The sequence below is a fragment of the Leptospira biflexa serovar Patoc strain 'Patoc 1 (Paris)' genome, assembly GCF_000017685.1.
Taxonomy (GTDB): Bacteria; Spirochaetota; Leptospiria; order Leptospirales; family Leptospiraceae; genus Leptospira_A; species Leptospira_A biflexa.
Window position 1 is genome coordinate 1 of sequence record NC_010843.1, and the last position, 230686, is coordinate 230686.

The 230686-nt window shown below is 39.3% G+C and carries 221 protein-coding genes; 103 read left to right on the plus strand and 118 right to left on the minus strand.

What is annotated here, in order from left to right; genetic code table 11:
- The first annotated feature begins 102 nt into the window (after nucleotides 1–102).
- The 4 genes from LEPBI_RS17080 (at nucleotide 103) to LEPBI_RS17095 (ending at nucleotide 5486) form a co-directional block, all read left to right on the plus strand.
- On the plus strand, nucleotides 103–855 hold the full coding sequence (locus tag LEPBI_RS17080; protein ID WP_012476478.1) for a ParA family protein: 753 nt from the start codon (nucleotides 103–105) through the stop codon (nucleotides 853–855).
- Nucleotides 839–1660 carry a ParB/RepB/Spo0J family partition protein gene (locus tag LEPBI_RS17085; RefSeq protein WP_012476479.1) on the plus strand — a complete coding sequence of 274 codons (822 nt, stop codon included), beginning with the start codon at nucleotides 839–841 and terminating at the stop codon, nucleotides 1658–1660. Before LEPBI_RS17080 ends, LEPBI_RS17085 begins: the two co-directional genes overlap by 17 nt.
- Nucleotides 1661–2034: 374 nt before the next feature.
- The gene (locus LEPBI_RS17090; protein WP_041770179.1) at nucleotides 2035–2925 is read left to right on the plus strand and encodes a helix-turn-helix domain-containing protein; all 891 of its coding nucleotides are present in this window, start codon (nucleotides 2035–2037) and stop codon (nucleotides 2923–2925) included.
- Between the two features lie 50 nt (nucleotides 2926–2975).
- Complete coding sequence (locus LEPBI_RS17095; RefSeq protein WP_012476811.1) at nucleotides 2976–5486, plus strand: discoidin domain-containing protein; 2511 nt, start codon at nucleotides 2976–2978, stop codon at nucleotides 5484–5486.
- Here LEPBI_RS17095 and LEPBI_RS17100 read toward each other — a convergent pair.
- Complete coding sequence (locus tag LEPBI_RS17100; protein WP_012476482.1) at nucleotides 5472–6299, minus strand: 1,4-dihydroxy-6-naphtoate synthase; 828 nt, start codon at nucleotides 6297–6299, stop codon at nucleotides 5472–5474. The genes LEPBI_RS17095 and LEPBI_RS17100 overlap by 15 nt on opposite strands.
- Entirely contained in the window at nucleotides 6296–7459 is a 1164-nt protein-coding gene (locus LEPBI_RS17105) for an AZOBR_p60025 family cell surface glycopolymer formation protein (RefSeq protein WP_012476483.1), read from the minus strand. Before LEPBI_RS17105 ends, LEPBI_RS17100 begins: the two co-directional genes overlap by 4 nt.
- 91 nt (nucleotides 7460–7550) lie before the next feature.
- Between LEPBI_RS17105 and LEPBI_RS17110 the strand changes: the two genes are divergently transcribed.
- Complete coding sequence (locus LEPBI_RS17110; protein ID WP_012476812.1) at nucleotides 7551–8360, plus strand: hypothetical protein; 810 nt, start codon at nucleotides 7551–7553, stop codon at nucleotides 8358–8360.
- Here the strand turns inward: LEPBI_RS17110 and LEPBI_RS17115 are convergent.
- The 11 genes from LEPBI_RS17115 to LEPBI_RS17165 are packed head-to-tail and all read right to left on the minus strand — an operon-like array spanning nucleotide 8344 to nucleotide 22059.
- Complete coding sequence (locus LEPBI_RS17115; RefSeq protein WP_012476485.1) at nucleotides 8344–10668, minus strand: sensor histidine kinase; 2325 nt, start codon at nucleotides 10666–10668, stop codon at nucleotides 8344–8346. The genes LEPBI_RS17110 and LEPBI_RS17115 overlap by 17 nt on opposite strands.
- 57 nt (nucleotides 10669–10725) lie before the next feature.
- Complete coding sequence (gene htpG, locus LEPBI_RS17120) at nucleotides 10726–12558, minus strand: molecular chaperone HtpG (protein WP_012476486.1); 1833 nt, start codon at nucleotides 12556–12558, stop codon at nucleotides 10726–10728.
- 3 nt (nucleotides 12559–12561) lie between these two features.
- A complete protein-coding gene (locus LEPBI_RS17125; RefSeq protein WP_012476487.1) occupies nucleotides 12562–14133 on the minus strand; it encodes a BatD family protein in 1572 nt (523 codons plus the stop codon).
- Nucleotides 14117–15760, minus strand: a complete 1644-nt coding sequence (gene batB / locus LEPBI_RS17130) for a VWA domain-containing protein BatB (protein WP_012476488.1) — start codon at nucleotides 15758–15760, stop codon at nucleotides 14117–14119. The genes LEPBI_RS17125 and batB overlap by 17 nt, the downstream gene beginning before the upstream one ends.
- Nucleotides 15760–16713, minus strand: coding sequence for a VWA domain-containing protein BatA (gene batA / locus LEPBI_RS17135; RefSeq protein WP_012476489.1), 954 nt, complete (start codon nucleotides 16711–16713; stop codon nucleotides 15760–15762). Before batA ends, batB begins: the two co-directional genes overlap by 1 nt.
- A 1-nt stretch (nucleotide 16714) precedes the next feature.
- On the minus strand, nucleotides 16715–17554 hold the full coding sequence (locus tag LEPBI_RS17140) for an LB_053 family protein (RefSeq protein WP_012476814.1): 840 nt from the start codon (nucleotides 17552–17554) through the stop codon (nucleotides 16715–16717).
- A complete protein-coding gene (locus LEPBI_RS17145; protein WP_012476491.1) occupies nucleotides 17547–18365 on the minus strand; it encodes a DUF58 domain-containing protein in 819 nt (272 codons plus the stop codon). Before LEPBI_RS17145 ends, LEPBI_RS17140 begins: the two co-directional genes overlap by 8 nt.
- Before the next feature lies 1 nt (nucleotide 18366).
- The gene (locus LEPBI_RS17150) at nucleotides 18367–19341 is read right to left on the minus strand and encodes an AAA family ATPase (protein WP_187148110.1); all 975 of its coding nucleotides are present in this window, start codon (nucleotides 19339–19341) and stop codon (nucleotides 18367–18369) included.
- A complete protein-coding gene (locus LEPBI_RS17155) occupies nucleotides 19338–20657 on the minus strand; it encodes an LIC20035 family adhesin (protein WP_012476493.1) in 1320 nt (439 codons plus the stop codon). Before LEPBI_RS17155 ends, LEPBI_RS17150 begins: the two co-directional genes overlap by 4 nt.
- A complete protein-coding gene (locus LEPBI_RS17160) occupies nucleotides 20654–21196 on the minus strand; it encodes a PaaI family thioesterase (RefSeq protein ID WP_012476494.1) in 543 nt (180 codons plus the stop codon). The genes LEPBI_RS17155 and LEPBI_RS17160 overlap by 4 nt, the downstream gene beginning before the upstream one ends.
- A complete protein-coding gene (locus LEPBI_RS17165) occupies nucleotides 21196–22059 on the minus strand; it encodes an alpha/beta fold hydrolase (RefSeq protein WP_012476495.1) in 864 nt (287 codons plus the stop codon). Before LEPBI_RS17165 ends, LEPBI_RS17160 begins: the two co-directional genes overlap by 1 nt.
- A 137-nt stretch (nucleotides 22060–22196) precedes the next feature.
- Between LEPBI_RS17165 and LEPBI_RS17170 the strand changes: the two genes are divergently transcribed.
- Complete coding sequence (locus tag LEPBI_RS17170; protein ID WP_226992966.1) at nucleotides 22197–22574, plus strand: hypothetical protein; 378 nt, start codon at nucleotides 22197–22199, stop codon at nucleotides 22572–22574.
- A gap of 242 nt (nucleotides 22575–22816) precedes the next feature.
- Here LEPBI_RS17170 and LEPBI_RS17180 read toward each other — a convergent pair whose 3' ends face one another.
- From LEPBI_RS17180 to LEPBI_RS17195, 4 genes are read right to left on the minus strand one after another with little or no spacing between them, the layout of a single operon-like run.
- A complete protein-coding gene (locus tag LEPBI_RS17180) occupies nucleotides 22817–24091 on the minus strand; it encodes an NAD(P)/FAD-dependent oxidoreductase (protein ID WP_187148111.1) in 1275 nt (424 codons plus the stop codon).
- Nucleotides 24091–24564, minus strand: coding sequence for a low molecular weight protein-tyrosine-phosphatase (locus tag LEPBI_RS17185; protein ID WP_012476499.1), 474 nt, complete (start codon nucleotides 24562–24564; stop codon nucleotides 24091–24093). The genes LEPBI_RS17180 and LEPBI_RS17185 overlap by 1 nt, the downstream gene beginning before the upstream one ends.
- On the minus strand, nucleotides 24565–25239 hold the full coding sequence (locus tag LEPBI_RS17190; RefSeq protein ID WP_012476815.1) for a M48 family metallopeptidase: 675 nt from the start codon (nucleotides 25237–25239) through the stop codon (nucleotides 24565–24567).
- On the minus strand, nucleotides 25226–26305 hold the full coding sequence (locus LEPBI_RS17195) for a putative porin (protein ID WP_012476501.1): 1080 nt from the start codon (nucleotides 26303–26305) through the stop codon (nucleotides 25226–25228). Before LEPBI_RS17195 ends, LEPBI_RS17190 begins: the two co-directional genes overlap by 14 nt.
- Before the next feature lie 189 nt (nucleotides 26306–26494).
- Here LEPBI_RS17195 and LEPBI_RS17200 point away from each other — a divergent pair, with 189 nt between their 5' ends.
- From LEPBI_RS17200 to LEPBI_RS17215, 4 genes are read left to right on the plus strand one after another with little or no spacing between them, the layout of a single operon-like run.
- Nucleotides 26495–27421: a ParA family protein gene (locus LEPBI_RS17200; RefSeq protein ID WP_012476502.1), complete on the plus strand. Its 927-nt coding sequence runs from the start codon at nucleotides 26495–26497 to the stop codon at nucleotides 27419–27421.
- A complete protein-coding gene (locus tag LEPBI_RS17205) occupies nucleotides 27405–28115 on the plus strand; it encodes a ParB/RepB/Spo0J family partition protein (RefSeq protein WP_012476503.1) in 711 nt (236 codons plus the stop codon). The genes LEPBI_RS17200 and LEPBI_RS17205 overlap by 17 nt, the downstream gene beginning before the upstream one ends.
- A gap of 7 nt (nucleotides 28116–28122) precedes the next feature.
- Entirely contained in the window at nucleotides 28123–28773 is a 651-nt protein-coding gene (locus LEPBI_RS17210) for a DUF1569 domain-containing protein (protein ID WP_012476504.1), read from the plus strand.
- A complete protein-coding gene (locus LEPBI_RS17215) occupies nucleotides 28770–29372 on the plus strand; it encodes an NADPH-dependent FMN reductase (protein WP_012476505.1) in 603 nt (200 codons plus the stop codon). Before LEPBI_RS17210 ends, LEPBI_RS17215 begins: the two co-directional genes overlap by 4 nt.
- Here the strand turns inward: LEPBI_RS17215 and LEPBI_RS17220 are convergent.
- Nucleotides 29323–30393 (minus strand): acyltransferase family protein, encoded by a 1071-nt coding sequence (locus LEPBI_RS17220; RefSeq protein ID WP_226992967.1) that lies wholly within the window; start codon nucleotides 30391–30393, stop codon nucleotides 29323–29325. The genes LEPBI_RS17215 and LEPBI_RS17220 overlap by 50 nt on opposite strands.
- Before the next feature lie 110 nt (nucleotides 30394–30503).
- Here LEPBI_RS17220 and LEPBI_RS17225 point away from each other — a divergent pair, with 110 nt between their 5' ends.
- Nucleotides 30504–30923 carry a Crp/Fnr family transcriptional regulator gene (locus LEPBI_RS17225; protein WP_012476507.1) on the plus strand — a complete coding sequence of 140 codons (420 nt, stop codon included), beginning with the start codon at nucleotides 30504–30506 and terminating at the stop codon, nucleotides 30921–30923.
- Between the two features lie 10 nt (nucleotides 30924–30933).
- Here the strand turns inward: LEPBI_RS17225 and LEPBI_RS17230 are convergent, their stop codons facing one another.
- Nucleotides 30934–31185: a hypothetical protein gene (locus tag LEPBI_RS17230; protein ID WP_012476508.1), complete on the minus strand. Its 252-nt coding sequence runs from the start codon at nucleotides 31183–31185 to the stop codon at nucleotides 30934–30936.
- Nucleotides 31186–31187: 2 nt separating this feature from the next.
- Nucleotides 31188–32690, minus strand: a complete 1503-nt coding sequence (locus LEPBI_RS17235; RefSeq protein ID WP_012476816.1) for an HDOD domain-containing protein — start codon at nucleotides 32688–32690, stop codon at nucleotides 31188–31190.
- Between the two features lie 12 nt (nucleotides 32691–32702).
- Between LEPBI_RS17235 and LEPBI_RS18990 the strand changes: the two genes are divergently transcribed.
- Nucleotides 32703–33305, plus strand: coding sequence for a hypothetical protein (locus LEPBI_RS18990; RefSeq protein ID WP_226992968.1), 603 nt, complete (start codon nucleotides 32703–32705; stop codon nucleotides 33303–33305).
- A 457-nt stretch (nucleotides 33306–33762) separates the two neighbouring features.
- Here LEPBI_RS18990 and LEPBI_RS17245 read toward each other — a convergent pair whose 3' ends face one another.
- Nucleotides 33763–35040, minus strand: a complete 1278-nt coding sequence (locus LEPBI_RS17245; RefSeq protein WP_012476512.1) for an STAS domain-containing protein — start codon at nucleotides 35038–35040, stop codon at nucleotides 33763–33765.
- Nucleotides 35041–35217: 177 nt separating this feature from the next.
- On the opposite strand from LEPBI_RS17245, the gene LEPBI_RS17250 reads away from it, so the two are divergent.
- The 7 genes from LEPBI_RS17250 to LEPBI_RS17280 all read left to right on the plus strand — a co-directional run bounded on the left by LEPBI_RS17250 (nucleotide 35218) and on the right by LEPBI_RS17280 (nucleotide 41354).
- Nucleotides 35218–35523: an HU family DNA-binding protein gene (locus LEPBI_RS17250; protein ID WP_004788037.1), complete on the plus strand. Its 306-nt coding sequence runs from the start codon at nucleotides 35218–35220 to the stop codon at nucleotides 35521–35523.
- A gap of 41 nt (nucleotides 35524–35564) precedes the next feature.
- Entirely contained in the window at nucleotides 35565–36017 is a 453-nt protein-coding gene (locus LEPBI_RS17255) for a hypothetical protein (RefSeq protein ID WP_012476513.1), read from the plus strand.
- Between the two features lie 85 nt (nucleotides 36018–36102).
- Complete coding sequence (locus LEPBI_RS17260; protein WP_012476817.1) at nucleotides 36103–37719, plus strand: FAD-binding oxidoreductase; 1617 nt, start codon at nucleotides 36103–36105, stop codon at nucleotides 37717–37719.
- Nucleotides 37719–38360, plus strand: a complete 642-nt coding sequence (locus tag LEPBI_RS17265) for a TetR/AcrR family transcriptional regulator (RefSeq protein WP_012476515.1) — start codon at nucleotides 37719–37721, stop codon at nucleotides 38358–38360. Before LEPBI_RS17260 ends, LEPBI_RS17265 begins: the two co-directional genes overlap by 1 nt.
- Complete coding sequence (locus tag LEPBI_RS17270) at nucleotides 38360–39286, plus strand: diacylglycerol/lipid kinase family protein (RefSeq protein WP_041770185.1); 927 nt, start codon at nucleotides 38360–38362, stop codon at nucleotides 39284–39286. The genes LEPBI_RS17265 and LEPBI_RS17270 overlap by 1 nt, the downstream gene beginning before the upstream one ends.
- 4 nt (nucleotides 39287–39290) lie before the next feature.
- Nucleotides 39291–40931 (plus strand): glycerol-3-phosphate dehydrogenase/oxidase, encoded by a 1641-nt coding sequence (locus tag LEPBI_RS17275; RefSeq protein ID WP_012476517.1) that lies wholly within the window; start codon nucleotides 39291–39293, stop codon nucleotides 40929–40931.
- A complete protein-coding gene (locus LEPBI_RS17280; RefSeq protein WP_012476518.1) occupies nucleotides 40932–41354 on the plus strand; it encodes an acyl-CoA thioesterase in 423 nt (140 codons plus the stop codon).
- A gap of 25 nt (nucleotides 41355–41379) precedes the next feature.
- Here the strand turns inward: LEPBI_RS17280 and LEPBI_RS17285 are convergent, their stop codons facing one another.
- Together LEPBI_RS17285 and LEPBI_RS17290 are read right to left on the minus strand one after the other, a co-directional pair.
- Nucleotides 41380–42378, minus strand: a complete 999-nt coding sequence (locus LEPBI_RS17285) for a P-loop NTPase family protein (RefSeq protein ID WP_012476519.1) — start codon at nucleotides 42376–42378, stop codon at nucleotides 41380–41382.
- Nucleotides 42379–42479: 101 nt separating this feature from the next.
- On the minus strand, nucleotides 42480–44498 hold the full coding sequence (locus LEPBI_RS17290; protein WP_012476520.1) for a protein meaA: 2019 nt from the start codon (nucleotides 44496–44498) through the stop codon (nucleotides 42480–42482).
- A 101-nt stretch (nucleotides 44499–44599) separates the two neighbouring features.
- On the opposite strand from LEPBI_RS17290, the gene LEPBI_RS17295 reads away from it, so the two are divergent.
- Complete coding sequence (locus tag LEPBI_RS17295; RefSeq protein ID WP_012476521.1) at nucleotides 44600–45931, plus strand: hypothetical protein; 1332 nt, start codon at nucleotides 44600–44602, stop codon at nucleotides 45929–45931.
- A gap of 19 nt (nucleotides 45932–45950) precedes the next feature.
- Here LEPBI_RS17295 and LEPBI_RS17300 read toward each other — a convergent pair whose 3' ends face one another.
- From LEPBI_RS17300 to LEPBI_RS17310, 3 genes are all read right to left on the minus strand, one after another.
- The gene (locus LEPBI_RS17300) at nucleotides 45951–46586 is read right to left on the minus strand and encodes a lytic transglycosylase domain-containing protein (protein WP_012476522.1); all 636 of its coding nucleotides are present in this window, start codon (nucleotides 46584–46586) and stop codon (nucleotides 45951–45953) included.
- A gap of 54 nt (nucleotides 46587–46640) precedes the next feature.
- Nucleotides 46641–47027, minus strand: coding sequence for a response regulator (locus tag LEPBI_RS17305; RefSeq protein WP_012476523.1), 387 nt, complete (start codon nucleotides 47025–47027; stop codon nucleotides 46641–46643).
- A 70-nt stretch (nucleotides 47028–47097) separates the two neighbouring features.
- Nucleotides 47098–48504: an aspartate ammonia-lyase gene (locus LEPBI_RS17310; protein ID WP_012476524.1), complete on the minus strand. Its 1407-nt coding sequence runs from the start codon at nucleotides 48502–48504 to the stop codon at nucleotides 47098–47100.
- Between the two features lie 71 nt (nucleotides 48505–48575).
- On the opposite strand from LEPBI_RS17310, the gene LEPBI_RS17315 reads away from it, so the two are divergent.
- The 7 genes from LEPBI_RS17315 (at nucleotide 48576) to LEPBI_RS17345 (ending at nucleotide 51868) form a co-directional block, all read left to right on the plus strand.
- Entirely contained in the window at nucleotides 48576–48923 is a 348-nt protein-coding gene (locus LEPBI_RS17315; protein WP_411711861.1) for a hypothetical protein, read from the plus strand.
- 37 nt (nucleotides 48924–48960) lie between these two features.
- Nucleotides 48961–49641: an SH3 domain-containing protein gene (locus LEPBI_RS17320; protein ID WP_012476526.1), complete on the plus strand. Its 681-nt coding sequence runs from the start codon at nucleotides 48961–48963 to the stop codon at nucleotides 49639–49641.
- A 91-nt stretch (nucleotides 49642–49732) separates the two neighbouring features.
- On the plus strand, nucleotides 49733–50113 hold the full coding sequence (locus LEPBI_RS17325; protein ID WP_012476818.1) for a TIGR04452 family lipoprotein: 381 nt from the start codon (nucleotides 49733–49735) through the stop codon (nucleotides 50111–50113).
- 98 nt (nucleotides 50114–50211) lie between these two features.
- Nucleotides 50212–50664 (plus strand): Spy/CpxP family protein refolding chaperone, encoded by a 453-nt coding sequence (locus LEPBI_RS17330; RefSeq protein WP_012476528.1) that lies wholly within the window; start codon nucleotides 50212–50214, stop codon nucleotides 50662–50664.
- A 3-nt stretch (nucleotides 50665–50667) separates the two neighbouring features.
- Nucleotides 50668–51192 carry an RNA polymerase sigma factor gene (locus LEPBI_RS17335; RefSeq protein ID WP_012476529.1) on the plus strand — a complete coding sequence of 175 codons (525 nt, stop codon included), beginning with the start codon at nucleotides 50668–50670 and terminating at the stop codon, nucleotides 51190–51192.
- Complete coding sequence (locus LEPBI_RS17340) at nucleotides 51173–51436, plus strand: hypothetical protein (RefSeq protein WP_012476819.1); 264 nt, start codon at nucleotides 51173–51175, stop codon at nucleotides 51434–51436. Before LEPBI_RS17335 ends, LEPBI_RS17340 begins: the two co-directional genes overlap by 20 nt.
- A 105-nt stretch (nucleotides 51437–51541) precedes the next feature.
- Nucleotides 51542–51868, plus strand: a complete 327-nt coding sequence (locus LEPBI_RS17345) for a hypothetical protein (RefSeq protein ID WP_226992970.1) — start codon at nucleotides 51542–51544, stop codon at nucleotides 51866–51868.
- A 17-nt stretch (nucleotides 51869–51885) separates the two neighbouring features.
- Here LEPBI_RS17345 and LEPBI_RS17350 read toward each other — a convergent pair whose 3' ends face one another.
- The 13 genes from LEPBI_RS17350 to LEPBI_RS17415 all read right to left on the minus strand — a co-directional run bounded on the left by LEPBI_RS17350 (nucleotide 51886) and on the right by LEPBI_RS17415 (nucleotide 68624).
- Complete coding sequence (locus LEPBI_RS17350; protein ID WP_012476820.1) at nucleotides 51886–52578, minus strand: sulfite exporter TauE/SafE family protein; 693 nt, start codon at nucleotides 52576–52578, stop codon at nucleotides 51886–51888.
- Nucleotides 52553–52768, minus strand: a complete 216-nt coding sequence (locus tag LEPBI_RS17355) for a cbb3-type cytochrome oxidase assembly protein (RefSeq protein WP_012476821.1) — start codon at nucleotides 52766–52768, stop codon at nucleotides 52553–52555. The genes LEPBI_RS17350 and LEPBI_RS17355 overlap by 26 nt, the downstream gene beginning before the upstream one ends.
- A complete protein-coding gene (locus tag LEPBI_RS17360; protein ID WP_012476534.1) occupies nucleotides 52750–55212 on the minus strand; it encodes a heavy metal translocating P-type ATPase in 2463 nt (820 codons plus the stop codon). Before LEPBI_RS17360 ends, LEPBI_RS17355 begins: the two co-directional genes overlap by 19 nt.
- The gene (locus LEPBI_RS17365) at nucleotides 55209–55697 is read right to left on the minus strand and encodes a FixH family protein (protein ID WP_012476535.1); all 489 of its coding nucleotides are present in this window, start codon (nucleotides 55695–55697) and stop codon (nucleotides 55209–55211) included. Before LEPBI_RS17365 ends, LEPBI_RS17360 begins: the two co-directional genes overlap by 4 nt.
- A gap of 1 nt (nucleotide 55698) precedes the next feature.
- A complete protein-coding gene (gene ccoG / locus LEPBI_RS17370; RefSeq protein ID WP_012476536.1) occupies nucleotides 55699–57018 on the minus strand; it encodes a cytochrome c oxidase accessory protein CcoG in 1320 nt (439 codons plus the stop codon).
- A 2-nt stretch (nucleotides 57019–57020) separates the two neighbouring features.
- Nucleotides 57021–57551, minus strand: coding sequence for a c-type cytochrome (locus tag LEPBI_RS17375; protein WP_012476537.1), 531 nt, complete (start codon nucleotides 57549–57551; stop codon nucleotides 57021–57023).
- A gap of 5 nt (nucleotides 57552–57556) precedes the next feature.
- A complete protein-coding gene (locus LEPBI_RS17380) occupies nucleotides 57557–57706 on the minus strand; it encodes a hypothetical protein (RefSeq protein WP_012476538.1) in 150 nt (49 codons plus the stop codon).
- Nucleotides 57707–57710: 4 nt separating this feature from the next.
- Complete coding sequence (gene ccoO / locus LEPBI_RS17385) at nucleotides 57711–58406, minus strand: cytochrome-c oxidase, cbb3-type subunit II (RefSeq protein WP_012476539.1); 696 nt, start codon at nucleotides 58404–58406, stop codon at nucleotides 57711–57713.
- On the minus strand, nucleotides 58406–59836 hold the full coding sequence (gene ccoN, locus LEPBI_RS17390) for a cytochrome-c oxidase, cbb3-type subunit I (RefSeq protein ID WP_012476540.1): 1431 nt from the start codon (nucleotides 59834–59836) through the stop codon (nucleotides 58406–58408). Before ccoN ends, ccoO begins: the two co-directional genes overlap by 1 nt.
- 188 nt (nucleotides 59837–60024) lie before the next feature.
- Nucleotides 60025–60993: an LA_0442/LA_0875 N-terminal domain-containing protein gene (locus tag LEPBI_RS17395; protein WP_012476541.1), complete on the minus strand. Its 969-nt coding sequence runs from the start codon at nucleotides 60991–60993 to the stop codon at nucleotides 60025–60027.
- A 213-nt stretch (nucleotides 60994–61206) separates the two neighbouring features.
- A complete protein-coding gene (locus LEPBI_RS17405; protein ID WP_012476542.1) occupies nucleotides 61207–62649 on the minus strand; it encodes a glutamate synthase subunit beta in 1443 nt (480 codons plus the stop codon).
- A complete protein-coding gene (gltB, locus tag LEPBI_RS17410; protein WP_012476543.1) occupies nucleotides 62642–67219 on the minus strand; it encodes a glutamate synthase large subunit in 4578 nt (1525 codons plus the stop codon). Before gltB ends, LEPBI_RS17405 begins: the two co-directional genes overlap by 8 nt.
- A gap of 193 nt (nucleotides 67220–67412) precedes the next feature.
- Nucleotides 67413–68624, minus strand: a complete 1212-nt coding sequence (locus tag LEPBI_RS17415; protein ID WP_012476544.1) for a hypothetical protein — start codon at nucleotides 68622–68624, stop codon at nucleotides 67413–67415.
- Between the two features lie 50 nt (nucleotides 68625–68674).
- Between LEPBI_RS17415 and LEPBI_RS17420 the strand changes: the two genes are divergently transcribed.
- The 3 genes from LEPBI_RS17420 (at nucleotide 68675) to LEPBI_RS17430 (ending at nucleotide 70644) form a co-directional block, all read left to right on the plus strand.
- Nucleotides 68675–69622, plus strand: a complete 948-nt coding sequence (locus LEPBI_RS17420; RefSeq protein ID WP_226992971.1) for a TPM domain-containing protein — start codon at nucleotides 68675–68677, stop codon at nucleotides 69620–69622.
- Nucleotides 69623–69939: 317 nt separating this feature from the next.
- The gene (locus tag LEPBI_RS17425) at nucleotides 69940–70239 is read left to right on the plus strand and encodes a type II toxin-antitoxin system HigB family toxin (protein ID WP_012476546.1); all 300 of its coding nucleotides are present in this window, start codon (nucleotides 69940–69942) and stop codon (nucleotides 70237–70239) included.
- Nucleotides 70240–70644: a helix-turn-helix domain-containing protein gene (locus LEPBI_RS17430; RefSeq protein WP_012476547.1), complete on the plus strand. Its 405-nt coding sequence runs from the start codon at nucleotides 70240–70242 to the stop codon at nucleotides 70642–70644. It begins immediately after the preceding gene.
- 153 nt (nucleotides 70645–70797) lie between these two features.
- Here LEPBI_RS17430 and LEPBI_RS17435 read toward each other — a convergent pair whose 3' ends face one another.
- The 3 genes from LEPBI_RS17435 to LEPBI_RS17445 are packed head-to-tail and all read right to left on the minus strand — an operon-like array spanning nucleotide 70798 to nucleotide 72728.
- Nucleotides 70798–71343, minus strand: coding sequence for a shikimate kinase (locus LEPBI_RS17435; RefSeq protein ID WP_012476548.1), 546 nt, complete (start codon nucleotides 71341–71343; stop codon nucleotides 70798–70800).
- Nucleotides 71344–71364: 21 nt separating this feature from the next.
- Complete coding sequence (locus LEPBI_RS17440) at nucleotides 71365–72219, minus strand: HDOD domain-containing protein (protein ID WP_012476549.1); 855 nt, start codon at nucleotides 72217–72219, stop codon at nucleotides 71365–71367.
- 5 nt (nucleotides 72220–72224) lie between these two features.
- Nucleotides 72225–72728 carry a chemotaxis protein CheD gene (locus LEPBI_RS17445; protein ID WP_012476550.1) on the minus strand — a complete coding sequence of 168 codons (504 nt, stop codon included), beginning with the start codon at nucleotides 72726–72728 and terminating at the stop codon, nucleotides 72225–72227.
- 60 nt (nucleotides 72729–72788) lie between these two features.
- On the opposite strand from LEPBI_RS17445, the gene LEPBI_RS17450 reads away from it, so the two are divergent.
- The 3 genes from LEPBI_RS17450 (at nucleotide 72789) to LEPBI_RS17460 (ending at nucleotide 74956) form a co-directional block, all read left to right on the plus strand.
- On the plus strand, nucleotides 72789–74012 hold the full coding sequence (locus LEPBI_RS17450; protein WP_012476551.1) for a TraB/GumN family protein: 1224 nt from the start codon (nucleotides 72789–72791) through the stop codon (nucleotides 74010–74012).
- 47 nt (nucleotides 74013–74059) lie between these two features.
- Nucleotides 74060–74437 (plus strand): hypothetical protein, encoded by a 378-nt coding sequence (locus LEPBI_RS17455; RefSeq protein WP_012476552.1) that lies wholly within the window; start codon nucleotides 74060–74062, stop codon nucleotides 74435–74437.
- A gap of 75 nt (nucleotides 74438–74512) precedes the next feature.
- Nucleotides 74513–74956, plus strand: a complete 444-nt coding sequence (locus LEPBI_RS17460) for a four-helix bundle copper-binding protein (protein ID WP_012476553.1) — start codon at nucleotides 74513–74515, stop codon at nucleotides 74954–74956.
- Nucleotides 74957–75011: 55 nt separating this feature from the next.
- Here the strand turns inward: LEPBI_RS17460 and LEPBI_RS17465 are convergent, their stop codons facing one another.
- Entirely contained in the window at nucleotides 75012–75905 is an 894-nt protein-coding gene (locus tag LEPBI_RS17465) for an esterase/lipase family protein (protein ID WP_012476554.1), read from the minus strand.
- A gap of 112 nt (nucleotides 75906–76017) precedes the next feature.
- Here LEPBI_RS17465 and LEPBI_RS17470 point away from each other — a divergent pair, with 112 nt between their 5' ends.
- The 3 genes from LEPBI_RS17470 to LEPBI_RS19495 are packed head-to-tail and all read left to right on the plus strand — an operon-like array spanning nucleotide 76018 to nucleotide 78057.
- A complete protein-coding gene (locus LEPBI_RS17470; RefSeq protein WP_012476555.1) occupies nucleotides 76018–76383 on the plus strand; it encodes a hypothetical protein in 366 nt (121 codons plus the stop codon).
- A 1-nt stretch (nucleotide 76384) separates the two neighbouring features.
- On the plus strand, nucleotides 76385–77797 hold the full coding sequence (locus LEPBI_RS17475; protein ID WP_012476556.1) for a UTP--glucose-1-phosphate uridylyltransferase: 1413 nt from the start codon (nucleotides 76385–76387) through the stop codon (nucleotides 77795–77797).
- Nucleotides 77794–78057 carry an LA_0364 family Cys-rich lipoprotein gene (locus LEPBI_RS19495; RefSeq protein WP_012476557.1) on the plus strand — a complete coding sequence of 88 codons (264 nt, stop codon included), beginning with the start codon at nucleotides 77794–77796 and terminating at the stop codon, nucleotides 78055–78057. Before LEPBI_RS17475 ends, LEPBI_RS19495 begins: the two co-directional genes overlap by 4 nt.
- 76 nt (nucleotides 78058–78133) lie before the next feature.
- On the opposite strand, the gene LEPBI_RS17485 is transcribed toward LEPBI_RS19495, so the two are convergent.
- The 3 genes from LEPBI_RS17485 to LEPBI_RS17495 are packed head-to-tail and all read right to left on the minus strand — an operon-like array spanning nucleotide 78134 to nucleotide 81859.
- Nucleotides 78134–80545: a fibronectin type III domain-containing protein gene (locus LEPBI_RS17485; protein ID WP_012476558.1), complete on the minus strand. Its 2412-nt coding sequence runs from the start codon at nucleotides 80543–80545 to the stop codon at nucleotides 78134–78136.
- 1 nt (nucleotide 80546) lies between these two features.
- Nucleotides 80547–81188, minus strand: a complete 642-nt coding sequence (locus tag LEPBI_RS17490; protein WP_012476559.1) for an energy transducer TonB — start codon at nucleotides 81186–81188, stop codon at nucleotides 80547–80549.
- Nucleotides 81189–81199: 11 nt separating this feature from the next.
- Nucleotides 81200–81859 (minus strand): MotA/TolQ/ExbB proton channel family protein, encoded by a 660-nt coding sequence (locus LEPBI_RS17495; protein WP_012476822.1) that lies wholly within the window; start codon nucleotides 81857–81859, stop codon nucleotides 81200–81202.
- 123 nt (nucleotides 81860–81982) lie between these two features.
- Between LEPBI_RS17495 and LEPBI_RS17500 the strand changes: the two genes are divergently transcribed.
- The 5 genes from LEPBI_RS17500 to LEPBI_RS17520 all read left to right on the plus strand — a co-directional run bounded on the left by LEPBI_RS17500 (nucleotide 81983) and on the right by LEPBI_RS17520 (nucleotide 89451).
- Nucleotides 81983–83845, plus strand: a complete 1863-nt coding sequence (locus LEPBI_RS17500) for a hypothetical protein (RefSeq protein ID WP_041770241.1) — start codon at nucleotides 81983–81985, stop codon at nucleotides 83843–83845.
- Between the two features lie 12 nt (nucleotides 83846–83857).
- Complete coding sequence (locus LEPBI_RS17505) at nucleotides 83858–87061, plus strand: efflux RND transporter permease subunit (protein WP_012476562.1); 3204 nt, start codon at nucleotides 83858–83860, stop codon at nucleotides 87059–87061.
- Nucleotides 87062–87142: 81 nt separating this feature from the next.
- A complete protein-coding gene (locus LEPBI_RS17510) occupies nucleotides 87143–87505 on the plus strand; it encodes a PilZ domain-containing protein (protein ID WP_012476563.1) in 363 nt (120 codons plus the stop codon).
- Between the two features lie 48 nt (nucleotides 87506–87553).
- On the plus strand, nucleotides 87554–88798 hold the full coding sequence (locus tag LEPBI_RS17515) for a sensor histidine kinase (protein WP_012476564.1): 1245 nt from the start codon (nucleotides 87554–87556) through the stop codon (nucleotides 88796–88798).
- A complete protein-coding gene (locus tag LEPBI_RS17520; RefSeq protein ID WP_012476565.1) occupies nucleotides 88795–89451 on the plus strand; it encodes a response regulator transcription factor in 657 nt (218 codons plus the stop codon). Before LEPBI_RS17515 ends, LEPBI_RS17520 begins: the two co-directional genes overlap by 4 nt.
- A gap of 326 nt (nucleotides 89452–89777) precedes the next feature.
- On the opposite strand, the gene meaB is transcribed toward LEPBI_RS17520, so the two are convergent.
- From meaB to LEPBI_RS17545, 4 genes are all read right to left on the minus strand, one after another.
- Nucleotides 89778–90893 carry a methylmalonyl Co-A mutase-associated GTPase MeaB gene (gene meaB, locus LEPBI_RS17530; protein WP_012476567.1) on the minus strand — a complete coding sequence of 372 codons (1116 nt, stop codon included), beginning with the start codon at nucleotides 90891–90893 and terminating at the stop codon, nucleotides 89778–89780.
- A 137-nt stretch (nucleotides 90894–91030) separates the two neighbouring features.
- Nucleotides 91031–93169 (minus strand): methylmalonyl-CoA mutase, encoded by a 2139-nt coding sequence (scpA, locus tag LEPBI_RS17535; protein WP_012476568.1) that lies wholly within the window; start codon nucleotides 93167–93169, stop codon nucleotides 91031–91033.
- Nucleotides 93162–94982, minus strand: coding sequence for a methylmalonyl-CoA mutase family protein (locus LEPBI_RS17540; protein ID WP_012476569.1), 1821 nt, complete (start codon nucleotides 94980–94982; stop codon nucleotides 93162–93164). The genes scpA and LEPBI_RS17540 overlap by 8 nt, the downstream gene beginning before the upstream one ends.
- Before the next feature lies 1 nt (nucleotide 94983).
- Nucleotides 94984–95292, minus strand: coding sequence for a hypothetical protein (locus tag LEPBI_RS17545; protein ID WP_012476823.1), 309 nt, complete (start codon nucleotides 95290–95292; stop codon nucleotides 94984–94986).
- Between the two features lie 66 nt (nucleotides 95293–95358).
- Between LEPBI_RS17545 and LEPBI_RS17550 the strand changes: the two genes are divergently transcribed.
- The 4 genes from LEPBI_RS17550 to LEPBI_RS17565 are packed head-to-tail and all read left to right on the plus strand — an operon-like array spanning nucleotide 95359 to nucleotide 98263.
- Nucleotides 95359–96027 (plus strand): lysoplasmalogenase, encoded by a 669-nt coding sequence (locus LEPBI_RS17550; RefSeq protein ID WP_012476571.1) that lies wholly within the window; start codon nucleotides 95359–95361, stop codon nucleotides 96025–96027.
- A 58-nt stretch (nucleotides 96028–96085) separates the two neighbouring features.
- On the plus strand, nucleotides 96086–96850 hold the full coding sequence (locus LEPBI_RS17555) for a ferritin-like domain-containing protein (protein ID WP_012476572.1): 765 nt from the start codon (nucleotides 96086–96088) through the stop codon (nucleotides 96848–96850).
- Nucleotides 96850–97332, plus strand: coding sequence for a DUF2505 family protein (locus tag LEPBI_RS17560; RefSeq protein ID WP_012476573.1), 483 nt, complete (start codon nucleotides 96850–96852; stop codon nucleotides 97330–97332). Before LEPBI_RS17555 ends, LEPBI_RS17560 begins: the two co-directional genes overlap by 1 nt.
- 7 nt (nucleotides 97333–97339) lie before the next feature.
- Nucleotides 97340–98263, plus strand: coding sequence for a DMT family transporter (locus tag LEPBI_RS17565; protein WP_264365966.1), 924 nt, complete (start codon nucleotides 97340–97342; stop codon nucleotides 98261–98263).
- 46 nt (nucleotides 98264–98309) lie between these two features.
- Here the strand turns inward: LEPBI_RS17565 and LEPBI_RS17570 are convergent, their stop codons facing one another.
- The 5 genes from LEPBI_RS17570 to LEPBI_RS17595 form a co-directional block, all read right to left on the minus strand.
- Entirely contained in the window at nucleotides 98310–99155 is an 846-nt protein-coding gene (locus tag LEPBI_RS17570) for an RNA polymerase sigma factor (RefSeq protein WP_012476575.1), read from the minus strand.
- Nucleotides 99155–99508 carry an antibiotic biosynthesis monooxygenase family protein gene (locus tag LEPBI_RS17575; protein WP_012476576.1) on the minus strand — a complete coding sequence of 118 codons (354 nt, stop codon included), beginning with the start codon at nucleotides 99506–99508 and terminating at the stop codon, nucleotides 99155–99157. Before LEPBI_RS17575 ends, LEPBI_RS17570 begins: the two co-directional genes overlap by 1 nt.
- A gap of 164 nt (nucleotides 99509–99672) precedes the next feature.
- Complete coding sequence (locus LEPBI_RS17585; protein ID WP_012476577.1) at nucleotides 99673–100110, minus strand: hypothetical protein; 438 nt, start codon at nucleotides 100108–100110, stop codon at nucleotides 99673–99675.
- A 223-nt stretch (nucleotides 100111–100333) separates the two neighbouring features.
- Nucleotides 100334–100723, minus strand: a complete 390-nt coding sequence (locus tag LEPBI_RS17590) for a DUF302 domain-containing protein (RefSeq protein ID WP_012476578.1) — start codon at nucleotides 100721–100723, stop codon at nucleotides 100334–100336.
- A 72-nt stretch (nucleotides 100724–100795) separates the two neighbouring features.
- Nucleotides 100796–101245 (minus strand): hypothetical protein, encoded by a 450-nt coding sequence (locus LEPBI_RS17595; RefSeq protein WP_012476579.1) that lies wholly within the window; start codon nucleotides 101243–101245, stop codon nucleotides 100796–100798.
- A gap of 140 nt (nucleotides 101246–101385) precedes the next feature.
- Between LEPBI_RS17595 and speE the strand changes: the two genes are divergently transcribed.
- From speE to LEPBI_RS17650, 11 genes are all read left to right on the plus strand, one after another.
- Entirely contained in the window at nucleotides 101386–102231 is an 846-nt protein-coding gene (speE, locus tag LEPBI_RS17600; RefSeq protein WP_012476580.1) for a polyamine aminopropyltransferase, read from the plus strand.
- A gap of 7 nt (nucleotides 102232–102238) precedes the next feature.
- The gene (locus tag LEPBI_RS17605; protein WP_012476826.1) at nucleotides 102239–103498 is read left to right on the plus strand and encodes a hypothetical protein; all 1260 of its coding nucleotides are present in this window, start codon (nucleotides 102239–102241) and stop codon (nucleotides 103496–103498) included.
- Nucleotides 103488–104213: a hypothetical protein gene (locus LEPBI_RS17610; protein ID WP_012476827.1), complete on the plus strand. Its 726-nt coding sequence runs from the start codon at nucleotides 103488–103490 to the stop codon at nucleotides 104211–104213. The genes LEPBI_RS17605 and LEPBI_RS17610 overlap by 11 nt, the downstream gene beginning before the upstream one ends.
- Entirely contained in the window at nucleotides 104210–105088 is an 879-nt protein-coding gene (locus LEPBI_RS17615; RefSeq protein WP_012476583.1) for a hypothetical protein, read from the plus strand. The genes LEPBI_RS17610 and LEPBI_RS17615 overlap by 4 nt, the downstream gene beginning before the upstream one ends.
- Complete coding sequence (gene pyrF / locus LEPBI_RS17620) at nucleotides 105085–105903, plus strand: orotidine-5'-phosphate decarboxylase (protein ID WP_012476584.1); 819 nt, start codon at nucleotides 105085–105087, stop codon at nucleotides 105901–105903. Before LEPBI_RS17615 ends, pyrF begins: the two co-directional genes overlap by 4 nt.
- Nucleotides 105904–105929: 26 nt before the next feature.
- A complete protein-coding gene (locus LEPBI_RS17625) occupies nucleotides 105930–107201 on the plus strand; it encodes an NAD(P)/FAD-dependent oxidoreductase (RefSeq protein WP_012476585.1) in 1272 nt (423 codons plus the stop codon).
- Between the two features lie 8 nt (nucleotides 107202–107209).
- Nucleotides 107210–108013, plus strand: a complete 804-nt coding sequence (locus LEPBI_RS17630) for a DUF1365 domain-containing protein (RefSeq protein ID WP_012476586.1) — start codon at nucleotides 107210–107212, stop codon at nucleotides 108011–108013.
- The gene (locus LEPBI_RS17635; RefSeq protein WP_041770201.1) at nucleotides 107970–109283 is read left to right on the plus strand and encodes an SAM-dependent methyltransferase; all 1314 of its coding nucleotides are present in this window, start codon (nucleotides 107970–107972) and stop codon (nucleotides 109281–109283) included. Before LEPBI_RS17630 ends, LEPBI_RS17635 begins: the two co-directional genes overlap by 44 nt.
- A gap of 113 nt (nucleotides 109284–109396) precedes the next feature.
- Entirely contained in the window at nucleotides 109397–109843 is a 447-nt protein-coding gene (locus tag LEPBI_RS17640) for an SRPBCC family protein (RefSeq protein ID WP_012476588.1), read from the plus strand.
- 58 nt (nucleotides 109844–109901) lie between these two features.
- On the plus strand, nucleotides 109902–110264 hold the full coding sequence (locus tag LEPBI_RS17645) for a hypothetical protein (RefSeq protein ID WP_012476589.1): 363 nt from the start codon (nucleotides 109902–109904) through the stop codon (nucleotides 110262–110264).
- 141 nt (nucleotides 110265–110405) lie between these two features.
- Entirely contained in the window at nucleotides 110406–111410 is a 1005-nt protein-coding gene (locus tag LEPBI_RS17650; protein WP_264365967.1) for a DUF1574 domain-containing protein, read from the plus strand.
- On the opposite strand, the gene LEPBI_RS17655 is transcribed toward LEPBI_RS17650, so the two are convergent.
- Nucleotides 111364–112872 (minus strand): hypothetical protein, encoded by a 1509-nt coding sequence (locus LEPBI_RS17655; protein WP_012476830.1) that lies wholly within the window; start codon nucleotides 112870–112872, stop codon nucleotides 111364–111366. The two genes, LEPBI_RS17650 and LEPBI_RS17655, sit on opposite strands and share 47 nt — an antisense overlap.
- Here LEPBI_RS17655 and LEPBI_RS17660 point away from each other — a divergent pair.
- The 6 genes from LEPBI_RS17660 to LEPBI_RS17685 are packed head-to-tail and all read left to right on the plus strand — an operon-like array spanning nucleotide 112864 to nucleotide 119550.
- A complete protein-coding gene (locus LEPBI_RS17660; protein WP_012476592.1) occupies nucleotides 112864–113514 on the plus strand; it encodes a hypothetical protein in 651 nt (216 codons plus the stop codon). The genes LEPBI_RS17655 and LEPBI_RS17660 overlap by 9 nt on opposite strands.
- Before the next feature lie 34 nt (nucleotides 113515–113548).
- Complete coding sequence (locus LEPBI_RS17665; protein WP_012476593.1) at nucleotides 113549–115024, plus strand: nucleotidyltransferase family protein; 1476 nt, start codon at nucleotides 113549–113551, stop codon at nucleotides 115022–115024.
- A complete protein-coding gene (locus LEPBI_RS17670; RefSeq protein ID WP_012476594.1) occupies nucleotides 115014–116054 on the plus strand; it encodes an NAD-dependent epimerase/dehydratase family protein in 1041 nt (346 codons plus the stop codon). Before LEPBI_RS17665 ends, LEPBI_RS17670 begins: the two co-directional genes overlap by 11 nt.
- Nucleotides 116055–116061: 7 nt before the next feature.
- The gene (locus LEPBI_RS17675; RefSeq protein ID WP_187148114.1) at nucleotides 116062–116778 is read left to right on the plus strand and encodes a glycosyltransferase; all 717 of its coding nucleotides are present in this window, start codon (nucleotides 116062–116064) and stop codon (nucleotides 116776–116778) included.
- On the plus strand, nucleotides 116751–118316 hold the full coding sequence (locus tag LEPBI_RS17680; protein WP_012476832.1) for a hypothetical protein: 1566 nt from the start codon (nucleotides 116751–116753) through the stop codon (nucleotides 118314–118316). The genes LEPBI_RS17675 and LEPBI_RS17680 overlap by 28 nt, the downstream gene beginning before the upstream one ends.
- Nucleotides 118317–118335: 19 nt before the next feature.
- Complete coding sequence (locus LEPBI_RS17685) at nucleotides 118336–119550, plus strand: AZOBR_p60025 family cell surface glycopolymer formation protein (protein WP_012476597.1); 1215 nt, start codon at nucleotides 118336–118338, stop codon at nucleotides 119548–119550.
- Here LEPBI_RS17685 and LEPBI_RS17690 read toward each other — a convergent pair.
- Both LEPBI_RS17690 and LEPBI_RS17695 read right to left on the minus strand, forming a co-directional pair.
- Nucleotides 119547–121019: a PDZ domain-containing protein gene (locus tag LEPBI_RS17690; RefSeq protein ID WP_012476598.1), complete on the minus strand. Its 1473-nt coding sequence runs from the start codon at nucleotides 121017–121019 to the stop codon at nucleotides 119547–119549. The two genes, LEPBI_RS17685 and LEPBI_RS17690, sit on opposite strands and share 4 nt — an antisense overlap.
- On the minus strand, nucleotides 121020–122507 hold the full coding sequence (locus LEPBI_RS17695) for a S1C family serine protease (protein ID WP_420804612.1): 1488 nt from the start codon (nucleotides 122505–122507) through the stop codon (nucleotides 121020–121022).
- 91 nt (nucleotides 122508–122598) lie between these two features.
- Between LEPBI_RS17695 and LEPBI_RS17700 the strand changes: the two genes are divergently transcribed.
- A complete protein-coding gene (locus LEPBI_RS17700) occupies nucleotides 122599–123636 on the plus strand; it encodes an ATP-binding protein (protein WP_012476834.1) in 1038 nt (345 codons plus the stop codon).
- A 35-nt stretch (nucleotides 123637–123671) separates the two neighbouring features.
- On the opposite strand, the gene LEPBI_RS17705 is transcribed toward LEPBI_RS17700, so the two are convergent.
- From LEPBI_RS17705 to LEPBI_RS17725, 5 genes are all read right to left on the minus strand, one after another.
- On the minus strand, nucleotides 123672–124205 hold the full coding sequence (locus LEPBI_RS17705; RefSeq protein WP_012476835.1) for an adenine phosphoribosyltransferase: 534 nt from the start codon (nucleotides 124203–124205) through the stop codon (nucleotides 123672–123674).
- A 92-nt stretch (nucleotides 124206–124297) separates the two neighbouring features.
- Nucleotides 124298–125188, minus strand: coding sequence for a protease HtpX (gene htpX, locus LEPBI_RS17710; protein WP_012476602.1), 891 nt, complete (start codon nucleotides 125186–125188; stop codon nucleotides 124298–124300).
- Between the two features lie 83 nt (nucleotides 125189–125271).
- Nucleotides 125272–126888 carry a permease gene (locus tag LEPBI_RS17715; protein ID WP_012476603.1) on the minus strand — a complete coding sequence of 539 codons (1617 nt, stop codon included), beginning with the start codon at nucleotides 126886–126888 and terminating at the stop codon, nucleotides 125272–125274.
- A complete protein-coding gene (locus LEPBI_RS17720) occupies nucleotides 126885–127343 on the minus strand; it encodes a ClpXP protease specificity-enhancing factor SspB (RefSeq protein WP_012476604.1) in 459 nt (152 codons plus the stop codon). Before LEPBI_RS17720 ends, LEPBI_RS17715 begins: the two co-directional genes overlap by 4 nt.
- A complete protein-coding gene (locus LEPBI_RS17725) occupies nucleotides 127340–129223 on the minus strand; it encodes a polysaccharide biosynthesis protein (protein WP_012476836.1) in 1884 nt (627 codons plus the stop codon). Before LEPBI_RS17725 ends, LEPBI_RS17720 begins: the two co-directional genes overlap by 4 nt.
- A gap of 83 nt (nucleotides 129224–129306) precedes the next feature.
- Here LEPBI_RS17725 and LEPBI_RS17730 point away from each other — a divergent pair, with 83 nt between their 5' ends.
- Nucleotides 129307–129792: a hypothetical protein gene (locus LEPBI_RS17730; RefSeq protein WP_012476606.1), complete on the plus strand. Its 486-nt coding sequence runs from the start codon at nucleotides 129307–129309 to the stop codon at nucleotides 129790–129792.
- On the opposite strand, the gene hrpB is transcribed toward LEPBI_RS17730, so the two are convergent.
- On the minus strand, nucleotides 129774–132239 hold the full coding sequence (gene hrpB / locus LEPBI_RS17735; protein ID WP_012476607.1) for an ATP-dependent helicase HrpB: 2466 nt from the start codon (nucleotides 132237–132239) through the stop codon (nucleotides 129774–129776). The genes LEPBI_RS17730 and hrpB overlap by 19 nt on opposite strands.
- Before the next feature lie 118 nt (nucleotides 132240–132357).
- On the opposite strand from hrpB, the gene LEPBI_RS17740 reads away from it, so the two are divergent.
- Nucleotides 132358–133218 (plus strand): methylated-DNA--[protein]-cysteine S-methyltransferase, encoded by an 861-nt coding sequence (locus LEPBI_RS17740; RefSeq protein WP_012476608.1) that lies wholly within the window; start codon nucleotides 132358–132360, stop codon nucleotides 133216–133218.
- On the opposite strand, the gene LEPBI_RS17745 is transcribed toward LEPBI_RS17740, so the two are convergent.
- Nucleotides 133215–133970 (minus strand): lysoplasmalogenase family protein, encoded by a 756-nt coding sequence (locus tag LEPBI_RS17745; RefSeq protein WP_012476609.1) that lies wholly within the window; start codon nucleotides 133968–133970, stop codon nucleotides 133215–133217. The two genes, LEPBI_RS17740 and LEPBI_RS17745, sit on opposite strands and share 4 nt — an antisense overlap.
- A 178-nt stretch (nucleotides 133971–134148) precedes the next feature.
- Between LEPBI_RS17745 and LEPBI_RS17750 the strand changes: the two genes are divergently transcribed.
- Both LEPBI_RS17750 and LEPBI_RS17755 read left to right on the plus strand, forming a co-directional pair.
- Nucleotides 134149–134427 carry a hypothetical protein gene (locus LEPBI_RS17750; protein ID WP_226992972.1) on the plus strand — a complete coding sequence of 93 codons (279 nt, stop codon included), beginning with the start codon at nucleotides 134149–134151 and terminating at the stop codon, nucleotides 134425–134427.
- Nucleotides 134428–134818: 391 nt separating this feature from the next.
- Entirely contained in the window at nucleotides 134819–136147 is a 1329-nt protein-coding gene (locus tag LEPBI_RS17755) for an ISNCY-like element ISLbi1 family transposase (RefSeq protein ID WP_012476087.1), read from the plus strand.
- Between the two features lie 268 nt (nucleotides 136148–136415).
- Here the strand turns inward: LEPBI_RS17755 and LEPBI_RS17760 are convergent, their stop codons facing one another.
- From LEPBI_RS17760 to sthA, 5 genes are all read right to left on the minus strand, one after another.
- Entirely contained in the window at nucleotides 136416–136814 is a 399-nt protein-coding gene (locus LEPBI_RS17760) for a TIGR04452 family lipoprotein (protein ID WP_012476837.1), read from the minus strand.
- Between the two features lie 303 nt (nucleotides 136815–137117).
- Nucleotides 137118–137669 carry a hypothetical protein gene (locus tag LEPBI_RS17765; protein ID WP_012476614.1) on the minus strand — a complete coding sequence of 184 codons (552 nt, stop codon included), beginning with the start codon at nucleotides 137667–137669 and terminating at the stop codon, nucleotides 137118–137120.
- 81 nt (nucleotides 137670–137750) lie between these two features.
- Nucleotides 137751–138794: a FecR domain-containing protein gene (locus LEPBI_RS17770; protein WP_012476615.1), complete on the minus strand. Its 1044-nt coding sequence runs from the start codon at nucleotides 138792–138794 to the stop codon at nucleotides 137751–137753.
- A 5-nt stretch (nucleotides 138795–138799) separates the two neighbouring features.
- Entirely contained in the window at nucleotides 138800–139318 is a 519-nt protein-coding gene (locus tag LEPBI_RS17775; RefSeq protein WP_012476616.1) for an RNA polymerase sigma factor, read from the minus strand.
- Between the two features lie 102 nt (nucleotides 139319–139420).
- Nucleotides 139421–140824: a Si-specific NAD(P)(+) transhydrogenase gene (sthA, locus tag LEPBI_RS17780; RefSeq protein WP_012476838.1), complete on the minus strand. Its 1404-nt coding sequence runs from the start codon at nucleotides 140822–140824 to the stop codon at nucleotides 139421–139423.
- A gap of 178 nt (nucleotides 140825–141002) precedes the next feature.
- Here sthA and LEPBI_RS17785 point away from each other — a divergent pair, with 178 nt between their 5' ends.
- The 3 genes from LEPBI_RS17785 (at nucleotide 141003) to LEPBI_RS17795 (ending at nucleotide 144990) form a co-directional block, all read left to right on the plus strand.
- On the plus strand, nucleotides 141003–143774 hold the full coding sequence (locus LEPBI_RS17785) for an adenylate/guanylate cyclase domain-containing protein (protein WP_012476618.1): 2772 nt from the start codon (nucleotides 141003–141005) through the stop codon (nucleotides 143772–143774).
- Nucleotides 143775–143870: 96 nt separating this feature from the next.
- On the plus strand, nucleotides 143871–144530 hold the full coding sequence (locus LEPBI_RS17790; protein WP_012476619.1) for a peroxiredoxin: 660 nt from the start codon (nucleotides 143871–143873) through the stop codon (nucleotides 144528–144530).
- A gap of 43 nt (nucleotides 144531–144573) precedes the next feature.
- On the plus strand, nucleotides 144574–144990 hold the full coding sequence (locus LEPBI_RS17795) for an OsmC family protein (protein WP_012476620.1): 417 nt from the start codon (nucleotides 144574–144576) through the stop codon (nucleotides 144988–144990).
- Nucleotides 144991–145099: 109 nt separating this feature from the next.
- Here the strand turns inward: LEPBI_RS17795 and LEPBI_RS17800 are convergent, their stop codons facing one another.
- The 3 genes from LEPBI_RS17800 to dinB all read right to left on the minus strand — a co-directional run bounded on the left by LEPBI_RS17800 (nucleotide 145100) and on the right by dinB (nucleotide 147711).
- Complete coding sequence (locus LEPBI_RS17800) at nucleotides 145100–145858, minus strand: DUF547 domain-containing protein (protein ID WP_012476839.1); 759 nt, start codon at nucleotides 145856–145858, stop codon at nucleotides 145100–145102.
- A gap of 71 nt (nucleotides 145859–145929) precedes the next feature.
- Nucleotides 145930–146631 (minus strand): alpha/beta hydrolase, encoded by a 702-nt coding sequence (locus LEPBI_RS17805; RefSeq protein ID WP_012476622.1) that lies wholly within the window; start codon nucleotides 146629–146631, stop codon nucleotides 145930–145932.
- 3 nt (nucleotides 146632–146634) lie between these two features.
- Nucleotides 146635–147711, minus strand: coding sequence for a DNA polymerase IV (gene dinB / locus LEPBI_RS17810; RefSeq protein WP_012476623.1), 1077 nt, complete (start codon nucleotides 147709–147711; stop codon nucleotides 146635–146637).
- Nucleotides 147712–147781: 70 nt separating this feature from the next.
- On the opposite strand from dinB, the gene LEPBI_RS17815 reads away from it, so the two are divergent.
- Complete coding sequence (locus LEPBI_RS17815; protein ID WP_187148109.1) at nucleotides 147782–148915, plus strand: PP2C family protein-serine/threonine phosphatase; 1134 nt, start codon at nucleotides 147782–147784, stop codon at nucleotides 148913–148915.
- Entirely contained in the window at nucleotides 148912–150906 is a 1995-nt protein-coding gene (locus tag LEPBI_RS17820; protein WP_012476625.1) for a PAS domain-containing sensor histidine kinase, read from the plus strand. Before LEPBI_RS17815 ends, LEPBI_RS17820 begins: the two co-directional genes overlap by 4 nt.
- Before the next feature lie 4 nt (nucleotides 150907–150910).
- On the opposite strand, the gene LEPBI_RS17825 is transcribed toward LEPBI_RS17820, so the two are convergent.
- Entirely contained in the window at nucleotides 150911–151306 is a 396-nt protein-coding gene (locus LEPBI_RS17825) for an ExbD/TolR family protein (RefSeq protein ID WP_012476626.1), read from the minus strand.
- Entirely contained in the window at nucleotides 151303–151674 is a 372-nt protein-coding gene (locus tag LEPBI_RS17830) for a MotA/TolQ/ExbB proton channel family protein (protein WP_049756024.1), read from the minus strand. The genes LEPBI_RS17825 and LEPBI_RS17830 overlap by 4 nt, the downstream gene beginning before the upstream one ends.
- A 109-nt stretch (nucleotides 151675–151783) precedes the next feature.
- Here LEPBI_RS17830 and LEPBI_RS17835 point away from each other — a divergent pair, with 109 nt between their 5' ends.
- The 3 genes from LEPBI_RS17835 (at nucleotide 151784) to LEPBI_RS17845 (ending at nucleotide 155915) form a co-directional block, all read left to right on the plus strand.
- Complete coding sequence (locus LEPBI_RS17835) at nucleotides 151784–152515, plus strand: ubiquinone/menaquinone biosynthesis methyltransferase (RefSeq protein ID WP_012476840.1); 732 nt, start codon at nucleotides 151784–151786, stop codon at nucleotides 152513–152515.
- A gap of 168 nt (nucleotides 152516–152683) precedes the next feature.
- Entirely contained in the window at nucleotides 152684–154444 is a 1761-nt protein-coding gene (locus LEPBI_RS17840) for an LruC domain-containing protein (RefSeq protein WP_012476629.1), read from the plus strand.
- A 64-nt stretch (nucleotides 154445–154508) separates the two neighbouring features.
- On the plus strand, nucleotides 154509–155915 hold the full coding sequence (locus LEPBI_RS17845; protein ID WP_012476630.1) for an AMP-binding protein: 1407 nt from the start codon (nucleotides 154509–154511) through the stop codon (nucleotides 155913–155915).
- A 60-nt stretch (nucleotides 155916–155975) separates the two neighbouring features.
- On the opposite strand, the gene LEPBI_RS17850 is transcribed toward LEPBI_RS17845, so the two are convergent.
- Nucleotides 155976–156347 carry a PAS domain-containing protein gene (locus LEPBI_RS17850; protein WP_012476631.1) on the minus strand — a complete coding sequence of 124 codons (372 nt, stop codon included), beginning with the start codon at nucleotides 156345–156347 and terminating at the stop codon, nucleotides 155976–155978.
- A 24-nt stretch (nucleotides 156348–156371) separates the two neighbouring features.
- Entirely contained in the window at nucleotides 156372–156776 is a 405-nt protein-coding gene (locus LEPBI_RS17855) for a hypothetical protein (protein ID WP_012476632.1), read from the minus strand.
- A 77-nt stretch (nucleotides 156777–156853) separates the two neighbouring features.
- Here LEPBI_RS17855 and LEPBI_RS17860 point away from each other — a divergent pair, with 77 nt between their 5' ends.
- Together LEPBI_RS17860 and LEPBI_RS17865 are read left to right on the plus strand one after the other, a co-directional pair.
- The gene (locus tag LEPBI_RS17860) at nucleotides 156854–158083 is read left to right on the plus strand and encodes a methyl-accepting chemotaxis protein (RefSeq protein WP_012476633.1); all 1230 of its coding nucleotides are present in this window, start codon (nucleotides 156854–156856) and stop codon (nucleotides 158081–158083) included.
- A gap of 48 nt (nucleotides 158084–158131) precedes the next feature.
- The gene (locus LEPBI_RS17865) at nucleotides 158132–158626 is read left to right on the plus strand and encodes a YiiD C-terminal domain-containing protein (protein ID WP_012476634.1); all 495 of its coding nucleotides are present in this window, start codon (nucleotides 158132–158134) and stop codon (nucleotides 158624–158626) included.
- Between the two features lie 76 nt (nucleotides 158627–158702).
- Here LEPBI_RS17865 and LEPBI_RS17870 read toward each other — a convergent pair whose 3' ends face one another.
- The 5 genes from LEPBI_RS17870 to LEPBI_RS17885 all read right to left on the minus strand — a co-directional run bounded on the left by LEPBI_RS17870 (nucleotide 158703) and on the right by LEPBI_RS17885 (nucleotide 163954).
- Nucleotides 158703–160781 carry a hypothetical protein gene (locus LEPBI_RS17870; RefSeq protein WP_012476635.1) on the minus strand — a complete coding sequence of 693 codons (2079 nt, stop codon included), beginning with the start codon at nucleotides 160779–160781 and terminating at the stop codon, nucleotides 158703–158705.
- 208 nt (nucleotides 160782–160989) lie between these two features.
- On the minus strand, nucleotides 160990–161454 hold the full coding sequence (locus LEPBI_RS17875; protein ID WP_012476636.1) for a TraR/DksA family transcriptional regulator: 465 nt from the start codon (nucleotides 161452–161454) through the stop codon (nucleotides 160990–160992).
- 8 nt (nucleotides 161455–161462) lie between these two features.
- Nucleotides 161463–161624 (minus strand): 50S ribosomal protein L33, encoded by a 162-nt coding sequence (rpmG, locus tag LEPBI_RS18995; protein ID WP_081431684.1) that lies wholly within the window; start codon nucleotides 161622–161624, stop codon nucleotides 161463–161465.
- Between the two features lie 34 nt (nucleotides 161625–161658).
- Nucleotides 161659–162603 (minus strand): bile acid:sodium symporter family protein, encoded by a 945-nt coding sequence (locus LEPBI_RS17880; protein WP_012476637.1) that lies wholly within the window; start codon nucleotides 162601–162603, stop codon nucleotides 161659–161661.
- A gap of 148 nt (nucleotides 162604–162751) precedes the next feature.
- On the minus strand, nucleotides 162752–163954 hold the full coding sequence (locus LEPBI_RS17885) for an aminotransferase class V-fold PLP-dependent enzyme (RefSeq protein ID WP_012476639.1): 1203 nt from the start codon (nucleotides 163952–163954) through the stop codon (nucleotides 162752–162754).
- A 55-nt stretch (nucleotides 163955–164009) separates the two neighbouring features.
- Between LEPBI_RS17885 and alr the strand changes: the two genes are divergently transcribed.
- Both alr and LEPBI_RS17895 read left to right on the plus strand, forming a co-directional pair.
- Nucleotides 164010–165140, plus strand: coding sequence for an alanine racemase (gene alr, locus LEPBI_RS17890; protein ID WP_012476640.1), 1131 nt, complete (start codon nucleotides 164010–164012; stop codon nucleotides 165138–165140).
- A gap of 8 nt (nucleotides 165141–165148) precedes the next feature.
- Entirely contained in the window at nucleotides 165149–166042 is an 894-nt protein-coding gene (locus tag LEPBI_RS17895) for an alpha/beta fold hydrolase (RefSeq protein ID WP_012476641.1), read from the plus strand.
- Nucleotides 166043–166044: 2 nt separating this feature from the next.
- Here the strand turns inward: LEPBI_RS17895 and LEPBI_RS17900 are convergent, their stop codons facing one another.
- A complete protein-coding gene (locus LEPBI_RS17900) occupies nucleotides 166045–166854 on the minus strand; it encodes a carbon-nitrogen hydrolase family protein (RefSeq protein ID WP_012476841.1) in 810 nt (269 codons plus the stop codon).
- Between the two features lie 20 nt (nucleotides 166855–166874).
- Here LEPBI_RS17900 and argB point away from each other — a divergent pair, with 20 nt between their 5' ends.
- The 3 genes from argB to LEPBI_RS17915 are packed head-to-tail and all read left to right on the plus strand — an operon-like array spanning nucleotide 166875 to nucleotide 170111.
- Nucleotides 166875–167753, plus strand: coding sequence for an acetylglutamate kinase (gene argB, locus LEPBI_RS17905; RefSeq protein WP_012476842.1), 879 nt, complete (start codon nucleotides 166875–166877; stop codon nucleotides 167751–167753).
- A gap of 6 nt (nucleotides 167754–167759) precedes the next feature.
- Nucleotides 167760–169505 carry a SpoIIE family protein phosphatase gene (locus LEPBI_RS17910; RefSeq protein ID WP_012476644.1) on the plus strand — a complete coding sequence of 582 codons (1746 nt, stop codon included), beginning with the start codon at nucleotides 167760–167762 and terminating at the stop codon, nucleotides 169503–169505.
- Nucleotides 169506–169520: 15 nt separating this feature from the next.
- Nucleotides 169521–170111: a hypothetical protein gene (locus LEPBI_RS17915; protein ID WP_012476645.1), complete on the plus strand. Its 591-nt coding sequence runs from the start codon at nucleotides 169521–169523 to the stop codon at nucleotides 170109–170111.
- A 27-nt stretch (nucleotides 170112–170138) separates the two neighbouring features.
- Here the strand turns inward: LEPBI_RS17915 and LEPBI_RS17920 are convergent, their stop codons facing one another.
- Genes LEPBI_RS17920 through LEPBI_RS17940 form a run of 5 tightly spaced genes read right to left on the minus strand, consistent with a single transcriptional unit; the run spans nucleotide 170139 to nucleotide 177523 of the window.
- A complete protein-coding gene (locus LEPBI_RS17920; RefSeq protein WP_012476646.1) occupies nucleotides 170139–173345 on the minus strand; it encodes an efflux RND transporter permease subunit in 3207 nt (1068 codons plus the stop codon).
- Complete coding sequence (locus LEPBI_RS17925) at nucleotides 173326–174345, minus strand: heavy metal-binding domain-containing protein (protein ID WP_012476647.1); 1020 nt, start codon at nucleotides 174343–174345, stop codon at nucleotides 173326–173328. Before LEPBI_RS17925 ends, LEPBI_RS17920 begins: the two co-directional genes overlap by 20 nt.
- A complete protein-coding gene (locus LEPBI_RS17930) occupies nucleotides 174335–175693 on the minus strand; it encodes a TolC family protein (protein WP_012476648.1) in 1359 nt (452 codons plus the stop codon). Before LEPBI_RS17930 ends, LEPBI_RS17925 begins: the two co-directional genes overlap by 11 nt.
- Nucleotides 175694–175729: 36 nt before the next feature.
- Entirely contained in the window at nucleotides 175730–176158 is a 429-nt protein-coding gene (locus LEPBI_RS17935) for a hypothetical protein (protein WP_012476843.1), read from the minus strand.
- Between the two features lie 57 nt (nucleotides 176159–176215).
- Complete coding sequence (locus LEPBI_RS17940; RefSeq protein ID WP_012476650.1) at nucleotides 176216–177523, minus strand: ATP-dependent 6-phosphofructokinase; 1308 nt, start codon at nucleotides 177521–177523, stop codon at nucleotides 176216–176218.
- Nucleotides 177524–177607: 84 nt separating this feature from the next.
- Here LEPBI_RS17940 and LEPBI_RS17945 point away from each other — a divergent pair, with 84 nt between their 5' ends.
- The gene (locus LEPBI_RS17945; RefSeq protein WP_012476651.1) at nucleotides 177608–178429 is read left to right on the plus strand and encodes a hypothetical protein; all 822 of its coding nucleotides are present in this window, start codon (nucleotides 177608–177610) and stop codon (nucleotides 178427–178429) included.
- A gap of 318 nt (nucleotides 178430–178747) precedes the next feature.
- Nucleotides 178748–179467, plus strand: a complete 720-nt coding sequence (locus LEPBI_RS17950; RefSeq protein ID WP_012476652.1) for an energy transducer TonB — start codon at nucleotides 178748–178750, stop codon at nucleotides 179465–179467.
- A gap of 153 nt (nucleotides 179468–179620) precedes the next feature.
- On the opposite strand, the gene LEPBI_RS17955 is transcribed toward LEPBI_RS17950, so the two are convergent.
- The 8 genes from LEPBI_RS17955 to LEPBI_RS17990 form a co-directional block, all read right to left on the minus strand.
- The gene (locus tag LEPBI_RS17955; protein ID WP_041770254.1) at nucleotides 179621–179914 is read right to left on the minus strand and encodes a hypothetical protein; all 294 of its coding nucleotides are present in this window, start codon (nucleotides 179912–179914) and stop codon (nucleotides 179621–179623) included.
- Between the two features lie 68 nt (nucleotides 179915–179982).
- Nucleotides 179983–183699, minus strand: a complete 3717-nt coding sequence (gene metH, locus LEPBI_RS17960) for a methionine synthase (RefSeq protein WP_012476845.1) — start codon at nucleotides 183697–183699, stop codon at nucleotides 179983–179985.
- A gap of 78 nt (nucleotides 183700–183777) precedes the next feature.
- Nucleotides 183778–184077 carry a ferredoxin family protein gene (locus tag LEPBI_RS17965; RefSeq protein ID WP_002980754.1) on the minus strand — a complete coding sequence of 100 codons (300 nt, stop codon included), beginning with the start codon at nucleotides 184075–184077 and terminating at the stop codon, nucleotides 183778–183780.
- 48 nt (nucleotides 184078–184125) lie between these two features.
- Nucleotides 184126–185445, minus strand: a complete 1320-nt coding sequence (gene ahcY / locus LEPBI_RS17970; protein WP_012476655.1) for an adenosylhomocysteinase — start codon at nucleotides 185443–185445, stop codon at nucleotides 184126–184128.
- A gap of 10 nt (nucleotides 185446–185455) precedes the next feature.
- Nucleotides 185456–186418 (minus strand): ArsR/SmtB family transcription factor, encoded by a 963-nt coding sequence (locus LEPBI_RS17975; protein ID WP_012476656.1) that lies wholly within the window; start codon nucleotides 186416–186418, stop codon nucleotides 185456–185458.
- 97 nt (nucleotides 186419–186515) lie between these two features.
- Entirely contained in the window at nucleotides 186516–189056 is a 2541-nt protein-coding gene (locus LEPBI_RS17980) for a methyl-accepting chemotaxis protein (protein ID WP_012476657.1), read from the minus strand.
- Nucleotides 189057–189130: 74 nt separating this feature from the next.
- The gene (locus LEPBI_RS17985) at nucleotides 189131–190258 is read right to left on the minus strand and encodes an Lsa36 family surface (lipo)protein (protein WP_012476658.1); all 1128 of its coding nucleotides are present in this window, start codon (nucleotides 190256–190258) and stop codon (nucleotides 189131–189133) included.
- A gap of 53 nt (nucleotides 190259–190311) precedes the next feature.
- A complete protein-coding gene (locus tag LEPBI_RS17990) occupies nucleotides 190312–191232 on the minus strand; it encodes a DMT family transporter (protein ID WP_012476846.1) in 921 nt (306 codons plus the stop codon).
- Between the two features lie 44 nt (nucleotides 191233–191276).
- Between LEPBI_RS17990 and LEPBI_RS17995 the strand changes: the two genes are divergently transcribed.
- Nucleotides 191277–191555, plus strand: coding sequence for a hypothetical protein (locus tag LEPBI_RS17995; RefSeq protein ID WP_012476660.1), 279 nt, complete (start codon nucleotides 191277–191279; stop codon nucleotides 191553–191555).
- A gap of 35 nt (nucleotides 191556–191590) precedes the next feature.
- Here the strand turns inward: LEPBI_RS17995 and LEPBI_RS18000 are convergent, their stop codons facing one another.
- Entirely contained in the window at nucleotides 191591–191869 is a 279-nt protein-coding gene (locus tag LEPBI_RS18000) for a TIGR04454 family lipoprotein (protein WP_012476661.1), read from the minus strand.
- Nucleotides 191870–191935: 66 nt separating this feature from the next.
- On the opposite strand from LEPBI_RS18000, the gene LEPBI_RS18005 reads away from it, so the two are divergent.
- The 5 genes from LEPBI_RS18005 (at nucleotide 191936) to LEPBI_RS18025 (ending at nucleotide 199524) form a co-directional block, all read left to right on the plus strand.
- Entirely contained in the window at nucleotides 191936–192292 is a 357-nt protein-coding gene (locus LEPBI_RS18005) for a VOC family protein (protein WP_012476662.1), read from the plus strand.
- Between the two features lie 55 nt (nucleotides 192293–192347).
- Nucleotides 192348–194408 (plus strand): methyl-accepting chemotaxis protein, encoded by a 2061-nt coding sequence (locus LEPBI_RS18010; protein ID WP_012476663.1) that lies wholly within the window; start codon nucleotides 192348–192350, stop codon nucleotides 194406–194408.
- A gap of 11 nt (nucleotides 194409–194419) precedes the next feature.
- Nucleotides 194420–196507: a methyl-accepting chemotaxis protein gene (locus LEPBI_RS18015; RefSeq protein ID WP_012476664.1), complete on the plus strand. Its 2088-nt coding sequence runs from the start codon at nucleotides 194420–194422 to the stop codon at nucleotides 196505–196507.
- Nucleotides 196508–196783: 276 nt separating this feature from the next.
- Nucleotides 196784–198565: a M61 family metallopeptidase gene (locus tag LEPBI_RS18020; RefSeq protein WP_041770213.1), complete on the plus strand. Its 1782-nt coding sequence runs from the start codon at nucleotides 196784–196786 to the stop codon at nucleotides 198563–198565.
- Nucleotides 198565–199524 (plus strand): magnesium transporter CorA family protein, encoded by a 960-nt coding sequence (locus LEPBI_RS18025; protein ID WP_012476666.1) that lies wholly within the window; start codon nucleotides 198565–198567, stop codon nucleotides 199522–199524. Before LEPBI_RS18020 ends, LEPBI_RS18025 begins: the two co-directional genes overlap by 1 nt.
- A gap of 31 nt (nucleotides 199525–199555) precedes the next feature.
- On the opposite strand, the gene LEPBI_RS18030 is transcribed toward LEPBI_RS18025, so the two are convergent.
- Genes LEPBI_RS18030 through efp form a run of 5 tightly spaced genes read right to left on the minus strand, consistent with a single transcriptional unit; the run spans nucleotide 199556 to nucleotide 204049 of the window.
- Complete coding sequence (locus LEPBI_RS18030; RefSeq protein ID WP_012476847.1) at nucleotides 199556–201370, minus strand: hypothetical protein; 1815 nt, start codon at nucleotides 201368–201370, stop codon at nucleotides 199556–199558.
- A gap of 3 nt (nucleotides 201371–201373) precedes the next feature.
- Nucleotides 201374–202111 carry an SDR family NAD(P)-dependent oxidoreductase gene (locus LEPBI_RS18035; protein WP_012476668.1) on the minus strand — a complete coding sequence of 246 codons (738 nt, stop codon included), beginning with the start codon at nucleotides 202109–202111 and terminating at the stop codon, nucleotides 201374–201376.
- 5 nt (nucleotides 202112–202116) lie between these two features.
- On the minus strand, nucleotides 202117–202854 hold the full coding sequence (locus LEPBI_RS18040) for an SDR family oxidoreductase (protein WP_012476669.1): 738 nt from the start codon (nucleotides 202852–202854) through the stop codon (nucleotides 202117–202119).
- Nucleotides 202851–203480, minus strand: a complete 630-nt coding sequence (mtnB, locus tag LEPBI_RS18045) for a methylthioribulose 1-phosphate dehydratase (RefSeq protein WP_012476670.1) — start codon at nucleotides 203478–203480, stop codon at nucleotides 202851–202853. The genes LEPBI_RS18040 and mtnB overlap by 4 nt, the downstream gene beginning before the upstream one ends.
- Before the next feature lie 2 nt (nucleotides 203481–203482).
- The gene (gene efp / locus LEPBI_RS18050) at nucleotides 203483–204049 is read right to left on the minus strand and encodes an elongation factor P (RefSeq protein ID WP_012476671.1); all 567 of its coding nucleotides are present in this window, start codon (nucleotides 204047–204049) and stop codon (nucleotides 203483–203485) included.
- A gap of 68 nt (nucleotides 204050–204117) precedes the next feature.
- Here efp and LEPBI_RS18055 point away from each other — a divergent pair, with 68 nt between their 5' ends.
- The 4 genes from LEPBI_RS18055 (at nucleotide 204118) to LEPBI_RS18070 (ending at nucleotide 206816) form a co-directional block, all read left to right on the plus strand.
- Nucleotides 204118–205182, plus strand: coding sequence for a KamA family radical SAM protein (locus tag LEPBI_RS18055; RefSeq protein WP_012476672.1), 1065 nt, complete (start codon nucleotides 204118–204120; stop codon nucleotides 205180–205182).
- Nucleotides 205166–205738, plus strand: coding sequence for a hypothetical protein (locus tag LEPBI_RS18060; protein ID WP_012476673.1), 573 nt, complete (start codon nucleotides 205166–205168; stop codon nucleotides 205736–205738). Before LEPBI_RS18055 ends, LEPBI_RS18060 begins: the two co-directional genes overlap by 17 nt.
- 82 nt (nucleotides 205739–205820) lie before the next feature.
- Nucleotides 205821–206027: a hypothetical protein gene (locus tag LEPBI_RS18065; RefSeq protein ID WP_012476848.1), complete on the plus strand. Its 207-nt coding sequence runs from the start codon at nucleotides 205821–205823 to the stop codon at nucleotides 206025–206027.
- Nucleotides 206028–206030: 3 nt separating this feature from the next.
- On the plus strand, nucleotides 206031–206816 hold the full coding sequence (locus tag LEPBI_RS18070) for a hypothetical protein (RefSeq protein ID WP_012476675.1): 786 nt from the start codon (nucleotides 206031–206033) through the stop codon (nucleotides 206814–206816).
- 63 nt (nucleotides 206817–206879) lie between these two features.
- Here the strand turns inward: LEPBI_RS18070 and msrB are convergent, their stop codons facing one another.
- A complete protein-coding gene (gene msrB / locus LEPBI_RS18075) occupies nucleotides 206880–207407 on the minus strand; it encodes a peptide-methionine (R)-S-oxide reductase MsrB (RefSeq protein ID WP_012476676.1) in 528 nt (175 codons plus the stop codon).
- A gap of 69 nt (nucleotides 207408–207476) precedes the next feature.
- Between msrB and LEPBI_RS18080 the strand changes: the two genes are divergently transcribed.
- Both LEPBI_RS18080 and LEPBI_RS18085 read left to right on the plus strand, forming a co-directional pair.
- Nucleotides 207477–209138 (plus strand): hybrid sensor histidine kinase/response regulator, encoded by a 1662-nt coding sequence (locus LEPBI_RS18080; RefSeq protein WP_012476677.1) that lies wholly within the window; start codon nucleotides 207477–207479, stop codon nucleotides 209136–209138.
- 69 nt (nucleotides 209139–209207) lie between these two features.
- The gene (locus LEPBI_RS18085; RefSeq protein ID WP_012476849.1) at nucleotides 209208–210797 is read left to right on the plus strand and encodes a DEAD/DEAH box helicase; all 1590 of its coding nucleotides are present in this window, start codon (nucleotides 209208–209210) and stop codon (nucleotides 210795–210797) included.
- Here the strand turns inward: LEPBI_RS18085 and LEPBI_RS18090 are convergent.
- The 3 genes from LEPBI_RS18090 to LEPBI_RS18100 are packed head-to-tail and all read right to left on the minus strand — an operon-like array spanning nucleotide 210776 to nucleotide 213525.
- The gene (locus tag LEPBI_RS18090; protein WP_012476679.1) at nucleotides 210776–211846 is read right to left on the minus strand and encodes an SAM-dependent methyltransferase; all 1071 of its coding nucleotides are present in this window, start codon (nucleotides 211844–211846) and stop codon (nucleotides 210776–210778) included. The genes LEPBI_RS18085 and LEPBI_RS18090 overlap by 22 nt on opposite strands.
- A gap of 16 nt (nucleotides 211847–211862) precedes the next feature.
- Entirely contained in the window at nucleotides 211863–212681 is an 819-nt protein-coding gene (locus tag LEPBI_RS18095) for a DUF1295 domain-containing protein (protein WP_012476680.1), read from the minus strand.
- A gap of 34 nt (nucleotides 212682–212715) precedes the next feature.
- A complete protein-coding gene (locus LEPBI_RS18100) occupies nucleotides 212716–213525 on the minus strand; it encodes an SDR family NAD(P)-dependent oxidoreductase (protein ID WP_012476681.1) in 810 nt (269 codons plus the stop codon).
- A gap of 92 nt (nucleotides 213526–213617) precedes the next feature.
- Between LEPBI_RS18100 and LEPBI_RS18105 the strand changes: the two genes are divergently transcribed.
- Together LEPBI_RS18105 and LEPBI_RS19500 are read left to right on the plus strand one after the other, a co-directional pair.
- The gene (locus LEPBI_RS18105; protein ID WP_012476850.1) at nucleotides 213618–214640 is read left to right on the plus strand and encodes a zinc-dependent alcohol dehydrogenase family protein; all 1023 of its coding nucleotides are present in this window, start codon (nucleotides 213618–213620) and stop codon (nucleotides 214638–214640) included.
- Between the two features lie 77 nt (nucleotides 214641–214717).
- The gene (locus tag LEPBI_RS19500; protein ID WP_476703316.1) at nucleotides 214718–215014 is read left to right on the plus strand and encodes a PIN domain-containing protein; all 297 of its coding nucleotides are present in this window, start codon (nucleotides 214718–214720) and stop codon (nucleotides 215012–215014) included.
- Here the strand turns inward: LEPBI_RS19500 and LEPBI_RS18110 are convergent.
- The 4 genes from LEPBI_RS18110 to LEPBI_RS18125 form a co-directional block, all read right to left on the minus strand.
- Nucleotides 215004–215672: a YdcF family protein gene (locus LEPBI_RS18110; protein WP_012476683.1), complete on the minus strand. Its 669-nt coding sequence runs from the start codon at nucleotides 215670–215672 to the stop codon at nucleotides 215004–215006. The genes LEPBI_RS19500 and LEPBI_RS18110 overlap by 11 nt on opposite strands.
- 302 nt (nucleotides 215673–215974) lie before the next feature.
- Nucleotides 215975–216199: a TIGR02450 family Trp-rich protein gene (locus tag LEPBI_RS18115; RefSeq protein WP_226992960.1), complete on the minus strand. Its 225-nt coding sequence runs from the start codon at nucleotides 216197–216199 to the stop codon at nucleotides 215975–215977.
- Between the two features lie 210 nt (nucleotides 216200–216409).
- On the minus strand, nucleotides 216410–216670 hold the full coding sequence (locus LEPBI_RS18120; RefSeq protein ID WP_226992961.1) for a hypothetical protein: 261 nt from the start codon (nucleotides 216668–216670) through the stop codon (nucleotides 216410–216412).
- Between the two features lie 482 nt (nucleotides 216671–217152).
- Entirely contained in the window at nucleotides 217153–218280 is a 1128-nt protein-coding gene (locus LEPBI_RS18125; protein ID WP_012476688.1) for a patatin-like phospholipase family protein, read from the minus strand.
- Nucleotides 218281–218779: 499 nt separating this feature from the next.
- Between LEPBI_RS18125 and LEPBI_RS18135 the strand changes: the two genes are divergently transcribed.
- Nucleotides 218780–220543, plus strand: coding sequence for an alginate export family protein (locus tag LEPBI_RS18135; protein WP_012476690.1), 1764 nt, complete (start codon nucleotides 218780–218782; stop codon nucleotides 220541–220543).
- Between the two features lie 541 nt (nucleotides 220544–221084).
- On the opposite strand, the gene LEPBI_RS18145 is transcribed toward LEPBI_RS18135, so the two are convergent.
- Both LEPBI_RS18145 and LEPBI_RS18150 read right to left on the minus strand, forming a co-directional pair.
- Nucleotides 221085–221963 (minus strand): ankyrin repeat domain-containing protein, encoded by an 879-nt coding sequence (locus LEPBI_RS18145; protein WP_012476691.1) that lies wholly within the window; start codon nucleotides 221961–221963, stop codon nucleotides 221085–221087.
- Nucleotides 221964–222725: 762 nt separating this feature from the next.
- A complete protein-coding gene (locus tag LEPBI_RS18150; RefSeq protein WP_012476694.1) occupies nucleotides 222726–223493 on the minus strand; it encodes a hypothetical protein in 768 nt (255 codons plus the stop codon).
- A 276-nt stretch (nucleotides 223494–223769) separates the two neighbouring features.
- On the opposite strand from LEPBI_RS18150, the gene LEPBI_RS18160 reads away from it, so the two are divergent.
- Both LEPBI_RS18160 and LEPBI_RS18165 read left to right on the plus strand, forming a co-directional pair.
- Nucleotides 223770–224546, plus strand: coding sequence for an SH3 domain-containing protein (locus LEPBI_RS18160; protein WP_012476696.1), 777 nt, complete (start codon nucleotides 223770–223772; stop codon nucleotides 224544–224546).
- A gap of 30 nt (nucleotides 224547–224576) precedes the next feature.
- Complete coding sequence (locus LEPBI_RS18165; RefSeq protein ID WP_012476697.1) at nucleotides 224577–225719, plus strand: multiheme c-type cytochrome; 1143 nt, start codon at nucleotides 224577–224579, stop codon at nucleotides 225717–225719.
- A 72-nt stretch (nucleotides 225720–225791) separates the two neighbouring features.
- Here the strand turns inward: LEPBI_RS18165 and LEPBI_RS18170 are convergent, their stop codons facing one another.
- From LEPBI_RS18170 to LEPBI_RS18190, 4 genes are all read right to left on the minus strand, one after another.
- The gene (locus LEPBI_RS18170; RefSeq protein WP_012476698.1) at nucleotides 225792–226193 is read right to left on the minus strand and encodes a hypothetical protein; all 402 of its coding nucleotides are present in this window, start codon (nucleotides 226191–226193) and stop codon (nucleotides 225792–225794) included.
- Nucleotides 226190–226576, minus strand: coding sequence for a hypothetical protein (locus LEPBI_RS18175; RefSeq protein ID WP_226992962.1), 387 nt, complete (start codon nucleotides 226574–226576; stop codon nucleotides 226190–226192). The genes LEPBI_RS18170 and LEPBI_RS18175 overlap by 4 nt, the downstream gene beginning before the upstream one ends.
- Nucleotides 226577–226893: 317 nt before the next feature.
- A complete protein-coding gene (locus LEPBI_RS18185; RefSeq protein ID WP_012476701.1) occupies nucleotides 226894–227706 on the minus strand; it encodes a ZIP family metal transporter in 813 nt (270 codons plus the stop codon).
- Nucleotides 227707–228291, minus strand: a complete 585-nt coding sequence (locus LEPBI_RS18190) for a DUF6935 domain-containing protein (RefSeq protein WP_012476853.1) — start codon at nucleotides 228289–228291, stop codon at nucleotides 227707–227709.
- Between the two features lie 90 nt (nucleotides 228292–228381).
- On the opposite strand from LEPBI_RS18190, the gene LEPBI_RS18195 reads away from it, so the two are divergent.
- Nucleotides 228382–228777 carry an LA_2478/LA_2722/LA_4182 family protein gene (locus LEPBI_RS18195; RefSeq protein ID WP_012476703.1) on the plus strand — a complete coding sequence of 132 codons (396 nt, stop codon included), beginning with the start codon at nucleotides 228382–228384 and terminating at the stop codon, nucleotides 228775–228777.
- A gap of 173 nt (nucleotides 228778–228950) precedes the next feature.
- On the opposite strand, the gene LEPBI_RS18200 is transcribed toward LEPBI_RS18195, so the two are convergent.
- Complete coding sequence (locus LEPBI_RS18200; protein ID WP_012476704.1) at nucleotides 228951–229922, minus strand: amino acid--tRNA ligase-related protein; 972 nt, start codon at nucleotides 229920–229922, stop codon at nucleotides 228951–228953.
- A 12-nt stretch (nucleotides 229923–229934) separates the two neighbouring features.
- Here LEPBI_RS18200 and LEPBI_RS18205 point away from each other — a divergent pair, with 12 nt between their 5' ends.
- The gene (locus tag LEPBI_RS18205) at nucleotides 229935–230294 is read left to right on the plus strand and encodes a hypothetical protein (protein ID WP_012476854.1); all 360 of its coding nucleotides are present in this window, start codon (nucleotides 229935–229937) and stop codon (nucleotides 230292–230294) included.
- On the opposite strand, the gene LEPBI_RS18210 is transcribed toward LEPBI_RS18205, so the two are convergent.
- A complete protein-coding gene (locus LEPBI_RS18210) occupies nucleotides 230263–230679 on the minus strand; it encodes a DUF4279 domain-containing protein (protein WP_012476706.1) in 417 nt (138 codons plus the stop codon). The two genes, LEPBI_RS18205 and LEPBI_RS18210, sit on opposite strands and share 32 nt — an antisense overlap.
- Nucleotides 230680–230686: the final 7 nt, after the last annotated feature.

Here is a 230686-nt window from a genome sequence, read left to right on the forward strand (position 1 = left end):
GAAATGGACGGAAGACCCTTTTTTTGGTCCCTTTCAAAAATTCAATTGATCCCAAATTTTCTAAAAGAAAGCATACCAATTGGGAAGGGAAACGAGAGATAAATGATCACCATTGCAGTTGCAAATCAAAAAGGCGGAGAGGGAAAAACAACTACTTCTTTAAATCTTGCCATGGGATTGGCTCGCCGAAACCTCAAAACATTACTCATCGATATGGACCCTCAGGCGAACTCAACCGGGATTTTTCTAAATCCTGAAACAGTTGAGAAAGACCTTGCCCACCTTTTCCAAAACTCTGCAAATATAAAAGACATCATCACTCCTGCATATAACGAGCATTTGTGGGTGGCTCCATCTAGCATGCGTTTGGCGGAAATGGAAACAGTTTCGGTCAATTCTGTCGAAGCACCTTATATCTTGCGAGACTCACTTGCGGGACTTAAGGATTTTGACTTTGTCATCATAGACTGCCCCCCTTCCCTTTCGATTTTCACAGTGAATAGTTTGGTTGCTGCCAACTTTGTTTTGATCCCCCTCCAAGCGGAAAAATTTTCGATGGATGGGATCATGGGCCTCCAACAGACAATCTCCTCGATCAAAAAAAGAATCAATCCTGATCTCGAGATTTTAGGTGCTCTCATCACCCAACTCAAACCACAGACCCTATTGACGAAAACAATCCTCCCTGTACTCACAAAATATTTCAGAATCTTTGAACATACGATTTCTGATGGAGTGGCAATTGGCGAAAGTCATTTGGCAAAAAAATCAGTTTTCGATTACAACCGCTCTTCCAGGCAATCACAAGAATATGAAGGATTTATTGAGGAGGTTTTGAATGAGCTTAAAAAGTAAACGCCTCGGAACTCTCGCCGATATTTACCAAGCCGAAAATTTGGATGGCACCATTCGCACCATCCGGATGGACCGGATCCAACCTTCCGAACACCAACCTCGCCAAGAGCGAAAAAAGGGAATTGAGGAATTGGCTCAGACTCTTAAGGCCGATGGACTTTTACAGCCCATCATCGTCTCGAAAGGGGAAAAAGAAGGGAACTATAAAATCATCGCAGGGGAAAGGCGTTACCATGCTGCGAAATCCCTTGGCTGGCCTGAAATCGAATGTAAAATTCTAAACCGACCAGACAAAGAAATTTATAAACTTGCTGTCATAGAAAACTTACAGAGGGAGAATCTTTCCCCTTATGAAGAAGTGGATGCTCTTCTATTTTTAAAAAATGCCCACAATTACACTGACCAGGAACTGGGAGACCTTTTCGGAAAAAGCCGAAGTTACATGACAGAGGTCCTATCCATCACTTCGATGTCGAAGACAGATTTGGAAAAATGCAAAAAAAATGAAATCCACAATAAGAACCTCCTCGTACAAGCAGCCCAAGCGGCAAAAAAAGGAAGTTTGGATGAGTTTTTGACCCTCTATCACAAAGGGGCATTAAAGACAGTAAAAGACGCGAAAGATTTTAACAAACAAACAAAATCTGGTGTTGTACCGAACTCAAAACCTTCCCCACTTTCAGGATACAAAATCCGCAGAACGAATCACGGAATCCAAATCCAATCTGAAGACGAAATTTTACTGGGAGACATTTACAAATTCATCCGCAAAGAACTGTCGAAAAAATATGGAGATTCGGCATAACCCAAACAAGTACTAAGCAGTCAAGTACTTAGGAAAAAAATTTTTAGTACCCGTAGGGAAAAATACTGTACGAACTTGACAGCTACCAGAATCCGACAATAATGTGACATAATAAAAGTTTTGATTGGTTTGAGCAAACACCTTTTCTCACAAGAAGAGGTGTGGGGTAAGTTTTGCCCCAACCCGACTTATAAAAAAATCCCCTGGGTACCAGGGGGTCGGGGTTTCCCGAAGGAATGTTGTTGGATGAGACATAATTAACATTATGTCAGATAATGTCAACTCCTTCAAATTATTTGCTTAAATTTAGTTTCATTTTTGCAGAAAAACGGAGGAGCTTCGTGAGCGAGCAGCGTCATCCCTATATCCGTCTGATGACCGACATCATTGATTCTGGTGTCTGGGCAGGGTTATCCCATGCTGCTAAGACCCTATACCCAGTCCTTTTGAAATTCAGCGATTACAATTTTAAGCCAGTTTGGCCCAACACGGAAACCTTGATGCGGTTAACCGGATTCAAAACCAAAAAATCGATTGTCACAGCCAAAAAAGAACTCACTCGTGCCGGGCTTTTGTATCAGGTTCCAGGGAGCGGGCGAACATCGACTCGGTATCACTTTTCCTTCCATTATGAGGGGTCGAGGATTACCCCTCTCGGGGATACACAAATACACCTCAGGGGGACTGGGCCAGAATCCTCTGGAGGTTCAAACGATCCCGAGAAGGGGGGTTCTATTGGAACCCCTAACCATATTAATATAACTATATCAAATACAAACAATGTACCAGGCCCTAAGGATATGAGTGAAAGTTTGGGACAAACCAAAGAAGGAAAAAAAGACTTTGAAACTTTGGTGAATCTATTTGGCCCAGAGATTGCGTTGGAAGCCTATCGGAAAGCAGTTGGTTTGCATATGGAATCCAATGCCTCCTATGTCCAAACTCTGTGTCGGGAATTGGTCAGCTTACAAAGAAAGGAAGTGCTTAATTCTGAGCAGAATTTGAGCCGAGACGCGGTCTCCCCTCACCCAGCTTCCTGGGCTGGTTTTTTGGCTTGGGCCACTAAGGAACTCACTGAATCTTCGTTCCGGCAATTGGAGCGAGTGAACGTGGAAACCGATGGAAATGTCATCATCGTCACTTCCGCCATCCAAGGCCATTTACGCCAAATCATCCAAATGTATTTCACAGAAAGAGTCAAACCTGTCGTTCTTGTTGTGTTTACGGAAAAGGAAGAAGGATCACGTGTGAGTGAAATTCGATAGACTGATTAGAAAAACGGTATTTTTTGGAAGGAACCATCATTAAAAAGCGCATGAAAGATCATTTAATTCGCACAAGCCACCCCTACTCTCTTCCCATCCCTTCCGTTTCGACAACGGGTACCTACGAACTCAAAAATAATGAGTTTTTATCATTTATCGAAGAAAAGGAACAATCTTCCCTTTCTTCGATCATTTTCCAATTCGATGATGTTGTCTTCTTTAATGGGATTGAGTTATTACCAGGAAAAGACGGTTTGGATTTTTTTCCAGATTCCTTTCGTTTTGAATTATCCCATGACGGAAAGTATTGGGAGCCCATCTTACAAGAATCTTCCTTTCGGAAATCTTTCAAAACATCTGCCAAATGGTTATTTTCCTTAACTAGCGCTCGTTATGTGAAGTTTATCTCGAAAATTTCCAGAAAAGCAAGTAACGGAAAAAATCGCATTAGCTTCGGTCCGCTGAAAATTTTAATCAGTGGAGTTCAATCCATACAAGTGAGTTCGGAATTCGACAGACTTTCTGTAAAAGAAAACTTATTTGATACAAGGCCCGATTATGGTTGGACTTCTAAAAAGAAGGAAGAACCTTCCGATGAATATATCATCCTAGATATGGGATCCGTGAATCGAATTGAAGAATTCCGGATGTTAACCAAAAATGATCCCGTCACCAATTTCCCGGAAAGGTTTATTGTTTATTATAGTGAAGATGATCTCACATGGCACCAACTCCATGAAGAAAATTATTTCTTATCAGAACCTGGTACTTGGTACAAATGGCGATTCCCCCCTGTCAATTTAAGGTTTTTGAAAATTGTATTCATAGATGAAAAACAAACAAACAAAAAGGAATACGTTACCGAAGTCATAGAAATCGAATTGTATTCCAGCGCTGATAAAAAAGAATCTGGTGGCCCAACAAGAGAACCCCTCCCCTATGCTTCTGTTCTGAGGTCTGGTATCATTCGCCTTGCCGTTGATGGTGAAGTGAAAGAGGGAGTTGTCGTCCAGTCGAATGACAGAAGGTTACGTGATGCAACTACTGAATACCGGGGGATTGTTGAACTAGCCTCAGATGGTGAAGAAAAACCGGGCGTTGCCGTCCAAGGGAATGATAAACGCCTAAAAATCGCCACTGAGCTGACTCATGGACTTGTCCGTTTGGCAAGAAGTGGCGAAGCAAGGCCTGGACTTGTAGTTCAGTCAGATGATGAAAGGTTAAGGAATGCATCAGCAGAACACCCAGGTATCGTTGAGCTTGCGTTAGATGGCGAGACTCGGCCAGGTGTTGCCGTGCAAGGGAATGATTCAAGACTAAGGGTCGCGACTAAAAAAGCAGTAGGACTTGTCCAATTAGCTGAAGCAGGTGAAACGGCGATTGATAAGGTAGTCACAGGTGATGATCCAAGACTCAAGGATGCAACAACCACAACAAAAGGAATTGTACAACTTGCTCCGAATGGCGGCGAGGAAGTAAACACGGTTGTCCAAGGGAATGACAAACGTCTCAAACTTGCCAATACAGAATCTTTTGGAATTGTCCAACTAGCACATTCGGGCGAAAACAAAGCAGGAGTCGTTGTCCAAGGGAATGATAAACGTCTCGCCAAAGCTGGGTTTGACGAAGCAGGGATTGTGACCATCGCAAACCATGGAGAAGCCGTACCTGGGAAAGTAGTCTTATCAGATGACCCTAGATTGATTGATAAAAGAGATCCGAAACCACATACCCATCCTTATGCAGAAAAAGAACACGATTTTAATTCCCATACAGGTTTATTAAAGATCACAGGCGAAGCAGAATCTGCTTCGAAGGGTTTTGTTCCGCCCCAAACAACTGACGCCATCATCTACGGCAAAAATAATAAAAATGGTTCTGGTGTCGTTGGCGTATCTTCTGGATTAGGTGTTGTTGGATTTGGTGATTCGATAGGTGTGTATGGTATATCGAAAGGGAAAGATACACATCGATCGGCAGGAATCTTAGGTGCCGGAACTACGTCACCTGGTGGTCGTTTTGTATCTCAATCTGATTTTGCCATGATTGTGGATGGCAAAGGGATTCCGGAATATGAATTGACTGGATCTGGAAAGGCCATTTATGCCAACGGTGAATCTGTCTTTGAAGGCAATCTTCGTATCACGAAAGATGGTGGAGAAGAATGTATCGCACGTTATTTCCGTTTGGATGGAAAGGATGTGATTACTGCTGGTGATTTACTTGTAGCAACCGAAGAAACGGGTGTTCTCGGTAGATCCAAACACCCCTACTCCACAAATGTGATTGGTGTGGCTGTTTCGAATGCCAATCTAGTCTTTGGGAAAAAAGAGAAAGGTGTGGAATACGTCCTTGTCGCACTCCTTGGGATGACAAAAATCCATGTTGATGCAACACAAGTTCCCATTTATCCTGGAGATCTTTTGGTATCTGGACTTTCTTCTGGGCATGCAATCAAAGCAGACCCAGCGAAATTAAAACCAGGTATGTTAGTGGCAAAGGCAATGGAAGTTTGTAAACGAGACAAAGGCCATATCCTTTGTATATTAACTTTCTCCTAAGAATAAAGGTAAGTTCATTTTAGGTTTTTTGATAAAACCTGCATCAATTGCCCTTTGGAAAAGATAGGCCACTGCATCGTGGCCTTCTTTCCCCAAACTTTTTGTGAATTCATTTACATATAAATTGATGTGAGCCCGAATGACTGCCTCTTCTTTGTTTTGAGAATTTTCGCGAATGTAATCCATCATTTCTTTGGGTTCTTTGTAGGCATTTGTTAAACTATTTTGTAATTCTTTTTGAAACTTTAGTGCTTCCTCTCTTGGGATGTCCCGTCGGATAGCAATTGCACCAAGAGGGATTGGATATCCAGTTGACGATTCCCACCACTCACCCAGATCCACAACCTTTTCTAAGCCCCTTTCTTCATACGTGAATCTTTCTTCGTGGATGATGACACCCAAACTGTTTTCTTCCGTAAGGAGTTTGGGGATAATTTGATCATAACGAATGGCTGTTGGTATGTGTGTGCCATTGGAATAAAGTGACAAAAGTAAATTTGCTGTTGTGAGTTGCCCTGGAATGTAAAGATTTTTGTAATTGTCTAAATTTGCGTTCGCATTTTTTTTTCGAACCAAAAGTGGACCGCACCCTCTACCTAATGCGGATCCAGTTTCCAACAGGATGTATTTGTCTATGATTTGAAAGAAAGCCGCAAATGATAATTTGGTGACGGGGAATTTACCTTGGAAGGCATATTCATTCAAATTTTCTACATCGTATAACTCTTCTTTGACAGGGTATTCGGAATTACGGATGAGATGGTAAAATAAGAATGTATCGTTTGGACATGGTGAGTATGCAAGAGAGATCATAAGGCTAAAAAATATTCCTTTTTTTGTGTAATGAATAAAATTCGTATCAATAGAAATAAAAACAATAAACTTGAAGTGCCGAGAAAAATCTTAAAACTCAGTTTTTTTGTCACATCGGTAAGTAACAAAGAAAAAGGCAAAATTAAAGTAAACATCCTGCTGAGATTATCAAACGAACGCCAATAACCTTCTTCAGCGATGACAATCACAGCCAGACTCCCGAGTATTGGGACCAAAAAATCTATGTTTTTCGAGATTGATTCTTTGATTGAAGAAAAGCTAGCGATTGTTATAGATAGGATCGAAACAAAAAACAAAAGTTTAGGAAATTCTTTGATTTTGAATGAAAATGTATTTTGCTCAAAAAAGCTTTTTACAAATCCAAATAATGGGCCATCTGTCATGTCCTTAAATCCTAAAGGATTTGTACCCAGGTGGTTTGGGATACTCAGCCATCCATAAAATAAAAATCCGATGAATAAAATACCTGGTAATGAAAAAAGGAGCACAAGTTTCCACTCTTTTCGAATAAGTGCTCCGATAACGATTGGAGCCAAAAAAAGAATTCCTAACTCTCTTGTGAAAACGGTTAAAAGGAAAAATAGAAAGGAGAGTTTGAATTTTTTCTCTTTGTAAAAATAATAACTGATAATTGCCAAACTGACAAAAAAAGAATCTGCAACGAGTAATAAATTGGAGTTTAATGAATACGGGGAAAAAATATAAAATAATACGAACCATTTGGATTGATTCGGTAGTAATTGGAATAAACAATACACTGAAGATAAAAAAGTGAAGAATAAAAGAATGAGTGTAATAAGAGGATAATATTCACTTCCTAAAAAGTGAGAAATGAATCCAGCGATAAACGACAAACCAATTCTATGGTATCTAAAATAAAAACTATCTACGATCAAACTCCAGTCATTTTCGTTGAACAAATCTTTTGCGAGAAGGTAAAAGAACTGACCATCGTAACCTCCTGATTTATAGATGACAAAATGAGGATCTACTAAGTTTGGATTGATTTCATAAAATCCCTCCCATATTCCAATTAAAGAAGAGAGAGAATGTCCGTATGGTGCAGTTTTAAAATAAATAAGTCCCAAAACTCCCAAAACGAAAAAAAATAAGACGATCCACAAATGCCGTAGTTTCACACTCCCATTTTGTAAAATTTAATAGATTTTGAAAGGAATTTCTCTGGAATTTTCAGAAGATTCTGGAAGTTTGTATCCAAAGTTGGGGCAAATGAAAGAAGTTCTCGTTACCATACAAACGGTGTATCAATATTTAGAGAAACTAGGTCCGAAAAAATCCTTCCAAATATTGAAAAATTTAGGCTACGAAAAACTTCTCTCGCTCACTGGAAAAGTGCCGAAAGAAAGGCTGATCGTTCTAACACAAAAGTTAAGTGAAGAAACGGTTGTCGAACTCGTGACTCAAATACCTGAAAAAATTTTAGTGGAAATGATTCGAGAGAACGATGACGACGATTTGGTTTACTTTATCCATTCCTTATCGATTGCCGATTTGGCGATTGTTTCAAAAAGTATCCCTCCTCAAGATGTGGGGCTTTTAGCTAAAACCTTGGGCCGAGAGGCAAGCGTTGAAGTATTGAAATCGTTAGGTATCCAAAAGTCAATTGCTCTATTAAAAGAAATTCCTATGGAAGACTTTTTGTGGTTAGTGGACCAAATTCAACTACAACCAATCATTCAACTTGTAAATGAATTGTCCGTGCCGGATTGCAAAAAGTGGATTAAACAACGTGGGTTAGAAGAATTGCCGATACTTTTAAAATTTTTCGGAGTTTCGAATGTTTTGGAAATATTTAGAAAACTGGGGATGAACCAAGCTTTAGCGATGATGCAGTTACTTGGAACAAGAGAGATGATGGAGTTGTCTGTTTTACTGTCCAAAATGCAATTAGATATTAAAAATATACCGGCTACATTAAAAGCAAAAACCGTTATTGGTTTGGAGAAACCAAAATCAAAACAAATCGCGAAGAAAAAAGCTGCTGCTAAAAAAAAGAAAGTGACTAAGCGTTCGCATTGATTTTCGGAAAGTAGATTGTGAACTTACTGCCTTCTCCCATGCTACTTTCTACAAAAATTTCTCCGGACATCTTTTCCACGAGAGATTTTACGATGGATAAACCAAGGCCAGTGCCACCAATTTTTTTGTTATCAGTTGATGGAATTCTGAAAAAACGATCGAAGATTTGATTTTTATAATTGGGATCAATGCCAATTCCAGTATCTTCCACAATGATTTCGACCTTTCCATTGAATTCTCGGAGTGAAATTCCAATTTTTCCTTTGAAAGTGTACTTCAAGGCATTCACGTATAGATTCGTGATGATTTGTGAAAATTCGAATCTGATACCACGAATCAATAGTCCTTTTTTCAAAGTTAGGTCCCATTCAATTGGTTTTCCCTTTGCTAAGTGTGAGTTCATATGAATGACATCTTCAATCACAGGAACTGGATCGAATATTTCGATCACTTCCGCTTCATTGTCTTTTTCGCGGGATGTCGTTAATTTGAGTAGGTTTTCGATAAGAAAACTCAAGCGTTTCGCGTTTTTATCAATCACTTCTAACATGTTGATATGTTCTTTGTTAAAAGGTAAGGATGAGTCTGATTTAAAAAATTCTAGATAACCACGAATGTTTGTCATCGGACTTCGGAGTTCATGACTGACGTTTGAAATAAACTCATGTTGGAGGCGCTCTTGTTCCTTCCTTTCTGAATTGGGTCGAAATTGAACTTGGTATCGTTTTTTTGGTGATAACAATATGGATGTGAAGCTGATATCAACTTCAAGTTTAGATCCATCTTTAGCTAAGATTTCAACATCAGGCAATGATAACATTGTATCAGAAGATAAGTCGGATCCAAAACGTAGTTGGTTAGAAACTTGGTTCCCTAAAATGATATCTTCGATTGTCATTTTAGTAATGTCACCCCGAGTGTATCCAGTAAGAGATCTAAATTGATTGTTTGCTTCCAATATGCTGCCTGTATCGGCATCTACCAGTGCAATTGCTTCTCTAGAAAATTCAAATAAATATCTATATTTTTCTTCGGAATATTGTAAATCAACGGCCGATCGATCTAATTTGATTTCTAATATGGATATCAAATTTTCGAGTTCAGTAATTTCTTCTCTTTGTAATTCGATTTTGGCATTAAACGAATCTAACATTGAATTTACGAGAACTTTGACTCTGTTGTCTAACTGTAAAGTTTCATCCGTATTGAGCCTTGAGTTATAATTTCCTTGCAACATGTCTAAAACTAATGAATTAACGTCGACAATAAGATGTCTTACTGCATTGAGTTTTCTATAATTGATTTGGGAAGGAGCATGTAATTTAAGATTTGATGGTTCCTGGAAGCTAGATAATTTCCTTACATCGAATACCTTCTTAGGCTCCAAGGCAGATAAAATTTCATCAAAATTGAGTGCAGTTTGCACCGCTTCCGGTTGCATCACCCTGCGAATCAAACGGAAATATACATCTTTCAGAATTGGGAATAGAGTTGTTTCATCACCTTGATAAGAGAACACTCCTTTTTGAATGAGTGGGTGTTCAGTAAGTAGGTTTTTTGTCTCACCTACTCTAAGATGCGGATAAAAATGAGAAAGTTGTAAGTCCTCCCATAAATTTCCTTGATAGTCTTTGTTTGAGTTTTGTAATAAATCAATGGCTTTTTTTACAGCAAGTAAAACGCCAGATACTTCCCTCCCCGTTTTTAGTATTGCATCGCCACTGAACGCCAGTAAGGTGGATGGGTATAAGATGTCTTTTTTTAAAATAGGAAGGTCCAAACTATTTCCAAAATCTTGAAAATTTCTTAAGAAAGGACTAGAAAAAGGATCAGATACTAAACCAAGGCAATTGGGTTTTAAAAACTCCTTTTCTTCTAAAAATCCAGGAGTATCGATGTAACGAACTTTAACAGGATTTTTCGGCGCATATTCTTCTAAAAATTTTTCAGCAAACAATCTTTCAACGGAATTGATATGAGGAACTGGGAGAATGTAGGCTTTGTTTCTTGTTAAGTCTTCTGGTTTAAACTGGAATCTAGAATAGAAGGATAAAGGAGAATGATAGAGATAAATTCCTTTGTAAATTCGTTTGAGTTTTGATTTTTTTAGGAAACTTTCTTGCAGGTATGCAATCGTTGGTACTTCACCCGCTTCTACTCGACCGGCGTCTAGTAATGGCAAAATAGCTTTGTGGTGAGTGTTGACATGAAGAGTGACTTTGACTCCGAATTCTTCGAAGTATCCTTTTTTATAGGCTACAACAACGGGTAAGGAACTAAGTCGACTTGTAATACAAATCTGGATCACATGGCAACAATTCCATTGGCTGGAATCGTTGCCAAATCTTTATGAGAAGAATTTACCTTAAGTAGAAAAAATCTCCTGAAGGAATTCTGTTGTTCTTTTTGTATATTCTGAGACTTCTTTTTCGTCCATTACCTTAGCGGAAAGTAATGAAAGATCGTAGATGACACGTGCCAATTTTTTGCCTTTCTCTGGATTCACACCTTCAAACGCTTGTAAGGCGGATTTCACAAGCGGGGATTTGGAATTCACCATGAGAGTGTGAGCTTTTAGCATTGATTTTGTGTCTTCCCGGTTGAACATGGAATTCATTTCTGTCATTCTACGCATAAACTCAGGTAATAAGATCACTCCAGGTACATCTACTGATTTTAGGGCTTCTACTTTGACTTGAACACCTTCCGAAGGAAGGGCGGATTCGAAAAGTTTTGTAATCCGACTTGATTCAGTTTCGTTTGCTTCATTGACTAGATCTGTTTTAGAGTCTTTGTCCAATACTTGGTCTGCTAGTTCTGAATCTACACGTTGGAATTTCCAGTCTGGATTTTTTGTTTCCAAATGTTGTATCAAATGAGAATCAATTTTTGAATCAACTAGGATCGCTTCTAGTCCTTGCGACTTGAGAAGCTGCATATAAACAGATCCCATTTCTGTTTCGTTTGCATAAAAGATTTTGTTTTGGTTTTTTTCTTTGTTCTTTTCCCAATATTCAGAAACAGTTGAAAACCCATTTTCAGAATTTTTAAAGATTAAATGATCCTTCATCGCGTCATAAAATTTATCATCCGTAAGAACTCCATACTTCACAAAAATTGAAATATCATTCCAATTTTCTTCATACTTAGCACGATTTTTTTTAAAATCATCGATCAACCGATCAGCTACCTTTTTTATGATGTGGTTTGAGATTTTTTTGACCAAAGGATCATTCTGTAAGTAAGAACGTGATACGTTCAATGGTAAATCTGGAATGTCGATGGTTCCTTTGAGAATGGTTAAAAATTGAGGGATCAGCTCGCTTGCGTTATCACTTACGAAAACATGGTTACAAAACAATTTGATCCCATTTTTGGATGCTTCTAACTCATGAGTTAGTTTTGGGAAATACAGGATTCCTTGTAATCGGAATGGATAGTCTACATTGAGATGGATGTGGAATAAAGACTCACCTGAAAATGGGAAAAGATAGGAATAAAAATCTTTGTAATCATCTGGAGAATTCTTCGAAGGTTCTTCTGACCAAAGTGGTTTTTCTCGATTGGCTTTTTCGCCTTGAACATAAATGGCCACAGGTAAAAAGTCACAGTATTTTTTGATGAGTTCTTTTAGTTTCCATTTATCAAGGTATTCACCAGATTCACTATCCAGGTATAAGGAGATTTTTGTCCCTCTTGTGTTTTTATCAATAGTGGATATAGAAAAATCAGTACCAGACTCGCTTGACCACATAACAGCCGCCTGTCCAGCTTTATAGGATTTGGTTTCAATTGTTACCTGTTTGGATACCATAAAGGAGGAATAAAATCCTAGTCCAAAATGGCCTATGATTTCTGCCTTATTTTCTGTGTTCTGGTACTGTTTGGCGAAGTCAGTTGCTCCCGAAAAGGCAATTTGATTGATGTATTTTTTTACCTCTTCTACGGTCATACCTAAGCCGTTGTCTTCGATGGTTAATATGCGCTTGTCTACATCAAAATCTAAGTCGATTCGATACTCATTACCACCTTCAAATTCTTCGCTTAAAGCAATTTTTTTTAGTTTTGTAATCGCATCACTTGCATTGGAAACAAGTTCTCGTAGGAAGATGTCTTTTTCGGAATAGAGCCATTTTTTAATGATCGGAAATATGTTTTCTGTTTCGACATTGATTTTACCTTTTTCTTCAGCTTGCATATGTTACTCCTTAACTTTCATTTGTTTTGATATATTGAGTGCAGTTGCCCTGTCTTCTTTGGACAAATTTTTGTATACATCCGAAAAATTTGAGTCCTTGTTTTGGCTGATTAATTCGGAAAGCCAACTGGAATCTGTTGCGGACACTCCCTGTTTCTCTAAGAACTCAGAGAGGAAGTAATTTCTTTTTTTACCGAATCCTTCTACCATAGCGACAAATGATTTTGTTTCTAGATTGAATTTATATTGTTTCATTCCTACGTATCCGAGGATACCAAAAACTGCAAGCAAAACTAAAAACAGAACCGGCAATTTTAAGTTTAGATTCTGAGCTTTGGAATTTGGTGCAGTGTTTATGCTTCGTTTAGGTAATATTTGAAAATTTGGAAACGGAAGTGTCAGCGTGTTGTATTTTTTTTCTGGAATCGCAAAATAACTAAATTGGTATGGGTCATTCAATTCTTTTGATATTTTCGTGATTTGATATCCATACATAAATTTAACTTTGGAATAAAAACCATATTCACCCGATTCAAGTTGTTGGAAATTTTTAGTTTTTGATTGAGAAATCAATTTAATATTGGGATTAGAGAATTCCATTGGTGTGATGCCTTCATACCCTCCTTCCCCTTCAATCATCAATTCAATGTATGCTGTTTCTCCGACAAACACTTGGTTTGGAATTTTTAAAAAATACATTTTAAATTTCCCGATTGCTCCTGTAAAAAATTTAGGTGGATTATTAGGAAGATCTAAAACAGTTACTTTTGCAGGGCTTGTATCAATAGTTTCTTGCAAGGAATTGAATCGTAGGCTATCTCCTGTGATGAATTTTGTTTTTCCTAATAGGAATGATCCTGATTTAAGAGCTGTTAGTCCATAGATTTCTTTTGAAAATACTAAGGTTTTTCTAGGGATTGTGTTTCTGATCACTTCAGGTTCAATTTGTACTGTTACCTGTCGAAGTGTTTCCGATAAAAAAAATGGGAACGAGATAGATTGGTTTGGATCTCTCTCCAAAAATGGTTGTCTATAATGATTGTAATATAATACAAAATATCCAACAATTGGCTCACCTTTATAAAATACTGATTTGTTCGTGTGGAAAGTGACTTCTGGGTTTTCATCAGTTGATGATTCTTCAAAATCAAGTGAGAACGGATTTAAAAAACTATTTTGAGAGTTTTTTGTTTTTTTACTTACTTTGAATGAGATTGAAGGAGAAGAGTATTGTTGGTTGTCATATTGTACTGAGATTTCAGGCAATTGAAAGCTACCTTCTCTATCTGTATCTACGTAAAAATTGATAATTTGGGTTTTTGAAACTTTAAAATTGATGATTTGAGTTTCGGTGCCACTTCCCACATACCGGACTCTTACTCCATTTTTTTTGACGTTCGTTTGTAAGGTTCGAAAAGGTTTGTCTCCGTAAGCTTTTACTTCTAGTTTTGCTACTTCACCTAATGAAAACTCATTGGGATGGAAAAAGAATTCGACTTCGACCGAGAATAGTTTTGAAAAGAAAGCAATAAGGAAGTATAAGAGAAAAAACTTTGATTTACCAGAATTTCTCATTATCGGAGGAGCCTCCCCTTTTATTTTTTAGAATGGAATCTTGCGAAAATGGTTCGAGAATTCGATCTATTTCTGATTGGTTTGGATTGGAATTTTGTTTTTCTTCTTTTTCATTCTTAGGTTGAGAAGGGTTTGGATTTTGGTGTTCGCCATTTCCTTGCCCATTGGATTGGTTCTGGTTTTGTTTTTTTGTTAGATGCTCAATGTTTTTTTTAGCAGCCAATTGTTTGGGATTGTATTTTAAACTTTCTACATAGGATTTGAGTGCATTCTCTTTTTGACCTAATTTTGTGTAAATATTCCCCAAAGTTAGATTTGCTTTCGATTTTAAATCTGCATCTGATTTTGGGTGGGTCAATATTTTCTCTGCAAGTTCTTTTGATCCTTTGTAATTCCCCATTTGGTATTCATTTGCAGATTCGTTGTACATTAACCTTGGATCGTCTTGTATGTACTCCTTTGCATCTGAAAATTCTTTTTGGCTTTGTTTGTAATTTTCTTGGTGATAGGCTTTGTTCCCCCTCTCGATTGCATTGCCACCTGGGTCGAGTTCCCAAGCTTCTAATCGGATTTGGAAAGAGAATAGAAAGAAAATGGCGAGGAGTGCTTTGAAAGGTAGTTTTTTTTGTATTCCTATTGATAATATTCTTTCGATGACCATAAACAAAAAAGAAAACAAAAGGTATGGATGTGCACCAGCCTCATTTTTGAATTTTTCTAATCTTTGTATTTTGTTTTTTTTCATGGATTTTATTTTTTCAACAAGATGATAAGAACCATCAGCATAAAATGAAACATTAAAAAAATCGCCATTGTATTTTTCAGCGATGGACTCTAGAAAATCTGCATCCAGTTTAGATACAATCACATTGTCGCCGTAAGGTGAATCTACCAAATTAGAATCGTAAGTAACAAAGCCACCTTTCCCGGTTCCAGGGTCTCGGAATTCGATTGGCCCTCCTTCTTCGGTTCCCAATCCCCAAACCATTACTTCCCCATTTAAATTTGGTAACGATTGTTTTTCATGGTCTTCCCCATCGGTTACGATTACAGTGATATTAGATTGTATATTCTGGGATTTTTTACGTATTTTTTCTGCTCGTTCAAGAGCAACGGCAAGATTTGTACCTTTTGAGCCTACCATTTCAACACTTAATGACTGTATATAATCGGAAACTGCAGAAAGGTCGGATGTCATTGGACAAAAAGAAAATGATTGCCCTGCAAAAACGATGATTCCAACTCGATTCCCTTTTAAATCAGGTAGTAATCGTAACGATAAATCTTGAAATCGTTTCAGTCGATTTGGTCTGATGTCAATTGCATTCATCGATAAACTTACATCTACGACAAATAAGATATCTGTTGATTGGAATTCTTTTGTGGATTCGATGTCTATAGATTTTATTTTATATAGTGATACAATGGCAAAACACATGGCAACTAAGAAGGAAATTGTACGTAGTATTAAAAGTAACTGATTGGAAGTTGATAATCTGGTTACAAAGTCAAGTTTGTTTTTACTGAATTGAATGGCTTTGAAATTGATAAAAAGTTTGAAGGAAGATACGATTAAACCAATTAAAATTGTCAATGTTCCGAGGTAAATAACCGTATTTGTTTCCATTAGATTTTCTCTTTTAAAGGATAAATTTTTAGTAACAAATATAAAATCAAAGAGATGAATGTAAAAAATACAAAAACTGGGAACTGAGTTTCTTGGATTTCAAGAGGTTTAGATGGTAACTCAACCACCTCAAGTTGATCAATTTCATTTAATACAGACTCTAAAACTTCTGGAGACTCAGCTCTAAAAAACTTTCCGTTTGTATTGCTCGAAATTTTTTGTAACGACTCGTAATTGATTTCATATTGTCCTTCTTCCTTCCCGATACCAATACAGTATACTTTAATACCCATTGTTTTTGTCGTATACGCTGCCGTATCAGGATCAAGTTTACCAGTGTTTGAGACTCCATCCGTCAAAAGAATGATGACTTTTGATTTGGCTTCCGAGTTTTTTAACCTGTAGGATGATAGGACGAGTGCATCGCCGACAGCAGTGCCTTGTTCTTCTATGTCTTCACTGGATGTACCGGCTATCAGTTCATCCAAGGCAAAACGGTCACTTGAAAGTGGGGATTGTAAGTATGCGGCTCCTGCAAAAACGACAATACCGATTCGATCATATAGTCTTTTTTTAACAAATTCTCTTAACAGATCTTTTGAAACTGAAAGTCGATTCCTCGGTAAAAAATCATAAGAGTTTACCATTGAACCTGAGATATCAAGGGCAATCATGATATCGACTCCCTTTGTACTGTCAGGGCTTAGTTTGTATTTTGAGCCAGGACCAGCAGCTGCAACCACTAAAAACACCATAGATAGATAAACAAGAAACTCAGTGAACGAATATAGGATTCTACGAAATTGGATCCCGAGAGTGGAATTTAATTTTTGGAATCGATCGGATTTGATAAAGAAGATTGGTCCATATGGGTTTTGTTTCCATTGATAAAAGTATAGCATCAAAATCGGGAACATCAAAAGTAAAAGGTAAGGCCTTTGGAACTGGTCCATGTTAGGTTATAAAATCCTTTTTGATTTGGTCCCAGATTTTCTCTGCATCTTCTTTAGAGATAATTTGAGAGTTCTCACTGTATTTTAAATTTCTGAAATAGAGACGTAAATCCCGAATGGCTCTATCAGGAATATGGGTTTTATCATGTAAAATGGCTAAAAATTCGGAGTCTGTATTACCTAATAGATTTTCTTGAAATTTTTCGGAAAATACTTCTTTTAGGTATTCGCTTATCCGAAATGTAAGTTCCTTTTCAGTAATTTTTTCTGATTGAATGTATTGCTCTAAATATTGGAGACGTTTTGTTGATTCTAATAATTTTGGACTCTTTTCCCATGCCGCGTCTACAATCTTAGGTTTTGATTTCCAATACAAATACAATGCATAGATGAGATATAAATTGATACAAGTAAATAGGATGAGTCCTATAAGCCGAAGAAAATAGGGTCCTGAAAAAATGATCGGAGGTTCAATGTCTTCAATTTCAGTTTCTGTTCCAGTCAAATTAGAGAGGACATTAATTTTTAACTTTGAATTAAAATCGACTCCATTCTCTTTCCATGTTGTTGGTAAGAAGAAATCTCCTGCACTGAAAAAAATAACCGAAGCAGTGATTTTGTTTTTTTCTTTTGTCACCGATTGGATTTCAAAAGTTGGTAATGAGTGATCTTCGTAAAATTTTCCTTCAGGCAAGCTAATATCAGTTATATCATCGTCCTTCCATTCAATCGTATATTCTGTTATGTCACCCACATAAATTTTTTCCAATGAAATTGATTCCTTGGGTGAAGCGAAGATAACAACAGTAAATCCAAAATACAATAAAATGAACTTATGCACTGTGTTTTACCTTGAATAAAGGTAGAATTTGGTTGTGAAGTTTTTGATTTGGATCTATCTGAATCCATTTATTCCCAAAAATAGACTTTGCAGCTGTTAGGTCTTTTTTGTATGTCGAATTCAAATTTCTAAATTCAACATTTTCTTGCGAGATTGGTTGAAACCATTTTAACCAAAAGGGAAATTTTAATTCATCTATAGGATCTTGGATGCAGACACCAAATTGTTCCCAAACTTTTGGTATAGGTGCATTTTTGATCCATTCTGAAAGTTGGTTAAAATCACTAATCCAATAAGAAACAGCATATTTGGGATGAATTTTAAAAGCATATTGGAATGCATTTGAGTAATTGGTCTGTTTGCCAGGTTTAAGTCTACTGATCGAATCAAAATAAGTGAGAACTTCCGTTTCGGTTTTTAGCCAACGATTTGATGAAATGTTTTGATCAGAGAAACTTACTAAAAAAATACGATTGCCAATTTTGATATGGAATAGAGATAAAAATAGAGCCAATTGAAATGTTGTTAATGCTTTTTTACCATCCATAGAAACACTTTGATCAATAAAGATGATGATATTTGCATCTTTTTCCTCATAAAATTCTTTCGTATGGAGTTCGCCTGTTCTCGAGGTTACGTTCCAATCAATATAACGAATGTCATCGCCAAATTGATAATTCCTGACTTCTTTGAAATCAAGCCCTCGCCCGCGATCAGAAGTAAATAGAGATCCTCTTCTGTTCGATACAAATTTTTTTTTTGATTCCCATTGCAAAACTTGGAGTAACCTTTTTAACTCGGGATCAAGCATTTTATGGAACTTCCGTTATTGTTAGAATCCTTTTGATAATGGAATTGGTGCTGATATCCTCACTGATGGCATCAATCGTAAGATGAAGTCTATGTTTGACGATTTCTGGAAAATATCGTTGAATATCTTCTGGGATCACAAATGTCCTTCCTTCTAAAAGAGCATTGATGCGACTCACTTTTAACAAGGCGATGCTTGCTCTAGGGCTCACTCCGTGAGATAGATAATTTTTTAAATCATTATCAGAGATTGATTCCGGTCGAGTATTCCTTGTTAAATGGACTATATAGGAATATAATTTCGGATCTACGAATACATGGTTTGAAATTTCAGAAATTTTTTGAATCTCTTTTGGTTTTAATGTTTTGTTGGGGTTTTTCTTTTCGAAATTTACATTTCCGTGTTGGTGTAAGATTGCTACCTCATCATCAAATTTTGGATAACCTACGTTCACTTTAAATAAAAATCGATCTAATTGTGCTTCTGGGAGTGGATATGTGCCTTCTTGGTCGATTGGGTTTTGAGTGGCAATGACAAAAAAAGGTGGTGGAAGGTCGAAGGTTTGGTCAGCAATGGAGACTTGTCTTTCTTCCATACATTGTAAAAGTGCTGATTGTACTTTTGCAGGTGCGCGGTTGATTTCGTCAGCTAACAGAACGTTAGTGAATATTGGCCCTTTTCTTATTTCAAATGTTGAATTTTTTGGATTAAAAATATTCGTTCCAATCAAATCAGCAGGTAATAGATCTGGGGTGAATTGTACTCTTGAAAATTTAGCGTCAATGATGGAGGCTAGGTTTTTTGCTAGTAAAGTTTTTGCAAGTCCTGGCATACCTTCTAATAATATGTGACCGTTTGCAACTAGTCCCACAAACAGGGAATGGATGACATCATCCATTCCCGAGATGGATTCTGCTAATTCCGACCGAATCAATTTGATTTGATCGGAAATTTCTTTGATTTGTTCTTTATCTATTTGCATTGGGAAGCAGTCATTTTTGGCATTGGTTTATCGATCATGTAGTATTCTGTTTTACCACCGATTGTCCAACATCCCATTTTTCTTCCTTGAGGTTCTACTGGTCCTTTGCCCAATTCTCTACCATCTTCTGAGTATTCCGTTGCATCTTCTGTTGAACGAATCACCATTCTTTTTTTTCCTGAAGGGTAAAAATAAGTGAATGGGATACTCGGTTTATAATTTAATTTTAAGTCTTGTAACTCTTCATCAATTTTTACGAGAGAGAAAAACAATTTACCTTCTCCTAAAATTTTACCTGTTTGGTCATAGACTTTTGCAGACTCCAACATACTCTCATTGGCCATGTTTCCATGATAGGCAACTTGTCCGTTTTTATAAAAGAATTTCCATTCTCCAGTTCGAGTATGTTTTCTTGTTCCAGTACCAAAAAGTTTCCCATCGGGATAGTATTCCTTCCAAGTACCGGTCCTTTCGTATTTGATGTCTAAGTTTTCAGAATTTTCTTTTTTGGAATAATTTCCTTCTGCTAATATATTTCCCTTATTTCCAAACATCTTCCAAAGACCATTACGTACATCGGCAGAATAATTTCCTTGCGATTCAATGGCTCCGTCTTTGTAATAATTGATTTCGATTCCGTTCTTTAATCCATTTGAATAGGAAACTTTTGTTTTGATTCCGTTCCCATCAGCACCAACAAAATGGTAAGTCCAATCACCATCTTCTTCGTTATCTTTGAAGCCACCTTTTTCGATCCATTCCCCTTTGTTATTTTTACGATAATAAGGGCCATTTTTTTTGTCATCGACATAGGTAGTTTCAGATGTTACATTCCCTTGTTTGTCGAAAGTTTTAGCGATTCCTTCTTTTTTTCCGTCGATCCATGGAGTTTCCGCAATGTGTCTTTGTGGATTTTCAGGATCTGGTTTTTTCCATATTCCTGTTTTTTTTCCATCTATGTATTCGCCAACTTGGTCAAGTGTGGATTTAAACTTTGGATTTTCGGCAGTGGATCCAGGTTGCTCGAATTGGATATATTCTTCCCAAATTCCATGTTTCGGTAGAGATTTGATTTTTGGAGGCGCAAATTTTGAAACTTGGTCTTCTGAACATTTTGCTCCTCCACATTCCGCTTTCACTTCTCCTACCGCTCGAATCCCGCCTGAATTTTTAAATCGCTCTGTTCGGATCCATTTACCTTTTGTGAATTTTAGTTCAAATTCTTGGTCACCTGATCCATCTTTTATTGATGCACCAGAACATTGGATCATCAATATTGTGATCATTAAAATATAAAATTTTGAATTCATGTTTCTATCCTGTCAAAGAGATGTGCTCGTTTCAATTTATTAACAGATAATAATTCGTTCGCAATCGCTATTTTGCCACCTGTCAATTTTTCTGAGAAAAATCGTGGAGGTAGGATATGAAATGCACCCTCCCCCTTTACATATAAAATTTCTCCATTTAAGGATGTGAGTTCACATTCCAATAAAACTTTACGTTTTGCCTTTTTGATAGGCCATGCACGGATTAATAATTCTGTTTCAACTGGGGTCGCTTTGTGGAATTTGAAACTCATTGTATCAGTCATTACGATGTAACCTAAGTGAAAACAGAGTCCTCCCATCGCCTCGTCTAACATGGTTGATAATATCCCACCGTGAACAAAACCCGGTGCGCCATTATATAATTTTTTAAAGTTGTAAGTAAAATTGACTTCACCTGTTTCGTCGTGGAATGTAAAATCTGCTACAAGTCCAAGTGGATTTTCTTTTCCACATCCAAAACAAGTGTCATGGTGAATTTCATATCCATGTCTAGATGGATTTTCGATGGGTGAATTCATTAAGTTTCCTTTATGTTATGATCATTCAAAAATTGGCGGATGACATGCGCTACTTTCTCTGGGTGATCCATGTGTAAGTGATGACCACCACTAAGAATCACTTCGGTTAAATTTTTGACAGCAGATTTTCTACCGGGGAAAGCATTTGCAATTGGGAAATTTGATTTGTCGCCTAATAATAGTAATGTTGGGCAATCTATTCGCTCACAAAAGGAAATCACTTGTTCCTCTGTGTATCGGAAAAAAGAATTAAAGTGGAGTCTAATATCTCTTCTTGGTTTTAACCCTCGTGGTGTTTTTTCAATCCCTCTATCCATGAGTATTGATGCAGATTCTTCATTCATGTCTCCTGCTTTTAGTCTGATAGTAACTGCAGATTCCATATCGGGGAAATAGGTTTCTTTTTTCCCTCTTGGGTGTAGAATTTGTTTGATTGCTTCTGTCATGATATCAGGTGCAGATTGCGAAACGTTTGTTAAAGGACCAAGAGCTTCGATTAGAATCAATTGTTTAAGTTTTAATAAATTTGTACCGGCAACTAACGTAGATATAGCGGCTCCCATGGAATGTGCCATAAGTATAAAATTTTCCAAACCTAATGCCTGTGTTATGGATACGATTTCGAGGGCATATTCAGTAAAGTAATAAACTGAGTTTTCAGGTTTATGGCTGGATTTACCATGGCCTGGAAAATCGATTGAGATAAATCTATATTCTGGGAAAAAATTTGCAAGTGGAGCGAAACTGTTCGCGTTATCAAGCCATCCGTGGAAACATAAAATCGGAGTTCCTTGCGGATTCCCCCACTCCAATCCCTCGATTGAGTGGAATTTAGTGCGAATCGAAATCGGCAACATTATCATAGAGTTTTTCTAAAGCATTTGATTGTAAACATTTATCTTAGTGAATTAGGCTTGATTCTTTAATTTACTATGATTGTATTTTTGTTATGTTTTTAAAACAATGGATCTGCTTTTTTTTTCTGTTGATCTTCCCTCTAATGGGCCAGTCCAAATCACAACATCCATGTGAATCTCTAATCGATTGTGATAAAAAAGCTGACTTAACATCCATCCACAGAAAAAAAATTACTCTTTTGACAACTGGAATCAATGAGTTTGGAAAGGATGAAACGGTTCAAAGTCTGCTTCCTTTGTATTTGAAACGATCAAAATCAACTCTATTAGAAGCCAATGGTGAAACAGGATACACTGGGGAAATTGTTTTAAAAGTGAGTCATAAACCAGAATACAGAATTGGCCAATTCAAAAAAGCAGAAGCAGACCTTTCCTTTATTGAAAAGAATTTGTCCTTTTGTTCCCCCGAGCAAATGAAAGAATATCACCTATTAAAGGAAATGTTAGACAATTCTAAATGATAAACTCCTATCGATTCATTTTTCTGAGCTTATTGTTCTTTGGTTGTGCTCAACTTTCTCGAGAGGATCAACTCCAAGCTGAATGTGAGACAAATAGAAGAAATGGTTATCTCTATATGATACCAATTTTACAGAGACATACAACCAGCGGAGCAACAGAAACCAATTCACTGGTATGGGTAGGTAATACAGAAATTGGTTACCGAAAGTGTAGTTCCGAAGCAAAAAAAAATCAGTGGAATTTAAGATCTAACTGATAGATCATTGACTTCCTCTTGAATCAGTCTTGATCCGGCTCTAAAAGTCAAATAACTCCAGACCCAGCTAATGAGTGTGCTCATTTTATTTTTAAATCCAACTTGGTAAACCAAGTGAACAAATAACCAGCCGAACCAACCAATGATACCTTTTAATCGAAGGGCTCCAAATTCCGCTACTGCATCTGTTCTCCCAATCGTTGCCATATTCCCTTTATCAAAATACTGAAAAGGAATTGTTTTTTTACCTTTATCAATTGATTGGATGAGTTTTGCAACATACCTTCCTTGTTGCATGGCAACTGGTGAGACACCTGGTAAAGGCCTATTCAAACCTTTGCTAAAATTTGCGGCATCACCTATGACAAAAACGTCGTTATGGTCTATAGATCGACAGTATTCATCTACAAGGATTCTGTTCGCCTTGTCTTTGTTAATCGATGTTTTTTTGGCCAAATCGGATCCTTCGACACCTGCTGCCCAAATGATTGTTTTGGATTCAATGGTCCTATCTTTTAAAACAACACCTGAATCGGTTATGTCTAAAACTGGAGAATTTGTCAAAACTTCAACTCCCCTACTCTCTAACTTTTTTTTAGTGAATTGACTTGAAGATTCGCTAAATGCATTTAATAGTTTTGGTCCTGCTTCAATTAAAGTAACTTTCGTCATTCCTGAATCGATATTTCGGAAATCTTTCCGAATGATATTATGTGATAATTCTGCAATTGAGCCTGCTAATTCAACTCCAGTTGGGCCCCCACCAATAATTACATAGTGCATCAAACTTTTTGATGTTTCGTAATCAGCGATTAACTCCGCTTGTTCGAAGGATAATAAAATTTGTCGTCTGATTGCCAAGGCATCCTTAAGATTTTTTAAACCCAATGTTTTGTTTTGCCATTGCGGGTTTCCAAAATAACTGGTTTTAGCTCCGGTTGCCATAACTAGGTAATCATAAGATTCTGTATAATTCTGAAATTTTACTTCTTTGTTTTTGAAGTTGATATCTGTTACTTCACCAAAAAGAATTTTAACGTTTTTGTATTTGGTAGTGATTGATCTTGTTGGGATTGCGATATCAGCTGGTGATAAAACTGCAGTTGCAACTTGGTAAAGTAATGGTTGAAACAGATGATGGTTTTTTTTGTCGATAACCAATACTTCAAAGTTTTTGTCGTTTGCGAGTGTTTTTATGACTTGTAGTCCACCGAAGCCTGCGCCTATGATCACAACTTTCTTTTTGTTTTGAGACACAATTATACTCCTAGGAATTTTAAAAAACCAACGGAACAGTTTTCTACTAAATCTTGAACTGATTCAAAATCACGTTCGTTTCCGTAATACGGATCTGGAACAATACTAACTCCGTTATCTGTTCGGAAACTTCCGAATTTCATTACTTTTTTTCGCGTTGGTTCGTCACTTATTAGACTGATAACTTCGCGAAAGTTGTTATCATCCATAACAAGTAAATAATCAAAATAGTCCAAATCGTTTAACTTCAATTTTCGTGAGCGGTGAGTCAGGTGAATTCCACGTTTTTGTGCTACTTTTCTTGTTCTAGGATCTGGTAATTCTCCATCATGATAACCAGAAGTTCCACATGAATCAATTTCGAAAAAATTTATTTTGTCTTCTTTTTGAACTAAACTTTCAAATGCTCCCTGTGCTGCTGGAGATCTACAAATATTACCCAAACATATAAACAATACTTTGATTTTATTTTTCATTTAATTTAAATAGTAAATATACTTTTTGCCAGTTTCTTTTAGCCATTTTTCTGAAATTTTATAGTTTGGGTTTTGCGATTTTACAATTTCCCAAAATTTTCGAGAATGGTTATGTTCAATTGTGTGAGCAATTTCATGCAGAATAATGTATTCAATTATGGAGATAGGACAGTGGACTAAACTTAAATTAATCGATAATTCATTTTTGGAATTACAACTTCCCCATAAAGATCTCATGGTTCGGATGGAGATTTTTTTGACTTTAGTTTTTAGATTTGATTCAAATTTTACCATGATTGGTTCAATTATTTCAAGTAACATTGCCTTGAGATACTGTTTTGATTTTTTTATTTTTAAGGATTCTGTTTTTTCATTTCGAATATTGAATCCATTTTTAGAGTCAAAAAAAGTATTTTTGTCGTTTAAATATATTTGATACATACTCCCAAAGATGTGAATAGACTCTCCCTCTTCAAATTTTAAGGTTTTTGGAATATCATTGGGAATTTTTTTAAGTTTGGTTAGTATCCAATCTTGTTTTTCGGCTAAAAAATTTTCTAATTGTGACTTAGGAATTCTAGCAGGATGTTTTAATACCACTCTCCCATTTTGGTAAACGGTTAACGAGATGTTTCTTCCTTTAGTGATTTTCCTTTCTACTTCAATTTGATTCATTGGTGTCAATTTTTTCTTTTACCGGTGATTCTTTTACTTCTGATTGAGATTTGCCTTCATTCCAGTCTACTTTATTTAGAACGCCGAATTCGATTGAAAAATCTTTTATATTGATATGGGATTTAAATCCTGAAACTAAGTTGGAAGTTAAGTCAGAGACAGTTAATCCTCCTTGGGATGTGAATCTGCCTTCAGAAAAAAAACGGCGATGGTTGATTCTTAAATAACTCAACCAGTTGGGGTAAAATTTGTATCCTAACTCAATTTTTGAAGCCCAACCTAATCCATAATTTTCTGAGAAAAAATTAATGGATCTTTGAACATGGAAATCTCTTGTTTTAATTCTTCCAATGGAAGGCATAAAACTAAAGTCAAAGTAAAAATTGTTTTTAGAATATCGATACCCACCACCATAAAATAACTCCCATAAATCATTTGAAAAACTGAGCCCTAATCCAATAGGCCCATAGAAAATTGGAGTAGTTTCGATGTATTGGTTCACATCATAAAAAAGGTATTTAAAATAGGAATATCGGACTCCTGTTGAGAGGAAAAACCCCGAACCTTCACTCCAATGATCTGGATTTGCATTTTGAAAATAGTACCTACCATAAAATTCGACTCTATTTTCTACTACCGTCGATTTTCCTTTTCCATCTGCAAAGTTTCTGCTTCCAGAATACACTGTAGCTGAATCGCGGTAACTCCATTCTCTAGTCGCAATATTCGTAGTTTTTTCGGTTGAAACTGTCCCTAATAAAAAATCTTCATCTCGAGCTTCGCCTGATTTCTGATTCCATCCAGTAGTTTTCAAATTTCCGCTAATTTCCCAGTTGTCTTTAATATATATCCCTTGAATTCCAAATAGTGTAAAAGTCCTTGGAAATGAAATCCGTGAGCCTCCGCGAATTCCTGAAAGATTTGGGAACTTGTTTCCAGTTTCAAAAATATATTCTCCTCCTGATTTTTCGATCGTCGGTCCCCAGATGATTTCGGCGCGAATTTCGGAAACAAACAAAAGGCAGATAAACAAAATTGGAGAAAATTGCGAAAATTTTGGCACCAACTTAGAATGTAAATTACCTTAATGTTGTAAATTCGTAAATTGTAGTGATGAAGATCTTTTGGTGGGTCAGAAATCCTGTTCGATGGATTTCCATAAAATAGTGAGCATGGAGGGGGTGAAATGATTTCACCCTTAGGAGACATAATTAAATTGACAATAACTGCGAAATTACGATCTTTATGGTAGGTTATGGGAAACTTCGATACAATATTTGATTTGGAAGAAGCCGCAAAATTTGTAGGACTAGATCTTGAAGATTTTCAAAATAGAGTCTCAAATTTAAAAGTGCCTGGTTGGAAAACCGGAGAATTTAAACAGTCGATCCTATTGAAATATTTTGAATCTTCAAACATGGAAGGATTTGATAGTAGTGTGATCGCCGTATCAAATCAAAAAGGAGGGGAGGGGAAAACCACGATTAGTTTATATTTAGCAGAGGCTCTTTCTGAAAATCACAAAGTGCTTCTCATTGATTGGGATCCTCAAGCCAATGCGACCCATCTTTTTTTGCGAGATGAGATTCCTTCTATTATGGATTATTTAGGATATCGCGGAAAAAAATCCAAAAATATTGAACCCATCATACGAAATATTTCTAATAATTTTGATTTGTTACCTTCCAATTTAGAACTCGCCAATTTAACCACACCGTATGAAAGAGATGATTTCGAATTGTTAAAAGAAGCAATCCTACCTTTGCGATCTAGATATGAATATATAATTATTGATTGCCCTCCATCCTTAGGTCTAATTTTGGAAAATGCATTAATCTGTGCTGATTATATTCTGGTTCCCATTCAGACCAGAGCTTTTAGTCTCCAGGGAATTAAAGATTTATATGAAACGATCCAAAAAATACAGAGAAAAGCAAATCAAAGATTAAGACTATTAGGTGCTGTTCTCAATCAATATGAAGGTCAAAAAGCACTTGCTGGTTTAGCCGAAGGGGTTAAAAAATATTTCCCAGTTTTTGAAACAGTGATTCAAAGACGAGAATCGATTCCGCAAGCGCAAGCAAAGATGAGTCTTCTCTCGAAAATTGACCTAACAACGATGAAAAACTTTCGAGAATTAGCAACCGAAGTTAAAGGGAAAATTTATGTCGAAAAAAACTGAATTCCAAGCTTTAGATTTAATATCTGCCTATTCTGAAAAAAAGAAAAATCCGTCTCATCTTGAATTGAATCAAATTTTTCCCAATCCTACTCAGCCACGGCTCATCGGTAGAGAAGATACTTCAGATTTAGTGCCATCCATGGAAAGGCTGGGATTGATTGAACCTATTTTGGTTAGGAAGGATAAGGGTAAGTATTTAATTGTCGCTGGTGAAAGAAGGTATCGAGCAGCATTAAAACTTGGATGGAAGGAAATCCCGGCTATTATAACGGACGCGAATGAAGATGTTTGTTATGAAATGTCATTAGCCGAGAATGAAAAGAGGAAAAACTTAAATCCATGGGAAGTAGGTAAAGCGATTCAGTATTTAAGGAAAGAAAAAAAGAAAACTGCAGACGAAGTTTCTGTACTTTTGGGTTACAGTGAACGATATGTAAAACAACTTAGCAGTATCGCTCGATTGGATCAAAAATCAGTAATGGAATTGATCATCAGCGGGAAACCTCTTTCTGTTAAAAATTTGGAAGATTTATTGAAACGGAAAGAAAATAGAGGGGGTGAAACGATTTCACCCCGAATTGGCATGAGCCAAAATAAAATAAGTATTAACGTTGGAAAACTTAGCACCAAAGTTAGAGAAAATTTTCTAAAAGAATTAACTTCTTTAAAGAAAAAGTACGGTATCAGCGATTAGAGGGAATATGAAATCAATTTTAAAATTAAAAACTATAGATGATATCGAAAAGGAACTATCGATAATTATTGAGTGCGAAAAGAAACAAAAGTCAGATATTACATTGTCTCAAATTTTTGATTTTTTGGCTGAATCTATAGAACTATCAATCCAAGGAATCGGATATATTACAAAGAGAACAACGGTTAACAAACTTTTAGGGAAGTATAAGTTTGCGAAACTAATCTCTAAAGGCCATTATACAAAAACAAATCAGATACCTGGGTTCCCGCCGAAAGATTTGGGTGACCCAGAATCTGCACAGTTAAGATTAAAAACATCTCTGACGGCATTTAAGTTGCATTCAGGGCCATTTGCTGAGCACCCAGTTTTTGGAGGTCTCGACAAAAAACAGTGGGAAAAGATTCACGGAATTCTTGCTTCTTTTTTGTTCGGTTACATACAGCTGTTTGGTGATGAAAAGTTGCGGTTTGTTAAAGATAGAGAGAACAAAAAAGAAAGAAATTATTCTGATAAAAAACAAAACCAAAACCATCACCAGAATAAAAAGGAAGCGCATGGAGAGACCAAACCAAGTGGTCACAATAGCCGAAAATGGAAAAATAAGAAAAAGTCTCATTATAAGGGAAATAAAAATCAAGGAGGTGGGCCTAAATGAAAATAACTTTAGTATGTGGAAGTCATAGAAAAAATTCTCAGTCTTTAAAAGTTACAAAATTTTTATCAGCAATTTTTGAAAAAAAAGGAATTGAATCAAACCTTATTGATTTAGGAAATTCACCCCTGCCAATTTGGGAACCAGGTATGTGGGAAAAAGATTCTGAAATAAAGAAATTTTGGAAAGAATACAGCAAAGGAATTTTAGAATCCGATGCATATATTTTTATCACTCCAGAATATGCTGGAATGGCAAGCCCAGCATTAAAAAATTTCTTTTTATATTTATCTGGTGGAGATATTTCACACAAACCAGGCCTCATTGTAACAGTCTCGAGTGGAATGGGTGGAAGTTATCCAAATGCGGAATTACGAATGTCGAGTTACAAAAACACGCGCATAGTTTATATTCCAGATCATGTAATAGTAAGACATGTGGAAACTCTTTTGAATGCGGATTCTCCTGAATCAAAAGAGGATGAATACATTCGGAATCGATTGACTTATGTTGTAAATGTATTAATCGAGTATGCTAAAGCATTTACAACGATTAGGTCAAGTGGCGTGATTGATATAAAAACTTACCCTTTTGGATTGTAATTGCTACAAAAATAGGGATTCCAACATTTAATAAAAGTGTAAATAAATATCCAAATATAGGTCCACCAAATGTATAGGGATCAACGCTATGCATAAAATGGATAATGAATGGATGTAGAAGAAAAATAAAAATACTCTGGTTTCCTATAAAATTAAAAAGTTTAGTGATCGATGTATTCATTTGGTCTAAGTGATTCCAAAGGAAAAACATGATGAAAATTGGATATATTGTGTGGTGATTCTTTAAATCTACTACATATAAATGACTAAATACTATTAGTAGTACAAAAAAAACGGAAAAAAAAGCAGATAAGATATATTGGGAATGATTGGAATGAAGCGTTTTGGTATCTTTAGAATTTCCAATTTGAATACCTAATACAAAGAAAAAGATATAATTGAGTATTGAAATGGATTGGTAATTTTTTGGTAAATAATCATCAAAAAACCCAAGGTTAGAAACTGTGTTGATAATGAACGAGAGTAACAGTATCCAGTATTTATAAGTTTCTTTCGTGAAAACCGAACTAATTAAATAATACAATAGATAAAATTGAAGTAAGAGAGGTACGAAATAAAATGGTGTGAATACCTTTCCAAAGAAATAAAACTCTAAAAACTCGAATACACTATAATCCTTGTATTTGATCCAATAACCTAAAATCGAAAAGATTGTATATGGTAAGATCAAATGTTTGATTTTTGAATTCCAATATCCATTTTTTTTCCTTAAAAAAATGGCTGAGGTTAAAATAAAAATTGGGACAGAAAAACGAGCTAAATTTGACAAAAGTAATGTATTCTGAATGGTAAATGAATCTGCAGGATGAAAGAATTGGAAGTAGGAATGAATATGGATCATCACAATTCCCGTCATGGCAAACCCTCGTAAAATATCGAAGCGAGTCTCACGTTTTTCTTTTGAATGATTCGGAGCTGGCCAATCCAATGGAATTTTGAAACAGTAAAATGTTATCACCACCATTCCAGCTAGTATGATCCCTAATAGTTCCCATTCCATATTCAAAACGTCCTTTTAGAGCATTTTCATTTTATATTTCAGGGAGAAAAGGAAAATGAATTCAGATTTTAGGCAAAATAGCCAAAAATAGATATAGGAGTCACTATTCTATGAGCAAACTCAACATTCCACCCAATCAAAGGATTTTTAAAGAAGGTGAGTTGAATAATGCTATGTACATCATTTTACAAGGAAACGTTGAAATTTTTTTCACCGTGAACAATAGCCAAACGCGTTTGGCACTCATGAAACCGGGAGACTTCTTTGGCGAAATGGCTCTTTTTAGTTCTAATCCAAGAAGCGCCACAGCAAGAACCATTACGAACTGTGAGTTGGCTGTGATTGAAAGTAAACAACAGCTAGAGAATTTTTTAGTCAAAAATCCAAAATTTGCAGCAAAAATGGTTTCGATTATGGCAGATCGATTGGCAAAAACAAATGAATTATTGATTACTAGTATGGAAAAATCAGTAGCGAAGAAAATCGAATTTAGTACGGAGTTAGGGAAAGATTTAAAAGCAGATTTATGAAATAAATAAACTAACCATAAATAGAAGGTAAGTTTTTTTTGGTCAAAGTAATTTCTAGTATAGGAGCATAACTCAGTAAATTTTTTAAGTTCACTATATGACCCTCTGCCAATAAAAATTCTTTTAAAATCTCTAAGGTTTCATCTGGAGGAAGACTAGAGATATTCGGGTATTCTGGATGGCCAACCAAATTGAGTTCAAAGGCTAAATTTGGATCTTCTAAGTCTTTTTCTTCTAAAGTGAGTAATTGTTTCCAATCCATAATTAAATAAAGAGATTTTGGTATTCTTCTCTATGTTCCTCAAAGTTAATTTTAAAGCGGTCTTGCATTTCCCGAAATTCTTTTTCTGATTTGATATCAAAATATTCGAGGACTTCTGGCTCGACTGTGAAGTAGTTTCCTTTCCCTTTTCCGATATTCGCTAGGATATCAGCGAGATATATGATTTGACATAGGATATTGTTTCTAGATTTACATTGCCATGGTTTATGATGGAAACGGATCACATCTAATATTTCTTCTGGGAAATGCCATTTTTCTGAAATTAAAAAACCAATTTCGGAGTGAGTTGTTCCTACTGTATATTCCTCAACCCATTCTGAGATTTCAGTATTATCATCACTTCTAAGAACTCGAATTTGATTGACCTGACTTAAATCCAGTGAGAGTAAAACCATTCTGCCTAAATCATGTAGTAGAGCGGCGACAGTGGCTGTTTCCAATAGTTGAATGTGTTTACGTTTTTCTTCCAAAAGAAATTTTACATACATGGAAGTTTTGAAAGAATGTGTCCATACCAACACTTGTTTCGCATAACGAGAGTTAAGTATTTTTTTGGCTCCTAATGCAAGAAAGATAGATTCAAGGTTTTTTAGACCAATCCGTTTTACGCCCTCGATTACAGTCACAATTGACTTATGGATTCCAAATAGTGGAGAATTTGCAATTTTGATGATTTCCGCAGCTATGGCAGGATCTTTTTCTGCTTCCATCGCAATTTCTTGGAAAGTAACATCTTTCTTTTTTGCGATCAGAATCAGCTTATTGATTTGAGCGGGTAGGGGAGGGAGAGAATTCACTTCTCGGATCAGAAGTTCCTTGATACGAGTTTGGCTTTCCTTTGGGATCAATTGTTTTGGAATTCGGATGATTACTTCTGTAAAATCATCCCCAGTCACCAATTCGAAAAACTGGTTTGGAATCCCTGAATTACGAAGAAGGATGTGGATCAAAACGATCCCAAGTCCAGAACTTTCTTCATTATCAACAGATTCCCGATATGCATCGTTGATGTTTTTGTACTTAACGGAAGCTTGAACTCTCCTTAGAATTCGATTCTTTTCTTCTGGAAGTATTTTAGCATTGTTTCGAACGCGAAACTCAATAAAATCTTCCTTAAACATTGTACTGAGTTTGATAAAAAAATTCGATTTTTCTAAAGATAAAAAAACTCGCTTACGATTGTGCCCAAATTCGTCCTTATACAAAGAGATACCACGAGCATAATCCTTCTCATTCCATAAGTCTAACCCTTGTTCTGAGAAAAATACTCGTTTCCCATTTGCCTTACATCCATTGACCAAAAGTTCACTCAGAATCGTGAATAGGATTTCATGGAGGAATTCTAATGAAATACTCCTTACCACTCGACCAATCCAAACATCCAATTCCGGACAATCGCTTTCCGAAAAATGGACATATTCTTTGGTGATCAATTTCCCAGAAAGGAAGTCCTCCTGGAATGTCATGAGTGGGGGAATCGACATGATAAAACTGTTTTGAACCTTGTTTCTCTTTTTGAAAACCGAAAATTTTATTTTGAAATTTACTTAAAAAAACCGATAATAGTAACTATGGAACTCTCGAAAAAAAGTCTTCTCTTCATCCTAATGTTCAGTTTAGCAGTTTTTTCAATTTCTGCACAGGACACCAAACCACAATCGACCTCGACTGACGTGACCCAAGAAAATCACGATGCCAAAGAAGGCCAAGACAAAGAGTTATTCGAGTACTACTATAAAACACGTCCCGAAAATTTACCACCTAATAAAGCAAAACTTGAGTATAACTTGATTAAGACGCTCAAAAAAGAAATTATGAGTCGTGATTATTCTAAAGAATCTGCGGAATCAATCAAAAAGATAGATGCAACTAACATTCAATACGAAAGGGTATATCGGGATAGTAAATGGTTGCGCGGCTTTATGACGCAAAACACACATCTGAATTATATGGAGTTTATGTATGTGGTAAAATACGATAAGTATATGTGTTTCGTTACTTTTGATGTGAATCCAGAGAATTATTTGCAACAATCGCGTCAGTCTCATTTGGTTTTTTCTGGGAAGGATAAGTTCGAAATAACCATCCCGAAACCCTAATGGTTAAAAGAACAGACGTTAAAGCAAAGAAGTAATAAAAGCTATATTTAAAATATTTTTCTAAGTTCTCTAAAAGGGGGAGTGGTTCCTCATTCCCCATAATTCTCGAAATTGCGGTTTGTTTCCCAAGACTTCTCAATTCTTTTTTATAAATTTCAATTGTGTCCCCCAATCTAAGTCTTTTGTAAATTGAGTAGGGTATTTTTTCTGTGGATTCAAATAATGAACCATCACTCAGTCCAAAATTATAATGGCATTGGTAGGCTATTGGGAATTGGTTTTTGATACGGGATAACTCTTGAACCCTCGCAAAACTTCTGTTTTTCTCATCAATTAGCGAAGAAGATTCTTCTCGAAGGGAATTGTTCTCGAAATAAACTAACGAGTATAATATAGAAACAGCAAAAAAAGAAATGAAAACCGAGTTGGAGATCCAAACGGAAATTCGGGGAGACATCTAGGACTTAGATGGCTCCTCAAAAGACTTCAATGCATCTTCTCTGTCAGAATAAAATTGGAAGGCATTCGATAATCCTAATAAATGGAACACTTGTAATATGGAACTAGTCACTCCAACAAGCGCCATTTCCTTGTTTCTTTTTTGAAGGTTCATTTTTACGTCTAGAATCATTCTGATTCCTAAACTCGAAATATAGCGCAATTCAGAAAAATCTAAAATCAAATGTTTTCGATCAGCACCAACCATCTCATCTAAGATTGTTTGTGTGATTCGATCCAAAGGACCTGATTCCATCCTTCCTTTGATTTGAACGATGACAGTTCCATTGATGCGCTTTTGTTCTATTTCATATGGTAAGTCTTGCATGGATTCCCCTCTCTTTAGTGGAACAAGTACAAATAATTTCTCTGGTGATAATCGAATCACCGCCTTTGCATATGGTGGAAACGGGTAATGCCTCTCGGTAAGAGAGTCCACAGCCAAACCGCCATTCATTTCGGAAATAACTTCCACTTGATCTAAAGCCCTAAAATCTGCCAAGGAAAACTCTGTTTCCTGAGATTTCACTCGTATTTCTCTAGAATAAACATGGAAAAAAGGCTCATGTTTGGAAAAGGGTGGGAATTTTTTCGGAAAACAGGAACTGATCCATCCTGTTGAGCCTGCCCCAGTATAAACGAGTAATCCGGAACATTTTTGCTCCTCTTTTTGATCCAGATACGAAATCCAAAACCTTGAAGTGAGATCAGGGCTGTTATTTCGTATGGAAAGTTCACAAACAGCTGGCACAGTTCTTAGTTTCGTTCCATTTGGATAAAGAATTTCCGTATCAAGTAGGGACCACGATTCTAATTTCGTATGTTTGAAATTTTGTCTGACAGCTTCTCCCAATTCTTCTGCAGTGAAACCAAGAAGTGCTCCCACTGAGGAATTTGGATCAGAATTACATCCAATTAAATGTGTATTCCCTACCAAATGCGCCACATAAGTGAAATGATTGTCTCCACCATGAGCGACTACTAAGTCATAATTGGCCCCACTATCTGGATCAAAATGTTCACGAAACACAAAGTCCGCCTTGGGGAATACATGGTTTTTGAGATACTCACGGGAACGAATTTGCCTTTCATGTGATTCAAACGTTCTTTGGAAAACATCTGGATTTTGTTTTGTGACTTCCTTATATGCCTGGATGGAACCATAAGTTTCCAAATCCAACTCGTATTTGGTACGTTTGAATACGACAACGATCTTCTTGTATTTGATGGAAGACATGAGTTTTGGAAGAAATTCCCATTTTCCTTAGGGAAATAAAGGTTTTTTTAAAAAAACTACGTTTTTCTTAGGAAATTCTAAGAAAAATTGTATCCAAAATCAATTTAATCTTGTACCAAAACAGGTAGTTTTGTAAATAATGTGTAACCGTTAAATGGTTTAGAGGAAAATCAAAGTATGGCAACAACTCCTACCCCAATGAAAAAGTCCGAAATGCTCAGCGAACTTGCTGAAACAACTGGTATGACCAAAAAAAATGTAGCAGCATTCTTGGACTCTTTTGTTGAACTCGCATACAAAGAAACAAAGAAGAATGGTGCATTCGTCATCCCAGGATTAGGAAAACTTGTTAAACGAAATCGTCCCAAAAGAAAAGGTAGAAACCCAGCAACTGGTGAAGCGATTGTCATCCCTGCAAAAACCGTTGTTAAATTTACTCTTTCTAAAACTTGCAAAGACGCAGTTGTTCCACCTAAAAAATAACAGTACTGTTTCTCCCAGGAGGATACCCACCTGGGAATTTTATGGATAAAAAACCATATCCATTCTTACCTTTTGAAGATTCTCTCGTAGGAGAGAAAATATTGTTTGTTTGGCAAGAGAGCCATCATTCTGAAAAAAATTTAAAAGAACATCTTTTAAAAGCTTTGGAATTGAAAGATGACCAATTGGTTTTTACGCCAAACGCCATGAAACAAAAGTTAATGGTCTCTTTCCCAACAGAGATTCGAAATTTAATCGAATCAAACCGATCTGCTGAAATACCGAATCTATTGATGAGTATCGCCAAAGGAAAAACGCAATTGTATCCACAACCTGCTGTCGATATTTGTTTTGAATTGATTGAATGGCTGTTAACTGGATTTGATTTGGATGAAGTGCTTCGTGAAACCTTATCATTATTGTTTGAAACAACTTTATCACTCGATTTTTTAACATCAGTCCGTACAGAATATTTCAAAGAGTTACGTGGTTAAATAAAACGAACAAAAATGTTTTTTTGTTGTCAGTTTTTGAATTTAGTTCAGAAATTGGAGCAAATAAGGATTGTCGGTTAACACTATGCAAACTCGAAGCATTTACAAATGGGGTTCCCCTGAAGTAGAAGAAAAACTTCCCTCACATACTCTTGATTTTTTAAACAATCAATTCCCCGTTTCAAATGAACTTAAATCTTCTCTCCCCAAAGGAGAACTCAATTTAAAACCATTAAAAAAATCTAAATTAAGTGCATCGATTGTCTCCAAACTTAAAAAAATAGTAGGGAACGCCAATGTTTCGTTAGACGATGTGAGTCGGGCAAGGCATTCGATTGGAAAATTTTATACTGAAATTTATAAAGCTAGGTTTGGGGAAGTCACTGAGGTAGTTGACGTTGTTGTTTTACCTAAAAATGAAACAGAAATTGAGGAAATATTATCCTTAGCCAATGCGAATAAAATCCCAGTCATTCCCTTTGGAGCAGGTTCTACTGTGACAAAAGCACTCCAAGCTCCCAAGGGTGGTATCTCACTCGATTTATCAAGACTCAATCGAATCATCGAATTCAATGCCATTGATTCAACAGTGACAGTAGAGGCGGGCGTTTATGGTCCTGAGTTGGAAAAACATTTGAATGAAAGAGGATACACTTGCGGACATTTCCCTCAGTCTTTTGAATTTTCAACGGTTGGTGGTTGGATTGCGGCAAAAGGTGCAGGACAAGCTTCGACGGGTTATGGGAAAATCGAAGATATCCTATTGGGTCTAACGGCAATGACTCCTTCAGGTAAGTTTGAATCAAAAGTGTACCCAGCAGCATCCATTGGTCCCGATATGTTTCGATTGTTCCTTGGGACAGAAGGAAGTTTTGGTGTGATCACAAAAGCGACTTTGAAGATTCGTAAATACCATTCAGAAAATTCTGCAAAAGGATCTTTTATATTTAAAAACTTTGAAAAGGCCGTTGAGACAATGCGCGAAGTCATGCAAGGTGGATTTGGAAAACCTCATTTCTTTCGTATTCAAGATCCAGAGGAAACTGATATCTCCTTTCACATGAGTGGATTACACGGAGGAAAGGAAGATTTATTTTTAAGATTCATCGGATACAAACCAATGCAAAGGTCACTTATGCACATCATTATCGATGGTGACCCTTCTTATACAAAAGAAGTTATGAAAAAAATTAAAAAGATCGCAAAACGGAATGGTGGATTCTCCACGGGGGAGTCTCCCGTAAATAAATGGTTACACCAAAGGTATTCGAGCGCGTATCTTCGAGATTATCTAATGGATGAAGGGATACGAATTGATACTTTAGAGACAGCGGTTAGTTGGTCAAATCTGCATACTTTGTGGGAGAACACTAGGGCATACATAAAAAGTTTTGAAAACACATCGTGTATGGTTCACATTTCGCACGCCTATGAAAATGGAGCCAATTTATATTTTATTTTTCTTAGTCCTATGAATCAACAAAATGAAGTTTCAGATTTTTTGAAATTTCATAAAGGGATCATTGATAGTATTCATGCGAATGGTGGTTCTTTATCACACCATCATGGAATTGGAAGGATGTTATCTCCTTGGATGGAAAAAGAAGTAGGTGAGGAAGGCATTCGGATCCTTTCTTCACTCAAAAAAACTTTTGATCCCAAAGGCATCATGAATCCAGGCGGATTGTTAGGATTAAAATAATGGGTGTATCGGAACGAAAAAAAAGAGAATTTGCACAGAGAGAATCGGACATTCTAAATTGCGCGATTGAACTTTTTCGAACCAAACATCCTTCACTTGTGAAGATGGATGATATCGCCAAACACTTAGAAATTGGGCGGGGTACTATTTATCTGCATTTTAAGAGTAAAGATGATTTGATGGCACGGATCCAATATGAAGATTATGTGCGACTTCGTGCGAGGTTGGAAAAAGCATTTGAAGAAAAAACTGCTATTGAGATGTCAAGACGCGCGATTCGAGCTTATATCGAACATTGTCTTGGCGACAAACATATGTATGTCGTCGCAAAACAATGTGGAGTCAATTTAAACATTGAGAATGTCTCTGATGATTTGCGTAAAATGTTAATTGATGAAAGATCCAATCGTTTGTCTTTGTTGGAAAAAATATACAAACAAGCAAAGAATGAAAATCTTATTAATTCGCGTGGAACATATCCGAATGTGGCAGTTGCTTGGGGTATGATTCGTGGTGCAGTGGAGGTGATCCTCGATGGTCATTTTCAAAACGAAATCAAAAGTGAAAAGGCGTATTTGGAAACCATAGAACATGTTTTATTTTTTGGTTTATTTTCGGGTGGAAACAAAGGAGAAACGTGATGAGAAAAATGAAGGTGATTTTAAATCCAGTATCAGGTGGAGGGCTTTCCGCAAAAGTTTGGAAAAAAATTGAACCAATCCTCATCCAAAATGGAATTTCATATTCCTATGAAGCCACCACAAAAGATAAGGCAGCAAAAGACATAGCCAAGGAAGCAGTCAAACAAGGATTTCATTGGATTTTAGGGATTGGTGGTGATGGTACTTTTTCCAACATCATCAACGGACTTTTTGAAAACGGTAAATTAATCAATAAAAATGTAGTATTTAGTCCAATCCCAGCTGGGAGAGGGAATGATTTTATCAAAACAGTTAAAGTCCCAAAAAGTCCAACGAAGGCATTGGAACAAATCTTAGGTGGAACCGAAAGGTTTATTGACCTAATCGATGTTACCTATACGAAATCAGATAAAACGAAAGGGAAGTACCTCTGTTTGAATTTAGCCGATTTTGGTATGGGTGGTGAGGTTGTTTACCGAGTTAACAAGTCTAGGCTAGGTCGGTTTATTGGCGGCAAAGCAGTTTTTTTACTGTATACGGTTGTTTGTCTTTTCTCTTATACGAATAAAAAAATCACACTAACGCTATCCAAATTTGAAAAGATTACCAATAAATGTAGGTTGATCGTATGTGCGAATGGTGAATTTGCAGGAGGAGGAATGTGGTTTGCCCCCAAGGCAAAGTTAGACGATGGTAAGATGGACTTACTTGCGATCCAAGACGTTTCTGTTTTTGAAACTCTGAGAAAGTTTGGGAATCTTTACCAAGGGAAATTGTCAGAGGATTCCAAGGTGATTTCAAAACAAATCACAGAACTCAAAGCCGATTCAGATGAAGATGTTTTTATCGACGTAGATGGAGAGAATATGGGGCAACTCCCTGCCGAATTCAAAGTTATTCCAAAGGTTTTACCGATTAAATGTTAATTTTATGAAACATAGCACCAAACAAGAAAACTCGAGACTTACACATTTAAAAAAAGAATACGACATACTCATCATAGGTGGTGGGATTACTGGTGCCAATGTACTTTGGGATGCAACTTTACGAGGGTATCAATGCCTACTTGTCGAAAAAAATGATTACGCATCGGGCACAAGCCAAGCAACTTCCAAACTCATCCACGGCGGACTTCGGTATTTAAAAAATTTTGAAATTGGTTTGGTCAGAGAGTCTCTTTCTGAGAGAAGATACTTAGCAAAAATATCTCCCCATGCAGTGCGTCCTATGGGTTTTATCATACCGATTCGATCGTTATTCCAAAGGATCCAATTGTTCCTTGGTATGGAATTATACAATCTACTCTCATTTGATCGAAACAAAGACATTGATCCCGATGTACAACTTCCCAAATACCGATGGAATTCAATTGCAGAAACGATTTATAAAGTGATTGGGCTAGGTAGAAAATCTCTGATTGGAAGTTTTCAATACTATGATTATGCAAACCCAAATCCTGAAAAACATACTACAGAATTTATCCTCTCAGCAAAAGAGAAAGGTGCACACGCCTTTAATTATTTGTCAGTCACCACATTAAAAAAACAAAATAGCGGTGGTTATACGGTTGGATTAACGGATGAAATTACAGGCAAAAAAGTGTTGGTCTCTGCGAAGATAGTTGTGAATTCAGCAGGGCCATGGGCTGATGTCATCGAATCAATGGCTGGAATTTCGGCAGAAAAAAAATTGGTTCGATCCAAAGGAATTCATGCAGTGGTTCGTAATATTTGTGGGAATGAATGTGTTGTTTTGTCCAAACGGGACGGTTCTCATCTATTTGTGATCCCTTGGCGTGGGAAAACAATCATTGGGACGACAGACACTGCCTATGAAGATGATCCTGACAAATTCAAAGTCAAACAATCTGAACTCGTAGACTTAATTGACGAAGTCAATTTTAGTTTTGGATTCGCAAAATTAACGTTAAAAGATGTAGATTATTACTATGGGGGTTTGCGTCCTCTAGTGGAAGACCCAGGAAGTACGGAAGGAACCTACTCAGCTTCTAGAAAATCGGAAATTTTTCACTATGAAAAGGAAGGATTCCCTGGTTTCTTTTCCGCGTTAGGTGGTAAATATACCACAAGTCGCGCCGTGGCCGAAAGTTTGGTCAATTCGATTGATTTGTATTCGAAGGGTAAAGAAGATTCTTGTGTTACTAAATTTACACCCTTACTTGGTGGTCGGTACCAAAATGTAAAAGAGTTAGTCACTGAAATTCAATTTAAATTTCCACATGAATCCGGATTCAAAATAGAAACACTTGTGAGACGTTACGGAAGCACCACTTGGAGGATATTACAAGGGAAAGGAACAGATTCTTATCGTATCCCCAATGGTGAAATTTATTTTGAAGAAGAAGTAGAATACATAGTTTTACACGAAGACATCCATCATCTCACTGATTTTTACTTTAGAAGGTCTGGCGTTGGTACGGTTGGGAAACTAGACACTTCGGATCGCATTCGAATGGATAAAAAAATCGCGAAACTACTTGGATGGAATGCGGAACGACTCAAAGTAGAAAGTAAAAAAGTAGATGAACGATACCAGTGGTATGTTGATTAAATGGCTAGGATTATCATTGATATTCCAGACAAATTGGTCTTTGAAACTTCTTTAAGTGTTCGAATTTCTGATATCAATTTTGCAGGCCACTTAGCACACGATGCGATTTTAACTTTAACGCATGAATGTCGGGCCAGATTCTTTCATTCCCATGGTTGGACAGAGATCAATGTGGAAGGGAAGGGGATTGTTGTTTCTGATGTCGCAATTGTTTATAAATCGGAAGCCTTTTTCCCTGACGATTTACAAATGAGATTGTATGTAGACCAAATCTCAAAAAAATCGTTCGATATGATTTATGTCATCACTCATAAACAGGATGGTAAAGAAATTGCAAGAGCCAAAACGGCGATTGTATTTTTTGATTATTCAGAACGCAAAGCGAGTTCCATACCGGAAGTTTTTTTAAAGGTTATCCAGTAGTCGATAGTGAGAAATGGAAAGTGATTCATTCATCATGGATCACTTGTTTTTGGATGAGAGATACAAATTTTTTTTCTTCTGTTTCGTAATCCATTTTGTGGATTCCACCCGAAAGACTGAGTCGTACTGCTTGATTCCAAGATTTTGATTCCAGCTTTTCCCAGATCCTCATTCCAAAACGACCGTATTCATTTCGGATCCATTGCCTGAGTTGTGTCATAGTCTCTGCGTTTTTATCCTTACGTTTTGAGTAATGAAGGATATAATGTAAAAGTTCTTCGATCCCTTTTCTTTTGGTAACAGATGTTTTAAAAATGGGGGGGAGGGACTGGTCAGATAAAATATCTTTGATAAATTCAAGAGTGGATTGGAGCATATAAAAACTTGAATTGGCCAAAGATTCCTCATCACATTTGTTGATGATAAATGCTTCTGGGACTTCCATAATCCCTGATTTCATAAATTGTACTTGGTCTCCACCAAGCGGTTGCATTACTAAAAAAGAGATATCAGATACCAAAGAAACGGAGATTTCATTTTGTCCGATGCCTACAGTTTCAATGAATACATAATCAAATATCTTTCGTAGGAAACGAATGACATGGTAGGTATAGGGATTCAGGCCACCGAGTTCTAATTGGGAAGGTTGCGAGCGAAAATAGATCCTAGTGTCTCGTCTTGGAAGTGTGACACGAGTTCTGTCACCAAGGATAGAACCACCACTCACATTAGAAGAGGGATCAATGGCCACGATTGCCATTTTTTTATCTGGTGCAAAATCAAGGAACAATCGACAAAGTTCACCGAGTAACGATGATTTGCCGGCACCAGGTGTGCCTGTGATGCCAATCGTGAGTCCATCTTTGGCATTTGGCTTTTGGGATTGGATTTCGCGGAATAAACTTTCTCGAAATTCTAGATTGTTTTCCGTTTCAATTTTAGAGATGATTTTGGCAATCGGGAACTTTTCGCCGAGGAGTGCTTCGGACACCAATTCTGATAGTGTTTCTGTGGAATCAATCAAGTGAGTTTGCCATTTAAATTATAGTTAAGATGCGAGAAATGAAACTTCTGCTACAAATCAAAATTGATCAGTAGCAGAAGTGTTCTGAATACAAAGGTTTGTCAAACGAGAGCTGGTTCGACTGAAATGATGTCGATGATTTTATTCATGATCGACATGAGATCATAATCCTTTGGAGTAAAGATCTCTCGGATTCCCATTTTTTTCAATTCTTCAAAATCAGATTCTGGGATGATACCACCAATCACTACAGGGATTTTTGCCTTGTAATGAGCCAGTTCATCAAACAACTGTTTTGCGATTTCTTTATGGGAGCCAGAAAGGATGGAGAGACCAATTACATTCGCGTTTTCTTCGACGGCCGATTGAACGATTTCTTCTGGGGAAAGTCGGATACCAGAGTAAATTACGTCAAATCCACTGTGTTTTGCAGAAACGGCAATCATTTCCGCACCATTGGAATGGCCATCAAGTCCTGGTTTTCCCACCACAATTTTGGGTCTATGCCCATGTGCTTTGGTAAAGGCTTCCACTTTTCCACGAACCGTTGCCACTTTGTCATCGGAAAGGAAAAGTTTTTGGCCATCCACACCAGTTGGTGGGTTGTATTCGCCGTAAACTTCGCGGAGTGCATCGGCCCATTCCCCTGTTGTGACGAGTGCTTTGGCACAAGCAATGGAATAAGGCATAAGGTTTTTTCCTTCTTTTGCAGCTTGTTTTAAATCCTCTAAGGATTTTTTTGCAAGTTCTGCATTCCGTCGTCCTTTTGCTTCTGCGAGTACACTTAATGTTTGTTCAGCGGACTTAGGATCTACCTTGAAGATACCACCATCGGAGTCCGTCATCAGTGGTGATTTGATTCCGTCAGTCCATTTGTTTTTACCAACAATCACAAGTTCATTGGAGTTGATTTTGGAGAGCCTTTCGGTTTGTGATTTCACAAGTTGTGATTTCATATATCCGTTTTCGATGGCAACAAGAGCACCACCCATATCGAGAATCTTTTGGATTTCCAATTTGGCTTCTTCTTTTAGAGCTTTTACTTTCCCTTCAATCACTTTGGACCCTTCAAAAATATCAGGGTATTCCAAGAGGTCCGTTTCATACGCTAGGACTTGTTGTAAACGGAGAGACCACTGTTGGTCCCAAGGCCTAGGAAGGGAGAGTGCTTCATTCCACGCTGGTAATTGTAGAGCACGGCATCTTGCTTTTCGGGACAATGTCACACCCAATGCTTCGATGAGAATCCGCCAAGCATTGTTTTCTGGTTGTTCTTCTGTGAGACCAAGTGAATTGACTTGAACTCCATAACGGAACACTCTGTACTTTGCTGTTTTGACGTTATAACGTTCCGTTGTGATTTCTTCCCACATCTCAGAGAAAGCACGCATTTTGCACATCTCTTCTACGAAACGAATCCCAGCATTGACAAAAAAGGAAATCCTTCCCACACACTGCTCAAATTCGTCAGCAGTGAAACAATTCCTCTCTTTGATGGCATCGAGTACTGCGATTGCTGTTGCCAAGGCAAAGGAAAGTTCCTGAACAGGAGTTGCCCCCGCTTCTTGTAAATGGTAGGAACAAATGTTAGATGGATTCCACTTTGGAATGTTATGCAAACAATACTCATACATATCCACGATGATTTTCATCGAGTCTTTTGGCGGATAAATGTATGTCCCGCGTGCTAGGTATTCCTTAATGAGATCGTTTTGAGTGGTTCCATTTAGTTTTTCTAAGGGCACTCCCCGTTCTTCGGCAAGGGCTACATAAAGTGATAATAACCACATGGAGGTTCCATTGATGGTCATCGATGTGTTCATCTCTTCAATCGGGATTTGGTCAAATAAGATACGAAAGTCTTCGAGTGAGTTGATGGGAACTCCCACTTTTCCAATTTCAGGCCTTGAGACCTCGTGATCAGAACTATATCCACATTGGGTGGGTAGATCAAATGCAATGGAAAGCCCTGTTTGGCCTTTAGAAAGGTTCTTCCTGTACAACTCATTGGAGGCTTTTGCGTTGGTGTGCCCTGCATAGGTCCTAAAAATCCATGGTTTGTCAGGTTTTCCCTGTCCATTCTCGTCAACGAGAAGGTAATCTTTTTTTTCGGCGGACATTCTTTGCCTCGTTTTATAATTTCTATGTATAATTGAAAATCTTCTGGAATATTTTCACCTAAAAATTTATACAGGACTAGGCAAATTAAGCCTTTTCCAAGATGCGCGAACCTAAACCTTTTTCACCAATTCCTTTCTTTTTTAGCATCTTACTCTTAAGTTTGGGTTATGCCTTGTTCTCCTATTTTCGCCCATTCCCAACCACGGAAACAGAATGGGAATTTTTGGCCAATGTCAAAGCGGCAACGGAGGAGGGGGGACTCGTTTCTGCGAGAGAACCTCTTGCGTTTTGGTTTGTTGTCACTTGGAAAAAGATCTTTGGTGCCAACTACATTCCATCTTTCATTGCGTTAGCTGGTTTATTCTATAGTTTATTCCTTCATTTGTTCCTTTTGTTATTACGCAATGTAGAATGGAAACGAAACCATTATTTGGTCGTTTATTTGGCGGCCTTTCTGCCATTTTCGTATGGATTCCCAACTTCATACTTCACGGAAACACTCTGTCTTGTTTTTTTGTTACTCGTCTTTTTGACCTTCCGTTTGGAAAAGATGACCGATTTACTTGTCTTCCCTACGTTTACACTCTTAGCGTTTTTTTCAAGTTTCATCATGTTCTATTTAGGATTTACATTCTTTGTGATTTTTACAGGGATTCGTGGATCGAGAAAGGCGGCTCAAAAAACATCCGTTTTTTATAAAAAGAAAAATGTTCCTTTTCTCTTTCTTGTGGGATACCTTGCCTTCTTTGTTTTATCTTTATTTTACTTTTCGTATTCCAATTTTTTTGGGGAGGGTTCCATCTCTTTTCTTTTCCACACATGGTACCAATCTTCCCTTGTGATTTTACTTCCCATGTTAACGATAGGAATTGGTCACATTTTACTGAAGACAGAAAAAGAGTTGAATACAATTACCGCATCTGTTGTGTTAGGTGTCTCAATTATTGCTTCGATTTACTTTATTTTTAAGGATTTGCGCTCAGGCGGTGCGGAACCTTGGGAAACACAAACCAAAAATCTGACCAAATCCTTTGGGCAAGCATTGGTACTCAAATCTGATCCAATTTATTTACCAAAAGAGTTTTCATTTGCTTTGTATTTCCAAACAGGAACCAAAACAAAATATTTAAAAGAATCCAATGTATCTGAAAAATCCTTTTTATACGTAGAAGGGATTTGGAACCAAGACATCCAATTGGTTCAAAAATCGGGACTCTTCCGAAAATCAAACCGATCACTTGGGATTGTACCTCTCAGTGAAGATGATGTCCTCATCCAAAAAACCACTTCTGACCGTATCAAAAATGAAAAGAATTTAAGTTTTATATTCAAAAAAGTAGACGAGGCATGGGGGAATGTTCCCGCAAAACGCCCGTTTGACGAGTATACGTCTAGTTTACAGAAAAAATTTGGATACTTGAGTTTTTATTAATTTAGTTTATGTAATTCGATTATTTTGAACTAAAATCTTGATAAAACCGTTTCACTTTGGAAACATATTGTTTGGTTTCTTCATAAGGTGGAATCCCGTTGTATCGTTTGACAGCCCCAGGCCCAGCGTTATAAGCAGCGATTGCTTTTTCAGGGTCCTTAAATTCTTTCAATAACCCTTTTAAGAACTTCACTCCTCCGGCCACATTTTCTTCTGGGTCAAAAGGATCTTTTACACCAAGACGATCTGCGGTTTCAGGCATGAGTTGCATTAGGCCCATCGCACCCTTTGGGGAAACCGCTTTCGGTTTAAAACCTGATTCTGCTTTCACCATGGCCTTTACCAAATTGGGGTCCAAACCTTGTGCTTCTGCAATGGATTCGATGGACTCGAGTAGTTTGTCAGGTTGTTGGGATCCAATCCTTTCGTTTGCGTTGGGTTTCTCCAGTCCCGCAGGAAACGGGAGTTGGATGTTTCCCACTAAATTGACCTTTTCTTCTGGTAAGGAAGCACTTGGGATTTGGGTTTGTTTTGAAAATTCGCGCTCTAATAATTCGGGAAACGAGACCAGAGATTTTGGGTCTTTTGACAATTGAGTGAGGGATTCCATACGGCTAAGGACAGAAGAAACGGAAGGGATATCGGTGAGTCTCACACCAAAAACATCGGAAACTTTCAGGAAAACTGAAGAAAAAAATTATGTCTCTTTCTACTCCGTTGGCTTTTGGATGGTGCTGAGGTCCTTTTTGCTTAAGGGTTTGGTGAGGTAACCTACCACATTGGGGTAGGTTACACTTTTGGATTTGTCGGATGGGTCGACAGAGGAGGTGAGGATGTAGGTGGGGATTTTGGAGAACTTTGGGATGTTTTGGATCGTCTCCAAAAATTGCCAACCATCCATGATTGGCATATTCAAATCTAAAAACAATAGTTCCGGGAACTCAATTGCTTTTTGTAAAGCATCTAGTGCTTCGGCACCATTGGAATATGTCAAAATCTCCGAAGCAAAGGAAAATTTTTCCATCAATGTTTTAATTAAAAAAGTAGTGACTGCATCATCTTCAATTAAGTATACTTTTGACAATTGGTGTAACATAGTGAAAACTTCTATTAGAATTTACTAATGCATCCAAATGAATCAACCATTAATTACCATTTAACTCAGTTTAAAGAGAATGGGGTGAAGTTAAAATTTCTGGCCTCAGGATTTCTTTTAGTTTTTTTTCCTCTAATAACCCCAGTTCCAATACAATGGATTCCACGGATCGATTTTCAGCAAGAGCGCGTTTGGCAACTAAAGTTGCATTTTCATAGCCTATATAAGGATTCAGCGCCGTCGCAAGTCCTGCAGAAGTTTTCACCCGCGATTCCAACAACTCTCTGTTTGCTGTAATGCCTTCGATACAATTAATTTCCAATGTTTTGCAACCAGCCGTTAGATGTTCTATACTTTTGAATAAACTATGAGCGATGATCGGTTCAAATGCATTCAATTGTAGTTGGCCTGCTTCGGCGGCCATCGTGATGGTGATATCGTTCCCAATCACCTCGTATGCGATTTGGTTGACAACTTCTGGTATAATGGGATTTACCTTCCCAGGCATGATGGAAGATCCTGCGGCCTTGGCAGGTAAGTTGATTTCATTGAATCCTCCTTGTGGTCCGCTTGATAACAATCGTAAGTCATTGCATACTTTGGAGAGTTTTGTTGCGATCCGTTTTAATACACCTGAGAGCTGAACAAAGGCTCCCGTGTCTTGAGTGGCCTCAATTAAATTGGGTGCGGCATTGAGATCAAATCCAGTTTGTTTGGCCAGGATCTCTGTCACGATCTTTGAATAACGGATATCGGTATTGATCCCTGTACCAATGGCGGTCGCACCCAAATTGATCTCACCGATGAGGGACGTTGCTTCTTTCAGGCGAGAAATATCTTCACCTAACATCACGTCATACGTAGAAAATTCTTGACCAAGTGTCATAGGGACAGCGTCTTGCAATTGGGTCCTGCCGATTTTTAGAATGTCTTTGAATTCTTCTGATTTTTTGCGAAAGGACATTTGTAAACTTTTGAGAGCAGAAAGCAAACCTCGGATGGAAAACACAGCCGCCAGTTTGATTGAAGAGGGGTAAACATCATTTGTACTTTGCGACATGTTCACATCATTCAGTGGATGGAGATAACGATAATCTCCTTTGGAATGGCCAGCAATTTCTAAAGCGATATTGGTAATCACTTCATTTGCATTCATATTGGTAGAAGTTCCCGCTCCCCCTTGGATCACATCGACAACAAACTCGGTATGGAATTCTCCCGCCAAAATTCGGTCACAGGCTTTGGTAATGTAATTTGTTTTTTCTTTTGAAAGCAGGCCTAATTGTAGGTTTGCTTCTGCAGAAGCCTTTTTGATATGGGCTAGTGCATGTACCAAATCTGGATACGAACCGATGGTTTTCCCAGTGATCGGATAGTTTTCCAAAGCCCGTAAGGTATGGATCCCCCAATACGCATCATTTGGAATCTCTCGTTCTCCGAGAAGGTCATGTTCGATCCGAACGTTTGTTTGTATCATAAGAGAAATTCTCCAATTGAGAACGAAAGATAGTCGACCAAATGGAAAAGGGAAGAAGATTTATGTTCTGCATGAAGAAAATCCCATTCCTTTGTTTCACCCTTATCCTTTGTTCTTTCCCATTTTTCCTTTTTGGGAATGAAAAAGTGAATTCCAAAGCGCAGTGCCAACAGAAAGAAGAAACGGTCAGAACCATTTTCCAACTCTTACCTGAATCAGAACGATCCTGCGTGGAAATTGCAAAACTTGTGATCGTAGAAGAAGATGAGGAGGGGGAAAAACTGGACAAAGAGTATAATGAATTGTTTTTGAAAGTTTGCGAACTCAAACGTAAAAAACGATCTTTGGATGAGATTCGAGAAAATTTGGGACTATCAAAACAATGTAATTCTCTTCAAGACCTAACGAAAAAGAATTGATTCTTCGCATCGATTTAGTAAATTTATTGCAAGATATATGCTAAAATACATTCCTATTTTTTGTTGTTTCCTCTTCCCTATCGGATTACTCCCATGTGAGCCTTTTGTTACCAAAACCTTGTCACCTATCGACCATTCGTCGAAAGACAAAAGTTTTTTGGAATTTAAAACTAAATTTTTAAAAACCTTAAAAACAAAGGATCGAAAGTCGCTCGAAACTTTTTTAGATAAGGACATCCATTTTACCTTTGGACCTGTGTCGGGGAAAAAAGAGTTTCTCAAGTCCTTTCAACTCACTGAAAAACCAAATGATTCTGATTTTTGGAATTTAATGATGGAAACCATCCAGTTGGGACTTCGCCAAAATGCAGAAGGCCAAATGGTAGCTCCCTATTTTTTTGAAACCTTCCCAAGTGATTATGATCCTTTTACGCATTACTTGGTGATTGGGAAAAATGTAAATGTGAGAGCGGATGCTTCAAAAGATTCTAAGACTCTTCAACAGCTCAGTTACCAAATTGTGCGTTCAGAAGCCGATGATTTAGATGGCAGACGTTTGGAAAAAGAAAGCAATTGTAATTGGCAAAAGATTTGTACCCCACAGGGAAAGGCTGGATTTGTCTGCGACCGATTCATTCGTAGTCCTCTTGACTACAGAGCATTTTTTGAAAAAAAGAAAGGCCAGTGGTACTTAACAACATTCATTGTGGGCGATTGATAGCTGTTAAATTATCAAACTCATTAGTTTTTTCTTGATCTTCGAAAGGATAGTTTGCATCGTAGATCAAACAATCGTAAAAGGATTCTCTATGTTAAAAAAAATGATTCTGGGTGCTCTTGCATTCTCTCTCACTAACTGTTTGGTATTAAACCCACTTGGTGCCAATTTGGACCGCGAAAAGGGTTCAGTCGCTGCTGGAAGGATTACAGATGCTGCGATCCAAGCGGATATCGTTAATGGGATTTTACTTTCCGGAAGAGGGAATCTTACACTTGTCACCTTTCTTGCTGCAGACATTGCAAAAATTGAATCTGAAAAATATTACGTTAAATCTGACATTGACCAATGTGTGGAATCTATCAATGGAATCAAAGGGTATGCACTTGGTGCATTAATTCCTAACCTTATTTCTTGCCGAGATTTAAAAGCAGACGGATATCTCGTCGGAGAACCATTCCCAAGCATTTAATCCCTTCAAACCAAATCACACCCTGCTCTTTTTTTTAGGGCGGGGAACCATTTGGAAATCTTCCGGGTCTTATTCTCAAAACAAACTAGGAAGGTTTTATGATTTCTCTCAAACAAGTTCTCAAAATCACCACAACAATTGGACTCGTCTCCGTGATGGCCTTTGCCTTCGGCAATTGCCGTGGCCACAAAGACTTTGAAAAAAGGATCGAATGGGTTGCCTCCAAACTCACTTCGAAACTGGATTTAGACGATTCACAAAAAGCAAAATTAGATACGATCAAAGCGGAACTCATTGCCAAACACAAGGAAATGAAACCAAAACACGAATCTTGGGCCAAAGAAATGGCGACACAAATTCGTTCTGAAAAAATTGATACGAAGCTACTCGATAAAATGAGTTTAGAAAGAGAAACACGCCACCAAGAGATGCGAAAATTTTTCCAAACCAAATTGGTTGAGTTCCATGCTGTCCTCAAACCAGAACAAAGAGAAAAGTTTGCTGAACTTGTGGAAAAATTTGCTTCTCGTCACCAACCACCAGAAGAATAAACAATGACTAGTTTTGACTTCGAAACAGTAGTCAAAGAGACCAAATACTTGGTTTTAAAAACGATCGGTGATACCCTCATCGATCGTTTTGACGATGCCACAGAAGATGTGGTACAGGAAGTGTACTTTCGTGTTTTCAAATCGCTTGAAAAAGGTGGGTTTGATGGTAGATCCAAAATCTCCACTTGGATTTACACCATTGCAAAAAATGAATCGCTTCGAATGAATGAAAAACGTTTGCGAGAAGAAGAAAAAGCAAAACGTTACTTACAAAAAAACAAATCGGATCTTTTCCAAACTGATGAAAACCATTCTATCCTAAAAGAAGATTGGATAAATTCTCTCTTACAATCAATTCCAGAAGTGTATCGCCAAACCTTAAGATTGTATCTGTCAGGAAAAAGTATGGAAGAGATATCAAACGAACTCAAGATCAAACAAGGAACAGTGAAATCAAGGTTGTTTCGAACCAAAGAATGGATCCGCAAAACCCTACCAGGAGTAAAAAATGAATTCCAAGAATCCTAAAAAATGGGAAGAACTATTGAATGATTCTGATTTTGAATCGCGTATCGTTCGAAGTACAACAACTCGAGTGCAAAACCAAAAACGAAATCGAAATTTAGCTGTTTCCCTTAGTTTCAGTTTGCTTGCGATTGTTTCCATTTCCATCCACCAATGGGTGATCGAACCGAATGATTTATTGAGTAACATGAGTTATTTGGTCGAAGAACTTAGTTCTGAATCGATTGTGAGTTTGAGTATCGATTGACTTTAGTGGTTGATAAATATCAATCCCCTTCAGCTGCCTTACCAAAGGGAAAGAGGTATCTATATTCAATTTGTTTCGTCATAATTAGTAATGGAACAAATGAAAATGAACGCTTGTATTCTCTACTTAAACAACAAACGAATTGAGATGATCAAGTTAGAAAGTGATCATATGGAATCCAAAACTTGGGAAAAACCACTTGCGTCTGACAAATGGGATTTTGCTGAGATCACAAAAACCTTAGATTCACCGAGTGAAGTCATCCTTGTAGGAGAATCGGGACTGAATATGGAATACAGAAGATGGCTTGCCAATCACGACCGAGTCTTGGCAAAAAAACTGATCGCTGTGATTGGAGGGACTCTCGAAACAAAAATTAGTCCAAACCTAGTGAGCCATTTTAAAGAAAAATACTTTCGTAACAGAGGATAATACCGTTTATTAGATTTTTAAAGTAGGTGGTCGCAAGACTCTCCATGAGAATGGAAAAAAATTCGAAAGAGTAAAAATCCAAGAGAAGTCAGTAATAATAAGGTTCCGAATACTGGGATCCACTTGGGTTGGATGTACTTTCGAATTTTCCCCATAACAAGGCTTAAGCCTGTTAGTGCAGGGACTGTTCCCAAAAAAAAAATAAACATTACGATGCCACCAGTGAGTGCACTTCCTGTTGCAAATGAAGCCGCATACGCTGGGTATAAAACCCCACAAGGGAGTAGGGCACTAAAAATCCCTATCCCAAAACCCAATCCATTTTGAGTTGTTTTTTTTCGGATGGATTGTAATAGGTTGGAGATTCCTTTTGGTAAACTCCCAAATTTGACACTTGATGGATTTACAAACAAACGTAAAAGAAAAAAAAGTAAAAACAAGAACGTAAAAACACCAGCAAACCCTCGTATGGCGGAAAGTTCTCCCAAGGCATTGGCTCCTTTTCCAATCAAACCTAAGACCAATCCCAAAAAAGTATACGAGAGCATACGACCCAAATGGTAGAGCAATACGGGTACTTGACGAGAGGGGTTGGAAGTTTGTAGTAAGGAAACAAAAGGCCCACACATCAAAGCGCAGTGGAAACTACTGAACAAACCATAAACTAAAATAGATCCGAAAAAGCTAAGATTTGCTAGTTGGTCCATCATTTTTGACTTCCGGTTTTATCTCGGATGGTTCTGTATTTGGCCCCACGGGGTATTCTTCTTCAAAAAACATTCTGTACTTTGGCGATTCGATGTCTTCGAATTGGCCTTTCCGAAATGCTAATACGAATACATATAAAAAGAAACCAGCAATACACATTGCCATGGGAATGGTTAAATAGAGGGCTTCCATTTGGGGATCCTTACTCGTATTGATAACGAATTGAGTAAAACTGTTAGGCTAGAACATGCCATAAACACCGCACAGATCACAGGCAACATGAGCCCAAACATAGCAAGTGGTAACATGATGGAATTGTAAAAAAAGGAAATGATGATATTTTGTGAAATGACTTCTTTCGTTTTTTTAGCGGAAAGTAATGAGTGCACAAGGCCATTTAAATTTCCAGATGTTAAAACCACATCTGATTTTTCTAAAGACAAATCTTCTGCTTCTGAATGAGAGATGGAAACATTGGCTCTTGCCAAAGACAAACTATCATTAATCCCATCTCCCACCATAATGACCACATTCCCTTTGTTTTGCGAATCCTCAATGATACTTGCTTTTTCTTCTGGGGATAGGTCAGAATAAAATTGTTGGATGCCAAGGGAGTTGGCAATGAACTTGACTGCCGAGAAACGATCCCCTGAAAGAATGGCGATCTTTGGAATCATTTCTTTGAGAAGGGAAACAAAAGACAAAGCACCGGGTCTTACTTCATCGGCGAGTAAAAAACTTCCTTCCATCTTGCCATTGATGGCCACTAGGATGAGGGAACCTTCTGTTTCAGGAATTGATTCCAAAGGAATGTTTTGATGTTTCAAAAGTGTTTGGTTTCCGATAAGTATGGAATACTCTTTCCCATGCCACTGGATTTCCGCCTTCACACCTTGCCCTGGAACATTTTGTAATTGGATGAGTTCCATTTCACTTGCCCGTTTTTTGACAGAATCAAATGGGGAAAGATACTTCACTAGAGATTTGGCGAGTGGATGATTGATTTCCTTTTCGATTCGGTAAACAAAAGGTAGGTGGTCTTCAGAAACTGTGACCAAACGTACAAGGAATTTTCCTTCTGTGAGTGTTCCCGTTTTGTCTAGGAAGATGGTATTTGCTTTTGCCAAAGTCTCAACAACAGAAGGGTTTTTTAAGAGAACCCCTTTTTCGGCATTTAAGATATGGTTTGTGACTAAGGCTGTGGGTACAGAAATTCCTAAGGCGCAAGGGCAGGCAACAATAAGGACGGAGATGGTTGTGACAAGGCTTTGTTCCAAATCACCAGATGTCAGAAACATCCAGACACCAAAACAGACAAAAGCTAAGAGGAAGACAATAGAGATAAAGTAAGAGGCAATCCTTTCTGTGACGATTTGGATTTTTGGTTTTAAGTGGAGGGCTTCTTCCAAACGAAGTTTTAATGAGGATAAGGTGGATGCATGGTAATCGGAACTCGCAATGATGAGGGCAGGGTTGTCCATAGTGAGAGAACCTGCAAGAATGGAATCTCCTTTTTGTTTTCGGATGGGAACGGATTCTCCTGTTAAAAAAGATTCATCTATATAGGTTTCCTTTGAGACTAGAATGGCATCCACAGGGATTCGTTTTCCAGGTGCGACTTGGATCTTGTCACCTAACTTAATTTCGCTACTAGGGATAGTTTGATCACCAGTTTCAGTTATGCGATTTGAAGTCTCTGGGAGTTTGCAGAGAATGGATTCTAATTTATCGGAAGCAAAGACCCTTGCTTTTTCTTCAAAGTATTTCCCCACAAGAATGAAAAAATAAATCATCGCAACCGAATCAAAATACACTTCCCCACGATCGGTTAAGGTTACATAAACAGAATAAAAATAAGCCATGGAAATTCCTAAAAACAAAAGAAAATCCATAGAAAGAGTGCGTCTCCTAATGCTCGTTAAAAAACCAGACATAAAAGGGAATCCGGAATACAAATACGCAGGGGTTGCAAAAACCCATGAGGCATAATGGAACATTCGTTTGAGATTTAAGTCAATTCCAGTAAAATACCCTGAATACAAAGCAACACTCAGGATCATGATGTTACCAAAACAAAAACCAGCCACACCGATGCGAAGGAGTAGAGTTTTTAATTGTTTGGATTTTTGTAAGTTCCCTTCTGTCGGAGAAAATAGGACTGGTTTGTATCCGATGGCACGAATGAGGGAAAGGATCCTTGAAATTTTGATTTTGGACTCGTCAAATCGAATCCTGGCCCGACCAGAAGCAAAGTTGATCTGAGCCGAAAGGATTCCTTCTTCTTCGTTTAAGACCTTTTCATTGATCCAAACACATGCAGAACAATGGATATTGGTAATTTGAATAGAAACTTCAGAATGACCACTAGACGGGCGAACAAACTTTTGGTAGACCAGCTCATTTTCCAAATCCACATCAGTTTCTTCCATGGCAACGGGACTGAGTTTGGTATTTCCTTTTAGATTGTAATAATAACTTCCACCTAAAGAGTGAATGATGGAGTAAACCGTTTCACAACCTTCACAACAAAATACCTTTGGTTCGTCTCCCAGTTTTGATTCAATCCGAATCAATTGGATAGGATTCCCACAATGGTCACATTCAGTTGTTGTGCTCTGGGAATTGGTTTTGTTCATCGAACTGTTATCTTTCCTTCCCTTTCAAACAATTTTCCATTAATATTGGAAATGATGCGTAGATTCCAAGTGCCTGTTTCTTTCAAAGGGACTTTCCCAGTGAAACTATCGTTAGATGGCTTTAAGTCGTATTTTTTTGTGCTTTTGGTAGTTGCATTCCGTTCCAAGATAATATACATAGAGTCTGCCTTGGCCAACTTTTCATTTTGGTATAAGGAAACTTTTAAATCCAATTCTCCAAGGGGGAGGAGAGTGGTATTGTCCCAATTTGTGGTGAGTTTATACCCTTCATTCAAAAGTTCTTTTTGGTTTTGAATCGCCTTTTCATAATTCAAACCAATCTCATAATAGTTTTTGTCCATGACAGGTTCAAAATGTTGGAAGGTGAGTCGGATGGTATAGAATGTTGCCGCAACAAGGGCAAAAAAACTGAATAAAACAACATACATTGCATTTCGAAGGCTTGGGTGAAGGTCTTTGAACATATTATTTCCTTGGTAGAGAAAGTGATAATTTTTTCTCTAGTGTTTCATCGGGATCTTCTGTATTTTTTAAAACAATGGAACCTGGTAAGTATCCTTCGTTTAATTCTTGTTCTGTGAGACTTTGAGTTTCTAAAACAACAGAGAAACTTTTGATTTCTCCAGAACCCAGTTTGAATTGGTTGTTCTCTTCCCCAGAACGAATGAGGATTTCTTTTCCATGCCTTGTATCAAACGCAGACAGTTGGAATTCTTTTTCGACAGGTGCGATGTTTTGGATGCGGAGAGCAACAAAGGCTCGAATTTTGTTGTCCGGAATGAGAATTGGTGGCATGGATTTATTCGAAGCTGCAATCATCGACATCGGGCTTCTTGTGATGAGTTGGATGGTCGCACCTATGAGCACCACAGTGAGTAATATCGCATAAATCACAGTCCTTGGACGAATCCATTTGATTTTGTCACCAGTTTCAATTTGTTTGAGTGAAAAATATCCAATCAAAGTTTTTTTGTTTTCTTTTGCCATGATGGATGTGCAAGCATCCACACATTTCCCACAAGCAACACAGCCCACTTGTAAACCGTCACGAATGTCAATGCCTGTGGGACAAACCACCACACACATGTTACAGGCGATACAGTCTCCAATTTTGGTTTTTCCATCGCGGCGAGGTTCCCCTCGTTTGAAGTCATAGGTCACATTCCAAGAATGTTCATCCATAAGGAGAGTTTGGAATCTTGCATAAGGACAAGCATAACGACAGAATTGTTCTCTAATAAAACCGATGTCGATAAACATCGCTGCCGTAAAAAATAAGGTAAAATAAAAGTAAGTTGTGGAAAAAGCGGATAAGTTTATATAATCAGCTAACATTTCATAGGGGCTGATAAAATAAGCGATCCAATGGAATGATGCAATAAAAGAAACTACAATCCATAAAAAGTATACGGTGTATTTTCCAATGATGGATGCGTCTTTTTTTCCATATTTCGAATCCAAAACAAACCGACCAATCCGATCGAATAAGTCGGTATAAATGGTTTGAGGGCACCCCCATCCGCACCAAACACGGCCGATGACGGAGGTGAAAAAGAAAAGAGAGAGACCCATTGTCAGAAGGAAAAACCATAAGATGAGTCCTTCTTGTGGGATAAAAAGACCACCAAACAGGTGAAACATTCTTTTCGGAATGTCCAGTCGGATGAGGGGGCTACCTTCCGGTAACACCACCCAAGGTGCGGCTAAAAATAGTCCCACGAGAAAACTCATCACAAAATTTCTACGTGTCCTTACTTTCCCTGATTGTGGTCTTGAAATGATCATCTTTATTTTGCCTTTACAAGTGTACTGTTCTTTGTTGCAAGCCATGCCATGACAGCATATACTTTCTCAGCACCTAACCCTTCCCAAGCGGGCATCCCACCTCGGTTGAGTTTTTGTCTTTCAGGTCCAATTCCTTTCATGATATTATGAAACACTTCTTTATCCGTGTTCCCATGAATCCAATCCTTATCCACTAAACTAGGACCCACTGCACCTTCGGCAGTAGGGCCGTGGCAAGCAGAACAAATTTGTTTGTAAGTTCCTTCGCCTTCTTTAATGGCAACTGCGTCATCTCGGTAAGGGTTAGATCCATCTTCGGTATTGGCAACAATTGGTTGTTTGGCTGGGAATTGTGCTTCGTGTTCCGCTACTTCCTTTTCAAACGCTACTTCTTGTGGCCATTCCGAATACCAGTGAAAGTATACAACGTAACCGATAGATACAATGATACTGATAAGCCACACCAATTTCCACCATGGTGGCATGGGATTGTCGGCTTGGAAGATTCCGTCTACTTCTTTTGGTTCTTTCATTCGTATTAATCCTCCTCAAGCATTCGATACTTGGGTTTTTCCATTTCGTCTTTCGTACGTTTTTTATAAACGTAGTAGGTGATGTAAGCAATTGCGATCACAAGGATCGGCAATCGCAAACTTTTGTAGATGAGAAGAAGGTCTGCATCATTCATGGCTTTACTTCATTCCTTTTTGTAACTCAGCAGAATCTCGTCCCAGTTTTTGTAAGTAGGCAACGAGTGCATCTCCCTCTGTTTTATCTTTTAAGAGAGACGGTGCATTTGCCAGATCCTCATCAGAGTAAGGAACTCCGATAGATCGTAATGCTTTCATGTTTGCTACGACTTGTTCTACATCCACTTTATGAGATTCTTCGAATAACCAAGGATAGGCTGGCATAATCGAGTTAGGTACACCACCCACTGTTCTTGGGTTGATGAGGTGGTTTTTATGCCACTCATCAGAGCGTAACATTTGTGATTCGTGGGCTAAGTCTGGACCAGTTCGTTTGGAACCCCAAAGGAAAGGGTGATCATACACATACTCTCCCCCTTTGGAATACCCGTTTCGTCCATAAGACTTTGTTGGATCAAAACGATCCACTTCCCATTTGAAAGGGCGAACCATTTGTGTGTGGCAACCGATACATCCTTCTTTTTGGTAGGTATCACGACCTGCCAGTTCCAATGCGGAATATGGTCTCACTGTGGAAATGGGAGTGACTGTTTTCGTCAAAAAAAACGGTGGGATGAGTTCGAAGAGTCCACCAATCACAACTGCGATGGTTGTGTAGACAGTAAACTTAACTCCTTTTGTATCCCAACGGTCAGCAATTTCGGAAAACCAATCTAAGAATTTGTTAAAACCTAACATTATGATTTCACTCCTATTCGTAAGTCTTGTTCTACAAAACCACTGTCTTTGTTTTGCATGGTTTTGATAAAGTTATACACCATAAGGATAATCCCAGTTAAGTAGAGTGTTCCCCCAATCGCTCTGAACAAACGGAATGGTTTTAAAAACTCAACGATTTCAACCCAGTCTTTGTAAACGAGTTCCCCGTTTTCTCCAACGGCTCGCCACATCGATCCTTCGGTGATCCCGGATACCCACATCGAAATGATGTAGAGTAGGATCCCAAGTGTTCCTAGCCAAAAATGGGCATTTGCCAATTTTTCACTGTAGAGGTTTGCATTCCAAAGTCTAGGGACTAAGTAATACAAGGCAGCCGCTGACATAAACCCAACCCAACCAAGAGTACCTGAGTGAACGTGACCAATGATCCAGTCAGTATTGTGGCCAAGAGCCGATACAGCACGGATGGAAAGCAGTGGTCCTTCAAATGTGGACATACCATAAAAAGTTACGGCAGCTAACATCATTTTGAGGGTTGCATCCACTTTGATTTTGTCTTTTGCTTGGGTGAGAGTTAAAAATCCATTCAACATACCTCCCCATGATGGCATCCATAACATGATGGAAAATACCATTCCAGTAGTTTGTAACCACTCAGGGATTGGTGAATACAATAAGTGGTGAGGGCCTGCCCAGATATAAATAAAGATGAGAGACCAGAAGTGGATGATGGAAAGTCTATGTGAGTAAATTGGTTGTTTGATGTGTTTTGGGAGGTAATAGTACATCAGTCCCAAAAATGGAGTGGTCAAAACGAACGCAACCGCATTGTGTCCATACCACCATTGGATATTGGCATCGAAAACTCCCGCATAAACCGAGTACGATTTTAAGAAACCTGCAGGGATCACAATGTTATTCACAATGAAGAGTAGGGGAACTGTTACGAAGGAAGCAATGTAAAACCAAATGGCAACATACATTTGTTCTTCTTTTCGTTTGAGAACCGTCATGAGGTAGTTTGCAAAAAAGATAACATACCATACAACAATGAGTAAGTCGATCGGCCATTCTAATTCAGCATATTCTTTGGATTGGCTGTAACCAAGTGGTAAGGTAATCGCAGCTAAAACAATCGATAGGTTGTATAATGCCAAATGCAGTTTGGAAAGAGTGTCGTTCCACATTCTTGTGCGACAAAGTCTTTGTACTGTATGATAAGCAGTGGCGAAGATCACGCTTAATGCAAATCCAAAAATGGCAGCATTCGTATGCAGTGGTCGTAGTCTTCCGAAGCTCGTCCAAGGTAATTCCATATTCAGCTGTGGGTACACAAGTTGGAAGGCAATGATGACACCAAATGTCATCGAAGCAACGCCCCAGACTAACGCTGAAATGATAAACCCTTTTACGATAAAATCGTCATATTGAGTTTTTTCCGTAGCCAATGTTTCTCTCCTTAATCTATATCAGTTCTATTTATATAGAGAACTTATTCCTTTATACAAAGAAGACGAAGAAAAGAAAGAAAAACAGGAAAGTGGTGCGATGTTCCACTCTTGATTTTTGTCAAGAGTGGATTTGAGAATTAGAATTGTTCTAATTTATTTCGGAAGGATCTTCAGTTTAATCGTGGTTAGAAGGTAACTTCGTACCCTAATTGTGTACGATGTTCAATACCTCGATCGCCAGAAATGGCTGTCGGGTGATACCCAACTCGTTCTACGCTAGAATGAAGGAAAAACTTTTCCTTTCTTGTATCATCGATACTCAAACCAGAACCGGTGGGGTGGAAGTAATAGGCATCAAAAATATTCCAAGCATACACAAGTAAGGTGGCAATTCCAATGTATTGCATTTCTCTGTAATGTCTTTCAACAGATTCACGTTGTCCTTTGAATGGGCCAAATTGACTTGCGACAACTGCTCCTGCAGGGGAAAGTGCTGCTTGCGGTGGTGTAAACGCGGCTCGAATGAGACCATTGGTTGTATAAGGATTTTCTAATTCGTTATAATCTCGTTTCGCATTCAAATACATGCGGTGTTTGTCATAGGTAAAAAAGAGTCCAATGGCAATGATGGATGGATATACAATCGCTTGGACCTTTCTGCCTTGTTTCCATTGGCCCCATCCAGGGAGAACGGCCGAACGCCATGTTGCTCCATTACGTGTTAAATTCTTTCTTTCTGCTTCCGCAAGTTTTGCATCTTCTTCTGCTTTTCGTTTTGCTTCTGCTTCAAGGGCTGCGTTGTTTTTCGCGTTTTCTTTTTCCAAACGAGCAGCTTCTTCTTGCTCTTTTTTAAGTCTTGCGGCCTCTTCTTTTTCTCGTTTGATTCGTTCTTTATCTTCTTCTGCTTTTCTGAGTTTATCTTCTTCTGCAGCAGTTAGGTGGTCTTTATAAACAACCTTTAAAATTTCTGTTTTGCTAAGAACCACTGTGGTTCCGTCTTCTTTTCTGATTTTCAGTTTGTATTGGTCTTGTTCTACGACTTTCCCTTTGAGAGTTCCACCTTTTTTTAGAAGGATGTTCTCTGCAGATAGGTTGGTTGTCAGGACTACCAAAAGAGTTGCGATTTTTATGATTTGTTTTTCAGTTAGTTTCAAGGGAGTCTCAAATGTTGGAATATTATCTAACAATTTTTATAGTGTTACTTGCTACGTTTCAATTGGTCTCTCCAATGATTTTAACAATTTGGAAGTTAGGCAAGAATTTTTTTGCCAAAGACAAACTGAAACAAAGTCCACAGTTGGAAACAAATTATCCCTGTTACGAGAAAGTTTGTTCCAAATGTGGGTCTTAGTAGATCGAGCTCAGGTTTACGCTTCTACTTCCGATGTGAGGAATTGGTGCACTTGGTCGGCGCATTTACGTCCTTCCGAAATCGCCCAAACAATGAGGGATTGTCCTCGTCTGACGTCACCACAAGCATAGACTTTGGGAACGGTGGTCGCAAATGATCCTGCTTTTGTTCCAAATTCGGCTTTCACATTCCCACGACCATCCAGCTCTAAACCTTCTTTTTGTAGGTCAGCAAGTAATCCCTCTTTGACAGGGTTCACAAATCCCATCGCTAAAAAGACAAGATCAGCAGGCCATTCAAATTCGGTCCCAGGAACAGGGATGAACTTTCCATTTTCTTCTTTCACTTCGGAACCATAAATCGCAGTGACTTCGCCTTTGTCATTGGACTTAAATCCCATTGTGGAAACGGCCCATTTGCGACTCACACCTTCTTCATGGGAGGTGGAAGTGCGAAGCATCTTAGGATACAAAGGCCAAGGAGTGGACTTGTCGCGGTCTTTTGGAGGTTCAGGAAAAAGTTCAATTTGAGTGACGGATTTGGCGCCGTGTCTATTGGAAGTTCCCACACAATCTGATCCCGTATCTCCACCACCAATCACGATAACATGTTTGTCTTTTGCATTGATGATTTCAATCGCATCACCTGCCACGTGTTTGTTGTTCTTAGTTAAGAACTCCATCGCAAAATGGACACCTTTGTGGTTACGGCCTTCTACTGGTAAGTCTCTTGGAACTTCCGATCCACAGGCAAGAACCACTGCATCAAAATCAGCTAAAAGTTGTTTGGCGGTGATATCAACGCCCACATTGACATTGGTTTTAAAGGTCACACCTTCCGCTTCCATTTGTTTCATACGGCGGTCGATATGTCTTTTTTCCATTTTAAAATCAGGGATTCCGTAACGGAGTAGGCCACCGATTCGATCATTTTTTTCAAAGATAGTAACCGTGTGACCTGCACGAGCTAACTGCTGTCCTGCGGCAAGACCTGCAGGTCCTGATCCGACAACAGCCACTTTTTTCCCTGATTTGGAAGCAGGTGTTTGTGGGATGACCCATCCTTCTTCCCAAGCACGGTCAATGATGGTTCGTTCAATGGATTTAATGGATACAGGTGGTTCAATGATCCCAAGGGTACAAGCGGACTCACAAGGAGCAGGGCATAACCTTCCTGTAAACTCGGGGAAGTTATTCGTTTTGGATAAATTTTCCCAAGCCTCTTTCCATCGACCTCGGTAGACAAAGTCATTGAATTCTGGGATGAGGTTGTCGACAGGGCAACCAGTATCGCCATGGCAAAACGGAATCCCGCAGTCCATACAACGAGCCCCTTGGTCTTTGGCAACAGCCTCAGGGAAAGGTTTTTCAAACTCTTTGTAGTTTTTGACCCTTTCCTTCGGTTCAATCTTTTGAAGGTATTCTTTTTTAAATTCTAAAAATCCTGTTGGTTTACCCACGAGCTGTTACCCCCTCTTTATTTTGTTTTCCCGATCCATTTTCAGAAGCCATTTTTTCTAGGGCTTTTTTATAATCTCTCGGAATCACCTTGATCATTTGTTTTACGACTTCATCCCATTGGTTTAGAACTTCTTCTGCACGTTTGGAACCTGTATATTTTTTATGGTCTTCCACCATTTTTTTGATTTCTGCAATTTCTGCTGCATCAGTTAACGGATCTAAGTCGACCATCTCTTTGTTGATGAGAGATTCTTTGTTTTTCTTTGGATCCCAAAGGTAGGCAATCCCACCAGACATACCCGCAGCAAAGTTACGACCAATCTCACCAAGGATGATCACTCGTCCCCCGGTCATGTATTCACAACCATGGTCACCTGTTCCTTCCACAATGACATGAGCGCCTGAGTTTCTCACACAGAAACGTTCTCCCGCCATTCCATTCACATAGGCATGTCCGCCAGTGGCACCGATAAAACAAGTGTTACCGATCACGATATTTTCTTCTGCTTTGTAAGGAGCTGACTTTGGAGTTTGGAAGATAAGTTTTCCACCACAAAGTCCTTTTCCTACATAATCGTTTCCTTCACCCACTAGGCGTAGTGTCATCCCTTTGGTAACAAAGGCACCAAACGACTGTCCTGCGGTCCCTGTGAATTCGATGTCGATGGTGTCTTCAGCGAGTCCATCCACACCATATTTTTTAGTGACTTCGTGGCTAAGCATTGTCCCGACAGATCGGTTTAGGTTCACAATGGTAGTTTGGATTTTTACAGGTTGTTTGTGGTCAATCGCCGCAAGGGATTTGCGAATCAGTTCGTTATCAATCTGTTCATCCAAGTGGTGGTTTTGTTCTTTGGCACGATAGAGCCCTGTTGGGAAAACAGGGTTTGGCCTATGGAGCACCTTACTAAAATCAAGCCCACGAGCCTTCCAATGGTGGTGCGGTCGTTTGAATTTGATTTTTTCCACTTGGCCAATCATTTCTTCAAATGTCCTGAAACCAAGTTTTGCCATGATCTCACGCACTTCTTCTGCGACAAAGGTCATAAAGTTCACAACGTGCTCAGGTTTTCCTGTGAACTTACTTCTTAAGAATTCATCTTGGGTGGCAACACCCACTGGGCAAGTATTCAGATGGCATTTCCGCATCATGATACAACCCACTGACACAAGTGCCGATGTGGAAAATCCAAATTCTTCGGCACCAAGTAGGGCTCCGACAACCACATCTTTTCCAGTGAGGAGTTTTCCATCCACTGCAAGGTACACACGATCACGTAAGCCGTTTGCAACCAGTGTTTGGTGGGTTTCGGAAAGTCCTAGTTCCCAAGGAGTTCCTGCATGGTGGATGGAAGAAATCGGACTTGCTCCTGTTCCCCCTTCGTGACCTGCAATGAGGATATGATCCGCATGTGCTTTGGCCACACCTACTGCCACTGTTCCCACTCCGGATTCCGAAACGAGTTTGACTGAGATCCGAGCTCTTGGGTTTGAGTTTTTTAAATCGAAGATGAGCTGTTTTAAATCTTCGATTGAATAAATGTCATGGTGAGGAGGAGGGGAGATAAGAGTCACACCTGGTGTGGAGTAACGTAACCATCCAATGTATTTGTCTACCTTGTGGCCTGGTAATTGTCCACCTTCTCCTGGTTTTGCGCCCTGTGCCATTTTGATTTGGATGTCATCGGCATTGGTGAGGTATTCCATGGTGACCCCAAACCTTGCCGAAGCAACTTGTTTGATCGCCGATCGCATGCTATCGCCATTGGGAAGGGTTTTGAATCGAACTGGATCCTCGCCACCTTCTCCCGTATTGGATTTGGCACCAATTCGGTTCATGGCAATCGCAAGTGTCGTGTGTGCTTCCCAAGAAATGGAACCATGGCTCATCGCTCCTGTTTGGAAACGTTTGAGGATGGATTTTACCGATTCCACTTCTTCAATTGGAATCGCTTTGGAACCATCATAGTCCAACTGGAACAAACTTCGGAGTGTGATCGCTCTTTCGTTTTGGTTGTCGATGAGGGCCGAAAACTCTTTGAAGGTTTTGTAGTCGTTCTCTTGGGTTGCTTTTTGTAATTTATGAACAGTGATGGGAGTGTAAAGATGGCTATCCCCATTTTTACGGTAGTAATGCACTCCACCTGGTTCCAAGTTATTTGGGAAAAAAGTTGGATCGTAAGCCGCTTTGTGGCGACGAACAGTTTCTTCTTCCAACATCTCAAGGGACAATCCTTCGATTCTGGATTGTGTTCCCGCAAAGTATGTATTCACGAGTTCAGAATCAAGACCCACTGCTTCAAAAATTTGAGCACCGCAGTACGATTGTAATGTGGAGATTCCCATTTTCGAAAATACTTTAAAAAGTCCTTTCCCAATGGATTTGATGTATTTCTTTTTGGCTTCTTTGTAGTCTGGAACTTCTGGCAATAATCCTTGGAGGGATAAGTCTGCTATGGTTTCGAACGCTAAGTAAGGGTTAATGGCATTGGCACCATATCCGCATAACAAGGCAAAGTGGGCCACTTCTCTCGGTTCCCCAGATTCCAAAACAATCCCTGCTTTTGTGCGAAGTCCTTCACGGATGAGGTAATGATGGAGTCCCGCCACAGCAAGTAACGAAGGAATGGCAGCCTTTTTTTCACCCACAGCATGGTCGGTTAGGATGATGAGGTTGACCCCTTGTTCTCGGATGGCTTTTGCCGCATCGGCACACACTCTGTCGAGCGAGTTACGCATATCATGTTTTTTGGATGGATCAAATAAGATTTCAAAGGTTTTTGCTTTGAAATGTCCTTCACTGATTTGTTTGATCTTTTCAAAATCTTCATTGGTGAGGATCGGGTGTTCCAATTCAAGCCTATGGGCATGTTCTGGTTCTTCAGAAAGAAGGTTCCCTTCTGGCCCAATGTAAGTCGTGAGTTCCATCACAAGTTCTTCACGGATTGGATCAATCGGTGGGTTTGTCACCTGTGCAAAGTTTTGTTTGAAATAACGGAAGAGGGGTTGTGGTTTTTCGCTAAGTACTGCAAGGGAGGAGTCCACACCCATGGAACCAACCGGTTCTTCTCCCGAAACTCCCATTGGTTTGATGAGAGTGAATACATCTTCGTGTGTGTATCCAAACGCTCTTTGTCGTTCTAAAATAGTTTCGTGTTGCGGTTGTTTGACGTTTTCAGGATCAGGGAGCGACCCCAATCGGATCATATTGTCTTCTACCCATTTGCGGTATGGCTTTTGGGTTGAGATTTGTTTTTTGATTTCTTCATCATCTAGGATTTGGCCTTTTTCCATATCGATGAGAAGCATCCTTCCTGGGCGAAGTCTGTCTTGTACAAGCACTTCTTCTGGTGGAAGGTTTAAAACCCCCGCTTCGGAAGACATGATCACTTCATCATCTTTTGTGACAATGTAACGAGCAGGTCTTAATCCATTACGGTCAAGAGTGGCACCAATGATCCTTCCATCAGTAAAGGCAATGGCAGCAGGACCATCCCATGGTTCCATAAAGGTTGCGTGGTATTCGTAGAACGCACGTCTGTCGGCGTCCATTGCTTTGTTTTTGGACCAAGCTTCTGGGATCATCATCATCACCGCGTGTGGTAATGACCTTCCCCCCATCACAAGTAGTTCGAGAACTGTATCAAATGTTGCCGTATCTGATTGGCCTTCCATCACAATCGGAAGCATCCTTCTCAGTTCATCACCATATAACGGTGATTGCATGACCATCTGGCGAGCCGCCATCCAGTTCATATTCCCACGTAAAGTATTGATCTCACCATTATGAGCGATTTGGCGGTAAGGGTGAGCCAAGTCCCAAGTAGGGAAGGTGTTTGTGGAAAACCTTGTATGAGTGAGACAAAACGCTGAAGTGAAGTCAGGTGACTTGAGGTCTTCATAGAACTTTTTCACTTGGTCTCCAAGTAACATCCCTTTGTAAACGATGGTACGGGAAGAAAAACTAGGTACATAATACTGGGAACGATCGAGTTTCAGTTCCGCACGGATTCGTCTGTCGATGAGTCGTCCGATAAGGAAAAGTTTTCTTTCAAAATCATCAGAGGTTTTGATTTTTTTCGATTTTTTTCCGATGAACACTTGTTTGAAGACAGGGATGGTTTTGGAAGCCACAACGCCCGCATACTCTTTGTTCACTGGCACATCACGGAATCCAAGGAATTCTTCTCCTTCATCAATGATGATTTTTTCGATTACGTTTTCAATCGCAGCTCTTACTTCTGCATTTTGTGGTAAAAATAAAAATCCAACGGCATAATCACCTTCTTTTGGTAAGGTGAAGGTTAGATTTTTTCGGAAAAAAGCATCGGGGAGATTGATCATAATCCCCGCACCATCTCCCGTTTTTGGATCGGCTCCTTCGGCCCCTCTATGTTCGAGGTTACACATCAGGCGGATCCCTTTGTCTACGATGTCACGGGAACGTTTGCCCTTAAAATTTGCGATAAAACCAACACCACAGGAGTCTTTGTCCATGGCAGGATCATACATACCTTGGGCCTGTGGGCCGAGCGGCGGAAGGATGGGTGGTTGGTTAGATTTTGACATACGTACCCTACACTAAAGCAATTACTGTACCTTGTTTTAGAAAACGGGTGTGCTGTCCAATTATTTTGTTTTCAGCAAAATGATTTATTTTTAGGCAAAATGAAAGTCAAAAGAATGTATATGGTGGATACAAAATGCTTATATACTGTAATTTACGTCTAAGATATAAGCATAGATGGATACAGTCTAAAAACTAGCGCAGTACAAGAAAGAAGCGAACTGCAACTTCCATAGGAAGATCGCTTAAATCCCAGCGCACCCAATCGGAGGCATCGTAGGCTTGTTTTGCATGTTGCAAGGCATCACCGAAGCCTTCGGATGGGTTTTCCAGGGAATCAAGGAGGGCCATCGACTTTTCGTAAGCGAGTTTGGTTTGGAAGTGAAGGGTCTTATTTGGCAATTCCAAATAAATGATTTTTTCAGAGTTTGGAATCCATTCCCCCTCTAGGTTTTGTATCCCATTTCGGATGGAATGAAACCTGTAACCATTTTCAAATGATGCAATCGAATAATGAGTGTTCGATTTGGGCAAAATCCAAAAATAATACTGGGAACCAAATGAAAGATACCCTAGGAAGAGGATGAGGATTCCCCAATACATATTCTTTTGATGGCCTTCTCGAAAGTTGAAAACAAAGATAAATGCGCCGAGGTGGCCGATCGCAAGGAGTGAAACTAAAAAATACCAATTTGCACTCAGGATTTTATGTTTCCATGCGATTGGGAACGTAAGCGCAGTCGTTACGTTTGTCGGCAAACTTTCTTTTTTTAAGTTGGAAATCGTATTGTACCTATCTGGTTTCGTAACTGTTCCCTTGTTTGTATGATCGGAGAACTCATGTTTCACGAGAAGGCCTTTGAATGGTTTTCCGGTTTCAGTTTCAACTGGGAGGGGTAACACTCGAAACCATTTTTTCATTTCACGAGAGAGTGTCGCATACCGACTGAATTCATCCTTAGAATCCTTGTATCGTTTCACGGAAACTTTTGCGACGGGAAGTAACAAACTGGAATTATGGTGCAAATAAATTGTATCGGTATACCTCGTTCCATCTTTTTTGGATTCAGATTCCGATTTGATTTGATAGGAAATAAATTCTGCAATGGGAAAACTAATATCGGGTTCGTTTGAATCCCCAAAAGAAATTTGGCCACTTGGTTTATCGATTTTAAGTTGGTAAACAAATTCATCTTTTTCTCCATATGACTGGTAACATAGATAACTAAATGGAAGAAAGGTAACCAAGGTAAATAGAAACCCCATTTTGCCAATCTGGGTTCGTTTCCAAATCCAAATCCCTGAGAAGGCAAAAACAATCCAAAACACAATTCCAAAAAGGAAAAGGTATAAATTAAAGGTAACGGCTTTCACCAAAACCACATCAGATAAAAAAGTTGTTTCCACAGCGTAAAAAAAATCTTTGATTTTTTGTTTTTGTCAACTACCCTATGGCGATGAATTTTATATTTTCAAGACTCCGCAGTGGGATCTTTGCCCTTTTGTTTTTAGGTTTTTTCCCCTTTGGACTATTTGCAAAAGAAATCCCGAACTTGGAAAGGCGAGTCACCTGGGAAGAAGGAACAATTCCAAAGGAAGAAGCAGAGCTTTTGGAGAACATTTTAAAGGAACACGAAGAAAAAACTTCTAACCAATTTGCAATACTCGTCGTACGTTCGTTAGATGGTGAAATATTAGAAGAATACAGTTTAAAAGTCTCCGAAAATTGGAAACTGGGACAAAAGGGGGTTGATAACGGAGTTCTCATTTTACTTGCAACAGAAGATAAAAAGGTTCGCATTGAAGTGGGTTATGGTTTGGAAGGAGTCCTAACGGATGTTTATTGCAAACGAATCATCCGAGACAAATTCATTCCTCAGTTTCGTAAAGGAGATTATGCAAAAGGAATTCGTTTAGGATTGGATGAGTTACTCACAACTGCATACCTGGGAAACACGCCAGAAGAACCTTCCTTATTCGAAAACTTTCAATCGTTTCGAGGTGTTGATTTCAAAGGCAATTGGTTTTTATACCCCGTGGGAATCTTATTTGTTTCCGTTCTCTTTATATTTGCGGTGATCACATCCTTTCACTATGAAGACACAGGCATTGGGATGTTTGTATTTGTTTTGGTGTTTTTCCAATGGTTGCCCACCATGTTTTTTGGCTATTACGCTTGGTTAGGTTGTAATTTGGTTTACATCCTCGGTTTTTCTTTTGTTCGCCTAACAAGAAATAGAGTGAGTTGGGTGAAAAAAATGGCAACAAAAGTAACGGACAATGTGATGTTTTCCTCTGGTGGCTTCTCAAGCAGTGGGGGGAGTGGTTCTTCTGGTGGGTCTAGTGGAAGTTTTAGCGGAGGAGGAGGGAGTTTTGGGGGAGGTGGTGCTAGTGGCAGTTGGTGATGGGCAGATGGGGGGACGAAGACCTAAGGTAGAAATTCAAACTAACAGAAAGTGAACCGATCAGAATGCGAACAATTTTGGAATCTGGAAATCAAATTGGTTTTCCAAAAGGCAAAGAAATAGCATTTGTAATGACTTAGAGAGACAGCTAAAGTCAGTAAAATTTTTAACAAATGATTTTAAACGATTTTGTTTTAAATGTAAGTTATGCGAAAATTTTAGGGCGCTTCTATTTTAATAAATTTCGATCGTCCGTGCTAGCTAAAAGAACATAAAAAGTTGTTGTTACCAATTCGGGAACATGTACCTATTGGCTTGTGAGGGTTATTTCAAGAAAAATATTGAGAGATTTCTACTCTATACCTAAATACTCTGATTCTAAAATTCCGATCGAAGTTTGGTTTAAAGAGACTTCGAAAGCTTTCTGGAAATCACCTTCCGATATTAAAGAAAAATACAGAAATGCTAGTTTCCTTAAGGATAATAGAATCATTTTCAATATTCATGGAAACAAATACAGGCTAATTGTGAAAATTCATTACAATCTACAAACTGTATTTATAAGGTTTATAGGAACTCACGAACAATATGATAAAATCGATGCTGAGGTGATTTAAATGAACATTAAACCTATTAAAAATAAAAAAGATCATTTAGAAGCACTTTCTGAGATAGAAAAACTCTGGGATGCTAGGAAAAATACAACTGAATACGACAGATTAGATATTTTAATTACCTTAGTCGATGCTTACGAAACTAAACACTATCCTATAGACGATCCAGATCCAATTGAAGCTTTAAAATCGGTCATGGATGATAGGAATATGAAAAGTGTTGATTTAGGAAATTTAATCGGCGGGCGAAGTCGTGCCACAGAAATCCTAAGTCGTAAAAGAAAGCTCACTTTAGAAATGATTAGAAAAATAAATCAAAACTTGGGAATTCCTACTGACATTCTTGTAAAAGAATATAAAATCAAATCTTCAAAGACAGGAAGAAAAAGAACGCCAACCGTGGCCTAATTTCTTTACAAGAACTACTGCACATAACAACAACTTACTGCTACGCTTCGGGGAACTTTGGTAAGCTTATGATTGCCTAAAACTCAAGCAAAACTCTATGGCTAAAAAAACTTAGTAGTGAGAAACGAAATTCGATGAACCGACAACGAATCTCTAAATTGATTTGGATTTGATCCCAATCCAATCGAGAATCTTTTCGGCCGCTTCTTCTTTGGAAAGTTTTGTTAGATTCAGTTTGAAATGTGCCGCTTCTTGGTACACGGGAAGTCGTTTTTCTAAAATACTTCTGTAAGTCGTGATTTTAGAAAGGTCGGGTCTTGTTTTGTCACCCTTTACTTTTTCCACAAGTTCTTCGATGCCTCGTTCTAAGTAAACAATCCGGCCTATTTTTCGTAAGAGGTCTAATTTCCGTTCGCTTAAAACTTCGTTTCCAGATTCATCCAAATCAAATAAAATCCCACCACCACAATCCAAAATGATTCCGTTCGCATTTTGAAGTTTTTGCAAAATAGAATATTCTAATTCTCGAAAGGCCTTCCAACCATTGTTTTCCACAAATTTGGGGATGGGTATCCCGCCTGTTTCATATACGGCAACGGAATCTGTGGAAACAACAGGGATTTCTGATTGTTTGGAAAGAGAACGGGAAACCTTTGATTTTCCCGCTCCCCTGGCGCCAATCAAGATGATGTTCATCATAGTTTGGACCCGAAATTGAGTTTATACATTCAACAAATCAGCAAGGCCTGCTTGCAAATCTGGGATATGGACAAAATAAGTTTCAATATCTGCATCAGTAACACCTGTTTGGCTGAGTGCAAACGGTGAAATGGGAACCGATTCACCACCGATATCAATTCCAATCCCAGATACAACGATGAGGATACTTGCAAGGTGAACAACAGACGTGAGTAGAGGATTGACTTTCGATGTTTCAGGTGTGAGGTAATTTGCCACGACATCAGTGAGTTCTGGAGGGAAGTTCCATCGTTTTAAAAGGTTTTCCGAAACTTCCATATGCGTGTAGCCAAAGTATTTTTTCTCTAGAGTGGAGAATGGTTCTTGGTTGTCTTTTAAGTCTGTTTTGATTTGCATCATCACAGGGCTAAAAAACTGAGCAAGGACAATCTTTCCAACACTACAGAGAAGACCTGAAGTAAATGCTAAGTCTTTATCAATTTTTAACTTTTTGTGTTGTACGATTTTACTCGAAAGTTCGGCCACTAGTAATGATGACGTCCACAATTGTGCAGCTTCTAATTGGTAACTATTGAGGTCTTGGGCAAGAATTCCTTTCGCTGCCGTGAGGAGGACAATTTCTTTTACGGTTTTGATCCCGAGTGTCATCAGTGCTTCTTGGACAGTACGAATGGGTTTTGAGGCACGGTAATAAGCAGAATTAGAGAGTTTGATGACGTTCGCAGTGATGGCAGGGTCTTTCGAAATTTCCTGAGCTAAGTCTGCAATTTCTACATCTGGTTTTTGTAATTTTTCCAAAACTTTGGATACAACCGATGAAATGGCCGGTAATTTGTTTACGTCTTGTAATACTTCATCAACTTTTGATTTTAGCATATCGCCTAACGCACCTTATACAGGTATTTTTCCATACCAGCTTTTTTTAGCAAAAGACGACCGTCTTCACAATAAAGACTAATCGTCCTTCCTTCGTTTCCCGATACATCTTCAACGATGATGGGGATTTTTTTTTCTTCCATAAACTTTCTGACGACGAGAATGTTTTGTTCCCCAATATTCTGTAAAAATTGAGAATTGATCCCTTTGAACATAGAAGCACCACCAAAGATTCGACAGGAATACTGTCCAATATTGGATCCTTCTTTTTTCATCATATCAATGAGGATCGGGAGAGCTGTTTCGCCATATTTATGAGGGAACTTACTCATGTCTTTTCCTGTAGGATCTTTTGCGAGCATGATGTGTGAGATGGCGCCGATTTTTTGGTCTGGGTCATACAATACGATTCCAATACAGGAACCCAATGTAGTCCGGAGAATATCCGTATCTTTCCCGACCTTAATGTCAGCGATTCCCACATTGATGATTTTGGATTTTATAGACATTCTACTTGTTTCTAGAGTGAGGAACCGTTATTTAGGTATAATAGATAGTCACTTCTCCTTATGCGTTCAATCAAAAAAACTACTCCAACTAGAAAATCTACCAAAAAAGGTTTCAAAACCAAAGAACCTTACCTGTTTAAAACCATTGACAAAACAGAAGTCCATATTTTAGGAACTGCCCATATTTCCAAACAAAGTGTGGAAGAAGTTGAAAAAATGATCCAAAGCATCAAACCAGATGTCATTTGTGTTGAGTTATGTGAATCACGGATGAAGTCAGTGGAAGACCCTGACTATCTTAAAAAATTAGATATCTTTAAAGTATTCAAAGAAAGAAAGATGTGGTTACTTTTATCAAGTCTCATCCTTTCCTCTTTCCAAAAAAAAATGGGGAACCAGGACATAAAACCAGGAGATGAGATGCGAAAAGCCATCACTCTTGGGAGGACTTTGAAAAAACCGGTTCTTGCTGTTGATCGAGAAATCCAAACCACTCTCAAACGTTCTTGGGGTAATGTTGGTTTTTTTTCTAAGATGTATCTTTTCAGTGCACTCCTTGCGTCCTTACTCGTGAAAGAAGATGTTTCGGACGAAAAAATTGAAGAGATGAAATCGGATGATATCTTAAAAGATTTATTCTCTCAAATTCCTAAAAAATATGAATCCGTGAAAAATGTCATCATCGACGAAAGGGACATATACCTAGCCGAAAAAATCAGACAGGCCACTTTGGATCGAAAGGTAAAAAAAGTAGTCGCTGTTGTGGGAGCAGGGCATCTTGCAGGGATTGAAAGGAATATTGATCTACAAAACGACTTGTCTCTGTTAGACGAAGTTCCGAGACGGAACCTTTGGGATAGTTTCAGTTTGATTTTGTATCCTGTATTTTTTGCAGGCCTCATTGGTTACACTACTTGGAGCCAAGGCGGAGAAGCAGGGATGGAACTATTTTCCAAACTCATTTACATCAAAGGGGGACTTGCGGCCCTTGGAGCTCTGATTGCTTGGGCCCATCCCATTTCCATCATCCTTGCGTTTATCACGGCACCCATCGGAACCTTCGTACCTATCTTCAAAGCAGGTTGGGTGAGTGCCCTCTCAGAATCCTATCTACGAAAACCATTGGTGGAAGATTTTGAAAGGATTGCAGAAGACTCGGAAACATTTGTTGGATTTTGGAAAAACCGAGTCCTTCATATCTTTTTGGTTTTTTTCTTACCACAATTCGGATCTACGATCGGGACCTTCATCGTAGCAGGAAAAGGCTTGCGGAATTTGTTTTAAATGGATAGAATGTGAACAAGGATTCGTCTAATATTTAGGAAACCAGCATGAAACGTCAGGCAAGTTTTGGATTCATTCTACTGTTTCTCTTGTATTTGGGATGTAAGTCGTCTCTCTTTGGGGTATGTATTTCTGCAGATTCCTTTGTGAATACGTCTTCGGTCCCTCCTTGCCACCAAACGGCAGCAGATGACTCTACTGAAAAAGACAGTTGTGATTGTCCCATTGTCTTTCAATCTCTCCAAACCGTAGCAGACTCATCTCCTTCTCTCGGAAAACCACTGGAAACCGTTGTGATTTGGAACCATCTTCGTTCAGATCCATTCTCCCTCTCTCCCTACGATTCCAAACAAATTTCGTTCCCAAAAACCAAACAACCTAACTCGTCTTATTTCCCCACACGAACCATCCGTCTTTTGATTTGAAAATGACACACCTCGTTTGTAGGTGCATTTTGTTTGTTTCGAATTTCAAATTAATTATAACAAAAGGACTATTATATGAATCGCAAAGAATTATTACAAAAAGCAGGGATGGCAGTGGCTGTTTCTGGAATTTTATCGACACTTTCTGCAGAAGACCATGACCATTCAACTGCGATGCCAACGGCTGGGAAATCCAAGTATGCAAAAGCGATGATGGCTGCCATCCATTGCCAATTGTCTGCTGAAGTATGCCTCAGTCATTGCATCACCGAACTTGGTAAAGGTGATAAAGCGATGGCTGCATGTGCCGCTTCCACACGAGAAGTGATTAGCCTTTGTGACTCGTTTGTGAAACTTGCGAGCCAAAACTCATCGTTTACAAAAAAACTAGCAAACCTTTGTGTGGAAGTTTGTGAGGCTTGTGCCAAAGAATGTGACAAACATGCAAACCATCATGCAGTCTGTAAAGAATGCCGTGATAGTTGCCTTGCTTGTGCAAAAGAGTTGAAAAAAGTTTAAATCTAGACTGCTTTGAAGTTTAGGAAGCTGTCCATCGTTTGGTGGACAGCTTTTTTTATTTGTTTCGTTTGGTTGTTTTCTTTTTGGCTTTCGGTTTTGAAATCACCTTAGATTGAGTGACCGGCTTAGTTGTGGTTTTTGGTTTGGGACTCGCTTTCGGTTTCGCCTTAGCTTTTTTAGGTGATGATTTTGTTTTTGTTAATTTGATTTGGTTCTTTTTATAAACTGCTGGTTCATATTTAGAAAAATCCACTTCTATTTTTTTAGGGACGGCAAACTCAGGATTTGCCTTGGGACTTGGTGTGAGATTCACATTGTCTTTGGGAGTACCTAAAAATTCACGTAATGTCCTAATGTTTTCTGTTCGTCTCACCAGGTTATAATTTCCAGGAATATCAAACCAAAGATCCCGCCCTTGACCAAACTCTGTACTTTCTTGGGGTGGGAAACTAAAGTCTTCGATTGCCGAAAGCGGTTGGAACAATGGAAAAAATAAAGCGTTTTTATAATTGGTTTTTACCCAATCGGACTCAAATCCCCAATATGAATATCTGGTGTTTGTAAAACGATCGGAACCATGGAAAGGTGTTCCTAAAGTGATGAGACGTTTTACCTTTCTTCTTGCTTCGTCAGGCAAAATTAAAACCAAAAGTCCACCCGTGTTATGAGCAATCAACGTGACTTCGTTAGGTGCCGTTAAAATTTGTTTGGCAAGGTATTGTACTGCTTCTTCCAAAGATGTAGGATTTCTTAATGTGGACAAAATCCCCACTTTGAATCCTAAATTGTCTAAATTAGATTTTAACCTTGCATAATAAAAACGACCAGCCTTAAACCCAGGGACAATGAGGATGTTTTTATCTTTGTTGTTTTCAATCGATAAATGACTAGGGAGGTAAAATGACACTAAAGCCCAAAATCGTTCCAGATATTCAATGAATCGAAACATGAATTAAATGATTCAATCTGACACAATTCTTGTCTATGAAAATCGATCTCATGGGAAGAATTCCTGAATTGACCGATAACCGTACCCACTTAGGATTGCCTTTTAGTAAGCTATGTTCCATTTGGTACGTGTCATTTTTTCTATTTTGGTTCTACCGTCCGTCATTTGGGCAAGCCCTGGCAATTATGAGGAAGCCGCCAAATTACTCCCACAAATTTGGGAGACAAAATACCCACTTCCTTATGGGAAACTCCTCCGAAAGGACCCGCTGAACCAAGGAATCCGACAGATTTCTCGCAAAAAAGGGAAGTATTGGGTGTACAATTTTGAAGTTTTTATGCCAAAGTATGAGAGAAAAGGGACAACGGCCGTTCCTAAAGAAGAAGGTCGCAACATCCATGTCTTTTTTTTCTGGAATCCGGGAATTTCCGAAGAACCCCACCGGATTGAACTCGGGGAACCACATGAAGGGAAATGAAATGGAGAAAGAAACCTCAGACCAATTGATTCGCGAAACCATGAAAACGGCCGGACTTTCGGACTCGTTCATTGCTGATTTTATTCAAAAGGTAGATGCCGTTCGGAATGGAGAAACGGGCATGGTTCGTTGGGAGGAAGTGGGAGATTTGGACCCAAATGCCGACGAAATTTCTTTAGAAGAAATCCATAGTTCTTATCCTCTTGATCGGGCTCTCCTTTCCAAACTTGTAGTCATCAAACTGAATGGTGGGCTTGGGACGAGCATGGGCCTCGACAAAGCAAAGTCTCTCATCCCGATCAAAGGTACATTGTCCTTTCTTTCGGTAATGTCCAAACAAATTGAATTCTTACGAACCAAGTTTGGTATTGAAGTGCCCCTTCTTTTTATGGATTCATACAATACCCAAGAAGATTCACAAAAAGAATTAAAACTAAATGGCTTCAAACAAACATTACGTTCCAGTTTTTTGCAACACAAAGTACCAAGGTTGGATGCAAAAACCTACGCACCCATTCAATCCAAGGTAGAAAAAGATAACTGGTGCCCTCCTGGTCATGGTGATATTTATTTTACGATGATGGAAGAAGGGATTTTGGATGAACTTTTGAACAAAGGTTTTGAAATTGCATTTCTTTCCAATGGTGATAATTTAGGGGCAACTGTTGACCCACAAATAGTTTCTTATTTACTCAAGGAAAACATCCATTTTGCAATGGAGATGACACCAAAAACGTTAGCTGATAAAAAAGGTGGCGCCATCTACCGTAAGTTAGTTGGCGGTAAGATGACTCAATATGAACTTTTGGAAACGGCACAAGTACCGAAAGAATATGAACATGAATTTAGTGGACTCGGAAAATTTAGAACGTTTTCTACAAACAATCTTTGGATCAACTTACGTGCTTTAAAGGAAAGATTTAACCAAGGTAACTTTTCCCTTTCTCTTATCGTCAATCCAAAACAAGTAGATGGAAAAGACATCATTCAATTGGAAACAGCCATGGGAAGCGCCGTCGGGAATTTTTCCAAATTCAAAGGGATCATCATACCAAGAGATCGATTTGCACCTGTGAAAAAAACCGAAGATTATTTGATCAGGCGCTCCGATGCGTATGTATTAAATGAAGATTTTTCATTGACCATGGCCAAAGAACGAAAAGAAAAAGGCCTTGGCGAAGTGCTTGTCTCTTTGGATGAAAAACATTATAAAAAAATCCAACAATTTGATGCACTCTTTGTTTCTTTACCATCCTTGTTATATTGTGAAGAATTGGTGGTTGAGGGAGAGGTTTTATTTGATGTTCCTGTGACCATCAAAGGAAAAGTGAAATTCCAAAACACATCGGGGACACTCAAAAAACTATCTTCATTAAACAAAACGGATTTTGAAAATCAAACCATTACCTTATGAAAGGGTTTGTTCATTCTATTTTCATAACTATTTTTCTATTTTGTAGTTGTGGAGCTCCGTTTTCGTTTCGATCTGCCTGTTACGAACGGAACAAATGTTCTACCATTGAAGGTGCCTGTTTTTTGCGTAACGATGCCTTTTATCGAATTTCCACCGGGGCTTCAGAGTACAGTAACACTGATTTGGCGGCAATTGTGGGGAGTTGTATCGGATTGGAAAACGTATGCCGGAAAAATTGTGAAAGTGGAACTATCTTTTAATTTGAAGTTTTAATCTTTCCTACATTTGTTCGCCGACTGGGAATTAAAGCAAAATATCGCATGACTTGCGAATGTTTCATTCTCGAATGAAGGAAAGTTGGCTTTTTTCAGGTACCAATCCTTTGTCTTCAAATTCGCCAGACAGGGATTCGTAATTTGGAGAGAGTTTGATTTTCCATTTCCCTTTTTCTTCGATCAAATCAGAATCCACGATGTTTTTCCCACGAAAGATTTGATTTTCATTCCATTTCATTATGATGTTGCCTTCGACATCTTCCGCTTCAATGGTCAATCGAACAGGTTTCACTTTGTTTTTGCCATCCCAATACATAGCCGTCCAAGGTCCGATAAACTTCTGTATGGCGGATTCACCAAAAGTTTTTACTTTTTTAACATCTTGTATGGTCTCGGATAAAACAGCCGTAACAGGAACCGAATATAAACTTTCCCCAATCCCTTTTTGAACCGATTGGATCACAAAAAAGTAAAACTGGTTTTTGGCTAAGTTTTGTAATTTAAAATTGGTATCGGAAGTTTCTTTCACCAAACTCCATTCTTCTTCATTCTTTTTTCTCATGAGAATTTTATAGGAAGTTACCTTTGGTATGGCATTCCAACTAAACCAAAATTCACCCGACTTCCGGTTTTCAGTGACGGTTAGATTTGGCGCCTTAAGGCTCAGTGACCTGCCCGCAATAAGAGAAGCATATCCAACATCAGGTTCCGATGGTAGGCTAAACATTTCTCCTTCAAATTCAGATGTGACCGCATAAAACGATTCCTTCCCAGAAGGGTCTTCCTCTTTGAATTGTAATTCAGTTGTTTTGGCAATTCGTTTCCATGTACCACTTGTTTTTCGAAAGATATGATAGGCAAGGGCACTCGGAGAACCTTCCCATTGTAAGACGGTAACTCCAGGATACAATCCTTTTGAAGCTGTAAAATGTTGTGGTCTTGGTTTTAAAACTTCAGAAGGGTCTAAATGGGCCGAAACATAAAAACTTGCTTCCCCTTCTAATTGGTTTCGTTCGGGAACCACTTGGTAAATTTCATTGTCTCCGTTGCGACTTGCCTTTAGGTCGGTGTAGGTATTTTTTTCAGTTTTACCTAAAAACCGAAAGATCCGTGCCATTGCATTCCATTTGTATACAATGTAGGTAGTGGGGATGGATTGATTGTCCCATTCCAATACAATCCGATCATTTGTTGGGGCGACGGAAGCTCGTAAATTGGTGACAGGTAAAATACCTGCCGTTTTTGTTGGTTCTGACGCATAACCATCGTTTGAGTCTATAGATGGTTTTGAAAGATAATTTTCATCTAAACTTGCCACTCGGTAATGATAGGCGGTGTTTTTTTGAACACCAAAATCATCGAAGTAAGGTTGTTTGGAAAGTCCAACAAGTTGGTATTTGGTGTCAATTTTTCGTTTTCGATACACTTCGTATCCAATGGCTCGTTTTTCGCTCGACCAAGAAATCCGAATTCGATCTGAAAAGTCTCCTCTGGAGGCATATACCTCTTTTGGTGGGAACAAATTGTGTTCACCAAATTCTAAAGAATCCAAGTGGCTCATCAATTTTGATTCCGATAACAATTGGTTTTCTTCGGCTGAATCGGCCACATAAATTGATTTTGTATGTTTTGGAAAACTTTCGTAAGAAATCCAAAGATACCCTTGGTCTCCCCATTGTGTTCCCCAAGTATTCCATACTTTAAATGCTTTCTTTTTATCATTAAATCCAAGAACTACAAGTGATTGGGCGCCTAACACCTCACCACTCCCTTGTTGGAAGACCACATCTGGTTTTGGATTTAAAAAGTTTTCATAAACCAAATAACCGATTAACACTGGTTTTTTTTCTGTTAACGCGAGTTTGACGGAGTTTAGATCATGAGGTTCAATTTTGTAAATTCGGTTGAGTCTAACTTTTCTACCCAATTCTACAATATTGGCTTTGGGCCTTGCTCGTAAACTTGTGTTCCCTTCGTTCATTTGTTCGATGGGAACCGAACCACGACTGGTAGCGAGTACCAAGGCATCAAGTAGAGAAACGGCTTGGTCTTTTCCACTATTCAATTGGTTGTAAATGAAATTGGCGGAGTAGAGAAGTTTTTGTCCATTCGCGGAACTTGGGCCGATGGAAGATAAGTTTCGAATCCCTTTTTTCTGTGCTTCTAAATAGGAAATGAGTCCATACCCAACCGTGTATCCGACATTGTCTTTCCCACTCCCTTGGTCGATGGGAGTTGGAAAATCGGAACTCAAATCAAGAGTTGATGGTAAATCGGAACTTGTTAGTTCTGAGGCGTAGGGTGGGATACTTTGGTAAAGTGCAAAAGGATCTGGGGTTAGGCCTGGTTTTTTCAACGAGGATTTTGTTTCCGTTTTCCCAGTGATTGGTTTTGATTGGAAGCCAACGATGATGAGACTCACCATCACGAAGAAAGTCCCAAGAGCAATCTTTTGTTTTGTATTCTGAAACATCTTAATCCTCTTCTAAATCAAAACTTATCGGCAATCGATGAGACATTCGAGTTGGTTTTCCCTTATCATATCCGGGTGTGAATCTTGCTCTTTGGATGATCCTGATCGCAGCTTCATCAAACCCATACCCAGCCCGTCCAGAAACAACTCTCACGCTTTGGAGTACACCTTGTTCGTCTACTTGCACTGAGACCACTACCGTTTTTTGACTGATGTTTGCGGCTTTCGCCGCTTCTGGGAAATAGGCTTTTAAATCGAAGTCAATGATCGGAGTTGGTGGTTTGTCGCCGTTATAAGAAAATAGATAGCCGTCTTTATCAGTTCCATTCCCTGAAAGTTGGTTTGGATTGATATCAGAATTATCGGGTTGGTCTTCCGCATCTTTGTTTGAACCTTCCACCCATTCTTGTTTTTCAACAGGTGCTGGGCTTGATGTCCCACCAATGAGTTCTGGTGGAATTTCTTCGAAGGAAACATCTACATCTTCCATCGAAGTTTCTTGGAACGCCGCCTCACTTGGTAACGTAAGGATAAAGTAAACCAAATAACAGAATACATGCAAACTCACAGAAGCAAAAAGACTGGCCCGGAAGAGCCCGAACCGTCTGAGTTTGTATTGTAAGAACAATGTAAATGACTTCATAAAACTAATGTTTAATGGTGTATATTAGGTGTGGAGCTAGACGATTGGTTGTGTTTCCCACTCGTGATAAAACTTGCATGGATTTCTTTGGAAAGGATTTCCAATTGCCCAATCACTAGTTTCATTTTACGTGTGAAGTAGTTATTTGCCATTACCACAGGGATCGCCACAGCAAGGCCTGCAGCTGTCGCAAGGAGTGCAGTCGAGATACTTCGCATCACCACTTCAGCTCCAGAGTTCCCTAATGTCCCCAAACCATAAAATGCTTTGATGACCCCAAGAACTGTTCCCAAAAGTCCAATAAACGGAGTGTTGTTCCCGAGTGTATTCAAGATGGGAAGGCGTTCTTCTAAACTGAGTTTTTCTTTTAGAATTTTCCCTTCCATGAGCTCAGATAAACCCTTGTGGTTTTCCTTTTCACGCTCTAATACAAAATGAATGAAACGAGTGTAAGAATTTTCCATAGGATGGCTTTCGAGTAATTTCTCAGTGCCTTTTAGATCTCGGTGGCGGATGAGGAGGGTGAGTGAATCAAGTAACGATTCTGATTCTTTGTTAAAATTGCGTTTATAGACAATCAACCTTTCGATGAATACAGCAATGGCGAGGATGCTCGCGAGTAACATAACGAGGAAGATGATTTTTTCCCCAATGTCTACGAATTCTTGCATTTTGGAACCTTCTAACGGACAGAATCCAATCCCTGGGACTACAATCAAAGAGAAAATTTGCAGAAAAAGAACTTCGGTTGATCCCAAGTCCACCTCAAAGAAAGAATGATTCCAAGGATTGGTATGAAGGCAAAAAACATTCTTCTGAACAGTTTTGGGGTTCTTTTTTTTGGTTTCGGCGTTTTTCTCGTCGTGTTCTATGCTACAAAATCTTGGGAGACCTTTCTCCAAATTTGTCCGAACAAGGACTTTTTGTCTTGGGATGAAAATATACGACTAAACCAAGTCCTCGATCAGTATGTGGATTTTCGAAACGGGAATTGGTTTTACGGAGTGATGCCATTTTTAGAAAGCCCTACTTGGCCACCACTACGATCCATTTTAACGTTTGTTACATTGTATTTGCCGATTGATACTTTGGAAACGTATAGAGATTCCTTTTTGGGTTTGTTCTTTTTAATTTTGGTTTACCCAAGTTTGGTTTATACATCCTTTCGTATGACCAAATCTGTTTTTTGGTCGGGTTTATTTTCTAGCTTAGTATTTATCTTAACCATTCAAACCGTGGAAGTGCCAGCGTATTCTCTCTCTTCCATGTTAGAAACCCAATCCATGTTTTTCCTTTTACTCTCCATTTATACAATTTATCGTTTGTATGACAGAGACAATCGTGAACAAGAGATTGATGGAACGACCAAATGGATGGTATTTTTTTCCTTATTTGGTTTTTATTTCACAAAGTATCCCTATGGAATTTTGTTTTTCATGGCATGTTTTGCTTATGAACTCATTCGTTCCCCTGGGAAATATAAAGAAGTTTTGTTGTATCTACTCAAACATTATGCGAAAGGAATCCGACTCCTGTATCTTGTGTTTGTTGTGCTCATGGTATTTTCGCTGCCAGTGCTCCGTGTTGTCACAAAAATTAATTTAAATCAAAAGAGTTTCAAACAGTTTATGTTTGGAATCACCTTGGTGTTGTTTGTTGACCTTTCCATTTATTTTTTTAGAAACCGAGATGCCTTAAAAAAAATATTCCCAAAAACCGCAGTTGTGCTTTGGGCCTATGCCATTTCCCCAGCGTTTTTATGGTTATTTTTAAACCCTGATCGAGTGAACGCCCTCATCGATGCCCAGATGATTGTGAATGCCTACACCAGAAGTTTTTTCCTCACTCTTTGGACTGAACCAGGAAAGGACCCATCTGTTCCCGGTGTGTTTGATTTCATATGGGGATTTCGCACCTTAGTTTTATTTTCCGCATTGTCCTTGTTATACTTTTTTGTGCGCACAAAAGAATCCATTTGGAATAAAATCAAAGACCCACTTGTGGCGGGAACTTTCATTTTATTTTTGGAACTTCTGATTTTAGAACTCACAACGGGGAATAAACAACCACGCCATGTATTACAATTCATCCCGTCCATTGGTCTTGTTGGATTTTTATGGATTTTACGGCTCACTCAACTTGCAGAAAACAAAGTCCAAAAACTCACTTCGGTATTCGTAATCGTTCTTACAACCGTATTTGTGTTTTATAATTCGATGTATGAACAAGGGATTTTATCAGGAAAGTTTTATGATTCCAAAATGTTTTGTTACCGTGGGATGAATGCGGGCGACTTCCAACCAGCGAGGGAGATTGCAGAACACATTGCCCCCGAAAAAAAATACATTCTCATCAATGCCTTCCATTTTCAGGAAAAATACGAAACCAAAGGAAGAGTTTTAGCATCTGATTTTGATCTCGCGATGAAACTTCGCACCTACAAACAAGGGATGGTACGAAATGACAACAAATACCGATGGAAAGATTGGACAAACTTTGATTCTGTTCTTTTATTGAGTGATGTTTGCCCTGAACCTTTTGTTGAAGAAAAATTTGAAAATCGAACAAAAATGTTGAACAGTAAGTCAACATTGCTGTCTACTTACAGAGAGAGTACTGGTATTGCTTGTTTACAGGAATACAAACTCATCAAATAGAGACAAACATTCATGAGTATCGCTTCTTTTTCGATCAAACGACCCATTTTCATTTCTTCCCTTGTGATCATCATGGTGATCACAGGATACATTTCCTTAAAACGGATTGGTGTGGATTTATTCCCCGACATCAACATTCCCTTCGTTGTGGTGTCCACAGTCTACCCGGGAGCAGGTCCCGAAGAAATTGAAACTTCCATTTCCAAACCATTGGAAGAGGAACTCAGTTCCATTTCAGGACTCAAAAGGATCACCTCAAGAAACCAGGAAGGTATCTCCCTTGTATTTGCTGAGTTCAGTTTGACGACTGATATCAAATATGCCGAACAACAAGTACGGGACAAAACGGCAAGGGTCAAACCCCTCTTTCCTGAATCATCCAAAGAACCACTTGTGCAACGGTTTGATCCATCTGACCAACCCATCATGCGGATTTCATTATTTGCGGACTTACCAGAAGGGGAACTCTACGATTTAGCCAAAGAAAAAATCAAAACCAAATTGGAACAAGTGAACAATGTGGGAGCTGTGAAAATCATAGGTGGGTCTCGCCGTGAAATCCACATTGAACTGGATCGAAATAAAATCAATGCCTACCAAGTTCCTGCCCTGGCGATCGGTAACCAAATCAAAAACTCAGGTGTGAATATTCCTGCAGGGAAAGTAGAAGGGGGGGATAAAGAAACTTCGTTTCGAACCGTTGCAAAGTATGAATCCTTATCCCAAATCGAAAACACTGTTGTGTCCTTTGGGGGAGAGTTTGGAAGGGGAGTGCTTGTCAAAGACTTAGGGTTAGTGAAAGACACCTTACAAGACCGCCAAACACTTGGTTTGTTGTATGCTCCGATCAAAACAGAAGAACACGAAGAACCCTCCATCATCGGAAAATTATTATTCAAATACGATGCACCTAAAAAGGAAAGAGTGCAAAAAAAGGCACTTTTCTTAGATGTTTACAAACAATCGGGAGCAAACACCGTTGAGGTGGCCGACGGGATCCTTTCCAAAATTGATACCATCAACGACCAAATCAAAGACTATAAAGGGGCTCCCAAAGTCATCCTCATCCGAGATGGATCCAAATGGATTCGAGCAAACATTGAAGACGTAACCATCGCGATCATTCTCGGGATCTTCCTTGCGGTGCTTGTGGTGTATTTATTCCTTGGCAATGTCCGTTCCACTTTGATTACAGGAATGGCTCTCCCCAACTCCATGTTAGGTGCCTTTATCATTATGTATGCCATGGGATTTACCATGAACGTGATGACTCTACTTGCGCTTTCTTTGGCAGTGGGTCTCCTTGTGGATGATGCCATTGTGGTCCGAGAAAATATCTTTCGTAAACTGGAAGAAGGGGAGTCGGTGATTGTGGCCGCAAGGAAGGGAACAGAAGAAGTCACTCTTGCTGTGATTGGAACTTCCCTCACCGTGATTGCTGTATTTTTACCGATTGGATTTTTATCGGGGATTGTGGGTCAGTTCTTTAAACAATTTGGGCTCACCGTTGTGTTTGCGATGATCATCTCTCTTTTTGATGGTCTCACCGTTGCACCAATGTTATCTGCCTATTTTGCAGGAAAAAATGACATCCACAAAGAAAAAAATATAGTCCTCCGAAATTTTGATAAGTTCCAGGATTTTTTGGACAGAATGTACGGTATCATTATGAAGTTTGCCCTAAAAAAACCATGGGCAATCATCTTGCTTACTTTTTTAACCCTAATCACTAGTATCTTCTCATTGGCATTTGTGAAAAAAACCTTTCTCCCTGCCAATGACCAAGGGGAATTTATGGTGAATGTGGAAATGGCACCAGGGACTTCATTGCATGGGACCTCCGAAATGGTGGAACAGATCCAAAATGAAATCATAAAAAATGTCCCTGAGTTAGAACTCCTCGCAACAGTCGTTGGGAATAATGATGGTGAGTCAAACATCGCAACCATTGGAGTGGCTCTGCTTCCATCTGAGTATCGAAAACGTACCACAGGCGATGTGAAAGACCAAATCCGTGATGTTCTGAAAGCCTACCCACAAGCAAGGCCAAAGGTGAATGACTATTCGGCGATCGGTGGTGGAGTGCAATACCCTTTTAACCTAAACCTTAAAGGGGAAAACTTAAAAGATTTGGAAACATATTCTTTTAAAGTCATGGAAGAACTCCGAAAAATTCCTGACCTGACCGATGTGGATACAACCTACAGAACAGGAAAACCAGAATTCCAAGTGGTTCCTGACCGTGCCAAAATGCAAACTGTAGGTGTGGTTGCGGGAGTCATGGGGGCCGAACTTCGTTACCACATTGAAGGTGGGGAAGTGGCCAAGTATTTGGAAAACGGAATTGAATATGATGTGAGACTCCGCCTCCGAGAAGACCAACGAAACTTACGTAAGTCATTTTATGAAACAAGAGTTCCCAATATCCAAAACAAACTGATCCCCTTAAATGCAATTGCTGTTGGAAAGGAAAGTTCCTCCCCTGCCAGGATCATCCGTGAAGACCGCTCTCGAGTGGTTCCCATCAATGCAAACCTTGCACCTGGAGGAGCCATTGCTTCCGCCTCAGAATCGGCTGTGAAAATCCTCAAAGATAAATTGCCACCACCACCTGGGATCACGTATTCCTTTGTTGGTCAATCAGAGGACTTTAAAGAGTTATTACAAAACATAGTCCTTGCCTTTGGAATGGCATTGATCTTCATTTATCTTGTGTTAGCTTCTCTTTATGAATCGTTCATCACACCGATTACGATTTTATTTGCCATTCCACCTGCGATTTCGGGTGCTTTTTTTGCCCTCGCATTAACAGGGGAGATGTTGAATTTGTTCAGTATGATTGGACTCATCCTCCTCATGGGCCTCGTTGCTAAAAACTCGATTTTACTCGTAGACCATGCCATGCTTGCGATGAAAGAACATGGTATGTCAAGAGATGAAGCCATCTTTGACGCTGGAGCCAAACGACTCCGGCCGATACTTATGACATCACTTGCCATGATTGCGGGGACATTGCCCATCGCACTAGGAATTGGGGAAGCGTCGAAATCAAGAACAGCGATGGGGATTGCCATCATTGGGGGACTTATCCTTTCCACTCTCATCACTCTCATTGTGGTTCCGGCTGTTTTTGGATACATTGACAGGCTTCGTGAAAAAATTGAAGGCGCCTTCCGACCAGAGTATGAGATCAAACCGGAGGATTTGGAGGGGTAATCTTCATCTTTCCTTTGGATGGGCATTGTGTTTTCGATTTTAAACTTGCCCAAACTTTGAATTTGGTGTTCTCTAGCAATCATGTCTAGCGAACGCCGCATTTTCAAACGTATCTCTGAAAAAGTCCATCTCACATACCGTGTGATCCAATCGGGTGCAGCCTCGGCACAGTACCTTCCTAGCGACAAAGGCGAAGGGGATTCGCAAGACATCTCGGAAGGTGGTCTTCTTTTTCGTACAAAGGAACCTATGCCACTCGGAACAAGGCTCGAATTGGAACTCAGGTTCCCTGATGTGAAGTACGTATTGTATCCAAAGGCAAAAGTGGTTCGTTTGGAAGAGTTTGGAGAAGGTGCCTTTTATGAAGTCGGCTTAGAATTTAACCAACTTTTTGAGGACGATAAAAATCTTTTACTCAAACATATCAAACAATTGGAAATATAAAATCACGAGCAAATCCCACTTACCAGATCATAAAAAGATGGTCATGTTATGATCAAAAGAAAGTTTCATAAACTGATGGGGAAGGATTATGATCCGATTTCACTCGTCGCCGTATATTCTGAAATTCTAAATAAACTTTATTTATTGGGGTTTGCTTACACTCTTGCCTATGCACATAGTGTTTATTTAGAATGGGGGAAAGAAGATCCAACCAATTGTTACCTTTCGTTTGTCCAACTTGTGATTAGTTTGGGATTGGTCAGTTTTTCTTTTTTATACAAAGAAGTAACCCAAAAAACATCAAGAATGGTTCGATTGGCTTTTTTTGTCCTTGTCATTATCGAAATTGAAACAGGATTCCATGATCCAGCGATTCCATATTTTGATCCAAGGAATTGGCTCACGATCATTGCACTCATCGGTACATCCTGCTTTTTTTATCCAGGACTTCTTTGGCAATTTATCTTAGAATGGACAATTGTATTTTTTGTTTATTTGGTTCGTGTTCAGTTGAAAAATGAAGGTTCCATTCCGATTGAAACATGGAGAGAAATGTCAACAACTGTCCCCTTGTTTATGGTGGCTTTTTTTCTAAATCATTGGTGGTTCCAAACACGTTACATTGCCGCCTATCGCGGGATGTTACTCGAAGAAAAACGTAGGACTTTTTTCCAAGACATCCATGACAGTTTAGGATCCAAACTCACAGATCTATATTTATTATGCCAATCCATGGATGAAGATCCAAACTCTAACTCATCGGTTCCAATCCAAAAATTAAAAGAACTCTCCAGTTTCGCCTTACAATCATTAAGGAGCCAGGTGCAAGAAGAAGACCAAAGAGAGATTTTACAAGAATCCCTGATTGATGGGATCCATCTTTTGGTTAAAAAAAGATACAAAATGTTAGGTCGAGAAATTTTGATCAAACAAGATTCGATTGATGAAAATACACTCATCCAAATCAAAGAACCAGAGTCGGCGCATCATCTATTACAAATATTAAAAGAGATCACAACAAATGACTTAAGGCATGGAATGGGAAAAACGATCTGCGAAGTTTGTTTAAATACCGAACAAATCCATATCAATTTTTATCCAGAAACGATAGAAGCAAATCCTTCGAACCCAATCGAAATAGAAAAGGAAAAGAATATGACTCAATTTACAGAAATTGGACTCGGGGAAAAAGGAATCCAACAAAGGATTCAATTCTTACAAGGGAATTTGGAGATTCTATCATCTCCCTACCAAATCAAAATACAATTGCCAATCTCTTTATTTGATCTATGAACTCCATCTTGATTGGCATCATCGAAGATAACTTGGATTATTTGAATTCTTTGCTGGAAGTATTGAAACCAAAGGAATCCGTTTCGATCTCCACTTGGAATTCAGCTGAGGATTTTTATTCGAATCCTCCCAAGGAAGAATTACAACTATTGATCCTTGATATTGGTTTGCCTGGAGAGAGTGGGATAGACGTTTTAAAAAAATACCATACAATCGATTCTAGAAAAAGCATCGTGATCTCTTCCCTGCAAACAGATGATGTTATCTTTTCCGCCATCAAATACGGAGCCTCAGGTTATATTTGGAAATCGGAATTGGACTCTCTCTGGGAAACAATTCAAACCATTGTCGAGGGTGGCAGTGTGATCTCTCCCTCCATCGCAACCAAGGTTTTATTAGCCTTTCGAAAACCAGAATTGAATCCAAAACCAACGTTCCCGCCCAAAAACCAAACAGGTTTGGAGATTTTGTCTCCCAGAGAAAGGCAAATATTAGAACTCATCATCGAAGGGGATTCGCCCCAACAAATTGCCCAGCTCTTTGGGACAACTATTGGAACTGTCAGGCAACAAATCAAAACGATCTATAAAAAACTCCAAGTCAATACAAGAGTCCAAATGTTAAAAAAGGCTCGTCTGTTTGGTATCTTTTGAATCAAACAGGAATGGATGATTTTATACCATTTGGTAGATAGACGAAGCCGAAAAAATACCGTATACTTTCCTTCCATTGGAATTGCAAAAGAAAGAAACAAGTCCAAAAGACCAATTGAATCCCTATCTTGGGAATGGCTTACGGATACTCTTTTGGTTAGGAGTGTATTGTTTGGTTTTATTTTTACTCAACTTCAAACACTAGTCCCAAACCTGATACGTTTGGAATGTTTTCCATCGGTGATCCGAAAATCCCATAGAATTTTCCTTTAAATGAATGACAACCTTTACGCGCACCATCGTGTCAAAAACACGGTGGTGTTTTTTTATTTCCCCAGAAGGGATTTGATTTCTTTTAAGAGAGTGGATTTTCCAGACATCAGTTTTGATTCTGAATTTTGGATGGCTTCCATTTTCCCTTCGGTAGAAAAAAACTGTTCGAGAACTGCTTCCCTTAAGGTTTCTTCAAACCATGTTTTGGTTTGGTCCTCTCTATTTTTCGCATAATATCCGTTTGTATTCGTAGTAGTGATATAATCCAAAACCAGATTCCAAATTTCGTCGATCCCTTTGCCACCAAGTCCACTGCAAGTGGTGGCCCTTGGTGTCCATTTGGATTCGGGGGCAGGGAAAAGATGGAGGGCTGATTCGTATTCGGCTCTTGCTCGAGTCGCATACGCTTCGTTTGGTCCATCGGCTTTATTGATGGCAATTAGGTCTGCCATCTCCATGATGCCTCGTTTGATCCCTTGGAGTTCGTCTCCAGCACCCGCAAGCATGAGTAACAAAAAGAAGTCCACCATAGAATGGACTTGGGTTTCTGATTGTCCCACACCCACGGTTTCAATGATGATGGTATCAAATCCTGCCGCTTCACAAAGATACATACTCTCCCGAGTTTTACGTGCCACGCCACCAAGCGAACCACTGCTAGGTGATGGTCGAATGAAGGCATTTTCTGATTTGGATAAAATTTCCATCCTTGTTTTGTCCCCGAGGATGGAACCCCTTGTCCTTTGGCTACTCGGATCAATGGCGAGAACGGCAAGTTTTCGATTCTGTTCTAAAATGAAACTTCCAAAACTTTCGATAAAAGTGGATTTCCCTACCCCTGGAACACCTGTAATCCCGATGCGGATGGAGTTCCCAACCTTTGGCATCACAAGTTCCAAAATGGCTTGGGCTTTGTCGTTATGTGCTTCTAAATTACTTTCTACCAAGGTGATGGCTTTGGAGAGTGCGGTGCGGTTTCCAGAAAGGATCCCTTCTGCTAAGGACTCAGCTGGCACTTCCTTTTTGGAAAGGGATTTCCTTTGGTCACGGATATAAGGGGAGATGGCGGGAGCATCGGCCACACCAGGATTTACCGAAAGGGCTGATTTGGTTTCGGTCCTTTTGTCCTGATCCTTTTCCGTTTGGTCTTCCTTGTTTGGTGGTTCCATTTTGGTTCTGCGGTATGAAATTCGTTGGTTTTTGCCGAAGTGTCAGGAAAAAGAGTGAACGAATCCTTCCCACTCACACCGAACCCTAAATAGGATATCGGTGTCAGGTTGGTTCTGTTTCGACTCGCTTTTCCCGTTTAGGCAGCTCGTCTTTCGCCAAGTAACAAATTGAGGATTTGTTTGGCGGCTTCCGAAATGACGGTTCCTGGTCCAAAAATGGCTGTCGCACCTGATTTGTAGAGGAAGTCATAATCTTGGGCAGGGATCACTCCCCCCACAACAACTAACACATCTTCTGCGCCGAGTTTTTTTAACTCTTCAATCACTTGTGGGACAAGCGTTTTATGTCCTGCCGCAAGCGAAGAAACACCCAAAATATGGCAGTCGTTTTCCACCACTTGTTTGGCGACTTCCGCTGGGGTTTGGAAAAGAGGCCCGATATCAACGTCAAAGCCCATGTCAGCAAAACTAGTAGAGATCACCTTGGCACCACGGTCATGGCCATCTTGTCCCATTTTGGCCACCATGATCCGAGGACGCCTTCCTTCGAGTTTTGCAAATTCGTCAGCAAGATTCCTTGCTTCAATATAACCTTTGTCTTCGGAAATTTCTGAGGAATACACTCCAGAGATGGATCTAATCACAGCTTTGTACCTCCCGAATACTTTTTCCATTGCATACGAAATTTCACCAAGGGAGGCACGTTTTCTTGCAGCATCCACTGCGAGCTCCAATAAATTCCCGTTACCCGTTTCGGCACATTTGGTAATGGCGTTTAACGCGGCTTCGACGGCCGTATTGTCACGGTCTTTTTTCATTTGTTCGAGTCGTTTGATTTGGGCAATTCGAACCGCTGTGTTATCGATATCTAAAATATCAAGTGGAGCTTCCTTATCCAAACGGAATCGGTTCACTCCCACAATCACATCTTTACCAGAGTCGATACGAGCTTGTTTTCTTGCGGATGCTTCTTCGATGCGCATCTTTGGAATTCCCGTCTCAATTGCCTCGGCCATCCCACCTAATTTCTGTACTTCGGTGATGAGGTCCCATGCTTTGTGGACCAAATCATTCGTGAGTTTTTCCACATAAAACGATCCGCCCCATGGGTCGATGACACGGTGGATGTTTGTTTCTTCTTGGAGGTAAATTTGAGTATTTCGTGCGATCCTAGCCGAGAAGTCAGTGGGGAGAGCAATCGCTTCATCAAGAGCATTGGTGTGAAGGGATTGTGTGTGGCCAAGGGCAGCTGCCATCGCTTCAATACAAGTCCTTCCCACATTATTGAATGGGTCTTGTTCGGTGAGTGACCATCCTGAGGTTTGGCAGTGGGTCCGAAGCGCTAAAGACTTCGTCGACTTGGGTTGGAACTGGTTCACAATCTTTGCCCAAAGGAGACGTCCCGCACGCATCTTGGCAATCTCCATAAAATGGTTCATCCCAATCGCCCAAAAGAAAGAAAGGCGAGGGGCAAATTCATCCACAGAAAGCCCAGAAGCGATTCCTGTTTTGATGTATTCCCAACCATCGGCCAAAGTGTAAGCAAGTTCTAAATCCGCAGTGGCTCCGGCTTCTTGCATATGATAACCTGAGATGGAAATGGAATTAAACTTTGGCATGTACTTGGAAGTATAACCAAAGATATCGGCGATGATTTTCATGGAATGTTTTGGCGGGTAAATGTAAGTATTCCGCACCATGAATTCTTTTAGGATATCGTTTTGGATGGTCCCCGAAAGTTTATCTTTGGAGACCCCTTGTTCCTCTGCAGCCACAATATAGAAGGCAAGTACGGGAATGACGGCTCCATTCATCGTCATGGAAACAGACATTTGGTCGAGTGGGATTTGGTCGAAGAGAATCTTCATGTCGAGGACCGAATCAATCGCCACTCCCGCTTTTCCCACATCTCCCACCACACGTTCGTGGTCGGAATCGTACCCTCTATGTGTCGCTAAGTCAAAGGCAACCGAAAGTCCCTTTTGTCCTGCGGCCAAGTTACGACGATAAAAGGCATTGGATTCTTCTGCTGTGGAAAATCCTGCATACTGGCGGACCGTCCAAGGTTTATTCACATACATGGTGGAATAAGGTCCACGTAGGTAGGGCGGAATCCCCGCCGCATAATTTAGGTGTTCCAATCCTTCCAAATCGGAGTTTTGGTAACGCGATTGGATGGAGATCCCTTCTGCCGTTTGCCAAAGGGAAATCGACTTTGGATCCGGTTTTGGAGCGCTAAAAGAAAGGGGAGTATTCGCAAAATTAGGTTTATTCATTTGGTTTGCCGATCCATTTGGTTTGGGCTTTTTCCATAAATTGAACTAGGTTTCGTTTCATATGGATGAAGTCATCGATTCCAAGGGATTCCGCTTGGCTCACTAAATCCTTTGGATAACCCGCAAGGAGTTTCCAAGAATTCGGAAGTTGTGATCCCATTTCCTTGGCAAACTCGGGCAGGTAAGTCGCATACTCTTCGTCAGACGAACAAAGTACTACAATTTCACAACCGAGTTCTTTGGCTTTAGAAACTCCTTCTTTGACAGAAGAAAATCCCAAGTTGTCGAAAATTTCATATCCGAGGCAGCCGATAAAGTTGGAGCTAAAACCCGCACGAGCCTTTCTCATGGTTAAGTCCCCAATGGTGAGTAAAAACACCTTCGGGGCTTTTTTCCCGGAAGCGACATGGCGGTCTGTTGGGTTACGCCATTTGTCAAATTCATAAGAGAGTCTGAGTGGCACCAAACGTTCGTAAGTTGACTTTTCCAAATAGGAGAGTCTTGTTTCCGTTTCGCGAAGGGAGTCTTTGAGTTCTGCATGCCTTTCGGAAGGAAGTGGGTATTGGTTTGTACCAAGTAGGATTTCTTTTTTTGTAGCAAGTGCTTCTCTTTTTTTCGTCGCACGCGATTGGATGTCTCTTTGGATGTTTCCCGTTTTCAGAGAGGCACCGAAACCACCATCTTTCTCGACGGTTTGGAATTTTTCCCAAGCAGTCTCTGCAAGTTTTTTGGTAAGAACTTCCAAATAATAGGAACCAGAGGCAGGGTCTTCCACCTTGTCTAAAAAGGATTCGTAACGTAATAACAGTTGGGCATTCCGTGCAATCCGCTTGCCTAACTCCTGTTTTGTGGTATATTCGGAATCAAATGGTGAGACATTGATAAAATCTGCTCCCCCGATCACAGCAGACATCGCCGCCGTTGTCCCACGTAACATATTCACATAGGGATCGTAGGCTGAGTATTGGAAATTGGAGGTTTGGGCAAGGAGGAGAGCTGGGAGTGTTTCTCCAAGCCCTGGTTTGTAAACATTTAAAACTTCCGTCCAAAGGATTCGCATCGCACGGAATTTCGCAATTTCGGTAAAATAATCCGATCCAATCCCCATCCAAAACCAAATGTTGGCGGCAGCATCTTCAATGGAAACACCAGCTTGTAAATGTAGGTTTAAGTAGTCCACTCCCCATGCGAGGGAATAGGCGAGTTCTTGGCTAATCGATGCCCCAGAGTCGCGTAAATACAAACTGTGGATTCCGACTCCCGCAAAACCTTTGGTCCCAGAAAGACTGGCAAACGATTTCCCAATACTGTTTTCTTCACAACCAAGTTCCCCGCAGAGGATTGCGGTGCCATAAGGGTCAAAGTCGCCGAGTACAGTGTTATGCGAAGAAACGAGTTTTTTTAATGAGTCGCCAAACTTGGGAGTCCTTGTGGCAAGGGAGACAATGAGGGGAATGGCACCAATGGACTTGGATAAGGATTCTAAGTCAGAAGCAGAAGCAATCTGACAACCGAAGTTTTTTCCATTTTCTTCATGAGAAATTAGGATAGCAGCATCCACACCTTTTTCAGTGAGTGTATTTGTTTCGGATTTGGAAGTGACTTGTTCTGTGACTTTCCAACCAGGGTTTCGTTTGAAAACACGAGGCAAAACTGGTAAGTCTTCTTTGCGGTAAAAGGGTTCAATGGTAAAACCTTCTTCGGTTTGCCATGTCACTTTGTCCCAAGGACTGCCTTTTAGGTCTTTGAGGATTTGGTTTTTCCAATCCTCAGTGGATACTTCGGGGAAGTCTGAAAATAAAAATTCGTTCAATTTATTCCTCTACGATTTGGTATTCTTCCATATACCCTGGAAAGTCGCCTAACCCTCGTGTGAAGGTGAATTTTGCTGGGTACACAACCAATCGTTTTCCTGATTGGATGAACGTACCCGAGAGAAGAGTGAAGGGAGACGCAACGATGAAAGCTGCGGTACCTAGAACTGTCCCTGCAAGTCCCATAGGACGAGCTACGATGAGATCAATCAACATTTCTCCACCAGATGGAACTTCTCTCGCAGATATACTTTGTGTCCACAAAAGACAGATTAAGAAAAGGATAGACAAGGGTCGTGTTTGTTTCATAGGCTGATCACTCGGGCTTTCCATCTGATGAAATCTCGAGAATGATATCTGTGTAAAGTAAGAAATATGGCTAAAGAAATTGTTTTGTTTGTTCTCTTTTCTGTTGTTCATCTCCTTGCGATCGTTACGATCACAAAAGAGGATGGATTTTATCTCCCTTCCAAAATCATACCCATCATCATTTTGATTTTTGGTTTGATGCGATTTTACCCGACATTGGAAAAACGTGGGAAATTGGTAGCGATTGGGCTCGTATTTTCGCTTTTTGGCGACAGTTTTTTGGCCATACCCAAAGAAGGATACTTTGTGCCTGGGCTTGGATCGTTTCTCATTGCCCAATTGATTTATTCCTATGCCTTCACCATTGATTCCAAAATCAAACCAATCCTTGCGATTCCGTTTTTGTTATTTGGAAGTTCCTTCTTTATGGTGCTTGCACCAAAATTGGGCGCACTGATGATACCCGTTGGATTTTACATCTCTGCCATTTGCCTTATGGGATGGAGGGCTGCTGCCAGAAACTCCATTACAAAACCATTTTATTTGGGACTTGCGGGTGCACTCGTTTTTATTTTGTCTGATTCCATCATAGCCTATTCGATGTTTCTCAACCGAGAAATGGATCGTACGTTCGCGTCTCTTGGCATTATGATCACATATTATCTTGCCCAAGTTCTAATTTATTCTGCTACAAAGTCAGAAGAGTTAGATGTTCAATCTGTGAAAAATACTTGATTCACTTGGCTCAAACGAGTATCGTACTTATGGTTTTTCTAAACCAGGGAAAGGGATTATGAAATCACTAAAAAAAACATCCTTTATTGAAGCAGTAGCGGCTGCGATTGAACATGAGGTTCAATGTTTCAATTTTTATCTTAAACTTTCTGAAAGTTTGCCAGAAGGGCAGATTAGAGAGCTCTTCAGCCAACTTGCATTAGATGGTGATGAGCACATCAAATACATCAAAGAGATTTACAAAAGTGCAGAAGGGAAAGAACTTCCTAACCTAAAACAACTTTCGGAAATCGAAAAATTCCATTCCTCTACGATCCAAAAAATTATGGATCGATTGGATCGAAACAAAAATGCAGAAGTAAAGGCCGACGAAAAAAAGGCAATTGAACTTGCGATCCGAGAAGGGGAAGACGCTCGTAATTTTTATGCGACTGTTCGAGGAAAATTCCAAGATCCAAAAATCAATTTGTTATTTCAAAAATTAGCAAACTTTAATGAATCCAATAATTCATTGTTAGAAGCGCAAGCAATGGCAATGGAACAATCAACACCTGCCGATCAAGTGTTTTATTGGGAAGATGAAGAACTGCTTGCACAAGTCACTCCACAGTACAGAGCTCCAAACAAACCAAAAACGACTGCGAAACCAAAAACAACGTCAAAGGCAAAACCAAGTGGTTCTCCGAAGTCATCTGCTAAAACTGTTGGAAAATCGGTAAAAAAAGCGAAGGCAAAGAAAGCGGTCAAAAAAGTTGTGAAGCCTACGCCTAAAAAAGCCAAACCAAAGGCAAAACCGGCTAAGAAAAAAGGTAAGAAAAAATAGTGAAGTACCAAGTCACCCATACATTTCCAGTCACGTTAGAGAAACTTTTGCATGCAAGAGAGGAGAGATACAAACACCTAGATCAGTTCCCTGATCTAAAGAATGTGACCTTACTCGAGGAAAAAAAAGAAGGAAACCTCATTCATCAAAAACGAAAAGTAAGTTTGGAAGGATCCATGCCTGCCGTTTTGTCGGCCGCTCTGAATGACCTTTCCTTACTCGAAGAGTCTACCTTTGATATCACAACCAATACACATGAGTTTAAAATTTCCCCTCCAGGGAAAGACAATGTGTTTGTGATCAAAGGGAAAAGTAAGTATGAAGCGAGTGGTGCCGAATCCAAGCGGTCCTATGATGTGGATGTCGTATCGAGTTTACTCTTTGTTTCTCCTATCGTTGAGAAGGCGATTGAAGAAATTCACAAACATAGTTTGGAAAAGGACAGAAAATCCATCGCCAAATTTTTAGGGGTTGAATCCTAAGGAAGAAGTGAAAACTTCTTCCCCAACCTTACTCCGCTCCGTTCTCGAGCTCAATTTGACGGTCCTCATCATGGGGAACGTCACTTTGTTTGCCAAACTCCTTCCATTCCCTGCCGTCACCATCATCTCAGGCCGAGCCCTGTTTTCCGTTTTGATCTTAGGATTGTTTTTTGCCCTCCGACGTAAGTCGATATCGTACAAAAGTTTTAAAGATTTTGGTTTTGTCTTTGGGATTGGGATCTTATTTGCCCTTCACTGGGTGACTTATTTCCACTCCATCCAAGTTTCCACAGTTGCCGTGGGGATGTTATCACTTTTCACCTATCCCGTGTTTTCTGCCATCTTGGAACCTTTGTTTGGTGGCAAAAAACCAGAACCATTTGCTTTGTTTTTAGCTTCATTTTCGCTCTTTGGACTTTTTCTCATTGTGCCTGATCTTTCTTGGGACAACCAAATGTTCCAAGGTGTGGTTTGGGGAGTGGTTTCTGCGGTATTGTATGCCATCCGAAATTTACTCACAAAAGAAATGCATGTCCATTACCCCAGTTCCCAAATCCTTTTCACCCAACTCTTTGCCACCTCACTTGTGTTATTACCATTTGCGGATGGACTTTCCCAGATGCTTGCGGAACCCAAATATTTGCTCTTCCAGATCATCCTTGCAGGGATTTTTACTTCCCTTGCCCATACGATTTGGATTCGCAGTTTGTCAAATTTGTCTGTGACAACGGCGGGAACCCTTTCCACACTGAGCCCAATTTACGGAAGTTTGGCGGCATGGTACTTTCTTGGAGAAGTCCCACCCGAGAGATTATGGCTCGGGGGAGGGGTGATTTTATTTTGTGCCGTGATGGAAGTGTTTCGTAAACAAAAAGAGAATAGGCCAACTGCCATTGAGAAACTGGATTCAGATTCCAGTGGGAAATCTTAAATCTAATTTGTCCAAAAAATTTGATTCGCATCATTTGGATTATGCGTTAGTAGGTCGGACTGTATTTGACTAGCAATTCTTCTAGAATTTTGGAAGGAGTTTCAAAGTAGGGGTGGTCTCTAAAGATTTCTTGGTATTCTCTCCGTTGGAAATCTTCATCTTCACATTCCAAATTTTTGATTTGTTCTTTTACTCTTTGGACATGGGGTGCTGAAAAACGAGGGTTCTTTGCATCAATCCAACCATGGTTTTGGAAACTTTTCATTTTTTTGGAACACCGGCAAGGATTGGATGTATTGATGAGACCACATTTGTCGTCCATAAATTTGTAGAGGTCTTGTCTTGCCCGACTCAAACGTTTGCGAAAGGCATCGTGTGAAATCCCAATGATTTCGGCACTTTCCTTATCACTTAGTCCCATGATATCAGCCATAAGGAGCGAAATTCTTTGTTCCCGATCTAGGCAAAGTAACATACCGAGAGTACATGATGCTTTTGCTTCTTCGACAAGGATTTTATTTTCGGGGTTCGAAAGTTCGTCGGTTGGGACTTCGATGTCTGGCATTTGTTTTAATTCATTCGCATAGCTAGAAAATCCGGTCGTGAGTTCTTCCAACTTCCCACGTTTTGCATTTAACGCATAATTTACGGTTATGCGATATGTCCAAGTTTTGAAACTGGCACGATTGGGATCATAAGCGGCAAGATTGGTCGCAAGTTTGAACAATACTTCTTGGGTGGCATCTTCTGCTTCTTCTGGGTTCAGTAAAATACGACGGATGACATTATAAATCCAGGATTGCACTCCTTTGAGTAAAGTCTCCAAAGCACGGCGGTCTCCCGTCCGTGCCTTCTCAATGAGAATCAGATCTTCTTCCCGATTGGTTTTCATTAAAGTGCCTGCCGTTCAAACAATTCAAAGACCAAAGTTTGTTTCATCAAACCAAAAAACTCTTTTCCCGTTTCTGTGTTTTGCAGATTTTTACCTGCTTCATGGCAATCTTCCACTTGTTCCCAATACAGAAGGTCCATCATTACACCTTCGGTTGTTTTGGATTGGAAGGCCCTCCAAGCGAGAAATCCCTTTTGGGTTTTCAGAATGGGTAACATCTTTTTTCTCATTTCATGGTAATGTTCCAAATTGGAACTCTCACAGGTGACGATGGCCACTTCTACTGCTGTACTTGTGGGTAAACTTTCCAAGGTCAGTAACTCTTGGCCAACTTGTTTCAAACTCTCTATCATGGGTTTCTCCTTTTTTGGCATTTTTGCCTCTAGTATGGATACCCAAGAAAAGTCAGTTTGTGACAGAAGCGGGGAAAAAAATGTGGGGTTTTTTAAAAACGGGAGAGGTCGCTATCGAAACCCAGTGTGTGAACGCTTTCTTTTTGTTTTTTTACGGAATGAATTCACTCAATCATAGAGCCTGTTGGTTCAATCTTCAGAAATTCCTTCCAGGTTTTGTAATGGTATAATTCCTTCGCAGTAAAACCGACAAAGATTCCAAATGGAATTTGAGTGATGAGTCCTAAAAGAATTGGAGTGTGGGAGGCGACGATTCCATAAGTAAGATTGATCGTAATATCAAAAATCATTACGATGATTGCTAAAAGAATCGCAATTCTCAAATTGAGGAAAAGAAGTAAGATCACAAGTGGATCGAAAAAAACTAAGGATGTCCAAAACACATTTAAGGCGAAAGGAGCAAACGTATATCCCAAAAAACCTAAGTTTAGGATATCTATGGTATGAGATACAGTACCGACAATAAAGCCGATACAAAAAATGAAAAAAACAATTCGATTCTTACGATGCAAATGATAGCCCTTATCTAGAGATTGTATCACGTTCCTTCACTCGCTAGGGTCCACTCCCCGCCACCGATAGTAGCGGAAATCCTTTCTGGATAAGGAGTGCAATCTTGGATTTATACAGATTTGAACTGCCATTTAGAAACGTTTCCAGAAAGATTGGAGCGGATAGCGGGATCGCCTAATGGATGGAATGCGAATGTTCGGTCCAATTGCGAGGCGCACTCCGTCCTTCGTGAAAACTATTTCAGAAAAAATTTCATTCGTGGAGGTGGTGGATCACCCGTACGAGTTTTTCTTGGACTTCCTTTGCGATGGATTCAAGTTCGGAGTTTTGGACTAGTTTTGTCATGGTCATAGGGTCAAAGATGGATACTTTGATTTCCCCGTTTTTTTCTTCGGTCACCACCACATTGCATGGTAATAACATTCCTATTTCGTCTGCGGTTTGTAAGGCTCTATGCGCAAAACTGGGGTTACAGGCACCGAGGATGGTATACCGTTTGAAATCGACACCAATTTTTTCTTTTAAGGTTTGTTTGACATCAATCGTGGTGAGAACACCAAACCCTTCTTTTTTCAAAGCTTCTGTGGTATCAGCAATGGTTTCTTCAAAACTCTTTTTTCTGTGAACGGTTAAGCCTAACATAAAACCTCCGAATTCCTATACCCCATAGGGTATAGGTGGTTTGAGAAGTTGCAAGAGATTTTTTAAAAAAAATTAAGGGCTGGATTCTTTTTTGGGAAGTTTTTGCATCTCTTCCACACTTGGGAGTTGTTTGGATGCATGTCTGATTTCGCCCGATGCATTGAGTAAAAAGTATTGGGGGAGTGGTTCGTTTTTCAGGGAGGCAAACCGATCATCTAAGATCAAGGTTTGGAAATCGTTGTCGCGAGGGGTGTAGTTGAGAAGGACGTAGGTGCCAAGGTCAGGTTTTCCTTCCCCACATTCCAAACCTTTTAACATTTCACAACGGGATTTGGTGATGGAAAGTAAGATGAGTTTTCCCTCTCTTGAGGCTTGTCCAAAGGCAAAGGACTTGTTATGACCCCAGTGGATTTCTTCACTTGCCATTTGGTTGATTTTGATGTAACCAAAAACGAGGAGTAAAATAAAGAGTGGCATCGCCAAAAAACCGACAAGGTAAAAAACGCGAGAATATTTCTGCATACAAGTCTATGGAAAGGGACTGTCCCATTCCCGCCAAGTTCAATTTTTGAGCTTTCGTAAAGCTAAAACTGTAAAAAAAACTACACTCTCTTCTTCCCATTCCTATTCTGGTTCAAAGAGAGAATCCTTAGGAGCATTTAATGGAGATTTGGTACACTGAAAAATTGGAATTAGAAAAAGGGCGAGCTGTGAGTTACCGAGTAACAAAAACAATCGAAAGCCTACAATCTCCGTTCCAAAAAATTGATATATTTGAGACACAATCATTTGGTCGTATGTTTACACTTGATGGTGTAACAATGGTTACCAACAAAGACGAACATTCTTATCATGAGATGATTGCCCACATCCCGATGATGAGCCATCCCAATCCAGAATCAGTGCTTGTGATTGGAGGAGGAGATGGAGGAACCGTTCGCGAAGTTTTAAAACACCCATCTGTCAAAGAAGTTGTGTTATGCGAGATTGACAAAGCAGTGGTTGATATTAGTTATAAATACTTTCCTGAATGTGCAGATGCAATGAAAGACCCAAAGGTTATCCATCACTATGATGATGGTGCCAAATTTGCCCGTGACAATAAAGGTAGATTTGATGTGATCCTTGTGGATTCCAGTGACCCTGTGGGTCCTGCAGAAGTTTTGTTTAAAGAACCATTCTTTCGGGATATGGCAAGTGCCTTAAAACCAACAGGGATCATTGCGACCCAAGCGGAATCCTTTTGGTACCATGGAGATGTGATCACATCTCTATTTGAATTCATCCCAAAAATTTTTCCTGAGTATGGATACTATTACACAACCATTCCCACATACCCATCTGGGATCATTGGGTTTACATTTTTATCCAATGCAATTGATCCGTATGCAGTGACCCCAGATCCGAAACGAGTGCCAAAAGGTCTTAAGTATTATAGCCCTGAGATCCACAAAGCAGCATTTGTTTTGCCTGAGTTTGCCAAAGCCTATATCAAACGAAAAGGTTAAGAGTTTTGTGATAAACCGCTTTCTCTTTCAGATCCTCCTACTTGTCTTTTGGTTTGTGTTTCCGATTCGATTGGAAACACAAGAAACAAAGGCAACGGAGATGGAATTGGAAGCGGAATCCTATGAGGAACGTGGGTATCCCAAACGTGCCAACCTCATCCGTGAAAAACTGAAACGAATTCGGAAAGATAACTTCCAAACCAAAAATCCAGAACCAGTTTTCATCCCAACCAATTCCGATTTACCGGCGACAAACAATGGTTCTTTGAGTTTTCTGAATGGAACTTGGGAACTTGGATTTCGTTACCTTAGCCAGAACGCCGGGTTTCGATCGGGCAAAGAATGGGCGTTAGATGATGGACGAGTGGCTTTCCAGGCAGGTACCCCGTATTTCCCAAGATCTCCGATGGGATACCAAAATATCAGAACCCTGCCTTACCAAATGGAATGGGAAGGGGCGAGGAAAAATTCGGATACCTTCTCTCCCCGAATTTCCTTCTTACATAGTTCCAAAAAATGGGGATTCGAATACGTTTATTTCCAATTTTATACGACGAGGAATTTTTTCTCCTTTGGTGATTTTGGTGGTTTACAAACTGGTTTTCAAACCGATCGTTTTTTCAGCGCGGATCATAAAATTGTCGTACAAATTTTGGAAGAATATTCGCATAACAAAAGGTTTGTGTGGGAATTTGGTTTGCGATTGGGATCTCTTTCCACAAATTCGGCCCAACACTCACAAAGTTTGGGGCAAACTGGAATCTTCCGAGACTCCATCCAATATGTAGCACCGAGTACAGGTTTTAAGTTTGTGCACCAATTTTTTGAAAGTTACTCTTATGAGTTAGGTGGAGATATGTTCCTTACTCCTATTGGAAATCTGAAATACAGAAGGGATAGTTTCACAAGTCTCGGGGGAGTGAGTCGTTTTGGTGGGGAACGAACAAGTGCAGACGAAGTGTATTCTTTATTTTCTGAAAAAAGTATACCCACAACAGTCATTGGGCTCAATCTTTTGGCCCAATTGAATTGGGCACCTTTCCAAAATCATAAATTCCAATTGGGACTCCAATCCATCCAATACAATTGGCGGGCCAATGAAACAGATCCCCCTGGCCTGCGGGCACTGAACCCAGAATCTTATTTGGCCGCTGTTCGGGATTATTATTTGAGTTCAGCGTTTTATGAAGCGGATGGGGGAAAGGATCGGCCCACTCGTTCCTATGGTATTTCGAATTTGTACTTTGGGTATACTTATGTTTATTAATGGATTCTATCGTTTTTTCCTCTATGTTTTGATTCTTTTTGGATTTTTGCAATGTGGGATTTCGCTCAGGGTTTACAGGCCTTTTCCCAATGAGAAAGAATACGATTTTGTCAAAAAAATGGATCACATTGTGATCCAAGTGAATGGTGAAAATCGGATCCAAATGGCTGTGTATGACTCTTATTTTTTTGGAGCAGAAGCGCTAACCAATGAATACGGGCCACTCTCGTATTTGATTCGAAAAGAACTTTCCATTCGAGAGTCCCGTTATCCTTTGTTAATCGAGAGAGGTGGGAAAATCCTCGTGGAAGAATTCCAACTCGTTTCTTTGGATCGTTGTTTCAGAAATCTAACGTTTGTTCGCCTGAAGGCGAAAGTCCAAATCCGAGGATATGCAGAAGAAGAAATTCAATATTATGATGAGATAGATTCAAAAGTGACGAATTGTTACCTTACGGGGAGTGTTCTCACATTGGTTCCGCTCTTATGGTATGTTCCTTATAACGGATTTCGTGGGAATCGAGAGGACCAATTGAACCAACTGGGCCGGAATGCATTGACAGAACTTTTTACAAAATTAGAAATCCATTCTGGTCATTCGGAAAAATCAACCGAGTCACAAAAAATGGAAGATCCAAAACCAATGCCGAAACCAGTTCCCACCAAACAAGAACCAGTGGATCCAAAATTAAAGGATATTTTGGATAGCCTATGAGACAATTTGGGATTTTATTTTTGTGTGGGTTTGTCGTTTTTTTTTCCAATTGTTATTCTTTGGAGAAACCATATAATTATGGAAATCCATACCATCCCAGTCCTGAATTTACAGAAGACGATCCACAATTTGAAGAAGGGGAACCCGTTTGGATTTTAGACCAAACTGGCAATTGGGTTTTTTCTCTTCCCTCAAAACTGGTGTTATGGAATCGGAAAGCTGACAACCATCATATATCCAAAGAAACCAAAGAATACTTAATCCGTTACATCAAGGAAAATAACCTAAGAGACGTTAAGGTTCGTTTTAACCAATATGCCCCCCTTTCTGAATGGAGGCGACTTCCTAAGAACAAAAACATCAATCCTGTGATTCGTTATTTTTTTGGTTCGATTTCACTTTTAGCGTATACCTTTTTGCCTGGCCGATTGTTTGCAGGAACCATTGGGGGAGATCATTACAATTCATTTACCAATACCATCCACATTTACTCGGACCTACCTCCTGTTGCCATCCATGAAGGGGGCCATGCCAAAGATTTTTCGCAACGAGAAGAAAGGACTTGGTATGCCATCGTGTATGCGATCCCTGTTGTAGGTGCATTGTACCATGAAGCAAAGGCTTCTGATGATGCTTTGAATTATTTTGCGGAAAAAGACGATAGGGTCCAGTTGAATTCCTCTTATGAACTTTTAACACCAGCTTACTCAACTTATGTGGGAGGTGCGATAGGGGATGTTGTTGTGAATCCGATCACAGCCGTTGCCGTCATCCCAGGTCATATTTATGGTCGATATAAAAAGCGGGATATTACGCTCGAGTTAGAAAAACGCAAACAAAAGAAACAAATTAAGGAAACAAAGTCCAATCCATGACCTCATTTTTATCCAAATTCCGTAATCGCCGTGATGGACTCAGATCCCAACTTTGTATCGGAATCGATCCCGAACTAGAAAAATTACCCAAAGTCTGTTTGGATTCAAAGTCACCGCTCGTCCATTTTTCAGAAACCATAGTCCGTTACACCCATCCCTATGCTGTGGCTTGGAAACCAAACATTGCTTTTTTTGAACGTCTGGGGGCAGAAGGGTATTTTGCATTAGAACATATGGTCCACTTAATGAAAGAGGTTTCACCAGAGGTACCCATTGTGATGGATGCCAAACGGGGGGATCTTGCCAATACTGCCAAAGAATATGCGAAGTATTTTTTCCAAACTTTGAAAGTGGATGCTTTGACCGTGAACCCGTATATGGGTCGGGATAGTCTTACACCGTATCTGGATTTGGGTGGGTATCTTTTTGTTTTAGGGTTAACCTCCAATCCCAGTTCCTCTGACTTCCAAAAATTAAAAACAAAGACCAATGATTTGTACTTGTACGAAGAGGTAAGTGACCAAATGGCTTCCCTTTCGGAAGTGTATCCGGGCCAAGTGGGTCTTGTGGTCGGAGGGACCCATCCATCCGAAATCCAATCCCTCCGGAAGCGCCATCCCGATCTTTGTTTTCTCATCCCAGGATTTGGTGCCCAAGGTGGTGATTTGGAATCGATCATTCATGCTTCGGGGAAAGAGGCACTGATCAATTCATCTCGTGGCATCACTCTCAGTTCTCTTGCGGAAAATTACGGTGAAGTTTCAAAAAAGAAATCGGAAGAAGTTCATTTGAGGATGAACCATCTCTTTCCTTAACGGTCTAATCACCATTAGGGAAACAAGTGAAAGAAACATTAGCAATTATCGGAACAGGAATCGCGGGTTTAGGTTCTGCTTACTTTTTAAAAAATGATTTTGATTTAACGATTTTTGATAGTGCTGATTATGTCGGCGGGCACACTAACACAGTGATGGTGGAAGAAGATGGTGTCCAAATCCCCATTGATACTGGTTTTATCGTTTTTAATCATGTCACCTATCCCAATTTATTACGTTTGTTCCAGACATTAAATGTTCCTACAAAAAAATCAGATATGTCTTTTAGCGTCCAATATCACCCCACCAAACTAGAGTTTAGTGGGTCTGGCCTTCGAGGATTATTTGCTCAGAAAAAAAATCTCTTCCGTCCACGATATCTGAAGATGTTACTTGAGATTGATCGTTTTAATACCAATGCTCCCAAAATTTTGGAAAATCCTACTTACGATGATTGGAACTTGGGCCGTTATATGGAGACTTTTGGTTACGGGAAAGACATCCTCAATTATTATTTAATTCCGATGAGTTCTGCCGTTTGGTCCACACCTCCCGATTTGATGTTGGAATTTCCAGCCAAGTCCCTCATTCGTTTTTTTTACAACCATGGTTTTTTGGGTCTCAATACCCAACACCAATGGTATACGGTGGATGGTGGTTCCAAGGAATATGTGAATCGGATCCTTCCCCCGATAAAAGACCGGATCCGATTGAAAACACCTGTCCAGTCAGTCAATCGACTCCCCAATGGAAAGGTAGAAATAGTTTTGCCTGAAGGGAAAAAGCAAGTGTTCGACAAAGTTCTCCTTGCGACCCATGGCCATTTGTCTGCAAAACTTTTGGGGAATCCAACCAAATTGGAACAAGAACTTTTGCCCCTTTACAAGTACCAACACAATACGGCAACCTTACACACCGATGACTCGGATATGCCAACCATCAAATCTTGTTGGTCTAGTTGGAATTATAAAATCACGGAATCAAAAGATGGAAAAATGGAACCTTACACCATTTATTGGATGAATCGTTTGCAAAACGTTTCCAAGAAAAAAAATTATTTTGTGACAATCAATGACCCCGGTCGTGTGAAAGAAAGCCATACCATCAAAAAAATTGACTATGAACACCCTTTGTTTTCGGTGGAAGCATCACTTGGCCAAAGTCGTTTGCCAAAGTTAAATGAAGATGGCCCGATTTATTTTGCTGGTGCATACTTTCGGTATGGATTTCATGAAGATGGATTTTTGTCGGCAGTAAACGTTTCCAAAAGTATCCTAAAACGAGACCCATGGACTTAAATACTTGTATGTATGAAGCGGACGTATTTCATATGCGTACCGCACCCGCAGAAAACAAATTCCAATATAAAATCTTTAATTTTTATCTGGATTTGGAAGAAATAGACCAGTTATCCCATAAAAGTTTTTTCTTTTCCAGGAATCGTTGGAATTTGTTTTCTTTTTATGACAAAGACCACTTACAGTTTGGAAAAGATTCAGTATATGAAAACACAAAATCATTTTTAGAAGCCTCAGGTGTAAAAGGTGAAATAGGAAAAATTTACCTCCTCACCAATTTACGAGTCCTCGGGTATGTGTTTAATCCTGTGAGTTTCTATTTTTGTTTTGATACTTCGGGTCTTCCATTGGCTGCCATTGCAGAAGTAGGCAATACATTTGGGGAAATCAAACCCTACCTTGGGAAGTTTCAAAAAACAAAAGGGACGATCGCGGATCCAGAAGTGTTCATCCGTGAACCAAAAAATTTTTATGTCTCTCCTTTCATTCCTTTGGATTCGGAATTTGAATTTCGCCTGAACACTCCGAATGAAAAATTACAGATCGGAGTCGACTCTTATGAAAATGGGAAACGAATTTTAATCACTTCCTTTATCGGAAAAAAAATTCCCTTTCATACCAAATACTTATTAAAACTTTTCATCCAATTTCCATTTATTACCGTCAAAATAATAACATTGATTCATTGGCAAGCATTCAAGTTGTGGATCAAAAAAATTCCTTACATACAGAAACACCAAAACTTAGAGAAACAAACAGGAGTTCCACTTGGAAAAATCAGCGAACCAGTCCCTTTTACAAGAAACGATTGATTCAGAGCTTTTTACTGAACTAAAGGATAAAACAGTCACAGAACAATATCCGATTTACAAAAAAATATTTTTTAAGGCTATGAGTTCCATGAAACGTGGATCCCTTCGTATGATCTTACCTAACGGAGAACAGGTGGTTCTAGGTGATCCGAGTACTTCATTCGAACCAAAGTTCCATTCAGCACTCATTCATGTGAAAAACCCTGTGTTTTTCAAAAAATCAGTGTTACATGGTGATATTGGCTTTTCCGAATCCTATTTAACGGGAGATTGGGATACAGATTCGATTGAAAATGTAATTTCATGGTTTATTTTAAATGTGGATGAGGCTCCCAATTTATCAGGTGCCAAAAAAAAATTATTCCACTTGGATTTGTTCAATTTAGGGAATAAATTTTTACATTTCCTCCGAAGAAACACTCTCACTGGAAGTAAAAAAAACATAGTGGAACACTATGATTTAGGGAATCGTTTTTATAAACTTTTTTTAGATCCTACGATGACATATAGTTCCGCATATTTTGAATCTCTTGACCAAACCTTGGAAGAAGCCCAAACAACTAAAGTAGACAGACTTTGCCAAAAGTTAAAACTAAATCCAAAAGACCATTTGTTAGAAATTGGAAGTGGATGGGGATTTTTATCGATCCATGCCGCAAAAAATTATGGATGTAAAGTAACAACTGTTACTTTATCAGAAGAACAGTTCCGGTTTGCAAAGGAACGCATAGAAAAGGAAGGATTGTCGGATAAAATCGAAATTCGTATCCAAGACTATCGAAAGATCGAAGGGAGATTTACAAAACTTGTGTCAGTAGAAATGTTGGAAGCTGTGGGGGATGCTTTCTACGAAACGTTTTTTCAAAAGTGCCAAGACCTTTTGACACAAGATGGAATCATGGCCTTGCAAGTGATCACTTGCCCCGATTCAAGATTTACCTCCTTCAAAAAGGGAATCGATTTTATCCAAAAACATATTTTCCCAGGCTCTCTTCTGCCATCGATTGGAAGGATGAACCAAGCAATCAACCGTACGGGAGATATGTATCTCCATCATTTGGAAGATATGGGTTTGAGTTATGCAAAAACACTTCGGATTTGGTTAAAAGCTTTTGAGGACAACCTAACAGAAGTAAGAAACCAGGGGTACAGCGAAACCTTCATTCGGAAATGGCGATACTATTTGGCTTATTGTGCAGCAGCCTTCCAAATGCGAAACATTAGCGTAGTGCAGTCTGTTTACGTAAGACCCAATAATTTAAATATCTAATCCCATCTTTTAAAATGGATTCTACCAGTGGGGGCCTTTCTTTTGCTCCATTGGTAGACCATTCTTAAAAAAAACATCTTGCCAAACAAACCTAAAAAAGTATCCCTCTGTCTATGAGAGAAACCAGATCTGTTTTTACATTTGACGAACCTATTGAACGATTGTGGTCAGCAGTCACCGTTTATGAAGTGTTAGTGCATTGGTTAGCAGATGAAGTGCGAGGAAGGCCAAAGGTTGGTGGAGAATTTTCATGGACTTGGAAACTGGGTCTCGAAGGCAATTTTACTACTCACGGCATCTATCAAAAAATTGAACCTCTCAAAGAACTGGTTATGGAATGGAAAGACCATCCTGCAGGTGATATTTTTTTGCAGTTATTATTTGAATCAACAGGGCCAAATACTTCGAAACTAACGATTGTTAATGGAGGATTCCCTGACAATGATTCTTCACATGTGTGGCTAGAAGGTGCCAAAGAAGCTTGGGATGGACAAGCTGTACTCTTAAAAGAATTTTTAAAACAGAATCCAGACATCAGCAAATTTATAAAAAAATCTTGATCTCTCGACCCTTTCTAAAATCCTGGTAAAAGTAAGGGTTGTTAAGGAGGGTTGGAAGATGGAATATCCTGAATTGGAATCTTATTTCCAGAAAATTACTGATATAACAGACCGTATCGCGATGATGAATAATCATTTTGATGCGACACCTGAGATCGACATACCACAGTTATCTGAATTTTTTGAAGACATTCAATCAAAGGATTGGGAAAATACTGATAGAGAGTATTATGAACTCTTTACAAGTTATTTCACTTTTCATGTGAAAACAGTGGAAGAAATCATCCAAGAAGCACGTGAAATCTTAAATCCAGAAAATAGAGAACACGTGAAAAAATTAGTAAGCCATGTCCGTAAGGCTGATGATTGGTTCGTTAGTCTCAAAAAGAAACGCAAACTTGCTCGTACACAAGTAGCATAATTTACTTTCTCCCTCATTCGAAAGTCTGAGGGAGATATCTCAATTCGCTTTACATTTTAATCCGTTTCCGTTCTCCTTTCAGATATGCTCAAGGCACGGTTCCTTTTTTATCCAGTTTTTCTTTTGACCTTTTTGTTTTTAGTGGATTCTATCTTTAGGATCCCATACATCCAAACACTAGCTAAAATAGATTTAACGGCAGTTAACTATGAAGCTAAATCTGATTTTTTACAAAAATTAATCGAAGAAAAACCAGGTGTAAATACACCGAAAACAAAAAAAATCATGTTGGTTTTAGGTTCTTCTCGTCTGCTTTATTTTGACTATGACGAGTTAGTTTCCTTTTATCCAGACTGGGAGATTTATAATTTATCTTCAGCAGTCACAACACCCGCGTATTATGATTTCCAACTGACGAAAATTTTAGATGTTGGGATCAAACCTGATCTTGTGATCATGGAAACCGATCCAAATCAATTCAATCAAAACTCAGTTTTTAAAAGTTCCAATTTAACTTATAGTTTTGATTTAGGATATGTTCTTTCGAATCTATCATTGTTTGGAAAGGATCATGTTTCGTTTTACCTTGGACGTAAACTATTTGCTGTTGGAACTTATAAACCGTATCTCGATCAAATGTGGAAAAACTATAAAAATCCATATTTAGAAAATGTACTTGGGATGCACAAATCAACATATGATTACATTTTAACTCATAATGGGAATGGTTTATCTCCCATTGATAATTATATGGAAAAAGATTCCAATGCATTACTCCAAACAAGCCACAGGACACTTGATTGGTTGTTTGCTTCTTACCAAAGGAGTCCAATGCAATTTGGATTTTATGAAAAAATATTGACGCGTCTCCAAAATGAAAACATTAAATCCGTGATTGTATGGCCTATGTCTTCACCTGATTTTGAAAATTTGTTAGAAAAAGAATCTTTGGTGAAAACTTGGGAAACCGAAATTGATACCATCACTAAAAATCATAACTTTTCAATCTTAAAATTGAAACATGATCCGTCTTATACCTGTAATGCGTTCGCAGATGGTGGCCACGTAGCGAAAGATTGTTACAGAGGACTTATGCGATCTATTTTATTGGAATACTTTCGTAAGTATGAGCCAAATCATTTGTAAATTCTATCCCACAAATAGGGATGGCTCCATGTGCTGAGGATTCTTGGATCACTGTTTTGAGTGATCTAGGTTTGGTTGGATTTTGGATTGGTGTGTCATCTTTTCCAGGTAAAAATTTAAAACTGGTATTAAGGCCTTGTGGTGAGTCCGCCCAAAATAGTATCCCTTGCGTAGCGCCAGTGATGCGGCCTTGGTTTTTACGGTAACTTGATGCATTTAAGTTTGGTACACTCGTTGCATAAAAGTTTGCCGCACCTTGTTTGATCGAATTTTTCGCAGTAATCGGCGAAACTGGATGGGTGATCAATCGATTCAGGCTCGAAGGAAGAGGGTATTTGACGAATGCACCAGTTAAATCAATGGTGTTTGGAGCTTGCCCATCCGCACTCACTTGTTGTACTGATGAAAAATTATTGATTCCAAAACTCTGAGCTGTTAAGAGCGTGAACAAACGAAAAAAAACATCTGAATTGTTATTTGTGAGGTTTGTCGTATCAAAATTGGCACTGGATTTAAAGATTTGCATTAAGTTCCCAGTGGAATTGGCCCTTGTCCCTCCAGACCCAATAACTGTGTTTCGGAAAAATTGTTTTTTTTCAGTTTCGTTTGTCCCTGAAATATCATACAAGTATCTCATGAATACATAAGCAAACGAATACTGTTTGAGAACCTCAGCACTATTATTATTCCAATCTAACAGAGAGACTCCATTAATACCGTCATCACACCGAGAATCATTCACTCCAGAATAACAATCCAATCGACTTGTTTGAGGTCCAAAACCTGCGATATCGCTCGCAACCTCGCTTGTGCCTTCGTTGATCCACAACTCATCAGATTGGTTTGTTTCATACATTTTTGGGAATCTCAAAAGATGTTGGAACTCGTGAGCGGCTGTGGAATCAAACGCATTAGGGTCGCTGTTAGTGGCTGCGATCAGTTCTCTTCCATCTAAATATAATACTTCTGCAAAATTGGATCGAACACGTAAAAGAAAATTATCTGGTAAATAATTGATTGGGTCAAAATATCCTGCCACATAAGCGCTGTTTGATGTTGCGCCATCTTTGATATCCATAACTAAAATTTTGATTTTCCCATCTCCATCTACGTCACTAGGAGCCCCAAATGTATCCACTAATCTCGGATAGGTGATTGTATCAAAATCATTGGCAAATTGTATTAGATTGAAACTAGTTGATAAAGATTTTTCTTTATACACTTCTACATAATTTCCAGAACTCACAAGTTCCACTGGGACACAGACACTGTTTTGGGTTCGTAAATCACGTGCCCATAAATCCGTGCCTGTCACACAATTTGCTCCAAAAAGTGTATAGGCTCCTAATAATAAAAGTAGGTCGTCATTTTTTCCAAATTGTGAATTAAGCTGATTGCATTGCGAAAGCGTTGTTGTAAGAAAGAGAATCGGGAGAAGGAGTTTTAATTTGAAATGCGTCATAAACTAGCGGTCTTATTATTTTTCTCTCTCTCTTTCTTTTGGACGAATCCTTTTTACGGAAAGTCAATCGAAGGTTTGTATTTTTCAGACCGTCAAACAACTGAAAATGGATACTTATTATTAGGGATAGAAATATTTTCCGAAAAGGGAAAGTCTTTTTATAATGCCCAAGAACTTCGTTACAAAAAAACGCTCGGTTGGGAAGAGGTCCTATTTGTAGGGAAAATTACGAAAGAGGGTTCCGACTTTCTCCTCATCCCAGAAGCATGCCAAATCCGAGCCAAAGAAGTTTGGGAGGCAAAATTTGCCTTATTACGCCGGTTTGATTGTGACCATTTAGTCTTTCATCTCTCCAAAAACCAAATGGACCAATGGGTGATTTCCGAATCCCTACTTGGGACAACGAAACAACTCCCATTCCCCTATGAAATCGAACACAAGGCGGGAAGTCCTGTCGCCGTCCAAATCCCTGGCATCAGAGGGAACGAAGGGGGCATTTGGGGCTTCCATTTGAATGGGCTTGGGGGGAAAGGGCCAGAAAAAATCTGGAATGCCTCTAAACGGATTTGGGAGCCTTTTTTTAGGTTCCCCTCGAGTGAAGAACTGCGTTTCTACCGATGGAAACGTTCCTTTTCTAATTGACCCTATCCTTCCTTCCAGGGACTTTCCTTTTACATTGAAAAAGATCAGAATTGGGGTGATTGCCGCGGCTGGAAAAGGCACAAGGGCTTACCCCCGCACCAGTTTCATTCCTAAACCTCTCTTTGTCATCGAAGGCAAAACCATCCTCCATCGTAACGTGGAGTTAATGGTAAAAACTTTTGGGATCGAAAAGGTTTATGTTTTAGTAGGCCACCTGAAAGAACAAATCATTGCAGAACTGGATCAAATCCGATTGGCATTACCAAAAGTTGTGATTGAACCTGTGGAATGGACCGAGAAGGGGCTTGCATCCGATGTGGCAAGTCTTGAAAAAACAATTCGAGAACCATTTTTAACCATATTAGGTGATGAGTTTTATTATCACACAGATCATGATGCATTTCTGAAAGTATTAAAAAAACATCCCAAAATGGCTGCATCCATTGGTGTTGTTAAAACCTCATTATTATCCCGAATCCGAAAAAATTATTCTGTTGTATTAGAAAATGATAAAATTCTAAATTTAGTAGAAAAGCCTGAAAACCCACCTAATGAACTTTTGGGATTGGGTAGTTATTTTTTCACTCCTGAATATTTTGAATTTTTTAAAAAAACACCTGCCTCGCAAAAATCTGGCGTGATCGAAATCACAGATGTCATTGATAAGATGGCAAAAGAGTCAAGTGGCGGTGTTTATGCGGCGATGTTAAATTGCGAATACTTTAACATAAATTCAATGCAAGATTATTATCATGCAGTTTATGAAGTTCGTAACGATTTATTTTCAAAGTTCAAAACGAGTTTGATCATTCCAACCAATCACAATGAAAGATCCATTACGGATGTGATCGTAGATTTTAAAAACAAATTTAATGAAATCATTGTGATCGATAATGAATCTAATGATGATACACTTGCACTTGCGAAAAAAGAAAAAGTAAAAACCTATACATTCCCGGGTGACGGTGATCCCACAAGACTTGGAGAACAAGTGAGGCGGGGGATCGAATATGCAACAGGCGATATCATTGTAGTTGTATCTCCAGATGGTTCATTTCGCTCTAAGGATTTTCCAAAACTCCTCGAATATATGAAAGATTCGGATATGGTGATTGGTACTCGAACCACAAGGCAGATGATTGAACAAGGATCCAATCTAAAACCACTGTATCGTTTGGTGAATTTATTAATGGGCAAACTAGTTGAATTATTTTGGTGGGGCCAAGAACCTCGATTCACTGATGTTGACTGCCAATTTTTCTCTGTTTGGCGAGAGTCCTATGATAGAGTAAAACCTCAATTAGTTGTGGAAGATAGAAAATTCATTGTTGAGCTAATGATTGATATCGTTAGATCCCACATGAGATGTATTGAAATCCCAGTCTCTTATTTCAAACCTGTGGGGCAGGTAGAATACCGACTTCGTGATATGATTTCTGATTCATTTCAAATTTTTAAATTGATATTATCAAAAAAGTTTTTCCTAGGAGAAAATCGCGATGGCGAATAAAGTATTGGTTACAGGTGGATGTGGGTTTTTAGGATCCCATGTTTGTGAATTATTTCGTAAAGAAGGTTGGGACGTTGTTAGTTTTGACAACATGACGAAATATGAATTAAAAAGAACTGGTTACGGAACTGACGCAACAAGAGATTATAACTGGAATTATCTAAAGTCAATTGGTGTCACAATGGTGAAAGGAGACATCAGAAACTTGGAGCATTTAATGGACAGAAGTGCTGATTGTGATTATATCATTCACACCGCAGCACAACCTGCCATGACCATTTCTTGGGAAGACCCAGAACTAGATTTTTCTACCAACGTAATTGGGACCTTCAATGTTATGGAAGCTGCAAGAAAACATAAAATCCCAGTTGTGAATACTTCTTCTATCCATGTGTATGGAAACTCTATTAACGACAGTTTGAAAGAGGACAAAACATCCTATGTTCGTGAGCCAGTTGAAATTCCTGTCACACATCCTACAATGGTGGGTCAAATTTCTCCTCTTCATGCATCCAAGATGAGTGCTGAACACTACGTTCGTTCTTATACTGATATGTATGGCGTGAAAGCAGCAAGTTTTCGGTTCACTGGAATTTACGGTGAACGTCAGTTTGGTGGTGAGGATCATGGTTGGGTGGCAAATTTTGCAATTCGTTCTGTTTTTGGTTTACCACTTCGTATTTTTGGGACAGGAAAACAAACCCGTGATATCTTACATGCAGAAGATGGTGCAAAGTCTTATCTAGAATTTTTTAAAAACCCGATCCCTGGTGTTTATAATATTGGTGGTGCAAGCCCACACAAAATTTCCTTATTGGAATGTATCTATCTTATAGGTGAAATCCTTGGGAAAAAACAGGAAATTCTTTTTGAAGTTGAACGACCTGGTGACATGCGTTACTTTATTTGTGATATTTCAGAGGCGAAAAAATTTGGATTCAATCCAAAAATTCTTCCAAAAGAAGGAGTCACTCGTCTTTTGAAATGGATCGAAGCAAACCAAGAAGTTTTTAACATCGCTGGAAAGTAGAATGGCAATTAAAACTTTGGTGATCATTCCAGCTTATAATGAAGCCGCTACAATCGAAGAGGTTGTACGCGGTGCCATCGCTTATGCGGATGTTTCCGTTACTGATGACGCAAGTAAGGATGAGACACCAAACATACTAAAGAAACTCCAGAAAGAATTTGGTTCTCGACTTCATGTGATCCGACATGAAAAAAATACACATATTCCCAAAGGAATCCAAGATGGGATGAAATATGCAGTGGAAAAAAAATATGATTGGGTCATCACTATGGATGCAGGTTTGTCTCACGATGCTTCTTATCTGAAAGACTTCATCCAATTTCCGAATTGTGACTTGGTTATCGGTTCAAGAACTTCCACGGTCAATGTCCCTTTATATAGGAAATTCATTTCATGGTTAGCTGCCAAAGTAATGAATTACTGTTTATCCAATAGTATTTTTGATTTATTCGGAAACAACTTACGTGATTGTACAAGTGGTTACAGACGTTATTCTAAACCAATGTTTGAGACCATAGCCACTTATCCGCTGGAATCCGTAGCTTTTGATTTTCATATGGAAGCACTTTCCATCGTATCAAAAAATAATGGGAAAATTAAAGAACTTCCGATTCAATATGTTTTTTCCAATAGTAGTTTTAATTCAAAAGTATTAAAACTTGCCATTCAATTTGCAAAAAAACTTTTACTAAGAAAATGGAAACTAATTCCAGCTCACCAGTAAAACAAAGTCTACTCGGAATAAAATGGAAGGTATTCGTTGCCACCATTCTTTTGTTATGCGGAACTTTTCTTTTAGATAGAATTCTCTTTTTTGAACTTTATTTTTTATTTCCAAATGAAACTGAATGGGATTCTTCACCTTGGTACAATTTCATTTACAAAACCAAAGAATTACAATCTTCAAAAGAAAAACATAGAACTATCATTGCGGGTAGCTCGGTGGCTTTGTATTCAGTTTTACCTGATGAAATCAATCAGAGACATCATCCTCAAACCAAATATTCTTTTTTTTCGCACGTGGCAATGGCCCCGACAGATCTTTATTATTATAAAGAAAATCTATTAGCATCAAATCCCAATTTGGTGGTCTACATTCATAACTTTGCAGATTTACAATGGGAATACATGCAAAAAAATGGGAATCGCTTTGTATTCCAAGATAAAACTTGGATTCAGGAATTTGTTGGAAGATACCCTACCAAAACCATTTATCCAACTTCATTTTTGAAGGATTTTTGGAATCAAATCGATCGAAAATCCCTTTCAAGACTCACCACAAAATCACTGTTTTATGTAAGTCGATTTAGGATTTTCTTTTGGGATCCAATTGTCGTATTTATCGATAATCATTTTCGAAGTGGGAGAAAATACCACCTCTACCAAGGAGTGATTCCAAAAGAGGGTATTTGGTCCAAAGGTTGGACAAAAGATCAGGCAACAATTGAATGTAAGGAACAAAAACAGACTGAATCCATTTTCATTCAGAATCAAAATACAAAAGTATTGTTTCGTTTTTTTGAAAATGAGAAAGCACTTTCATCAAATTCCCCCTTACACGTCCAATCGGTTCAATTCCAAAAATCAGGTTGGGTGGACATTCATTGGGATCATTTGAATGATAAAAATCTACATTGGGAATTTGTACAAATCCAAACTATTTCCGAGTTACCAACTGCAAAGGAAGTTAATTTAATTCGGTATGGCAGGGATGAAACGGTTGGCATCCGATTGTCACATTTTTTTTGTAAATCTATCCAAGCAGAAAATCGTTCCTATACAAGGTCTAGTTATTGGGATGATACACGTTTTGTTCAAATGAAAGTCGATGAATTTGAAAAAGAATATTTCGAGAGGATGATAAGAGACGCAGGCAATCGACAAGAACTATGGAGATTACATGTAGTGCGTGAGGCAAAAAAAAATGTCAATTCAACTCAATTTGAACCTTGGCCTGAATACAATCGAATCTTACAAATTTCTGATTTCTTTTACCAAAATCAAATTCCTTTTATCATCGTACTGAGCCCGGAAAATCCAATCGAATATGCTTTTTATAAAGATTCCCAATGGAGGAAAGATTGGATTTCTCATTTGAAAACTCAATTGGAAAAACGAGGTCAAACTTTAATTGATCATACGGACGTAATTTCTGATGTACGTTATTTTTTTGATCCTCACCATTTAACTTATGAAGGTGCAAGTCATTATGATTCCATTTTCGTAAACTCAATTGAGTCTCGATTTTTTTCTCAAAAATAATCACAGCAGGAGAAACCGAATGGTTTTCAAAAGATTAGATCCGTTTTTTTTATATTTGAACAGTAAACAATGGTTATCTGTGACCATGTTTTTGATACTTTGGGGATTATCGACATTATCGTATTGGAAAAAATATGAGTGGAACCCAAGTTCGATGGTCAATTTTGGTCACGAATTTGCATTACAAAATCAATCCGAAACACCTCTCAATTCGATATTATTTAAAGGTGAAACTGGCGATTTGGGAGCGGGTTATGACGGACAAATTTTCTACTATTTTTCAAGGCCACTTGCCAATTTTAATTTAAATTGGCCAAAAGGTTTTGATGAATCTTATCGTGCTCCAAGAATCGGCTATCCATTGTTAATTGCTATGTTTGGAATTTTTGGAAAGGGCTTTGCGATATTTGGGATGTACTTTTGGAACATTTCACTTATCCTTCTCTCCTATTTTTTTCTAAGGAAACTTTTGGATGAAAAAACAAAACCTTATGCCATTCTTTATCTTTTGAGTCCGTTTGCCTTAGGTAGTTACTATGTACTTGTGAGTGATTCAGTGATGGTCTCTCTTCTTATCATTGCATATTACTTTTATGTGAAAGAAAACTGGATTCCCTTTATCCTTTTATCGAGTTTAGCAATCCTTACAAAAGAACCAGCCTTGTTTCTACTTTTCCCAATTGGTTTGGCCGCGCTCGTCAATAAGGATTGGAAACGAATGGTAGTCGTAGGTGCAGTACTTGTGGGGCCTGTTTGTTGGCATCTTTACTTGTCCTATCGTTTTCCAAATTGGAGGCCAGGCCGCCTAACGGATTTTATCCTACCGTTTGAAGGATTGATTTCTTACATGGAATCAATTTGGAGACAATTAGCATCGGGATCCAACTTCAAAGAAGTAGCTCGATTATTTTCAAGATTCCCTCTTGTAATACTGTTTTTTCTAGGAGCTTTTTTGCCTTTCACTGGTAAAATACAGAAAGGATGGGAATTTAGAATCTCATTCCTTTTGATTATGTTTATGGTCGCAACAGCTGGCTATTATCATTTCTGGTCTGTTTACGAAAATGTATCCAGAATGTTTACTTTATCGATCCCTGTTTTGTTATTGTTAATGAATGCAGATAAACAGATTCGCAAAGAAGAATATATATTCGTAACCCTTGCGATTCTGTTTTTATTTTTGGTAAAAGTATTGTTTATCTCAAAACAAATGAGTTATCAAATTGGATTCTAAAAATTTGAATCTGCCCCAATTTGGAAACTTTTTTTAGCTTCCTCGTTGAGTGCATTAATTTCCTCTTTTTTGAAAATCAGTTCGGATCCATCATTCATCACAAATTTGATAAATGGAGATTCGTTCTGATTCACTAAGTTGCGCAACTCTTCTAAAGACGAGATCTCTTTCCCGTTAACTGTTTTAAGAATCATTTGATGGGAATTGTGGTAAGCTTTGTTGCCAGAAAGTGGAACCACTTGTGATAAAAAGACAACTTTCCCTTCTTTAGAATTTCTTTTGATTCTATAAAAATCACTTAAATATAAAAGTTCTTTGTTAACTCGATTTCGCCACTGATTCCCATGTTCTGTTAAATAATGCTCAGATAACTCTTGAAATACAATCCCAGCTAACATTAAATACTTGGGTATTTGGAATCTGGTATTCCCATGTGGAATGCGAATCGAAAATTCGTTTAGAGGTTTTAAGTCAATTTCCAACAAAATTGTTTTTTTATTTCTTAACACTTTTACTTTTATTTTTTTTTCGAAAGCAGATTCCGATTCAAAGGTGTTATGAAATAAATAAGACATATTCAATTTCCCAAACTTAGGATGGTCAAAATACCCCTTTGGGTCAATTTTGAAATTAGATACCTCTAAGATTACATCTTCTAATTGTAAAACACCATCTGCAGAGCACCCTGGATAAATTTCTGCGACGAGTACTCCTAGATCATCTTTCTTTAACCCTAAATAATTACGTGATGCATTGTCCACAAGCGGTTTGAAACGAAAACCTTTGAAGGGAAAAGATTTACCATCTAAAAAGTGTTTGATGGCAAATGAAGGTATCATTTTACCCATTCCATTTTCTTTGAATTGGTATAAGATCCCTTGCGGAATTCTAGACGAAGAATCTACAATCAGTTCACCGACACCATCCAGTTTTTCTTCTGATTGTATTTCTATGTACGGTAATTCTACATAACCACTTGCATAAGAATCGATATCCATTCGAATCAAACGAATTCTTTTTTCTTCTAAATTCCTTTGGTCCTTACTCTCCATCGCAAGTCCCATCCCAGGTAGAAATAATTCACTTGGGAATTGGACAACTTTTAAATCTTTTTGAAAAGTTGGATCGTTTAACTTTAATATGGCGAGTCCCAAGTCAGCATCTAGTCGGTCTAACTCAGCAGTATAGACTTTCAATGCATCTGGTTTTTTGACCTCAATGTTTGTATAAAAATAAATTGCCTGAGCCGGAACCAATAAACGATTTTCACCGATATATATTCCTGTAGAATGTCGGATTTCTGGATTTTTAAACCTCCAAGGTTGGATATAATTTGGGTATAAAACTGTGACCTTAATTTGCAAAATAGATGCATCTTGGACTCCTACTGGAACCGGTTTGCTTTCCAAATGGAACACAAAGATTAAAAAACTGATAAGAGAATAAAATATGAAAGTGAGAAGTTTCATTTATTTGCCTGTGATATGATAGGTTCGTTTGATTTGTTCATCTGATTTTTCCGATTCCTCTCGGTCTAAAATCATTGGAACCTGGATTCCATAAAAATGGATTTTAAAAGTTTTTTCTTTGGAACTTTGTAATAAATTTTTAAAGTGATTTAGATTTTTGACCTTAGTGCCATTAAAAGTATCAACTACCATATTCAGATAAAAATCAGAATGTGAATTTGAAGGGTGGGGTAGTTTACGATATAGTACAATATCTTCCGTTTCACCATCTAATAAATGTGAGCCTTCATAAAACCGATACACAAGTAAACTCCCTCCTTGTGTTTGTCCAGTTTTACTCCATGCTTCTAATAAATCTCGATTTACTGTTTGAAAGACTAAGCCACCAAAGATCAAATAATCATAGTCTTTTCCATAACTTGATCTTTGGTTTTCCATTTGAGGCATTTTTTTTGCGGGGAAACTCACTTGGATGTTTTTTTTGTTTCGGATGAGATCGAATCGGATTTCTTCGCCGGCAAATTTATTATCGATGACCTCTAAAAAATCAATGGAGTTGGCTTCGAGTAGGTTTCCATTTCGTCCAATTTTACGTCCATCAATAGCAGTCAAGTAATCACCTGGTTGTAAAAATCCATCTGCGGAACCTTGTCTGAAAACTCTGGTTACAAATACTCCTTCTTCTCCATTGGGGATTTGATAATAATTTCGATGTGATTCGGAAAAAGAATTTTGAGTTTGGATCCCAAGTTCCACATAACCATTGTAAATGCCGTCTTGGATGTCTTTTAAAAAATGTTGGATTACATTTGTTGGAATGATATACCCAATGTTTTCTCCTTTTGTCGAAGCTTGGAAAGCAACACCTGCGACTTTCCCATTTTGTAGAGCGGGGCCTCCGGAATTACCAGGGTTTATCGCTGCATCCACTTGGACAACTAAATGGCTGTCAATTTGGGAATGAGCGTAATTAGATTGTTCAATCCTTGATACAATACCTCGGCTAACGGAAATTTTACTCCCTCCAATTGGATATCCAATAATGTCAACTGGACTTGCAAGTTCTGGCAATCCACCTAACTCTAATTCAACACTATCTGTATAAAACGTCTGATCTGGGACTTCTAAAATCGCTAAGTCACAATCATGTGCGATATAAAGAACCTTTAATTCATACCATTCTGTTTGATTGTTTCTTTGTGCTTCGATAAATTTTGCATTGGATACAACATGGGCATTGGTTAAAATCCTGTTCTTGGCGATGATAAATCCAGAACCCGTGGAGGCAGAGATTCCAGATGACATCCAAGGTGAATACGGATCCTTTGCTTGTGAAAACACACGGATTTGGACTACAGATTTTTTGATTTCGTCAATAGATTGGCCGTTCGGCTCGGCATGGGACGTTGAGGAGAATAAAGTAAGAAAAAATAAAATAGTACTCGCAAATGCAAGTGGGGAGGATAGAATTTTTTTCTGTTTCTGCATGAGTCTCTTTGAATCCATTTTATTCGGATCGGTAGCCTTTTTTTCTTTGATCACAGGCATCGTTTCCTTTAGGAAGAATCCCCGCACGGGAATGAAAACAAGTTTTTCAATCCTTGCTGGATTTTTCTGTATTGGAAATTTGACGATCCTTGTCGATACTTTGCTTCTAAAAAACCAAATTCTAAACCACCCGCACATCATATCCACATATTTGGTGTTTTTCTCATTTGTTCTCATTTTCTTTGGGTTACATTTCCCTACTTTTTTTCGCAATTTCCCAAAACTTTTGATCGTTAGTTCGTTTGTGTTTGGGATGGGAATTATGCTACTCGTTGTTGATTTGGGATTACTGAATGATGTGTACCCTGAAGCAAGTTTGATCCTCTTGAAATATTACTATAACACATATTATGTACTCACGTTTCTAATTTTTTCTTTTTTGATCATTGCCAAACTACGTTTTAATTTCCCCGCAATCCAAACCTTTATGGAATACATCTACTATGCGGCATTTTTTTCATGTTTTTCATTTTTGATTATCTGTTATTTCGCATCGATCATTCCGATTAGTACTTTATATTTTTTACATTTTTTTCTGTTTATGGATTTATTATTTTTGTCGTGTTTTGTTGTATTTTTATTCCATTATTCCTTTACGAAAGATTATCTCACCCATCCTTTTTCATTTTTATTTGAAAGGTCCAAACAGATATTTGAAGATAAAATTCCTGCCAATCGTTCGAATTCAAGAATTGTCAAAGAAAAACTTTGGAATTTATATGAGAAACAGAATTGGCGAAGCACAATGGATAGTTTTTGGTTCCAAATTCTCGTTGATGAAACGTTAGACAATGCCCTGGAACATGGTGGGAAAAGGGAAGAAGATATCATCACTGTTCATGTGTTTGAATCTCCCAAATACATAGATGTTTATGTCATCGATAGCGGGAAAGGATTTAACCCTAGGTCAATCCCAAGCCCCATAGAATCAGACCGCAAACTGATTACGGGTGGTAGGGGGATTCACATCTTAAAAAAACTATTTTTAGTACGATGGAACTTTTTAGGAAACGAAGTGAATATTAGAGTGGATAAAACAAAAAGTTCCGATTGGAAAACAAACCTTTAGTCGAAACTTTTTGTCTCAAAAATCAAAAATTGTTTTTAATGTCCTTCGAATTCGCAAATTGAAAAAACATCAATCCCATAAGTGTCTTTGATCCGTTTTGCTCCACCTAAATCAGGTAAGTTGATGATCGTAGAACATTCATGGATTTGTCCTTTTAAATTTTGAATGAGTTTGATGGATGCTTCTAGGGTCCCACCAGTAGCAATCAAATCATCCATGATGAGAACTTTATCTCCAGGAACAATGGCATCTGTATGGATTTCAACATGGTCAACTCCATACTCCAATGCATAGGATTCAGAAATTGTATTCCCTGGTAATTTTCCTTTTTTGCGAATGGGAACAAATCCCACACCAAGTTGGAAGGCAAGTGCCGCGCCTGGTATGAATCCTCTGGCGTCAATGGCAGCAATTTTATTTAATTTTGCATTTTGGTATCGTTCTACAAACATCCCAATGGTCAATTGGAAACCCTCTGGGTCGATGAGAAGGGAAGTGATGTCGCGAAACAAAATCCCTGGTTTCGGGTAATCAGGAATGGTTCGAATCTTAGATTTAACAATGGACATAAATGGATGAAACCAAGGAAGACTAGGGTCTTGCAATAAAAAAAGGCCGGCAAACGCCGACCTTTCCATCATTCTACGGAATTGTAGATAGATTATCTCATTTGTTTGAGAGCAAGGATACGTTCTTCCAAAGCTGGGTGTGTCGCAAATAAAGATAAGAAACCACCTTTTTTGGAAGAGATCTTAAAGGAAGCAATGGCCTCTCCTCTTGGATCTTCTGGCATCTCAACCATTTGTCTGAGAGATTCGAGAGCGGAAATCATTGACTCCCTTCCCGCAAGTTTGGCACCACCCGCATCTGCTCGGAATTCTCTTTGGCGAGAAAAGTAAGCAACTGCCATCGATCCAAGGATGGAGAACACGATGTCAAGAGCAATGGTCACAACGATACGAACAATATGAGCCATTTCTTCTTTCACAGCATTGGCTGCCACATACGCAATGATACGAGAGATGAACATCGCAAATGAGTTCACAACACCTTGGATGAGGGTAAGTGTTACCATGTCACCATTGGCAACGTGCGATAATTCGTGTGCGAGAACACCTTCTAACTCTTGAGCGTTCATGCGGTTGAGTAATCCAGTGGAAACAGCAACAAGAGCGCTCGATTTGCTAGGTCCAGTTGCGAATGCATTCACTTCTGGAGATTCGTAAATCCCAACTTCTGGCATCGGAAGGTGAGCTCTTTGTGCTAATGATTGGACCCGTCTGTACACATCCATTTCGGGGGCAGAAGCTTGTTTGGGATCGATGACTTTGACTCCCATCGTCCACTTCGCCATCATTTTGGAAAGTAATAGGGAAATAAAAGACCCCGCCATACCCCACATTAAACAGAATACAATGAGCCTAGTTAGATCCAAACCATAGGCTCGGATGCTAAATCCCATCGACCCCAAAAGGGTAGTCACGATGGAAATCGTAGTCATAATTAATATATTGGTTAACAGGAAAAAACCGATTCGTTTGATCCAAGTCATAGGAAATTGTTCTCCTTACGGTTCGTAAGAACCTACAGTTTAGACTGAAAGTTTACGTTCTTTTGCAAAAGAATACAAGCAATTTAATGTTCTAAAGGATTCCCTTTTTCTTTTGGGGCAAGGAACTGGATGAACAAAAATAAGGTCGCAAGCGAACCATATGCAATTGGGAAATCCCAATTGGCAATATCCGTAAAACGATTTAAAATGGCATTCCCTTTCAGTTCGTATGCATGAATCCATCCAACCATTGACAGTACTGCCGCAATGATGGCCCAAACACTTGCTTTCAACCATTCGCGTTCTAAAATAAAAACAACCATCGCTGCCCATATCATGGAAGTGATGAGAAATCCTTGAGAGAGAGAAAGTACACCTCCCAAAGCATAGGGAAGGAATGGTAGGTGTTCGGGAATGTCAGAAAGGGAAAAATGAATTTCCTTATTTGCGCCTAATTCTTGCAATACGCCTTGTAACTTTCCATCCAAAAAGAAAAAAACGTTTTGAATGATGAGAACGGCCCATCCCGCAAATGCCGGGAGAAGTCCCACGACGACTGCTGGGGAATGGTGTTTCGGAATGGCTTGGAAGGCTTGGCTTGTGATGATGATCCCAATCCAAAGGACAATCGCCATTCCCGCTTCCACAGGAATGAGTGCTTGGATGAGGCCCATAAGTCCAAACAAACTCACGAGGGTCATAAAAACACCAGATAACATCGAATAACTGTGTTTGGCTCCTAAGGCTTTCCAACCAGGATGGCCAATATAAATTGTTGTGGGAAAGGGAGAACCAAAAGCCGTACCCGCCAAAGTTCCAATCCCATTCACAAGTAAGGAAGTTTTTGTATCAAAACTATCGCCAGAGGCTTCCGCAGATTCAATATTTTGTAAAGAACCAATCACATTGAAGATTCCCATGGGTAGTATAATGGAAAAGTATGCTTGTAAATTGGCATAAGTCAGTGTTTCGAAAAGAGAAGTCACAGAAAGTTGAGGGAAATAAAAACCGAGTGTTTCGAGTCCGTTTTGAATGCCACCTTCTTTATAAATTGGGTCCCCCCAAAAACTAGAAAGATATGAAAGTAAAACTCCTACAATAACAGATAAAAATCCTCCTGGGATTCCAAACGGGAACCGAACTTTTCCAAAATATTGTAAAAGAATGACACCTAGCGGAATAAAGGCGATCATAGGTCTTTCAAATGTGCGAAGTAAAAAATCCATCGATATAAAGGTGAGTGCAATGCCAGCCAGAGCGGAAAGTAATGCGGCTCTCGGTGTGTATTTTCTAATTTTGGCAGCAAGGAAAGACCCCAGAACTTCGATGAGTCCAGAAGCAAAGGATACAAGTAGACCCGCTTTCCATGCCTCTTTATAGTCGCCTGTCGCTTGGTAGGTGGGGAACATCACAAAAAAGATAAATGCAAAAAGGGAAACTGTGTTGATCCCATAAGGAATCGCAGTGACATCATTACGGTTGGTTCGTTGTCCCAGTTTCCATGCTTGCCAGGCGTAAAACACATTCCCTACGAGTAATGAAACAGCGGCTCCAGGTAACACAACAGAAGTGATAAAAACCAATGGAAAACCACACACTCCCATACAGAGAGCGGATAAAACTAAAAGTTGGATTAGGTTGTCGACCATGAGACCAAAAAATCCATCTAGGTCTCCGCGCGTGATGGTAAAAAATTTCATTCGTTTCGTTTCCCTCCAAAATCTACTCGAATGACATTCCCGTCACCAGTGACTTCTGGTTTTGGGAGTTTAGGTTTTGTTTGGGAATCATCAGGGTTAACATTTGTTTCCACTTGCAAGAAGCGGAGTTGGGAAGCAGAATTTTGGAATTTATCATAAATCCGAAACACAGCATCCCAAGGGATCATCGTAGGTTCCCATGCGGAACCAAATTGTAACTCTGCGAATAAATAATCAGGTTTACTATCCAAAACTTTGACTGCTTTGTCACCAAACACAAGTACGATGCCCGATTCTTTTTCGGCGTTTAATAGCCCTCGTTTCCCAATTTCCAATTTCGGATGGGGCATGACGTGGATGTAAAACACTCCAAATCGTTCCCAATACAAATTGAATAAATCTCTTTTGAACTCACGTAATGTTGTGATTTCTTCCTGCGTGAGGTTTTCGCTCATAAATTCCTTTTACCGTGTGATGTTTCCCATTCGATGTATTCATCGTGGACTTTGTATTCTGGTATGATATCTTTTAAGGCAGCAAAAATTTCTCTGTTTTTATTCGCTTTTGCTAATGAAAACAATCGATTCAATTTATTTTGAAAGAGTAATAAATTATAATGATCTAGAGGAGCTGCGATTCGAATTTTTGGATGGTGGGTTTTTTTGATTCCTTCTGCGTTTAACAAAAGTTCTTCGTATAATTTTTCACCGGGTCTAAGACCTGAAAATTCAATATTGATATCCTTATAAGGAGTGTATCCAGAAAGGCGAATCATTTCTTCAGCAAGAGAAAGGATACGAACAGGTTCTCCCATATCAAGTAAAAAGATTTCCCCATGTTCTCCCATGCTACCTGCCTGTAACACAAGTTGAGTGGCCTCAGGGATTGTCATAAAATAACGAATCACTTCTGGGTGGGTCACCGTGACTGGTCCACCTCGTTTGATTTGTTCTCTAAATCTTGGGATCACACTGCCATTGGATCCAAGTACATTCCCAAATCGAACTGTGATGAATTTGATTCTTGAATTTTGGGAGATATGTTGTAAGTAAATCTCGGCTGCACGTTTCGACGCACCCATCACATTCACTGGGTTGACTGCTTTGTCTGTCGAAATTAAAACAAAACGTTCCACACCAATGAGCCTACAAACATCTGCTACGTTTTTGGTACCCATCACGTTATTGAGAATTGCTTCGGATGGATTGATCTCCATCATCGGTACGTGTTTGTATGCAGCTGAGTGAAATACAACAGAGGGCCGATGTTCTTCAAAAACGGCAGAAATTCGTGATAAATTTTTTACGTCCGCGATTACGGGTCGAATATCGATGTTAAACTCGGAAAATTTTTTACGAAGTTCGTAATCAATTTCGTATAACGGAGTTTCGGCGGCATCTAATATCACAAGAACACTTGGTTTGAATAAGGCGACTTGTCTACAAATCTCTGATCCAATCGAACCACCTGCGCCAGTCACAAGGATCACTTTTTTTTCTAAATAAGAACGAATGGATTCAATTTCTAAATCTACTGTTGGTCTACCGAGCAAGTCTTCCACTTGTACTTCACGGAGCTGAGTGATATTTGGTTTTTCTGCCAAATACTCACCAAACGTAGGTAATATTTTAAAATCAACTCCAGCACCCTCACATTCCTTCATGAGTTTACTCACGACACGTCCATCAGGTTGTGGGACAGTCATGATGACTTTTTTGATACCGTATCGAAGTAAAACTTTACCAATTTCATCCGTGGAACCTAAAATCGGAATCCCTTGGATGTAGCCACCTTTTTTGGATACGTTATCATCTAGGAAACCAACTGGAAGGTAATCCAAGTCAACATTCCGCCTAATTTCTGTTAAAAAAGTGCTACCCAGTTTCCCCGCACCAACAAGTAGAATAGGTGTCCCTTTTCTGGTTCTATCGGAACTGAAAATTTGTTCTCGTAACATCCTCCAACTCAAACTTCGAAGGCACAAAAATCCAAGTAGGATCAAAGTATCGAGGATGGGAACCATACGAGAGAGTTGGTAAAATCGATTGTAAAATAGTAGGGCAAGCGTTGAGACTAAAGAAGAAAGAATGGTCGCTTTGATGATGGCTAAAAGGTCGTGTAAGGAAGCATAAGACCATAATGATCTGTAGATTCCAGAGAATAGAAAAACCGAACTTCTTGTGACCACAACGATGGTAGCGCAAAGCCAAAAATCAGGGTAATTGCTGAGGAACCCAATATTTTCAAAACGCACGAGGTGTGCGAGAAAATAGGACAAAAACATGAAGAGAATGTCTACAGGAAAAACCCAGTATCGTCTTGGGATCGATTTCATATCTGATAAATAAGGGTATTTGGAACAAAATTCCTTGTAAATACAGAATCTGTTCCGAAGAATAGAAAAGAGGAAAAACCTGTTTGAAATCACTTCTTTTCCGCCTGGCGGGAATCTTTTCCGCAGAAATTGGTTCGGAACTTTATTTGAAACTAAAGGAAGAAACCCATTCTCCTTCGCTTTTTTGCCTTGATTTTACTGAGGTTTCAGAAGTGACGGAAGTTGGTTGGGAATTCCTCAGAAAAATGGCAGAAAGGTGCAAAGAAACGGGATCCAAAGTCGCCGGATTTGGTCTCAAAACCCAAATCTCTGAGGAAGCACGTTCCCAAATGTCCTTTTTCCAGGAAGAATCGGAATGCATTCTATTTTTGGAATCATTTTATCTTGGAGAGGCTCCTGCTAATGAACAAATCCCCACTCCCTCGGCGGAAGGAAAAACCATCCACTGTCCCGAGTGCCAAACGTTACTCCGATTCAAACAAATGGGTGACCATCTTTGCCCAAAATGCCAAACAAAATTTTTTGTGAACTTAAAAGGTTGGGTCTCAACTTACGAACGTTTGTTGTGATTTAAATGTTTTGTTGGAACTGCTTCCCAAGGTTTATCAGGCCAAGGGTGTTTCGGATACCTTCCTTTTAATTCCTTTTTCACTTCATGATATCCAATATTCCAAAAACTCTCTAGGTCTTTTGTGATTTGGACTGGCCTTCTCGCTGGTGACAATAAATGGATTAAAATTTTTACTTTTCCTTTTGCCAAATTGGGTAACTGCTTTAGACCAAATAACTCTTGTAATTTGACATGTAACTCAGGTTCGTTGTTTGTATATTGGATTGGAATTTGAGAACCCGAAGGTACTTGGATGGAAGAGGGAGCTTCTTTTTGGATGAGGGATTGGTTTTCATAACCAACATACGCCTTAAATGCTTCCAAAAAAGGAAGATGAGACAAATTAAATTTTTGTGTTTCAAAGTTTAAAAACGGGAATAACCAATCTTTGGCATTTGATTTTAAGTGTTCGAATGAAACATTTAAATCTAAAACTCCATTCTGAACCAGAAACAATACTCGGTTGTAATAATGAATCAGATCCTCTTTTTTTTTCCATTCAGATTCCCAGTCCAAATCTAACAAATATCCTTCCAATGCCGTTTGTATCGAATGTGGATTTGGTTTGTGTAATTCTTTGGATCCTAAAACAAGTTCACCTATCGAACGTTCTTCTTTCACGATTAAAAAAGATTCTTCTTTTTGATTGGTCCGAATCTCAGGATTTTGTCGGATTTTGATTTGATTTTCGAGGCAATCTTCGATGAGGTCTAAGGAAACAGGTAGGTATTGTGTGATATAAAGAGTTTGTCCAAATGAAAATGTATCTAGAGCAATGAGAAATTCTGGTAGTTCCAACAAGTTTGAATTTAAGAATCCTATTTTCCCATTGGAAAGTTTGTATTCTTTTCCCTCTTTTTCCTTCCGTTTGGCGATCCGATCGGGAAAACCTAAGCAAATATAATGGTCGCGGTGAAATTGTTTTGTGTGAGTTCTATTTTCACTTTTATGTTTAAAAATGTTCATGATTTGTTCATAAACATTTTTTAATTCCAAAGAAAACTGATTGGGTGAAGCCGATTTGAAAAATTCTTTCGCTTCTGTTCCTTGGGATTCCTTTCCCAAAATGGAAATGATATCGGCAATGGAAGTTCCTTCGTGTTTTGGCAATCGAGATAGAATGCTTCCTAATCGAATTGGTACTGGATATTGTAGGGCGTTTTTCCCGAGCGAAGTCAATTGGTCATTCTCATCCAAACATCCCAATTGTTTCAGTCGTTCAATGGAAAGTAGCATGGAACCTTTGTTTGGTGGATCTAGGAAGGGTAATGAGTGGATCTCTTCTCCAAAAGATTTTACTTCTAAGACTAAGCGATCTAAATCACCTTCTAAAATTTCTGGTTTCGTGCGATCGTAAAAGCTTGATTCTTCTTCTTTTGACCAAAGCCTATAAACAAAACCTTTTCCTTCTCTTGCCGCACGACCTGCCCTCTGTTTGGCACTACTCAGGCTGATGCGATCCCTGACCAGGTGTGTGATTCCAGAATCGGCATCAAATACAGAATGTTTGAAAAAACCTGTGTCAAAAACAACACGAACACCTGGGATCGTAACGGAAGATTCTGCAATATTGGTGGATAAAATGATTTTCTTTTTACCTTTTGTATCAGGCAAAAATACCTTTTCCTGGTCAGATAAACTCATATCACCAAACAAAGGAAGTACGACAGAACTTTCGTGAACTGAAGGCATCGATTCCAATCGGTATTTTAAGTCCAAAATTTCTTTTTTCCCAGACAAAAATACCAAAATATCACCTTCCATTTGTTTTGTGGCCTTTGGGATTAAATCGAGGAGTCTGATCTGATTATTTTTTTTCGATTCCCCCATATAAAAAATCTCGAGTGGGTGGGTTTCCATACTGACTTGGATTGGTGGGTTTGGGATTCCTATTTTAGAAAAGTTTTGTCCTTCGAGGGTTGCTGACATGATGAGAATTTTTAGGTCGTTACGAAAGATTTCTTGTGACTTTCGTGCCAAGGCAAAACAGAGATCCGATTCCAATCGACGTTCATGGAATTCGTCAAAAATCAAGAGCCCATACTCCGAAAGTTCGGGATCTGAAAGTAAATACCGAGTCAAGATCCCATCTGTCAAAAATTCAATTTTGGTATTGTGATTGGTTTGAGAGTCAAAACGGACTCGGTATCCAATTGTGTTTCCTACGGGTTCCCCAATCGATTGGCTCATGCGTTTGGCTGCATTTTTAGCCGCGATCCGCCTGGGTTCTAGGATACAAATTTTTTTACCTTGTGCGATACCCGAATGTAATAGTTCCAAGGGTAGAGCTGTGGTTTTTCCGGAACCTGGCGGTGCATCCAAAATAGTGACAGGGTAGTTTTGAATGGAATCAACTATCTTTTGTAAGGCGGAAAGTACTGGGAATGTTTCGAAATCAGAGTTCACAATAGTAGATTCAAAAAACCTTCTATTTCCTATCTAAAAAAGCAAACAAAATGTATTTTTTTGAAAAAATCACAAGAATCGGGTTTCCTGATTCAATCGAATCGAATACTATTTCCTTGTGGATTTTCAGAAAAAACATTACCAACTCATTCAAAATTCCATTGAATATATGATCCAAAATTTTGAATCCCAACCCAATTTAGAAACTTTGTCAGGTTTGGCTGGACTGAGTCCTTCCCATTTCCAAAAATTATTTTTAACGTTTGTTGGGGTCTCACCCAAACAATTTTTATCTTCCATTACGATCATGCATGCTAAGCGAATCTTACCAAACACATCCATCCTAGATACTAGCTACCAATTGGGTTTGTCTGGGACAGGAAGGTTACACGATTTGTTCATCAAATTGGAAGCAATGACACCAGGTGTCTATAAAGCAGCGGGAGAAGGACTCACATTGTATTATGAATTTTTTCCAACCATTCTTGGTGAGATGGTTGTGGTTTCTTCTGGAATTGGGATCCAAAATTTACAATTTATCGACGAGACAAAAACCAAAGATCAAATTTTAGATCAAATCAAACGAGAATTCCCAAAAGCAATTTGGATGGAAGAAAAAAGTGGGCGTCATCTTCCAATGCAACAGTTTTTACAAACGTTTTCATTGCCAAAGGATCCGATTCAACTTTCCGTTTTAGGAACCCCTTTCCAAATCAAAGTTTGGCAATCTCTATTATCCATTCCTATTGGTGAAGTCACTACTTATGGCGAAATCGCCAAATCCATTGGCAAAACCAATGCCCAACGTGCTGTCGGAACAGCAATTGGAAAAAACCCCATTGCTGTTCTTGTTCCGTGCCACCGAGTGATCCAATCTTCCGGTTTGTTTGGTGGTTATCGGTGGGATCCGAAACGAAAACAGATGCTCATTGCTTGGGAGAAATCAAAACACCCTCCCAAACAAATTCATTTTGTTTAATGGGCAAGTAACCTTGTGTGAGAGACTAGAAAAAAACCAACGAGTAAAAAACATTGTGCAATGAGATAAGTGATCCATGGGACTTGGAATTCCCATTTTGGGTGTCTTTTGCCGTTGATCGTAGTTTCTCCCATCACAGCATCGGATAATAGGAAAAACAATGCTCCGATCACCAAATAAATCCATACTCCGCCATACAGCAGATAGGCGTTCACACATAAAGAGACAAAAAAACATAAGATCAGTCCATAAACAAAGGCAGATGCCATGACCCATTTGGATCGATCAGGGTTGTAAACACGGAAATAAAAAATCACTGCGGGGAGAATGATAAAAACAATTGTAATGATGATAGGTCTCATCCCCGTGAACAATTCTTCCCAACTGATGAGTTGGCGAAAGGCTAACAAAAAAAACACTTGTGCAATTGCAAAACTGAAAATGCCCCCAAGGACTGGATCTTTCAGGTATTTTTTTGCCAATGGGAACTGCAAATTGAACCAATCACCTAGTATAGAGAATGCGATTGCATACAATGGATAAGCAAACCTGGCATGCCCAATTTGGAATAACAACCAGGCAAATACTAGGACTTGGAAGGAAAACCCTAAATAAATCCCGCGTGAAACTTCCAATCGTTTGTTTGGGTTTTGTTCTTCACTGATGGTGAACCAATGGATCGAAAAAGCAGAAACGATGGCAAATGGAATGGCGGTGAGAATGAAATAATATACCATACTGGATTTTACCATGGGTCTTCCCGAAATGCAATCGTAAGTTTCGGAAGTAGTGGTTTCCTTTCCGATTCACTTCTAAAAGAAGCTCATATACCTAAATTTTTTGATGAGGAAGCTGACGTATGTTACTTTGATTCTCATTTTGAAAAAAAAATCTCATTTCTCAACCTTTCATTTTGTCTAAAATCCAGTGGTGATCCTTCGGTTAATTCTCTGCATCTTTCTTTTTTCATTCCTTAGCCATTGTACAAAAACAAGCCAATCCTACGAAGCTTGTGAACGTGCGGACTTGGATTATTTGGTTTGTTCGCTTGTGGTTTACCAATCTTATGCTTTTTGTGCCGAAACAGCAGCCAATGTGACTGGGAGTACAGAAGTAAAGGCAGCAGCCAAATTTCGTTGTGATGCCGAACGATTGGTCGGAACCTATTTATGCGACGACATCAAAAAAAAGAAATGTGGTACCAAATGATTCTTTGGTTACTCCAAATGTACGAAGTGATTTTTCGCCAGCGATAGAAGCGGAAATCCTTTCCTTTTCGCATACAAAATTTGAATCAATTGGAATTGGAAAGATTGGAGCGGATAGCGCGATCGTTTTAGGAATCCAATCAAAAATTTAAAAAACCTTTGCGAGGCGCCCACCAACACATAGACGCGTTAAACTGTAACCCATGTGAGTGATCGAATGTGTTACCGATGTGCCTTTCCATACAATGAGACATAATCTGCAAGTGACATAATACTAATTATGGGAAGTAACTTACTGCATCACGTAAGAATCTACTCGAAACACTAGTCGTTGCATCATCTTAAAATCTACTCCAAATTAGATAAGGAAACGATTCACTCATGTGCAGGTGATGTCCATGAAGCAATCGAAGATGGTGCGTTCTATGTTGGTTCAAGTCTTCAAAGAGAAGTACTTTTGGGCTTCGAAAAAAGAAAAAAGTCTCATACTCGACCAGTTCGTTGAAGCTACTGGATTCAATCGATCCTATGCCAGAACCGTTCTTAGAAAGAAAAAAGACAATCTCATCAAACTGAGACCGAGAAAGAAGCGTCTATCTAACTATGATGATGACGTCAGATTCTATTTAGAGAAGATCTGGGAGATCCTGGATAGAATTTGTGGGAAAAGACTCGTGATGGCATTGCCAGACGTTTTATCCAAACTTGAACAGTTCAAAGTATTTAAAATTGATAAAACAACCAAAGAAAAACTTCTCTCAATCAGCTCTGCCACTGTAGATCGGTTATTGAAACCTGCCAGGAAAAAACTTGGTCGCAAAGGCACTTCTACAACGAAGCAACCTAAATACCTAATTGATCGGATCCCAATCAAAACGTTCGGTGAATGGAAAAGTTCTCTACCTGGCTTTGTTCAAATCGATCTAGTAGCCCATAATGGTGGAAATGTATTTGGAGGATTTTATTCAACGCTTGCAGCAACTGATGTTTGTACGGGATGGACAGTTTGTATACTGGTGAAAGATAAAACTCAATTCCAGATGCTAAAAGCATTAATAAAACTGAAAAAAATATTACCCTTCCCACTTTTGGGAATCCATTCCGATAACGGTGCAGAATTTATTAATCAAACAATCTTAACGTATGCAGAAAGAAACGACATCCAATTCACTCGTGGAAGACCATATAAAAAGAATGATAACCCACATATTGAACAGAAGAATTACAGTGTTGTGAGAAGGAATACTGGATATTTGCGTATTGAAAATCAAAGCCAAGCAGATATTATCAGATCTCTTTACCAAGATTTAAATACTTACAATAATTACTTTTTACCAGTAATGATTCTAAAGGAGAAACATAGGATTGGTTCTAAAGCAATACGAAGGTATGACGAAGCAAAATCACCATACCGAAGGATACTGGCTAGAAAAGATATTTCGAAAACGATAAAAGCTTCTATGAAAAAGATTTACGAGAAGTTGAATATTTTCGAATTAAAGAATCAGGTCAATCATTGGCAAAATGAAATTGTGAAGATTGCTGCCCCTATTCGTAATCCAATAGACAAAGTGAAAGTTAGAAGGAAGAAAGGAATCGTTCATACAATTCCGAAATGGAGACGAGAAGTAAATTCAGATACAAAAAATCCATTCCTTGAAAGACAACGTGTTGAAGAAATGAGGCGAGCTGCAGAACAAGTTTGGGCAAAAAGAAAATAGCTTGGAATCTTTTTGCTCTCTGTTATATTTGGAGTAGATTTTTATTTGATTCACCACTTAACATTTCGAGTAGATAAAACAAGATTCAATACGAGTAACATATTGCGTCAAAATAGATAGTATCTGAAATCAAAATCATGCTTCCAAAGGAAAAGGATTCGAAGTAACATTCTACCTCTTTTTTTCGTGGCAATCGTTTGGACAGGATGCTCTCCGATCCAAACGAGAAAGGCACTCATAAGATTTACCTCAGGTAGCAATGGACAAACTAGTTTAAAAAATCGAAGCTTGTGACTTCTTCAATCTTACATGAGAGTTCGACCGAAGCATAGTTAGGAAGCGCTAACCCTAGGACATAAATATTTTTAACACAAGCATCGACGCCATCTCGCTTATAATACTTATCTGGATCGATTTCGGCTAGGACTGGAATTAATACGTCGTTTAATAAGGCAGACGAAGCCTCTGCGCCAGACGAATTGACACCAAGTGGAGCAAATTTGATCCCATCAATTCTTTTGGATGCTTGTAACAGCGACGCTTTTGCATCAGCACCTAAAATATTGTCATTGCTCAACCTAGCAAGCGTTGGTTGGTTACAATTTGTAACGAAAGTCAAACCTAAAAAGAGAATCCCAATCAAGAGTGATTTGTTTTTGTGTGTCATAACGGAAAGAGTTTAATCTATGAAAATAAGAGAAGTCAATCGGAAAGAGACTCTGCACTCCCAAGAGTGATAAAAATGATTCCTACGGAATTCGTTGCGAGAATGGATTGGAACCATTCTAATGGCTAGATTGAGTTGTCGTAAAGATGAACTTTTGTTTGTAATTTTTTGACAAGAATGAGTGCGGGTTGACGGGATTGCTCGTTTGTGTTAGGAGAGAAATCGGCAAAGCCCACAAGCCCACCTCCACCACCCGATTCAGGGCGGGGGCCGCCCTGGTGGATTGAATGCGACATAGAAAAATTATGTAGCTTTTTTGCCGCCTTCGTTCATCCTCTTTTGGATCACTTCGTTCAATACTTCTACCAATTCTTGGAACTCATCCCCTTTACGGATGCGAATGGTTTCGATAGGTTCACCTGAAGCCATCCTTTGTAGGGAACGTTTGATGCTAAAAACGGGTCCAGCCATCTTATGTGATTTGAAGATCGAAAAGACAGTGATTAAGAAGAGATAAAGAACTGACAAGGTCACAACCGCATCTTTTTGGATTTCGTATCGATCCAATTTGTGGTCATAGTCTGGAAGGTAAATCTCCCTTGGCACATATTTTTCTTTTGCTTCGCCAGGAGCGGCATCTTCATTTTCTACTTTCCAGTAGACGGTTTGGGCATCTTGGCGCAAACGAAAGACTGCTCCTCCATCATATTTCGATTGGTTCAACCAATACAAGGACAAGAGAGTCACAATCACTCCAGAAATAAACAGAAGGGAATAATGGGCTAAGAATTTTAATTGGAATTCTTTATCGATGAGATATCGGAATCGAAAGTTTTTTTTGTGATTCTCTGGCATAATTTCCTTTAAAATGGACTTACAGGTTCTCGGTAAAGAGCCTTTCAGAAAAAGGAAATCTTGTCAAAAAACTTCTGGATTTTAACGGATTTTTTCTGTTTCGAGGATGTTTTGAATGGGGATCTCAATTTGCCCATCAAGACCTTGGAAATGCAGATGGGTTTCGGTTTGTCCTAAGATGACTCCTCTCAGTTCTGTTCCATCTTCCAAACGCACCAATTCCAATCGAGAGTGTTCTTTGTAGAGTAAAGATTCCTTGGCAAGTACGGACTGAGTATAAAAAGCTTTTAGCTCTTTGTCTTCTTTGGGACTGACTTTTGAAGCCAACTCTGGGATGGACTCTCCAAGTTTAACAACGGCTTGTTGCTTGGAATTTAAGATTAAGTCGCCGAATGCGACGGTTCCCTCGCGAACAGCAACAGTTTCTACATTCCCATCGAACGATACACTAAATAACGTCCCACGAACTTGTGTCAGGTGCTCTCCTGCTTGGACAACGAATTCGCTATCCTTGGAAAGTTTGGAAACAGAAGCAAAAAGTTTCCCTTTTTTGACTGAAAATTTTTGGGAGAGTGATCCTTCATTTGTTTTCTGCAAGTTGTTGACAACAACTTCCGATTGGGAGCTGATGCGAATCCAAGATCCAGTTTCAAAATGTAAGTCAACCTGGGAATTTACTTCAGTTACAATGGAGTCACCCGAAGTGAGTTGGTATCGTTCGACGAGAGCAACTGGAGTGTTACTTCCAGAAGGGATGACAAAAACTTTACCTTTGATTTGGGAGACAGAGACGAGCAATGGTGAGGTGACCTCACGTTTTTCTTCCTTGACTGAGGCAGATGCCACTTCGATCGAAGTGCTTTCATTTGGTTTTTGAAGGAATACAAAGAGAAGACTTGCCGCAAGTGCAAATGTCGTCCCACCAACCGCAACGAGTCCAATCGGTCTACGAAAGAAGGAAACCACTTGGTGGGATTGTTTTGGTTTTCCTTGGAGATCAAAACGAATCGGTCGTCGGGATACCTCTTCCCAATTGGGGAAATCCAAGTTTTCTGTAACCTTGGATGGCTTTCGCAAAAGGGATTCCAATGCCTCGATGTGTTTTTGATCTTCTAATTCGCTCATTCGTATTAATCTGGAACCAGATTTTCCCTTTTTGCTATGGCCAAAACTTTTTCAGTGGCTTTGATGACAAGCCTTGACGCGGTGGAAACAGATACGCCTAAAACTTCTGCGATCTGAACGAGTTGGAACCCTTCTACGTTTTTTAATAATAAAGCAGACCGTTCCTCTTCGGAAAGTTCCCCGAGGAATGAATACAATCGATCTTCTAAGTCTTGGTATTCTGCCTTTGTTTCTAATTTGGGATTGTGGCTATGAAATTCGATCTCATCCGAGGCAATTTCCCGAGAGGTGGAAAACTTTTTGGCATAATTGATGGATAAATTGCGTGCGATGGTGTACAAAACCATGATGGACTTCTCTTCTGAGAGGCCAGCATTGCCATAATGTTTATGGAAACTTAAAAAGCTGTCTTGCATTAAATCCATGGCTGTGTCCGCATTTTGAGTGTATTTATAAAGGAAGTCAAAAATTCGTTTATGACTTCTTTCGTAGATTTGACTCATGGAGACTAAATTGTCGGACACAATCTTGTATGTGTTCGTAAAACCAAGTCTCTGACAAGTAAAATCCCATTCCTCTCTGTAAAAGAAAACAATTGGGAGGAGAACAATTCTCAGAAACTCGGTTTATTTTTCGCGCAAAAGGGCGTCATTCGCCGCATTTTTGTAAGCCCCGATCATAGTTGGGTAATTGAAAATATGTTCGGTGAAATACTCAATGGGAGCTTTTAGGTTCACAACACACTGCCCAAGGGCAATGAGCTCTGTTGCTTTATCCGAAATGATATGGACTCCCAAAACTCTCCTTGTCTGTTTATCGAATAAAATCTTTAATAATCCCACTTGGTCTCCACTGATTTGAGCCCTTGTGATGGTATCAAACTTGGCAAGACCCACTCCGTATGGAACTCCCCTTTTTTTGAGTGCTTCTTCAGTGGGTCCAATCGTTGCAATTTCTGGTAACGTATAAATCCCAATTGGGAATTCTTCCGCATCAACAGGGACCGAAGGCAAACCAAACATGTGTTTTGCGACATAAGCGCCTTGGTACATAGACACAGATGCTAAGCTTGGGAATCCAATGACATCCCCACAGGCGTAAATATTGGGGATATTCGTTTGGTAATTTTCATTCACTTGGATTTGTTTACGATCATTGGGTAGGATCCCGACTGCCTCTAAACCCAAATTGTCTACATTTCCTAAGCGACCTCTTGAAATGAGTACTTGATTGACTGTTATCACCTCACCCTTGTTTGTTGTGAGTTGGAATCCTGTTTCTTCAGAGATTTTTTGATAACTGGTGATGGATGAATCCACATGGATTTGGATCCCAGCATTTTGCATGATGCGAGTCATTTCATTCGAAATGTCTTCATCTAAGAATCCGAGGATGCGACTTTGTGAATCGAATAAATGTACCTTCACACCAATATGGGCAAAAATCGTAGCATATTCAGAACCTATGATCCCAGCTCCAATGACGGCAAGAGTTCTTGGCATTTTTTTCATCGCAAACAATCCATCACTATCGTAAACTAATCCTTCTTCGAAGGGGATGTTTTCGTTTGTGGGACGCCTTGGGCTACTGCCTGTTGCAATGAGTATGTTTTCAGTTTCGTACACTTTTTTTCTGCCAGCTGAGTCTGTGACTTCTACTTGGTTTTTGTCGATGATTTTCCCCCAACCAGTGAGTGTTGTGACTCGGTTTTGGATCATTTGTTCTCTTGTGACATCTTCTTCTTTTTCAATGACAGTTCCGGCACGGAACATCAGCTCTTGTAATGTCAGTTGGGCTGTCTGAGGAGACTGCAATCCATGGAGGTTGGAAAGTTTTAGATTTCGGTAGAACCGACTGGTTTCTTGTAAGGATTTGGAAGGGATTGTCCCCCAGTGGACGCAACCCCCGCCTAAATAGGGATCTTTTTCTATGATAGCAGCTTTTTTGCCGAGTTTACTTGCCTGAATGGCGGCTTTTTGAGCGGCAGGACCGCCCCCGATAGCAATTAAATCAAATCGATTGATGGACATTGGATAAAAGAACGCTACCGATAAAGTGAAAAATAGCAAGCAAAAATGAATCTTCGGTCTCCATTGTGCCAGTTTGGTTTGCCATCTCCACCTAACAATATTAAAGACGGATCACAAAAAATCTTGCAATATCAATTTGTGATTTTAGCATTCAGTCAAGCATATGGAATTTTTAAAAATGATTCAGTCAGGATTATTATCCCTTTGGAAAATCCTATCAGAAGGGATTCGCGCAAAACTTGCCTGGTTTACAGGCACTTTGATTGCATTCACCATTTTGCTTCTGTCCATCATCACGGTCCGCCAACAGACTGCCATCCTCTCCGAAAGTTACGAAAAACAAGCTGCTGTTTCAAAAAACTTCATTGCAGGGCTTGTGATGGAGATTGAATCCATCTCTCAAAATTTAATCCGCATTGAAGAATTCAAATCACGGATTGAAAAACAGCAGGAAGAATTAAAAAAATACCAAACAAAAAAACTGGTGACCAAGAAAAAAACAGTTTCGGTGTTTGGATTCAAAACCAATTTGTTTGGATCCCTCGGGACATCTCGGGTATTTAAGAAATTTGATACATTTTTTTCAGTTTACCTCACAAAAGATGATGTAGCCATTTTGGAGAGAGAAATCCGAGAACAATTGAAAGATGCCTCGAATCGTAACATCAGCGAAAGGGAATGGAATTCTTTGGAGGGTCTTGCGTCTGCTTATGTTAAAAATGAGGAAAAATATTTAGAAATCATCAAACAACCCACCCCCGAAGAAGCGGAAGCAAAAGCGAAATGGGAATTGGATATCAAAAACATCAAAAAAGAAATGCGCAATCATAAATCCAAACTGGATTTGTTCATTGCTAAGTTCTATGCTGAATCCAAAAAAAGAAAATTGGAAGAGTTAGGACTTGATACACAATTATTCCGGATCCAAACGTTCCCAATTTCTGCGATGATCCAAGGGGAAACTTCCATTGCATCCTTTGACACTCAAATCATCGACAATACTTCCCCTTTAGCTAAAATCGAACACTTTGATCAAATGGAAAGTAGTCTTGTCGATTCTTTCCAAAAACTATCAGATGATATCACAACGGTTGATGAAGGCGAAAAACAATATGTTTTTGAATGGCAGGATAGAGAAATCCAAGCACTCCACTCCCCCTTATTTCGTCACCAAAATTCAACAAGACGAGCTTTTAACTTAATTGGAATCAAATCAAAGTTAGGCGACTACAGAGAAGTAATCAAAGAAGATTACCGCATAACAAATGAACTCACACAATTGATCCCAAAACTGAGAGAAAGGATTCAGATTTTAAAAAACGCAAAGCCACCCATCCCTCCCGCAAAAGACAAACTTTTCACAAGTTATTACAAATCGTATCAGAAACTGATCTCTGGAAGGGAAAAAATATATGATGAAGTGTCCTTGCGGTATCCGATTCCTAAAGAACTCGAAGAAAAAATAGAATCCTTACGAAGTATCCGAGATGTCACTTTAGAAGATTGGATCTTATTAAAGTTCAAAACAGACCCTCTAGAATACGAAAAATACTACCAAGATCCAGAAGCAAGAGAAGAACATCGAAACCGTTGGAAGGCAATTCGAAAATGGATTGTTTCTGCAGAACAAGAAACTCCACCAAAAGAGTTAAAAAAACTTTTCCCTGATGGAAGTTTTGGGCATTCCCGAAGCGAATCTGAAGAAATCATGTGGAAGTTAGATGGTGTGCATTTGTTGGAATCAGAAAATGTTCCGCTTATGGTGTTACATGATAATTTCTCAGGTCTCATCAGAACTCTGGTAGACCGAACAGATGGAATCCGGGCAATCAAAGACAATCGAAACCAGATTGTTTTTACAGCGATAACGATTTGTCTTGTGGCGATCATTTTCGCGATTTTTATCTCAGGGGTGGTTGTCCAAAAGATACGAAAGATCATTCGCAGTGCAGAGGATGTTGGCCAAGGGAATTTACATGTGCATTTTGATGATGGTGGAAACGATGAATTTGGTAACCTAACAGTTGCTCTAAACCAAATGGTGTCCGGTTTAAAAGAAAGGGAAAAGATGCGAGGGGTTCTCGGAAGTATGGTGGACCCAGTTGTCGTTGGGGAAGCATTAAAGGATTTAGAAAAATTGAAACGAGGGAGTGAAAAAGTCATCACAGCTTTTTTCTCTGACATTGCAGGTTTTAGTACCATTTCAGAAAAACTCAATTCAAAAGAACTCGCCGACTTACTCAACGAATACCTTTCTGCCATGACACTGATCTTAAAACAACACGATGGAGTTTTGGATAAATACATTGGTGATGCCATCGTAGGGATCTTCAATGCTCCGCTTGATGTTGAAAACCATTGTTTGAAAGCAGTCTCTGCCAGTGTGGAAATGAGAGACCGATTAGAAGTCTTAAAAAAAGAATGGATTCAAAAAAATTCCTATATCCCTGAAGCCCATCAGATGACTTTCCGAATTGGATTAAACTTGGGTTATGCGAAAGTGGGTTTTATGGGAACTGATGCCCTCGCCTCCTACACTATGATGGGTGATACAGTAAATCTTGCCGCAAGATTAGAAGCTGCAGGAAAAGATTATGGGGTATGTATTTTAGTCTCTGAGTTTGTACATGATGAAATCAAAGATCATTTTTTCACAAGAAAACTGGATACAGTCCGGGTGAAAGGAAAATCAAAACCAGTGACACTCTTTGAAGTCAGATGTAAAAAAGGTGAGGAAACCGAAGAAGAGAAAAAATTTACGAATGCATACGAAACAGCCCTATTTTCCTACTTCAATCGTAAGTTTTCCGAAGCCAAATTGTTGTTCGAGAATTTGTACAGATCTTCGAAAGATGAGGCATGCAAACTCCTTTTGGATCGTTGCCAATACTATCTAGAATCTCCCCCGGAATTGGATTGGGATGGTTCGTTTACAAGGACAAAAAAGTAGGAAATCCGCTATTTATTCTGTTAAACTAGATAAAATATCCAATAAACCGTATAACTTCCTTGCATTTAGGAGGCCTCTTTCAATATTGGAAAGTAATTGAACCATTTAGGAGAGACTTCCATGGCATTACGACTCGGCGATGAAGCACCCAATTTCCAAGCAGATACATCAGAAGGAAAAATTGACTTCCATGAATATTTAGGACAAAGTTGGGGGATTTTATTTTCTCACCCAAAAGATTATACACCAGTATGTACGACTGAGTTAGGTTATGTGGCAAAAATCAAACCTGAGTTTGAAAAAAGAAATGTGAAGGTAATTGCACTTTCCGTTGACCCAGTGGATAGCCACAAAGGTTGGATTTCTGATATCAACGAAACCCAAAACACAAATGTCAACTATCCGATCATAGCGGATGCTGACAAAAAAGTATCCAATCTTTATGACATGATCCATCCAAATGCAAGTGAAACCACAACGGTGAGATCTGTATTTGTGATTGGTCCTGATAAAAAAGTGAAACTGACATTGACTTACCCTGCATCCACAGGTAGAAATTTTGATGAATTACTGCGAGTGATCGATTCATTGCAACTCACATCTCAATTCAGTGTCGCAACGCCAGCAAATTGGAAAGATGGAGAAGATACAATCATCGTACCTTCTGTTTCCGATGATGATGCAAAGAAAAAATTCCCAAAAGGTTTTCGAACCATCAAACCTTATTTACGATACACACCACAACCAAATAAATAGTGGAAAACTGGCGGGGTTTTTCCCCGCCTTTCTGGAAAATACAATGCACATTCATTTAAAACGAATAGAATCCCCATTTGTCCTCGAAGCAACAAACGAGTCTGGAAATTCGATTAAAATCGATGCTTCCCCTGAGATCGGTGGTAAAAATTCTGGTCCAAGGCCGATGGAACTACTCATCATGGGTCTTGCTGGTTGCAGTAGCATTGATGTTTTGATGATCTTAAACAAACATCGCATTGAAGTGAAAGACTATTCTGTGGATGTGGAAGCAGATCGAGAAAAAGTTGGGGATGCAAATCTATTTAAAAACATCCATATGAAGTTTTTTATCAAAGGGGATTTTCAAGAAACCCAAGTGAAACGTGCCATTGATTTGAGTTTGGAAAAGTATTGTTCTGTTGCCAAAACCTTAGAAAAAACGGCGAAAATCACTTACGAATTTGTATTGGTTCCTTAATGTTATTCTTCTAGAAGAAGTAAACTAGATCAAAGAACCAAACAATCATGAATAGTATCGTCACGATTCATGAGACAATCAATCGTGACGAGTTTCTAAACCTTATCTCTTATTTTAATTCATTTAAATCCCAATTGTAATCAGTGTAAATGATTTTGGCATCTGGTTTGATCGTGTCATCAAATCCGTCTTGGACAAATTGGATCAAAGTTGTCTTTTTTGTAAAATCGGTTTGGAACCAATTGAATATTTTACTTAAGTACAAAGTGTTCGTAGTTTTGTCATAAGAATTTTTTTTAGGATTTTTTAAGAAACCAAGTTTTGCAGATTGTAGTTGTTTTTCTAAATTGGTTGGGATGTATGCTTCTGATTGTAAATTGGGACAACCAATGGATGCACAAACAATCGCAAAGTGAATTCTTGGTTCAAGAAAATCCTTTCTTAATTTTTCATGTTCGATCCAGTCCAGATGTCTAAATTTTCCAAGTAGACTAAAAAATTCTTTTTTCCATGGAATCCCTCGAGCCAAATTGATTTTGGAAATGGGAGAACCAATATCCGTAATGCTATCGATTGGGTAGTGGTCTATGATGAGTTTGACAGTAAATGCATTATAAGCATTGATTAAAAAACTCATCTTTTCTTTGTCGGAAAAGGATTGGTATTGGCTTTCGGTAACTTTTGTTAGGCCTTCTAAATACCCATTTAAAGTGGTGGCATCAGAGACAAATCCCTTATAGGAAACAAGTCCATTTTTTACATGTTTTTTAAGTAATTGGTCCCAAACACTATGTTTGTGATCAAAGTTCTGTGCAAACAAAGTTTGGGACAAACCCAAAACCAAAAAGAGGGTAAATAAATGTTTCATAACGACCATCCAGTACTTAGACAGAACCGACTCCAAGATGACGGCTCAATTTTTGTAGAGCCAAAAAACAATTATAACAAACTGTTTAGATAGCGACTGATCCCTTGGACCACGGGTGCCGGGATCTCGTGCCCACCACCAAATGAGATGAATTCACCAAGTAACCCAGAATTTCGAAGTAATTTTTCTAGTTTTTTCGCGCTCGCATAACCTAAAATTGGATCATATTCACCATGAGATTGGAAAAAACGAAGATTTGATTTTTTAGGAGCCAATTCTTTCCAAAGGGATTCGTTGACGAGTGCCCCGGAAAGTATCATCAGACCTTTAGGCGTAAGCTCATTTCGAAGGGTGATATCTGTGGCAAGCATGGCACCTTGCGAAAAACCACCAAGAATCAATTGGTTCCAAGGGACACCAAGCGCATCTAACATCAAATAGGTGGATGCCCTTGCGATATCCATTCCTTCTGGGTCTTTGTCGGCGAAATTGCGAAAATCGTTTTTTGCAATCGCTTCCTCTAAAGCGGCCATGTCAATTGGGAACCACGCTCTTCCAGAATAACCCGGCATGAGTGGAATACTCAAATGGCCATGTGGGAATACCCAATTGAACTTTTGGTCTGTAACAAGAACTTCATGGATTGGAAACAAATCAAAAGCACTTGCTCCATACCCGTGGAATAAAACAACAGTTGGAGCATCAGGATCTCCTTTGACACGTAATACTTTTAAGGGGCCTAAGGATTCTAAATCATTTTCATCATCTAACATATCTTATCCGAATAAGGAGGGCTGGTCTCCTTTTATTTCTTTTTCATAAAAATTGGTGACAGACAATCCCAAAAGTCGAATTTTTTTGGGAGGATCAAAATTATCCTTCCACACATTTGCCAACAAGTTCGAGGATTGTTGGAAAAGGTTGTCTGCCAAGAAGAAAACGGAATCAGAAGTGATTGATTTTTGTTTTACTGTAAAATCTTCAAACTTAACTTTGAGTGTGAGCGTTTTCCCTTTTTTATTTTTTTTCAACATTCTTCCTTCGAGTTCTTTTGCGAGAGTTTCCAATGTCAGTAAAAAATAGGAAAAATCTTCTGAATCATGTGTAAATGTCGTTTCAACACCAATTGACTTCGGGTCACGAAATGGAATGACTTCCCGATCATCGATCCCTCTTGCCATTCGGTAAAAGACAGAACCCATTTTTCCAAATTCTTTCAAAAGGAAAGACTCATCAGCCAAACGTAAATCCTTTCCTTTGGAAAAACCCAAATGTTGGAATTTTTCATATGTTTTTTTCCCGATTCCAAAGAACTGATAGAGAGGGAGTTCATCTAAAAAAGATAATTCTTCTCCCGGCAAAACCACATAAAGTCCGTTTGGTTTATTTTTCTCAGATGCCATTTTCGCCAAAAACTTGTTTGTCGCTACACCAGCCGAACATGTGAGTCCCGTTCCTTCCCAAATTTTTTTTCTAATTTCTTTGGCGATCGTACTTGCTAATGGTAAATTCGGTTTATTCGTTGTTACATCTAAATAAGCTTCATCCAAAGACAATGGTTCCACTAAATCAGTGTATTCCAAAAAAATTCTGCGAATCTCTTTTGATACGGATTTATAAACTTCAAACCTTGGCGGTGTGAAAATAGCATCGGGACAAAGTTTATAAGCTTGGTAACAAGATATGGCAGATCGGATCCCAAATTTTCTCGCTTCATAACTTGCAGCACACACCACTCCTCTAGAATGCGGAGAACCACCAACGACGACAGGTTTCCCTCGCATTTCCGGGAAATCACGTTGTTCGACTGATGCATAAAATGCATCCATATCTATGTGGATAATTTTTCTCATTTGAAATTAGAAATTGTATTCGTTAAAAAAATCTTGCCAAAAGGTTTCTGTAAACCATCCTTTTTGCATAGTGAATTCTAAATTAGCAGCAAAAATTTTAGTCGTTGATGATAACGAAACCAATATGGAAATCATCACTCATATTTTACTTGGACAAGGATTCGAAGTTGCCGTTGCGTATGATGGTGAATATGCCTTAGAGCTTGCTGAAGTTTTAGATTTTGATTTGATTTTACTCGATATCCTTTTGCCAGGGATCAGTGGTCTTGAGGTAGCCAAACGATTATTATCGATGGAACGGCATAAAAATACCCCCATCCTTTTCCTTTCTGCCTTAAATGAAACGAGTGATATAGTCAAAGGTCTCGAGACTGGTGCTGTTGATTACATCACCAAACCTTTTCAGGAATCGGAGATTTTAGCACGAATACGAACCCATCTCAAAATCAAAACCTTAGAAAAAGAACGAATTGATTTATTATATGCAATACAAAAAGACTTGGAACTTGCAAAAGCAAACCAAGAAAAATTGGTAACGTTTCAATTCCCCCCTTCTCCACATTATGAAATTTTTACTTCTTATAAACCAATGGATTTAGTTGGTGGAGACCTCATTACCTATGATGTTTTGCCATCGGGAGACTTGGATATTTTATTTGGAGATGTAACAGGCCACGGAATTGCAGCTGCAATGGTTTCACTTATGGCCATCATCACCTTTAAAACCATGAATAAGTCTTTTTTATCACCTAGTGAATGTTTGTATTGGCTTCACAATACCTTAACTCCACTCATTAGTACTCATTTTATCAGCGCTGTTTATATACGCTACCGTGCGGAAGAAAACCTATTATCATTTTCAATGGCGGGGCATCACCATATGTTTTTGCTGCGAAACCATCAAATCAAAAAACTGGGAACAAAAGGATTTTGTCTGATGATGTTTCCAGACCTTCTCAACACAAATAACGAGGATATTGTATTACAATCAGGTGACCGACTGTTTCTATTTTCAGATGGTATGTTTGAAGTACCCAATGAAAAAGAAGAATATATGGGTGACCAAAAATTCTCTGAGATCGTTGAAAAAAACATAGAACTCCCTTCCCAACAATTATTAGATTCCATTTCCGAAGAGGTCCTTCGTTTTTCTGAAGGTAAAGTTGCAGATGATATGACAATGTTGTTATTAGAAGTGAAATGATAGATCAAATCATCGCAATACTGATCGCTTCCACTCTCTTATTTTATGCATACTTCTATCATAATGCTTATAGGAGAGAAAAAAAACTTAGGCAAATATTATTTCGCAAAAATTTAACCAACGCTGAAGAGATCGAACGCGTTATTCGTGAAAAGGAAAAACAATACCAAGATATTTATGATACGGCAAATTCGATCATCATTCGTTGGAGTCCAGATTTTCGAATCCACTCCGTAAACCCATATGCAGAAGAATTTTTCCAAATTCCAAAAGACCAAGTAGAAGGTAAAGATTTAGTAATAGATTTGTTTCGAATTCAATTTGAAAAATCCAATGAGATCAAATCATTATTGTGGAATATTTTCCATAGACCTGAACAAAATATACGCCAAGAATTTGATGTGTTTGTTGGACCAGACGACAAACGGACTGTTACATGGTCCAATCGCATTTTAAAAAATGAGTTTGGGTATCCTTATGAAGTTTTGTCCATAGGGATTGATATCACGAATCGTAAGATTGCAGAAGAAAATTTGATGAAATCTTATGAAAGGATATTGGACTTATATAACAATGCACCATGTGGTTACCATTCCCTTGACAAAGATAATATTGTAGTTTCGATCAATGATACAGAACTCGATTGGTTGGGATACTCACGTGAAGAAATTGTTGGTAATTTTAGAATCAACGATCTATTGACTCCTAGTAGTTTTGAAAAATTTGAACAGATTATTAAATCATTCCCACATGAAAATTTAACAGGTGTAGAATTAGAATTTATACGTAAGGACAAGTCTACTTTTTTTGTAAGCTTAAATTCTATACCAACATTTGATAAAAATGGTAACTTTGTGATTAGCAAATCAACTGTCTTTGATATCACGGACAGAAAGATCGCAGAAGATAAGTTAAACGACTACTCACAAAAAATCCAGTTACAAAACAAAAGGCTCCAAAAAGCAGTGGAAGCGGCCATCAAAGCAAACCAATCCAAGTCTGTCTTTTTTTCCAAAATCACACATGAATTAAGAACTCCCTTGCATGCCGTGATTGGATTTTCGCAAATTTTAGGAAAAGATCCCAATTTACCGGAACATTTAAAAGGATTCGTCAATTCATTGTATGAAAATGGAGTCCATCTATTAGGAATGATCAACGATATCTTAGATCTGTCAAAAATTGAAGCGGGTAAAATGACAGAATCTAGAGAAAAGTTTTCCCTAGTCCAATTATGGGATACCTTGTTTTCCATGTTTTCTTACCGGTTTGCTGAAAAACACATCTTATTTGAACTCATTCATCCTGAAACCATAAAAAATCAGTATTTCGAAGCTGATTTACAAAAGATTAGGCAAATTTTGGTGAATTTGCTTGGCAATGCTTTAAAATTTACGAACCAAGGGTTTGTGAACATGGAAGTCAAAATCAAACAAGGACTAGAACCTAATATTGATTTGGTGAGTTTTATTGTAAAAGATACTGGAATTGGAATCCCAAAAGACCAACTCCACTCTATTTTTGAAGCCTTCCAACAAACAGAACAAGGAAGTTCTTACCAAGAAGGGACAGGATTAGGACTTTCCATATCACATCAGTTAGTTGATTTTTTAGGTGGGACGATCCAAGTTGATAGTGATACCAATCAAGGTTCTACTTTTATATTTGAATTGCCTTTACTTCGAATCGAAGAAATTCCAACCCAAATCCTCCAAAAATCAAAAATTGGACCAACCAATTCCAAAGAAGTTTGGCAGGTGACAAAAGTCGATGATAAGGAAAAAGAATTTGTACAAACATTTTTGAATTCAAAAGAAAATCCTTTTAAAAATGAAATATTAAAGATGATCAAAATTCAAAACTTTGGTCAATTATTACAATTACTTGGCACGATCCCTTATGAAGACAAAGGGAAAACAATTCTGTTAGAAAAAGTCAAAAACAAACGATATAAATTTTTAATCGACCTAGTCCAAACCTCTACAAGCTAAAGGATCATTCTTTTTTCGTTTTGATGTCAATTTTTTGGTATTGTTTTGATTTTAAAATATCTGTTACCGCAACGAAGGTCCCGAACTCGGTATGTTGCTCCACTTCCAGGCTCACGCTCGAATTTGGATCAGAATTAATCTCTAAGGTGTTTGATAATGTTTGAATATCCATTTTAGTATCATTTTGATACAATTCACCATTCGATTTGATTTGGATTTTGATCGTATGAGTTTCATTACCAAATTGATTTGTTTTTGATTTTGGTAAATCCAATGAAATATTGGATGTTGGTTCAGTGAATGAAACAGCTAACATTAGAAAGATGAGAAGAATAAACAAAACATCAATCAAACTACTGATATCAATGGATGATTCTTGTTTTGGTTTTCTGACTTTCATTGGAGTTTGGTATGGTCTTTGATGATCAATTCAGAGATGTATCGAATTTTGTTTTCAATCACTCTGTGAAAAAACAATGAAGGGATAGCGACAAGTAATCCAACAATGGTAGTGTTCAATGCATCTTTGATTCCACCCGCAAGTATCTCTAAACTTACCTTCCCTTGCGCTTCCATTTCACCAAAGGCGGTGTTGATCCCAATCACAGTTCCGAGTAATCCGAGTAACATGGATAAGGAAGCAATGGTGGGAAACCAGCTAGCGATTCGTTCTAATGGAGAAAAAAACAAATCCAATTCTTCTTCATTTGGCAGATTGGGGAAATAGGTTTTTCTTGTTTCCTTCCGTTCCAAATTACGAAAACCCAAGAACAATCGAAAAAAATATGCATAGGAAATCAGCGAAAAAGCAAAAAGAAGAATAAAAATCAAAATTGCGGGAATTGAAAATGTCCAATTCATGGATGTATTGACCTCTATGAACCAATACAAACTGCCTTCCCAAGAAAAGAAACCGGAATATGTAAGAAAGAACTTTGATGGGATCGCCAAAGCCTATGACAGATTCAATGATTGGAATAGTTTTTTCCTCCATCGCCTGTGGAAAGATTGGGTGGTAAAAGAAGCCAAAAAAGCCGTCCCTGGGGCAAAATCGGCGCTTGATCTTTGTTGTGGCACAGGAGACATCACATCCCGGCTCTCTCAAGATCCAAATTTAGAAACCGTAGTTGGACTTGATTTTTCTGAACAAATGTTGTCATTTGCCTTCCCCAAGGTGAATGGGAAAAGTCATGTCAACCTCCTTGTGGGAGACGCCATGGACTTAAAACAATTTAAGAACGAAAGTTTTGACATCGTGACCATGGGTTTTGGCCTTCGGAATGTCTCTGATTTAAACAAATGCCTATTAGAAATCAAACGAGTGTTAAAGAAAGGGGGAGTGTTTGTGAACTTGGATGTCGGGCGAGTGAGGCCAAAATTCCTTAAATTCTTTGCTGATGTTTACTTTTTCCAAATTGTCCCGCTCTTTGGGTATTTACTTTACGGAAAACAAAACGAAATGTTTGATTACCTACCTCATTCTTCCAAAAGTTACCCTGACCAAGAAACTCTGGCTCAAATATTAACAGACTTGGGTTTCCAAGAAGTCCGATTTCAGAATTTTGTGTTTGGAAATGCAGTGGCTCATGTCGCCAAAAAGGGTCTTTGATGCTTTTTTAAGCAATTATGTCTGATCGAGTGGGAAACTTGTACTTTTTTTTGAATTCTGTTCGTACATCTACCCAGAAATCCCATGGATTTCCCTAATTTTTTTCAAAAGAACGTTGATTATTTTCAGTATTTGTCGTTTAATCCCCTATACAGGTAGGAAAAAAATATGAATCGATGGATCATTCTTTTGGTGCTTCCTCTATTTCTTGCGGATTGTTCCAATAAGAAAAAAGGAATGTTATTACTCCCCTTTTTAGGGCTCGGAGACGGCGCGACACAAGCGACAACTGCATCTGCAAATGACGGAGATGGAACCTTTACAGTTGTTGGACTTGAAACCACTGACCCAAACCAAGTGGCTACCCCAGAAACTAACTCTGGCTCGGGTGACACAAACACTTCGGAAACACCTTCCGTTGTCACACCGACTCCCACTCCACAAGCGCCTCCAACGCCTGCACCAACCACCGTAAACAATGAAACGACTACCACTGTCGTTGACCAAACAAACGGTGAAGACTTTAATTTTGAAACCAATATTACCGTTCCCGTCACAGTGGTGGTTGAAAATGAATCTGGTCCTGTTGTGAACGCTCCAGTGACTGTAACCGAATCTGTGACTACGGGAGAACCTAACGTAGTGGGTGTAGGAACGACTGATGGAAATGGATCTGTAACGATCCCAATCAGTGTCCCTCCCACAGTCGTCACTGTTGATATCAGCATTGTTGGTGTGAACCCAACGACTGGTGAAGTGGAAGAAATCGTAGGATCAGCTCCAGTACAACAACCTGCGACAGGATCAGAAGGAACTGTTGTTGTGGCACCTGTTATCAATGTGGATACAACCAATTTCCAACCGGTGAATGGTTGTGTGCAAGCGGTTGACTCTGATTGTGATGGAATTGCTAACAATTTTGATGAATTCCCAGATGACCCAAGCCTAGCAGCCATTGCTCGGTCTGGTCGTTACACAATTGCATTTGAGGACATGTTCCCTTCTGCAGGAGATGCTGACTTAAATGACCACTCAACAGTATTTAGCACTGAGATGGACAAAACTCCATCAAACAAGGTTAAGACGATCCGTGGAACATACACTCACGTTGCAAAGGGTGCAGGTTACAATCATGAGTTGAGACTATCACTTGATGTTCCAACCAATGCAACTGTCCAAGTGAGTTATGTGGATGGACAAGGAAATCCTTGGAATGGATGTGCTTCCGCATCTAAATACACTGCAAACACGGCAGGAGATTGTACTGGCGGAACACTCACATCTGTACAACTCAAACGAGGGGTATTACTCCTCCCAAGCTCAGACAAAACATTGTTTGGTAGTAAAAACGCTCCAAAAGCTGGATCCACATTTACTATCAATGACTTTGTTCGTGGTGTAACAGCGCAAGTAACAATTACATTTGAAGAACCAGTGGATTTGAATGCTACGAAAAACCTAGTTGGGGGTCACCTTAACTACTTCCTAGCCATCAACCAAAAAACAGATGGTGTGTTTAGACAAATCTACCGTCCAGGTTACTTCAAAGATGCAAAAGGAAAAGATGCATTCCTAGATAAAAACGGTTTCCCTTGGGCCATCATTGTTCCAGGTGTATTTAACCACCCAACAGAAGGAGATGACATTAGAAAACCATCTACATCTGGTTATATCTTCTTCAATTCTTGGATGCATTCGAAAGGTGTGGCACATAAAGATTGGTATTTACATGTAGACCAAATCCCTGCGCCAAACAGACCTTCGTATGTAGTCCGAGTGAGTGACTTCTACACCGACAATGGTTTTACCGCATACCTGATCAAAGCAGTTCGTAAAAACGCTTTGGAAGTATCGGCAAGTCTCATCGTTGTAGGGGCAGCATTAGGTTTTCTCATGAAACGCAAAATGGGAAATCCAAAAGCCGCTTAAAAACAAACCTACCTTCACAAAAGAAATCCTTCCTCCTAAACCTAGGGGGGAGGATTTTTGTTTTATGGCTTCCCTCTTACGGTTCGCTGACCCAGATTATTTTTTAAACGGAACTTTTTTTGAAGACCTAAAAAAGGATCACCCCATTCTCGTTGACCCACTTTGGCAAGGGACTTCCCTTGAGCGGCAACTTAGCGATTCCCCTCTCCCGAAACAATCAAATCCTCAAACCTTCAGTTTAGTCACTTCTGGATCCACTGGTTCTCCCAAAATGGTTTGGAAACATTGGGACGAAATCCAAAAGGAAGTGGATGTCTGGCTTTCCGAAACAAATACCCAATCCTTATTCCAAGATGTCGAAGAAATCCACGTCCAGGTGCCCTTATGCCATCTGTATGGACTCCTCTGGGGGTATTTACTTCCAAAAGCCTTGGGCATTCCCATCGTGATGGGACAATCCAAAACCGAAACACCGGCCAAACTTTCGATCACTTCCGCACCCCAATTGCAAATGGCAGTCACAAATGCGTTTGCACTACCAGAACGAGCCATTGTTTCAGGTATGAAATTCCCAGTTCCTTTGGCGCGTGATTTACGTGAATTAGGTGGGATTTCCCTTCTAGAAATTTATGGATCTACGGAAACCGGTGGGATGGGTTATCGTGATCCACTGAGACAAAACCGATTTATTTTTTTACAGGAAGTTCAAATTCAATTCCAAACATTCGGTGAAGAAAATGAACTTCTGGTAAAAAGTCCATTTGTCTCAAAACATTACGATACCTTCGAAACCAATGAATGGGTATCCCATCATTTGCCAGCAAATTCATATTATGCGACAGGAGATTTAGGAGAAAATTCAGATTTAGGATTTTATTTAATCGGCAGGAAAGATCGTATCATCAAACACAAAGGGAAACGAGTTTCTCTCGATCGAGTTGAATCGGAAATCTTAGGGTTACGTTTGGAAGGTCAATTTGTTTGTGTGCCTGTCCATCATGAAAGAGGAGACACGATTGGATTGTTTACCGATTCTCGACTGCCAATCGATCATCTCTACCAAACCTTACGAAACGAATTGCCTGATAGTCATGTCCCTCGTGTTATCCTTAAGCAAAACTCCATTCCTAAACTACCCAACGGGAAACTTGATTACCAAAGCATTACCAAACTCTGTTTGAATGAATATATAAAACAAATTGCGACCAAAGACAAAGAGAAACAAACAATCCAAATCAATTCCGAGACAACAGTAGCTGAAATTTTGTCCTCGATTTTAGGATACATTCCCAAACCAAATGATCATCTGATTTATGATTGTGGGATGGATTCCATACAATTTACAGAAATGTTCTTGAAATTAGAAACAAAAATAGGAAGTAAAATCCCCGAGGAAGACAAACAAACTGGGTTTTTTGTGAGCCTTTCTGGGATGGAAGGGTATTTGAAAGACAAACTGTATTTACAATGAAGGGAAAGGGTTTTTGCGACCTTCCCCTCATTTTTCATGTATACTAAGTTAGTTTTGTGATTATCTGAGTTTGACAAAAATCCAATTGGAATTGGTCCCTTTGTCATGGTAGAGATGGATCACAACATTGGTTGGTTTCATTTTGTAAGTGAATACATAATTGAATGCGATGTCCAAATCTCCCGAAATCATCCCTTCTTTAAACCTTCCATAGAAGATTCGGTTGTTCGTACAAATAGCCACTTCCGTAAAAAAGTTTTTCCCTACGGCTGTTTGGATGGGAACATTGGCAAGTTCGGATTCGTATTTGTTATACAATAAAATTTTACCCGACTCGTCTACTTTGACAATTCCAAACGGGTATCCGTCAGCTTCCGCTTGTGCCAAGGTACCGAGTTTTCCTAAAATATTTGGGTCTATAAATTTGCTCATTAATTTGATTCCTATCGAATGTTTTTATGTTTCGTATTCTGAATACATTGAGTTCAATTGTTCTTCCATTCCCTTGATGAGTGCAATCACCTCAGAAATCGAACTGGTTTTCGTCTGTTCGAACAAGGACTCTTTTTCTGCATATAAATCAGAGATTTGTTCCTCAATCGAATCCAACTCTATAGAGTTTGACGATTGGCCAGAGGGATTTGCCACAGAATTTTCTTTTTCTGCGTATAAGTCTTCCACTTGCATCACCAAATCTTTTGTGACTTCGATGAGACTTGTCACATCTTCTGCACCTCTGACTTGATTTCGCACCAATTCATTGATCCAGTATATGACAGAATTTTGTGATTTCGCTTTCTCTAATCGCAAACGTTCGGAAAGCGGATAGTGTTCTTCAATTTCCCTTTTCGTGAATATCATAGTCTAATCATTAGATGGAATGATTCGTCAAATTACTGCATAAAAAAGTAAATTTAATAAAAAATTTAGGAAACCCAATGACTTTAGAACAAAATCGGAGTGAAAAAGAGAGAGTATTTTCCCGTTTGGTTTCGAACGATTCTACCAATTTTGGAATTATGTTTGTTCTTTTGGCCATGATTGGAAGCCAAATGTATTTCGGACAAATCCTAGGAAATTACCAATTCCCAATCTTCATTTTCCTTTTCATAATATTCGTATTCTCTTCTTTTCGAATGATCCAGAACAGGAAATTATTAAAACAATACTTTGAACCAAATGCCATAGGAGTAGACCCAATACTAATTCTCTCTGGTTTAGGAATTGATATCTATGGGTATTCAGAAAACCTCCTTGTTACTTGTTCCGATTTACACAAACGGCTTGATGCCATTGGTGATCATATCACAGATTTGAATGTTAAAATCCAAACAACTGGTAAAGACATCGATCGAGTCTATCAGATTGTTTCACAACTTGCTTCCGAAGAGGTCAAACTCATGGAAGCTGTTGGAAAAACTTCAGAAGAAATCAACATCATGTTTGATATTGTAAACATTGTGATTGCAGAAATCCAAAGTCGGAATGAGACCATGGAAAATCTAGTGAATCTCAGTCAAAATGGTAGGAAAAAAGTAAACGATACCAATACAACGATCCAAAGGATCAGTGAATCTTCGGGGAATATTTTGAAGCTCATTGATTTTATCAATGGAGTTTCCAAACAAACCAATTTGCTTGCCATCAATGCTGCGATCGAATCTACCCATTCAGGTTCCGAAGGGAAAGGATTTACTGTCATTGCCGATGAAATCAAAAATTTGTCCACAATGACTGCCAATAACGCAAAACAAATCTCAAAAATTTTGAATGAAAATGTGACCGATTACAAACGAGCCGAAAAATTGGGTATGGAATCGGGTGATGCGTTCCAATTCATTGCAGGAGAAATCCATGTGGTTCACGGAACCATTGCAGAAGTTGTACAATCCATCCAAGAGTTAAAATCAAGAGGGGGTGCCATACTATCCAAAGCAAAAACATTGGATGCTGTTGCTGAACGAGTACGAGATACATCGGGGGAAGTGTATGGAGAAATTGTCACAATCAATGCAAACTTGGACGAAATCCAAACCTTGTCCAACACGATCCAAAATGAATGTGAAGAGATCCGCTCGGCCCAACAAGCCATCTTAAAAACAACAGAATTTCTAAAATCCCAAATCCAAAACATTCATCACCAAACAGACCAATTGTTACTTGTATAAACTGGAAAAACAATAGACCGAATGTTCTACTGTTAAAAAAATGGAGGAATGAGAAATCGAGAAATTTTACTAACCTACCAAGTGAATCCTTTGTGGAAATTTTTAGAAGAAACTTATGGCTTCGAAGAGGCATTCCGTATGTTCAAACCATATGAGGGTGCAAACATCCTTCCCAAACTCATCGATCAGAATACAATGGTAGTATCGATGCCTCTCATCGTTTCGAATACAAATTATGTTGGAACACATTTTGGTGGTTCCCTCTATTCTATGTGTGATCCATTCTTTATGTTTTTACTCATGAAAAATCTTGGAAAAGATTATATGGTTTGGGACAAAGGAGCTAAGATTGATTTTGTCAAACCTGGCGAAGGTACAGTCACTGCGACCTTTCACCTTCCCGATTCTGAATTTACCGATATCAAAACAATCCTTCAAAAAGAGAAAAAAACGATCCGAACATATGAAGTAGAAGTTGTCGGTGAAGACGGAAAAACCGTCGCAAAAATTTCAAAGGATTTGTACATACGAAGGCTTAGGTAATCCAATCTTTCCTTCCTTCTTTTGAACTATGTTTGGACCAAGGATCTCCGTATCCTTGTTTCCACTTGGCCTTCGATTAAAATTGAAGCCTTCCGTAACCATCAAATTGCGATCTTGGCAATCGGAATTCCAATTTGTATCGGGAGCGGATCTGAACATAACTTGCACCCTTCGGAGCTTCTCCCGACCAATTGTAACCATTTTTAGTGTCTGTAAACACTTCCGATTTGATTCGATTTCTATCTGCATTCAAAAAAGTAATTTCCACCAGTGTTGATTTGGAACTGGTTTCTAAAAAGATACGACCATTCCTTAGTGTTGCCGTTTCACTCATTTTCCATTCCCAAACCCTCCCATGAAATTCATATTCATAGTTAGGTGACTTAGGTGGAATTGAATAAGCGATTTGATAGTCTTTTAACTTCTGTTTTCGAAATTCAGAACCAATGCCATCTTCTAAAAATTTCTGTGAATCAAACAAAGTGTAATTGAGTGAGAACCCAATGGCAAGGATGAGAAGTAAGGGAGAAAACCAAATGGTCTTTCTGTACTTGTCGAAACTTGGAGAAAAACCAGTTCCCTTTTCTCCAAGAAATAACAAATAAAAACAAACAAAGGCACCATCGGAATTTTGGATTTGGACTCCAAATAAAAACGGGATGAGGAGTAATATGGATTGTTTCCAAAGCCCTCTTTCCCATAAAAAGATCCCAATATAATACAAAAAAATACAGGTCCCTAAAATTCCCAATTCATATAAAATCCAATGGTAAAATGTGGGAGGGAAATCAACAAACGGAATGTTGGAATTGGAATTAAGATGGGAAGGAGAAAGTAAATACAAAGGAAAGGAACCAATCCCACTTCCCATCCATGGATTTTCTTTGATCCCGAGATTAGCAATTTTGATGAGTTCGTAACGCACTAAATCTAGGTGTTGGAATGCTATTCCGGGATTGTTTGGGAAGGCCTTTATAAACAACATCACTCGTTTTGCTAAATCCACGAGATACCATTCTTTCGAAACCAAACTAATTCCATAGAGAATTAAACAACCGAACGCTGGTAAGACGGCATATAGTCCGATTCGCGTGAGGATTTTATTTCTAGCAGAAACGATCCATAAATCCGTCGTGAGTTGGATGAATCCAAGAGAAAGAAACACTCCCCAAATGACCCAAAATGCTTTTCCTTGTTTCAAACCAAGCAACGTGATTACAATCATGGAGAAAATAAGAAGAAACAAACTAAAACGTTCTTTTGATTTTCGCCAAATATGAGTTAACTTTGTGGTCCATAAAAAACCGATCACTGGCAAAATCCAGGAAGCAGATCCAGAATCTTGGAAAAGACCTGTGCTACGACCTGCACTCACACTCAAGTGAGTTCCTAATGAGAAAAATTCCAAACTCCATAAAGATTGGATGCACATCACAAGGATGTTCAATCCAAATCCTAAGAATAGGCCAAAACGAATTTGTTCCGACAAACTATCCTTAGATGGTGTGGGCATAGATCGTTCTTCGGAAAAAAAATACAAAACCACAAGTATGATGGGGATCAGGATTTTACAAGAAAGGCCCATTGCTTCACGGGAAGAAAGGTTTGGATAATAAAGGAATTCTTGGATTCCGAGACTTGTGAAAACTCCCATCCCTTGGAATTGTAAAAAACACAAAATGACCAAACAAAATAGGAAAAATAAAAAACCGAAGTATGTGGAATACCAAATCTGTAAATTGGATTTCCCTGTAGGGTTACGGATCATCCAATCGGTGATGATTTGTTCGGATTGTTTTGGTAAGGCTGTTTCATTTCTGCCAAGTAATACAAGTAAAGTTTCCCTCACCCAAATTCCAAAGATGGATCCAAGAAAAAGTCCAACCAATTGGTAGGAACCAACCATCGGGAGACCTGATAAATAAGGGAGCCTTACCATGGTGATGGCAGAAAGGCTTGTCCATACCCTCCCCCATTTTCGTTGGTAGAGTTGTGGGAAAAATCCAAAGGCAAATTGTAAGAGAAAGGAAGGATAAAAAAGATCTTTTGGAACTGGTTCCACATACCGGTGCAGGTTCCAAACGAGGAAACTGGTACTAAAAAAAAATACTAAGTCAATGAAGGGTAAAGAACGAAGCCGGTCTAAAAAACTCACGATAGAAAGAGTTTAAGGATGGGTATGGCGAATCAATAGTATTTTAGGAAAGGAAAGAGAATTCGGTGCTTGGTTTTTCGAAAAAAACTGGTTTGGTTCCTTCTGTGACTCGCAAGGTACGAATGATTCGGAACTTGGGAAGTGGTACCTGTGAGTGAGAGGGAAATCGTGGAGGAGAAGGTTTTGAAAAAGGAAAGTCAGATTCCCTCTAGTCGAGAGAATCTACGTCCATGCCTGTGGTTGGGTATGCCGAAAGAGAATCCATTCGGTATCCACCAGCGCGGTTACGGCTTTTTGCCATTTGTTCCGCAAATTCCACAGTGAATCTTGTCCACGGGATTGCTTTGAGCCTAGCGAGAGGGATTTTTTTCTTGGTCCCTTCACAGATCCCATAGGTTCCGTTTTCAATTTTCTCTAACGCCAGTTCAATCTCGCGTAGAGTCTCAATTTCGTTTTCTGTCAAAACAGAAGTGAGCGCTTCTGAGTTGAGTTCGGATGCGATGTCTGCAATGTCTCCCATTTCCTTAAGGCCAGAAGGAGAGCTCGTGTCTTCCCACTGGTTGAGTTTGATGAGAAGAGATTCTTTTTTCTCTTGGAGGAGCTCACGCACCTCTTCGATGAACTTCTTGTCGACTCCCTTCTCGGCGGAGGATTTTGCAGCTGGTTTCGGCATCTTATTCCTTAGACTTTGGATTCCTTGTGATCCGTATGGGATTTGCAAAATTTGCAATATTTTTTTGTCACAAGTTTTTCCGACTTCGTCTTTTTGTTCTTAGTCTGGAAGTAATTTGACCGCCCAGGTATCGCACATGGGACACAGGTTAGTTTTATGATTTCTCTCATAATTTATGCCATGACGTACCGACCCCATATATAGTCAATTCACAATAGCGGGTTTTTTCGGTTCCTTTCGAAAATAGGTCGCAAAAAGGCTTCCGAGGAGTGAATGCGTGAGACTCGACAAGGCACTCGGAATTGCCGTGTTTGGATCGAGAAAATGGGTCTTGGCAAGCACCGCTCCAAGCCCTGAATTTTGCATCCCTACTTCAATCGAAATGGTTTGTGAGATCTTTGCATCCCGAGTGAGGACCCAAGCAAATAACCCGCCCAGTCCAAACCCACCTAAATGCAAACAAACCACAGCAAAAAAGATGCGATAGTCTGAAGACAGAATGGTTTCCTTCCCGCTGGCAATGATTGAGGCCACGATCATCGCAATGAGGAGTACAGAAAGTACGGGAAATAGGTCTTTTGTTGTTTCCGTGACACTCGGGAAAAAGGATTTGAAGAAGATACCGAGTCCTACGGGTACTAGGATCACTTGGAAGGTGGTGAAAACAAGTCCCCACCTATCAATCTCTAACCGACTGCCTATGAAATAAGCCACAAGAAAAGGTGTGAAAAGAATCCCAAGAATGGTGGAGACTGATGTGAGTGTGACACTGAGTGGGACATTCGCCTTTGCCAGAAACGTGATCACATTGGATGCCGTTCCCCCGGGACAACAAGAAACAAGGATGAGTCCCACGGCAAAGGCTTCTGGCAAATGGAACCAATACCCTAACAGATAACCTAACAAAGGCATAACGGAATATTGTAATGCAGTTCCGATGAGAATGGGTTTTGGTTGCCTGAAAATTCGAAGGAAATCCTCTACTTCCAAGGAAAGCCCCATCCCAAGCATGATGAGTCCTAAACTATAAGTGATCCATGGCCCTTTGAACCAAACAATCCATTCTGGAATGAATAAACCAAGACCCGCAATAAAGAGTAAAACGAGAGGGAAGGCATTTACAATTTGTTTGGAGAACTCACGTAACATAAGTTTATTTTAAGGATCCATATGCTTGTCTCTGCATGTTACGATCCAAATATCCATAATCCCTGTATTTGTCCTTCTATGGGAATCAGAGGGTCTCACTTGGAAATGATCACCAAGCTCATAATATAAATACAACCCCTCCCCTCCCTTACACTTTTTCCAAGTAAGATTGTAAATGGGTTTTCACACGTTGGATGTGTTCTTTCTCAATTCCAATATGGGGTGCCATACGAAGCCTACCCAATCGGACAGCTGTGATGATACCATTCCCTTTGAGATGTGCCTGAATGGCTTCTGGTTGGAATTTTTTTGGGTCCTTGTGCCCTGTGATCGCAAGGATTCCTGTTTTGACATGGGGGAACAAATCTGATTCCAAGGTAAATCCTAACTCATGTAATTCGTCCTTTAACATTCCTGCCACTTCGTAAATCCTTTCCTGCACCCGCTCGAAACCAAGTGTGGATAACATTTTGAGAGAAGCAAAAAAATAAATCCAATCGTTAAAATTGATTGTACTCTGTTCGAATTGTTCGGCGGCAGGTTTCCATTCGTCGCGATAAGGAAAATAATTGGAATCGTTCACCACACTTGCTTGTCCCTTAAATACCAATTGGAAACCTTTGGATTCTTCTTTGGAAATGTAAATCACGCCAAGCCCCAATGGACCAAGTAACCACTTCCAAGCGGCAAAGGCACAAAAGGCAACTTTGATTTTAGAGAAATCCAATGGGATATGCCCAACGGCTTGGCTTCCATCGATGACAAGTTTTGTACCAAAGGTTTCACAAAGTCTAGAAACCGCATCCATATCAAAAACAACACCCGTACACCAATGAACAGGCGATAGGCTAAGGAGATAGACATCCTTTTTTTCTAATTCTATTTTTAGGTTTTTCAAAAACTCATCGGGAGTATTCCCTACTTTCACAAATGAAAGAGTGACACCTTTGGATTGCCAATGTTCCCAAGGGTATACATTACTTGGGTATTCGTTTTCCAACACAAGGATTCGTTTTCCTTTGGGGATATGGATGCTATGGGAATAAAAATTCATCCCCTCACTTGTGTTATGTACAATTCCAATCTCTGTGGGATCACAATGTAAAATTTGAGAGAGGTAAGTTCGAATTTCTTTTTTGATAAAAGGTTCGGAGAAATTAGGAGTAAAGATCCCAGATTTTGCATACTCCTGGAAGTAAACATTCATCATCTCGATGGCATAGGTAGACATGGGAGTGGTCCCACAATAGTTCAACCAAACGGATTCTTTTTGTACGGGGAAATACTCGGATATGCCGTCCCAGTTTGGGAAAGGGGGAAAGGAAGGGAAAACAGAGGGAGATTCAGACATGTAAAATTAGAAATATCTGAAGCGACAGAAGAGAAAAGTAAAAAAAAATGGGACCGTGCAATCTTCTCAGATTTACCTGTCCCGCTCTGCCTTTAGCCATAATATTGCCCTTTTTCGTAAACTCATTGGTCCCAAATCGAAATTCACTGCAGTGGTAAAGTCCAATGCCTATGGGCATGGCCTTCTCGCGACTGCTTCCATTGCCCTCGATGCAGGAGCTGACTATTTAGGGGTGAATTCATTAGAAGAAGCACTTTCCATTCGCCGTGTTTTTTCGAAGGCCACCATTCTCATTATGGGAAGTATCCCCCATCTGAAAGAAAGGGTGGCAGAACTTGCCGATGAAAACTTTTGGGTGATGGTCTCACGAATAGAAGAGATGGAACTGCTCGCAAAACTTTCCCCCACTCCCAAAATCCATTTGAAAGTGGACACAGGGATGAGTCGTCTTGGAATCCCACACCAAAATGCGGAAGTGATCGCCAAGGAAATTGCAGAGAAAAAACTCCCACTCACAGGTATCGCCACGCATTTTGCAAGTACCGAAGATTTTACCGAACACAGCCATTCCATGTTACAATTGGGGAATTTCCAAGATACCATTGATACATTCGCTAAACACGGGTTTATCGATCTGATTTGCCATTGTGCATCCTCAGCGTCTGCCATGTTGTTTTCGGAAGCAAGGATGGACCTTGTGCGGGTTGGGATTTCTTTATATGGACTTTGGCCAAGTCTTGAAACCAAACTCTCTTTATCTTTAATGAAAAAAGATGTAGGGATGTTAAAACCAGCACTCACTTGGAAAACCCAAATCCAACACATCCAAAATTTGAATCCAGGTACCTTTGTGGGTTATGGATCCACTTTTAAAACCACACATGAAACAAGGCTTGCTGTCGTTCCTGTAGGTTATTACGAAGGGCTTGATCGAAAATTATCGAACCATGGTTATATGTTGGTCCATGGAGAACGTGCCAAAATTTTAGGTAGGATCTGTATGAATATGACAATGCTTGATATTACCCATATCCCCGATGCTAAAATTGGAGATGATGTTGTGATTATTGGGAAATCAGGCAATGAAATGATTTCTGCTGATGACCATGCCACTTGGACCGGTACCATCAATTATGAAGTGGTGACAAAAATTTTGGGATCCTTCCCTCGTATCATAGAAGACTAGAGGACCTTATGTCAGAAAGACAAACTTACAATTGGAAAAATCACAGACTCACTTACGTTAGGCATAAATCCCTCAATCCAAAATCCAAGGAAACCATTGTTCTCGTGGGGGGATGGTGTTCTGCCGCTGGATATTGGGGACTGAACATTCCTTTTTTTCGAACCTTGGGAGATGTCATTGAACTGGACTTAGTCGGACATTACCCTGCAGAAATATTTGACCAAAAAAAAGGGCTCACCCTTCAAGATTTTTTAGAAACCCAAGCCCAAGGAATCTGGGCTAGTGCGGGTGAAAAAGACATTACCTTAGTGGGGCATTCCACTGGTGGGATGGCTGTCCTTGCCATTGCTTCCCTTTTCCCACAGCGCATCAAACAAGTGATTGCCATTGCTCCTTATGTGCATGGGCCTGTGCCAGGAATTTTAAAGATTGGGGTTGTGGGACTCCGTGCCAATCTCGGAACTTTTTTTGACTTTGGATTTAAAATTGGCAAGTCCCTTCCCAAAGCCTTACAAATTGGATTTTCCTATGGAGTGTATGATTCTACTGCCTTCCACGCAAGAGAAGACATCAAACAATTCTTAAAAGAATACAACCCACAATTTGAATGTTTGAACCCGAGACAAATCCTTATGATCCTTGAGATGCTTGACCGCACGGACATTCGTCCCATCGTGTTCGGGAATCAAGTTCCAACTCTCATCATGCGAGGAGAAGAAGACCCGATCATCCCAGGAAAGGATGTGATGGAACTGGAACGAACCACACCTCATGTCAAAGCGGTTTTGTTTTCACAATGCGGACATTTTGTACACATGGAAAAACAAAAAGCAGCAGAGAAGGTGATGAAAGATTTTATTGTGATGAAAAAATCATCCACCACTAAAAAATCGTTTTTTTAAATTCAAAACTTACGATGGTTGAGGCTTGGTAAGGTATTTCGGATCTCGGAAAGTTTTTCCATTTCCATGGTAGCAATCGCAAACCCTTCTTCGTGATCTAACTCTGCCAATATTTCCCCCCAAGGGGAAATGATGAGCGAATGGCCAAAGGTCTTTCGTTTTCCATGTGGGTCGTGGGTTCCTGTTTGGCCTGGTGCCAAAACATACATTAAATTTTCAATCGCCCTTGCCCGAAGGAGGACATGCCAGTGAGCCTCGCCTGTCGGAACCGTAAATGCCGCCGGCAAAAAACACAAATCAACCCCTTGTTTGGATAAGGCTCGAAAGAGTTCAGGGAAACGAAGGTCATAACAGATGGCAGAAGAAATCTTTCCATATTCGGTTTGGATGACTTCTGGGACTTTTTCCCCACTCTCTGTATGATTGGATTCTTTGTATGGGAATCCGTCCCCCACAACAGCATCAAACAAATGGACTTTGTGGTAACGGAAGACCTCTTCTCCTTTGGGATTGATCATGACAGCGGTATTGAAAACCTTTCCTGAGGGAGCCTTTGTCGGGAAGCCTCCTCCTAAGAGGTAGATTCCAAGTTCACTTGCTGTTTCTTTTAAAAACAAAATGGTTTCGTCTTCGATTTGGCCAAGTAAACTTTGTTTTTCCGATTCACTTCCCATAAAGGAAAAATTTTCAGGTAACCCAATGACCTTGGCACCCGCACGCGCCGCCTCCTCCACAAATTGCCTACACTTGGTTAGGTTATTTGAAACTCTTGCGGTACTTGTGACTTGCACAACGGCGGCTTTAAAATTCATTATCATAAATGAGGACTTTTATGAACCACCAATCAGAAAAAATCAATCATATCTTAGAGGCACTTCCTTATTTAATCAATTACTCAGGAAAAACCATCGTCATCAAATATGGTGGAGCGGCCATGGTGGAAGAAGAACTCAAGGCTTCATTTGCCGAAGACATCGTATTACTCAAATATTTAGGAATCAATCCAGTCGTGGTCCATGGTGGTGGACCAGAAATCAACTCTCTCATCAAATCTCTGAACCTCAATACACAGTTCATCCGTGGCCACCGTGTGACGGATGAGGCCACAATGGAAGTGGTGGAGATGGTTCTCACGGGAAAAGTGAACAAACAAATTGTTTCCCTCATCCAAGAAAAAGGGGGAAAACCCGTTGGCCTTTCAGGAAAGGATGGTGGCCTTGCCATTGCTGAAAAATACTTAATGGAAGTGGAAGCTGAAGATGGCAAATCCCAAAAAATTGATTTGGGCCTTGTGGGAGAGATCACATCGGTTGATCCCAATATCATTCTCACCTTACAACGAGAAGGTTTTATCCCCATCATCTCACCGGTTGCCATGTCAAAAGAAGGACAAACTCTCAATATCAATGCCGATACCATGGCAGGGGCCATTGCCCAAGCACTCCATGCAGACAAACTCATTTTACTCACTGACACTCCAGGGATCCTCATCGATGGCCAATTGGTTACGGGTCTCAAAAAAGTAGACATCCATGGTTATATAAAAACTGGACAGATCTCTGGAGGCATGATACCAAAAGTAGAGTGTTGTTTGGGAGCGATTGATTCTGGAGTCAAACGCGCTCACATCATCGATGGTCGAGTGCCCCATTCCGTCTTAATTGAAATTTTGACAAACCAAGGGATTGGCAGTTTGATTGAACAAGGATAGATTTGGATGCCCACAAAATTACTCACTTTAAGTCTGATCTCTGACATTACGAGTCGCATCAATTCCCAAGAAGACCTAAATACCCTTCTTAGTGAAATTATGGGGATCACTCGCGATGTGTTACAAACAGAGGGGTCTTCCTTATTACTCTATGACAAAGAAAATGATCAGTTGGTTTTTAATACTACGAGTGGACTCAAAGAAGAATCTCTTGCTCACCTAACAGTACCAAGAGGGAAAGGGATCGCGGGTATGGTACTCGAAACTCTCAAACCTGAAATTGTGAATGATGCTGCCAATGACCCAAGGATCTTTAAGGCCATCGACCAAAAGGTTGGGTATGTGACTCGGAACTTAATTTGTGTACCGATGGTGGCACAAGGGGAAGTGCAAGGTGTACTCGAAGCAGTCAATTCTCTCGACAACCGCGACTTCAACCAAACAGACATTAAAATATTACGTTATCTATCCAACTTGGCGGCCATTGCAGTCAAAAATCGACTACTCATCGACAATTTAAACCTTCGCGCCAACGAATTGAATTGCCTGTTCCAAATTTCACAAGCACTTGCCAATATCCAAAGTTCAGACGAATTTATGGACCTTGCTGTCAAAACCATCTCCGAAGTGCTACAAGTGGATCGGGTTTGTTTGAACTTTGAAAAAATTGAAAAACGAGGTCTACCCCGTTCGAAATCCAAAGGATTTTCCGATCAAATCCATGATGAGGATGTCGTGGCATTACTTTTCAATGACCGATCGGATTGGATGTATAAAGGATTTAAAATCATCACCGCAAGTTCTCCCCAAGGCATGCAACTCACACACAAAGGACTTTTCCAACACAGTATGATTTTATTCCCCATTCTAAAAAACAAAGAATGGTTAGGTTCTCTCGTAGTCTCCGACAAAACCTCTCGCACTCGTTTTGACGAGATGGACATCCGTATCCTTAGGACTCTCACAAACCAAGTCGGAGAAGCATACACTGCCTTACAAGTGAAGATCCAAAGTGAACGTTTGAAAAACATTGATCGTGACATGCAAGTCGCAGCCATGATCCAAAAACATTCACTTCCGATCATTCCGAAACAATACTCACTTTTGGAATTTGATACTTACTACCAAGCGTCCCGCGAGATCGGGGGTGACTTTTACGATATGGTGGTACATGGTAAAGATGAAGTATCTGTCATCATTGCCGATGTTTCGGGAAAAGGAACACCTGCCGCACTCTTTATGGAATTTTCCAAAACTGTTTTGCAACAAGAAGTTTCCAAAACCACATCCACAAGTGAAGCACTCTTCAATGCAAACGAGATCCTACAAGACAAATCGGGTTTCCTCATGTTTGTCACGGCGATGCTTGTGCGAATCAACATGACAAAAAAAGAATTAACCTATTCATCTGCTGGTCACAATTTACAAATCATTTATCGTAAAAAACACCATAAGATCCAACATCTTTCTGGCAAAGGCCAACCCATGGGGATCGGGAAATGTGAGTTTTCCGAACACACTGTGAGTTATTTACCGGGTGATTTACTCGTACTGTATACGGATGGTGTCACAGAAGCGATGAATCTGAAAGAAGAACTCTTTTCAGAAGAACGGTTAGAGTCTGTGATTTTATCTCATATCAACGACCCACCAGAAGTGATCCGACAAGCCATTCTACAAAAAGTAAGTGAATTTGTGGGAGAAGCAGAACCACATGATGACCTTTCTCTCTTTATCATCCGTCTAAACTAAGGATAAGGAGATTTTATGAAACGCATTCTATATGCAATGGCAGTGTTTTTGCGACTGGACAAACTGCACAAAGCGATGTTAGATGCTGTCATCGAAACACGAGTCAAAAACGCACTCCAAACATCTGACAAATTACGCAAAGAACAAGACAGGTTACGAGAAAAAGAATTCCGCAAACAATTGGAAGACCTGCAAAACAACCATAATAGTAGTTTTGAAAATTATAAATTGGAAACGGAAAATTTAATCCGTATCTTCAAAAACCAAATCCTGGTTGAAAAAAAAGAAGTTTTAAAAGAACGCGAAGTGGTGAAAGAAATGCAAAGGCAAGCCATGATCCGCGAAAACAGATTCCAACATTATATTTTACGATTCAAAGAGATCCTGTTTGTGAATAAAAAGGTTGTGGAATCCATCCAAAGTTTGGTAAAAGTGGAATCCAACATCGAAGATCTGTTATACGAAATTGATAATTATGATGAAAGTAAATTCATCAAAAAACCAGAAATGATTTTGGATACGGAGTTCCTAAAAGAACTCCATAAAAAAGAGGAAGAGATCCGAGACAATATCCTCAAGTTCCAAAAAAAAGTAGAAAACAGCTGATCTGTGAAAGATCAGCTGTTCCATCTGTTAATGGGTAAAATTTTCTATTTTGCTTCTATCTCCGATTGCAAGTTCCTTTTGTTTCCATAGGAAATAAATCGCAGGGTAAACCACAAGTTCCAAAGCAAAACTTGTCACAAGTCCCCCCACCATTGGAGCGGCAATCCGTTTCATTAAATCAGAACCAGATCCTGTAGCCCACATAATGGGCAAAAGTCCAATGAAACCAGATAAAACAGTCATCATTTTAGGACGGATTCTGTGAACAGCCCCATCAACTATGGCCAATTTAAGATCTAATACATTCATCTTATGATTTTTGGATCTTTCTTTTTCATAGGAAAGATCGAGATACATCAGCATAAAGACTCCCGTTTCTGCATCTAAGCCGAGTAGTGCAATGATCCCCACCCAAACTGCAACTGAGATTTGATAATCCAAGAGATACAAAAACCAAAAAGCTCCAATCATCGAGAATGGAACGGCTGTTAATACGATTGCAGTTTTTACAACAGACTTGGTATTGATGTACAATAAAAAGAAAATCAAGACAAGTGTAATGGGAACCACTATCATCATTCGGTTACGTACACGAATGATATTCTCGTATTGCCCACTCCATTCCAAAAATACAGATTTTGGGAGTTGGACTTCTGTATCGACAATGGTTTTCATCCGATCCACAAATCCAAGTAAGTCGGATTCAGTGGTATCAACGTACACATACCCTGTCAAAAATCCGTTTTCATCTCGAATCATGGTAGGTCCAATATTGTAATCTAGAGTCGCAAGAAAACTCAATGGAATATGCCCTCCATTTTGAATAGGGATGAGCACTTTTGAAATCATCTCTAAACTATCTCTATATTCTCTAGGATACCGAATTTGAATCGAATACCTTTCCCTTTTTTCGATGGTAGTTGATATGGTTTCTCCACCTAATGCGGATAATATTGTCTTTTGGATAGCTTCCACAGTGAGTCCGTATTTGGCAGCAAGTTCCCTTCTTATCTTGATATCAATGTAATAACCACCAGATGTCCTTTCTGCAAAAATGGAACGTACTCCTTTTTGATTTTTTAATACCGATTCAATATGAATCCCAACTTCTTGGATTTGTTCCAAATTTTCCCCTTGGACTTTGATCCCAATAGGAGTTCTGATCCCAGTAGACAACATATCGATTCTTGCGCGGATGGGTTGAGTCCAGGCGTTTGAAAATCCTGGAATATCCAACTTCTCATTCATTTCTTTGACTAGGTCTTCTTTAGTGAGGCCAGGCCTCCATTCTGATTCTGGTTTTAATAAAATCACAATTTCAAACATGGAAATTGGAGAAGGATCGGTAGAGGTATCTGCCCGCCCTGCTTTCCCATACACAGAGGAGACTTCTGGAATTTTCGCTAAGGTTTGGTCCATCAGTTTTAGGACTCTTTCTGCTTCTCCAATGCTAATACCTGGAAGAGTGGTTGGCATATAAAGAATGGATCCTTCATTGAGGGGAGGTAAAAATTCGGTCCCCAATCGAAAGTAGACTGGGATGGTGGCTATAAACAACAGAACAGCCGTTAGAATCGTTATCTTTGGATGCACTAACACTTTTTTCACAATCGGTTCATAAAAGGCATACAATCGTTTGCTAATGGGATGGTTTTTCTCCGAATAGTATTTCCCAACAAAGATATGTGTGAAAAGTTTATTGAGTATAGGTGTGAATTTTGTAAATGGATCCATTTTTGTGAATAACATACGAAACGCAGGATCCACGGTGATGGCAAGGATGGCGGCAATTGCCATCGTTACGTTTTTGGAAATTGCCAGTGGACGAAAGAGCCGTCCTTCTTGGTCCACCAAAGTAAAGATGGGAAAAAAAGCCACGGCAATGATGAGGAGTGAAAAAAAGACAGATGGTCCCACTTCGAGTAATGCTTCCAATCGAATCGCATGGAAATCACCAATCCTACCGCTTGCCTCCCACTCTTCTAATTTTTTATAAGCATTTTCCACTTCTACAATGGCACCATCGACAAGCACACCTATGGACAAGGCAATCCCTGCCAGTGACATCAAATTGGAACCAATGTCTGCCAAGTACATTGGCAAAAACGAAAGTAGAACTGCAATGGGAATGGTTAAAATGGGGACAATGGCAGATGGAATATGCCATAAAAAAATCAGGATAATGATTGATACGACAATGATCTCCTCCGTTAATTTTTCTTTTAACAACTGAATCGTTTCTTTAATGAGCACCGAACGGTCGTAAACTGGTATGATCTTTAATCCTTTTGGTAATGAAACTTCGATGGATTTGATTTTCTCTTGGATGGACTCAATCACCTTCAGAGCATTTTCACCATGCCGCATGATGATAATCCCTGAGACCTTATCACCTTCGCCGTTCCAATCACCAACACCCCGACGGAGGTCTGGCCCATCCACAATCTTTGCCACTTGGGACAAATAAATAGGGGTTCCAGAAGGACTTGCCCCTAAAGAAATTTGTTCGATATCTTCCTTGGACTGTACATAACCTCGCACCCGGATCATGTACTCTGCCCCTCCAATTTCGAGTAACCTAGCCCCTACATCATCATTCGATTTGCGAACCGTATCAATGACTCTGTCCATATCGATTCCAAAGATCTGTAACTTTAAAGGATCAATTTGGATTTGGTATTGTTTTTTAAAACCACCAACCGTTGCAACTTCTGCAACACCAGGAACAGAATTGAATAGATACTTCAACTTAAAATCTTGATAAGACCGAATCTCCGCCAAATCCATTTGGTTTGTTTCATCGACCAAAACATATTGGTACACCCAACCAACACCTGTTGCATCGGGGCCAAGACTTAAATTCACTCCCGTTGGTAAATTGTTTTGTAACTGGGAAATGTATTCATTGACCCTCGAACGAGCCCAATACAAATCCGTGCCATCTTCGAAGATAACATACACAAACGAATATCCGAAATCAGAGAAACCTCGGATTCCTTTTACCTTTGGAGCACCGAGTAACGATCTGACAATGGGATAAGTAACTTGGTCTTCAATGATATCGGGACTCCTGTCCCACTTGGAATAAATGATCACTTGTGTGTCGGACATATCTGGCAGAGCATCAAGAGAAATGTTTTTCATCGCAAATATTGATAAAAACACAAGAAAAAGGGTGATGGTAATGACCAAATATCGGTTGTTTGCTGAAAATTTAATGATTGTGTTGATCATTGTTTTCTCCACCTAACTTTAGTTTTGATTCGGAATCCAAAAGAAAACTTGCTTTGGAAACAATTTCATCATTTTCTTCGAGTCCTTCGATGACTTCTACCCATTCCGATGAAGTAAAACCAGTTTTGATTTTTTTGGGGACAAATTGATTTAGTCCAGCTTTACGATAAACTAAATCAGATTTTCCTGTCGGTAAAATGGATTCTTTTGGAATACGTAATACATTCAATTTTTGGATTTCATACGCACCTTGGACATACATCTGAGGTTTGAAAATATTTGTTGTATCGATTACTTCACACCAAACAGCAAGTGTACGAGTTTCTTCACTGATTAGATTCCCTATGGCTACGATTCTTGCAGACATCGGGAGACTTGGATCTGAAGTATTGGTCAGTTCAATTTTTTTCCCCACTTTCAGATAAGAACTGTCATTTTCGTACACCTGAAATACAAGTAAGGAAAATTTTCCTGACTTACCTGTTAAAAACAAATCCGTATTCTTAGAAAGGACATAGTTTACTTGTGAATCACTTAATCCTAATTTGGCGAATTTCAACCTAATTCCTTTTTTTAAATCTTTGCCCCACTCTCCATCACTTGGAATCGATTTATACTCATTCACTGTTGCAAAAATTTCAGGATCATAAGCGACTTGACCGCTAAGATTGATGGATTTACGAATTTCTCCTTTTGCCACGATGACCGTATCTAAATTCAAAATTGATTGTTTGTTCTCAGATAAATTTAATCCTGATCCGAGGTTCGTTTTTTTCTCATCCTCATTTGCCTTATGAATGGCATGATTAGATCCATCAGAGTCTTCTTCTTTTTTGACAAGTTGCATGCCACAAATCGGACATTCTCCTGGATGGTCCATTTCAATCTGCGGGTGCATCGGACATGTGTACACCTCTTTATGGTTATGTGATGTTTCTCCACATGAAACCATAAAGAGTGCAAAAATCAAACTGACGAGTATTAACGTTTTAGTCTTCATATTTTCCTCCTTCTGGAAGTAAGTGATTGGTAAGTTGTAATAATTTTAAAACCGAAGCCCATCTTCGGAATTGGATTTGGTGCAATTGAGATTGTAATTCCAATGTTTCAACAATGAGATCGTAACTTTCACCGAGTGCAGATTCTCCTTTCGAATAGGAAGAAAGAGATGTTTTGACATTCTTTTGTAAGGTTGGTAGAAGACTACTTTGGAAGTTCTTTAATCGTTCCAAATTCCCTCGCCAAGATTCAATGGTAGCTTGGTATTCGGATTGGATTCGTTTTCTTTCTTTTTCTTTTTCCTTTTGTAACCTAGTGATTTTTAAGGCATTGGATTGGTTTAAATCATCTACTTTCGACAGAGACCAAACGGGCAAACGAACCGTAACACCAGCACTCCAAAGGTCCCCCGCATACTCTGGATTGTCCATGATGGCGACATTGAGTGGGCCACTATCCAATAAGAAAGGTTTTCGTCGCCTTTCCATATAACTGATAAAAACCTCAAAGTCTGGGAAATGTAGGATTTCATCCTTTTTGGATTCCTGGATTGCCTTTACCTGGTTTGCTTCCGCATATTGAATGATCGGAATTTGCGAAATTGTCAATTGAGTTAACTCTTGTTCGATGAATTTCTCTTTATTAGATAGATACTCTATGATTTCCTCTTCCTTTATTGGATTAGTATCAATGTGGTTTCCATAAAATTCTAACGATTGTTTCAGCTCTTTTAAAACAATGTTTCTTTCAATGATTTTATCTTTGATCTTCTCAATTGCATTATTTGTCTTTAAAACATTGGAAAGCTTAAACTGATTTGTTATGTATTGGCTAGATTCCAGTTTTACTTTTGTGCGCAATTGTTTTTGTAAATTTTCTAAATCAAACAATTCTCTCTCAATCGCTGCGATAGAAAGAACAAGCTCAAAATAAGATTTCAGAAACTCATTTTGGATCCAAACGCCACTCCAATAATCTAATTCAGATTCAGATAACAAAATTCGTTTTTCTAAATCCAATTTCCCCGGGAAAGGTATTTCCTGCGAAATGGAATATTCTTTACCTGTCATACCGGGTGTATCAGGCCTTGCTCGATCCGTATTCAAACCAGAACGATAAGGATAGGACCTGTAAGAAAATCCAATTTTAGGATCTGGATAAACATCAGCATGTTTCGATCTAAATTCTTTTTCTTTAGCTTCTAAAAACTTAAGTGAAACTTCTGGATGTGTTTTTAAAATTTCATTAATTTTTCCCTCAATGTTCTTTTTGCCTTCTCCGAAAATTGATCCGGAAAAACAATAAATAATAATTGTATATAATAATATATGAATGTTATGAATTCTCATAAAAATCTCCTATTTTTGATATAAAAAAAGGTATTTTTAAATGAGGAGTTTGATTGTTTTTTGGTGGATTTGAGTGTGACTTTGTAAAACGAAAGATAGGTGATGGTTTGTTTGGAACACAAATGAATCAGAATTGAGGTCCAGTGTAGGCACCAAAACTATGAATGCTTGGCTCAAACGAAGGAGGTTCACAAACTCCAATTGATTGGATGAATCTTCAGCTTTAGATACTTCTAAACATTGACAAACATCCGATTGAGTTTCTGGCTTTCCTTCCTCGGAAGTTTGATGGCAGGGGAAAACAACTGGATCTGTGACACTTTGGCTTACGACCTTGTCCAAAAAGATACTTTTTGGACAATTGACTATTCCTGTAGCACAAATGAAAACGAAGGCAAAGGCGAGGAGTAAAACGATACTAATCGTTTTCTTAGCCCTTCTGTTATATATTCCCTTACGTTTCATTCTAAGTTTTAGACCAAATCTCATCCTGAATGGACTACAAAAAAAAGTCAATACGATTTAAACTTTCGCCTTCATCGAATTCGGTTGGCCCGTGGAAGCAAGGAGTGCTCGCCATAACGTACTCCGCTCTGGCCTAAGTACCTTTCGTTCTGCAATCGCCAAAGAAATGGGCATCACCGTAAACACATTGTTCCAAATCCCGACCACACATCCTGTACGACCTGCAAACGCAGCGTGCACGGCATTTTGAGCTAGGAATCCACAAAACACGGAATCTTCCGCATTGGCAGGCACGGAACGAATGATGTAACTCGGGTCAATGTATTTTAGATTCAGTGCCACACCTTCTTTTTGAAAGTATTCGGTGATTTTATCTTTGATGTATACACCAACGTCCGCCAACTTCTTGTTACCCGATCTATCTTTTTCTCCCTTGTCTTCGAAGTACTTTTGCCCTGCCCCTTCGGCGATGATGACAACCGCATGGCCTCGTCTCTGCACTCTGTCTTTTAAAACAGGCAGAAAAGCACCCTCTCCTTCTAAATCAAAATCAAGTTCAGGGATGAGGACAAAGTTTACATTCTTAGAAGCCAAAGCAGAATTCACAGCAATGAATCCGGAGTGGCGCCCCATCAGTTTCACAAGACCAATCCCATTCGGTGCTCCTTTTGCTTCTTCATGGGCGCAGTTCACAGCTTCCACCGCCTTACTAAAGGCTGTCGAAAATCCAAATGTTTTTTGGACATAATTGATATCGTTGTCGATGGTTTTGGGAATGCCTACGATGGCGATGTCTTCCTTTCGTTTTTTCACTTCTTCTTGGATGGCTTGGGCTCCGCGTAAGGTCCCGTCCCCTCCGATACAAAACAACATCTTCACACCATATAAAAACAAAGTATCGACCATCTCTTCAATCTTCTGATTGCCCCTGGAAGACCCAAGGATGGACCCACCAAAATTCATGATATGAGCCACCTTATCAGGAGTGAGTTCAATGGGCCTATGTCCAAATTTTTTCACTAACCCTTCATACCCAAAAGGGAATCCGAGGATCCTCGGTACTTTATAACGATAGTGCAATTCCATCACAAGTGCTCGGATCACATCATTGATCCCAGGGCAAAGTCCCCCACAGGTAACGATCCCTGCTGTCACTTCTTCGGGTCGAAAGTAGATTTTTTCCTTCGGACCGGCTTGTTCAAAGAAAACGGGACTTGTTTCGATGGTTTTTTTTGCATCGTCTGGTCCAGAAAAGATGGTTTGGAAGAGCACAACCGAATTGTCTTCTGTCCAGTAGTCATACCCCGCTGGGTTTGGGAAGGTACAAGGTCCAAATTGTTCTACTTTTGTATCGTTTTCATTCATCGGTCTCACTTATAACAAAAAAAGACAGAGAAGAAAGCAAATTTCATTGCCAAACAAAGGAAAATCAGACAGAAATGCTTTTAGATGCTAAAAAAGATCACTCTCATCTTCTTTCTCGTAACTTCTGCGAGCCTGACTGTTTTAGCGCAAGGTTTACCGTTTTTCTCAAGTTATTCCTTCACCGATCCACGTTCTTCTCTTTTCCAAGTAGGCGGGTCGCATAACGGAAATTTGGCGATTTTAATTCCATTTCGGTTCCCAAAAGAACTTGAGTTGGGTTCCAATTCTGTTTTTTCCAAATCAAACGATCCCATGGCTGGGATTCAGATTTTTTCTCCTATCATACCTTTTTCCTCAGTCAATCCATACCGCAACCCTGAAGGCAATTTTGATGTCAGGCCAGAACGTTCCAACGGAGCTTTACTCTCTTACCAACCCAATGTCACGTATGTGTATTATCGCAATGGGTTCACCTTTGACTTAGGTCTCAGTATGGGCATGTCTCTCAACCAAGGTTCGAGTGGTTATGTAGATGTTGCAGAATCTCGAGTGCGAATCAAATACCGCCTCAATCGTAATTTATTTTCCTTTATCAAAAATTCCCGTTGGGAATTATTTTTGCAACTCTCCGAATTACACCGGTTTGACGCAACAGAATACACCAACCGATTTAATTCCTCTATCCGTGCCCAAGAACCATCTCGCACGAACTTTGTGGGTAGACAAGTCTACGTCACACCAGGGATCAGCATCTCCAATAGTAACCTCTCCTTTGAAGGGATGGTGCGAGTGCCGATCAATGCCAGAGAAGCTGGTCGCACACTCGACGAACTTTGGGCACCTGAGATCCAAGGGAACTTAGGACTTAAGTACTACATGCCAGTCACCCCTTCCCGTTCGAATTGACGGACAAATTTCCAAGTCCCTTACCAGTATTGGAAACATTTCAGAAAATCACCTAACCTGGGTTCATTGCTTTTTTCGGGGCGCCTCGAATTCGTTAGTTGATAAACACTTAATCTAAGAACGACCGCGCTTTCCGCTCCAATCTTTCCAATTGATACTTAGATCAAAATACTTACAGAAATGGAAAGGTTTTCCGCTGCAATCGCTACTTCGACAGGTTGCTCAGTATAAATGGCGCGAGGGGGTTTTGGTGGCTAAATCTATTAAAAAAAACTTGAAACCGCTGAATGAATCATTTCTATTAGCCATACCTAATATATGAAACAACAAGGAACAATACTGATCATTGCATTCGCTACATTCATGTGCAAATCATTAACCTTAAGCGAGAAAGACAAAGCCTTCTATAACTCTTATTACAAATATTGTCTTGAATCCAATGAATTAGAAATAAAAAGTGTTAACGATAGTAAATATAATTCCTGTCTTGCCGATGCTGTCTTAAATAACCGAAAACAATTGATAGATCGTATTCTTTCTCAAAAACCAAACGTAAATTATCATGATCGAAATGGATTTACAGCGCTGTATTATGCTGCTTTTTTTGGTGAATTTGATCTAATGCAAAAATTGATTTCCTTGGGTGCAAATAAAAGCCTTATCTTTAATGGAAAAAATATTCAAGAAATTTATAATGATAAATATTTAGAAAAGGATAATGAGCCATATTTGGAGGAAAACACAGCAGGATTATTGAAACCTTTCCCAAAAGTACATTTACAATTAAGAGATCTTTATCCTCAAAAATTCAAAGATTTAAAATCGAATAGAATTGTTTTACTTAAATTAAAAATATTCAAAAATGGAAGAGTTGATTCAGTTGAGGTTTTAAATAAGGACATTGAACAAGAATTCATTGATTCAGCATTCATTATTCTCTCAAGAACTACATTCTCACCTGGAGTATATAAGAACAAAAATGTGAATTGTATCCACACAATTCCAATTAACTTCAGTATGGATGAAGAGGAAGATTGAAATTTTTTGATTAAAATACTCTTCGCATAACATCAATATACCACGAGGATTCTATCAAATTAATTTGATACGGGATTTGTTTGATTGGTCAATCGGAAGGTTACTTCCATTAACAATTTTATATGAGAATCGAACCAGACGTTACGAGGAATTTTACGGTTTGAGTGAATGTCGTTTCCAAGACAAATCTACATCCATTTTGGAAATGTTCTCTTTTTTACGAGAGATACGGAATTCATGTTTGTTCCATACGATCATGGTCTCTTCCGTCGGACAACTCACCTCTCCACAACTCACTTCCAAAATTTCCAAATCCGCATCTTGTGGAATTGAAGTATATGTCAAAAGCCACTCGGCGAGTTTTGGATGGAAAGAAAATCCATCGATGAGTTTCCCTGTTGCAACAGATTTCCAACCGTGGCTGTGTGATTGTCCAGAAACTGCCATAAAGATCTCCATTTTCGACCAATCAGCACAAATCATTATCACTATGTAACAATGATTTGTTTGTTGTCTTACCCTTTAGACTTCCTTGACGGATCATAGTTGAGAATTGGTGATAACCAACGTTCTACTTCTGATTTTTCCATCTCTTTTAGCTTTGTATACGTATCCACTTGGTCTTCGTTGATTTTCCCAATGGCAAAATACCGTGCTTCAGGATGGGAAAAATAATACCCACTCACGCTGCTCGCCGGCCACATCGCACAAGATTCTGTGAGCTGGATGCCTGCGTTTTTTTCCACATCGAGTAGTTTCCAAATTTTACGTTTTTCGGTATGGTCAGGGCATGCTGGATACCCTGGTGCTGGGCGAATGCCACGATACTTCTCACGGATCAAATCTTCTGTGGTAAGTTGTTCGTCCTTTCCAAATCCCCAATCTTCACGCATTTTATGGTGCATGTATTCGGCAAATGCTTCCGCAAAACGGTCGGCAAGTGCCTTCACTAAAATGGAATTGTAATCGTCGTGTTTGACTTCATAGGTTTTTGCTAATTCTTCGATTCCATGCCCGGCAGTGACTGCAAAAAATCCGATATAATCGTTTTTGTTTTTTTCTTTCGGGGCAACAAAATCCGCCAAACTATAATTAGGTTGATTGGACATCTTTGTTGTCTGTTGGCGTAACATCGGATAAAATCCCAAGGATTTTGATTTGTTTTCATCCGAAAAAATTTCCACTGTTTCGCCATGAGAAACCGCAGGGAACATTCCAACGACAGCCCTTGGTTTGAGGTTTGGATTTTCCAACATCTGATTTAAAATCACCTGTGCGTCGTTGTATAAGGAAGTGGCTTCTTTTCCAATGATAGGATCTTTTAAGATTTGTGGGTATCTACCCTTTAATTCCCAAGCTAAAAAGAAAGGAGACCAATCGATAAAAGGAATCAAATCCTTTAAAGTCACGTCATCAAATACTTTTATCCCCGTAAAACTCGGCTTTGGCGGAGTATAGGAATCCCAATCGGCTTTGAATTTGTTTTGGATCGCATCTGCGATTGGTAGAATGTTTCGTTCGTTTTCTCTGGAATAAAACTCTTCACGAATTCGGGATTGTTCTTCCTTAACGGTTTTTGCGTATTCTTTTGTTGTTTGCGGATTGAGGACACTATTCATCACGTTCACAACACGAGATGCGTCCATCACATGTAATACAGGTTGCGAATATTTTTCTGCGATTTTCACTGCAGTGTGTGCAGGGGATGTGGTAGCTCCACCGATGAGGAGTGGCACTTTAAATTCCAATCGTTCCATCTCTTTTGCCACATACACCATTTCGTCAAGGGAAGGTGTGATGAGACCAGAAAGACCAATTGCCGCAACATTTTCTTTTTTGGCAGTTTCTAGGATTTTTTCACAAGGAACCATCACACCAAGATCAATCACCTCGTAGTTGTTACACGCAAGTACAACACCCACAATATTTTTCCCAATATCATGGACATCACCCTTTACGGTGGCAATGAGGAACTTGGCTTGTTTACTTTCGTCTTTTTGGTTCCGTTTCTCTTCTTCCATGTAAGGCATGAGGTAAGCGACTGCTTTTTTCATCACACGAGCACTTTTCACAACCTGTGGTAAAAACATTTTTCCAGCACCAAAGAGTTCCCCTACCACCTTCATACCATTCATGAGTGGTCCTTCGATGACATCGAGAGGTTTTGCCAAACTTTGGCGTGCTTCTTCCGTATCTTGTGTCACAAATTCGTCGATTCCTTTTACAAGGGCATGGGTAAGTCGCTCTTCAACGGTTCCACTTCGCCAAACATCATCCTTTTTTTGGACTTTGGCTTCTCCATGGAAACTTCCTGCGGCATCAATCAAACGTTCGGTGGCATCAGGCCTTCGATTGAGTAAAACATCTTCCACTAACTCAAGTAAGTCTTTGGGGATTTGTTCGTAAACTTCAAGCATACCTGCATTGACAATTGCCATATCCATTCCCGCTTGGATGGCATGGTATAAAAAGGCAGAGTGCATGGCTTCCCGAACAGGGTTATTGCCTCGGAAAGAAAAGGAAATATTACTGAGTCCACCTGATACTTTGGCACCTGGGCAAACTTTTTTGATCTCTCGTGTTGCTTCGATAAAATCAACAGCATAATTGTTATGTTCTTCAATACCAGTGGCAACAGTTAAGATATTGGGATCAAAAATTATATCGGTTGGGTCAAAATCCAATTTGGATACAAGTAAATCATAAGCGCGTTTACAAATCCTCACCTTCTCATCTCTCGTAGCGGCTTGGCCTTGTTCATCAAATGCCATGACAATCGCAGAAGCTCCAAACCTTTGGATGGTGCGTGCGTGGTTTAAAAATACTTCTTCCCCTTCTTTAAGGGAGATCGAATTGACAATTGGTTTTCCTTGGATGCATTTGAGGCCTGCCAGTAACACCGACCATTTGGAAGAATCGATCATAAACGGAACACGAGCAATGTCTGGTTCCCCTGAAATCAAATTCAAAAATTTGGTCATAGACGCTTCGCCATCGAGAAGCGCCTCATCAAAGTTAATGTCGATAATATTGGCACCAGCTTGCACTTGTTGTAAGGCAACCTGTACGGCTTCTTCAAAGTTTCCGTCTAAGATGAGTTTTTTGAACTTTGGAGATCCTGTGACGTTATTCCTTTCTCCTACGTTGATAAAACCTTGATCTTTGGTAAGTTTCAATGGTTCAAGGCCTGCAAAGGCACTGAGTTTCGGTTGTTCTCTGAGAGGACGAGGTTTGATCGAAGTCACTGCTTCTTTTGCCGCCTGGATATGGGCAGGTGTGGTCCCGCAACATCCACCGACAATGTTTAAAAAACCTGCCTCAGCAAAATTTTTCATCCAACCACCAAACTCATCTGGCGTTTGGTCGTAGCCACCAAAGGCATTGGGAAGACCAGCATTCGGGTAACAAGACACATAACAATCGGCCACTCGAGAGATTTCCTCGATATAAGGTCGCATCTCACCTGCACCTAACGCACAGTTGATTCCTACTGCAAGTGGTTTTGCATGTTTGATGGATATATAAAATGCCTCTCCCGTTTGACCAGACAAAGTCCTGCCAGATGCATCTGTAATCGTAACAGAAAGCACAACGGGGATACGAATCTTTCGTTCTTCAAATACTTTCTCTATGGCAAATATACATGCCTTTAAGTTCAACGTATCGATATTGGTTTCGGGTAATAACAAGTCAACTCCACCGTCGAGAAGTGCGGAAACTTGTTCATAAAAACAATCCACTAACTCATCAAAGGTGACCGCACGAAAGGCAGGGTTATTCACATCAGGAGAAAGGGATGCCGTTTTGACCGTTGGGCCAATGGATCCTGCAATGAATACTTCTGTTTTCCCCGTTTTTTCCTTATATTTGGCAACGGCGTTTTTGGCACATTGTACAGCCGCTAGATTCAAATCCCGAACGGCGGATTCCATTTTGTAGTCTGCTTGGGAGACAATATTCGAACTGAAGGTATTGGTTTCGATGATATCAGCACCAGCTTCCAAATACTCTAAGTGAACCGATTCGATGATGTCAGGCCTTGTGATGGCAAGTACATCGTTATTACCTTTGATCGAACAAGGCCAATCCTTAAAACGATCCCCGCGGAAATCATCCTCTTCTAACGAATGCCTTTGGATCATTGTACCCATAGCACCATCTAAAACTAAGATTCTTTCCGTGAGTAATTTTAAGAGAGTTTTGGAAGAAGGATTGGTATATTCAAATTTCATAATATTTCTGTGTATAATAGAGTTTGGTAGATTCAATTAAAAGTGGGTGATTACTTTCGTAAAACACCCACGGTTACATTATTTACTCGGATCGGAACATTTTGCACCTTTGAGAGGTGGTTTAGTCGTTACGATGACCGGGAATTTATTTGCTTCTTTTGCGTTCACTTCGATTGAAGGTTTGTGTTTTTCAGGGACATCATAGTCCGGGAAAATCGCATCAATCGGACATTCATATTGACAAGCATTACAATCAATACAAGTATCTGGATCGATGTACAATGTGTCTGGAGCTTCGTGAAAAGCTTCCACAGGACAAACTGCAGCACAACTTGTGTATTTACAATCAACGCAAATTTCAGTTACAACATACGCCATGAGAAACTCCTAATACCCCTTTTAGGTATCCTAAAAAGGGCAAAAATTTTAGTAGCGGTAGTGGTCCGGTTTGTATGGACCTTCTAATGGAACGCTGATGTAATCAGCTTGTTTTTGAGTGAGTTTTGTCAAACGAACACCCAACTGCTCCAAATGAAGTGCAGCTACCTTTTCATCCAAGTGTTTTGGAAGGCGGAACACACCCAACTCATATTTCGTAGTATAAAGTTCAATTTGAGCCAAAACTTGGTTTGTGAAGGAACTAGACATTACGAAAGATGGGTGGCCTGTTGCACAACCTAAGTTCACAAGTCTTCCTTCCGCAAGGACGATAATGGATTTACCATCAGGGAAAGTGTATTTGTCTACTTGAGGTTTGATTTCTTTTTTGATCACACCTTTCTCAGAATTCAAACGTGCCATTTGAATTTCTGTATCAAAGTGACCAATATTACAAAGGATGGCACCATCTTTCATCGCTTTCATGTGTTCAAGAGAGATGATATCATCGTTACCAGTTGCAGTCACAATGATGTCAGCGTTTTCAATCACATCTTCTACACGAAGTACTTGGTATCCTTCCATCACTGCTTGTAATGCACAAATTGGATCGATTTCTGTTACGATCACACGTGCACCAAAGTTACGAAGGGATGCTGCCGAACCTTTTCCGACGTCTCCGTATCCACAAACAAGTGCCACTTTTCCAGCAAGCATCACGTCTGTAGCACGTTTGATTCCATCAGCAAGGGATTCACGGCAACCATAAAGGTTATCAAATTTTGACTTTGTTACAGAGTCGTTCACATTGATTGCAGGGATTTTTAATGTTCCTGCTTTTAATTTTTTATGAAGTGCAATCACACCTGTAGTTGTTTCTTCCGAAACACCTTTGATGTCTGCAAGGAGTTGTGGGTATTTTTCATGGATGTAATGAGTTAGGTCATGTCCATCATCTAAGATCATGTTTGGACCTTTACCGCCATCAAAGAATAAAGTTTGTTCAATACACCACCAGTATTCTTCTTCTGTTTCCCCTTTCCATGCAAATACAGGGATTCCCGCTTTTGCAATTGCTGCTGCTGCATGGTCTTGTGTTGAAAAAATGTTACAAGAGGACCAACGAATGTCAGCACCTAATGCAGCCAAGGTTTCGATAAGAACCGCTGTTTGGATTGTCATGTGAAGAGATCCGCAAATTCTTGCACCTTTGAGTGGCTTAGTTGTTCCGAATTCTTTACGTAGTGCCATAAGACCTGGCATTTCTTTTTCTGCCAAAATGATTTCTTCTCTTCCCCATTCTGCAAGAGAGATATCCTTCACTTTGTATGGCAATCGTTCCGATTTTGTTTCAGTTGCTGTGGACATTTTGTCCTCCTTATTCCTTTGTTGCTTTGATTGTTAAAATTTTAAAACTTGAGTCAGTTTGGATTTCTCCAATGGTTTCTACACGAAACCCAGCATTGGATAACCAGGATTCAAATAATTCTGGTTCAAATCCAAGCCATAAGTCCGCAAAATTATCACGCATATATTCTGCATTATGTTTCCCTAAATCGACGATACAAAGTACGCCACCAGGTTTTAATACACGTGCAATTTCTTCGAGTACGGTTGGTGGGTGGGAAATATGGTGCATCACCATAGATGCAACTACCGCATCACAAGAGTTTGCCGAAAGAGGCAGATGTTCCATTGGCGTCTGGATGAGATCCACACTTGGATTTTTACCTAAATGGATGGACGCATTTTCAATCATACGAGAGGAGTTGTCAACACCCGTAACATGTTTGGCTTTGTTTAACAAAAAAGGGATGAGACCACCAGGCCCACACCCTAAATCTAAAATATTCTCGCAAGTAGGGAGTTCTTGTAAGATCCAAGACCGATAGAGTTTTGGATGTAAGGTTTCTTCCTGTAATTTTTCCCAACTCTCGGCCACACCGTCGAAAAAGGATTTGGATTTTTTCTCACGTGCCTCGAGGATTTGGTGGACCATCTTCTGGTCTCTTTCCCAAGATGGGAGGTCTTCTTTATATGATAACAAAAGTTTTGTGAGCTCCATTGGGAATTTTAAACCCATGGATTCTTCATCTGGTAAAAAACTATAAACCAAACTACCTTCCCGCCTAGAACCAATAAGTCCTGCTTCTGTTAGGATTTTCAAATGACGGGAGATGCGAGACTGGCCCATTCCTAAAATTTCTACCACTTCGTTCACCGAAAATGCCCCGAAACTCAGGATATGAAGGATCCGAATCCGTGTTTCATCAGAAATGGCTTTCGCTCCCGCAAGCAAAGGGGAAGAATTTCGATTGATGAGCAGGGTTTCAGTCGCCATATCTAAGATATCTACATATCAAGAAATCTTGATATGTAGATAAGAGCAAGCAAAATTTGACTGGATTCAGAAAATCACAGCCAGTTTGGAAGATCGTTTACGAGATTTTGAAGAAATTGATCTTTCTTTTTAGGGTTTCCGCTAAATTCGCAATCCCATTGGAAGTCGCCGTCATCTCTTCTAGGCCCGCCGCCGTCCCTTGGGTGAGGTCATTGATGCTGAAGATGGCCTGAGCCACCTCTCCGATGGCATTCTTTTGTTCTTCCATGGAAAGTCGGATCGCCTGACTGATTTGGTTCACCTTGTCCACCTCTTCCCCCACCTTTTGGTTGATGATGAGCTGTTCTTTGGTGCTTTTATCAATGGTGTCTGTCATGAGATTGAAGGAGCTCACACCTTGGATGATCCTTTGGATGAGAGAAATTGTGGTTTCAATTGTCTCTCGACCACTTTCAATTTCTTTTTCGTTTGCTTGGATGAGTTCTCCGATGTCCCCGATGGAGATCGCCGTTTTTTCGGCAAGTTTGCCAATTTCATCGGCAACCACAGCAAACCCTCGCCCATAGACGCCAGCACGAGCCGCTTCGATTGCAGCATTTAACGCAAGTAAGTTGATTTGTTCGGATATATTATTGATGATCTCAATCACACTTCCAATTTCTTCCGAACTATTACTAATTTTGGAAATGGAGTTACGCATCGAGTCCAGTGATGATTGGCCAAGTTTTGCTTCTTCCGAAATTTGAGTCACATCTTGTGAAGCTTTCCCAACTTGTTTTCCAGTCGCTTCAATCAAACTGGAAAGTTCTGCCATTTTTACTTTTAAAAAATCCACTTTGCGGAATTGGTCTTCGGCTTGGGCATCTACGTTTTGTACGGCAGCGGAGATCTCTTCGATGGATGCAGAAATTTCTTCGGCAGATGCCGCTTGTGTTTGTGCATTGGAAGACAATAAATTCAGTGATGCTGACATCTGTTCGGCGGATGAAGCTAAATCTTCCGAAAAAGCTTGGTTTGACCCAACCACTTCAATGATTTGTTTGAGTGTGGAATTTAAACCTAGGGAAAGGCGAGCAAATTCATCGGAAGATTCTAATTTCACCTTGGTTCGTAAATCACCTACTTCTACATTTTGAAGTACTTTACCAATGGTTTTCATTGGTCGAAATCTTGCGGAAAACAGAATGTAAATGGCAAGCGCAATCACAATCGAACCAATCAAACTAATGACGGTCAATCCTCTAAGGGAAGATAAACTCTCTACCTCGATTTCTTTGAGATCAATCGTGGAAAAAAATTGGATTCCATATTTAGAACTTACCTTTCTACGAAGTAAAAAAGTGGATCCTTCCCAAGGATTCCGAAAGGAATCTGTTTCTCCCGCATTCATTGCGAGGCGTTCAAATTCAGACCCTTTAAAACTATTCATTAGGTATTTGGGATTGGGGTGGTAAACCATTGTCGCTTCACGATCAAGTAAAAAGGAATACCCTGTGGACCCAATTTTGACATTTTTTAAGAAGGATTCCATCGCCTTTCCCACGAGGAATGGCATTCCTACAAAACCCACCACAGTCCCATTTGCATTTTTCACAGGGCTCGTGACCATGATCACGATTTGACCACTGATAGGAGATTTGACGGCAATCCCCACGCGAGGTTTCCCTTCTTTCGACGCTTTGATATTTTCTAAAACTTCTGGATTGGATTCTAATTTGAATCCAGTACTTGTACCACCTGGAAGCCCCGATGCGACGATTGGTGTCCCTTCTTCAAAATTGGCAATGAAGGCATTTTCCAAAAGGAGTTGGGTATCTTTGAATGATTTTTCCAATGCTGGAACTGCAAGTTTATAATTTTTTGTTTCTAATGCTTGTTTTACGGCAGGTAGAGTAGCAACTTCCTTTAGAGAATTCTCCACCGCTTCGAAGTAAACATTGATCCCCGCTTCATTACTTTGGTTAAAATTATACAATTGGTTGGAAAACGCTTTTTCCAAAGCTTTGGCGTTCACATTGAACGAATAAATCAGAAGGAAAATCGAAAGTACCATCACCATAAAAGAAAACATGATAGGCACAGTATTTCTTAAATTTCGATAATATGGTGTGATGCGTTCATTTAAATCGGATTGGAAAATATCATCATCTAAGATAATGTGCGAAGCTTTTTCCAAAAAAACAAAGGAGATGATGATATTGAGAAACGATGTGAGTAACAAAACACAGATAATATAAAATCCATCGGATTTACTCGTCTCCGGTAAATACAATACGGGAGTTAAAACGATAGGAATGGCGAGTGCCCACTGGGAAGCACCAACAGTGGCACCAAACACAGGCATTTTTGCAATGGTATCCCAAACTCGGGTGTAGGTTTCTGGATTTTTTTCTGTCTGGGATTCTAGTTCGAGTAACCCCTCTTTGATGATCTTTAGTTTTTTTGGAAAAATAAAACTAGGGAGTAACAAACTGATGAGAGCGGCAAGGACGGTCCCACCGAGAAAGGTTTTGATCTGCGTGGCGCTCAAATCGACATAAAATAAAATAAGGCTGATCCCAATCGGGACCACAACTCCCAAAGAAAAAACTTGGGAGGCGAGAAAAAAAGCGCGAGAATACCGTTTGTATAAATTCATTGAAACTTAGACTTGTACGCAGGGTAAATTCGTTCCACGGTATGGCAAGGTTTTATGGAATTCCCCGAAGATTTCTAAAAAGAGAGTTTGAGTCCTAGGTTTGCCGAATAGAGGTCTTTTCCACCATACAATCCCTCGGCGATGACCTTTAGCATAAATAAATCCAATTCCAAACCAACAATCCCATACCCAATCCCTCGTTTAGAATTGGATTCCCCACTGGCCCGAAACCCAAGGGTCGCATTGGGATTTTGTGCGAGTAATTCTTTATCGAGGACAGCTTGGTATTCTCTCGGAAGTTCGATCGGAAAAGCATCGTTTGCAGAGATGATAAATGGCCCGCGCCTAGAAAGAGAAGCTGTGTTATGGCCAGAGTTCCAACTGTATCCACCACCAACAATTAAGTTTGCTACCCAAAAAAGACCAATCCCAGTGCGTAAGTCAACATTGGTGGTTTGGACTTTGGTATTAAAAAGAAAATTGGTATCTCCACCCCATTTCCCTTTGACCCCTTGGAACTCTACTTGTGCGGCCTTTCCTTCTAAATAACTGAGGCTCATATTTTGTTCCATGACATGATGCCCCACGCCCACATTGAGCCCATTCCATGTGATGAGGTTCATTAAAAAACCTTCTTTCTCCATGAGTTGGTAACGTAACATCCCACCATACGAACGTACGTCGATCCTTCCCTCATAATTTTTGTTATTCGAGGCGGCTTGGATTTGGTCTTCTGTGACCGCTACATTCATCCCATGTAAAAATATTCCGATCCTTCGGATGTACCCACCTTCTTCCGTGCCTAGTAACCAACCAGGATTGATGTCCAAATGAAAGGATGGAATGACTGCTCCTCCCACATTCGGGAGTTTTGGGTATTTGATTAAATCATCTTGGATTTGGATGTCGTCTTTTTTATAACCAGCAGCGGATGCACTGACACCCACTTGGATACGGCGGACAGTACCTGTTCCAATATTACTGGCACCAACATTGGCTAAAAACCCAGCTTCTAAATTTGTTTTTAAGACTTCGTTTAAATATCCAGTTTCAAATTTTTTGAGTGTGGCATTACCCGTCTCTGTAAGAGGTGAAGGTAAAAAACTACAAGCAGAACCTTCACAAGTGAATTGGGCGTAGAGTTCATTTTGTGTGAACGATGTGACCAAAACCACGGCAAGGAAAACGATTCTAAATTTCATATAGATCCTTTATTCTCTACTCTCAATCAACAATTGGAAAGTAATTTTCTCTCTCAAACAGTGACTTCCTTTGGTTTTTTTGCCGTACTAATCCAAAAAACTCCAGTGAGAACAAATAAAGTACCTATGCTATGTACGATGGTGATCGGTTCATCCAAAAACACATATGCCAAAAATAAAGTCGACATTGGTCCAATCGATCCAACGATCGCAGCGGTTTTACTACCGACTCGTTTGATCCCTTCGGATACAAGTACGGCAGGAACCACAGTGTTCACGGTTCCCATCACAAATGCCAAAAGATAAAATGACATCGGTTGAATGAGTTCCTTGTAAGTTCCGAATATAAAAAAATGAAGGAATACAACTATAGATGAGATGATAAGTGCCCAAGCTGTAAATCTTTTGGCACCTAACTTTGGCACGATGGAACCACTTCCCATAAGATAAATTGCATATGTCAAAGCTGATAATAAGATGAAAAAAGCACCGAGGCTGACATCTTTCGGTGAACCCAACTGAACATCCTGACCATACGCTAAAAACACACCTGTGTATGTTAAGATGAGAGAAAAAATTTCCCGCATGTGGATTTTCTTTTTTAAAAAGAAAAAGGATAATAAAACTACTAGAGTCGGATAAATGAATAAAATGATACGTTCTAGGCCAGCACTGATGTATTTGAGACCAACAAAATCAAATAAACTGGCAAGATAGTAACCAACCACTCCCATGAGGAGGACATTCCAATAGTCTTTTTTAGTTAGGTTTGGTTTTTCGGTTTCCTTTTCCGCTGACCACGCCATCCAAACTAAAAATGGGAAGGCAAACAACATTCGAAAGAATAAGGAGCCAATGGCAGAAATTTCATACCGATAGGTTAATTTGACAACGACTGCTTTGGCGCTAAATAGTAAGGCTCCCGTCAAAACAAACGCGATCCCTTTCCATTCCACATGAGAATTTTCTTTCACAAATCCATCCTGGAAATCCACAAAAATCCCGATAGTTTTATTGGATGATTCGCTATTTGGTTTTTTTCATTTTTCTATTGGGAAGTGTTTCCCTTGTTTCCGATCCCAGTCATGAACTATCCAAACCTATGTTACGTGTTTTCCCAACCTTTCGACCAGAAGAATGTGAAGATTGGGCGATTTTGCCCTTTGTCTGTAAACGTTGTTTATGGGAAGGCAAACGATATGCCCAAGAAATTCGATTTTTTGAAGATGGTCCTTATAGGACTCACGGCTGTTATACGGAAAAAAAGGGATTTGAAGTTTTAAAGGAAAATGAGTAAACCGGGAATCGAAACTCCCGGTTTATGAAAGTGAATTATTTTTTTACACAGCCCATAATGCCAGCGATTCCTGGAGCATTTTTTAAGCAGTTAGGATCAAATTTTCCTTCCATACATTGGTCGATCATTTTTTGTTTGCCTTGTTGTAAACCTGCAAGAACGGGAGCTGCTGCTGGGTTCTTTTTAGCTTCTTCTTCAATTTGAGTGAAAGTACTTGCAAGCGCAGATTCACACTCTTCTTGGGTATAGACTTTGGATTTACAATTCGCCAAAAATAGCCCGAGAGCGAGCGCAAGGATAAGAGATTTTTTCATGAAAAACTCCGATGAAATAGATTTCCTGATAGTTTCTTTTTTACAAAGGGATTTGAAAACAAAAAAATGATCCATCACATTGCCATAGGAACGCCCAATCCAGAGCCTTTAGCGGCCTTTTACCTTCAAATTCCAGGGGCCAAACTCTTAAAACGACATCATTTTGATTCAGGAGAGGTTCGATCAGTTTGGATCCAATTGGGACCTATCATTTTGATGTTGGAATCAGGGGAACAGGAATCTCCTAAAAATTTAGTTTTTTCGCTCAATCCTTCCAACCAAAACGAATGGAGGGAGTTTTTTAAATCGATTCAAGTCACTTCGCGTACAGATTTTACAATGTATTTTCAAGATCCAGATGGGAATAGTCTTGGCTTAAGCTCCTACCCACAAAAACTTCCTCATTCTTTAGAAATGAGTTGAGAAAACAATTCTAAAAAAGTATGGTAACCATCACTTAAGGAAATTTTTTTAACAAATGAACATCAAACAAAAGTTAGCTCTTGGATCTTCGGTGATCACCTTATTATCACTAGGAGTCATCCTAACTCTGATTTCTTATGTCATATATAAAAATGCGAAAGAAGATGCACTGGAAAAAATATCGATCCTCGCAGACAAAATTTCCCTCGATGTAGGTACATATTTATCAGCACCTTTGAACGAAGCCTTTCTTCTGAAACAAATTTTACAAGAACCAAATCTATTAGATAGAGAAAGAGTTTTTAAAACCCTCACCATCATGTCAAATTCCAATGAATCAATTCTTGGGACATATGTTGTTTTTGAACCCAATGCCTTTGATGGGAAAGATGCTAACTTCCGTAATACGAAGTATCATGACCAAACAGGAAGATTCATCCCCTATGCTGTGAAATCAAACGGAAAGATCATCATTGAACCCGTTGTGGGTTATGAATTGCCTGAGTCCGATTTCTACCAACTACCCAAAAAAAATAAAAAAGTAGAATTGATTCCTCCTTTTGATTACAAAGTAGATGGGACGGATGTGACAATGATTTCACTTGTATATCCCGTGATCCAAAACCAAAAATTTATCGGCATAGCGGGAGCCGATTTATCCTTATCAACGATCCGTGCCTATTTACAAAACTTAAAAATTTTGGAAGGGAGTGTCAAAATCACCCTCGTAGCAAGCAATGGTTATGTACTTTTCAATGGACTGAATCCCGAATCCAAAAACATCCAATGGGTTGATAAAGAAGATACATATGTCAACCTTGCGATGTCCTCCAAACAAAAACAAAATTATGTAGATTCCGATTATTTTCATGTAAGCCTCCCCATTTCACTCGTTGAAAACACGGCACCTTGGACACTTAGAATTTCATATCCTCAAGAAAAAATCACAAACGAAATCCAATTTATCTTTTGGATAGCACTTGGACTTGGATTTACAGGGATTTTATTTTCAACTCTAGCCAATATCATCATCTTTAGAAAGTTAGTGGATAGTAGACTTCAAAATTTAATTTCTTATGCAAAAGAAGCAGCAAGTGGAAATTTGTTAAAAGAAATTAACGATACCAAAAAAGATGAAATAGGAAATCTGGTTGAAGCCATCATCGCCATGGTGACAAACATTCGTCATATTCTAAGTGTAGCCCAAAGTTCTGGAAATGAATTAAAAGACAGTTCCTTACTCATGGAAAATACAATCCTTGAACTTTCTGATTTAGCACAAAGCCAAGCGGCCTCATCGGAAGAAGCAAGTGCGACTGTGGAAGAACTCAACGCATCTTCTGAAACCATCAATGCAAATGTGGAACAAGCAGTTTCAAATTCAAAATCCATCCATTCCTCTCTTTTAGAGATTCAAAAGCTTGTCCAAAATATCACGAGTGAAGTGGAAAACTTTGGTCAAATTGCAAAAGGAGCCAACCTCAAGGCAGAAGAAGGGAGAACTATGGCAAGTCTGACCTCAAAAGCCATTGAAGAGATCCAAGATAAATCAGTCTCGATTACAGAGTTTTCAGATGTTATTTCCAATATATCAGAAAAGACCAGCTTACTCGCATTAAATGCTGCCATCGAAGCAGCAAGGGCAGGCGAATCTGGCCGAGGGTTTGCTGTTGTGGCAGAAGAGATATCCAAACTCGCATCGCAAGCCGCATCCTCCGTTTCCCAAATCAACTCTCTATCAGAAGAAGCCTTGGAATCCATTCAAAATGGAGGGAACCAAGTCTCAAAACTCATTGCACTCCTGCAAGACATCATCAAAGAAGTCTCTGTTATCTTTGAAAAAGCATCCGACATTGTCCCCCTCATCCAAGACCAAAAAACAAGAACCGATCAAATTTATGTCGAAATTGAAGAGATCACTTCACTTGTAGAATCCATCCAACAATCCACAGAAGAACAAAAAAGAGCCACTTCGGAACTTTCCAATATGACAATCAATATCTCGAATGGATCACAAATTTTATCTGACCAATCTGAAACCATGTCAGGAAATTCTCTTCGCATGACAGGGATTAGTGCAAAGATCTCCGAAATTTTACAAAAATTCAATTTATAGGGATCCTGTTTATGTCGATTAAAAAGAAAATTATATTCAATTCACTAGCTGTGATATCCGTCATCATCGCAGGAATTCTCATCGTACTTTCTATGGTAGTCAGGTCTACCCTTCTCCACAATTTGGAAGAAGACACAACTTACATTTCATCCAAAATTATCAGTGATATTTCCCATACCCTCAAATCACCCTTGAACAAAACCTTTGCCTTTCGAAAATCTTATGAAAACAGAAACCTCACCTCAAGGGCAGAATCCATACAATACTTAAAGGCTCTCATCAAGGAAAAAGACATCGCTTTTGCGACCTATTGTGCTTTTGAACCCAATGCTTTTGATGGCAAGGATGCTTCCTATCGAAATACGCCGAATCATGATGGATCAGGGAGATTCATTCCCTATGTCTTCCGTGATGGGGACAAAATTTTTACCGAAGCACTCAAAGATCTAGATGATCCCATCCAAGGTGAATTTTACCAAAAACCAAAAGCAACTTTGAATACGAGCATTACCTCACCTTATATCTATAAAGCGGGGAATTCGGAAATTTTCATTGTTTCCATCATGGAACCAATCTTACGTGATGGAAAATTCATCGGAATCTCCGGGATTGACATTAGTCTAACTACGATTAAATCCTATTTGGATTCACTTAAATTTGCTGATGGGGAAGGCAAAATCACTCTCATCTCTGACAACCATTTGGTTTTGTATGACGGTTTCACACAACTTTCTGAGGGTTTGGATTTTCGATCCGCGGCGGATCCCCATTTTTATGATCGAATCAAAAATAAAGACACAAGTATTTATGAATTTAATGATTACTTCCATGTCGCAGTACCCATAACCATCATTGAAAAAAACAATCCATGGTTTGCCCGTATCTCGGTTCCAAAATCACAAATCCAATCCACTCTCAATTCGATTATTTTGATAACCATTGGTTTAGGCATCGTTGGAGTTGCACTTTCAATTCTATCCATCTATTACAGTTTCCAAAGATTAGTCGATCGACGGATCCAATCAATCAATTCCTCAACGGAGAAAGTTGCTTCTGGGGACTTACGGCAACTCATCAAAATTGACCAAATAGATGAGTTAGGAAGTATCATGGTTTCTTTAAATCAGATGATCGAACATTTGAGAAAACTAATTCGTATTGCCCAAAAATCTTCTGGGAATATCAGCGAAACCACAGGAAAAATACAAAACACAATCACAGAGCTCACCGATTTAGCGCAAAACCAAGCAGCATCCTCCGAAGAAGCAAGTGCCACCGTTGAAGAACTCAATGCTTCCTCTGAAACGATCCACAGTAATGTACTCAGTGCCGTAGAAAACACTGAAACCATACATCAGTCGTTAGGTGATATTCAAAACTTAATGAAAAAAATTCTAGAAAAAGTAAATACTTTTGGGGAAATTTCAGTTAGAGCGAACAAAAATGCGGAGGAAGGCCGTAGCATGGCAAAAGAGACTTCACTTGCCATCCGAGAAATCCAAGAAAAATCCAAAACCATCACTGCTTTTTCGAATGTAATCTCTGATATCGCCAAACGAACCGGCTTACTCGCATTAAACGCGGCGATCGAAGCTGCAAGAGCAGGTGAATCTGGAAAGGGATTTGCCGTGGTAGCAGAAGAGATCACAAAACTAGCAAGCCAATCAGCAGAATCAGTCTCACAGATCAATACCCTATCCCAAGAAGCATTGGATTCCATAGAACGAGGGAACCAACAAGTGGAACGATTGGTTGAGGTTTTGAAAAAAATTACAGATGAAGTATCCCTGATCTTTTTATCTTCCAATGAAATTGGTCCCTTAATCGAAGACCAAAGTTCTCGCACTGAGAGTATCTATACCGAAGTGGTGGAGATCACAGAACAAGTGAAGTCCATCCAACTATCCACAGAAGAACAACAAAGGGCAACGAACGAACTTGCAAACATGACCATCAATATTTCCAATGGTTCGCAAGTTTTGTCTGACCAGTCCTCTTCGATGGCAGAAAATGCAGAACGATTAGGACAAGTGATCAATACTTTGGATGAATTGCTGAAGACCTTTCGCATTGAAAAGGATATAGATTTAGAAAGTTAAGTGTGAAAAGAAGAAGTACTTTCCAAGCGACTGCGAAACGCCCGAAGGAGACCACCCATTCGGAACTTGGAAAGACTGTGTCTGGTCGGTTTTGCAACAAAGCCCAGGCGTTATTGCCCAGCCACCTCGCGGGTCAAAAATCTTTTGTTGTAACAACTACTATCCAAATGGACCACCTCCTTTGCTCATACCTTAGCTAGACCTTTTCTAGTACCCTTCAGATTTTCGGTCAAGAAAACATTTGATTAAAACTAAAATAAAAGAAGATAGTGTACTATGGGAAAAGAGTTAGAAGGGAAAACAATCTCTTTGGAAGAGCAGTCTAAACCGGCTCTCAAATTACAATTTGAAGTCAGTATTTTTGACATTTACAAACATTATTACCAAGTCCGATTGTTTGTAGAAACAAACCAAAAAGAAATCACCTTTTGTTTACCCAGTTGGACTCCCGGATCTTATATGATCCGGGACTATGCCACTCACTTACACAAATTTAATGTACAAAATACGATCACAAAAGAAACAGTTTCATGGGAAATGGTTGATTTACACCGATGGAAACTAAACCAAGTCCCACCAAAATTTGAAATTTCTTACATCATCTATGCTTTCGAAGATTTTACAGTCAGAACCAATTACTTAGAAACTGAGTTTGGCTTTATCAATCCCCCTGCCCTCTTTTTATATCCAGAAGGAAAATTAGACACTCCCATGAGTGTGGAATTCAAAGTCTCAGAACTATTTCCAAACGTATATTGCAGTTTACCTCGGGATGAAAACAACCCTCATCAATTTTATGCAGATCATTTCGATGAACTTTTTGATTCACCATTCCAATTGAGTAAAAAAAACTCAGTTTTTTTTAGTGCCGGGACCACCAAACATGAATTACTCATAGAAGGTGATGTCCCATTTGATTTCAAAACAAAACTCACCAATGATTTACAAAAAATCGCAGAGACACAGATCCAGTGGATGGGAGAAAGTCCAAATTTATATTACCTTTTTGTTCTTAATTTAAGTTTACCAGCCTATGGTGGTTTGGAACACAAAGCATCTAGTATCAATTACTTTAATCCTGAACTCATTCATGATGATGAAGAATACAAACGACTTTTGGAACTTTTATCACATGAATATTTCCATCTTTGGAATATCAAACGCATCCGTCCGTTAGCCCTAGGTCCGTTTGATTACCAAAAACCGAACCTCACTCGGGAACTTTGGATTGCCGAAGGTTTTACTAGTTTTTATGATGCTTATTTTTTATTTCATTCTGGTTTTTTAAGTATTGAAGATTATTTAAACAAACTACAGTCCGATATTTTTTCATTGGAGGACAATGAAGCAGATTTTTGGATGAGTTTAGAAGAATCCTCCTTCACAGCTTGGACAAAATACTACAAACGAAACGGGAACAGTCATAACATCACTGTATCTTATTATACAAAAGGTGGAGTTCTTGCCTTGTGTATGAATTTATTTTTGTTACACGAATCGAAAGAGAAAAAAACAATCCGCCATGTATTTCACAAATTAAATGAAGTTTTTGTGAAAGGAAAACAAAGAGGATTCACCAAACAAGAATTCTTCGAAACAGTTAAAGAAGTGACTGGCGTTGACTTAAAAAAAGAATTTAATGATTATTTAGAATTCCCGAAACCAATTCCAGTTGATTTTTATCTTGATTTGATTGGAATCCATCGAATCCAAATTGATATGGTGGGAGAAACAGGATTCAAAACAAAAGAAAAAAATGGAAATTTATTTGTACAAAAAATCCTACATAGATCAGATGTTGATTCCATAGATTTAATGTTAGACGATGAAATTTTAGCTATCAACGGTAAAAGAGCAAGTAACTCACTTTTACAAAAATTGGAAAAAAATTTGAGACCTGGAGAAAAATTTCATCTCATTTTATCCCGAGCGGGGAAAGTCAAAGAAACAATGGTCACAGCGATCGGTAATTATAAAACAAGGAAATTTGTGATCTCAGAAGATTGTAGTGTAGAGAAAAAAGAACTCAGAGAATATTTTTTAAGGAACATTGTATAATGCCTGCATTATTTAATTACATTTTAACTCCATCCTCAAAAGAAGAAGTTTTGTTGGATACCCCACTCCCTCTCTCTCATAAACATCCGAAACATTGGATCCACATAACTGCCGAAAACGAAGAAAAGCTCACCTTTTTGTTCCAAAAACACAATATCCATCAGTTGACGATTGAAGATATTTTAAACCCAAACAGCCGGATCAAATTGGAAAAGTTCCCAAATTATATATTTTTTATATTTAGAGGATTCCATTATGAACGGAACCAACTGACATTGAAGAATTTCAACTTCATCTTAACTCCAAACCAAATCATCTCCCTTACATTAGATTATAGAGAAAGTATTGGTAATATGATCGAAGATTGGAAAACCAATAATAAAGTATTGTCAAAGGGGTATGAATTCATTGTACATAAAATTTTGGATATCGAAACAGATCATACTTTGGCCATCACACAAAAGATTGAAGAACGTATCGATCATTTTGAAGACCAAATTTTCAGCAATGCCAAATCACTCGATATCAGCAATGTGTATAGTTTAAGGTCTAGTTTACTCTCCATCAAAAAAGGGATGTTACAAAACAAAGAAGTATTGGAAGATTTGGAGAAAATCAAAAATAGTTTTTTTAGTGATGAAGCAGATGCTTTTTTTCGCGACGTAAGAGACCATTCCATTCGGATTTTGGAACTTGTTGATAGTAATATTGAATCAATCTCATCTGCACTCGAAGCTCATATCGCCATATCTACCAGAAAAACAAATGAAATCATGAAAATCCTTACCATCATGACAGCGATCATGTTACCCATGTCACTTGTAGCGGGGATTTATGGCATGAATTTTCGACATATGCCAACCTTAGAATGGGAATATGGTTTTGTATCTGCCATTAGTGCGATGGGACTACTCGGCTTTTTAATGTTAGTTTATTTTAGAATCAAACGTTGGTATTAATGTAATTTACAAATACGAAATAGGTTAGAACTCAAAGCAAATTTCGAATCTGTACAAAAAGTTCTGGATCCTCTTTCGGAGGGTCTACTTCTCCACGAATCCACTGGTTGAGTAGATCTTTGAGTCTTTTGTTTGCGGTATCAAACTCAGGAGAATTTGGAAACACAATCACAGAATGAGGTTTGATTGACTTCCCCGTCGTTGATAAAAAGGCAAAATCAGGAATCATTTTTTCTAATGTCTCAGCTGAAAATGCAGGATAGTTCATCCCTAGCCAATCCACGGATGGTAAACAATTTTTATTAAAATATGCATCACTTAGTGCTGAGACAAGTGCCTTTTTTAATTGTTGTTTTTTCTCTTTTTCAAGACGTTCTTCTCTATCACGAAGTTTTTTCTTAAAAAAGTTTTCCCTACGTTTTTGATATAAAAACTGACGATCCATTTGCAAAAAAGTTAAGATGGATTTTGCTTTCGCATAACCAGAGTTTACGATAGGTGTGATTCCTAAAAAATAAAATAATTTATAAAACCAAGGGATATAATTGAAGTAAACCGATTGTAAATTTTTCCCATATGTTTTTACAAACTCTTCATCTTTGAAGATAGGTTTGAGTTCTTTTTCATTCAGTTCCAAAATTGCTTTTAAATATAAGATATGTTCGGTGGTAAATCGATAGTTTTGGTAAATTAGGTTATTGATTTCTTTGATATTGGATTGGTTGTTATTGACAAAAACAGCAATTCTAGAATCGGCATCATGCCATTCCGCAGACAACACTTTTGGGTTTTTTCTAAGTAAATCAACAATCACCAAATTGTGTTCATCGTCTTTTTCCAAATTGATTCGTAATAATCTGGAATCAAAGTCAAATTGGCTATCTAACATTTTCATGTAGACTTTTAATAACCGATCGACTTCTTTTTTTTTCTCTAACTCGGCATACTTAACCGCAATTTCTGTGACTTTTTTAAGATTGTGAACAAAAGAATAAAAACCATTCTCTTTTAGGATTTCTTTAAATCCATAAAGAACATCCACTTTAGCACGAATGATTTCAATTTCATTGATCTCAACATCACCCGCACCTGGAGAGAACAATCGATCGAGGGCTAACCGTATCTCAGAGTCAAAGGCTTTGGCCAATGGTTCCACCTTTGTCATCAAATACTCGTTGGCAATGTTTAGAAATTGGGCCGCTTCGGATTCAGGGACGTAATAAAAACCAATGTGAGGTAATACAATGACTTTTGCCTCGGCAGCCAATTCATCTATGATGAGACCGCGTGATCGAGTTAACATTTCTTTTGATGGTTGGAGTGGGAATTGTTTTGGATCAAGTAAATTGTCTAATTCATCACCTGACCCATTATCTTCTTTATAATCAATATCTGCAAGTTTGTTTAAAATATTCCGCCACGTATCTTCTGTTAGGATGCGTTTGTTTTGCACATATTGGTAAAGATGTTCTGCAGAACGTCCGATCAAAAGTTTATAGGGTTCTTCTAATGGCATCCCCCCAGGCAAACCAACTAAAAACGTAACTAGTCTTAATTCACCAACGTCTGCATCATACTTAATTTCAAATAATTGAGTTGTGAGACCATAATCAATGAGTTCCCACATCTGATCGATGGCCGTTTCCCTGTCCATTTTGAGTTTCTCAAAATTGGAATCTGTGGGTCGAAAGAGGTGCCCTCCTTCAATGTTCTCTCTAGAACTTTGCGCTTCGACCGTTTTCATAATCGAAAGAGCTTCTTTTTGTAAGATGATCCCAGAGGACCTACCCAAATTTTCTTTGGTAGTGAGTTGTAAAAAATGATCGTGAGGAGGGGATATTCTCATACGTTAAATGGCAGTGATCCCACCATCAACGGCCCAATTGGATCCTGTGATGTAACCAGATTCTTTTTGCAGAAGGAAATTCACAACACGAGCGATTTCCGAAGGTTCTGCAATTCGTTTGACAGGCGTTATATTGATAATTTTTGATTTATGATCTGAAATTTGGTCTTCTTGAATGCCCATACTTGTATCCACATAACCTGGACTCACTGCATTCGCTGTGATCCCAAATTTCCCCCACTCATCTGCGATAGACTTGATAAATCCAACTAACCCATGTTTGGAGGCAGAATAAGCGACAGAATTTCCCGATCCTACAATTGATAAGGAAGAAGCAATGGCCACCATCCTTCCAAAATTTAGTTTCTTAAAAATCGGTAATACAATTTTAGATAGGAGATACAAACTTGTGAGATTGATTCGGAAGATGGACTCCCATTCTTCAATGGAGACATCAGTGATCGGATGGTAAGGTCCACCATATCCTGCTGTATGAACAATCCCATAAAGATCTCCCATGCCTGAGGACTCCGTGATGATTTTAGACAAACTCCTTTCGACCACAAATGGGGTTTCCGAAAGGTCTACTTCCCGATAGGTTTCCTGTAGAATGGGTTCCAAGGGCCGGACTTTGTCCAGATTCCAAACCGAAAACCCTGAGAGAACAAGGGTTCTTACGATTTCTCGTCCAATCCCACCACTGCCACCTGTCACGAGAACAATCGAATCCTTGATTTCCATCGGACCTACAAAATTCCTTTTTTTGGGGTAATGGATAAGTCATCCACAAAGATTGATTTTGGCAACTGGGAAATACTCCACAAATACTCGGAAATGTCCGAAATTGAAACCATCTCATTCTTGTCAAACTCAGGTCTCGAGTCCCAAATTTCGGTCGCAACGGCGCCAAGACTCACATGGACCACCTTGGTTCCAAATGGTTTCCACTCTTCTCTGAGGGCACGGGTAATCCCAAGGACCGCGTGTTTCGAAGCGCAATAGGTTACCGATTCGCTAAAACCTTGTTTGCCCGCAGTGGATCCTAAAAACACAAAGGTCGCTTTATTGGGAAAGAAAGGAATGTGGTGAGAATAGAATTTCGATAACAAAATCAGGGAATGGACGTTCAGTTCAAAATGAGATTCTAACTCTTTTTTTTTCAGAAGGTCAATGGGTCCAAAGATTCCATCACCCAAAGCAAAATACACAATGAGTTCTGGACGATTGTAAAAAGGTGCTGAGGGAAGTACATTGTGACCAAACATTCCAGCAAGAGATAGTTCGAAAGACCTTAAGTCTTTTTGGTCGGTGGCATCAAATTGGAATGTCCCCGCTTCTCCTTTCGAGAAAGTATTCAGAGGGAGTTCCCCTTTTCTAGAAAATCCAAAGAGGGAAACTGTTGGATCCTGTAAAAAACGATCATAAAGACCTTTGCCGATCCCAGAACCAATGCCAAATATATGAACGTGTTTTGTTTGTGTCATACCTTACGTGCCATCACTTGCAAAAGGAAATGAACGGCTTCCAAATGTTTGTTGGCTTCCGCGATACTCTTTCCCCAAACCGTTGGGCCATGCCCTTCAATGAGGAGGAAAGGAACTTTAGGAATTCCAACAGATATAAAGTAACGTTTGATTTCATCTGCAATCGTTGGTACATGAGTGTGATTATAAAACACTGGCATAGTGAGATTTGGTTTTTCATCCCAAATTCCAAATGCTTTGATGATTTCGATCGGTGGAATGGGAATCTCACGGGAACCCTCTTCCTTTCCAACACCAAACTCGAGTAAGTTGGAATCAATGGTATGGACATGCAAACAGCAGCCAATGTCTGGCATTTGCGAATACAACACTTGGTGGATACTGGTTTCAGCAGATGGTTTTAATCCATCACTGGCTTTGAGGAGAGTTCCGTCCGCCACAGAAACACATACAAAATCAGTGTCTTTTAATTCACCTTTGTGTTTGCCAGAAGCTGTGATCCAAAACTGATCCCGTGATGATCCATCACGGGTAGAGAGGTTCCCAGCAGTGGCATACATCCACTGCCGTTCATAATAGAGATGAGAAAGTTTGGTAATTTCTTGTAAGGAAGTAATCAAATCCAAATCTATTTGTTGACGCGCTCCACGTAACTTAAATCTCTTAAATCGATTTTGACTGTGTCACCTTGTTTGATGAAGATGGGAACTTGGACTTCTCCACCAGTTTCGACTGTCACTCGTTTGAGAGCAAGGCCTGTTGTGTCCCCTTTTAAACCATCTTCGGCATAGGTTACTTCCAATATAGCAAAGTTAGGAGGTGTTACACCGATTGGTTTGTCGTTGTAAAATGCAACTTCCACCGGTGTTTCTTCTTTCATAAACGGAAGGATGTCTTCCACATAATCTTTGGATACAGGGATTTGTTCGTAATCATTGACGTCCATAAAAATGATCTGGTCACCATCCGCATAACAATACTGCATCTTACGACGTTCCAAATCCACACTTTCTAATTTTTCAGCGGCTTTGAATGTCCTTTCAATAGAGGAATCGCGGACAATGTTTTTCAGTTTGGTACGGATGAATGCAGACCCCTTTCCTGGGTTTACAAATTCTGTTTTGACGACGGAATAAAGCTCATTGTCTATTTTGAGGATCATTCCTTTTTTTACTTCTGTGATGCCTAAGTTCATAATTTCGTTACTCGTAAACAAAATCCGAGGGACTTGGCATAGTGTCAACCGAAGTATGGTCATAAGTCATGACTTGGTCCGATTGGAAATGGCAATTACAAAACCGCATCACGCAATTAGCGGATTTGGAAACCAAAATCACCCTCACAACAGAAGAGAGGGATTCCTTTGCAAAAGCCTATGACCAGTTCCAATTTGCAGTGACTCCCTATTACCTGGGACGCATAGACAACAAAGACCCCCATTGCCCCATCCGAAAACAAATCCTACCAAGGGCGGGAGAACTTGTCCGTAAACAGAATGAAACAGACGATCCCTTAGCGGAAGAAATCCATATGCCTGTGAAAGGTGTGACCCACCGGTACCCAGACCGAGCCATTTGGTACATTTCGCATGTTTGTGCTGTTTACTGTCGTTTCTGCACACGGAAACGAAAGGTTTCCACTCCCGAAGAAACACCCAATCGAAGTGAATGGGAAAAGGCATTGGACTACTTCCGTGGGGAAACTAAACTCAAAGAAGTGATTTTGTCGGGAGGAGACCCCCTCACCCTTTCTGATTCTTCCTTGGATTATCTTTTGGGTGAGTTAAAAAAAATCCCACACCTGAACCAAATCCGAATCCACACACGCCACCCCGTGACCATGCCCATGCGTCTCACCGAAAGTTTGAATTCTGTTTTTTCCAAATACTTCCCATTGTATATGGTCACTCATTTCAACCACCCGAATGAAATCTCAGACGAAACAAAATTTTATGTGATGAGAATGATCAAAGAAGGGCATGTTTCGATCTTCAACCAATCGGTGTTACTGTCAGGGATCAATGATGATGCCAACATACTTTCCGACTTAAACTACAAATTGATTTCGATTGGGATCAAACCCTATTACCTCCACCAATGCGATGAAGTGTTTGGCAGTTCTGATTTTGTTGTCCCTTTGGAAAAAGGAATTGAAATCTATCGCAAACTCAGGGGGTTCCATTCAGGGATTACCATCCCAAGTTATGTGAAAGACCTAACAGGTGGTGGTGGCAAAGTATTACTTTCTCCCGATTATCTGCAGAAAAAAACAGATAAAGGTTACCTTTTCCAAAATTATTTAGGAGATGAATATGAAGTGGGCCATTAATCCCGTTTTGATTTTGATTTTAATTACTGTTAGTTTGGGATTCTCATCTTGCAAAACCACGAACCCTATTGCCAAAGCGAGAAACGAAAAAAATCCAAATCCAAATCCTAAACCAAGTGAACCCAAACAAAACATTCCCCTAACAAAGGAACTACGACTCACTTACCACGCAGTTTGGGTGGCGAAAGAAAATTTTGAGCTCAAAGAATCAATTTCACTTTTTGGAACAGGCAACCAATACACAATCCAATTGGCAGAAACCCAAAATTTTACTTGGTTACGTTTGTCTTCCACAGACCGAGAAAACCAGTCGCAGTTCCGTTATGTGTACAAAGAAGATACCCAAAACCCTGATGTGTCCTATTTCGTTTGGGGCCAAAAAAAATGTAGTGTCCAAGTGTATCGGATGCCAGGGGGAGAATTCTACGTACGTTGGGAAGGAATCCACAATGGTTTTTTACTGGTTTTCGAATCTTCCACAAAAAAAATCGAATCTCCGAAAGAATTGGCCAAATCCTTTCATGAACTTGTCCTTGGGTCTTTAGATGTCTATTAGTCGCTTTTTTAGAAAGCTGGGATTTTTTAGAAAAAAAGATTAGGCAAATGGAAAGGTGCCGTTAGGCTTTGAGGAGAAATTTATGTGGTTAAAACTTGGCGAATCGGAAGTGATCAATTTGGACTATGTGGCATCGATCAAAAAAAATCCAAACCAACCTTCCATTGAAATCATTTACCAAGATTTAAACAATGTAAAATCCCTTCCCTTCCCAGGCAAAGACGAACGTGATCGTGCTTTTAAAGCCATATTGGAAAACCTTTCGCGAATGAAATTATACTTTGAATGAACTATGGAATTTGAAGCACTGAACCCAAATCTCTATGCATTAGTATTGGATGAACTCGAAATCATCCCTTCCACCAAACCATACCAAATTTTATTTTATGGTTCGAGAGAACGTGGGGATTACCACGCTGATTCCGATTTAAATTTTTACCTTGTGGCGCATTCCACAGACCAAATGAAATCCCAATTCATCGATTCCATTTCCAAAGCCTTACAGAAATTAGAAGATGTGGCACCTGTGAATATGATTGCTGGTGATGCCGATTCATTGCGACACCGCTTAAAAATTTCGGAACCAGGCTCGGTTCAACTTCTCGAAGCCTCTTCTGTTTTTTTTGGAGAAGGGATTTTTGAAGACCTAAAAGCGGATTGGGACAAATGGAAACAAAGAGAGATCCCAAAATCCGACCTCATCCAATACCTTGAAAAACGAATTCGATTTTTCAAACAACAAGTCACTCGCAGTGTGAAAGATGAGATCGCACAATTGGAACGGATCACCACTCTTACCTTACACATTTGGGCCTTACAAAATATCGAAGACCTCACTCATATTGAACTTTTGAAAATGGACACTCCTGACCAACTGGTTCCCCTCTTTACCAATTTGTACAGAAAGGAATTGGAAGCTCCGATTTGGGAACTCCTTGAATTACAAACAAAGGTGAGGCGCCTAAAAGTTGACATCCGATGGAAACGAGAAGTTTCCCGAGAAGACATTCACGAAACCAAATACAAACTCATCTCGTTACGAAACGACGAAGAGTTTATGATGAACCTCTGGGCATAACTCAATTCTAAAATCAAATTGAAAAACGAATCATCCAATTTGATGCTACGATACAAAACAAACTCATTTACCAAACTCAGACAAAAAGGATTCATACCCTCTTTCCTTCAGTTTTGATTTGGGAATAAATTCCATCGAAGCCGAATTCATACAATACCGTTTGCCAGTGGGTTTGGGACCATCATCAAACACATGCCCTAAATGCGAGTCACCGAGTTTTGACCTAACTTCTGTTCGGCTCATTCCATAAGATTGGTCTTCGATTTCGACTACGTTTGCCTTTACCAGAGGTTTGGTAAAACTAGGCCAACCTGTTCCTGATTCAAATTTATCTTTTGAGCTAAAAAGTGGTTCTTTGGAAACGATATCCACATAAATCCCTTCTTCATGGTTGTTCCAATACTCATTTTGAAAGGCTGGTTCCGTATCGTCTTCCTGCGTTACACGGTATTGTAAATCAGTGAGTTTTTTTCGTAATTCTGGATTTTCTGGCTTTTTTTGACTCTCTTTGGCTGTCGGAGAACAAACAAAACCAAACAACATAGAAAATACCACCACAGAAAGGAACAAAAAGGGTAAGTTTCGTTTCATGAAAGTTAGACTACCAAAGATTTTATTTTTTACTTTCTTTTATACGAAAATCCTTTCGTCTAAGGAGTCATGCAGATCGCTCCATTGCCTAAAAATGAGGCCGCAAGGCTTTCCGCGCTAAAAGGTCTTGAGATTCTCGACACTCCGGAAGAGGAAATGTTCGATGAGATCACAAAACTTGCTTCCATGATCTGCCATGCACCCATATCCCTTGTGAGTCTCATTGACGAAACGAGGCAATGGTTCAAATCCCATCATGGCCTGAAGGCCAGAGAAACTCCTAGGTCGCTTGCTTTTTGTTCCCATGCCATTTTAGGGGATGAGTTATTCATCATACCCAATGCAAAATCTGACAATCGTTTTAAAAACAACCCCCTCGTCAACGGTGACCCGAATGTAATCTTTTATGCAGGGATCCCACTTGCATTAGATGACCAAATCAAACTGGGTACCCTTTGTGTGATCGATAACAAACCAAGGGAATTGAACGAAGAACAAATGCAGATGTTACGCCTACTTGGAAAACAAACCGTTCGCCTGCTCCAAATGCGGAAAGACCGAGATAAGTTAGAAATCGAAAAAAAATCAGCAGAAAGAGCGACTGCCGCCAAAAGAGATTTTATCGCTGCCATTAGCCACGACATTCGGAATCCTCTCAATTCACTCCTAGGAATGTCAGAGATGATCAAAGACCAACCCATTACAGAAGTTGTGCATTCGTATGTGGACCATATTAAAAACGCAGGAGAAGTGATTTTAAATTTGGTGAATGATACGATCGAACTTTCTCGTCTGGAAGAAAATGCATCTGTATTGAATAATGAATGGTTTCACTTGAGCCAATGTTTGGCGGTCTATGACAATTTTTTTAAACAAGAAACCAAACGTAAAAAAATCGAATTCCATTTAAAAAATGAAATATCCGAAACTGTCTTTTTATTAACGGACAGGCGAAAACTTGAAAAAATCATTTGGAATTTAACCACAAACGCAGTGAAGTTTACCCACCATGGGTCAGTATACTGCCATGTTTTCTTAGAAACCAAAGCAGATGAAAATGCAAATCTTATCATCCAAATCAAAGATACGGGTCCTGGGATTTCACCAGAGATCAAAGACCGTCTATTCCAAAAGTACAATGAATTCCTTCCAGAAGGCTGTGAAATTTCAGGTTCTGGGCTTGGGTTATCGATCGTCAAACTTTCGTTAGAAGAAATGAATGGAAACATCCACGTGACTTCAACACTCGGGGAAGGCAGTACCTTCGAAGTGAAAATCCCGATTGTTTGGAAACGAGATGAATTGTCTTCCGCAAAGGCGATGGATGAGGCAAAAAAAGCAGCACACATCCCTGAATTTTTGAATCGCAAAAAAGTACTCATTGCTGATGACAATGAACTGAACCGTAAGGTTTTAAAAAACTACCTGCGTCCACTCCCCTTTGACATTACGGAAACGAATAATGGGATCGAAACCGAAAGGATCCTTCTGTCCGAATCCTTTGATATCGCCTTTCTCGACATAGAGATGCCCGGAAAACATGGAACGGAAATTGCTAAATCCATTTCTGCAATGAAAATCCATCCCATTCTCTTTGCCTGCACGGGTTTGTGTATGCCTGAGGAGAAACAACAGATCCTGAGTTCTGGTTTTGAGTATTTTATGCCAAAACCCTATCTGAAAGAAGAACTCTACGCCCACCTGACCGAAATCGCCAAAATTCACCCCTAACCCGGCTTGGATGGTTCAGGTATTTTTACCTTTCTTTTTTAGGCCGTTTTTTTATTGTATCCTATTTCCATGACTAAGAATGACACCGAAGTTGGAAATGACTTCCAATCCTTCGGATTACGTCCTGAAATACTACAAGGAATCACTGAAGCAGGCTTCGAATCACCAAGCCCTATCCAAAAACAAGCGATTCCGCTCGTATTGGAAGGAAAAGATTTAATCGCACAAGCGCAGACCGGTACCGGAAAAACTGCAGCTTACGGACTCCCCTGTTTGAACCGAATCAAAGTGGAAGATGGCATGCAAGTGCTTGTCCTCACACCCACTCGGGAACTTGCATTGCAAGTATCAGATGAATTGTTCAAATTGGGAAAACATTTAGGAATCAAAACCACCACGATTTACGGTGGAAGTTCCTATTCTAAACAAATCACTCAAGTGGCAAAAGGTGCCCAAGTTGCTGTTGCAACTCCTGGCAGACTCCTTGACCTATTAAAAGGTAAGGAACTTAAAAATTTCAAACCATCAATGGTGATTTTAGACGAAGCAGATGAAATGCTTGATATGGGATTTATGGATGATATCGAATCCATCTTTAACTTACTTCCCACCAAACGCCAAACATTATTATTTTCTGCAACAATGCCCGAACCAATTAAAAAATTGGCGAGTAAATACCAAACGCACCCAGCTCACGTAAAGATTGCTGCCACAGAAAAATCTTCTAAAAACATCGAACAAGTGTACTACATAATCGATGAAGCAGAACGAGAAATTGCTGTCGTACGAATTTTGGATTATGAAAACCCTTTTAAGGCAATCATCTTTACCAAAACGAAAAAAGAAGCAGATGATCTCAAATCAACCTTAAGTTTCAAAGGATATCCGGTAGAGGCTCTTCACGGAGACCTAAACCAAAAACAAAGAGAACAAGTTTTAAAAAGCCTACATGATGGCCGAGTCAAAATCCTCGTGGCGACAGATGTTGCGGCACGCGGACTCGATGTAAAAGATTTGTCTCTTGTGATCAACTACCACCTTCCTTTTGATAGCGAAAGTTATACGCACCGTATTGGTCGTACTGGCCGCGCTGGAAAGTCAGGGAAAGCTGTGACTCTTGTCACAACAAGAGAATCAAGAGCCCTTCTACGACTCAAAGGGACTTCGGGAACCAACTTAACGATTGCTGCCCTTCCAACAAAAAAAGAAGTACACCTAAGTCGTGAAGAGGACTTTTTAAAGAAAGTTGTAGATACCGAAATCCATGCAGATGCGGAAGCAGTGTTGGAAAAACTTTTGAAGTTAGAGGACAAACGTTCGATTGCTTTAAAACTCCTTTCCAAAATGCTCGACAATACCAAAATCAGCGGGCCTGAAAAAATTGGAAAAACCCCAGCCGAATGGAGCGAAATGCCTCCTGGTGGTGGATCTGGTGGAAGACGCCGTCGTGATGATGGGGGCGGATCAGGTGGTGGTCGCGGTGGTTACCGTGGCGCTCGGTCCAATAGTGATCGCAGTGAACGTAGTGACCGCGGAGACAGAAAAGAACGTGGTGGAGAAAGTAGTAGTCGCCGTGCGAGCACCCCAGCTTCTAAAAAAGAAGGTGGAGTGTATGTGAAAGCGGCTGGGAAAAAAACTCAGCGTTTTCGAAACAAGTAGTGGCTCACAAACCACTCTTCTCCGTTTCGATAACCCCATAACTCAGCACAGGCGAGAAAGAAAACTTTCCAATAAACAAACCATTTGGTTTTTTCTTTTTCGCCGTAAGTATTCGCAAGGATAGGCATTAGTTTGTCCTTGTTTTCAATCATATTCTCATACCAAGCTTCCGATGTTCTCGCATAATGGGTTCCATTGACCACCCAGTGGTTTTCAATGAGAAAGTCCTTTTGGAAGTATAAAAACAAATCATCCGACGGCATCTGCCCACCTGTAAAAAAATACTTCGCCATCCAATCGGTTTCATCAATCACTTCAAACGGGTATGCAAATTCTTTATGAGTGAAGATATGTACAAAAAACTTTCCATCGGCCACAAGAAACTTAGATAATTTCTCAAAGAGTTTTTCGTAGTTTTTCATATGCTCTAACATTTCCACAGACACGATGCGATCGAATTTGTCTTTTGTGGTAAAATCATTCATGTCCTTCGTGATGATGGTTAGATTTTTTAAACCCCGCTCTTTGGCACGTTTGTCGATGAATTCTTTTTGTGTACGCGAATTGGAAACACCTGTCACCTTACATTTTGGAAATTTTTCCGCTATGTAGAGAGAGATACTGCCCCAACCACAACCTAGATCCAAAACCTTCATCCCATTTTTGATTTCCGCACGTTCTACTGTGATGCGTAACATCTCTTCTTCCGATTCAGCAAACGTTGTATCCAGTGTTGGCCAATAGCCAGACGAGTATTTCATCCTTGGTCCCATCACATAAGTGAAAAAATCACTAGGGACTTCGTAGTGTTGTTCATTTGCCGCATCGGTGTGAACTGCAATGGGTGAATTTTTAAGAGAGTTCACATAGTTCATTTTATGTTCCAGTTGTGCGGTCACATTTTCCTTTCGCTCTTGTTTGATGCGAAGGGTAAGCAGTTGGCGGATCCGAAACCGAATGAGCCAATCAGGGAAAATATCCTTTTCCAAAAGTGAGTTGATACTCAAAGAAGATGACTCTTCTTTTTGGTTAGAATCAGTGAAATTCATGTTTTATCCTTTTTAATTAATGTTTGGGAAACCAAGGGAAAAATGCATTTGTGGTGCGCATGTATTCGCGAAATAAATCCCCTTTGGACTGAAGGGAGTATTTCTCAGCAAAAGGGACACCGGATACAAATCGTAACAATACAAACATAAAGAGTGGAGAAAAAAATGAACCCATTGCTTCCGGGGATGAAAGGATGGGGATCACTCCGATCCCAAGCCAAATCACCCATTCAAAAAAATAATTGGGGTGTCTCGTGTACTTCCAAAGACCGATATTGCACACCTTGCCTTTGTTTGTCGGGATGGACAAAAATCGATGTAAGTCGCGGTCAGCGATGGTTTCACCCACCACGCCAAACACAAATAAAGTCCAACCAATCCAAACCATAAGAGTTCCATTCGGGCCAAAAAGTCCTGTGTTTGGGAATAAAGACCAGTGCGAAGCAAAGTAAAAGGGAGAGGAAAGGAGTAATGCGAGGAATCCTTGTAAGAGGAAAACATTCGTAAACATCTTCGAGTGCACTTTGTCACCATAGTCTTTCCGAAACCCAGCATAACGTTTGTCTTCTGGGTGGTTTGTACGAATGCGAGTGAAATAAAGAAACCCAGACAACCGTAGTGCCCAAATCCAAACCGGGATGAGGACAGCTAACTTCGCAAACCAGTTCCCTGATCCAAAGAAAGAAAGTACGGTGGCTATGCCCGCAATCACAAGCCCCCAACCCACATCAATCACGGCATAATTGTCACGGGTTTTTCCCCAAAACCACATAAGGGTCATAAAACAAAAAGTGAAGATAACGGCCGTTAGATACGGAATGAATATATTGTCCAAGTGGGATTTTCCTCTACCTTGGTTTAGACGGAGTTCAATGTGTTTTGAAGTCGTCGTAGAGTTTTTTATAGAGAATTTTTTCTAAAAACTTGGGAGAGAAAAATCGCATCCATTCCAAAAACTTTCCACTCAAGTTGAAGGTCACAAGCCTTGCTTCTTTGTCTTTGGCAACGGCCATGAGTACATGGGCCACTTCCTTAGCCGACTTCCGTTTGCCCTTTGCGGGAGCCTCGGAGAGAACCTTCCCCTCTGCATCCAGACCCGATGTGCGAAGTGCCGTATCAGTATACGGAACACAAACAAGAGAAACACCAATCCCTAGTTCGATACTTTCAATCCGAAGTGACTCGAGTGCGGCATGAAGTGCGGACTTGGATGCGGAGTATGCGGCACGCCCTGGCACACCGTACAAAGCGGAAACAGTGGAAGTGGTCACGATATTCCCTTTGGCCTTAGAGACGAGGGGGAGAAGTCCACGGATGAATTGCACTGGTCCAAAAAAATTCGTCGCAAAGGTTTTTTGGTACACCTCCATCGATAAGGAATCAAATCGTCCATGCGCCGTAATCCCTGCATTATTAAAAAGCACATCCACTCGGTCCACTCGTTGTACAATCCAATCAATGGCATCCCGAACGGAACTCGGATCGGAGAGGTCACAAGTGACACGATGGAGGATACAATCTTTGTGTTTTGACTTGGGTTCGGCGATATCACCTGCCCTTCGCGCCAAAAGGACCAATTGGCAAGGGTAAATGGCAAGTTCTTCGAGTAAGGCGTTGCCAATCCCACTCGAAGCACCGGTGATCACTACGACACTATCGTTCCAAAATTCTTTTTTCATAACACCCTTCTCGCTAGATTCCCACTCGACAAAGGAATCGTAAGGCAAAGGATCTGACGAGTGAATTTTCGTATAAGGTGGCTTGCGAATCGATGAAAAACAAAGTATGGGAAATCCAAGGGAATTTTGGAATCCAAAACCTGAAACAAACAGAACGTGATGTATCGGAAACACTTGCTCCCAAAGAAGTTCTTGTTCGCCTAACAGCGACTTCACTCAATTATCGTGATTATTTAATGGTGATTGGGACCTATAACCCAAGGCAAAAACTCCCTCTAATCCCCTGTTCCGATGGAGCGGGAGTTGTGGAAGCCGTAGGATCAGAGGTCTCAGTTTGGAAAAAAGGTGACAGAGTCCTTCCCATCTTTGCCCAAAAGTGGACCGATGGTGCACCCAATATGGACAATCTCCGTTCCACACTTGGTGGCCCAAATGACGGTTGTTTGGCGCATTACGGGACATTTGCAGAGGAAGGCCTTGTGGCCACTCCAAGCCACCTAACAGACAAAGAAGCAGCTACCCTTGGTTGTGCCGGCCTTACGGCTTACAATGCAGTCGTGAATTTTGGAGGGATCGAACCAGGAAGTGACGTACTTTGCCTTGGCACTGGTGGGGTTTCTTTGTTTGCCCTACAATTTGCCAAGATGATGGGAGCTCGTGTCATCATCACTTCTTCCAGCGATGAAAAATTGGAGCGTGCCAAAGCATTAGGTGCTGATGAAACCATCAACTATAAGACAAAAGCCAATTGGGAACGTGATGTCAGAAAACACACCAAGATGGCAGGAGCCGACCTCATCATTGAAGTCGGTGGCGCTGGCACCATGCCAAAATCCATGATGAGTGTAAAACCATACGGAACAATCGCTCTCATCGGAGTACTTGCTGGTGGTGAATCCAGTTTGTCCCTTTACCCGATTCTCATGCAAGGTGTCAAAGTGCAAGGTGTCATCGTAGGCAGTCGCAGTGACTTTGTCCGCATGAACCGAGCCATCGAGCACAACAAAATGAAGCCAGTTGTGGACAAAGTGTTCGGTTGGTCAGAAGTTCCAGAAGCCTTAGAGTATTTACAAACGGGAAAACATTTTGGGAAAGTGGTGGTGAGTTGGGAATGAAGGAGGAGCACCTGTTTTTAGTGGCGAGCGCCAAGGTTTGTTTACCTCGCCAGAGCAGAGCAATCGTTTGATAAAAAATCCTTAATTTTCAGAAAATTCAACAAATTGGCATTTTAAAAAACTTATACAATTCAGTTATCATTACTGATACCGTAAAAACTGAATTTGGCGAAAGTATTCCTGATTTTATAAAAATCAAAAACCCTTCCCAAGAATTTTCTGTTAAGTCTCTTGAGCAAATCTTAGATAAAGGGGAAGCATCAACGATTGCTTTGGCATTAAAATCTGAGAAGGATTCCATTCCAAATACATCTCTCTTCACCCATCCCCGTCCAATCCCTGGAAAGATTGAACTGCAAATCGTTAGCGATTAGGGACCAAATGCAAATTGTATCCTTTCGAAATTAAAAACTGATAGGCAGCAGAAATTTCCTCTGGAATGAACGTTTCTTCTTGGAAACCTAATTTTGGATATGCGATGACACGGCCAAGATCACCCACAATTTCATTGATGATCATAAAAAGATTGATTTTTGAATGTGGAGATTCCAATAAACTATAATTAGGTGATGTTATTAAAAAATTTGGTCTAGGCCATTGTTTTTGAAGAGCCAATTGGATTCGGAGCGTCATGGAAGGTTTTTGGACTGCAATGATGGAGTCACATTGAAATCCCAAATCAAAAAGTAATTTTTGCGAGAATTGGATATTTTCGCCCGTATTTGTGGATTGAGGTTCAAGGAAGATAGACTCTTTCGGTACACCCCTCTCCATTGCGCAATCTGCAAATGATTCGGCTTCCGAGTTTGGGAACACATGTTTTGTGAAAAAATTGAGACCTCCAGAGAACAATATATGGCTCGCAAAATTTTTTTGGTACAATGAAGCCGCATATTCAGCAACTCGGAAATCATGGCTACAGAGAACAAAAATGAGATCTGCCTTTTCCAGTTTGTCTTTCACACTCAAAAAATCCCAAATCTGCTTCGCGAAATGGAGGTGTTCATCGGGGATGTTCTTATCTAACTTCATACCTTACCTGAAATCAAAAATGACTAAATGTTTCATCGGCAATTTCCTAAATGAAAATTTTGACCGTTTGCACAACTTACCAAACTGAAGTCAAAAATCGATATACTTAGTAAGAGAAAATATCTGCTTTGCGAAATCACTTTACCTCTACCAAGTTTAAAAAAGAATTCTCTATGGTTGGAAACTAAAGGATTCATTTCAGAGGATCATTAAACGTTTTTGCACCAATTGGTGGTATTATAAATTTTATGAATATTGGAGAAACGTCGAAAACGATTTTTCTTCAGTGTTATCATTAGAATCTACTTCCAACCCGGTAACCATTGGGCATTATCTTTTAAGTTTTCCCAAGGAATCATTTTTGATTTTTTCGTGAGGATGGCTTCGATTGTCACCTGATCGAGCGTATCGGTTGACCCTTCCTGCCAATGGACTTTGGTCACGATAAAGTGTTTTTCTCTATCTAAAATGTTTACCGATGTCCATTTTGAGAGTAACAGTTTTTTCGGATTGATTTTATTTTTCAAAGAAGAAGGTTTCATTTTCAGTGTATCAATTCAGTGGAATCCTATGGTTGTATCCATTTTTTTATCTTTAGCCAAACAACGAGAGTCCTTGTCAATTTCGAACAAAACAAATGCCTATCGATCGGCGCCTTCTATTCCCTTTCCCTAATGCGAAACATACGATACAAGTCTCTCAAGTATTTTCTGACTCTCAATTGAGAAAAACAAACCCTATTTGAGAAAACGACTTGTTATATCTTCATTGAATCCAGGTTCTTGTCCTATGGGAAATCCAATTAATTGACCTGAATCATGTATCTGAAGGATTTTATTTGCTTCTCTTTCTGCCACAATGAACTTCCGCCTGAGTTCCTGGTCGTCAACAGACTTGAGTGAAGCAATAAATCCTTCTAAATATTTTTTTGATTGTCGGAAACACACTCCAAGATGTTGGTAAGGAGCCTCGGATGGATTATTATAAAATTCTTCCAATCTTATCTCTTCCTTAGCGTATTGGATACAATCCTCAAATTGCCCTTCTCCAATGGCACAATTTGACAATGTATTATATGCTGAATCATTATCTTTAAATAATTCAATTGCCTTATTTGCATATTTTTTTGTAGTATCTCAATCAAACTGGTGTAACAATTTACCCGACATTGTAGAATATATTTTTGATAATTCAAACTTAACTTGTTCATTTTTCGGATCTAAATCATACGCTCTTTTCACAAAAAAAGAGCCTTATCAAACTCATTAGACTTTGTATACCCAATTGCAACTCGAATGAGCTCATCTGTATCGGAAATCTGATTTGGATCTTCTTTACTACAGAAACTGAAACAATGGATGAATAAAAAGAATAGAAGTAAATTCCGAATGAATGCAGGATGAATACCCAAATCCTATTTGCGGTATACTTGAGCGAGGCATTGTGCCGAAGCATAGTGTTAATTCGCTGTTATACGAAGTCATTCAAGTTTTTTAGATTCTTCCTTTATTTTATATAAAGATTCACTAAAAGCTTTTTTTATTAAAGTTTCATACTCATTTCCTTTACCTAGAATTATTTCAGAATCGTTCGGGATTTGATAATTTAAGTCTATGACTAGGACTTTACATGATAATGATTCCTCATAAATTGCCTTTTTACCACTCACATTTATTCCAATAATTATGTCTGGCTTGAAAGTTGAACAAGCATCGGAAATAGGTGTAGAAGCTGATCGATCAATTCCCGGATCAATTCTAGAATTATTGTTGAGTTTAAAAATATAAGGGTTACTTATGCTACCTGATATCGCATGAGCAAGATTTCCCCGCTTATTTATTATTAAGTCGACTCCTTGGCCATTTTTTTGAAAATGTGAAGTGGCATATTTAATTGGTAAATCTTCAATCAGCGATTGATTAAAGTAATTATCTAAAAAAGATTCAAAATTATCTAAATTTTTTTCATCTATCGAACGGGCTGAATTATCTGCAATTAACATACCTCCGGCTATTCCGAGAAATGGATTTATAAATGCTAATGCCAGCCCGCCTAAAAGTCCATTTGATTCAGCTGCCTCATACTTCATTTGTGTCATACGTTTGATATAAAGCTCCATCAAGTTACTATATATATATTGATGATCGCCTCTCGGGTATTTTGCATACAGGGATCCTACAAATGCCCCCATGCTGTTTCCATAAACACAATTTGGAGATAAATTTAGATAATTTATAGCTTTAAGCGCGCCTAGGTGCGCAATGCCATTAGATCCTCCAACAGAAAGTACTAAACATATATTCTTGTCTCTAAATTTATCAGCAAATTTTTCGGGCACGAGGAATGCATCAAATACATATCCTTTTGTTCCTGTAGAATCTTCAATCTTAACATATTGCCCGTACACATCATCTACGAATTCAAATTTATTAGTTTCTTCAATAATGAAGATTTTTTCATTATTATATAATTTTTTTATTACAGGGCTATTTTTGTTTGGAGATTCACGAACACTTAGGTGAGTAAGAACTGAGACCAAAGCTTCTTCTTTTTTGCAACAAATCAACAATATAGTAAAAAAACATAATAACATTCTTTTTTGTTTCATAATATATTCCTTTTTAAATGATTTCGCATAACAATATTCTAATATCATCGCACATAGCTACCACTTTCTTGCCAGTTAAATGCATTACGCTTATCCCAAAATTCAAGTCGGTTATACTCATCAAGCTTATCTCCGAATTCAAGTCAGTGAATCGCACTGAGCTAAACACCCCTACTTCCGCGAGATTTCCAACTTGCAGTTCACTCCCCGCAATGAATCATCCAAATTTTTGAGTTTTCAAACCAATAACGATTCCCCCATCGAACACTTTGTACAAATGGTACACAAATATGTGAAATTAAAAACATTTGGATGTACTGATATACGAAATGTATCACATCGATTCCTAAGCACTCTCCTATTTTTGCACTACAAAGTACAAAATGTCCAATAAATAATAGGTCCTTACCTTTTTTATATTTTATTCTTACAAACTGTACGATTCTTGCATTCGTTTTTGGTATAGGAGAAGGCCGTAATTGGTCTTTCAAAACGGAATATGCGAAGATCGATCCATTTATATTTGCTTTTGTTCACACTGTCACTCGGAAGTTTTTTAGAAGCACAGACAACACCCCAAGAACCTTCGGGACCCAATCTTTCCCCGAACCCCACAACCGCACCACAGAATACAGCTTCCGTTGTGCCTCCTGTCCAAGATCCAAAACAGGCTCCCCCGACTTGGTCGGATGGACTCAGTGTAGGAGCACTTGTAAGAGTCCGACCAGAGATGAAGTACAATTTTGATTTCAATCGCAATACCAATGACAATGTCGATTTCACAGGACAAAAGATCCAATTTTGGATCCAAAAGGAATTCACAAAGGATGTGATTGCAAAAATCACCTTCCAAGACAGCCGCCTTTGGGGGGCCGAAAAAGGATCCTTAACTGGATTGTCTACTGCCAATGATGGCACAAGGCAAAGCACTGATGTAAGGGAAGCCTATGTCGAAGTGAAAAACAATTTCAATCTCCCCTTCCACTTCCAAGTAGGCCGCCAAATTATGCGCTATGGAGAGGAACGTTTGGTGGGTTCTCTCGATTGGACCAATGTCGGAAGGAGTTTTGATGGATTACGACTGAAGTGGGAAGATAAATATTTTTCTTCTCATGCATTTGTCACATCAGTGAGCGAACGCCACTCTGATATCGCAGGCAACACAACCAATTTCGGAGTGAAAACCCAATTCAACTCCTACTTAGATTGTCCTTATAATGGCACAAAGGTTTGTACCGCAAAAATTGATGCCAAAAGACAAGAGTTAGGCGACTCCTACTTCACAGGATTTTATAACACACTGAAACCCTCCGACTACCTTCATATTGATTTGTATTATCTTGGTTTGCAAAAAGAATACCTAAGGACTAACCAATCCCTTGTCCTCACCACAGGTGAAGTGGGAAATCCCAATACAAGGGCTGGCAGGTGGGATGTGCTCCATACCTACGGGATGCGACTCACAAACAAAACACAAGCGAACAAAAAAGCCTTACAAGCCATTGACTACTCCTTTGAATATGCAGTGCAAACGGGAACCACAGGTAGAAATGTCACACCAAAATGGGATAGTTCCCAAACCGATGTTAACTTAGTAGACCCACTCAACAATTCCACTTACAAACAAAACCTTTACCGTGAAAAAGAACGTTACAAAACCTATGCATTTGGCGCTGACATTGGTTATACGATCTCTAAGTTCCGTGTGGGAGTCGCCTATGATGTGGGAAGTGGGGACCCTAATCGTTCCGATGGTTCCGTTGCCTCCTTCCAAAATCTATTCCACACCAACCATTTGTTTTATGGAATGGCCGACCAAGTCAGCTGGGTGAACATGAAATCAAAATCAGTAAATCTAAGTTATGCGACTGAATCCTATGGAAGTTTTCGTATCGACTACTTTGCCATCGAAAAACACAAATTGCAAGATAGTTGGTATGACATTGCAGGAGTTGCGAAGTCAGGTGCGAGTACTGAATCCTTCTCCAATAACCAATATGACACAAACCAAGTCCTCACAGAAAAAGGAGCAGGTGAAAATCGTCCGGTTTCCTTACTCGGCCGTTCCCTCTTCCGCGAAGTGGATTTCAAATACAATCTCCCCTACAAAAACATTCTAATCGAAGCAGGTTACAGTATGATCTTTGCAGGGGATGCCATCCAAAACAAAGTGAATGACCGCACTGTGAATGCAAATGTGTATTCAAACCAATTTGGAAAAAACGCACAATTTGCCTATCTAATGGTGACAGCACAATTTTAGAAATAAATTGTCTTACGAATACTCGATAGGATCCTGCCTTGTTTCGATGCAATTTGAGACAAGGGGGAATTTTCGGTTGTTTCAAATTGCATCGAAACAAGATACAATGAACTTACTTAGGCCACTGTCATATCCGATTTCAAAGAATTTTTACTTTTTTTATTTTTTTTTGCGCCTCGCATCTGTTAGTGGATTGTCATTCTATCCAAACACGACCGCGCTTTCCGCTGCAATCTTTGCTTCGCAAAGGATTTCCCCAAGGAAAGCAAATTCATCGTTTCAAACTTGTATCAGAGATTCAGGTTATCATATAAAACAAAGCGCAAATTATGTTGGATTCGTTTCACTCATCCACCAAGTCAAACCGACGGTTTGTTTGTATCCTCTCTCCTATAGTCGCTTGCGGATTTTTCGCTGGCGCGGGAATTGATTCCATATTCCAAAAGGATCTTCTTATTTTGGTAAGGATAGTTGAATTCTAATAAAACCAAAATCCATGGTTTTATCTTTCCCATCTCACGATCAACTTTCTTCAGAATGATCATGGAACTTTATCCGGTTTCACATGTTTGTATTCAATTCCCTTTTCTTTGAGAAAGGCAACGATCTTATTAAAGTTCCATTCATCAAAACGAGGAGTATTTCTTGATCTTTCCTTAATTTGCAATCTTTCCTGAATCAATTTAGCTTCATATACCCTCGGGTATAACTCCATACTCAAGTCGAAACCATTTTTTAATAAAAACAATGTGATATAAAGATGATGATGTGTCATTGACTCAGCCACAGCGCGACCATGCCCAAAATTGACATTCGCACCTCTTGCCACGAGCATCTCTACACTTTTGAAATGTCCATTCTTCGCAGCAACACTCAAGGCTGATTCTGGCGGATGATTTTCATCTAACAAACTCTCATCATAGATTGCCTTAGCATTGGGATCTCCACCATGATCGAGGAGTAATTTCAACATGGCAGGACTTTGGCGAGCTGCATAAATCATAGGAGACTCAGGGTTTAAAACTGACTTAAAATTTGGATTAGCACCATGTTTTAGAAGGGGAAGTATCGCCCCTTCTCGGTCCCAAACAATTGCCAAACTTAATAATGGGATTCCAACATCATTGGGAATGTTCAAATCAACCTTTTTCTCGGAAAGAAAAGTTTGTAATTGGTTCTCATCATAAAGATAAATTGCCCTTGCCATTTCCCATTGCGGTGTATTTTGGAATTTTCGTGGATCAAAGTGCCTTAGTTGTTTTTTATCAACTTCTTTGTCTAAGAGATTTGATTCTGTTAGTTTTAAATAATAAGACTTAGTCTGTGTCCAAATACAACCAATCATCAACAAAGGAAACAGAGCCATGAACAAACGTAATTTGGTTCTGTTAAAAATGGTTTTTGATTCAAATTCATTCATCTCTAGTGGTTCCTATCTTGTTATCCATACATCTCATAAATTGATTGTCAAGTGTTTGAACCAATTTGGATTCGCTTTAGCGCCACGTATCACTTAGTGGATTGTCATTCTATCCAAACACGACCGCTCTATCCGCTCCAATCTTTCCGAAATCATATTTATCCATGAACCACTAATTTTTATTGTACCCTCTGGTTAGAACAAAAATCAGTGACTCCAGTTAGGATTTGTTCTCTAATCTAGATTTGGCGTGACTAAACAAAATAACATAAACAATATTCTTAATTTGGTTTTCAATTTATCGCATTTATCAGTTTGTTTCATCTATGTCACAAGACATATTTCTTATATCCCAAGTGAAATCATTTTCATGTAATACTATTTCAATTCGAATGTACAAATTATCTTCTACTTTATACCAATATTCAGCCCCATATTCTTGTAGATTCAAAGTAGTTGGCTCTTTCAAAGTTTGAATCTACAGAAGAAACGCAACAAATAGAAAGGAAAACAAAGATATAAAACTTGACTAACATCATTACTTCTTGAACTGAAAGTGTAAGTGTGTTCCGTGTCCTTTTGACTGCGATTTACCTCTATCAGTTCTAACTGTCACTCCGTTTATAGGGTTGTTTTTGAAATATTCAATGACTTTCGTATCATTAAATGTGACCTCGAGTTCATTGCCTTGTGGTATATATTGACTAGCCAATTTTATCAATTCAATTGTAGGGTAATAGACAAATCACCCGCCCCCCTCTCCTACTTCCCAGCCTTTACCTGCGACGCCAAACCATCTGTCAAAAGATCCAATTCTTCTATCGAAAATCCACGCAACTGTTCATCTTTTAATCCAATCTTTGGATCTTTGACTGCCACCTTGAGGGCTTTTTTAACATTTGATAGATACTTTTCAGGAAAAGTATTGTCAGCTTCAATATAACCGAGGAAACTTGCGCCAAGATCATCTTCGACATTGACGAGTGCTCTGTCCTTAATGGTAACTATTGCCCATGATATGGGAGAACTGCCATAAGCTTGAGATGAATTTTTAAAGTAGAATTTACACTTTATTAGAACATCAGAATAATTAGAGCATTTAACATAGTTTATTAACCCTTCTGAATTGCTTCCCGCAGTGTCGAAGCTAGAATACGTTTGAATACGATACTTAAATTGTCCTTTGTCCGACCCAACTTCGAAATAAATTGTTGTTGAATTATCGTAACCCATGATTTGACTAGCCTCTATTCCTTTAATAAAGATAAGAGCATCTTCCTTCCTTCCGAAATAAAAATCGAAATCATCTAATATTCGTTTTGTTTCAATACTGTGCATATTGTCGAAATCCTCTTTCGAATTCCCAATTATGCTCCCTTCGCTAATTAAAACATCTGCTCTAATTTTAGCATAATTGATTTTTGCTTTTTTTGAGTTCGTTTCTTCTGCATTAGCATTAGGTAAAGAATCTTCTTTTTTACAGTTGTATAAAAACAAAAAGATTAATGTCATATACAGAATTTGCTTCATTTAATTAGTCCTAATTTTTTTAAAAGTGGTATATCTTCTGGAGTCGGAACTCTAGGCTTAAATATGTCATTGCCCTTCGCATCATCTCCAGCATAAAAACTAAACTCAACGTGAGTATGATCACCTGGATTACCAATCGACCGACCACTGTTAGTTGAGATCGATATTGCAAATTCCATTTGTATGATGTGGTGCAACTTTCCTGACTTTTCAGATGCCAGAAAACCAAGGACCAGGCGAACCAATACATCCAGATTTCTGGAGGAATCATTTCAAATGAAACATTCAAATCAGGTCCACCTTCTCTTCATAATGATGCTCATTTTCTTTCTACAAACTCAATCATTACTTGCAATAGACTTGTATGTCAATGCCGTAGGCGGACTCCGAATGAGAATCGCAGCAGACCCATCTGCAAAAATTATGATGACCATCCCTGATGGTGAAAAAGTCTCCGTTTTGGAGTCGAAAGGCCAATACCCAGAAATCGTCGCTGGTCGGGAAGGGAATTGGACAAAGGTTTCGTATCAGTCTAAGGAAGGATGGGTCTTCAGTGGTTTTTTGTCTTCATCAATGGGTGCATGTATTTCCGACTCACAAATGATGGAAATGGAATCTGTCTTCAATTTACCTAAATTGGCTGATAGTGGAGATTTTTATGGAGGTACCATTTTATTTAGACCTGATGGCACAGCGAAGATGGAAGCAAGTGGTCTTCGAGTGGGACTTACATTAGAAATGACTTGGGTAACGATCAAAAATGGAATCCAATTACAAGGAACTTGGGGGATCAGCGATGACACATTACGGCAAGAATGTTCCTTCGGATGCCAAGGGACGGATGATCCAAATTGTCATAAAGATTGCATCAAATCAACATCTAATAAAGGTTACTCGGGAATTCTCACATACCTACTGACCGGACCTGATAAAGGAAAACGAACTCTTTCAAATCCTACTTATAAAACACTCACAGGTCCAAAACAAACTCATCTAGATTTTAGAGCAACGATGGTAAGTGGCGCAGAAGATTGTATTCGGGAAAAAAAGTAAATTCAAATCCTTAATCTTTTTTCATATCAAATGAGAATTGTTTATCTCTTGTATCTATTGATTTTTATAGGAAACATTTCATGTAATCAGATAAATTTAGGATCACCATTAGAAATCTCACAAGCGGGTGTCGACACAATCAATACTGAATTTTACAAACGAAAGAAGGTAGACCTACTCTCAGTAAAATCTTGTGAAGGATGCCATGAAGAAGAAACTAAAGAATGGAAGGCATCTGGTCATGGGCGGTCTTGGAATAACCCAGTTTTCAAACATGCGCTCCAAAAAGAACCTGCTAGGTGGTGTGTGAACTGCCATGCTCCGTTAGATAAACAAAAGTTAGCTTCCATTGACTCAATTTTTCCTCTGCCAGGAGGTGGGGTCAATTTAGATTCTGAATCACAATTGACATCCGAAGGCATCAATTGTGCTGTATGCCATGTAAGAGATGGAAAAATTTATTCTGCCAAAAAACCAACTCCCTCATCGATTAGACTCAGTATCCATCCAATCGAAGTTGATGAGAATTTGGGAAAAACAGAGTTTTGTGCATCCTGTCATGAATTTCCATTTCCCATTCACGAAAAAAACATAAACCAACAAACGATCAAGTTTCATAAAACTATGATGCAAAGCACAGTTTCCGAATTTCGGAATTCGATTTCTTTAGGTGAAAATTCAAATTGCCAATCTTGCCATTTTCGAAATGGAACAACACAATCATCGTTTCACGGATCTTTGTCCTTTCACACGGATTTGTATCCAATACAGTTATCAATCCAAAAGAAAGATCAGGCATTCATCGTAAGTTTAAAAATCAAAAATGTTGGCCACGTCTGGCCAACAGGAGATTACTTTCGTCAAATCCGAATTCGAATCCTTAGAGAAGATGGGAGGGAACGTATATTTATACATTCACGAACTCCCACATCATTAACAGAACCAAAATGGGGAAATGACTATCGATTACATCCAAAACAATCTGTGATACAAGTAGAATACAATGTGGGAGATTCGAAACCCAAATATTGTGCCATAGAAATGCACAAACAAGGTGGGATCCAAAATCTAATCATGAAAGAAGTTGGGAAAAAAACATACGAGTCAACATTCATCCGTAACATCTATGAAGGTGCATGTGCGACCGTGAATGAACCTTTGGACAAAAAATGATATCGATCATCGTAGTTCCTAAATGCAGTCTAGAGAAACCATACATTTCTATTCTTATCTAAAAACCAATCTTCATTCCACAACCAATCCTTCAATGACGATGGTCCGACGAGAATACAAGGCTCGATTGGAAACAAACAAGACTTGGGCCAAAGTTGTCAGTGTCCGAATCACAGAATCCGCAACATTTTCTTTAGAATAGATCCTCAGGTTTACAATTTTTTTCGCGCTGGGGAGTTCGGCACGGAAAACATCATCCAATTCTAAGGTGTCGATGGCTTGTGTATCAAATAAATACCAAGAAAGTTTGACTTCAATTTGGAATGGCCGATAGTTTTCGTTCGGTTCTAGTTCATTCGAAAAACTGACTGGAATCTTTGTATCACCTAACTCATATTTATAGGTAGCACAATTTGTAAATCCGATCGATAATAAAAAGAACAAAAGGAAGGAGACTAAAACATTGTTTTTCATCGATTGTTTCCTTTATTTTGTGAATATAAATTACCCCGAATATGAACTGTATAAGGCCTTACGATTCCAAATGTAATCATATCATAAACCCCATCCATAAATTCATATTCTTCTGTAATTTTTAAGTCCCCAATATGCGTATTGGGATACTTGAGATAATATTCCGATAGAAATTCATCCAAACTCTGGTCACGAACATTGGACAATCCCCAAAACAAATACACTCTCGTGTAGGAAAAATTGAAGGATTGGATTTTTTGGTACCCTTCTTCCACTGTATACCCATTCAATCGGACTTTTTGTTTCCCCCAAGTTTGGTAATACGATGTATTGGCACATTGAAAGAGAAAGAATAGAAGACAAAAAAGTAATTTATGTTTCATAGATTTCACAAATATACATCATCATACTGAATTGTAGATTGAGGTCAAGTTTTTGGCAAAGCTCAAGTTCAGAAGAATTCAAAGATGCATATTGAAAAGTGGTACACAAACCTTTTGGCTTCGCCCTAGTTCCTTTTTTATAAATCGCTAAAAAAGCATTTAGATGGTCTGCTATCACTATGCATTCCTCCTCTAATTCTTTAGCAAGAACTACTAATTCAGAAAGATCATAGAAATGAAATGCAAAGTCAGGAATCCAATCATATAGAATACTTTTTTTGAGAAAGGAATTCGAATTCATTTTACTTTTAAAAAATTCACCCAAGCCCCACGTCAAGTGCCATCATGAGCACAAATCCAAACATCGCCCCAAGAGTTGCCATCTCCGTTTCCTTTCCCGTATGGGATTCCGGAATGAGTTCTTCGACAACCACAAAGATCATGGCTCCTGCCGCAAACGACAGTGCAAAGGGAAGGATACTCTCTACATAAAACACAAGGGCCGCACCGAGAAGCCCACCAATCGGCTCCACAAACCCTGAAAGTTGTCCATACCAAAAACTTTTTTTGGCAGTAAAACCTTCTCGTAAGAGTGGAATGGAAACAGCAGCTCCTTCTGGGATATTTTGAATCCCAATTCCAAAGGCAACGACCATTGCCGCCATCAAAGCCTCGTAAGTAAACCCTTCACCTAAGGCACCAAAGGCGACACCCACAGCAAGGCCCTCAGGGATATTGTGTAAGGTGATGGCAAGGATGAGTAACAAACTCCTTTGGAAAGAAGACTTCCCTCCTTCCAAACGGTTTTCTTCTAATCCCACATGTAAGTGTGGGAGGAGTTTGTGGAGAGCATACAAACTAAGGCCACCTGACAAAAACCCAAAGCTCACGTGAAGCCATGCAGTCTGGCCTGCGTTTTCTGAAAGTGCTATCGAAGGCAGTAAAAGTGACCAAAAACTGGCAGCAATCATGATGCCCGAAGCAAACCCAAGCATCGCATTGAATACAGGCCTTGGAACCGTACGAAAGAAAAAAACAAACCCAGCGCCAAAGGCTGTACAAAACCAAGTGAATCCAGTGGCAAGGAGGGCCAAAACCACTGGGTGGAGAGATAGCAGGTCAACAAACATCTATTTGGCGGGCATCATCCCTACAAATAAGGAACTCATTTCTTTGGCGCGCCATAATCCATCTACATCTTTTTCCACACTCACAGGTCGGTAACTGGAAGCACCTTTTGTCGCCACGAAGAGTTTGAGTTTGCCTGTCGTTTCGTCCCCAGAATAGGGGTTGGTGTAAGTTTCCACCGTGAGAGGGAGAGTCGGCGAATATCCGTTAGATGGCTCTGCCCCTTTCCAATACCCGTTTGCCAACATTTTGTATTTGTCTAGTTGGCCCAGTAAATACGCATCGCTCCCTCCTAAATCCACACCATCCACAGCCGTAGGTTTATTTGACTTTTGTCTGTTTTTAGAGAGGACAGAGAGAACGACTGCTTTCCTTCCTAACTCTGGATTTTTGCCATACATAGACATGGCAAGTACGAGGATGGCAGCTGCACCCTCAGGTGTAGTGGCTGTCGCCGCTTGGATGGTTTTGAATTCTTCGATGGTGGTGGGTTCCCCAAAAAAACTGACAGGTTTACGTTCTGTCAAATTTTGCGCCACAAGGGATACGGTAAACGAGACAAGGAGTAAAGATACGATTCGTTTCATGGGCAAAAATCCTAATGGTCTTTGGTCCAGTGGCAATCCTTTTTCTAAATTTTTTCTTTACCAAATTGCGATTGGGATTACGATTCTGGTATGAAAAAAATTTTGACTTTGGTTTTATTCCTTCTCCCTTTGATCATCACCTCACAAACATTAAAGGATGCGAAAGAATTCCAAGCCCTTTCTAAAAAAATGTGTGCTAAGACTTCCGAATGTATGAAAGAGAAATTAAAAGACCTCCCTCCGGAACAACGTAAGATGGTGGAATCACAATTTGTGAATGGGAATGTCTGTGAATCCCGTTACAAACAGTATGTTGTTGATGGACAAAAACCTAGTGCCAGCGACAAACCAAGCAAAAAACTCACGAAACAAGACATCGAAGACATGAAACAATGCGCCAAAGAAATGGCCGCCTTTTCTTGTGCTGATTTAGAAGAAGGGAAAGTGCCTTCTGCTTGCGAAAAATTCCAATCCGAAGAAGAATAAAAAAACAAAATCCCTTCCCGAATGGGATCATCGAGTTGTCATGGGATCCCATTCCGATGACAACGTTCGGAATCCCATTCCTGTGATGACTTCCCCTTTCGATCCACCCATACAAAACATCCGAACAGGTGGAAAAGTTTAGCAGTTAAGATTTACGATCGAACCAATCGTCTTTACAATTCCATCCAATACGGACTCACTTCTGCTAAAGTGTTTTTTCTAAAAAGTTTTAATGCCAATCGGTCCAATCCAATTGAAATCCCCGAACAATTTGGAAATCCATTCCCTAAGGCGGTGAGAAAATCTTCATCGATGGGGAACACTTCTTTCCCTAGTTTTTCGCGTAATGCCTGTTCGTCTGTAAATCGTTCCCGTTGTTCGTTTGTATCCTTCAGTTCATAAAAGGCATTGGCAAGCTCCAAACCGTCCCAATAGATTTCAAACCGTTTGGCAACACCATCCTCAATTCTTGCAAGGGCGGCACATTCTGGTGGATAATCATACAAAAATACAATCCCTTCCCCTAATTTTGGTTCGATGCAATTGAGAAACACCAAAAAGAACAAATCTTCATACTGCCAGTTCTGTAATTGTTCATTTGTTTCCGCAGTTAATTTGAGTTTGGTGATGGTCTGAATTAAATTTTCCCTTTCAAACCCATGCCCAAGATGAATCAGGAATACTTCCTGTACACGGAAATGACGAATCCATCCTGGTTTGGAAAGTTGGTTGTGGAGTGTCGGTTCTCCAACCGTGAAAATAAGTTCCCGTAGGAATTTTTCAATGAAATGACGGAGAACCACATCATCCATCCCTTCTGCATAGAGTTCCAACATGAGAAACTCTTTGGTATGAAAGGGACTTCCCACCTCTCCTGACCTGTAAGTATGGGCAATCTCAAAGATATGAGATAGGCCCATTGCCATCAATTGTTTTAAACTGTATTCAGGAGATGTGATGAGATATCCCTTTTCACGCCCAGAGGGAGAGCGCACTTCGAAGGGATCCAAATACGGTTCCATTCCGACGATGGGTTTCAGCGTGGGTGTATCCACTTCCAAAAATTCATTCCGAGTCAAAATCTCTCTTACGGACTGTAAAAGTTTCGATCGAAAAATGAGTGTATCTTTTGGTAAAACCTGCAAAACTAACCTCCGATGGCAAAAAAAACGAAATACTTAACTGTAAGGGAAATCCAAAACGCCTATGAAATTGTCATCTCATCCAAAGAAGTCCATGCAGAAATGGAAGAAGAATTGGACTCGGTGATGCATATGTTATTTTTCCAAACCAGATCCCACATCCAAATGGACCTTTCCAATTTGCCCTATCTTCCCTTAACTCTCCTCACCAAACTTTTGAATATGGCACGTGACCTGCGGTTGAAAAAACGAGTGATGGTGTTAAATGGACTCACCCTTTCCGGCCACCACTACTTAAAACGTTTTGGACTCATTCGATTGGTATTCCCGAGTGATTCCATCCTTAGAGAGTCTCATCGAGATCCCAGGGGATAATTTCCAACTGGACACCCATTTCACCTAACAAAAGCATCGTTCGTTTGTCGAGAGTCACCCCTTTTGTGTATTCCGATGCAAATTCAACCGAAAGGTAAATCGCCGAATCAAAGTTTTCCGTGAATTCTTTCAGTTCTTTGCGGACAGGGCCAAGTGCTTTTAAGATGTCCCAAATATGATCCTGGGCTGAAAACTCAGGCCCTAACTTAGAATTGAGCTGCCAATGACTCGGAATTGTCATATTTTGAATGTCTTTTACATCCCCACCATGATAATAGTCAGGCTTTAGGCCTAGTTTTTCCGTCACTTCCAAGGGACGAAGCCTCGGACCACTGATGGCAAACATGGCCCACGATTTTAGTTCTCTTTGTGTTCCCAATTCCATTTTTTAC

Excerpts from the sequence above, each read along its gene's own strand:
- LEPBI_RS17915 (WP_012476645.1), top strand. The coding sequence starts at position 169,521 with ATGAAACGCATTCTATATGCAATGGCAGTGTTTTTGCGACTGGACAAA.
- LEPBI_RS18205 (WP_012476854.1), top strand. The coding sequence starts at position 229,935 with ATGGCAAAAAAAACGAAATACTTAACTGTAAGGGAAATCCAAAACGCC.
- LEPBI_RS17595 (WP_012476579.1), bottom strand. The coding sequence starts at position 101,245 with ATGCAGAAATATTCTCGCGTTTTTTACCTTGTCGGTTTTTTGGCGATG.
- LEPBI_RS18185 (WP_012476701.1), bottom strand. The coding sequence starts at position 227,706 with ATGTTTGTTGACCTGCTATCTCTCCACCCAGTGGTTTTGGCCCTCCTT.
- LEPBI_RS17275 (WP_012476517.1), top strand. The coding sequence starts at position 39,291 with ATGAAACATAGCACCAAACAAGAAAACTCGAGACTTACACATTTAAAA.
- LEPBI_RS17200 (WP_012476502.1), top strand. The coding sequence starts at position 26,495 with ATGGGAAACTTCGATACAATATTTGATTTGGAAGAAGCCGCAAAATTT.
- LEPBI_RS17880 (WP_012476637.1), bottom strand. The coding sequence starts at position 162,603 with ATGTTACGTGAGTTCTCCAAACAAATTGTAAATGCCTTCCCTCTCGTT.
- LEPBI_RS19495 (WP_012476557.1), top strand. The coding sequence starts at position 77,794 with ATGAAAGGGTTTGTTCATTCTATTTTCATAACTATTTTTCTATTTTGT.
- LEPBI_RS18030 (WP_012476847.1), bottom strand. The coding sequence starts at position 201,370 with ATGAGAATATCCCCTCCTCACGATCATTTTTTACAACTCACTACCAAA.
- LEPBI_RS17245 (WP_012476512.1), bottom strand. The coding sequence starts at position 35,040 with ATGTCTTCCATCAAATACAAGAAGATCGTTGTCGTATTCAAACGTACC.
- LEPBI_RS17320 (WP_012476526.1), top strand. The coding sequence starts at position 48,961 with ATGCTAAAATACATTCCTATTTTTTGTTGTTTCCTCTTCCCTATCGGA.
- LEPBI_RS17910 (WP_012476644.1), top strand. The coding sequence starts at position 167,760 with ATGCCCACAAAATTACTCACTTTAAGTCTGATCTCTGACATTACGAGT.
- LEPBI_RS17475 (WP_012476556.1), top strand. The coding sequence starts at position 76,385 with ATGGAGAAAGAAACCTCAGACCAATTGATTCGCGAAACCATGAAAACG.
- LEPBI_RS17900 (WP_012476841.1), bottom strand. The coding sequence starts at position 166,854 with ATGAATTTTAAAGCCGCCGTTGTGCAAGTCACAAGTACCGCAAGAGTT.
- LEPBI_RS17925 (WP_012476647.1), bottom strand. The coding sequence starts at position 174,345 with ATGAAGACTAAAACGTTAATACTCGTCAGTTTGATTTTTGCACTCTTT.
- LEPBI_RS18080 (WP_012476677.1), top strand. The coding sequence starts at position 207,477 with ATGCAGATCGCTCCATTGCCTAAAAATGAGGCCGCAAGGCTTTCCGCG.
- LEPBI_RS17685 (WP_012476597.1), top strand. The coding sequence starts at position 118,336 with ATGGTTTTCAAAAGATTAGATCCGTTTTTTTTATATTTGAACAGTAAA.
- LEPBI_RS17700 (WP_012476834.1), top strand. The coding sequence starts at position 122,599 with ATGAAAACAAGTTTTTCAATCCTTGCTGGATTTTTCTGTATTGGAAAT.
- LEPBI_RS17670 (WP_012476594.1), top strand. The coding sequence starts at position 115,014 with ATGGCGAATAAAGTATTGGTTACAGGTGGATGTGGGTTTTTAGGATCC.
- LEPBI_RS18010 (WP_012476663.1), top strand. The coding sequence starts at position 192,348 with ATGAACATCAAACAAAAGTTAGCTCTTGGATCTTCGGTGATCACCTTA.
- LEPBI_RS18090 (WP_012476679.1), bottom strand. The coding sequence starts at position 211,846 with ATGAATTTCACTGATTCTAACCAAAAAGAAGAGTCATCTTCTTTGAGT.
- LEPBI_RS17355 (WP_012476821.1), bottom strand. The coding sequence starts at position 52,768 with ATGGAAGCCCTCTATTTAACCATTCCCATGGCAATGTGTATTGCTGGT.
- rpmG (WP_081431684.1), bottom strand. The coding sequence starts at position 161,624 with ATGAGAGAAATCATAAAACTAACCTGTGTCCCATGTGCGATACCTGGG.
- LEPBI_RS17845 (WP_012476630.1), top strand. The coding sequence starts at position 154,509 with ATGGCTTCCCTCTTACGGTTCGCTGACCCAGATTATTTTTTAAACGGA.
- LEPBI_RS17440 (WP_012476549.1), bottom strand. The coding sequence starts at position 72,219 with ATGCTAAAATCAAAAGTTGATGAAGTATTACAAGACGTAAACAAATTA.
- LEPBI_RS17380 (WP_012476538.1), bottom strand. The coding sequence starts at position 57,706 with ATGAATGATGCAGACCTTCTTCTCATCTACAAAAGTTTGCGATTGCCG.
- LEPBI_RS18210 (WP_012476706.1), bottom strand. The coding sequence starts at position 230,679 with ATGGAATTGGGAACACAAAGAGAACTAAAATCGTGGGCCATGTTTGCC.
- LEPBI_RS17145 (WP_012476491.1), bottom strand. The coding sequence starts at position 18,365 with ATGCTTGATCCCGAGTTAAAAAGGTTACTCCAAGTTTTGCAATGGGAA.
- ccoO (WP_012476539.1), bottom strand. The coding sequence starts at position 58,406 with ATGTTAGGTTTTAACAAATTCTTAGATTGGTTTTCCGAAATTGCTGAC.
- LEPBI_RS17935 (WP_012476843.1), bottom strand. The coding sequence starts at position 176,158 with ATGAAACGTAAGGGAATATATAACAGAAGGGCTAAGAAAACGATTAGT.
- LEPBI_RS17660 (WP_012476592.1), top strand. The coding sequence starts at position 112,864 with ATGCGTCATAAACTAGCGGTCTTATTATTTTTCTCTCTCTCTTTCTTT.
- LEPBI_RS17875 (WP_012476636.1), bottom strand. The coding sequence starts at position 161,454 with ATGCCGAAACCAGCTGCAAAATCCTCCGCCGAGAAGGGAGTCGACAAG.
- LEPBI_RS17610 (WP_012476827.1), top strand. The coding sequence starts at position 103,488 with ATGTTTATTAATGGATTCTATCGTTTTTTCCTCTATGTTTTGATTCTT.
- LEPBI_RS17965 (WP_002980754.1), bottom strand. The coding sequence starts at position 184,077 with ATGGCGTATGTTGTAACTGAAATTTGCGTTGATTGTAAATACACAAGT.
- LEPBI_RS17940 (WP_012476650.1), bottom strand. The coding sequence starts at position 177,523 with ATGAATGAAAACGATACAAAAGTAGAACAATTTGGACCTTGTACCTTC.
- LEPBI_RS17630 (WP_012476586.1), top strand. The coding sequence starts at position 107,210 with ATGTATGAAGCGGACGTATTTCATATGCGTACCGCACCCGCAGAAAAC.
- LEPBI_RS17640 (WP_012476588.1), top strand. The coding sequence starts at position 109,397 with ATGAGAGAAACCAGATCTGTTTTTACATTTGACGAACCTATTGAACGA.
- LEPBI_RS17920 (WP_012476646.1), bottom strand. The coding sequence starts at position 173,345 with ATGATCAACACAATCATTAAATTTTCAGCAAACAACCGATATTTGGTC.
- LEPBI_RS17485 (WP_012476558.1), bottom strand. The coding sequence starts at position 80,545 with ATGTTTCAGAATACAAAACAAAAGATTGCTCTTGGGACTTTCTTCGTG.
- LEPBI_RS18160 (WP_012476696.1), top strand. The coding sequence starts at position 223,770 with ATGAAACATTCAAATCAGGTCCACCTTCTCTTCATAATGATGCTCATT.
- LEPBI_RS17695 (WP_420804612.1), bottom strand. The coding sequence starts at position 122,507 with ATGCAGAAACAGAAAAAAATTCTATCCTCCCCACTTGCATTTGCGAGT.
- LEPBI_RS18060 (WP_012476673.1), top strand. The coding sequence starts at position 205,166 with ATGAAGTGGGCCATTAATCCCGTTTTGATTTTGATTTTAATTACTGTT.
- LEPBI_RS17430 (WP_012476547.1), top strand. The coding sequence starts at position 70,240 with ATGAACATTAAACCTATTAAAAATAAAAAAGATCATTTAGAAGCACTT.
- LEPBI_RS17690 (WP_012476598.1), bottom strand. The coding sequence starts at position 121,019 with ATGAAACTTCTCACTTTCATATTTTATTCTCTTATCAGTTTTTTAATC.
- metH (WP_012476845.1), bottom strand. The coding sequence starts at position 183,699 with ATGAAATTTGAATATACCAATCCTTCTTCCAAAACTCTCTTAAAATTA.
- LEPBI_RS17515 (WP_012476564.1), top strand. The coding sequence starts at position 87,554 with ATGATCAAAAGAAAGTTTCATAAACTGATGGGGAAGGATTATGATCCG.
- LEPBI_RS17985 (WP_012476658.1), bottom strand. The coding sequence starts at position 190,258 with ATGAAATTTAGAATCGTTTTCCTTGCCGTGGTTTTGGTCACATCGTTC.
- LEPBI_RS17315 (WP_411711861.1), top strand. The coding sequence starts at position 48,576 with ATGAAGAAAATCCCATTCCTTTGTTTCACCCTTATCCTTTGTTCTTTC.
- LEPBI_RS17170 (WP_226992966.1), top strand. The coding sequence starts at position 22,197 with ATGGGCCAGTCCAAATCACAACATCCATGTGAATCTCTAATCGATTGT.
- LEPBI_RS17360 (WP_012476534.1), bottom strand. The coding sequence starts at position 55,212 with ATGAACAAAACCAATTCCCAGAGCACAACAACTGAATGTGACCATTGT.
- LEPBI_RS17520 (WP_012476565.1), top strand. The coding sequence starts at position 88,795 with ATGAACTCCATCTTGATTGGCATCATCGAAGATAACTTGGATTATTTG.
- LEPBI_RS17615 (WP_012476583.1), top strand. The coding sequence starts at position 104,210 with ATGAGACAATTTGGGATTTTATTTTTGTGTGGGTTTGTCGTTTTTTTT.
- LEPBI_RS18105 (WP_012476850.1), top strand. The coding sequence starts at position 213,618 with ATGAAAAACAAAGTATGGGAAATCCAAGGGAATTTTGGAATCCAAAAC.
- msrB (WP_012476676.1), bottom strand. The coding sequence starts at position 207,407 with ATGAAACGAAACTTACCCTTTTTGTTCCTTTCTGTGGTGGTATTTTCT.
- LEPBI_RS18005 (WP_012476662.1), top strand. The coding sequence starts at position 191,936 with ATGATCCATCACATTGCCATAGGAACGCCCAATCCAGAGCCTTTAGCG.
- LEPBI_RS17270 (WP_041770185.1), top strand. The coding sequence starts at position 38,360 with ATGAGAAAAATGAAGGTGATTTTAAATCCAGTATCAGGTGGAGGGCTT.
- LEPBI_RS17225 (WP_012476507.1), top strand. The coding sequence starts at position 30,504 with ATGAGCAAACTCAACATTCCACCCAATCAAAGGATTTTTAAAGAAGGT.
- LEPBI_RS18170 (WP_012476698.1), bottom strand. The coding sequence starts at position 226,193 with ATGAAAAACAATGTTTTAGTCTCCTTCCTTTTGTTCTTTTTATTATCG.
- LEPBI_RS17350 (WP_012476820.1), bottom strand. The coding sequence starts at position 52,578 with ATGATGGACCAACTAGCAAATCTTAGCTTTTTCGGATCTATTTTAGTT.
- LEPBI_RS17550 (WP_012476571.1), top strand. The coding sequence starts at position 95,359 with ATGGCTAAAGAAATTGTTTTGTTTGTTCTCTTTTCTGTTGTTCATCTC.
- LEPBI_RS17185 (WP_012476499.1), bottom strand. The coding sequence starts at position 24,564 with ATGAAAAATAAAATCAAAGTATTGTTTATATGTTTGGGTAATATTTGT.
- LEPBI_RS17545 (WP_012476823.1), bottom strand. The coding sequence starts at position 95,292 with ATGAAACAAACACGACCCTTGTCTATCCTTTTCTTAATCTGTCTTTTG.
- LEPBI_RS18070 (WP_012476675.1), top strand. The coding sequence starts at position 206,031 with ATGGAATTTGAAGCACTGAACCCAAATCTCTATGCATTAGTATTGGAT.
- LEPBI_RS17305 (WP_012476523.1), bottom strand. The coding sequence starts at position 47,027 with ATGTTACACCAATTGTCAAAAGTATACTTAATTGAAGATGATGCAGTC.
- dinB (WP_012476623.1), bottom strand. The coding sequence starts at position 147,711 with ATGAGAAAAATTATCCACATAGATATGGATGCATTTTATGCATCAGTC.
- gltB (WP_012476543.1), bottom strand. The coding sequence starts at position 67,219 with ATGTCAAAATCTAACCAACCACCCATCCTTCCGCCGCTCGGCCCACAG.
- LEPBI_RS17450 (WP_012476551.1), top strand. The coding sequence starts at position 72,789 with ATGCGTTCAATCAAAAAAACTACTCCAACTAGAAAATCTACCAAAAAA.
- LEPBI_RS17765 (WP_012476614.1), bottom strand. The coding sequence starts at position 137,669 with ATGCCAGAGAATCACAAAAAAAACTTTCGATTCCGATATCTCATCGAT.
- LEPBI_RS17215 (WP_012476505.1), top strand. The coding sequence starts at position 28,770 with ATGAAAATAACTTTAGTATGTGGAAGTCATAGAAAAAATTCTCAGTCT.
- LEPBI_RS17995 (WP_012476660.1), top strand. The coding sequence starts at position 191,277 with ATGATTCGCTATTTGGTTTTTTTCATTTTTCTATTGGGAAGTGTTTCC.
- LEPBI_RS18055 (WP_012476672.1), top strand. The coding sequence starts at position 204,118 with ATGACTTGGTCCGATTGGAAATGGCAATTACAAAACCGCATCACGCAA.
- LEPBI_RS17210 (WP_012476504.1), top strand. The coding sequence starts at position 28,123 with ATGAAATCAATTTTAAAATTAAAAACTATAGATGATATCGAAAAGGAA.
- LEPBI_RS17490 (WP_012476559.1), bottom strand. The coding sequence starts at position 81,188 with ATGAAGTCATTTACATTGTTCTTACAATACAAACTCAGACGGTTCGGG.
- LEPBI_RS17100 (WP_012476482.1), bottom strand. The coding sequence starts at position 6,299 with ATGATCTCTCTTGCATACTCACCATGTCCAAACGATACATTCTTATTT.
- LEPBI_RS17500 (WP_041770241.1), top strand. The coding sequence starts at position 81,983 with ATGAAGGCAAAAAACATTCTTCTGAACAGTTTTGGGGTTCTTTTTTTT.
- LEPBI_RS17280 (WP_012476518.1), top strand. The coding sequence starts at position 40,932 with ATGGCTAGGATTATCATTGATATTCCAGACAAATTGGTCTTTGAAACT.
- LEPBI_RS17715 (WP_012476603.1), bottom strand. The coding sequence starts at position 126,888 with ATGAAATTTTTTACCATCACGCGCGGAGACCTAGATGGATTTTTTGGT.
- LEPBI_RS17575 (WP_012476576.1), bottom strand. The coding sequence starts at position 99,508 with ATGATAGAGAGTTTGAAACAAGTTGGCCAAGAGTTACTGACCTTGGAA.
- LEPBI_RS17795 (WP_012476620.1), top strand. The coding sequence starts at position 144,574 with ATGCACATTCATTTAAAACGAATAGAATCCCCATTTGTCCTCGAAGCA.
- LEPBI_RS17505 (WP_012476562.1), top strand. The coding sequence starts at position 83,858 with ATGAGTATCGCTTCTTTTTCGATCAAACGACCCATTTTCATTTCTTCC.
- LEPBI_RS17260 (WP_012476817.1), top strand. The coding sequence starts at position 36,103 with ATGCAAACTCGAAGCATTTACAAATGGGGTTCCCCTGAAGTAGAAGAA.
- LEPBI_RS17310 (WP_012476524.1), bottom strand. The coding sequence starts at position 48,504 with ATGATACAAACAAACGTTCGGATCGAACATGACCTTCTCGGAGAACGA.
- LEPBI_RS18100 (WP_012476681.1), bottom strand. The coding sequence starts at position 213,525 with ATGAAAAAAGAATTTTGGAACGATAGTGTCGTAGTGATCACCGGTGCT.
- LEPBI_RS18145 (WP_012476691.1), bottom strand. The coding sequence starts at position 221,963 with ATGAATGAATTTGAATCAAAAACCATTTTTAACAGAACCAAATTACGT.
- htpX (WP_012476602.1), bottom strand. The coding sequence starts at position 125,188 with ATGACTTGGATCAAACGAATCGGTTTTTTCCTGTTAACCAATATATTA.
- LEPBI_RS17340 (WP_012476819.1), top strand. The coding sequence starts at position 51,173 with ATGAATTCCAAGAATCCTAAAAAATGGGAAGAACTATTGAATGATTCT.
- ccoG (WP_012476536.1), bottom strand. The coding sequence starts at position 57,018 with ATGATCATTTCAAGACCACAATCAGGGAAAGTAAGGACACGTAGAAAT.
- LEPBI_RS17250 (WP_004788037.1), top strand. The coding sequence starts at position 35,218 with ATGGCAACAACTCCTACCCCAATGAAAAAGTCCGAAATGCTCAGCGAA.
- LEPBI_RS17095 (WP_012476811.1), top strand. The coding sequence starts at position 2,976 with ATGAAAGATCATTTAATTCGCACAAGCCACCCCTACTCTCTTCCCATC.
- LEPBI_RS17555 (WP_012476572.1), top strand. The coding sequence starts at position 96,086 with ATGAAATCACTAAAAAAAACATCCTTTATTGAAGCAGTAGCGGCTGCG.
- LEPBI_RS17865 (WP_012476634.1), top strand. The coding sequence starts at position 158,132 with ATGAGAAATCGAGAAATTTTACTAACCTACCAAGTGAATCCTTTGTGG.
- LEPBI_RS17760 (WP_012476837.1), bottom strand. The coding sequence starts at position 136,814 with ATGACACACAAAAACAAATCACTCTTGATTGGGATTCTCTTTTTAGGT.
- LEPBI_RS17110 (WP_012476812.1), top strand. The coding sequence starts at position 7,551 with ATGAAAGAAGTTCTCGTTACCATACAAACGGTGTATCAATATTTAGAG.
- LEPBI_RS18165 (WP_012476697.1), top strand. The coding sequence starts at position 224,577 with ATGAGAATTGTTTATCTCTTGTATCTATTGATTTTTATAGGAAACATT.
- LEPBI_RS17080 (WP_012476478.1), top strand. The coding sequence starts at position 103 with ATGATCACCATTGCAGTTGCAAATCAAAAAGGCGGAGAGGGAAAAACA.
- LEPBI_RS17090 (WP_041770179.1), top strand. The coding sequence starts at position 2,035 with ATGACCGACATCATTGATTCTGGTGTCTGGGCAGGGTTATCCCATGCT.
- LEPBI_RS17720 (WP_012476604.1), bottom strand. The coding sequence starts at position 127,343 with ATGAGCGAAAACCTCACGCAGGAAGAAATCACAACATTACGTGAGTTC.
- meaB (WP_012476567.1), bottom strand. The coding sequence starts at position 90,893 with ATGGAACCACCAAACAAGGAAGACCAAACGGAAAAGGATCAGGACAAA.
- LEPBI_RS17570 (WP_012476575.1), bottom strand. The coding sequence starts at position 99,155 with ATGAAAACCAATCGGGAAGAAGATCTGATTCTCATTGAGAAGGCACGG.
- LEPBI_RS18085 (WP_012476849.1), top strand. The coding sequence starts at position 209,208 with ATGACTAAGAATGACACCGAAGTTGGAAATGACTTCCAATCCTTCGGA.
- sthA (WP_012476838.1), bottom strand. The coding sequence starts at position 140,824 with ATGTCCATCAATCGATTTGATTTAATTGCTATCGGGGGCGGTCCTGCC.
- LEPBI_RS17345 (WP_226992970.1), top strand. The coding sequence starts at position 51,542 with ATGAACGCTTGTATTCTCTACTTAAACAACAAACGAATTGAGATGATC.
- LEPBI_RS18195 (WP_012476703.1), top strand. The coding sequence starts at position 228,382 with ATGAAAAAAATTTTGACTTTGGTTTTATTCCTTCTCCCTTTGATCATC.
- LEPBI_RS17705 (WP_012476835.1), bottom strand. The coding sequence starts at position 124,205 with ATGTCCATTGTTAAATCTAAGATTCGAACCATTCCTGATTACCCGAAA.
- LEPBI_RS18135 (WP_012476690.1), top strand. The coding sequence starts at position 218,780 with ATGCGAAGATCGATCCATTTATATTTGCTTTTGTTCACACTGTCACTC.
- LEPBI_RS17155 (WP_012476493.1), bottom strand. The coding sequence starts at position 20,657 with ATGAATTCAAAATTTTATATTTTAATGATCACAATATTGATGATCCAA.
- LEPBI_RS17295 (WP_012476521.1), top strand. The coding sequence starts at position 44,600 with ATGCGCGAACCTAAACCTTTTTCACCAATTCCTTTCTTTTTTAGCATC.
- LEPBI_RS18175 (WP_226992962.1), bottom strand. The coding sequence starts at position 226,576 with ATGAAACATAAATTACTTTTTTGTCTTCTATTCTTTCTCTTTCAATGT.
- LEPBI_RS17835 (WP_012476840.1), top strand. The coding sequence starts at position 151,784 with ATGAACCAATACAAACTGCCTTCCCAAGAAAAGAAACCGGAATATGTA.
- LEPBI_RS18125 (WP_012476688.1), bottom strand. The coding sequence starts at position 218,280 with ATGAAACAAAAAAGAATGTTATTATGTTTTTTTACTATATTGTTGATT.
- LEPBI_RS17205 (WP_012476503.1), top strand. The coding sequence starts at position 27,405 with ATGTCGAAAAAAACTGAATTCCAAGCTTTAGATTTAATATCTGCCTAT.
- LEPBI_RS17745 (WP_012476609.1), bottom strand. The coding sequence starts at position 133,970 with ATGGTAAAATCCAGTATGGTATATTATTTCATTCTCACCGCCATTCCA.
- LEPBI_RS17325 (WP_012476818.1), top strand. The coding sequence starts at position 49,733 with ATGTTAAAAAAAATGATTCTGGGTGCTCTTGCATTCTCTCTCACTAAC.
- LEPBI_RS17655 (WP_012476830.1), bottom strand. The coding sequence starts at position 112,872 with ATGACGCATTTCAAATTAAAACTCCTTCTCCCGATTCTCTTTCTTACA.
- efp (WP_012476671.1), bottom strand. The coding sequence starts at position 204,049 with ATGAACTTAGGCATCACAGAAGTAAAAAAAGGAATGATCCTCAAAATA.
- LEPBI_RS17860 (WP_012476633.1), top strand. The coding sequence starts at position 156,854 with ATGACTTTAGAACAAAATCGGAGTGAAAAAGAGAGAGTATTTTCCCGT.
- LEPBI_RS18040 (WP_012476669.1), bottom strand. The coding sequence starts at position 202,854 with ATGACACAAACAAAACACGTTCATATATTTGGCATTGGTTCTGGGATC.
- LEPBI_RS18035 (WP_012476668.1), bottom strand. The coding sequence starts at position 202,111 with ATGGAAATCAAGGATTCGATTGTTCTCGTGACAGGTGGCAGTGGTGGG.
- LEPBI_RS17255 (WP_012476513.1), top strand. The coding sequence starts at position 35,565 with ATGGATAAAAAACCATATCCATTCTTACCTTTTGAAGATTCTCTCGTA.
- LEPBI_RS18020 (WP_041770213.1), top strand. The coding sequence starts at position 196,784 with ATGGGAAAAGAGTTAGAAGGGAAAACAATCTCTTTGGAAGAGCAGTCT.
- LEPBI_RS17420 (WP_226992971.1), top strand. The coding sequence starts at position 68,675 with ATGAATTTTATATTTTCAAGACTCCGCAGTGGGATCTTTGCCCTTTTG.
- LEPBI_RS17160 (WP_012476494.1), bottom strand. The coding sequence starts at position 21,196 with ATGAATTCACCCATCGAAAATCCATCTAGACATGGATATGAAATTCAC.
- LEPBI_RS18190 (WP_012476853.1), bottom strand. The coding sequence starts at position 228,291 with ATGAAACGAATCGTATCTTTACTCCTTGTCTCGTTTACCGTATCCCTT.
- LEPBI_RS17820 (WP_012476625.1), top strand. The coding sequence starts at position 148,912 with ATGATAGATCAAATCATCGCAATACTGATCGCTTCCACTCTCTTATTT.
- LEPBI_RS18025 (WP_012476666.1), top strand. The coding sequence starts at position 198,565 with ATGCCTGCATTATTTAATTACATTTTAACTCCATCCTCAAAAGAAGAA.
- LEPBI_RS17590 (WP_012476578.1), bottom strand. The coding sequence starts at position 100,723 with ATGTTAGGCTTAACCGTTCACAGAAAAAAGAGTTTTGAAGAAACCATT.
- LEPBI_RS17460 (WP_012476553.1), top strand. The coding sequence starts at position 74,513 with ATGAATCGCAAAGAATTATTACAAAAAGCAGGGATGGCAGTGGCTGTT.
- LEPBI_RS18015 (WP_012476664.1), top strand. The coding sequence starts at position 194,420 with ATGTCGATTAAAAAGAAAATTATATTCAATTCACTAGCTGTGATATCC.
- LEPBI_RS17085 (WP_012476479.1), top strand. The coding sequence starts at position 839 with ATGAGCTTAAAAAGTAAACGCCTCGGAACTCTCGCCGATATTTACCAA.
- LEPBI_RS18110 (WP_012476683.1), bottom strand. The coding sequence starts at position 215,672 with ATGAAGTTAGATAAGAACATCCCCGATGAACACCTCCATTTCGCGAAG.
- LEPBI_RS17435 (WP_012476548.1), bottom strand. The coding sequence starts at position 71,343 with ATGATGAACATCATCTTGATTGGCGCCAGGGGAGCGGGAAAATCAAAG.
- LEPBI_RS17945 (WP_012476651.1), top strand. The coding sequence starts at position 177,608 with ATGCTAAAAAAGATCACTCTCATCTTCTTTCTCGTAACTTCTGCGAGC.
- LEPBI_RS17955 (WP_041770254.1), bottom strand. The coding sequence starts at position 179,914 with ATGGCAGTTTCTGGACAATCACACAGCCACGGTTGGAAATCTGTTGCA.
- LEPBI_RS17375 (WP_012476537.1), bottom strand. The coding sequence starts at position 57,551 with ATGAAAGAACCAAAAGAAGTAGACGGAATCTTCCAAGCCGACAATCCC.
- ahcY (WP_012476655.1), bottom strand. The coding sequence starts at position 185,445 with ATGTCCACAGCAACTGAAACAAAATCGGAACGATTGCCATACAAAGTG.
- LEPBI_RS17125 (WP_012476487.1), bottom strand. The coding sequence starts at position 14,133 with ATGAGAAATTCTGGTAAATCAAAGTTTTTTCTCTTATACTTCCTTATT.
- LEPBI_RS17335 (WP_012476529.1), top strand. The coding sequence starts at position 50,668 with ATGACTAGTTTTGACTTCGAAACAGTAGTCAAAGAGACCAAATACTTG.
- LEPBI_RS17365 (WP_012476535.1), bottom strand. The coding sequence starts at position 55,697 with ATGTTCAAAGACCTTCACCCAAGCCTTCGAAATGCAATGTATGTTGTT.
- LEPBI_RS17330 (WP_012476528.1), top strand. The coding sequence starts at position 50,212 with ATGATTTCTCTCAAACAAGTTCTCAAAATCACCACAACAATTGGACTC.
- LEPBI_RS17950 (WP_012476652.1), top strand. The coding sequence starts at position 178,748 with ATGAAACAACAAGGAACAATACTGATCATTGCATTCGCTACATTCATG.
- LEPBI_RS17725 (WP_012476836.1), bottom strand. The coding sequence starts at position 129,223 with ATGAAATCGATCCCAAGACGATACTGGGTTTTTCCTGTAGACATTCTC.
- LEPBI_RS17455 (WP_012476552.1), top strand. The coding sequence starts at position 74,060 with ATGAAACGTCAGGCAAGTTTTGGATTCATTCTACTGTTTCTCTTGTAT.
- LEPBI_RS17495 (WP_012476822.1), bottom strand. The coding sequence starts at position 81,859 with ATGCAAGAATTCGTAGACATTGGGGAAAAAATCATCTTCCTCGTTATG.
- batB (WP_012476488.1), bottom strand. The coding sequence starts at position 15,760 with ATGGAAACAAATACGGTTATTTACCTCGGAACATTGACAATTTTAATT.
- LEPBI_RS17645 (WP_012476589.1), top strand. The coding sequence starts at position 109,902 with ATGGAATATCCTGAATTGGAATCTTATTTCCAGAAAATTACTGATATA.
- speE (WP_012476580.1), top strand. The coding sequence starts at position 101,386 with ATGGAGATTTGGTACACTGAAAAATTGGAATTAGAAAAAGGGCGAGCT.
- LEPBI_RS18065 (WP_012476848.1), top strand. The coding sequence starts at position 205,821 with ATGTGGTTAAAACTTGGCGAATCGGAAGTGATCAATTTGGACTATGTG.
- LEPBI_RS17220 (WP_226992967.1), bottom strand. The coding sequence starts at position 30,393 with ATGGAATGGGAACTATTAGGGATCATACTAGCTGGAATGGTGGTGATA.
- LEPBI_RS17895 (WP_012476641.1), top strand. The coding sequence starts at position 165,149 with ATGTCAGAAAGACAAACTTACAATTGGAAAAATCACAGACTCACTTAC.
- pyrF (WP_012476584.1), top strand. The coding sequence starts at position 105,085 with ATGACCTCATTTTTATCCAAATTCCGTAATCGCCGTGATGGACTCAGA.
- LEPBI_RS17190 (WP_012476815.1), bottom strand. The coding sequence starts at position 25,239 with ATGAATCAAATTGAAGTAGAAAGGAAAATCACTAAAGGAAGAAACATC.
- LEPBI_RS17235 (WP_012476816.1), bottom strand. The coding sequence starts at position 32,690 with ATGTCGATTCCCCCACTCATGACATTCCAGGAGGACTTCCTTTCTGGG.
- LEPBI_RS17980 (WP_012476657.1), bottom strand. The coding sequence starts at position 189,056 with ATGAATTTATACAAACGGTATTCTCGCGCTTTTTTTCTCGCCTCCCAA.
- LEPBI_RS17510 (WP_012476563.1), top strand. The coding sequence starts at position 87,143 with ATGTCTAGCGAACGCCGCATTTTCAAACGTATCTCTGAAAAAGTCCAT.
- LEPBI_RS17855 (WP_012476632.1), bottom strand. The coding sequence starts at position 156,776 with ATGATATTCACGAAAAGGGAAATTGAAGAACACTATCCGCTTTCCGAA.
- LEPBI_RS17840 (WP_012476629.1), top strand. The coding sequence starts at position 152,684 with ATGAATCGATGGATCATTCTTTTGGTGCTTCCTCTATTTCTTGCGGAT.
- LEPBI_RS17930 (WP_012476648.1), bottom strand. The coding sequence starts at position 175,693 with ATGAGAATTCATAACATTCATATATTATTATATACAATTATTATTTAT.
- LEPBI_RS17265 (WP_012476515.1), top strand. The coding sequence starts at position 37,719 with ATGGGTGTATCGGAACGAAAAAAAAGAGAATTTGCACAGAGAGAATCG.
- LEPBI_RS17465 (WP_012476554.1), bottom strand. The coding sequence starts at position 75,905 with ATGTTTCGATTCATTGAATATCTGGAACGATTTTGGGCTTTAGTGTCA.
- LEPBI_RS17290 (WP_012476520.1), bottom strand. The coding sequence starts at position 44,498 with ATGTCCGCCGAAAAAAAAGATTACCTTCTCGTTGACGAGAATGGACAG.
- htpG (WP_012476486.1), bottom strand. The coding sequence starts at position 12,558 with ATGCAAGCTGAAGAAAAAGGTAAAATCAATGTCGAAACAGAAAACATA.
- LEPBI_RS17470 (WP_012476555.1), top strand. The coding sequence starts at position 76,018 with ATGTTCCATTTGGTACGTGTCATTTTTTCTATTTTGGTTCTACCGTCC.
- batA (WP_012476489.1), bottom strand. The coding sequence starts at position 16,713 with ATGGACCAGTTCCAAAGGCCTTACCTTTTACTTTTGATGTTCCCGATT.
- LEPBI_RS17975 (WP_012476656.1), bottom strand. The coding sequence starts at position 186,418 with ATGGCGACTGAAACCCTGCTCATCAATCGAAATTCTTCCCCTTTGCTT.
- LEPBI_RS17165 (WP_012476495.1), bottom strand. The coding sequence starts at position 22,059 with ATGATAATGTTGCCGATTTCGATTCGCACTAAATTCCACTCAATCGAG.
- LEPBI_RS17785 (WP_012476618.1), top strand. The coding sequence starts at position 141,003 with ATGATTCAGTCAGGATTATTATCCCTTTGGAAAATCCTATCAGAAGGG.
- LEPBI_RS17850 (WP_012476631.1), bottom strand. The coding sequence starts at position 156,347 with ATGAGCAAATTTATAGACCCAAATATTTTAGGAAAACTCGGTACCTTG.
- argB (WP_012476842.1), top strand. The coding sequence starts at position 166,875 with ATGAACCACCAATCAGAAAAAATCAATCATATCTTAGAGGCACTTCCT.
- LEPBI_RS17680 (WP_012476832.1), top strand. The coding sequence starts at position 116,751 with ATGGAAACTAATTCCAGCTCACCAGTAAAACAAAGTCTACTCGGAATA.
- scpA (WP_012476568.1), bottom strand. The coding sequence starts at position 93,169 with ATGAATAAACCTAATTTTGCGAATACTCCCCTTTCTTTTAGCGCTCCA.
- LEPBI_RS17805 (WP_012476622.1), bottom strand. The coding sequence starts at position 146,631 with ATGTTAGATGATGAAAATGATTTAGAATCCTTAGGCCCCTTAAAAGTA.
- LEPBI_RS17885 (WP_012476639.1), bottom strand. The coding sequence starts at position 163,954 with ATGTCTGAATCTCCCTCTGTTTTCCCTTCCTTTCCCCCTTTCCCAAAC.
- LEPBI_RS18000 (WP_012476661.1), bottom strand. The coding sequence starts at position 191,869 with ATGAAAAAATCTCTTATCCTTGCGCTCGCTCTCGGGCTATTTTTGGCG.
- LEPBI_RS18150 (WP_012476694.1), bottom strand. The coding sequence starts at position 223,493 with ATGAAGCAAATTCTGTATATGACATTAATCTTTTTGTTTTTATACAAC.
- LEPBI_RS17800 (WP_012476839.1), bottom strand. The coding sequence starts at position 145,858 with ATGAAACATTTATTTACCCTCTTTTTGGTTTTGGGTTTGTCCCAAACT.
- LEPBI_RS17825 (WP_012476626.1), bottom strand. The coding sequence starts at position 151,306 with ATGAAAGTCAGAAAACCAAAACAAGAATCATCCATTGATATCAGTAGT.
- LEPBI_RS17755 (WP_012476087.1), top strand. The coding sequence starts at position 134,819 with ATGTCCATGAAGCAATCGAAGATGGTGCGTTCTATGTTGGTTCAAGTC.
- LEPBI_RS17770 (WP_012476615.1), bottom strand. The coding sequence starts at position 138,794 with ATGAGCGAATTAGAAGATCAAAAACACATCGAGGCATTGGAATCCCTT.
- LEPBI_RS17230 (WP_012476508.1), bottom strand. The coding sequence starts at position 31,185 with ATGGATTGGAAACAATTACTCACTTTAGAAGAAAAAGACTTAGAAGAT.
- LEPBI_RS17445 (WP_012476550.1), bottom strand. The coding sequence starts at position 72,728 with ATGTCTATAAAATCCAAAATCATCAATGTGGGAATCGCTGACATTAAG.